The 230686-nt window shown below is 68.4% G+C and carries 205 protein-coding genes, 3 tRNA genes, 1 pseudogene and 1 riboswitch (2 of these 210 only partly in view); of the genes and pseudogenes, 108 read left to right on the top strand and 101 right to left on the bottom strand.

Annotation, left to right across the window (positions count from 1 at the left end; translation table 11 throughout):
* Nucleotides 1-246: the start of a Gmad2 immunoglobulin-like domain-containing protein gene (locus EV647_RS07010; protein WP_134000106.1), read on the bottom strand. It extends 882 nt beyond the left edge of the window; the window shows 246 of its 1128 coding nt (coding positions 1-246); its start codon is at nt 244-246; the stop codon falls past the left edge of the window.
* Nucleotides 247-322: 76 nt separating this feature from the next.
* A complete protein-coding gene (locus EV647_RS07005) occupies nt 323-832 on the bottom strand; it encodes a SigE family RNA polymerase sigma factor (RefSeq protein WP_238156589.1) in 510 nt (169 codons plus the stop codon).
* Between the two features lie 576 nt (nt 833-1408).
* On the opposite strand from EV647_RS07005, the gene EV647_RS07000 reads away from it, so the two are divergent.
* Genes EV647_RS07000 through EV647_RS06975 form a run of 6 tightly spaced genes read left to right on the top strand, consistent with a single transcriptional unit; the run spans nt 1409 to nt 6048 of the window.
* On the top strand, nt 1409-2335 hold the full coding sequence (locus EV647_RS07000) for a PhoH family protein (RefSeq protein WP_166679889.1): 927 nt from the start codon (nt 1409-1411) through the stop codon (nt 2333-2335).
* Nucleotides 2332-2808 carry an rRNA maturation RNase YbeY gene (gene ybeY, locus EV647_RS06995; RefSeq protein ID WP_130380847.1) on the top strand — a complete coding sequence of 159 codons (477 nt, stop codon included), beginning with the start codon at nt 2332-2334 and terminating at the stop codon, nt 2806-2808. The genes EV647_RS07000 and ybeY overlap by 4 nt, the downstream gene beginning before the upstream one ends.
* Before the next feature lie 7 nt (nt 2809-2815).
* Nucleotides 2816-4120, top strand: a complete 1305-nt coding sequence (locus EV647_RS06990) for a hemolysin family protein (protein ID WP_134000100.1) — start codon at nt 2816-2818, stop codon at nt 4118-4120.
* Between the two features lie 11 nt (nt 4121-4131).
* Entirely contained in the window at nt 4132-4467 is a 336-nt protein-coding gene (locus EV647_RS06985) for a cytidine deaminase (protein WP_134000097.1), read from the top strand.
* On the top strand, nt 4451-5380 hold the full coding sequence (gene era, locus EV647_RS06980) for a GTPase Era (protein WP_133781230.1): 930 nt from the start codon (nt 4451-4453) through the stop codon (nt 5378-5380). The genes EV647_RS06985 and era overlap by 17 nt, the downstream gene beginning before the upstream one ends.
* Nucleotides 5380-6048 (top strand): GNAT family N-acetyltransferase, encoded by a 669-nt coding sequence (locus EV647_RS06975; RefSeq protein ID WP_134000094.1) that lies wholly within the window; start codon nt 5380-5382, stop codon nt 6046-6048. Before era ends, EV647_RS06975 begins: the two co-directional genes overlap by 1 nt.
* 16 nt (nt 6049-6064) lie before the next feature.
* Here the strand turns inward: EV647_RS06975 and EV647_RS06970 are convergent, their stop codons facing one another.
* Nucleotides 6065-7051 (bottom strand): GNAT family N-acetyltransferase, encoded by a 987-nt coding sequence (locus EV647_RS06970; protein WP_238175192.1) that lies wholly within the window; start codon nt 7049-7051, stop codon nt 6065-6067.
* Nucleotides 7052-7167: 116 nt separating this feature from the next.
* On the opposite strand from EV647_RS06970, the gene EV647_RS06965 reads away from it, so the two are divergent.
* Nucleotides 7168-7596 carry a Fur family transcriptional regulator gene (locus EV647_RS06965; protein ID WP_134000091.1) on the top strand — a complete coding sequence of 143 codons (429 nt, stop codon included), beginning with the start codon at nt 7168-7170 and terminating at the stop codon, nt 7594-7596.
* A gap of 28 nt (nt 7597-7624) precedes the next feature.
* Nucleotides 7625-9832: a catalase/peroxidase HPI gene (katG, locus tag EV647_RS06960; RefSeq protein ID WP_134000088.1), complete on the top strand. Its 2208-nt coding sequence runs from the start codon at nt 7625-7627 to the stop codon at nt 9830-9832.
* A 51-nt stretch (nt 9833-9883) separates the two neighbouring features.
* Here katG and EV647_RS06955 read toward each other — a convergent pair whose 3' ends face one another.
* Genes EV647_RS06955 through EV647_RS06945 form a run of 3 tightly spaced genes read right to left on the bottom strand, consistent with a single transcriptional unit; the run spans nt 9884 to nt 11769 of the window.
* A complete protein-coding gene (locus EV647_RS06955) occupies nt 9884-10303 on the bottom strand; it encodes a PPOX class F420-dependent oxidoreductase (RefSeq protein ID WP_134000085.1) in 420 nt (139 codons plus the stop codon).
* Nucleotides 10304-10320: 17 nt separating this feature from the next.
* Entirely contained in the window at nt 10321-10980 is a 660-nt protein-coding gene (locus EV647_RS06950) for an alpha/beta fold hydrolase (protein ID WP_134000082.1), read from the bottom strand.
* 12 nt (nt 10981-10992) lie between these two features.
* Nucleotides 10993-11769, bottom strand: a complete 777-nt coding sequence (locus EV647_RS06945) for a hypothetical protein (RefSeq protein ID WP_134000079.1) — start codon at nt 11767-11769, stop codon at nt 10993-10995.
* Between the two features lie 47 nt (nt 11770-11816).
* Between EV647_RS06945 and EV647_RS06940 the strand changes: the two genes are divergently transcribed.
* Together EV647_RS06940 and EV647_RS06935 are read left to right on the top strand one after the other, a co-directional pair.
* Entirely contained in the window at nt 11817-13325 is a 1509-nt protein-coding gene (locus EV647_RS06940; protein WP_238177063.1) for a DUF1800 family protein, read from the top strand.
* A gap of 7 nt (nt 13326-13332) precedes the next feature.
* On the top strand, nt 13333-14583 hold the full coding sequence (locus EV647_RS06935; protein ID WP_134000076.1) for a DUF1501 domain-containing protein: 1251 nt from the start codon (nt 13333-13335) through the stop codon (nt 14581-14583).
* Nucleotides 14584-14656: 73 nt separating this feature from the next.
* Here EV647_RS06935 and EV647_RS06930 read toward each other — a convergent pair whose 3' ends face one another.
* Together EV647_RS06930 and EV647_RS06925 are read right to left on the bottom strand one after the other, a co-directional pair.
* Nucleotides 14657-15931, bottom strand: a complete 1275-nt coding sequence (locus EV647_RS06930; RefSeq protein WP_238177062.1) for a cell wall metabolism sensor histidine kinase WalK — start codon at nt 15929-15931, stop codon at nt 14657-14659.
* A 20-nt stretch (nt 15932-15951) separates the two neighbouring features.
* Nucleotides 15952-16614 (bottom strand): response regulator transcription factor, encoded by a 663-nt coding sequence (locus tag EV647_RS06925; protein ID WP_134000070.1) that lies wholly within the window; start codon nt 16612-16614, stop codon nt 15952-15954.
* 334 nt (nt 16615-16948) lie between these two features.
* On the opposite strand from EV647_RS06925, the gene leuA reads away from it, so the two are divergent.
* From leuA to recO, 11 genes are all read left to right on the top strand, one after another.
* Complete coding sequence (leuA, locus tag EV647_RS06920) at nt 16949-18622, top strand: 2-isopropylmalate synthase (protein ID WP_202876124.1); 1674 nt, start codon at nt 16949-16951, stop codon at nt 18620-18622.
* Nucleotides 18623-18869: 247 nt separating this feature from the next.
* A complete protein-coding gene (locus tag EV647_RS06915) occupies nt 18870-19970 on the top strand; it encodes an ABC transporter permease (RefSeq protein WP_238175190.1) in 1101 nt (366 codons plus the stop codon).
* A 6-nt stretch (nt 19971-19976) separates the two neighbouring features.
* The gene (locus tag EV647_RS06910; RefSeq protein ID WP_134000063.1) at nt 19977-20873 is read left to right on the top strand and encodes an ABC transporter permease; all 897 of its coding nucleotides are present in this window, start codon (nt 19977-19979) and stop codon (nt 20871-20873) included.
* 5 nt (nt 20874-20878) lie between these two features.
* A complete protein-coding gene (locus EV647_RS06905) occupies nt 20879-21958 on the top strand; it encodes an ABC transporter ATP-binding protein (RefSeq protein ID WP_238175189.1) in 1080 nt (359 codons plus the stop codon).
* On the top strand, nt 21955-23016 hold the full coding sequence (locus tag EV647_RS06900) for an ABC transporter ATP-binding protein (protein ID WP_134000060.1): 1062 nt from the start codon (nt 21955-21957) through the stop codon (nt 23014-23016). The genes EV647_RS06905 and EV647_RS06900 overlap by 4 nt, the downstream gene beginning before the upstream one ends.
* Nucleotides 23016-23222 (top strand): hypothetical protein, encoded by a 207-nt coding sequence (locus tag EV647_RS06895; protein ID WP_134000057.1) that lies wholly within the window; start codon nt 23016-23018, stop codon nt 23220-23222. Before EV647_RS06900 ends, EV647_RS06895 begins: the two co-directional genes overlap by 1 nt.
* A 61-nt stretch (nt 23223-23283) precedes the next feature.
* Nucleotides 23284-25149 carry an ABC transporter substrate-binding protein gene (locus tag EV647_RS06890; protein ID WP_134000054.1) on the top strand — a complete coding sequence of 622 codons (1866 nt, stop codon included), beginning with the start codon at nt 23284-23286 and terminating at the stop codon, nt 25147-25149.
* 42 nt (nt 25150-25191) lie between these two features.
* Nucleotides 25192-26649, top strand: coding sequence for a GNAT family N-acetyltransferase (locus tag EV647_RS06885; RefSeq protein WP_134000051.1), 1458 nt, complete (start codon nt 25192-25194; stop codon nt 26647-26649).
* Nucleotides 26650-26779: 130 nt separating this feature from the next.
* Nucleotides 26780-27769 (top strand): aldo/keto reductase, encoded by a 990-nt coding sequence (locus EV647_RS06880; RefSeq protein ID WP_134000048.1) that lies wholly within the window; start codon nt 26780-26782, stop codon nt 27767-27769.
* Nucleotides 27766-28587: an NAD(P)H-binding protein gene (locus EV647_RS06875; RefSeq protein WP_134000045.1), complete on the top strand. Its 822-nt coding sequence runs from the start codon at nt 27766-27768 to the stop codon at nt 28585-28587. Before EV647_RS06880 ends, EV647_RS06875 begins: the two co-directional genes overlap by 4 nt.
* 12 nt (nt 28588-28599) lie before the next feature.
* On the top strand, nt 28600-29352 hold the full coding sequence (gene recO / locus EV647_RS06870) for a DNA repair protein RecO (protein ID WP_134000042.1): 753 nt from the start codon (nt 28600-28602) through the stop codon (nt 29350-29352).
* A 4-nt stretch (nt 29353-29356) separates the two neighbouring features.
* Here recO and EV647_RS06865 read toward each other — a convergent pair whose 3' ends face one another.
* The 6 genes from EV647_RS06865 to EV647_RS06840 all read right to left on the bottom strand — a co-directional run bounded on the left by EV647_RS06865 (nt 29357) and on the right by EV647_RS06840 (nt 34996).
* Nucleotides 29357-30007, bottom strand: coding sequence for a hypothetical protein (locus EV647_RS06865; RefSeq protein ID WP_134000039.1), 651 nt, complete (start codon nt 30005-30007; stop codon nt 29357-29359).
* On the bottom strand, nt 30004-30384 hold the full coding sequence (locus EV647_RS06860; RefSeq protein WP_134000036.1) for a hypothetical protein: 381 nt from the start codon (nt 30382-30384) through the stop codon (nt 30004-30006). The genes EV647_RS06865 and EV647_RS06860 overlap by 4 nt, the downstream gene beginning before the upstream one ends.
* A gap of 896 nt (nt 30385-31280) precedes the next feature.
* Nucleotides 31281-31796: an ATP/GTP-binding protein gene (locus EV647_RS06855; RefSeq protein WP_134000033.1), complete on the bottom strand. Its 516-nt coding sequence runs from the start codon at nt 31794-31796 to the stop codon at nt 31281-31283.
* A 476-nt stretch (nt 31797-32272) separates the two neighbouring features.
* Nucleotides 32273-32665 (bottom strand): hypothetical protein, encoded by a 393-nt coding sequence (locus tag EV647_RS06850; RefSeq protein ID WP_134000030.1) that lies wholly within the window; start codon nt 32663-32665, stop codon nt 32273-32275.
* A 739-nt stretch (nt 32666-33404) separates the two neighbouring features.
* Nucleotides 33405-34226 carry an ATP/GTP-binding protein gene (locus tag EV647_RS06845; RefSeq protein ID WP_134000026.1) on the bottom strand — a complete coding sequence of 274 codons (822 nt, stop codon included), beginning with the start codon at nt 34224-34226 and terminating at the stop codon, nt 33405-33407.
* A gap of 158 nt (nt 34227-34384) precedes the next feature.
* Nucleotides 34385-34996, bottom strand: a complete 612-nt coding sequence (locus EV647_RS06840; protein WP_134000024.1) for a hypothetical protein — start codon at nt 34994-34996, stop codon at nt 34385-34387.
* A 166-nt stretch (nt 34997-35162) separates the two neighbouring features.
* Between EV647_RS06840 and EV647_RS06835 the strand changes: the two genes are divergently transcribed.
* The 3 genes from EV647_RS06835 to EV647_RS06825 all read left to right on the top strand — a co-directional run bounded on the left by EV647_RS06835 (nt 35163) and on the right by EV647_RS06825 (nt 37260).
* Nucleotides 35163-36002, top strand: coding sequence for an isoprenyl transferase (locus EV647_RS06835; RefSeq protein ID WP_238177061.1), 840 nt, complete (start codon nt 35163-35165; stop codon nt 36000-36002).
* A gap of 88 nt (nt 36003-36090) precedes the next feature.
* Nucleotides 36091-36336 carry a hypothetical protein gene (locus tag EV647_RS41905; RefSeq protein WP_166680234.1) on the top strand — a complete coding sequence of 82 codons (246 nt, stop codon included), beginning with the start codon at nt 36091-36093 and terminating at the stop codon, nt 36334-36336.
* 21 nt (nt 36337-36357) lie between these two features.
* Entirely contained in the window at nt 36358-37260 is a 903-nt protein-coding gene (locus EV647_RS06825) for a hypothetical protein (protein ID WP_134000018.1), read from the top strand.
* On the opposite strand, the gene EV647_RS06820 is transcribed toward EV647_RS06825, so the two are convergent.
* From EV647_RS06820 to EV647_RS06805, 4 genes are read right to left on the bottom strand one after another with little or no spacing between them, the layout of a single operon-like run.
* Nucleotides 37257-37898: a response regulator transcription factor gene (locus EV647_RS06820; protein ID WP_131342889.1), complete on the bottom strand. Its 642-nt coding sequence runs from the start codon at nt 37896-37898 to the stop codon at nt 37257-37259. The genes EV647_RS06825 and EV647_RS06820 overlap by 4 nt on opposite strands.
* The gene (locus tag EV647_RS06815) at nt 37895-39223 is read right to left on the bottom strand and encodes a sensor histidine kinase (protein ID WP_238177060.1); all 1329 of its coding nucleotides are present in this window, start codon (nt 39221-39223) and stop codon (nt 37895-37897) included. The genes EV647_RS06820 and EV647_RS06815 overlap by 4 nt, the downstream gene beginning before the upstream one ends.
* Nucleotides 39223-40035: an ABC transporter permease gene (locus EV647_RS06810; protein ID WP_134000015.1), complete on the bottom strand. Its 813-nt coding sequence runs from the start codon at nt 40033-40035 to the stop codon at nt 39223-39225. The genes EV647_RS06815 and EV647_RS06810 overlap by 1 nt, the downstream gene beginning before the upstream one ends.
* Nucleotides 40035-40922 (bottom strand): ABC transporter ATP-binding protein, encoded by an 888-nt coding sequence (locus EV647_RS06805; protein ID WP_134000012.1) that lies wholly within the window; start codon nt 40920-40922, stop codon nt 40035-40037. Before EV647_RS06805 ends, EV647_RS06810 begins: the two co-directional genes overlap by 1 nt.
* Nucleotides 40923-41159: 237 nt before the next feature.
* Between EV647_RS06805 and EV647_RS06800 the strand changes: the two genes are divergently transcribed.
* Nucleotides 41160-42254: an S-(hydroxymethyl)mycothiol dehydrogenase gene (locus tag EV647_RS06800; RefSeq protein WP_134000009.1), complete on the top strand. Its 1095-nt coding sequence runs from the start codon at nt 41160-41162 to the stop codon at nt 42252-42254.
* Here EV647_RS06800 and EV647_RS06795 read toward each other — a convergent pair.
* Nucleotides 42205-43584 carry an MFS transporter gene (locus EV647_RS06795; RefSeq protein WP_134000006.1) on the bottom strand — a complete coding sequence of 460 codons (1380 nt, stop codon included), beginning with the start codon at nt 43582-43584 and terminating at the stop codon, nt 42205-42207. The genes EV647_RS06800 and EV647_RS06795 overlap by 50 nt on opposite strands.
* 137 nt (nt 43585-43721) lie before the next feature.
* Here EV647_RS06795 and EV647_RS06790 point away from each other — a divergent pair, with 137 nt between their 5' ends.
* Complete coding sequence (locus tag EV647_RS06790) at nt 43722-44663, top strand: sigma-70 family RNA polymerase sigma factor (RefSeq protein WP_134000002.1); 942 nt, start codon at nt 43722-43724, stop codon at nt 44661-44663.
* Here the strand turns inward: EV647_RS06790 and EV647_RS06785 are convergent.
* From EV647_RS06785 to EV647_RS06755, 7 genes are all read right to left on the bottom strand, one after another.
* Nucleotides 44649-45143 carry a GNAT family N-acetyltransferase gene (locus tag EV647_RS06785; RefSeq protein ID WP_133999999.1) on the bottom strand — a complete coding sequence of 165 codons (495 nt, stop codon included), beginning with the start codon at nt 45141-45143 and terminating at the stop codon, nt 44649-44651. The two genes, EV647_RS06790 and EV647_RS06785, sit on opposite strands and share 15 nt — an antisense overlap.
* An 84-nt stretch (nt 45144-45227) precedes the next feature.
* A complete protein-coding gene (locus tag EV647_RS06780) occupies nt 45228-46202 on the bottom strand; it encodes an aldo/keto reductase (RefSeq protein WP_202876056.1) in 975 nt (324 codons plus the stop codon).
* Nucleotides 46203-46273: 71 nt separating this feature from the next.
* Nucleotides 46274-46753: a MerR family transcriptional regulator gene (locus EV647_RS06775; protein WP_133999993.1), complete on the bottom strand. Its 480-nt coding sequence runs from the start codon at nt 46751-46753 to the stop codon at nt 46274-46276.
* Nucleotides 46754-46803: 50 nt separating this feature from the next.
* The gene (locus EV647_RS06770) at nt 46804-47199 is read right to left on the bottom strand and encodes a Fur family transcriptional regulator (RefSeq protein WP_238156594.1); all 396 of its coding nucleotides are present in this window, start codon (nt 47197-47199) and stop codon (nt 46804-46806) included.
* 63 nt (nt 47200-47262) lie between these two features.
* Complete coding sequence (locus tag EV647_RS06765; protein WP_133999990.1) at nt 47263-48267, bottom strand: metal ABC transporter permease; 1005 nt, start codon at nt 48265-48267, stop codon at nt 47263-47265.
* A 115-nt stretch (nt 48268-48382) separates the two neighbouring features.
* The gene (locus EV647_RS06760; RefSeq protein WP_133999987.1) at nt 48383-49141 is read right to left on the bottom strand and encodes a metal ABC transporter ATP-binding protein; all 759 of its coding nucleotides are present in this window, start codon (nt 49139-49141) and stop codon (nt 48383-48385) included.
* Entirely contained in the window at nt 49138-50091 is a 954-nt protein-coding gene (locus EV647_RS06755) for a metal ABC transporter substrate-binding protein (protein ID WP_133999983.1), read from the bottom strand. Before EV647_RS06755 ends, EV647_RS06760 begins: the two co-directional genes overlap by 4 nt.
* 51 nt (nt 50092-50142) lie before the next feature.
* Here EV647_RS06755 and EV647_RS06750 point away from each other — a divergent pair, with 51 nt between their 5' ends.
* Together EV647_RS06750 and eboE are read left to right on the top strand one after the other, a co-directional pair.
* Nucleotides 50143-51438, top strand: a complete 1296-nt coding sequence (locus EV647_RS06750; protein ID WP_133999980.1) for a YibE/F family protein — start codon at nt 50143-50145, stop codon at nt 51436-51438.
* 108 nt (nt 51439-51546) lie between these two features.
* Entirely contained in the window at nt 51547-52695 is a 1149-nt protein-coding gene (gene eboE, locus EV647_RS06745; RefSeq protein WP_133999977.1) for a metabolite traffic protein EboE, read from the top strand.
* Here eboE and EV647_RS06740 read toward each other — a convergent pair.
* Nucleotides 52654-53892 (bottom strand): FAD-dependent monooxygenase, encoded by a 1239-nt coding sequence (locus EV647_RS06740; protein ID WP_133999974.1) that lies wholly within the window; start codon nt 53890-53892, stop codon nt 52654-52656. The two genes, eboE and EV647_RS06740, sit on opposite strands and share 42 nt — an antisense overlap.
* A 98-nt stretch (nt 53893-53990) precedes the next feature.
* On the opposite strand from EV647_RS06740, the gene EV647_RS06735 reads away from it, so the two are divergent.
* Nucleotides 53991-54536: a TetR/AcrR family transcriptional regulator gene (locus EV647_RS06735; protein ID WP_133999971.1), complete on the top strand. Its 546-nt coding sequence runs from the start codon at nt 53991-53993 to the stop codon at nt 54534-54536.
* On the opposite strand, the gene EV647_RS06730 is transcribed toward EV647_RS06735, so the two are convergent.
* The 3 genes from EV647_RS06730 to EV647_RS06720 are packed head-to-tail and all read right to left on the bottom strand — an operon-like array spanning nt 54533 to nt 59060.
* Entirely contained in the window at nt 54533-54823 is a 291-nt protein-coding gene (locus tag EV647_RS06730; protein ID WP_133999968.1) for a DUF6703 family protein, read from the bottom strand. The genes EV647_RS06735 and EV647_RS06730 overlap by 4 nt on opposite strands.
* Nucleotides 54824-54851: 28 nt before the next feature.
* Nucleotides 54852-55973 carry a bifunctional 2-polyprenyl-6-hydroxyphenol methylase/3-demethylubiquinol 3-O-methyltransferase UbiG gene (locus EV647_RS06725; RefSeq protein WP_166680233.1) on the bottom strand — a complete coding sequence of 374 codons (1122 nt, stop codon included), beginning with the start codon at nt 55971-55973 and terminating at the stop codon, nt 54852-54854.
* 36 nt (nt 55974-56009) lie between these two features.
* The gene (locus EV647_RS06720; RefSeq protein WP_133999962.1) at nt 56010-59060 is read right to left on the bottom strand and encodes an AAA family ATPase; all 3051 of its coding nucleotides are present in this window, start codon (nt 59058-59060) and stop codon (nt 56010-56012) included.
* A 66-nt stretch (nt 59061-59126) separates the two neighbouring features.
* Between EV647_RS06720 and EV647_RS06715 the strand changes: the two genes are divergently transcribed.
* From EV647_RS06715 to dusB, 4 genes are all read left to right on the top strand, one after another.
* Nucleotides 59127-59408: an antibiotic biosynthesis monooxygenase gene (locus EV647_RS06715; protein WP_166680232.1), complete on the top strand. Its 282-nt coding sequence runs from the start codon at nt 59127-59129 to the stop codon at nt 59406-59408.
* An 81-nt stretch (nt 59409-59489) separates the two neighbouring features.
* Nucleotides 59490-60875: a glycine--tRNA ligase gene (locus EV647_RS06710; protein WP_133999959.1), complete on the top strand. Its 1386-nt coding sequence runs from the start codon at nt 59490-59492 to the stop codon at nt 60873-60875.
* Nucleotides 60876-60877: 2 nt separating this feature from the next.
* Nucleotides 60878-61546: a hypothetical protein gene (locus tag EV647_RS41900; RefSeq protein ID WP_166680231.1), complete on the top strand. Its 669-nt coding sequence runs from the start codon at nt 60878-60880 to the stop codon at nt 61544-61546.
* Between the two features lie 2 nt (nt 61547-61548).
* Entirely contained in the window at nt 61549-62670 is a 1122-nt protein-coding gene (gene dusB / locus EV647_RS06700) for a tRNA dihydrouridine synthase DusB (RefSeq protein WP_133999956.1), read from the top strand.
* Between the two features lie 106 nt (nt 62671-62776).
* On the opposite strand, the gene EV647_RS06695 is transcribed toward dusB, so the two are convergent.
* The 3 genes from EV647_RS06695 to EV647_RS06685 are packed head-to-tail and all read right to left on the bottom strand — an operon-like array spanning nt 62777 to nt 64589.
* Entirely contained in the window at nt 62777-63283 is a 507-nt protein-coding gene (locus tag EV647_RS06695) for an ATP-binding protein (protein ID WP_255517896.1), read from the bottom strand.
* Nucleotides 63284-63307: 24 nt separating this feature from the next.
* On the bottom strand, nt 63308-63691 hold the full coding sequence (locus EV647_RS06690) for a PPOX class F420-dependent oxidoreductase (protein ID WP_133999953.1): 384 nt from the start codon (nt 63689-63691) through the stop codon (nt 63308-63310).
* A 10-nt stretch (nt 63692-63701) separates the two neighbouring features.
* Nucleotides 63702-64589 (bottom strand): NAD(P)-dependent oxidoreductase, encoded by an 888-nt coding sequence (locus tag EV647_RS06685; RefSeq protein ID WP_133999951.1) that lies wholly within the window; start codon nt 64587-64589, stop codon nt 63702-63704.
* A gap of 129 nt (nt 64590-64718) precedes the next feature.
* Between EV647_RS06685 and ligD the strand changes: the two genes are divergently transcribed.
* Entirely contained in the window at nt 64719-65696 is a 978-nt protein-coding gene (gene ligD, locus EV647_RS06680) for a non-homologous end-joining DNA ligase (RefSeq protein ID WP_133999948.1), read from the top strand.
* Nucleotides 65697-65699: 3 nt separating this feature from the next.
* Here the strand turns inward: ligD and EV647_RS06675 are convergent, their stop codons facing one another.
* Genes EV647_RS06675 through mug form a run of 3 tightly spaced genes read right to left on the bottom strand, consistent with a single transcriptional unit; the run spans nt 65700 to nt 70076 of the window.
* Nucleotides 65700-68987, bottom strand: a complete 3288-nt coding sequence (locus EV647_RS06675; RefSeq protein ID WP_133999945.1) for a hypothetical protein — start codon at nt 68985-68987, stop codon at nt 65700-65702.
* A 55-nt stretch (nt 68988-69042) separates the two neighbouring features.
* A complete protein-coding gene (locus EV647_RS06670) occupies nt 69043-69528 on the bottom strand; it encodes an AAA family ATPase (RefSeq protein ID WP_133999942.1) in 486 nt (161 codons plus the stop codon).
* A 41-nt stretch (nt 69529-69569) separates the two neighbouring features.
* Complete coding sequence (gene mug / locus EV647_RS06665; protein WP_238177058.1) at nt 69570-70076, bottom strand: G/U mismatch-specific DNA glycosylase; 507 nt, start codon at nt 70074-70076, stop codon at nt 69570-69572.
* Between the two features lie 159 nt (nt 70077-70235).
* Between mug and EV647_RS06660 the strand changes: the two genes are divergently transcribed.
* The 7 genes from EV647_RS06660 (at nt 70236) to EV647_RS06630 (ending at nt 80304) form a co-directional block, all read left to right on the top strand.
* Nucleotides 70236-70961, top strand: a complete 726-nt coding sequence (locus EV647_RS06660; protein WP_133999936.1) for a Clp protease N-terminal domain-containing protein — start codon at nt 70236-70238, stop codon at nt 70959-70961.
* Nucleotides 70962-70970: 9 nt separating this feature from the next.
* Nucleotides 70971-72248 carry a serine hydrolase gene (locus tag EV647_RS06655; protein ID WP_133999933.1) on the top strand — a complete coding sequence of 426 codons (1278 nt, stop codon included), beginning with the start codon at nt 70971-70973 and terminating at the stop codon, nt 72246-72248.
* A 45-nt stretch (nt 72249-72293) separates the two neighbouring features.
* Nucleotides 72294-73691 carry an ATP-binding protein gene (locus EV647_RS06650; RefSeq protein WP_133999930.1) on the top strand — a complete coding sequence of 466 codons (1398 nt, stop codon included), beginning with the start codon at nt 72294-72296 and terminating at the stop codon, nt 73689-73691.
* A gap of 1 nt (nt 73692) precedes the next feature.
* The gene (locus tag EV647_RS06645) at nt 73693-75651 is read left to right on the top strand and encodes a VWA domain-containing protein (protein ID WP_133999927.1); all 1959 of its coding nucleotides are present in this window, start codon (nt 73693-73695) and stop codon (nt 75649-75651) included.
* Between the two features lie 606 nt (nt 75652-76257).
* Nucleotides 76258-78972, top strand: coding sequence for a pyruvate, phosphate dikinase (ppdK, locus tag EV647_RS06640; RefSeq protein WP_133999924.1), 2715 nt, complete (start codon nt 76258-76260; stop codon nt 78970-78972).
* 124 nt (nt 78973-79096) lie between these two features.
* Entirely contained in the window at nt 79097-79876 is a 780-nt protein-coding gene (locus tag EV647_RS06635; protein ID WP_133999922.1) for a class I SAM-dependent methyltransferase, read from the top strand.
* A 149-nt stretch (nt 79877-80025) separates the two neighbouring features.
* Nucleotides 80026-80304, top strand: coding sequence for a YciI family protein (locus EV647_RS06630; RefSeq protein ID WP_133999918.1), 279 nt, complete (start codon nt 80026-80028; stop codon nt 80302-80304).
* Here EV647_RS06630 and EV647_RS06625 read toward each other — a convergent pair.
* Together EV647_RS06625 and EV647_RS06620 are read right to left on the bottom strand one after the other, a co-directional pair.
* Nucleotides 80301-81536 (bottom strand): acyl-CoA thioesterase/bile acid-CoA:amino acid N-acyltransferase family protein, encoded by a 1236-nt coding sequence (locus tag EV647_RS06625; RefSeq protein ID WP_133999914.1) that lies wholly within the window; start codon nt 81534-81536, stop codon nt 80301-80303. The two genes, EV647_RS06630 and EV647_RS06625, sit on opposite strands and share 4 nt — an antisense overlap.
* Before the next feature lie 39 nt (nt 81537-81575).
* Nucleotides 81576-82793 carry a hypothetical protein gene (locus EV647_RS06620; protein WP_133999911.1) on the bottom strand — a complete coding sequence of 406 codons (1218 nt, stop codon included), beginning with the start codon at nt 82791-82793 and terminating at the stop codon, nt 81576-81578.
* A 174-nt stretch (nt 82794-82967) separates the two neighbouring features.
* Here EV647_RS06620 and EV647_RS06615 point away from each other — a divergent pair, with 174 nt between their 5' ends.
* On the top strand, nt 82968-84494 hold the full coding sequence (locus EV647_RS06615; protein ID WP_133999907.1) for a UDP-N-acetylglucosamine 1-carboxyvinyltransferase: 1527 nt from the start codon (nt 82968-82970) through the stop codon (nt 84492-84494).
* Here the strand turns inward: EV647_RS06615 and EV647_RS06610 are convergent.
* Nucleotides 84459-85328, bottom strand: a complete 870-nt coding sequence (locus EV647_RS06610; RefSeq protein ID WP_133999904.1) for an alpha/beta hydrolase — start codon at nt 85326-85328, stop codon at nt 84459-84461. The two genes, EV647_RS06615 and EV647_RS06610, sit on opposite strands and share 36 nt — an antisense overlap.
* Before the next feature lie 85 nt (nt 85329-85413).
* Here EV647_RS06610 and EV647_RS06605 point away from each other — a divergent pair, with 85 nt between their 5' ends.
* Complete coding sequence (locus tag EV647_RS06605; RefSeq protein ID WP_238175183.1) at nt 85414-86040, top strand: TetR/AcrR family transcriptional regulator; 627 nt, start codon at nt 85414-85416, stop codon at nt 86038-86040.
* Here the strand turns inward: EV647_RS06605 and EV647_RS06600 are convergent.
* Both EV647_RS06600 and EV647_RS06595 read right to left on the bottom strand, forming a co-directional pair.
* Nucleotides 85980-87251: an MFS transporter gene (locus tag EV647_RS06600; RefSeq protein WP_133999898.1), complete on the bottom strand. Its 1272-nt coding sequence runs from the start codon at nt 87249-87251 to the stop codon at nt 85980-85982. The genes EV647_RS06605 and EV647_RS06600 overlap by 61 nt on opposite strands.
* Nucleotides 87248-87790 (bottom strand): winged helix-turn-helix domain-containing protein, encoded by a 543-nt coding sequence (locus EV647_RS06595; protein WP_133999895.1) that lies wholly within the window; start codon nt 87788-87790, stop codon nt 87248-87250. The genes EV647_RS06600 and EV647_RS06595 overlap by 4 nt, the downstream gene beginning before the upstream one ends.
* A gap of 72 nt (nt 87791-87862) precedes the next feature.
* On the opposite strand from EV647_RS06595, the gene EV647_RS06590 reads away from it, so the two are divergent.
* Complete coding sequence (locus tag EV647_RS06590; protein ID WP_133999892.1) at nt 87863-88462, top strand: dihydrofolate reductase family protein; 600 nt, start codon at nt 87863-87865, stop codon at nt 88460-88462.
* 14 nt (nt 88463-88476) lie between these two features.
* Here EV647_RS06590 and EV647_RS06585 read toward each other — a convergent pair whose 3' ends face one another.
* Genes EV647_RS06585 through EV647_RS06570 form a run of 4 tightly spaced genes read right to left on the bottom strand, consistent with a single transcriptional unit; the run spans nt 88477 to nt 90686 of the window.
* Nucleotides 88477-88953: a YihY/virulence factor BrkB family protein gene (locus EV647_RS06585; RefSeq protein WP_238177057.1), complete on the bottom strand. Its 477-nt coding sequence runs from the start codon at nt 88951-88953 to the stop codon at nt 88477-88479.
* Between the two features lie 32 nt (nt 88954-88985).
* Complete coding sequence (locus EV647_RS06580; RefSeq protein WP_133999885.1) at nt 88986-89618, bottom strand: DUF3618 domain-containing protein; 633 nt, start codon at nt 89616-89618, stop codon at nt 88986-88988.
* Nucleotides 89594-90019, bottom strand: a complete 426-nt coding sequence (locus EV647_RS06575; RefSeq protein ID WP_133999882.1) for a phage holin family protein — start codon at nt 90017-90019, stop codon at nt 89594-89596. Before EV647_RS06575 ends, EV647_RS06580 begins: the two co-directional genes overlap by 25 nt.
* Nucleotide 90020: 1 nt before the next feature.
* Nucleotides 90021-90686, bottom strand: a complete 666-nt coding sequence (locus EV647_RS06570) for a CsbD family protein (protein WP_133999879.1) — start codon at nt 90684-90686, stop codon at nt 90021-90023.
* 247 nt (nt 90687-90933) lie between these two features.
* On the opposite strand from EV647_RS06570, the gene EV647_RS06565 reads away from it, so the two are divergent.
* Nucleotides 90934-92169: a deoxyguanosinetriphosphate triphosphohydrolase gene (locus tag EV647_RS06565; RefSeq protein ID WP_133999876.1), complete on the top strand. Its 1236-nt coding sequence runs from the start codon at nt 90934-90936 to the stop codon at nt 92167-92169.
* Here the strand turns inward: EV647_RS06565 and EV647_RS06560 are convergent.
* Entirely contained in the window at nt 92125-94005 is a 1881-nt protein-coding gene (locus tag EV647_RS06560; protein ID WP_202876055.1) for a sialidase family protein, read from the bottom strand. The genes EV647_RS06565 and EV647_RS06560 overlap by 45 nt on opposite strands.
* Before the next feature lie 98 nt (nt 94006-94103).
* Here EV647_RS06560 and EV647_RS06555 point away from each other — a divergent pair, with 98 nt between their 5' ends.
* Entirely contained in the window at nt 94104-95342 is a 1239-nt protein-coding gene (locus EV647_RS06555; protein ID WP_133999873.1) for an NAD(P)/FAD-dependent oxidoreductase, read from the top strand.
* Here the strand turns inward: EV647_RS06555 and EV647_RS06550 are convergent.
* Nucleotides 95339-96187: a PD40 domain-containing protein gene (locus EV647_RS06550; RefSeq protein WP_133999870.1), complete on the bottom strand. Its 849-nt coding sequence runs from the start codon at nt 96185-96187 to the stop codon at nt 95339-95341. The genes EV647_RS06555 and EV647_RS06550 overlap by 4 nt on opposite strands.
* A 40-nt stretch (nt 96188-96227) precedes the next feature.
* Here EV647_RS06550 and dnaG point away from each other — a divergent pair, with 40 nt between their 5' ends.
* Nucleotides 96228-98135 (top strand): DNA primase, encoded by a 1908-nt coding sequence (gene dnaG, locus EV647_RS06545; RefSeq protein ID WP_133999867.1) that lies wholly within the window; start codon nt 96228-96230, stop codon nt 98133-98135.
* On the opposite strand, the gene EV647_RS06540 is transcribed toward dnaG, so the two are convergent.
* Complete coding sequence (locus EV647_RS06540; RefSeq protein WP_238177056.1) at nt 98132-98737, bottom strand: TetR/AcrR family transcriptional regulator; 606 nt, start codon at nt 98735-98737, stop codon at nt 98132-98134. The two genes, dnaG and EV647_RS06540, sit on opposite strands and share 4 nt — an antisense overlap.
* Before the next feature lie 91 nt (nt 98738-98828).
* Between EV647_RS06540 and EV647_RS06535 the strand changes: the two genes are divergently transcribed.
* Entirely contained in the window at nt 98829-99941 is a 1113-nt protein-coding gene (locus EV647_RS06535) for an NAD(P)/FAD-dependent oxidoreductase (RefSeq protein ID WP_133999861.1), read from the top strand.
* Here the strand turns inward: EV647_RS06535 and EV647_RS06530 are convergent.
* Both EV647_RS06530 and EV647_RS06525 read right to left on the bottom strand, forming a co-directional pair.
* On the bottom strand, nt 99925-100938 hold the full coding sequence (locus EV647_RS06530) for a phosphotransferase (protein ID WP_202876054.1): 1014 nt from the start codon (nt 100936-100938) through the stop codon (nt 99925-99927). The two genes, EV647_RS06535 and EV647_RS06530, sit on opposite strands and share 17 nt — an antisense overlap.
* A complete protein-coding gene (locus tag EV647_RS06525; RefSeq protein ID WP_133999858.1) occupies nt 100925-101461 on the bottom strand; it encodes a DUF664 domain-containing protein in 537 nt (178 codons plus the stop codon). The genes EV647_RS06530 and EV647_RS06525 overlap by 14 nt, the downstream gene beginning before the upstream one ends.
* An 82-nt stretch (nt 101462-101543) precedes the next feature.
* Between EV647_RS06525 and EV647_RS06520 the strand changes: the two genes are divergently transcribed.
* From EV647_RS06520 to EV647_RS06510, 3 genes are all read left to right on the top strand, one after another.
* Nucleotides 101544-102212: an RNA polymerase sigma factor gene (locus EV647_RS06520; protein WP_238177055.1), complete on the top strand. Its 669-nt coding sequence runs from the start codon at nt 101544-101546 to the stop codon at nt 102210-102212.
* Nucleotides 102209-103267: a CU044_5270 family protein gene (locus tag EV647_RS06515; protein WP_133999855.1), complete on the top strand. Its 1059-nt coding sequence runs from the start codon at nt 102209-102211 to the stop codon at nt 103265-103267. The genes EV647_RS06520 and EV647_RS06515 overlap by 4 nt, the downstream gene beginning before the upstream one ends.
* A 104-nt stretch (nt 103268-103371) precedes the next feature.
* On the top strand, nt 103372-103647 hold the full coding sequence (locus EV647_RS06510) for a YggT family protein (protein ID WP_133999852.1): 276 nt from the start codon (nt 103372-103374) through the stop codon (nt 103645-103647).
* A gap of 4 nt (nt 103648-103651) precedes the next feature.
* Here EV647_RS06510 and EV647_RS06505 read toward each other — a convergent pair whose 3' ends face one another.
* The 4 genes from EV647_RS06505 to EV647_RS06490 all read right to left on the bottom strand — a co-directional run bounded on the left by EV647_RS06505 (nt 103652) and on the right by EV647_RS06490 (nt 107037).
* Nucleotides 103652-104392 (bottom strand): hypothetical protein, encoded by a 741-nt coding sequence (locus EV647_RS06505; RefSeq protein ID WP_133999849.1) that lies wholly within the window; start codon nt 104390-104392, stop codon nt 103652-103654.
* A 77-nt stretch (nt 104393-104469) separates the two neighbouring features.
* A complete protein-coding gene (locus EV647_RS06500) occupies nt 104470-105330 on the bottom strand; it encodes a helix-turn-helix transcriptional regulator (RefSeq protein WP_133999847.1) in 861 nt (286 codons plus the stop codon).
* Nucleotides 105331-105643: 313 nt separating this feature from the next.
* On the bottom strand, nt 105644-105916 hold the full coding sequence (locus EV647_RS06495; protein WP_238177054.1) for a zinc-binding dehydrogenase: 273 nt from the start codon (nt 105914-105916) through the stop codon (nt 105644-105646).
* A gap of 206 nt (nt 105917-106122) precedes the next feature.
* Nucleotides 106123-107037 carry a hypothetical protein gene (locus EV647_RS06490; RefSeq protein WP_133999844.1) on the bottom strand — a complete coding sequence of 305 codons (915 nt, stop codon included), beginning with the start codon at nt 107035-107037 and terminating at the stop codon, nt 106123-106125.
* A 471-nt stretch (nt 107038-107508) separates the two neighbouring features.
* Here EV647_RS06490 and EV647_RS06485 point away from each other — a divergent pair, with 471 nt between their 5' ends.
* A complete protein-coding gene (locus EV647_RS06485; protein ID WP_133999841.1) occupies nt 107509-109233 on the top strand; it encodes a S8 family serine peptidase in 1725 nt (574 codons plus the stop codon).
* A 1024-nt stretch (nt 109234-110257) separates the two neighbouring features.
* On the opposite strand, the gene EV647_RS06480 is transcribed toward EV647_RS06485, so the two are convergent.
* Together EV647_RS06480 and EV647_RS06475 are read right to left on the bottom strand one after the other, a co-directional pair.
* Nucleotides 110258-111493 carry an IS110 family transposase gene (locus tag EV647_RS06480; RefSeq protein WP_133999838.1) on the bottom strand — a complete coding sequence of 412 codons (1236 nt, stop codon included), beginning with the start codon at nt 111491-111493 and terminating at the stop codon, nt 110258-110260.
* A 390-nt stretch (nt 111494-111883) separates the two neighbouring features.
* Nucleotides 111884-112564, bottom strand: coding sequence for a hypothetical protein (locus tag EV647_RS06475; RefSeq protein WP_133999834.1), 681 nt, complete (start codon nt 112562-112564; stop codon nt 111884-111886).
* Between the two features lie 691 nt (nt 112565-113255).
* Between EV647_RS06475 and EV647_RS42490 the strand changes: the two genes are divergently transcribed.
* Nucleotides 113256-113783, top strand: coding sequence for an MBL fold metallo-hydrolase (locus tag EV647_RS42490; RefSeq protein WP_202876053.1), 528 nt, complete (start codon nt 113256-113258; stop codon nt 113781-113783).
* 267 nt (nt 113784-114050) lie between these two features.
* On the opposite strand, the gene EV647_RS06465 is transcribed toward EV647_RS42490, so the two are convergent.
* Nucleotides 114051-114626: a hypothetical protein gene (locus EV647_RS06465; protein ID WP_133999831.1), complete on the bottom strand. Its 576-nt coding sequence runs from the start codon at nt 114624-114626 to the stop codon at nt 114051-114053.
* A gap of 19 nt (nt 114627-114645) precedes the next feature.
* Nucleotides 114646-115275 carry a hypothetical protein gene (locus tag EV647_RS06460; RefSeq protein ID WP_133999827.1) on the bottom strand — a complete coding sequence of 210 codons (630 nt, stop codon included), beginning with the start codon at nt 115273-115275 and terminating at the stop codon, nt 114646-114648.
* 410 nt (nt 115276-115685) lie between these two features.
* Here EV647_RS06460 and EV647_RS06450 point away from each other — a divergent pair, with 410 nt between their 5' ends.
* A complete protein-coding gene (locus EV647_RS06450) occupies nt 115686-116099 on the top strand; it encodes a nuclease-related domain-containing protein (RefSeq protein ID WP_166680230.1) in 414 nt (137 codons plus the stop codon).
* A 207-nt stretch (nt 116100-116306) separates the two neighbouring features.
* On the opposite strand, the gene EV647_RS06445 is transcribed toward EV647_RS06450, so the two are convergent.
* Together EV647_RS06445 and EV647_RS06440 are read right to left on the bottom strand one after the other, a co-directional pair.
* A complete protein-coding gene (locus tag EV647_RS06445) occupies nt 116307-117623 on the bottom strand; it encodes a tyrosine-type recombinase/integrase (RefSeq protein ID WP_133999821.1) in 1317 nt (438 codons plus the stop codon).
* Nucleotides 117624-117782: 159 nt separating this feature from the next.
* Nucleotides 117783-117856, bottom strand: a tRNA-Ile gene (locus EV647_RS06440).
* Between the two features lie 128 nt (nt 117857-117984).
* Here EV647_RS06440 and EV647_RS41895 point away from each other — a divergent pair.
* Nucleotides 117985-118122: a hypothetical protein gene (locus EV647_RS41895; protein WP_166679802.1), complete on the top strand. Its 138-nt coding sequence runs from the start codon at nt 117985-117987 to the stop codon at nt 118120-118122.
* A 109-nt stretch (nt 118123-118231) separates the two neighbouring features.
* Here the strand turns inward: EV647_RS41895 and EV647_RS06435 are convergent, their stop codons facing one another.
* From EV647_RS06435 to EV647_RS06400, 8 genes are all read right to left on the bottom strand, one after another.
* On the bottom strand, nt 118232-118894 hold the full coding sequence (locus tag EV647_RS06435) for a hypothetical protein (RefSeq protein WP_133999818.1): 663 nt from the start codon (nt 118892-118894) through the stop codon (nt 118232-118234).
* A gap of 106 nt (nt 118895-119000) precedes the next feature.
* The gene (locus tag EV647_RS06430) at nt 119001-119555 is read right to left on the bottom strand and encodes a DUF4232 domain-containing protein (protein WP_255517901.1); all 555 of its coding nucleotides are present in this window, start codon (nt 119553-119555) and stop codon (nt 119001-119003) included.
* A gap of 104 nt (nt 119556-119659) precedes the next feature.
* Nucleotides 119660-119732: transfer RNA gene (locus EV647_RS06425), tRNA-Asn, on the bottom strand.
* Nucleotides 119733-119826: 94 nt separating this feature from the next.
* Nucleotides 119827-120366, bottom strand: coding sequence for a hypothetical protein (locus tag EV647_RS06420; protein WP_238175177.1), 540 nt, complete (start codon nt 120364-120366; stop codon nt 119827-119829).
* 72 nt (nt 120367-120438) lie between these two features.
* Entirely contained in the window at nt 120439-121323 is an 885-nt protein-coding gene (locus EV647_RS06415) for an RNA polymerase sigma factor RpoD/SigA (RefSeq protein WP_133999810.1), read from the bottom strand.
* Nucleotides 121324-121420: 97 nt separating this feature from the next.
* Nucleotides 121421-121975, bottom strand: coding sequence for an SRPBCC family protein (locus EV647_RS06410; protein ID WP_133999807.1), 555 nt, complete (start codon nt 121973-121975; stop codon nt 121421-121423).
* Nucleotides 121968-122291, bottom strand: a complete 324-nt coding sequence (locus tag EV647_RS06405; RefSeq protein ID WP_133999804.1) for a helix-turn-helix transcriptional regulator — start codon at nt 122289-122291, stop codon at nt 121968-121970. Before EV647_RS06405 ends, EV647_RS06410 begins: the two co-directional genes overlap by 8 nt.
* A 47-nt stretch (nt 122292-122338) precedes the next feature.
* On the bottom strand, nt 122339-123832 hold the full coding sequence (locus EV647_RS06400) for an amidohydrolase family protein (RefSeq protein WP_166680229.1): 1494 nt from the start codon (nt 123830-123832) through the stop codon (nt 122339-122341).
* 95 nt (nt 123833-123927) lie between these two features.
* Here EV647_RS06400 and EV647_RS06395 point away from each other — a divergent pair, with 95 nt between their 5' ends.
* The 3 genes from EV647_RS06395 to EV647_RS06385 are packed head-to-tail and all read left to right on the top strand — an operon-like array spanning nt 123928 to nt 126731.
* On the top strand, nt 123928-124704 hold the full coding sequence (locus EV647_RS06395; RefSeq protein WP_133999799.1) for a uracil-DNA glycosylase family protein: 777 nt from the start codon (nt 123928-123930) through the stop codon (nt 124702-124704).
* Nucleotides 124705-124735: 31 nt separating this feature from the next.
* Nucleotides 124736-125605: an exodeoxyribonuclease III gene (locus EV647_RS06390; RefSeq protein ID WP_133999796.1), complete on the top strand. Its 870-nt coding sequence runs from the start codon at nt 124736-124738 to the stop codon at nt 125603-125605.
* Between the two features lies 1 nt (nt 125606).
* Complete coding sequence (locus tag EV647_RS06385) at nt 125607-126731, top strand: hypothetical protein (RefSeq protein ID WP_133999793.1); 1125 nt, start codon at nt 125607-125609, stop codon at nt 126729-126731.
* Here the strand turns inward: EV647_RS06385 and EV647_RS06380 are convergent.
* Nucleotides 126724-127224 carry a DUF664 domain-containing protein gene (locus EV647_RS06380; RefSeq protein WP_133999790.1) on the bottom strand — a complete coding sequence of 167 codons (501 nt, stop codon included), beginning with the start codon at nt 127222-127224 and terminating at the stop codon, nt 126724-126726. The two genes, EV647_RS06385 and EV647_RS06380, sit on opposite strands and share 8 nt — an antisense overlap.
* A 49-nt stretch (nt 127225-127273) precedes the next feature.
* Here EV647_RS06380 and EV647_RS06375 point away from each other — a divergent pair, with 49 nt between their 5' ends.
* From EV647_RS06375 to EV647_RS06365, 3 genes are all read left to right on the top strand, one after another.
* The gene (locus tag EV647_RS06375) at nt 127274-128299 is read left to right on the top strand and encodes an aldo/keto reductase (RefSeq protein WP_133999788.1); all 1026 of its coding nucleotides are present in this window, start codon (nt 127274-127276) and stop codon (nt 128297-128299) included.
* Nucleotides 128300-128466: 167 nt separating this feature from the next.
* Nucleotides 128467-129987, top strand: a complete 1521-nt coding sequence (locus EV647_RS06370) for a phospholipase C (RefSeq protein ID WP_133999785.1) — start codon at nt 128467-128469, stop codon at nt 129985-129987.
* Nucleotides 129988-130085: 98 nt separating this feature from the next.
* A complete protein-coding gene (locus tag EV647_RS06365; RefSeq protein ID WP_133999783.1) occupies nt 130086-130838 on the top strand; it encodes a DUF5995 family protein in 753 nt (250 codons plus the stop codon).
* Here EV647_RS06365 and EV647_RS06360 read toward each other — a convergent pair.
* Nucleotides 130835-131539 carry a M50 family metallopeptidase gene (locus EV647_RS06360; RefSeq protein ID WP_133781438.1) on the bottom strand — a complete coding sequence of 235 codons (705 nt, stop codon included), beginning with the start codon at nt 131537-131539 and terminating at the stop codon, nt 130835-130837. The two genes, EV647_RS06365 and EV647_RS06360, sit on opposite strands and share 4 nt — an antisense overlap.
* Nucleotides 131540-131753: 214 nt before the next feature.
* Here EV647_RS06360 and EV647_RS06355 point away from each other — a divergent pair, with 214 nt between their 5' ends.
* The 3 genes from EV647_RS06355 (at nt 131754) to EV647_RS06345 (ending at nt 135596) form a co-directional block, all read left to right on the top strand.
* Complete coding sequence (locus EV647_RS06355; RefSeq protein ID WP_133999780.1) at nt 131754-133883, top strand: S41 family peptidase; 2130 nt, start codon at nt 131754-131756, stop codon at nt 133881-133883.
* A 109-nt stretch (nt 133884-133992) separates the two neighbouring features.
* Complete coding sequence (locus EV647_RS06350; RefSeq protein ID WP_133999777.1) at nt 133993-135207, top strand: aconitase X catalytic domain-containing protein; 1215 nt, start codon at nt 133993-133995, stop codon at nt 135205-135207.
* Nucleotides 135204-135596: an aconitase X swivel domain-containing protein gene (locus EV647_RS06345; RefSeq protein WP_133999774.1), complete on the top strand. Its 393-nt coding sequence runs from the start codon at nt 135204-135206 to the stop codon at nt 135594-135596. The genes EV647_RS06350 and EV647_RS06345 overlap by 4 nt, the downstream gene beginning before the upstream one ends.
* Here the strand turns inward: EV647_RS06345 and EV647_RS06340 are convergent.
* Entirely contained in the window at nt 135561-136757 is a 1197-nt protein-coding gene (locus EV647_RS06340) for an MFS transporter (RefSeq protein WP_238177053.1), read from the bottom strand. The genes EV647_RS06345 and EV647_RS06340 overlap by 36 nt on opposite strands.
* A 229-nt stretch (nt 136758-136986) precedes the next feature.
* On the opposite strand from EV647_RS06340, the gene EV647_RS06335 reads away from it, so the two are divergent.
* Nucleotides 136987-137814: a phosphatase PAP2 family protein gene (locus EV647_RS06335; RefSeq protein WP_202876051.1), complete on the top strand. Its 828-nt coding sequence runs from the start codon at nt 136987-136989 to the stop codon at nt 137812-137814.
* 14 nt (nt 137815-137828) lie between these two features.
* Here EV647_RS06335 and EV647_RS06330 read toward each other — a convergent pair.
* Nucleotides 137829-139778, bottom strand: a pseudogene (locus EV647_RS06330) (bifunctional SulP family inorganic anion transporter/carbonic anhydrase); the annotation flags it as partial.
* Nucleotides 139779-140122: 344 nt separating this feature from the next.
* Complete coding sequence (locus EV647_RS06325; protein WP_133999765.1) at nt 140123-141457, bottom strand: nuclear transport factor 2 family protein; 1335 nt, start codon at nt 141455-141457, stop codon at nt 140123-140125.
* A gap of 103 nt (nt 141458-141560) precedes the next feature.
* Between EV647_RS06325 and EV647_RS06320 the strand changes: the two genes are divergently transcribed.
* Nucleotides 141561-141941 (top strand): helix-turn-helix domain-containing protein, encoded by a 381-nt coding sequence (locus tag EV647_RS06320; protein WP_133781452.1) that lies wholly within the window; start codon nt 141561-141563, stop codon nt 141939-141941.
* 8 nt (nt 141942-141949) lie between these two features.
* On the top strand, nt 141950-142723 hold the full coding sequence (locus EV647_RS06315; RefSeq protein WP_133999762.1) for an SDR family NAD(P)-dependent oxidoreductase: 774 nt from the start codon (nt 141950-141952) through the stop codon (nt 142721-142723).
* A 1-nt stretch (nt 142724) separates the two neighbouring features.
* On the opposite strand, the gene EV647_RS06310 is transcribed toward EV647_RS06315, so the two are convergent.
* A complete protein-coding gene (locus EV647_RS06310; RefSeq protein WP_133999759.1) occupies nt 142725-143492 on the bottom strand; it encodes a DUF427 domain-containing protein in 768 nt (255 codons plus the stop codon).
* A gap of 73 nt (nt 143493-143565) precedes the next feature.
* A complete protein-coding gene (locus EV647_RS06305) occupies nt 143566-145593 on the bottom strand; it encodes a CBM35 domain-containing protein (RefSeq protein ID WP_133999756.1) in 2028 nt (675 codons plus the stop codon).
* 206 nt (nt 145594-145799) lie between these two features.
* Here EV647_RS06305 and EV647_RS06300 point away from each other — a divergent pair, with 206 nt between their 5' ends.
* Nucleotides 145800-147251: a lysyl oxidase family protein gene (locus EV647_RS06300; RefSeq protein WP_238177052.1), complete on the top strand. Its 1452-nt coding sequence runs from the start codon at nt 145800-145802 to the stop codon at nt 147249-147251.
* Between the two features lie 184 nt (nt 147252-147435).
* Here EV647_RS06300 and EV647_RS06295 read toward each other — a convergent pair whose 3' ends face one another.
* Complete coding sequence (locus EV647_RS06295) at nt 147436-148965, bottom strand: MFS transporter (protein ID WP_133999750.1); 1530 nt, start codon at nt 148963-148965, stop codon at nt 147436-147438.
* A gap of 123 nt (nt 148966-149088) precedes the next feature.
* Between EV647_RS06295 and EV647_RS06290 the strand changes: the two genes are divergently transcribed.
* Entirely contained in the window at nt 149089-149961 is an 873-nt protein-coding gene (locus EV647_RS06290; RefSeq protein ID WP_130380615.1) for a LysR substrate-binding domain-containing protein, read from the top strand.
* A gap of 103 nt (nt 149962-150064) precedes the next feature.
* Here EV647_RS06290 and EV647_RS06285 read toward each other — a convergent pair whose 3' ends face one another.
* The gene (locus EV647_RS06285; protein ID WP_238177051.1) at nt 150065-150877 is read right to left on the bottom strand and encodes a UbiA family prenyltransferase; all 813 of its coding nucleotides are present in this window, start codon (nt 150875-150877) and stop codon (nt 150065-150067) included.
* Between the two features lie 18 nt (nt 150878-150895).
* Between EV647_RS06285 and EV647_RS06280 the strand changes: the two genes are divergently transcribed.
* Genes EV647_RS06280 through EV647_RS06270 form a run of 3 tightly spaced genes read left to right on the top strand, consistent with a single transcriptional unit; the run spans nt 150896 to nt 153536 of the window.
* Entirely contained in the window at nt 150896-151942 is a 1047-nt protein-coding gene (locus EV647_RS06280) for a type III polyketide synthase (RefSeq protein ID WP_133999744.1), read from the top strand.
* The gene (locus EV647_RS06275) at nt 151942-152454 is read left to right on the top strand and encodes an isoprenylcysteine carboxyl methyltransferase family protein (protein ID WP_133999741.1); all 513 of its coding nucleotides are present in this window, start codon (nt 151942-151944) and stop codon (nt 152452-152454) included. The genes EV647_RS06280 and EV647_RS06275 overlap by 1 nt, the downstream gene beginning before the upstream one ends.
* A complete protein-coding gene (locus tag EV647_RS06270) occupies nt 152451-153536 on the top strand; it encodes an NAD(P)/FAD-dependent oxidoreductase (protein ID WP_133999736.1) in 1086 nt (361 codons plus the stop codon). Before EV647_RS06275 ends, EV647_RS06270 begins: the two co-directional genes overlap by 4 nt.
* A gap of 259 nt (nt 153537-153795) precedes the next feature.
* On the opposite strand, the gene EV647_RS06265 is transcribed toward EV647_RS06270, so the two are convergent.
* The gene (locus tag EV647_RS06265; protein WP_133999732.1) at nt 153796-155334 is read right to left on the bottom strand and encodes a CdaR family transcriptional regulator; all 1539 of its coding nucleotides are present in this window, start codon (nt 155332-155334) and stop codon (nt 153796-153798) included.
* Nucleotides 155335-155436: 102 nt separating this feature from the next.
* Here EV647_RS06265 and EV647_RS06260 point away from each other — a divergent pair, with 102 nt between their 5' ends.
* The 3 genes from EV647_RS06260 (at nt 155437) to EV647_RS06250 (ending at nt 157783) form a co-directional block, all read left to right on the top strand.
* Nucleotides 155437-156702: an FAD-binding oxidoreductase gene (locus EV647_RS06260; RefSeq protein WP_133999729.1), complete on the top strand. Its 1266-nt coding sequence runs from the start codon at nt 155437-155439 to the stop codon at nt 156700-156702.
* A 243-nt stretch (nt 156703-156945) separates the two neighbouring features.
* Entirely contained in the window at nt 156946-157347 is a 402-nt protein-coding gene (locus EV647_RS06255; RefSeq protein ID WP_133999726.1) for a VOC family protein, read from the top strand.
* Nucleotides 157348-157354: 7 nt separating this feature from the next.
* Complete coding sequence (locus tag EV647_RS06250; RefSeq protein ID WP_133999723.1) at nt 157355-157783, top strand: GNAT family N-acetyltransferase; 429 nt, start codon at nt 157355-157357, stop codon at nt 157781-157783.
* A 68-nt stretch (nt 157784-157851) separates the two neighbouring features.
* On the opposite strand, the gene trxA is transcribed toward EV647_RS06250, so the two are convergent.
* Together trxA and EV647_RS06240 are read right to left on the bottom strand one after the other, a co-directional pair.
* A complete protein-coding gene (gene trxA / locus EV647_RS06245) occupies nt 157852-158241 on the bottom strand; it encodes a thioredoxin (protein ID WP_133999720.1) in 390 nt (129 codons plus the stop codon).
* Between the two features lie 150 nt (nt 158242-158391).
* Complete coding sequence (locus tag EV647_RS06240; RefSeq protein ID WP_133999717.1) at nt 158392-159267, bottom strand: aldo/keto reductase; 876 nt, start codon at nt 159265-159267, stop codon at nt 158392-158394.
* 778 nt (nt 159268-160045) lie between these two features.
* Here EV647_RS06240 and EV647_RS06235 point away from each other — a divergent pair.
* The 16 genes from EV647_RS06235 (at nt 160046) to EV647_RS06160 (ending at nt 180657) form a co-directional block, all read left to right on the top strand.
* Nucleotides 160046-160999: a conjugal transfer protein gene (locus tag EV647_RS06235; RefSeq protein WP_133999713.1), complete on the top strand. Its 954-nt coding sequence runs from the start codon at nt 160046-160048 to the stop codon at nt 160997-160999.
* Nucleotides 161000-161048: 49 nt separating this feature from the next.
* Nucleotides 161049-161336, top strand: coding sequence for a hypothetical protein (locus tag EV647_RS06230; protein ID WP_130380595.1), 288 nt, complete (start codon nt 161049-161051; stop codon nt 161334-161336).
* A complete protein-coding gene (locus EV647_RS06225) occupies nt 161336-161899 on the top strand; it encodes a hypothetical protein (protein WP_133999710.1) in 564 nt (187 codons plus the stop codon). The genes EV647_RS06230 and EV647_RS06225 overlap by 1 nt, the downstream gene beginning before the upstream one ends.
* Nucleotides 161896-164928, top strand: coding sequence for an ATP-binding protein (locus EV647_RS06220; RefSeq protein ID WP_133999708.1), 3033 nt, complete (start codon nt 161896-161898; stop codon nt 164926-164928). The genes EV647_RS06225 and EV647_RS06220 overlap by 4 nt, the downstream gene beginning before the upstream one ends.
* Complete coding sequence (locus EV647_RS06215; protein WP_133999705.1) at nt 164925-166919, top strand: hypothetical protein; 1995 nt, start codon at nt 164925-164927, stop codon at nt 166917-166919. The genes EV647_RS06220 and EV647_RS06215 overlap by 4 nt, the downstream gene beginning before the upstream one ends.
* A gap of 174 nt (nt 166920-167093) precedes the next feature.
* A complete protein-coding gene (locus EV647_RS06210; protein WP_133999701.1) occupies nt 167094-167717 on the top strand; it encodes a hypothetical protein in 624 nt (207 codons plus the stop codon).
* A 117-nt stretch (nt 167718-167834) separates the two neighbouring features.
* Nucleotides 167835-168887, top strand: a complete 1053-nt coding sequence (locus tag EV647_RS06205) for a hypothetical protein (protein ID WP_133999698.1) — start codon at nt 167835-167837, stop codon at nt 168885-168887.
* An 84-nt stretch (nt 168888-168971) separates the two neighbouring features.
* The gene (locus tag EV647_RS06200) at nt 168972-170036 is read left to right on the top strand and encodes a M48 family metalloprotease (protein WP_133999695.1); all 1065 of its coding nucleotides are present in this window, start codon (nt 168972-168974) and stop codon (nt 170034-170036) included.
* A complete protein-coding gene (locus EV647_RS06195) occupies nt 169949-171694 on the top strand; it encodes a type IV secretory system conjugative DNA transfer family protein (protein WP_133999692.1) in 1746 nt (581 codons plus the stop codon). The genes EV647_RS06200 and EV647_RS06195 overlap by 88 nt, the downstream gene beginning before the upstream one ends.
* Nucleotides 171695-171967: 273 nt before the next feature.
* Nucleotides 171968-172198 carry a hypothetical protein gene (locus tag EV647_RS06190; protein WP_133999689.1) on the top strand — a complete coding sequence of 77 codons (231 nt, stop codon included), beginning with the start codon at nt 171968-171970 and terminating at the stop codon, nt 172196-172198.
* Nucleotides 172199-172708: 510 nt separating this feature from the next.
* On the top strand, nt 172709-174178 hold the full coding sequence (locus EV647_RS06185; protein ID WP_133999685.1) for a M36 family metallopeptidase: 1470 nt from the start codon (nt 172709-172711) through the stop codon (nt 174176-174178).
* 38 nt (nt 174179-174216) lie between these two features.
* The gene (locus EV647_RS06180; protein ID WP_133999682.1) at nt 174217-175146 is read left to right on the top strand and encodes an oxidoreductase; all 930 of its coding nucleotides are present in this window, start codon (nt 174217-174219) and stop codon (nt 175144-175146) included.
* Between the two features lie 59 nt (nt 175147-175205).
* Nucleotides 175206-176780 (top strand): alpha/beta fold hydrolase, encoded by a 1575-nt coding sequence (locus tag EV647_RS06175; RefSeq protein ID WP_133999678.1) that lies wholly within the window; start codon nt 175206-175208, stop codon nt 176778-176780.
* A gap of 217 nt (nt 176781-176997) precedes the next feature.
* Nucleotides 176998-179454, top strand: a complete 2457-nt coding sequence (locus tag EV647_RS06170) for a LamG-like jellyroll fold domain-containing protein (RefSeq protein ID WP_133999675.1) — start codon at nt 176998-177000, stop codon at nt 179452-179454.
* A 66-nt stretch (nt 179455-179520) separates the two neighbouring features.
* Nucleotides 179521-180312: an aldo/keto reductase gene (locus EV647_RS06165; protein WP_166680228.1), complete on the top strand. Its 792-nt coding sequence runs from the start codon at nt 179521-179523 to the stop codon at nt 180310-180312.
* 3 nt (nt 180313-180315) lie between these two features.
* A riboswitch (guanidine-III (ykkC-III) riboswitch) is annotated at nt 180316-180384 on the top strand.
* A gap of 24 nt (nt 180385-180408) precedes the next feature.
* The gene (locus EV647_RS06160; protein ID WP_133999669.1) at nt 180409-180657 is read left to right on the top strand and encodes a hypothetical protein; all 249 of its coding nucleotides are present in this window, start codon (nt 180409-180411) and stop codon (nt 180655-180657) included.
* On the opposite strand, the gene EV647_RS06155 is transcribed toward EV647_RS06160, so the two are convergent.
* Nucleotides 180654-181502 carry a hypothetical protein gene (locus EV647_RS06155; protein ID WP_133999666.1) on the bottom strand — a complete coding sequence of 283 codons (849 nt, stop codon included), beginning with the start codon at nt 181500-181502 and terminating at the stop codon, nt 180654-180656. The genes EV647_RS06160 and EV647_RS06155 overlap by 4 nt on opposite strands.
* Before the next feature lie 227 nt (nt 181503-181729).
* Here EV647_RS06155 and EV647_RS06150 point away from each other — a divergent pair, with 227 nt between their 5' ends.
* From EV647_RS06150 to EV647_RS06135, 4 genes are all read left to right on the top strand, one after another.
* Nucleotides 181730-182764, top strand: a complete 1035-nt coding sequence (locus EV647_RS06150) for a MoxR family ATPase (protein WP_133781515.1) — start codon at nt 181730-181732, stop codon at nt 182762-182764.
* A gap of 29 nt (nt 182765-182793) precedes the next feature.
* Complete coding sequence (locus EV647_RS06145) at nt 182794-183756, top strand: DUF58 domain-containing protein (protein ID WP_133999663.1); 963 nt, start codon at nt 182794-182796, stop codon at nt 183754-183756.
* Nucleotides 183756-184709, top strand: coding sequence for a VWA domain-containing protein (locus EV647_RS06140; protein WP_133999660.1), 954 nt, complete (start codon nt 183756-183758; stop codon nt 184707-184709). The genes EV647_RS06145 and EV647_RS06140 overlap by 1 nt, the downstream gene beginning before the upstream one ends.
* 335 nt (nt 184710-185044) lie before the next feature.
* Nucleotides 185045-185542, top strand: a complete 498-nt coding sequence (locus EV647_RS06135) for a DUF3145 domain-containing protein (RefSeq protein ID WP_130380557.1) — start codon at nt 185045-185047, stop codon at nt 185540-185542.
* 219 nt (nt 185543-185761) lie between these two features.
* On the opposite strand, the gene EV647_RS06130 is transcribed toward EV647_RS06135, so the two are convergent.
* The 6 genes from EV647_RS06130 to EV647_RS06105 all read right to left on the bottom strand — a co-directional run bounded on the left by EV647_RS06130 (nt 185762) and on the right by EV647_RS06105 (nt 192376).
* Entirely contained in the window at nt 185762-187195 is a 1434-nt protein-coding gene (locus EV647_RS06130; RefSeq protein ID WP_133999657.1) for an acyl-CoA carboxylase subunit beta, read from the bottom strand.
* Between the two features lie 14 nt (nt 187196-187209).
* Complete coding sequence (fabF, locus tag EV647_RS06125; RefSeq protein WP_133999654.1) at nt 187210-188445, bottom strand: beta-ketoacyl-ACP synthase II; 1236 nt, start codon at nt 188443-188445, stop codon at nt 187210-187212.
* 128 nt (nt 188446-188573) lie between these two features.
* The gene (locus EV647_RS06120) at nt 188574-188822 is read right to left on the bottom strand and encodes an acyl carrier protein (RefSeq protein WP_130380551.1); all 249 of its coding nucleotides are present in this window, start codon (nt 188820-188822) and stop codon (nt 188574-188576) included.
* Between the two features lie 80 nt (nt 188823-188902).
* Nucleotides 188903-189892: a beta-ketoacyl-ACP synthase III gene (locus tag EV647_RS06115; protein WP_133999651.1), complete on the bottom strand. Its 990-nt coding sequence runs from the start codon at nt 189890-189892 to the stop codon at nt 188903-188905.
* The gene (locus EV647_RS06110) at nt 189889-191082 is read right to left on the bottom strand and encodes an acyltransferase domain-containing protein (protein ID WP_133999648.1); all 1194 of its coding nucleotides are present in this window, start codon (nt 191080-191082) and stop codon (nt 189889-189891) included. The genes EV647_RS06115 and EV647_RS06110 overlap by 4 nt, the downstream gene beginning before the upstream one ends.
* A gap of 79 nt (nt 191083-191161) precedes the next feature.
* The gene (locus EV647_RS06105) at nt 191162-192376 is read right to left on the bottom strand and encodes a CdaR family transcriptional regulator (RefSeq protein ID WP_238175173.1); all 1215 of its coding nucleotides are present in this window, start codon (nt 192374-192376) and stop codon (nt 191162-191164) included.
* A 34-nt stretch (nt 192377-192410) separates the two neighbouring features.
* On the opposite strand from EV647_RS06105, the gene EV647_RS06100 reads away from it, so the two are divergent.
* A complete protein-coding gene (locus tag EV647_RS06100) occupies nt 192411-193454 on the top strand; it encodes a PHP domain-containing protein (protein ID WP_202876050.1) in 1044 nt (347 codons plus the stop codon).
* Nucleotides 193451-194458, top strand: coding sequence for a pirin family protein (locus EV647_RS06095; RefSeq protein ID WP_133999640.1), 1008 nt, complete (start codon nt 193451-193453; stop codon nt 194456-194458). Before EV647_RS06100 ends, EV647_RS06095 begins: the two co-directional genes overlap by 4 nt.
* Here EV647_RS06095 and EV647_RS06090 read toward each other — a convergent pair.
* Together EV647_RS06090 and EV647_RS43350 are read right to left on the bottom strand one after the other, a co-directional pair.
* Nucleotides 194433-194957, bottom strand: a complete 525-nt coding sequence (locus EV647_RS06090; protein WP_133999637.1) for a hypothetical protein — start codon at nt 194955-194957, stop codon at nt 194433-194435. The two genes, EV647_RS06095 and EV647_RS06090, sit on opposite strands and share 26 nt — an antisense overlap.
* A 35-nt stretch (nt 194958-194992) precedes the next feature.
* Nucleotides 194993-195634 (bottom strand): TetR/AcrR family transcriptional regulator, encoded by a 642-nt coding sequence (locus EV647_RS43350; RefSeq protein WP_133999634.1) that lies wholly within the window; start codon nt 195632-195634, stop codon nt 194993-194995.
* Between the two features lie 49 nt (nt 195635-195683).
* On the opposite strand from EV647_RS43350, the gene EV647_RS06080 reads away from it, so the two are divergent.
* Nucleotides 195684-197180 carry an FAD-dependent monooxygenase gene (locus EV647_RS06080; protein WP_133999631.1) on the top strand — a complete coding sequence of 499 codons (1497 nt, stop codon included), beginning with the start codon at nt 195684-195686 and terminating at the stop codon, nt 197178-197180.
* Here EV647_RS06080 and EV647_RS06075 read toward each other — a convergent pair.
* From EV647_RS06075 to aceE, 6 genes are all read right to left on the bottom strand, one after another.
* Nucleotides 197165-198799 (bottom strand): LuxR family transcriptional regulator, encoded by a 1635-nt coding sequence (locus tag EV647_RS06075; RefSeq protein WP_133999628.1) that lies wholly within the window; start codon nt 198797-198799, stop codon nt 197165-197167. The two genes, EV647_RS06080 and EV647_RS06075, sit on opposite strands and share 16 nt — an antisense overlap.
* 34 nt (nt 198800-198833) lie before the next feature.
* Complete coding sequence (locus EV647_RS06070; RefSeq protein ID WP_133999625.1) at nt 198834-199919, bottom strand: NAD(P)/FAD-dependent oxidoreductase; 1086 nt, start codon at nt 199917-199919, stop codon at nt 198834-198836.
* Nucleotides 199916-200233, bottom strand: a complete 318-nt coding sequence (locus tag EV647_RS06065; RefSeq protein ID WP_133999622.1) for a hypothetical protein — start codon at nt 200231-200233, stop codon at nt 199916-199918. The genes EV647_RS06070 and EV647_RS06065 overlap by 4 nt, the downstream gene beginning before the upstream one ends.
* A 69-nt stretch (nt 200234-200302) precedes the next feature.
* Nucleotides 200303-201796, bottom strand: coding sequence for a peptide MFS transporter (locus tag EV647_RS06060; protein WP_133999620.1), 1494 nt, complete (start codon nt 201794-201796; stop codon nt 200303-200305).
* 56 nt (nt 201797-201852) lie between these two features.
* Nucleotides 201853-202374: a GNAT family N-acetyltransferase gene (locus EV647_RS06055; RefSeq protein WP_133999617.1), complete on the bottom strand. Its 522-nt coding sequence runs from the start codon at nt 202372-202374 to the stop codon at nt 201853-201855.
* A 99-nt stretch (nt 202375-202473) separates the two neighbouring features.
* Entirely contained in the window at nt 202474-205203 is a 2730-nt protein-coding gene (aceE, locus tag EV647_RS06050) for a pyruvate dehydrogenase (acetyl-transferring), homodimeric type (protein WP_305000155.1), read from the bottom strand.
* Nucleotides 205204-205511: 308 nt separating this feature from the next.
* On the opposite strand from aceE, the gene EV647_RS06045 reads away from it, so the two are divergent.
* Complete coding sequence (locus EV647_RS06045; RefSeq protein WP_130380525.1) at nt 205512-205955, top strand: DUF3052 domain-containing protein; 444 nt, start codon at nt 205512-205514, stop codon at nt 205953-205955.
* Entirely contained in the window at nt 205952-206422 is a 471-nt protein-coding gene (locus EV647_RS06040; RefSeq protein WP_133999611.1) for a peroxiredoxin, read from the top strand. Before EV647_RS06045 ends, EV647_RS06040 begins: the two co-directional genes overlap by 4 nt.
* 16 nt (nt 206423-206438) lie before the next feature.
* On the opposite strand, the gene EV647_RS06035 is transcribed toward EV647_RS06040, so the two are convergent.
* Together EV647_RS06035 and EV647_RS06030 are read right to left on the bottom strand one after the other, a co-directional pair.
* Nucleotides 206439-206515 (bottom strand) — tRNA-Val (locus tag EV647_RS06035).
* A 210-nt stretch (nt 206516-206725) separates the two neighbouring features.
* A complete protein-coding gene (locus EV647_RS06030; RefSeq protein WP_133999608.1) occupies nt 206726-207838 on the bottom strand; it encodes a serine hydrolase in 1113 nt (370 codons plus the stop codon).
* A gap of 476 nt (nt 207839-208314) precedes the next feature.
* Between EV647_RS06030 and EV647_RS06025 the strand changes: the two genes are divergently transcribed.
* The gene (locus EV647_RS06025) at nt 208315-217983 is read left to right on the top strand and encodes a non-ribosomal peptide synthetase/type I polyketide synthase (RefSeq protein WP_133999605.1); all 9669 of its coding nucleotides are present in this window, start codon (nt 208315-208317) and stop codon (nt 217981-217983) included.
* Between the two features lie 444 nt (nt 217984-218427).
* Here the strand turns inward: EV647_RS06025 and EV647_RS06020 are convergent, their stop codons facing one another.
* The gene (locus EV647_RS06020; RefSeq protein WP_133999602.1) at nt 218428-219357 is read right to left on the bottom strand and encodes an ROK family protein; all 930 of its coding nucleotides are present in this window, start codon (nt 219355-219357) and stop codon (nt 218428-218430) included.
* Nucleotides 219358-219580: 223 nt separating this feature from the next.
* On the opposite strand from EV647_RS06020, the gene nagZ reads away from it, so the two are divergent.
* Nucleotides 219581-221065, top strand: a complete 1485-nt coding sequence (gene nagZ, locus EV647_RS06015) for a beta-N-acetylhexosaminidase (RefSeq protein ID WP_133999599.1) — start codon at nt 219581-219583, stop codon at nt 221063-221065.
* A 12-nt stretch (nt 221066-221077) separates the two neighbouring features.
* Here the strand turns inward: nagZ and EV647_RS06010 are convergent, their stop codons facing one another.
* The gene (locus tag EV647_RS06010) at nt 221078-222286 is read right to left on the bottom strand and encodes an ROK family transcriptional regulator (RefSeq protein ID WP_133999596.1); all 1209 of its coding nucleotides are present in this window, start codon (nt 222284-222286) and stop codon (nt 221078-221080) included.
* 109 nt (nt 222287-222395) lie between these two features.
* On the opposite strand from EV647_RS06010, the gene EV647_RS06005 reads away from it, so the two are divergent.
* The 5 genes from EV647_RS06005 (at nt 222396) to EV647_RS05985 (ending at nt 228655) form a co-directional block, all read left to right on the top strand.
* Complete coding sequence (locus tag EV647_RS06005) at nt 222396-224051, top strand: glycoside hydrolase family 13 protein (RefSeq protein ID WP_238177050.1); 1656 nt, start codon at nt 222396-222398, stop codon at nt 224049-224051.
* Between the two features lie 138 nt (nt 224052-224189).
* Complete coding sequence (locus EV647_RS06000) at nt 224190-225317, top strand: Nif3-like dinuclear metal center hexameric protein (protein ID WP_238177049.1); 1128 nt, start codon at nt 224190-224192, stop codon at nt 225315-225317.
* 16 nt (nt 225318-225333) lie between these two features.
* Nucleotides 225334-226092 carry a zinc ribbon domain-containing protein gene (locus tag EV647_RS05995; RefSeq protein WP_133999587.1) on the top strand — a complete coding sequence of 253 codons (759 nt, stop codon included), beginning with the start codon at nt 225334-225336 and terminating at the stop codon, nt 226090-226092.
* Complete coding sequence (locus tag EV647_RS05990; protein WP_133999584.1) at nt 226089-227213, top strand: bifunctional RNase H/acid phosphatase; 1125 nt, start codon at nt 226089-226091, stop codon at nt 227211-227213. Before EV647_RS05995 ends, EV647_RS05990 begins: the two co-directional genes overlap by 4 nt.
* 5 nt (nt 227214-227218) lie before the next feature.
* On the top strand, nt 227219-228655 hold the full coding sequence (locus EV647_RS05985) for an RNB domain-containing ribonuclease (protein ID WP_133999581.1): 1437 nt from the start codon (nt 227219-227221) through the stop codon (nt 228653-228655).
* A gap of 42 nt (nt 228656-228697) precedes the next feature.
* Here EV647_RS05985 and EV647_RS05980 read toward each other — a convergent pair whose 3' ends face one another.
* On the bottom strand, nt 228698-229645 hold the full coding sequence (locus EV647_RS05980; RefSeq protein ID WP_133999576.1) for a hypothetical protein: 948 nt from the start codon (nt 229643-229645) through the stop codon (nt 228698-228700).
* Between the two features lie 189 nt (nt 229646-229834).
* The gene (locus EV647_RS05975; protein ID WP_133999573.1) at nt 229835-230392 is read right to left on the bottom strand and encodes a TetR/AcrR family transcriptional regulator; all 558 of its coding nucleotides are present in this window, start codon (nt 230390-230392) and stop codon (nt 229835-229837) included.
* A 51-nt stretch (nt 230393-230443) separates the two neighbouring features.
* On the opposite strand from EV647_RS05975, the gene EV647_RS05970 reads away from it, so the two are divergent.
* Nucleotides 230444-230686: the beginning of a GNAT family N-acetyltransferase gene (locus EV647_RS05970; RefSeq protein WP_133999570.1), read on the top strand. The gene runs 243 nt beyond the window's last position; 243 of the gene's 486 nt are visible here — the first part of the coding sequence; it begins with the start codon at nt 230444-230446; its stop codon lies beyond the right edge, outside the window.

Here is a 230686-nt window from a genome sequence, read left to right as displayed (position 1 = left end):
CACTGCGTCGCCGTCGTCGGCGGTGTTGTCGGGGCCGTTGAGCATGGTGAAGGCGCCGATCGCGGCGGCCGTGCCGGCTGCGGCGAGGCCGGCGGTCAGGAGCCAGGGGCGTCGCGCGGCGGGGCGCTGGGCGTGCGCGCGGGCGCGGATCTCCGGCAGCGCGTCGGACGGCTCGATCCGGTCCGCCTCCTCGTGGAGAGATCGCCGCATCAGCTCGTCGAACGGGTCGTTGGGGTCGTTACTCATCCACGTCCTCGCTTCGCTCCGGGCGCGGATGAGGCTCCGAGCGTGCTGTGTTGTTTGATGAACTCGCTTCGCTCGTTCATGCGTTCTGCTCCAGGAGCTGGCGCAGCGACTTGCTCGCGCGCGCGGCGTGGCTCTTCACGGATCCCCGGCTGATACCCATCGTGTCCGCGATCTCGGCCTCCGACAGGTCACCGTAGTAGCGCAGGACCATCACTGTGCGTTGCTTCTCCGGGAGGGTCCGCATCGCCTCGATCACCCGGTCGGTCTCCTCGGTCCGCAGTACTGCCTGCTCCGCGCTCGGCTCATCGGGAAGGGTCCGAGGGGTGTGCTTGTCCACCACCACCAGGTGGCGCTGGCGGGAGCGGCAGCGGTTCACCACCGCGGTCCGCAGGTACGCGAGCGCCTTGTGCGGGTCGCGCAGCCGGTTCCAGCGGGCGTGCATCGCGACGAAAGCGTCCTGCACGATCTCTTCCGCCGTACCGGTGTCACGCAGCAGCAGGGCGCCGAGGCGGACCAGCGAGGTGTAGTGCGCGGTGTAGACAGCCGTCAGCGCCTCGTCGGCATCCCACGAGGACTCATGTGTCACGCACTCTTCGTACACCACGGCCGGTTGTGCCACGACACGAAGACGCGAAGACCGCCTTCCAGGTTGACAACGGCATGCCCGAATGGCCGGCAGTCTGAAGAGATGAAGCAGCGCGGCGACGGTCAGTGGTCGGGCACCGTGACATCACGTACGCCGCCGCGCTGGACAAGGCCCAGCGCCTGTCGCCGTCCGATGTCACCGTGAACCTGCACCCCCGGCGGGGAGTGGACCTCGAGCGGAACCGCCGGCTCGCTCTCGAGCACGGGGTGCTCCAGGCCGGGTCCGGAGCCGGACGAGATTGCCCGCCTCGCCGGTGTCCTGAGCCCGAACGCCGCCGCCGGGGCGACGCCGGTGAAGCCACCCGAGCGGCGCCCGGGAAGCGTGTCCCGGCGAATTACGAGTGAGGGTGTCGGGCGGGACGGCTAGCATGGGTGGACCACTTCATCGGCATCAGGAGGGAACAGGCTGTCCAGGCCACGCAGTATCGAACCGGAGGCGCGCCCGAACGGCACAGTTCCAGGCGCAGCCGCCAGCACGCAGGCGTCGCACAAGATCGTCGTGCCGAACAGCATCGACATGGTGGCCCTGCTCGGAGCCCGGGACGAGTTCCTCCGCATCGTCGAGAAGGAGTTCGCCGCCGACATCATGGTCCGCGGCAACGAGATCACGCTGAACGGCGAGCCGGCCGAGCTGGCCCTGGCCGAGCGGCTGATCGACGAGCTGATCGCCGTGATCCGCACCGGGCACGGGCTGACCGCCGACTCGGTCGAGCGCAGTATCGCGATGATCAAGCAGGCCACGGCCGAGAGCCCGGCCGACGTGCTGACACAGAACATCCTGTCCAGCCGCGGCCGCACGATCCGCCCGAAGACGCTGAACCAGAAGCGGTACGTCGACGCCATCGACAAGAACACGATCGTGTTCGGGATCGGCCCGGCCGGTACCGGCAAGACCTACCTGGCGGTCGCCAAGGCGGTTCAGGCGCTGCAGGCCAAGGAGGTCAACCGGATCATCCTGACCCGGCCGGCCGTCGAGGCCGGTGAGCGGCTCGGGTTCCTGCCCGGCACCCTGTCGGAGAAGATCGACCCGTACCTGCGGCCGCTGTACGACGCCCTGCACGACATGCTCGACCCGGAGTCCATCCCGCGGCTGATGACCGCCGGCACGATCGAGATCGCGCCGCTGGCCTACATGCGCGGCCGGACGCTGAACGACGCCTACATCATCCTGGACGAGGCGCAGAACACCTCGCCGGAGCAGATGAAGATGTTCCTCACCCGGCTCGGGTTCGGCTCCAAGATGGTCGTCACCGGCGACGTCACCCAGGTCGACCTGCCGAACGGGACCCATTCCGGGCTGCGGGTCGTGCAGGACATCCTCGAAGGCGTCCAGGACCTGACGTTCTGCCGGCTCACCTCGCACGACGTGGTTCGGCACAAGCTGGTCGGCCGGATCGTCTCGGCGTACGAAAACTATGAAGGTAGTGCTGACAACCACCGATGAACGTCGAGGTCAACAACGAGTCCGGGGTCGAGATCGACGCACACGGACTGATGCGGCTCAGCCGGTTCGTGCTGTCGTCGCTGCGGCTGCACCCGGAGTGTGAACTGTCGATCAAGCTGGTCGACGAGGACACCATGGCGCGATATCACGTCGAGTTCCTGGACCTGCCGGGTCCGACCGACGTGATGTCGTGGCCGATGGACGAGCTGCGGCCGGGTTCCGACGGCGACGCCGACGAGGACCTGCCGCTCGGGCACCTCGGCGACATCGCGCTGTGCCCGACGGTCGCCGCCGCGCAGGGCGCGAAGGCCGGTCACGGCACCTGGGCGGAGCTGGAGCTGCTGACGGTGCACGGCATCCTGCACCTGCTCGGGTACGACCATGCCGAACCCGCCGAGAAAGCGGAGATGTGGGACGTCCAGGGCCGCCTGCTGGAAGCATGGCGCGCACCTGGAAACCGGCTAGAGGCGTGATACCGAGATGACTTCCCACGACCTTGTTCTTCTGGTTGTGGCTGTGGTGCTCGTTCTGCTGGCCGGGCTGCTCGCCGGGGCCGAGGCTGCGCTGTCGTCGTACTCGAAGGTGCGGGCGAACGAGCAGGTCGAGCTGGGCAACCTGCGGGCGGTCCGGCTGCGCGACCTGCTGTCCGACGCCCCGCGGTACCTGAACTCGCTGCTCCTGCTCCGGCTGATCTGCGAGATCACGGCGATCGTGCTGGTCACCCAGGCGCTGTCCGGCGTCCTCGAGGTGACCTGGCAGCACGTGCTGATCACGGCCGTGGTGATGGTGCTGATCTCGTACGTGATCATCGGGGTCGCGCCGCGGACGCTCGGCCGGCAGCACTCGGACCGGTTCGCGATCATGTCGGCCGGCCCGGTGATGGCGCTGACCCGGGTCCTCGGGCCGCTGCCGAAGTTCCTGATCCTGATCGGTAACGCGCTGACCCCTGGCAAGGGGTTCGCCGAGGGCCCGTTCGCGACCGAGGCCGAGCTGCGGGCGCTGGTCGACTACGCGGAGAAGTCCGCGGTGATCGAGTCCGGCGAGCGGCAGATGATCCACTCGGTGTTCGAGCTCGGCGACACCATCGTCCGCGAGGTGATGGTCCCGCGCACGGACATGGTCTACATCGAGCGGCACAAGAAGCTCCGCCAGCTCACGTCGCTGGCGCTGCGCTCCGGGTACTCGCGGATCCCGGTGATCGGCGAGTCGCTCGACGACATCGTCGGCGTCGTCTACCTCAAGGACGTGATGCGCCGGGTGTACGACAACGCCCAGGCCGAGTCGACCGAGCGGGTCGAGTCGGTGATGCGGCGGTGCATGTACATCCCGGACTCCAAGCCGGTCGACGAGCTGCTCCGGGAGATGCAGGCGGCCCGGATGCACGTCGCGATCGTCGTCGACGAGTACGGCGGAACGGCCGGCCTGGTCACCATCGAGGACATCCTGGAGGAGATCGTCGGCGAGATCACCGACGAGTACGACGAGGACCCGGACTCGGTGCAGCAACTGTCCGACGGCGCCTACCGGGTGTCGAGCCGGTTGCCGATCGACGAGCTGGGCGAGCTGTTCGGCGTACCGCTGGACGACGACGACGTCGACACCGTCGGCGGCCTGATGGCCAAGCTGCTCGGCAAGGTTCCGATCCCCGGGGCCGAGGTGGGGATCGAAGGTCTGTCGCTGACCGCGGAGCGGCCGTCCGGCCGCCGCAACCAGGTAGGTACGGTTCTCGTACGGCGCGAGGAGCCGACTCCCGCGCCGCAGGACCAGAACCACCAACACGCCTGACCTAGGAGCTCTTGTTGTCAGACCTTTCGGCGGAGGACGCCAAACTCGTCACGCTCGCCCGCGCTGCCCGTGCACGGACGCGGGCCGCTGAAGGAGCCGCCGTACGGGACTCCGACGGGCGGACGTACTCCGCCTGCACGGTCGCCCTCGACACGGTCGAGCTGACCGCGCTGCAGCTGGCGGTGGCGATGGCGCTCGCGTCCGGGGTGAAGGGTCTCGAGGCGGCCGCCGTGGTCACCGAGTCCGAATCCGCCGATGTGGGCGTCGTACGGCACTTCGCCGGCGCCAACATTCCCGTAGTACTTGCCCTTGGCACTGGAGAGGTCCGCGATGTCGTCCACACCTGAGAACTTCAAAGCGGGTTTCGCCTGCTTCGTCGGCCGGCCGAACGCGGGCAAGTCCACCCTCACCAACGCCCTGGTGGGCAAGAAAATCGTCATCACGTCGTCGAAGCCGCAGACCACGCGGCACGCGGTCCGCGGGATCGTGCACCGGCCCGATGCACAGCTGATCCTGGTGGACACACCCGGTCTGCACAAACCCCGCACCCTGCTCGGCGAGCGGCTGAACGACCTCGTGAAGACCACCTGGGCCGAGGTCGACGTGATCGCGGTCTGTCTGCCGGCCAGTGACAAGATCGGCCCGGGTGACCGCTTCCTGGCGGCCGAGGCGGCGAAGGTCGCGAAGACGCCGAAGGTCGCGCTCGCCACCAAGGCCGACCTCGTCGAACCCGAGCGGATGGTCGAGCACCTGGCCGACATCCAGGCGCTCGGCGAGTCGTCCGGCATCGAGTGGGCGTCGATCGTGCCGGTGTCCGCGACGTCCGGGTACCAGGTCGACCTGGTCGCCGACGAGCTCGTGAAGCTGCTGCCTTCCGGTTTTCCGCTGTACCCCGACGGTGACATCACGGACGAACCGGAGGAGACGCTGGTCGCGGAGCTGATCCGCGAGGCGGCGCTCGAGGGTGTCCGTGACGAGCTTCCGCACTCGATCGCGGTGACGATCGACGAGATGGGGCTGCGCGAGGACCGGCCGGAGGACAAGCCGCTGCTGGACGTGTACGCGAACATCTTCCTGGAGCGGGAGAGCCAGAAGGGCATTGTGATTGGCCACAAAGGCGCCCGGCTGCGCGAGGTCGGCGCGGCGGCCCGGCGGCAGATCGAGGCGCTGCTCGGTACGCCGGTGTACCTCGACCTGCACGTCAAGATCGCGAAAAACTGGCAGACAGACGCGAAGAACCTGCGCAAACTAGGGTTCTGATGAACCTGCGCAATCCCGTGTACGCCGCTCTGACCGGCGTGCACGCCCCGTTCGCCGAGAGCCGCGGCAACGTCCGGCGTTATCCGCCCGCGATGGCGCCGTTCCTCGCGCTGCCCGACGTACCGGCCGAGCAGGACTGGGCCGACGCGGCCGCCCTGCTCGGGTCCGGTACGACCGGTGCGCTGATGCGCCCGGCTCTCGCGGTGCCGGACAGCTTCAAGGTGGAGCTGGAGATCGATCTGGTCCAGTTCGTCGCGCCGGAGTCGCTGCCGGCCGCTGATCCGGAGGCGGTCGTCCTCGGCGTCGACGACGTACCCGAGATGCTCTCGCTCGTCGCGCTTACCGATCCCGGCCCGTTCCGGAGCCGCACGATCGAGCTCGGCACGTACGTCGGTGTACGCCGCGACGGCGAGCTGATCGCAATGGCCGGTACGCGGTTCGCGCTCCCCGGATACACCGAGATCAGCGCGGTCTGCACGCATCCGTCGTACCAGGGCCAAGGTCTCGCCAGCCGGCTGATCCGCGCGGTCGCCGCGCAGATCACCGCAGCCGGCCAGACTCCGTTCCTGCACACCGGCGGCGGCAACACCAACGCGATCCGCCTCTACAACTCCCTCGGCTTCACCCTCACCAACGAAATGAAGGTGACGGTCCTCGAGCCCGTCTAGCTCACCTCGGGGACGACTAGAGCGGCTTCTGGTAGATCAGGAAGCGGGAGACGATCTTGTAGTTGAGCTGCTCGTTGATGCCGATCATGTGGTTGTTGGACTCGGCGTTCCAGGTGTCGATCTGGGTCAGCGCCGGCTCTTCGTCGCGCAGCCAGAGCAGCATCGCGGACTTGAGCAGCGCTCCGAGGCGGTGACCGCGATGGTCGCGCGACACCGCGGTGTCATGCTGCTCGCCGATGTGCGGGCGCTCCTGCTCGACCGCGACGACCGTGTGGCCGGCCAGTTCGCCGGTGTCCTTCTTCCGGGCGACCACCCGGTAGAGGGTGTGGTCGCTCTTCGCCTGGGCCTCCTCGTACGCCCGGATCCGCTCCGGGCTGTACACGTCGTCGTCGACGTCGAGATCGTCCTTCGGCGCGTCGTTGATCGACTCGGTCACCGCGACCATGCCGTCCAGCATGTCCTCCGGCAGCGACCCCGTGAACTTCACCAGCTCGTACGCCGACGACGCCGCCACCGCCTCGTCGTACAGCCGCTGGACGATGCCCCAGTCCAGCCCGGCCAGCTCCTGGCGCCGGTTGACCTCGATCGCCTTCTGCTCGAACCCGTGCCGCTGGGCGAACGCCTCCGCCTTCGGCAGGTCGAGTCCGCCGAAGCCGACCACGTTCCGGCCGAGTTCGCGGGTCAGGTTCTCGCCGTACCCGACCAGCGCCGACCCGATGCCGCGGCCGCGGTGATCGGGATGGACCTTGACGTCGATCCAGGTCTGGTTGGTGTTCTCGTGCTTCGGCACGTTGACCGTGAGCAGGCCGACCGGCGTCCCGTCCTCGCGGGCCAGGTAGGCCTTGGGCGGGACCAGGTCCCAGCCGTAGCGCAGCATGTTCGCGAAACTCCGCGGCGTGTGCTGCAGCATCTCGGGGCGGTCCAGCTTCCAACCGGCCGAGTCCACGGCGACGGCTTCCGCGCATCCGACCTCGTCGTCGGCTGACAGTTCGGTGATCTCCACGCCCTCAGGGTCCACCGAGACGCCCGTTCTGGCGACTGGTTTATCGCCGGTAGACGCGACACACCGCAATCGCGGCACTCTTGACTGATTCCAGACTGCGGAGAAGACTCGCAAACGTGGCCATCGAGTCCGAACTCGAGCAGGTGCTACGGACGGCCGCGCTCCGGGTCACCCGTCCCCGGATGGCGGTACTGCGAGCCGTGCACCAGCATCCGCATGCCGACACCGACGGGATCATCCGGGCCACCCGCGACGAGTTGCCCGACGTGTCCCATCAAGCGGTGTACGACGTACTCCGCGCACTGGCCGACGCCGGGCTGGTCCGGCGGATCCAGCCGGCCGGGTCGGTGGCCCGTTACGAGGCGCGGGTGGGGGACAACCACCACCACCTGGTCTGCCGGTCCTGCGGCGCCATCGTCGACGTCGACTGCGCGGTCGGGCACGCACCCTGCCTCACCGCGTCCGACGACCAGGGTTTCGTCGTCGACGAGGCCGAGGTCGTGTACTGGGGTCTGTGCCCCACGTGCGCCGCCGGCACTTCCTGACATCAGCAATCGCATCGAGAGGTTGAGCATGTCCGACACACCCGGCGTTACCCAGCACGGCAGTGAGAGCGAGAACCCTGCCATCGACTCCCCGGAGCCGACGGTCAGCCGGCCGCGCACCAACCGGGACTGGTGGCCGAACCAGCTGGACCTGACGATCCTGCACCCGCACGCGGCGAAGTCGAATCCGATGGAGGAGGACTTCGACTACGCCGAGGAGTTCAGCAAGCTCGACGTCGACGAGCTCAAGCGCGATCTCGTCGAGGTGATGCGGACGTCGCAGGACTGGTGGCCCGCGGACTTCGGGCACTACGGACCGCTGTTCATCCGGATGAGCTGGCACGCGGCCGGCACGTACCGGATCGAGGACGGCCGCGGCGGCGCCGGCGACGGGGCGCAGCGGTTCGCGCCGCTGAACAGCTGGCCTGACAACGCGAACCTGGACAAGGCCCGACGGCTGCTCTGGCCGGTGAAGCAGAAGTACGGCCGGAAGATCTCGTGGGCCGACCTGCTCGTCCTGGCCGGCAACGTGGCCCTCGAGGACATGGGCTTCAAGACCTTCGGCTTCGGGTTCGGACGGGAGGACGTCTGGGAGCCGGAGGAGATCTACTGGGGTCCGGAAGACACCTGGCTCGGCGACGAGCGGTACAGCGGCGACCGCGAGCTGGGTGGGCCGCTCGGTGCGGTCCAGATGGGCCTCATCTACGTGAACCCGGAAGGCCCGAACGGCAACCCGGACCCGCTGGCCGCGGCCCGCGACATCCGCGAGACGTTCGGCCGGATGGCGATGAACGACGAGGAGACCGTCGCGCTGATCGCCGGCGGGCACACGTTCGGCAAGACCCACGGCGCCGGACCCGCGGAGAGCGTCGGTCCGGAGCCCGAGGCGGCGCCGCTCGAGGCCCAAGGGCTCGGCTGGGCGAGCAGCTACGGCACCGGCAAGGCCGGCGACGCGATCACCAGTGGACTCGAGGTGACCTGGACGAATACGCCGACCCGGTGGGGCAACGGCTTCTTCGAGAACCTGTTCGGCCACGAATGGGAGCTGACGGAGAGCCCGGCCGGCGCCAAGCAGTGGGTCGCGAAGGACGCCGGGGAGTCGGTGCCGGACGCGCACGACCCCTCGAAGAAGCACCGCCCGACGATGCTGACGACCGACCTCGCACTGCGGTTCGACCCGGTCTACGGCCCAATCTCGCGACGCTTCTTCGAGAACCCCGACGAATTCGCGCTCGCGTTCGCGAAGGCCTGGTACAAGTTGCTGCACCGCGACATGGGTCCGGTCTCGCGCTTCCTCGGTCCGTGGGTCCCGTCGGCGCAGCTGTGGCAGGACCCGGTGCCGGCGGTCGACCACGAGTTGATCGACGACGCCGACATCGCGGCGCTCAAGGAGAAGGTCCTCGGGTCCGGCTTGTCGGTGCGGCAGCTGGTGTCCACGGCGTGGGCGTCCGCGGCCAGCTTCCGCGGGACCGACAAACGCGGCGGCGCGAACGGCGCGCGGATCCGGCTCGAGCCGCAGCGCAGCTGGGAGTGCAACGAGCCGGCCGAGCTGGCGAAGGTGCTCGAGACCCTGGAGCGGATCCAGCACGACTTCAACGCGTCGCAGCCGGGTGGCAAGCGCGTGTCGCTCGCCGACCTGATCGTGCTCGGCGGCAACGCGGCGATCGAGCGGGCGGCCAAGAACGCCGGTCAGGACGTCACCGTTCCATTCCACCCGGGCCGGACCGACGCGACGCAGGAGCAGACCGACGTCGAGTCGTTCGGCGTCCTCGAGCCGCGGGCCGACGGGTTCCGGAACTACCTGCGGGCGGGGGAGAAGCTGTCGCCGGAGACCCTGCTGCTGGACCGCGCGTACCTGCTGACCCTCACGAGTCCGGAGATGACCGTTCTGGTCGGCGGACTCCGGGCGCTCGGTGCGAACGTCGGCAACGCGAAGCACGGCGTCTTCACCGACAGGACGGACACCCTGTCGACCGACTTCTTCGTCAATCTGCTGGCACCGGGATCCGAGTGGCGGGCGTCGGAGTCCGACGAGAACCTGTTCGAGATCCGCGATGTCGCGACCGGCGAGCTGAAGTGGACCGCGACGGCGGCCGACCTGATCTTCGGGTCGAACTCGCAGCTGCGCTCGCTGTCCGAGGTCTACGCGAGCGCCGATGCCCAGGAGAAGTTCGTCAAGGACTTCGTCGCGGCCTGGTCCAAGGTCATGGAGCTCGACCGCTTCGATCTGCGCTGAGGTGCCGCGTTCCGGGGCCCGCTCCTCAGGGGGCGGGCCCCGGAGCCTTGGTCAGGACGGTGCCGGCATGCCGTAGGCGTGGTCGACGGTCATCGACAACATCAACCGCTTGTCCTGCACCATCACCGCGCGGTACTCGTCCCAGTCGGGGTGTTCGCCGGACGCGGTCCGGTAGTAGTCGACGAGGTCCTCGACCACCGCGTCGTACGGCTCGGCGGCGATCGGGCTGAGCTCGGCCTTGCCCTCGAGTACGACGTACGAGCGGCCGTTCGGGCCGTTGACGTACAGGCTGGCGCGAGGGTCTCGGCGCAGGTTCTTGGTCTTGGCGCGGCCGTCGGTGAGCGAGATCCGGACGCGGTCGCCGTCGAACACATAGGTGATATTGGACAGCTGCGGCCGGCCGTCCCGCTTGATCGTGACCAGCACGCCGAGCCCGTGGGTCCCGATCCGCTCGAGGAGAGTTTGCGTCATGCCGCAAGCTTAGGAATTCAAGCGCTCTTGAAGGCAAGGAACGTCCGGACCGTGGCCAGCCAGCGTTCGGGTGCGTGGGTGTGGATGCGGTGACCGGCCTCGATCGTGGTGATGGTTGCCGATGGCATCAGATCGGCGACCAGCTCGAAGCGGGACTGGTCCAGGTGGCTCTTCGGGCCGCCCGCGAGGAGCATTGTGGGCGATCGGATCGTCGACAATCCGGCCCACCATCCTGGCTGCGGGCGGCGGAGGTCCGCGATGACGTCTCTTAGGAGGAGCGGGTCGCACTTGCGTCGGGTCATCCAGCCGGCCGCTAGCAGTGCTAGCCCCGGCGTCGCGCGCGTGGTTGGTGCGGTGTCCGCGGCGTCCCGTGGCGGTACCGGCAGTTCTTCCAGGACCAGGCGGTCGACGCGATCGGGGTCCGCCATCGCGACAGCGCTCGCCACGAACGCTCCGAGCGAATTGCCGACAATCGTCAGGTGGTCCAGGCCGTCGAGTTCACCCAGTACCTGCTTGCGGAAGTCGTCGAGCCGGTACGGGCGGCGCCGCGGAGCGTTCCCGTGGCCCAGCAACGTCGGACGATGTACCCGGTACCCCAACGCCTCGAACTCGGGCACGAAGCGGTCCCAGGTCGACGGTCCACTCGTACCTGCGTGCAAACACACCAGATCTCTCATTGAACGCTCCCCTCAAACACTCACCAGAAGTACGCCGGCCACCACGACGACCAGTCCCGCGACGCGCGGCCGCTCGCGGAGCACGACTGCGCCGAGCAGTGCGCCGAGGACGACGTTCAGCGTCCGGCCGACCGCCACCGTGCCGACCGACGCGAACGACAATGCCAGCAGCACCAGCCCGTAACTGGCCGGCATCAACACCGCGATCGGTACGGCGGCCCGCCAGTGCCGGACCGCACCGCGGACGTCGTGGACGATTGTCGACAACACGACGATCTGCGTCACGTTCGCAACGGCCAGGTACGAGAGCAGGTCGACCTGCAATGACTCGACCGCAAACGCGTCCCACAACGTGTACGCCGCCGTACATCCCGCCACCGCCAGCCCGAGCGCGACACTGCGCCGCTGTGAACGTGGCGGATCCAGGATGAGTACGCCGGTCAGCACCAAGGCTGCACCGACGTACACCTGCGGATGTGGCGGCATCGCGGCGATCGCGACCAGCGCCGGCGCCGTGCCCCGGCTGATCGGGTACACGGTCGAGAACTCGCCTAGCGCGTAGGCCTTCTGCAGCGTGACGGCGTACGTCGTGTGCAGGGCCATGCTCACCACGCCGGCCCACCAGGCCGGGGTGAGTGAGCCGCGAACGAGCAGGACGATCGAGACGGGCAGTGTGAACAGGCCGCACAGCCAGACGAACGCCGGACCGCCGAGGCCACTGCGTTTGAGTAGCAGGTTCCAGGCCGCGTGGCAGCAGGCGGAAGCCGTCAGCAGGCCTAGGGCAGTCACGTAGACAATGTCTACACGAGTTCGGTAGACGCTGTCTACTCGAACCTGTGGATCCGCTGAAGAAGGCCGCCGGATGCTGGCCCGGCGAGCGTGCGCTGGACACGATCGGGAGCATGACCGGGATCAGTGAGAGAGCCGTCGTGCGGCGGCTGAACGATCGGCTGGGCTTCGGCCCCGCGCCGGGCGACCTGGAGGCCGGAGTCGACGCGACGGTACGGCGCCTGCTCGGTCCGGGCGCGGATGCGGCCGCGGCGGCGATCGCCGTACCGACCGGCCTCGAACCGCCGGCGAAGCCGAAGAAGCCGGACAAGCAGGACAAGGACGGGAAGAAGCCGAGGCAGGATACGGCGAAGGGCCCAGGCGCTGAGACGACTCCAGGCGCGGAGAGGAGCCCAGGCGGGGAGAGGAGCCCAGACGGGGAGAGGAGCCCAGACGGGGAGAGGAGTTCAGGCGCGGAGCGGGATCCGGAGGCGAAGAAGGCTGCTAATCGGCAGCGGGCCGCGCAGGAACGGAAGTTGACGCTCTGGTGGCTCGACCGGATGGTCGTGAGCCGGACCGCGGGGGAGCGGCTGACCTGGTTCTGGCACGGGCACTTCGCGACCAGCAACCAGAAGGTCCGCAACGCCGCCTGGATGCTGGCGCAGAACCAGACCCAGCGCCGTCTTGCCCTCGGCCGGTTCGGCGACCTGGCGCAGGCGATGATTGTCGACAATGCCACGATCCGATGGCTGGATGGTCAACGAAATCGCAAGGGGTCGCCGAACGAGAACCTGGCCCGCGAGTTCCTGGAGCTGTTCACGCTGGGCATCGGCCACTACCAGGAAGCGGATGTGGCGCAGGGTGCGCGCTGCCTGACCGGGTGGGTGCTGCGGGAAGACGGCGCGACGTTCCAGCGCCGGCGGTTCGACTCCGGGACGAAGACGGTGCTCGGCAGGACCGGCGACTTCGACGCGAAGGATTTCGCGGCGCTCGCGTTGGCGCAGCCCGCGTCGGCCGCGTTCGTGATCGGGCGGTTGTGGTTCCGGTTGGTGTCGGCGACGCCGCCCGATGCGGCGACGGTCGCCCGGCTGAGTACGGCGTACGGCGGCAGCCGGGACGTGAGGTCGTTGCTGACGGCAATGGTTGGGGAGGCGGGATTCCGGGATCCGGCGGCGAGTCTGGTGAAACAGCCGGTCGAGTGGGCGGTCGGGTTGCTGCGTGCGCTGGGTGTCCGGCCGGGGAAGCTGGCCGAGAAGGAGCAGACCAAGTTGCTCGCCGGGCTGCGGGGGATGGGCCAGTTGCCGTACCGCCCGCCGAGTGTCGGTGGGTGGCCGGCCGGTGCGAGCTGGCTGACCACGTCGGCCGGTGTGACGCGGCTGCAGCTCGCGCAGCAGCTGGCGAAGAAAGCCGACCTGTCGATTGTCGACAACGCAACCGATCGAGTGAGCGCGGTCGGCGCGCTGCTGGGTGTCGACAGTTGGTCCCAGCGGACCCGGTCGGCGCTGGCCGGTGTGAAGGATCCAGTGCAGCTGACCGCGGTGGCGGCGTGCGCACCTGAGTACGTCGTGAACGGATAGGAGAATTGTGGACAATCTGACGAGACGACGGTTCCTGACGCTCAGCGGGGTGACCGCGGCAGGTGCACTGGCGGCCGGGGCGACTCAAGTGAACTGGTCCGACCTCATGGCCGCGGCCGTCGACGATCCGCTGCCGAGTGATCAGTCGGTGCTGGTCGTGATCACGTTGTACGGCGGGAACGACGGACTCAACACGGTCGTCCCCGCGGCGGACCCGGCGTACCAGAAGGCTCGGCCGGACCTGGCGTACGCGGGCAACGACGTGCTCGACCTCGGCGACGGACTCGGACTGAATCCGGGGATGAAGGGCTTGAAGGGGTTGTGGGACAGCAAGCGGCTCGCGATCGTGCGTGGCGTCGGTTATCCGGAGCCCGATCGCAGTCATTTCCGGTCGATGGCGATCTGGCAGACGGCGTCGCCGAAGTCACCGGTACCGACCGGGTGGCTCGGCCGCTGGCTGGACGCGACCGGAGCCGGCCCGCTGCGGGCAGTCTCTGTCGAGCCAACCCTGCCGCCTTTACTCGCCGGCGAGACCACGGCCGCGGCATCACTGCCCTTGCGCGGGTTGGCGTTGCCGGGCGGTGCGTTGGGTACGGCGTACGCGGCGCTGGGCAAACCGAGTCCGGGCGAGGGCCCCTGGCAGGCGCGAGCGGCCAAGTCGGTGCAGGATCTGCAGAACGCGGCGCAGGTGCTGGGGAAGGCCGTTCGGAGCGGTCATGAGCAGGAGGACGAGGACGACGAGGAGCGCACGAAGGGTGCGTCCGCGGGCGGTGCCTCGCAGCTTGGCGCGCAACTCGAACTGATCGCCGGGCTGATCGAGGCGGGAGTGCCGACGCGGGCGTACTCCGCGTCGCTCGGCGGCTTCGACACGCATGCGGACGAGCGCGGGACCCAGCAGCGGTTGCTGACCGAGCTCGACGGTGCGCTGACGCCGTTCGTGCAACGGCTACAGCGGAGCGACCGGGGGAAGAACGCGGTCGTCCTCGTGTACTCGGAGTTCGGGCGCCGGGTGCAGGCGAACGGCAGCGACGGCACCGACCACGGCACGGCCGGCCCGGTCCTCGTCCTCGGCGAGAAGGTGACCGGCGGCTTCTACGGCGAACAGCCCAGTCTGACCGACCTGTCGAACGGCGACCTGAAGTCCACCACGGACTTCCGTGACGTCTACGCCACAGTCCTCCAGCACGTCCTAGGCGCCGACCCCGCCCGAATCCTCGCCAACCACACCACCACCATCAACGGCCTCCTCCGAGCCTGACCCCCGCCCGACCGCGCTCCGCGCTACCGCAACTTGCTGGGTCAGCGAGGCAAATGGGGCCGCGGGATCAGGTTCAGCGTGGGGTAGGTGGCGGGGCGAGGGGTGGGAGGTGGAGGTGGAAGGCGGCGCCTTGGTGGCCGTCGGGGCGGTTGGTGACGGTCAGGTCGCCGCCGTGGGCTCGGGCTACGCCGCGGGCGATTGCGAGGCCCAGACCGGCGCCTTTGCTGTCGGGGCCGTGGACGAGGCGGGCGAAGATGCGGTCGCGGACGGGCGGCGGTACGCCGGGACCGTCGTCCTCGACGAGTACGCCGGTGGGTGCAACTGTGATGCGCAGCGCGTGGGCCCCGGCCTGGCGGGCGTTGTCGACGAGGTTGGTGAGGACCTGGGTGAGCCGGTCAGCGTCGGCGGTGACGGTCGCCGAGCCGACGATCTCGACGCGAACATCGGGTGCGACCAAGCGAAGGCGAGCCGCCTGAGCCTCGGCGAGGTCGCGGAGGTCCACAGGTGCCAGGTGTAGCTGGAGCCCGGCGTCGATGCGGCTGAGTTCGAGGAGGTCGGAGACCAGCGTGCCGGCGCGACGGGACTCGCGGACCAACAACAGCTCGAGTTCCTCACGTTGCGCGGGCGACGCCTCCGGACCTAGCTGGATCAGGGTTTCGGCAGCGGTTTGAAGACCTGCGACCGGAGTGCGCAGCTCGTGTGCGGCATCGGCGACGAACTCCCGCATCCGGTCTTCCGATCGCCGCGCCGCACCCTCAGCGCCTTCGAGAGCATCGAGCATCTCGTCGAAGGCGGTTGCGGTGCGGCCGAGTTCGGTGTCCGCGCGCGACGGTTGCAACCGTCCGCCCCGCCGTCCCGCCGCGATCGACCGCGCCAACCCCGTCATCGCGTCCAACGGTGCCAACGCGAACCGCATCCCGATCACCAATGCGAGCGCGGTGATCAGAATCGCCAGCCCGCCGGAGATCAGCAGAACGTTCCGCAATCGGGCACTCGCGTCGGCCAGCAACCCGGTGTCCGCGGACAACAGCAACGTCGCGCCCTTCGTCTGCTGGCCCGCCTGCAGCGTTGCCTTCACCTGCCGGACGGTCGCACCCGGACCGATCGGCGGGGCACCGAGCTGCCGCCCGTTGCGCAGGATCAGTGTCACCCGGACCCCGTCCGCGTCCACCCGCCGTACCAAGTTGCCTGGCGCAACGTTCTGCCGCGCGAGCTGCTGTGCCAGTTGCGCCCGCCCGGTGAGCAGCGAGTCGAGACTGCGCTCGGCTTGCGCGTCGAACACCGCCTTCACCGCCAGCCCGGTGATCGGCAGCACCACCAGCAGTACGGCGATAGCGGTCAACGTCACCCGCACACGCAGCGACAGGTTCATGCGCGCAACACGTACCCCGAGCCGCGGACCGTGTGCAGCAGGCGCGGGCCGTGCGCCTCCAGTTTGCGGCGCAGACCGCTGACGTAGACCTCGACCAGGTTGTCCGCATAGTCGTCGTACCCCCAGACCGCGGTCAGCAGTTGCGTCTTGCCGACCACCTTCCCGTCCCGTCCGGCCAGGAACGCGAGCAGCTTGAACTCGGTCGCCGTCAGCTCGATCGCCGTCCCGGCCCGGCGTACCGCTTGCGCCTCGACGTCCACCTCGAGATCGCCCACCGTCAGCACGGTCCGCAACCGTCCCATCCGGCGCAGCACCGCCTCCACGCGGGCGATCAGCTCGGCCAGGACGAACGGCTTCACCACGTAGTCGTCCGCGCCGGTCCGCAACCCGTGCAGACGGTCCCCAACAGCGTCGCGCGCGGTCAGCAGGATCACGCCGGCGTTCGACGTCTCGCGGGCGAGCGCCAGCAGTTCGAACCCGTCTCGCCCGGGCAGCATCACATCCAGCAGCACCAGATCCGGCCGGTACGTCGCCAGTTCCCGTTCGAACCCGTCACCGTCAGGCTGCGTCCGTACGTCGTACCCCGCCTCCGTCAGCGCGATCCCGACGGCGGTCCGGATCGGTTCCGCGTCCTCCACCACGAGTACTCGCGCCGTCATCCGCCCATCCTCGCACCGGCCGCGAACCATCCCGCGAGCCCGCGACGCGGATCCTCAGCACATCCTCAGCGAGCACCTCGTAACTCTCCGTGTCTCGCCGGTCGAGATCCCCGGTTCGACGGGCCGGGGGAGTTGTGCATAGACTCATCGGCATCATGCGGCACCAGTTTCTCCTCCTTCGCTGCCGCGGCGAGGCCTGTTAAGGCCGGTTCCCTCGCCGCGGAGTTTTGTCGTACGCCGGTCGTCCAAGCGACCCTGTGCAGTAGACAGCTTCTCGAGGAGAACCCCCGTGGCACCGAAGAACCAGCCCAAGCCTGTTCAGCAGCCGTCCGGTATGCCGACCCACCGCTACCGCGCGTTCCCGCCGATCGACCTGCCCGACCGCACCTGGCCGGCCAAGTCCGTCGACCGCACCCCGCGCTGGCTGTCCACCGACCTCCGCGACGGCAACCAGGCGCTCGTCGAGCCGATGTCCCCGGCCCGCAAGCGGCGGATGTTCGACCTGCTGGTGAAGATGGGCTACAAGGAGATCGAGGTCGGTTTCCCGAGCGCCAGCCAGTACGACTTCGACTTCGTCCGGAGCCTGATCGAGGACGACGTCATCCCGGACGACGTGACGATCTCGGTGCTGACCCAGGCGCGCGAGGAGCTGATCGAGCGCACCGTGCAGTCGCTGCAGGGCTCGCCGAAGGCCACCATCCACCTTTACAACGCGACCGCGCCGTTGTTCCGCCGGGTGGTGTTCAACGTCGACAAGGCCGAGTGCCGCACGATCGCGGTCCGCGGCACCGAGACCGTGATGAAGTACGCCGACGAGATCCTGGGCGACTGCGAGTTCGGGTACCAGTACAGCCCGGAGATCTTCACCGGCACCGAGCTGGAGTTCGCGCTCGAGGTGTGCGAGGCGGTCAGTGACGTCTGGCAGCCCGCCGAGGGCCGCGAGATCATCCTGAACCTGCCGGCCACCGTCGAGATGTGCACCCCGAACGTGTACGCCGACCAGATCGAGTGGTTCGGCCGCAACCTGACCCGGCGTGCGCACAGCACGATCAGCCTGCACCCGCACAACGACCGCGGTACGGCGGTGGCTGCCACCGAGCTGGCGCTGATGGCCGGCGCGGACCGCGTCGAGGGCTGCCTGTTCGGCCACGGTGAGCGGACCGGCAACGTCGACCTGGTCACGCTGGGAATGAACCTGTTCAGCCAGGGCATCGACCCGCAGATCGACTTCTCCGACATCGACGAGATCCGCCGCACGGTCGAGTACTGCACACAGATGCGCGTTCCCGAGCGTCAGCCGTACGCCGGTGACCTGGTCTACACCGCCTTCTCGGGCTCGCACCAGGACGCGATCAAGAAGGGCCTGGAGGCGCTGGACAAGCAGGCCGCGGCCGAGGGCAAGCCGGTCGGCGAGATCGCCTGGGAGGCGCCGTACCTGCCGATCGACCCGAAGGACGTCGGCCGCAGCTACGAGGCCGTGATCCGGGTCAACTCGCAGTCCGGCAAGGGCGGCGTCGCGTACATCATGAAGTCCGAGCACCGGCTCGACCTGCCGCGCCGGCTGCAGATCGAGTTCAGCCGGGTGATCCAGCAGCACACCGACAACGAGGGCGGCGAGGTCGGTCCGCAGCAGATGTGGGACATCTTCGCGGCCGAGTACCTGGCACCGGGCCCGCTGTCGCTGCTCAGCGTCAACTCGACGTCCGGTGAGGGGCAGGGCGACCAGCTCCGGGTTCAGGTCTATGCCAACGGTGTGCCGCACGAACTGGTTGGCGAGGGCAACGGTCCGGTGTCGGCCTTCGTGGACGCGATCAAGCCGCTGAAGTACGACGTACGGGTGCTGGACTACCACGAGCATGCGCTTTCCGCGGGCGGTGACGCGCTGGCCGCGGCGTACGTCGAATGCGAGGTCGGTGACGAGGTGTTCTGGGGTGTCGGCCGGGACGCCAACATTCTCACTGCTTCGTTGAAGGCGGTCGTCTCGGCTGTCAACCGCGCCACGCGCTGACAGTAGTCGAACCTTCACCCCGAATCGCCCGCTTCCGTGTCGGAGGCGGGCGATTCCTGCACGCCCCGGTACCGTTGCGTCACGGTCCGCGACGTTGTCTCAACGTTGCCTCAAGTCGTTGACTCGGTGACCGAGGTTGCGCAGACTGTCGTCACTATGCGCAGACTCTTGCAAGACAGCGTTACTAATTCGTGCTGTTGAGGGTCTGCGCCACCGGCTTTCCCTGGTAGTCGCGTGGAGGTGAGCAGTGAGTGGTGCGGTCGACACGTCCGCGGCGAAGCTGATCGAAGGACCGGTCGTCGAACCGAGACCCTCGGCTGCTCGGCGTTTTGTCAACGCCTGGCTGGTCCGAAGACTCTTCAAGGCGGTCCTGACGGTCTTCATCGTCACCACCGGCACGTTCTTCCTGGTCAGATTGTTGCCCGGTAACCCGGTCGACACCTATATCCAGACGCAGATCGCGCAGACCGGTATCTCGTACGAGGCGGCCGCCGCCCAGGCGCAGAACCTGTTCTCGCTCGACCCGGACGCCCCGGTGATCTCGCAGTACGCGACCTACATGGTCAACCTGCTGCACGGCGACTTCGGCAACTCGACGCTGTCGCCGGGTACCACAGTCGCGCAGGTGATCAAGACCTACTTGCCGTGGACGCTGTTCTCGGTCGGTGTCGCGACGGTTATCAGCTTCATCGTCGGCATCGTGGCCGGCATGATCATGGCCTACCGGCGGGAGAGCTGGATCGACCACCTGCTGACGTCGATCGGCTCGTTGCTGCACGCGATCCCGAACTACATCCTGGCGATCCTGATCGTGGTCTTCCTCGGCGTGAAGTTGCAGCTGTTCAACCTGACCGAGGCCCGCGGCTCGTACACGGCAGGAGTGGAGCCGTCGTTCAGCCTGAGCTTCCTGAACGACATCTTCTACCACGCGTTCCTGCCGATCCTCGCCTACGCGCTGACCACGGTCGGCTCCTGGGCGCTGGTGATGAAGTCGTCCACGGTGGAGACCCTCGGCGAGGACTACGTGACGGTCGCCCGGGCGCGCGGTCTGTCGGACAACCGGATCCGGTCCGGGTACGTCGGACGCAACGCCGTACTGCCCCTGTTCAGCCAGCTCGCGGTGTCGCTGGGATTCGTGGTCGGCGGCGCGATCTTCGTGGAGAAGATCTTCGGCTACCAGGGCATCGGCTTCAGCCTCTTCAACGCGGTCAACGGCCGCGACTATCCGGTGCTGCAGGGGATCTTCCTGGTCGTCACGATCTCGGTGGTCGCGGCCAACCTGCTCGCGGACGTCCTCTACAGCCGCCTGGATCCGCGGATCCGGGTCGGCGGCAAGGCCAAGGGGTGAGCTGAGATGACAGAAGCAACGATTCCGGTCACCTCGATCGGCACGACCGGCGTCTCACGGTTCGCCGGCATCCTCAGCTCACTGCGCCGCAGTCCAGCGGGTTTCATCGGCTTCGTGGTGGTGCTGCTGCTGGTACTGGTCTCCGCGATCGGGCCTTTCTTCGCGCCCGACATCGCGCCGAACGTCAAGGAGATCCTGCTCCCGGCCGGCTCTCCGGGCCACCTGCTCGGTACCGACAACGAGGGCAAGGACGTCCTGGCCCAGATGATCGGCGGCGGCCGCACCGTCATCTTCGTCGGCTTCTTCGCCGCGGCGATCTCGACGGCCATCGCGATCGTGCTCGGATCGCTGGCCGCCTACCTGGGCGGATGGGTCGACTCCGCGGTGGTCACCGTGGCCGACGTCTTCCTGACGGTCCCCCCGATCATCCTGCTCGCGGTACTCGGCGCGTTCTTCAAGCTCGATTCGCCGATCCTGCTCGCGTTGCTGGTCGGCGTCCTGTCCTGGCCGGTGCTGACCCGGGCGGTGCGGGCGCAGGTCCTCTCCCTCAAGGAGCGAGAGTTCGTCGAGGCGGCCCGGCTGCTCGACCTCGGGACAGTGCGGGTGGTGTTCGTCGAGATCCTGCCGAACATGGCCAGCTTCATCCTGATGAACTTCATGATCGGCGTGACGAACGCGATCTACCAGCTGGTCGGCTTCTACCTGCTCGGGCTGGCGCCGCTGAGTGGGGCGAACTGGGGCATCATGCTCAACCGTGCCTGGATCGCCGGCGCCATCTTCAACGACGCGAGCCTGGCCTGGATCCTCAGCCCGATCGTCGCGATCATCCTGCTGCAGCTCGGACTGGTGATGATGACGAGATCCCTCGAAGAGATCCTCAACCCGCGGCTCCGGGACCGGTGATCACTGTGACGACTACTTCTTCGAGTACCCGTGCGAAGCGCGGCGGCGAGGGCAAGCCGCTGCTGTCCATCCGCGACTTCAAGGTCGAGTACCGGACCGGTTCCGGTGCGACGGTGCAGGCGGTCCGCGGTGTCGACCTCGACCTGTTTCCGGGTGAGAGCGTCGCACTCGTCGGCGAGAGCGGCTGTGGCAAGACGACGCTCGGGCTCGGCCTGCTGCGGTTGCTGCCGCGGCTCGGACACGCCAGCGGCCAGGTGACCTTCAACCGCGGCGACGGCACCGAGATCGACATCCTCGGCCTGGACGGCCGGGACCTGCGGCAGTTCCGCTGGCGGGACGCGGCGATGGTGTTCCAGGGCGCGATGAACGCGTTCAACCCGGTGCTCAAGATCCGCGCGCACATGCACGACACGATGCGCGCGCACACCAAGTTCACCAAGCAGGAGATCGAGGACCGGGCCGGCGAGCTGCTCCGGCTGGTGCGGCTCGAGCCGTCCCGGGTGATGGACAGCTACCCGCACGAGCTGTCCGGCGGTATGCGGCAGCGCGTGCTGATCGCGATGAGCCTGCTGCTCGAACCCGAAGTACTGATCCTCGACGAGCCGACCACCGCGCTCGACATCCTCACCCAGCGGTCCGTCGTCGACGTCCTGCACGAGGTCCGCGAGCGGCTCGGGTTCTCGATGATCTTCATCTCCCACGACCTGTCGCTGGCCGCCGAGCTCGCGGACCGGGTCGCCACCATGTACGCCGGTCGCATCATCGAGACCGGCGGTGTCCGGGACATGTTCTACCGGCCGCGGCACCCGTACACGCTCGGGCTGATCAAGGCCGTGCCGCCGATCGTCGGCGACCTGCCGGACATGGAGTCGATCCCGGGCGGACCGCCGAGCCTCGCCGCGCTCCCGCCGGGTTGTACGTTCAATCCCCGGTGCAAGTACGCGACCGAGGAGTGCAAGGAAGAGGACCCGCCGTTGCTCCCGATCACCGACGAGCCGGGCGACGCGCACGAGGCGGCCTGCATCCATTGGAAGGACGTGCACCTCCAGCGAGAGGTGCCGAGCGACTTGGGGAACGCATCATGAGCGCGTTGGAGAAGTCCCCCGAGACCGCGGGCCGGGCGCCGTTGATGACGCTCGGCGGGGTCAGCCAGGTGTTCCACACCAAGGCCGGTCCGATCCGGGCGGTCGACAACATCAACCTGTCGGTCAACCCCGGCGAGGTTCTGTGCCTGGTCGGCGAGAGCGGTTCCGGGAAGACGACGGCGGCCCGGATGGCGGCCGGTCTCGCCAGGCCGAGCAGCGGTGAGGTCGCGTTCGAGGGCACCGACATCTGGGCGTTGAAGCGGGACGACTTCACGAATTTCCGGCGCAGCGTGCAGTACGTCCACCAGGACCCGTACGCCTCGCTCAACCCGACGCGGACGATCCAGCAGACGATCACCGCCCCGCTGCTCAAGCACGGAGTGGTGAAGAGCAAGAAGGCGGCCGCCGAGCGGGCCGTCGAGCTGCTCACCAAGGTGGACCTGACCCCGGCCGAGAACTACCTGTCGAAGTACCCGCACCAGCTGTCCGGCGGTCAGCGGCAGCGGGTCGCCGTCGCCCGGGCGCTGACGCTGGACCCGAAGCTGATCATCGCCGACGAGTCGACGTCGATGCTGGACGTGTCGATCCGGATCAGCGTGCTCGCGATGCTCGGCCGGCTGCGCGACGACCTCGGCGTCGGGTTCCTGTTCATCACCCACGACCTGGCGATCGCGAAGTACTTCGGCTGGCACGGCAAGACCGCGGTGATGTATCTCGGCCGGATCGTGGAGTTCGGGCCGACGCCGAAGATCATCAACGCGCCGACGCATCCGTACACCCGGGCGCTGATCGACGCGATCCCCGAGCCCGACCCGGACCTGACCAAGACCAAGGGCCGCGAGTCCCTGCGCAGCCTGGAGATTCCGAGCCTGGCGCACCTGCCGTCCGGATGCACGTTCCATCCGCGCTGCCCGCTGTTCGAGGACGGGCTCTGCGACGGGGCGGTCCCCGAGCTGGTCACGATCCGGTCCGGCCAGTCCGCCGCGTGCCACGTGGTCGCGCGGGACGGCGTGGCCGCTCTCGACGATGAGGCACGGTCGGATGAACCGAGGGCCTGATGTCGCCGCAGATCGGCCGGATGGCGCTCAGCTGGGCGGTGTTCCTGGTGCTGGCCAGCGGAGTCCTGTTGCTCACCCTGACGCCGGGCACCCCGGAGTTCGTCGTCACCTTGTTCACCTTGTGTTTGGGCCTGCTACTGGGCCTGGTGGTCGTCGTCGGGGTGGTCATCACCCGGCGTCGGGAAAAACGCGAGGGCGGTAGTTAGTCCCACCAGTAAGTAGTAACTGACCCACATAGGTGTGTGGTCAGTCCAGAAAGGACGAAGGATGAGTCCCACCGGCACCAACGATTCCGGCACCAACGGGAAGGGCGCGAGCGCTCTGACCAACGCGATTTCCCGCCGGCACGTGCTCCAGATCTTCGGTATCGCCGGTGTCGGCGCGGCCGGCATCGGGTCTGTGACGGCGTGTTCGCCGAGCAAGCCGAACGCGAGCGGCGGTGACAGCGGCAAGTCCGGCAACAAGGAGTTCCACGGGGCGTACCCGTACCAGTTGCCGCCCAAGGGCCACTTCAACCTGGCTGCCGGTGTCACCGACGGCATCCAGGCCAGTAACAGCCCGTACTTCGACCTCGTCTACCCGAGTGCCGGCATGTACTACTGGGCCGACAAGAAGTGGGAATGGATGATGGCCGAGTCCGGCACGCTGGACGAGGCGACCAAGACCTACACCCTGAAGCTGCGCTCCGGGCTGACCTGGAGCGACGGCAAGCCGGTGACCGCGAAGGACGTCGTGTCGACGTTCAACCTGCGCTGGCTGCTGCGCCAGCAGGACTGGACGTTCCTGTCCGACGTCAGCGCCAAGGACGACACCACGGTGCTGTTCACCATCGCGACGCCGTCGACCGTGCTGGAGCGCTACATCCTCCGCGCCGGGATCCTGCCGGACTCGGTCTACGGTGAGTGGGCGACCAAGGCCGAGGCCCTGCGGAAGGCCAAGACCAGCCTGGACAGCGCCGAGGGCAAGAAGCTGAACGGCGACTTCCAGAAGTTCCGTCCGGAGAACCCGGTCGTCTCGGGCCCCTTCAACTTCGATGTGAAGAGCATGACCAACGCGCAGATGTCGCTGGTCAAGAACGACAAGGGCCTGTTCGCCGACAAGATCGGCTTCACCAAGGTCGTCCTGTACAACGGTGAGACCTCGGACATCTCCCCGGTCGTGCTGAACAAGGATGTCGACTACGCCACCCACGGTTTCGCGGTGGCCACCGAGAAGACCCTGCAGTCCAGCGGTTTCCGGATCCTCCGGCCGCCGGTGTACTCGGGCCCGTCGCTGGTGTTCAACTACACCGCCCACCCGGAGCTGGCCGACGCCCGGGTACGGCAGGCGATCGCCTACGTCCTGGACCGCAACGAGAACGGAACCGTCGCGCTCGGCGACTCGGGCAAGCCCTGCAAGTTCATGGCAGGCTTCTCCGACATCCTCGTGCCCGACTGGATCTCGGACGCCGACCAGAAGAAGCTGCAGGCCTACGAGAAGGACGAGGCCAAGGCCACCTCGCTGCTGACCGAGGCCGGGTGGAAGAAGAACGGCGGCAAGTGGACGCTGCCGAACGGCAAGCCGGCCGCCTACGACATCAAGTTCCCGACCGAGTTCGCCGACTGGAACCCGGCCGCCACCAACGCGGCCGACCAGCTGAACAAGTTCGGCTTCAACATCACCAAGCGGGGTATCACCTTCACCCAGCTGAACCCGGACGTCCTGGCCGGCAAGTTCGACATCGCCATCCAGGGCTGGGGCGCGTCGAGCCACCCGCACCCGTACTTCGCGTTCGTCCAGGACCTGTACACGTTCAACTACGTGATCGCGGCGAACTCGGGCGGCAAGGGTATGAACTTCCCGCTGAAGCAGACCACCTCGGCCGGTCCGATCGACCTCCAGCAGGTCGTGGACAAGTCGGCGCAGGGCCTGAACGTGGACGAGCAGAAGAAGAACATCACCACCGCGGCGATGGCGTTCAACGAACTGCTGCCGATCATCCCGCTGTGGGAGCGCTACGGTAACAACCCCGCGCTCGAGGGCACCCGGGTGGCGAAGTTCCCGGCCGACGACGACCCGATCCTGAAGAACGCGCCGTACGCGGACAACTTCGTGATCATGGGCATGTACAAGGGCTCGGTCGCGCCGGTCTAGGCAATTGGCGTTCTGACCCGATTGTTTGGTTGGGTCGGCCGGGTGATCAGCATTCGCGAGATCGACCCGGCCGACCTGGCCCTGTTCGACGAGTGGTACGACGCCTTCCGGGCCGGTGCGATCGCCGGCCGGGAGGCGGCGCTGGTGACCGGGCGCGAGGCGCTCGGGTACTCGCTGCGCAACCCGGGTCCGCTCAAGCAGCGGATCGCGGTCGGCGCGTTCGAGGACGACCGGGTGGTCGGCGGGATGCTGTTCGAGTACCGGCTGACCGACAACCTCGACACGGTGGAGGTCGAGGTCGACGTACCGCCGGCGCATCGGCGGCGGGGGATCGGTACGGCGCTGTGGCAGTGGGCCGTGACCCGATCGGCGCAACTCGGGAGGACGATCGTCCAGGCCGAGCTCGGCGTACCGTCGAGTCCGTGGCCGGGTGCGGCGTTCGCGGAGCGGCTCGGGTTCCAGGTGGAACATGTCGAGGAGCATCTCGTCGTACCGCTGCCGTACGACGACCTGCGGCTGGAGGAGCTGCGCTCTTCTGCCGGCCGGCTCGACGGGTACCGGCTGACGTCGTGGGCGGGGCTGTGCCCGCCGGAACATCAGCAGGCGTACGCCGACCTGCACACAGCGATGGATCTCGACGTACCGACCGGTGGCATGACGCGCGAGGTCGTGCCGTGGACCGTCGAGAAGCTCGAGGCGAGCGAGGCGCGGATCGACCGGAACTATCTCGCCCTGGTGACGATGGCGCACACTCTCGCCGGTGAGCCGGCCGGCTACACACTGATCTATCTGCCGCGGGCCGACGCCGAGAACGCCCAGCAGGACGACACGCTGGTACTGCGGGAGCATCGCGGCCACAACCTCGGCACCCACCTGAAGCTGGCGAATCTCGACCAACTGGCCAAGCACCGTACGACACAACGTTTCCTGCACACGTGGACGGCGCTGACCAACGCCCCGATGCGCAAGGTCAACACCCGCTTCGGCTTCCGCGCGGCCGAGCAGCACCGCGAACTGGAGCTCCGCCTGCCCAGCCTCCGCCCAGCGGCGCGCGGCGTGATCCTCGACCCTGACGACCGGATCCTGCTGGTCCGCTTCGAGTTCGGCGACGGGCCGCTGTGGGCGACACCCGGCGGCGGTCTGGAGGCCGGCGAAACCGTGGTCGAGGGTCTGCGGCGCGAACTCGTCGAGGAGGTCGGCCTGCGGGACTTCGCCGACCCGCCGCACCTCTGGCACCAGGAAGTAGTTGCCGACGGCCACGCAACCGGGTACGACGGCGTCCTCAACGACTACTTCCTGATCCGCACGGACCACTTCACCCCGGCCGGCTCACTGACCGCCGAGGAGCTCCGCGCCGAGAACGTCCACGACATGCGGTGGTGGACGCTCGTCGAGCTGGAGACGCACCAAGGACGGTTCGCGCCGCGGGAGCTGCCCGTGCTGCTCCGCAGACTGCTGGAGTCGGGTGCGCCGAGCACCCCAGCACAACTGGACCTCTGACTCGACCGGCAGCTCGACAGGAGGTGTCCCCGAATTCATCCCCGCCGCCTGCCGCGCTGAGCGTGCGGACCGCTCGCCCGTGGTGACACCTCCTGTCGAGCTGCCGACGGTACGGCGGTAGGTTCGGGGTATGCGAGAATCCCAGCTCGGTGACCTGACCGTTTCCGCCCTCGGCCTCGGCTGCATGGGGATGTCCCAGTCGTACGGCGTACGGGCCGACGACTCCGAGTCCATCGCGACGCTGCACGCGGCGATCGACGCGGGCTGCACCTTCATCGACACCGCCGACGTGTACGGCGACGGCGAGAACGAGAAGCTTGTCGGCCGTGCGCTGGCCGGCCGCCGCGACCAGGTGGTGCTCGCGACGAAGTTCGGCTTCAAGCGTCCCGCGTCGGCCTCGGCGCTGCCGTCCGTCGTGGACGGTTCGCCCGCCTACGCGCGCGAGGCCCTCGACGCGTCGCTGCGCCGCCTCGGCGTGGACCACGTCGACCTCTGGTACCTGCACCGCCGCGACCCGCAGGTGCCCATCGAAGAGACGGTCGGCGCGATGGCCTCCATGGTGGAGGCCGGCAAGGTGCGGTACCTCGGGCTGTCCGAGGTGAACGGCGAGACGGTGCGCGCGGCCCACGCCGTACACCCGATCACCGCCGTCCAGAGCGAGTGGTCGCTGTGGACGCGCGACCCGGAGACCGTCGTACTGCCGACGTTGCGTGAGCTCGGGATCGGGTTCGTGCCGTTCAGCCCGCTCGGGCGCGGATTCCTCACCGGCCAGATCAAGTCGGAGGCTGACTTCCCCGAGGACGACATGCGGCGCGGGCTGCCGCGGTTCCAGGGCGAGAACTTCCAGCGGAACCTGGACCTGGTCGCGCAGGTGCAGTCGCTGGCTGCCTCGAAGGGCGTGACGCCGGGGCAGCTGGCGCTCGCCTGGTTGCTTGCGCAGGGCAATGACGTGGCGCCGATCCCGGGGACGAAGCGGCGGACCTATCTCGCGGAGAACCTCGGCGCTTTGGATGTGACGTTGTCGGCTTCTGAGTTGGCTGCGCTCGACGAGGCGTTTCCGCCCGACGCGGTGGCCGGGCAGCGGTACACCCAGGGCGGGATGGACCTGGTGGGCAAGTGATCGGCGTCACCGGCTCGACCGGACAGCTCGGGTCGCGGATCGTCGCACAGTTGACCGGCGTACCGCTGCGGTTGATCGTGCGGGATCCGGCGCGGGCTCCGTCGGTGCCGGGTGCCTCCGTCGCGCAGGCGGCGTACGGCGAACACGCGGCGTTGCTGTCCGCGCTCGACGGCGTCGACGTACTGATGTTGCTGAGTGCAACGGAGTCGGCGGACCGGGTGGCGTTGCACAAGGCAACGGTCGACGCGGCGGTGGCGGCGGGTGTGCAACGGATCGTGTACACGTCGTTCGTCGGGGCGGCGCCGGGGGCGACGTTCACGTTCGCGCGGGACCACTGGCACACCGAGGAGCACATCCGGTCGACCGGGGTCGACTTCACGTTCCTGCGGGACAACATGTACCTCGACTTCGTGCCCGGGTTCGTGGGTTCGGACGACGTGATCCGCGGGCCGGCGGGGGACGGGCGGGTCGCCGCGGTCGCTCGGGACGACGTGGCCGCGGTGGCGGCGCGGGTGCTCACGGGGTCCGGTCACAACGGCGCTACTTACGACCTGACCGGCCCGTCCGCGTTCACGCTGGCCGAGGCGGCGGCGGTGTTGACCGCGGCCTGGGGCCGCAAGGTGCGGTACGAGGCCGAGACGCTCGACGAGGCCTACCGGTCCCGCGAGTCGTACGGCGCCGCCCCGTGGGAGGTCGCCGGGTGGGTCACGTCGTACGCGGCCATCGCCAGCGGCGAGATGGGGAACGTCTCGACCGCTGTCGCCGACATCACCGGGCGTGAGCCGATCGGCCTCGAGGAGTATGTCGGTCGCGGGTGAGACACTGACGTCGTGCCGCTCTACCGGGATCAGGCGATCGTGCTGCGCACCCAGAAACTGGGTGAGGCGGACCGGATCGCCACGCTGCTGACCCGCGCCAACGGCAAGGTCCGCGCGGTCGCCAAGGGCGTCCGCCGTACGTCGTCACGCTTCGGTGCCCGGCTCGAGCCGTTCAGCCACGTCGACCTGCAGCTCGCCACCGGCCGCACCCTCGACGTCGTCACCCAGGCCGAGTCGATCTCGGCGTACGGCGAGGGCATCGTCAACGACTACGCCCGCTACACCGCCGGCACCGTCCTCCTGGAGACCGCCGACCGCCTCGTCGTCGAGGAGAAGGAACCCGCCACCCAGCAGCACCTGCTCCTGGCCGGCGCCCTGCGCGTCCTCTCCACCGGCGAACGGGAACCGGCCCTGGTCCTCGACTCGTTCCTGCTCCGCTCACTCGCGATCTCCGGCTACGCCCCGTCCTTCGACGACTGCGCCCGCTGCGGCGAACCCGGCCCCCACCGCGCCTTCAACCCCGCCGCCGGCGGCATGGTCTGCACCACCTGCCGCCCACCCGCCTCAGCCATGCCGTCCCTCGCCACCGTCACCCACCTGGCCGCCCTCCTCACCGGAGACTGGCCCACCGCCCTCCAAGCCGACCCCCGAACCCGCCGAGAATCCACCGGCCTGATAGCCGCCTTCTTCACCTACCACCAAGAAAACCAACTCCGCTCCCTACCCCACCTAGACCTAACCCCCAACCCCCACCTAACCGGCTGACCCATCACCAGTCACGCCCCGGCCAGCCGGTCGGTCCTGGCCGCGAGTTCCTCGGAGGCTGACGATCGCGGGCCAGACCTGCGGTTGAGCTCAGCGGCCTGGGCGGTGCTCCGACGAGAATGGGTCGCGAGGACCGCAGCGGCTGCTGCCCATCCCACGCGTGAGCGATTGCACGCTTGACATCCAGCTCGGCTTGCCGCGTCGCGAGGCCGCCGCTGAGCTCGTACCAGCTGTCGAACCGGTCAAGGCCGGGTTGGCGATCGTTCGGATGGCGGTTCAACCGGGCGCAGACATGCGCATAGATGTTGTTTCGTCCGCGGCGAGGTTTGATCGCCAGCAGCTCCCGCCGCGCCAACTCACCAGGTGCTGGTGGTCCGATTTCCCGGAACACCAGCCGATGGTCCGCCGGCCGTCCAGGATCCACCCGGAGGTACGCCGTCACGCAGTCGCGCAGATCGCCTTTCTCCGGTGCGTAGCTCAGGGCGTGATGCCCGTCGGACTTACCTGCGGCGAGGTCGAGCATCGCGCGAACCACCTGGCGTCGGAGCCCGGCCTCAGGTCCGGAAGGATCTCTGCTTGCTGCGACATCGATCCGGCGATAGTCGAGATCGAAATCGGGACCCGCGACCAAGCGGTACCCGACGCCGAGGTTCATGACTCCTCTCGGTCCTCACGCCGCAGTTCCTCCAGCAGTTCCTGTGTCTCGGACCCCATCCGAGCAGCCCACTCGTCCAAGTCCAGTGGTCGGCTGCCGGGGAGTGGCTCCGTCGCGTACTTCCGCACCGTGGGGTCGTCGACGACGCCAGCCGGTGGGTGATCGTCGCCGCGAAGATCCCGGTACTGCGCCGTCGACATCACCACGGCCTCCGGCTCCCCATCCACACCCCACACCACGGGAACACCGGCACCGGCCCGCGCGACCTCCACGAGCTGCGGCAGCCGTCGCGCAAGAACCGCCGGCTCGATCACCTCGTCAAGGACCGCGAACTTGCCTTCCCCACCGAGGTCCTCGAACTCGTCGTACGTGAGCATGACCGCCTCAGGAACCCCATCCCCAAAACTGAACGCCCAACCACCCGCCCGAAACCGCGCAAGCACCCCCACCAGGTCCGCCCGAACCTCATCAACCGAAGCCCAACTCGTCATACCCCGAATCTATTGCCTACCGCCCACCCCCCGCGGAACTTATCCACAACCCCACCCTCAAGCCGCGGCGTACGACGCAACACCCGACCTGGCACGGAGCCCGCAACACCTGCCCGCCCTCGCACGGAGCGCCTGCCAAGTCCACGGGCCCGCCACCTCCACGACCACCGCGCGGCGCCCCTCCCGCTGAGAACGGTCCGCCCGACGCACGCCAGCCGTCGTACCCTGCCGATCTCGCGCGGCGTACTGGTACTGGCGGCGAGTCCGCCGGACGTCGTCCCGCTGGCAGGCTGTTGTGCCGCTGCCGGGTTGTAGCCGCCAGCGCTGAAACAACCCGCCAGCCAACAACCTCTGGCGCCGCCGCGCCCGTCCGACGTAGCCTCGCGCGCGGGACAGGGAGCGCCGACCTACATCACGCCGACTCGTGCCGATTGGCTGCTCCTCAAAACCGCGAGTCGTGGATCCGGACCGCATTTCACCCGCCAAACCCCACGACTCGACGCCCAGACAGACCATGACAGCGCGGCCATGGTCCTCGGTCAACGCAGCCGCAGTACGTCGGATCTACGCACCCGGAGCAAGCTGATTACTTGCCCTGCTCGGCGGCCTTTTGCCCGCTCAGCCAACTTCGAGTCGCCGGCCCTGCGCGCCTCGGAAACCGCGGCCGTCGCCTGAGGCGCCCCAGGCCAGACCCAGACCCTGACCGCAGCCTTGGTCCCAGACCCGCACACTGCGTAAGCCCATGGACAACGGGAGCATCGCCGTACGGCGGTCCCGCGCCGTTAGCACCCTGAATCGGCAACCGTGGCCTGGCCACCACCTGGATCGACGAGAACAGGGACTGCTTCGCCAATACGCAGCTGAGTCGCGGCTTGCTGAGTCATCGAGATCTGCCCGCTGTCACCAAGGGTGCTCTGCCAAGTGATGTCCCACTGGGCGACGGCGGTGACTGGGTACTTGCAGTTCGGCAGCTTCCGCGAGGTCTTCACGTAGCGGTGCCCACAGGTCGGCGAGCCCTTCACACCCATCGACTTGTCGTACGGCGTCCCTGGCCCTTCACATCGAACCGTCTTACCGTCGCCCATTGACCAGTTGATCGCCTTGACCTGAGCGGTCACCGTCACAGCCAACCCCGGCACGTTCGCACTTCGCACGATCGGCCCCCAGGTGTTCTCCGTCTTAGTAACCCACAACCAGACCGGCATGTTCACCAACCCGATCTGGCCAGGTCCCGGTGCTGTCTTGACAAGAGGCGGCGCCAGGCGCATCTCCCCGATTGCCTGATAGACCAGGGTCACCGGGTCGACTACGACTGTGTCGGGCCGACCGGGCAGCCATATCCACCTGGTGACGAATCGCGTGCCCACCTCCTGGACACAAACCCAAACGGCCCCGTCGGTGTGCCCCTTCCATGAGGGGTCACTGTGCGGAGGCTGTGGGCTAAGGATCCGCAGGTAGCACTGATGGCTGTTCGACCAGTTGCCAAGGTGCGACGTACATGAGCGTGCCGCACCGCCATCCATGCAGACCGTTTCCGGCGTCCTCGTGGTCGATTTGGCCGGCTTCGTGCCCGGTTTCTTTGTCTCCCCTGGGATCTCTATCGCGACGCGTGGAATCCACCAGCAGGGCCCATGAGGCTCGCAATGTGGGACGTAGTCGCCATCAGGCTTGGGTGGCAGGACCTTACTTCCGGCCGAGGCGGTTGCTGCGACGACTGAACCTGTCAGCATCAGTGCGCTGACGAGAAGGCTGACAACCGGCCGCAGAACAAACTTCAGCATGTGCCGGTGTCCTGTTCGTCGACGAGGAACCACATCTTCTTGGACTGACCAACTGGAGGCGCGAAAACCAGTTTCGCGTCTACTTTGCTTCGCCCGTCTGTCCCGGGCCCGACCGGCACGGGCTTGCGTGTCGCGAGGTAGCGCAGTGAGATCTTGGATGCGTCCAGGCAGGCATTCAGGTGTACCTCGGGTTGCTCTCCTGTGACCTTGACAGAGACGACGGACATCGACTCAACCGTGGCCTTGCCGTCCTGGTACCAGCCGCGCTCTAGGTGGAACCCGACACTTCCCCACACCTGGACGAACCAGTTGCCGCCGACACCCGCCTGCCGCAGCTTGGCCTCGGTCGCCGCGGGAGGGTTGTTCAGCGCAGTGTCGACGGCCACAGATGCCGTCACAAAGCGCGCCTTGGCAGCCGCGATGGCTGCCTGCTCCGCCGTGGTCCGGGCTGGCGTGGATGGCGCTGCAGGTGTCGGGCTTGCGGTCGGAGAGGTCGTAGTGGGGACGGGATTGGGCTGGCCGGCCTCGGGGGAGCCGTTGCATGCGGTTAGCGCTACGAGGGCGCAGAGGGCTGCGGTGGCGGTGGTGAGGGCCGGTCGGCGGGGCATGTGGTGGGGCTCCGTTCTTGTGTGCTGTTGGTGTAAGGGTGGCATACGGAGGGTGTTCGGCGGGGTGGGTTGTCCACAGGTTGCAGGTTGCTGCAAGGCGTGGTGGTGGACGGTGGGCGAGCGCGCAACCTCGGTGGTTGCAGTGGACGGCTTGGTGCATTGCGACGGTCCGCGGCAAAGCGGCTGATGGCGCTGCTCCGGCGCACTTGGCCTTCTCGACGCCGTGTTGGCCACCGGCTTCCGTGCCTCCGGAGCCGCCGAAGGTGCCTCTTGTACACCAGGCTCAACGATGCCTCGGGGGGCAACGGCCCGGTTGATGGCGTCGGGCAACTGAGCCTGCCCGACGTACCCGATGGTCGGAACTGGACTTTCCCTGCGGGACCTGGTCCGCAGGAAATCGCGTCCAATACTGATCGCGCTCACTGCCTCGTCGATCGGCAGGTCCGGTGGGACCTCCTCTCGCACCTACTCGGCTACGCCGCCGCTGGCCCTTGGGCACACCTTGCGGCACTCGTCGTCAGCATCCGCTCGTCGCCGGGGCGACAGCATCGCCACCGTTTGGATCGACGAGTACTGGGACTGCTTCGCCGATGCGCAGTTGGGTCGCGGCTTGCTGTGTCATGGAGATCTGACCTGTGTCACCGAGCGTGCTCTGCCAGGTGACGTCCCATTGGGCGACGGCGGCGACTGGGTATTTGCAGTTCGGTAGCTTGCGGGAGGTCTTGATGTATCGGTGTCCGCAGGTCGGCGAGGCCTTCACGCCCATCGACTTGTTGTACGGCGTTCCCGGTCCTTCACATCGAACCGTCTTACCGTCCCCCATCGACCAGTTGATCGCCTTGACCTGAGCGGTCACCGTCACAGCCAACCCCGGCACACTGGCCGACCGGACGATCGGCCCCCAGGTGTTCTCCGTCTTCGTTACCCACATCCAGACCGGCAAGTTCACCAACCCGATCTGGCCAACGCCTGGAGCCGTCTTGATCAGCGGCGGCGCAAGACGCATTTCCCCGATTGCCTCGTAGACCAGCGTCACCGGGTCGACCACGACTGTGTCGGGCCTACCGGGCAGCCAGATCCACCGTGTCACGAACCGGATGCCCTGTTCGCGGACGCAGGTCCAGATAGCGCCGTCGGTGTGGCCTTGCCATGAGGGGTCGCTCTTCGGTGGCTGCGGGTCGAGCCTCCCCAGGTAGCACTGATGGCTGTTCGACCAGTTGCCAAGGTCCGACGTACATGCGCGCGCCGCACCGCCATCCATGCAGACCGTTTCCGGCGTCCTCGTGGTCGACTTGGCGGGCTTCTTGCCTGGCTTTCTCGTTGGCCGCAGATAGTCCACGACGGAGCGAAGCCTCCATACGCAGATGTGATAGCTGTTACAGACCAGGATGTACTGCCCTTCGGGCTTAGGCGAACGGGCGTTTCCTGCCCACGCGGGCGCCACAAGTTGCGCCGAGATCAGCGCGAGAGTCGTTACCGCGAGAGTGATGACGCGCCTCAGCACGACCCTAGGTCTTTCTCATCGATCAAGAACCACATCTTCTTGGACTGGCCGGTCAACGCGGTGTAGACCATCTGGGCTTGTACCTTGTGGCGATTTCCGTTTGCGGGGATACCAGGAACAGGCTTGTGAGTCGCCTCGTAGCGCAAGGAAATCTTCGAAGTGTCCAGGCATGCATTCAGACGCACCTCCGGCTGGTCGGCCTTGAGTTTGACCGATGCCACGGTGACTCCCTCCACGGTGACTCTTCCGTTCGAGTACCAGCCGCGTTCCAGATTGAACTGCACGTCTGTCAGCACCTGGACGAGCCACTTGCCTCCAGTGCCGGCCTCCAGCAGCTTTTCCTTGGACGCGGCAGGCGGATTGTTGAGCGCCGTGTCAATGGCAGCTCGTGCCGCGACGTAACGCGATTTGGCGGCGGTGATCGCTGCCTGTTCCTCCGTGGTCCACGCCGCGGTCGATGGTGCCGTTGGCGTCGCGGGCGCGGTGGGGGTCGTTGAGGTGGGGGTGGTGTTTGGCCGGCCGGCTTCGGGGGAGCCGTTGCAGGCGGTCAGCAGGGTGAGGGTGCTGAGCGTGGCGACGGCGGCGAGTAGCGGTCGGCGGGGCATGTGGTGGGGCTCCGTTCTTGTGTGCTGTTGGTGTAAGGGTGGCATACGGAGGGTGTTCGAAGTCGGGGGTTGTCCACAGGTTGCAGGTTGTTGCAGAGGGCGGTGCACGGGACCGGTGGAGGGTGTGGGCCCGGGGTCGGGAGGGGTGGGTGGGAGACTTTGGCGTATGTCGCCTATTGGTCGTCGTCGGGGTCGGGGGGATGTTGGGCGGGGGGAGCAGAAGGTGGTGGTGGCGCCTGAGCCGCATCCTTCGGGGGCTCGGGTGCCGGCGGTGCCGAAGGAGCTGGTGCCGCGGCATGTGGCGATCGTGATGGACGGGAACGGGCGGTGGGCCAAGCAACGGGGGCTGGCGCGGACCGAGGGGCACAAGGCCGGTGAGGCTTCGTTGCTGGACGTGATCAAGGGCGGCATCGAGATCGGGGTGAAGTACATCTCGGCGTACGCGTTCTCGACCGAGAACTGGGCCCGGTCGCCTGAAGAGGTGCGGTTCCTGATGGGGTTCAACCGTGAGGTGATCCATCGGCGGCGTGACGAGCTGGACGCGATGGGGGTCCGGGTGGTGTGGTCGGGGCGGCGGCCGCGGTTGTGGAAGAGCGTGATCGACGAACTGGAGTACGCGCAGGAGCGGACCAAGGACAACGACACCATCACCTTGCAGTTCTGCGTGAACTACGGCGGCCAGGCGGAGATCGCCGACGCGATGAAGTCGATCGCGCACGAGGTTGCCGCAGGCAAGCTCCGGCCGGACCGGATCACCGAGAAGACGATCGCCCGGCATCTCTACGCGCCCGACATCCCCGAGGTCGACCTGTTCGTGCGGTCGTCCGGGGAGCAGCGGACGAGCAACTTCATGGTCTGGCAGCTGGCGTACGCCGAGATGGTGTTCCTGGACACGCTCTGGCCGGACTTCGACCGTCGTGACCTGTGGCGGGCGATCGAGATCTACGCGCAGCGGGATCGTCGGTACGGCGGTGCCGTACCGAACGAGGTCGCCGCGGAAAACTAAGGGTACGGGGCAACTGATCCGGGAACCGCGTGCGGGTCCGGGCGCGTCAATGGTCGTTGAAGGATTCCTCGACGACAGGAGTTGGAGCGTGCCGGAGCGCGAGACACCGCGGCAGATCGCGGAGCGGGAACTACTCGCTGTGCGGGAGGACGTCCAGCAGATGGCCGAGAGCATGCGCGCCAGACTGCAGCAGGACGAGCAGGACGAGCAGGACGAGCAGGACGGGCAGGACGGGCAGCACGGGCAGCACGAGCAGCACGAGCAGCACGAGCAGCACGAGCAGCACGGGCAGCACGGGCAAGACGAGCAGGGCAAGCAGACAGCAGGCGGGTGAAGCGGGACGTTGGGAGAGCTGATGGTGGATCTGGCCGAGGTCAAAGCGCGGACGCATGAGGTCGCGTCGGCGCTGAACGGGGCGCGGGCGGTCCTCGGGCGCGTCGAGAACCTGCTGGCTGAGCAGGCTGTCGATGAGGAGTTGACCCGGCGGCTCAACGACGTGCAGTCCTTCGGCAGGTCGGCCGAGCGGGTCTCCCGGTTGGAGCAGGAGGCGGTTCCCAAGCGGCGGGTTGCGTGGGAAACCGAGCATCCTCGGGCTGTTGCGGAGTCGCAGGAGGCCGACGCAGCGTTGGGTTCTGCGTTCAGGGACTCACTGGGCGAGGCGGGACCGATCCGGCCGAAGCTCCAGCAACCGTGGCAGGACCTCGCCGGGCTGCGCGACGACCTGCGCGTCAGCAGCGAGCAGCTGAAGAAGGCCATGGAGCACGCCGACGCGCTCGACCGTATGCCGGAGTACGACGGACCGAAACACCAGCTGGCGAACGTTCGCGGCGTCAAGGAGATCGTCGACAAAGCCGAGGAGGGGGTCGCGGAGGCCGCGGCGCGGGTCGACGCGGCGCGGACGATCGTGTTCCGGTTCGAGCAGGATCCGCCCGTGATCAGGAGCGGACAGCTCGCGACGGAGATCACGTCGACGAGCGACAAGTTGTGGAACGAGCTCTCGGGCGCTCAGGACAAGGTGCGCGACGTACGCGGTCCAGTCGGATCCAAGAGAGCCGATGTCGCGAAGGCGACCGATCAGGCGATCGGCGCGTCTGACGCGGCCAAGGACGCGCACAAGGCGGCCGAGGATCTGGCGAAGAACATGCAGGCAGGTACGACGCCCAGGCCCCCGTCGGCCCAGCACGCGGAGAGCAGCTCCCAGCAGGACTTGCGCCGCCGGCTGGACGGGAAGGCCCAGAGCAGCAGCGTCGAGCGCTAGCGCCCGGGGGAGGGGAGTAGGCCGCGTTCGATCGCGACGGTGACGGCGCGGGTGCGGTCGTCGACGTCGAGTTTGGCGAACAGGCGCTGGAGATGGGTCTTGACCGTGGCCTCGCCGATGAACAGTTCGCGGCCGATCTCCGCGTTGCTGAGACCGCGGGCCACGGCGGCCAGCACCTCGAGCTCGCGCGGCGAGGGTTGCGCGGCGGCGGGTGCGGCCGGCGTACGAAGACGTGACATCAGCCGCGCCGCGACCGGCGGGGCGAGCACCGTCTCACCGCGAGCGGCGGCCCGGATCCCGTTCAGCAGGTCGGCATGCGGCGTGTCCTTCAGCAGGTATCCCGCGGCGCCGGCCTCGACAGCGTGCAGGATCTCCGTGTCGGTGTCGTACGTCGTCAGCACCAGTACCCGCGTCGACGCGTACCCGGACACGATCGCCCCGGTAGCAGCGACCCCGTCCATCCGCGGCATCCGCAGATCCATCAGTACGACGTCCGGCTTGGTCGACTCCACCAGCGCGAGCGCCTCGGCCCCGTCGCCGGCCTCGCCGACCACCTCGATGTCGTCGGTCACCGACAGCATCCCGCTCAGCCCTGAGCGCACCACCGGGTGATCGTCGACCACCAGAACCCGAATCACACATCCTCCTGTACGGCCGGAATCAGGACCTGGACCCGGGTACCTCGACCGGGCGTACTCTCCACCTCGACGGTGCCGCCGGACTCCTCGACCCGGCCGCGCATTGCGCTCAGCCCGAAGCCGCCCGACTCCGATCCCGGCGTGAATCCGGTCCCGTCGTCGCGGATCTCGATCCACACCCGGCCGTCCGACAACCCCAGCGTGATCAGCACCTGCGTGGCCGCCGCGTGCTTACGTACGTTGGCCAACGCCTCCTGAGCCGACCGGAGCAAAACCACCTGCTGCGCCTGCGGCAACGCCGCGACCTCGTCGTCCGGCAGGTCCAGCGAGACCTGTACGTCGACACCGGTCTCGGCCGCGAACCGCTCCGCCTGCCGACGCAGTACCTCGGTCAATGTTGCCTCCGACAACGCAACCGGGGTGAACGCTGCAACCAACGCACGCGCCTCGGCCAGATTCTCCCGCGCAGTGTCCTCGATCGCCGCGAGCCGGGCTGCTGCGCCGTCAGTCCCGCCCCGGGAAAGTTCGACGGCGGCGGCCTGCGCGAGCATCACGATCGAAGTCATCCCCTGCGCGAGCGTGTCGTGGATCTCCCGAGCCATCCGCTCCCGCTCGGCCATCACCCCGGCGCTGTGGTGCGCCTCGGCGAGCTCGTCCCGCGCCGACTCGAGCTGCTCGATCAGCTCGGCACGCTGCTGGCTCTGGGTGATCACCTTCTCGATCCAGATCCCGAACAGCAGACTGACCACGAGACTGACCAGCATCCACGGCAGGATCTGCCAGAACGCTTCCCAGCCCCACCCGGCGCTCCACAACTGCGCCGTACCGACGCCGAGCACCAGCACCAGACTCAGCCCGATCCCTTCGCGGATGTCCTCGCACAGCAGCCAGATCTGCGCCGACGCGATGAACATCAGGAACACCGATTGCGGATAGATCCCGATCAGCACCATCAGGCAGGCGATCAGCACCAGCCGATAGGCGTACGACGGGAGCGCCCGCCGGGATCGGATCGCGTGCAGCCCGATGAACTGGTACGCCGCCCCGAGAACAACCACCGTGCCGGCGAAGAGCGCCTGCCGTGCCGTCCCGAGGTCCCCCAGGAACGACAGCGCCAGCGTCATCCCGAGCAGCACCCAGAACACGACGTGCCAACCGATCAGCGTCCGTGTCCACACGGGCTGTCCGGCGCCACCGCGAGAGCTCTGCACGGACCCCATCTTCCTCCACACCAGGATCCACACACGCGGACCGGTCCACGCCGGTGACAGGTCGGTACGACGCCGCTCCGGGAAAGAGGACGTCGTACCGGTGAGCTGGTTCATCAGCCCGCGTCCCGGCGGGTCCAGCGGAACACCCGCTGGGCGAGGAACAGGCCGACGATCAGCCAGACGGTGAGCACGATCGCGCCGGTGCCGAGCTGCCAGGAACCGCCCGGCTCGTTCACCTGGAACCCGTCCGGCAGGAACACCGAGCGCATCCCCTGGGCGAGCCACTTGAGCGGGAAGACCGAGGCGACGTCACGCATCCAGGCGGGCAGGCTGCTGTAGACGAAGTACACACCGGACATGAACTGCAGCAGCAAGACGATCGGCGTGATCACCGCGGATGCGGCCTTGCCGGACTTCGGTACGACGCTGAATGCGATCCCCAGCACCGACCCGGACGCCGCGCCGAGGACGAAGATCCAGGCGAAGTCCAGCCACTTCGACGGCTCGCTCGGGATGTCCACCCCGAGCACCAGCCCGGCGATCACCAGCAGCAGCGCGAACTGGGCGACCGAGGTGACCAGGACCTGGCCGATCTTGCCGATGAAGTACGACTGCGGGGGCATCGGCGTACCGCGGAGCCGCTTGAGCAGACCCTCGTCGCGCTCGAGCGCGATGCTGATCGCGAGCGACTGGAAACTGCTCAGGAAGATGCCGGAGGCGATCATCCCGGGGGTGAAGTACGTCGCGGCGTTGACGCCGTTGAAGTCGGTGCTGCCGAAGACGGCGGAGAAGATGCCGAGGAAGATGATCGGGAAGAAGAAGGTGAAGATCAGCGCCTCCTTCTCGCGGAAGAACTCGCGGACCTCGAGCTTGGTCCGGGCCAGGCCCACCGAAAGGGTGGACGGCAGGGGCTTGGTGTCGGCCATCAGAGTGCTCCAGCTTCGATCGCGACAGCGGCGTCGGCGGCGTTGGCCTTGCCGATCAGGTCCAGGTAGATGTCTTCCAGGCTCGGGCGGCGGACCTCGAGCTCGGGTACTTCGCCGTCGAAGCGCTGCATCAGCGCCGCGACCTCGGCGGTCGGCCGGTCGGTGCGCAGCTCGTGCGGGCCGTCGGCGTCGCTCCAGGAGACCCGTGCCGTCCGGGCGCCACGCCCGCCGAGCGTCTCCGGCGTACCGATCTCGATCATCCGGCCGTCGGCGATCACCCCGACTCGGTCCGCGAGGTGCTCGGCCTCGTCGAGGTAGTGGGTGGTCAGCAGGATCGTCGTACCGCTGGTCCGCAGGTTCTCGATCAGGGTCCAGAACTGCCGGCGCGCCTCGGGGTCGAACCCGGTCGTGGGCTCGTCCAGGAACAGCAGCTCCGGGTTGCCGATCACGCCGAGCGCCACGTCGAGCCGACGGCGCTGACCGCCGGACAGCTTGCGCGGCCGGGTCTTGCGCTTCTCCTCGAGCCCGACGGCGGCGATTACCTCGTCCGGGTCGCGCGGGTTCGGGTAGTAGGCGGCGTAGTGGCTGACCAGTTCGAGGACGGTCGACTCGGCCTCGTCGCGCGAGGTCTGCAGCACGATCCCGAGCCGGCTGCGCCACCGGCGGTCGCCGTTCGCCGGGTCCGTGCCCAGCACGCTGACCTCTCCCTCGTCGGCCCGGCGATACCCCTCCAGGATCTCCGTGGTCGTCGTCTTACCGGCTCCGTTCGGGCCGAGCAGGGCGAACACCTCGCCCCGGTGGATGTCCAGATCGACACCGTCGACCGCGACCTTGTCCGGGTACCGCTTGACCAGGCCGCGCACCCTCACTGCGTTGTCGTTCTCCATGCCTCAACTCTCGCGGCCCACCACCGTCCCCCGGGAGCACCGCCCGACGGACTCCCTGTCCCCCGACCGGTGGACAGAGGTGTACGTAAGAACAGGAGGTGGTGGGGTCAACCGGGTCGCGGACGCCCGGGTTCAGGCGGGAGGAGTCGTGTACGTAGACGACTACGTCCTGTTCTTACGCACACCCACACGCCGGGGAGGCTGACGTGGACGGGCCATGGCGGTTAGGTTCGGGGAATGGCTCAGACGGTGCGTGGTGTGGTGGCGGCGGGCAAGGGTGCGCCGGTGTCGATCGAGGAGATCACGGTCCCGGATCCGGGTCCCGGGGAAGCGGTCGTGAAGGTGCAGGCGTGCGGGGTCTGCCACACGGATCTGCACTACCGCGAGGGCGGGATCAACGACGACTTTCCCTTTCTGCTAGGGCATGAGGCCGCGGGGATCGTGGAGTCGGTCGGCGACGGCGTGACCGACGTACAGCCGGGTGACTTCGTCGTACTGAATTGGCGGGCCGTCTGCGGCAACTGCCGCGCCTGCCTGCGCGGCCGGCCCTGGTACTGCTTCAACACGCACAACGCCAAGCAGAAGATGACGCTCGCGGACGGCACCGAGCTGAGCCCCGCACTCGGCATCGGAGCGTTCGCGGAGAAGACCCTGGTCGCGGCCGGGCAGTGCACGAAGGTCGACCCCGCCGCCAAGCCCGAGGTCGCGGGCCTGCTCGGCTGCGGCGTGATGGCCGGCCTCGGCGCCGCGCTCAACACAGGCAACGTCGGCCGCGGAGACACCGTCGCCGTGATCGGCTCGGGCGGCGTCGGTACGGCGGCTGTGGTCGGAGCACGCCTCGCCGGAGCCGCGAAGGTGATCGCGATCGACCTCGACGAGCGCAAGCTCACCACCGCGCAGGAGCTCGGCGCGACGCACACGATCACCTCGAAGGGGCTGGACCACGACGGGGTCGTCGCGGCGGTGCAGGAGCTGACCGGCGGGTTCGGCGCCGATGTGGTGATCGACGCAGTTGGTCGTCCGGAGACCTGGAAGCAGGCGTTCTACGCGCGCGACCTGGCCGGCACCGTGGTGCTGGTCGGCGTACCGACGCCGGACATGCGCCTCGACATGCCCCTCCTGGACTTCTTCGGCCGCGGCGGCTCCCTGAAGTCCAGCTGGTACGGCGACTGCCTCCCGTCTCGCGATTTCCCGATGCTGATCGACCTCCATCTCCAGGGCCGCCTGCCGCTGGATCGCTTCGTGTCCGAGACGATCGCGCTCGAGGACGTCGAGGACGCGTTCACGAAGATGCACCACGGCGACGTACTGCGGTCGGTCGTCCTGTTCTAGCGAGGAACCCGGCGGCGACGATGCCGATCGCCGCCGCCAGGGCGATCGCCCGGCTCGTGGCCGGGAACGAGTGCGTCGACAGGTACAACGTTCCGAAGATCGTGACGCCGCCGACCTGGCTCAGCTGCATGGCGGTCGTGAGGATGCCGCTCGCGTCGGCCGCGCGCGGCAGCGGGACGTGCGCCAGAGACTGGGTGACGAGCGGGCTCGCGGATAGACCCATCCCGGCTCCGGCCAGGAGCAGAGCCGGCCACTGGAACGGTCCGATGCCCGCGTAGCCGAGGGTGCAGAGCGCGAGGCCGACCGGGACGAGGAGGTGGTGCAGCCGGCTCGGGACCAGGCGCCAGAAGTAGCCGACCAGACCGAAGGTGACGGCGAACGGGAGCCAGGTCAGCCCGGCCCGCATGGCTGATTCACCGAGCTCGGTCTGCAGATGAAGGGTGAACGCAAACAGGAATCCACCCATCGCCAGCAGCATGCATACCATCGTCAGGAGACCGGTCGGCAACCCGCGGGCGCGCAGGACCTCGAGGTTGAGCAACGGGTCGGCCGTACGGCGCTCGAACCGGACGAACACCGCCGCGACAACCACACCGGCGGCGATGCAGCCGAAGGTCCACAGCGGCCACCCGAGCTCGTGCCCGACCACCGCCGGCAGCACCATCAGCAGTACGGCGCAGGTCGACAACGCCAGCCCGGTCACGTCGAGGCGACGGGTTGCGGCCGGCCGGTCCGCCGGGATCGACTGCGGCACCAGGATCGCCAGGCAGATGCCGACCGGGACGTTGACCAGGAACACCGACCGCCAGCCGGAGCCGAGAAGGTTCGCGCCGACCAGGAGGCCGCCTGCGATGAGCCCGGCGATCTGGCCGGCGGACAGCGTGACGCCGTACGCCGACAGCGCCTTGGCGCGGGCCGGTCCGGCGAAGTGGGCCTGGATGAGGCTCATGATCTGCGGCACCATGATCGCCGCGGCGACGCCCTGGACGAACCGGAACAGCACCAGCGGCAGGACCGCGGGCGCCAGCCCGCAGGCGAGGGACGCGAGCGTGAAGAGGATCGCTCCGGTCAGGTACATCCGGCGGCGGCCGAAGAGGTCGCCGAGCCGGGCGCCGGTGATCAGCGTCATCGCGTACGCCACCAGGTAGCCGCCGACCACCAGTTGCAGCCAGGCGCCGGAGGCGTGGAACCCGGAGCCGATGGCAGGCATCGCGACATTCACGATGGACGTGTCGAGCAGCGCCATGAACTGGCCGAGCAGCAGGACGGCGAGCATCAGCCCGCGCCGGGTGCCGGCATCGACAGCGCGATCGGTGGTTACAACGGTCATCAGGTTTTCTCCCTCGTCTGCACGGGACGTGGGTGTATACCTGGCGCGTCGGCCGGATTCATCGGCGGCGGACCGATGATTTTCCCGTGGTTGCGCAGTACGTACTCCCGCAACCGGACTGTGGGAGGCTGACCTCGATGGACCGTGACGACTTCGACCGGCGGGCCGAGCCGTACCGGCACGAGCTGCTGGTGCACTGCTATCGCATGCTCGGATCGATTCACGACGCGGAAGACCTGGTGCAGGAGACCCTGCTGCGGGCGTGGCGGGCCTACGGCACGTACGACGAGCAGCGGGCCTCGCTGCGGACGTGGCTGTACCGGATCGCCACGAACGCCTGCCTGACCGCGCTCAAAGGTAGAGGCCGTCGCGCACTGCCCTCGGGGCTGGTGAGTGCGACCGAGGACGCCCAGGCACCGATCGAGCTGTCGACGGACGTGTCATGGCTGCAGCCGTTCCCGACCGATCCCGCGGCGGCGATGGTCGCGCGGGGGAGCCTGCGGTTGGCCCTGATCGCGGCCATGCAGTACCTGCCGGCACGGCAGCGCGCGGTCCTGGTACTTCGGGACGTCCTCGACTGGCCGGTTGCGGACATCGCCGAGGCGCTGGAGACGACGTCCGCGAGCGTGAACAGCGCGCTGCAGCGGGCCCGCGCCAAGCTCGCCGAGATCGACATCACCGAGGACGACGTCGACGAGCCCGACGACCGAGAGGTCAAGTCCGTCATCGACGACTACGTCCGGGCGTTCGAGGCCGCCGACGTCGACGGCCTGACCCGGCTGCTCACCGACCAGGTCGTCCTCGAGATGCCGCCGGCTCCGCTCTGGTATGTCGGCCGCGGTGCGTACGGCGAGTTCATGGCCCGCGTGTACGCGATGCGTGGACCGGCCTGGCGAATGCTGCCCACGGTCGCCAACGACCAGCCGGCCGTCGGCGCCTACGTGCGCGGGGACGACGGTCGTTTCCACGCCCACAGCCTGCAGGTGTTCACGGTCGCCAAGGCCGGCATCACCCACAACGTGGTCTTCTTCGGCCAGGAGCTCTTCGCATACTTCGGCCTGCCGTCAGACCTTGAATGAGATCCACAGATCGGGGGTCGCGTCCGGCTTGCCGGCGATCGGGCGGGCCTCCTGGGTCCACACGTCGCCGGAGACCTCCATCGCGACCCGCTGCCAGAACCTGACCGCCTTCTCGTTGTTCGCCTGGAACGCGACGTCGCACGGACCGGGGTGATGCGACAGCACTTCCTGGACCGCGCGCAGCCCGAACCCACTGCGCCGTACCGCACGCACCATGAAGAACGCGTTCAGCACGTGCACCGGCTGCTGCAGCGCTCGCATGAAGCAGAAGCCGACCGGGTTCTCGCCCAGCGAGATCAGGTACCCCGCCCACTCCGGATCGCCGGTGAGGACCTTCTCCAGCCACTCGGTGCGGAAGCTGCCGTCGGGTCGCGGGAGCTGGCCCTGGAACTCGGACATGTCATGGCGGAACATCAGCCACAGCCGCTCCATCACCGGTCGGTCGGACGGCTGGACACGGCGCACCACGAGATCAGGCATGGGTCTCCTCAGAAACTTGTTTAGAACGCAGAAAAGCCTCCCGCCGGAAGAGTCCGGTACGGAAGGCTTACTGCGGTCAGTTTATCAGTCCCGTGGAGCGGTCTGCCCGGCGACCCAGCTCATGTCCGGGTAGCGGTTGCCGACCGGCGTGAGCTTCGACAGCGCCTCGACGTCAGCGGCGGACAGCGCGAGGTCGAGCGCCCCGAAGTTCTCCTCCAGGTACTTGCGCCGCTTCGTCCCCGGGATCGGCGCGACGTCGTTGCCCTGCGCAAGCACCCAGGCGAGTGCGACCTGTCCGGGGGTCGCGTCGTACCGTGCGGCCACCGCGCGGATCTCCTCGACCAGCGCGAGGTTCGCCTCCAGGTTGTCGCCGGTGAAGCGGGGGAGGGTACGGCGGAAGTCGTCGGCGGGGAGCTCCGTGGGCAGTGCGCCGGTGAGCATGCCGCGTCCGAGCGGCGAGTACGGCACGATCCCGATGCCGAGCTCGCGGCAGGCCGGCAGCACCGACTCCTCGATGTCCCGGCTGAACAGTGACCATTCGCTCTGCACGGCGGTGATCGGATGTACGGCGTGCGCCCGCCGGATCGTCTCCGCCGACGCCTCGGACAGCCCGAGGTACCGCACCTTCCCGGCTTCCACCAGCGACGCCATCGCGCCGACGGTCTCCTCGACGGGTACGTCGGGATCCATCCGGTGCTGGTAGTAGAGGTCGACGTGGTCGACGCCGAGCCGCTGGAGCGACGCGTCGATCGCGGACCGGACGTACTCCGGCGAACCGTGCACTCTGCGCACCGCCGGGTCCCGCGGGTCGCCGACGATGCCGAACTTCGTCGCGAGGAACACCTCGTCGCGGCGATCGGCGATGGTCCGGCCGACGAGCTCCTCGTTGGCGCCGAACCCGTACATGTCAGCGGTGTCGAGGAACGTGATGCCGAGGTCGAGCGCCCGGTGCAGCGTCGCGGCCGACTCGTTGTCGTCGGCCGCGCCGTACGCGAAGCTCATCCCCATACAGCCGAGTCCGAGCCGGCTGACCTCGGCGCCTTGGCTACCCAGTTTCATGATTTCTCCCATCAGAAGGCATGGCTCCGCCGGCCGAACGTGCGCAACGGTCGGCTGAGCTGAACGGTTGGTTACGGGGCGGCGGTGCCGCCGTACACGGTGATCTTGTAGTCGGTCACCGCGAGGGCGAGCTGCAGATCGCGCAGCTGCCGCTGGATCCGGTCACGGTGCTCCTGCATCAGGGCGAGCCGCTGGGGTGCGGTGTGGTCGCCCTCGAGCACCAGCTCCAGGTAGTGGCTGATCGTGCCGATCGGCATGCCGGAGGCACGCAGCCTGCTGATGAACACGATCCGCGCCATCGCCCGCCGGTCGTAGCTGCGGTACCCGGCGGTGTCCCGGCGTACGTCGACCAGGCCGATGCGCTCGTAGTACCGCAGGGTGTGCGCGGTCAGGCCGGTGAGCTCGGACGCCTCGGCGATCGACAGCTGTTCGGGCAGATCGTCCGGCAGCTCGAGCAGGCACAGCAGGTCCGGATCGATCGGCTCCAGCTCCGGGTGGTGTGCCGCGATGGCAGCCCGGCGGTCCGTGGCGAGCAGTTCGGTCGCGTTCATGTCTACGACCGTATGCCTTGGAGCGCGCTCAAAGGCAAAGGTGACCTACGTCACTCGACCTTCTGGCATTCGGCGCAGGTGCCGAAGATTTCCAGGGTGTGGCTGATGTCGGCGTAGCCGTGCTCGGCCGCGACCTTGTCGGCCCAGCGCTCGACGGCGGGGCCCTCGACCTCGACGGTCCGGCCGCAGCTGCGGCAGACCAGGTGGTGGTGGTGACCCTTCGAGCAGCGCCGGTACGCCGTTTCGCCGTCGGCGGTGCGCAGTACGTCGACCTCGCGGGAGTCCGCGAGCGCCTGCAGGGTGCGGTAGACAGTGGTCAGGCCGACGGCCTCACCGGCGGACCGGAGCTCCTGGTGGATCTCCTGGGCGGTCCGGAAGTCGTCGATCTTGTCGAGCGCGAGCGCGACCGCCGCGCGTTGACGGGTCGAGCGTGTTCCGATAGCCACCGTTCCTCCTGACATCTCTCTACCGCCCTCCAGTCTCTCAGAACCCAGCAACCCAATGCTGCATCAGTGCTCGTCCCAGTGATCCCCGTGCGCCGCGTGCAGGTGACCGTCGTGTACGTAGTCGACGTGGTCCCCGTGCTCGACCTTCTTGTGGCCACAGGCCGGGTTGTGCGCGTGCGGGTGCCCGGCACTCACCACATGTGGCTCCGGTGCCGGTACGCCGACCTCCGGCTCCTCATCCGCCAGCGGACGTGCCCGACCGGCCCGCCGACGCAACAGCGTCCCGACTGTCGCAGCCACCACGAACCCGGCGAGAGCCAGTACGACGATGGTCGCACCCGGTGCCACGTTCGCGTTGTACGACGTGACGATGCCGGCCAGACACGCCAGCACACCGATGACACACGCGGTGATGAACGTACTGCGGAACGACCGAGTCACCTGCTGCGCTGTCGCCACCGGGACGACCATGAGCGCACTGACCAGAAGCAGTCCCACCGTGCGCATCGCGACCGTCACAGTGACCGCAGCCATCACAGCGATCACCAGGTTGAGCAGCTGGACCCGGAGTCCCGTCGTACGGGCGAACTCCTCGTCCTGGCACACCGCGAACAGCTGCGGACCCAGGCCGATCGCTACGACCAGTACGGCGACTGCGAGGCCGACGACGACGTACAGGTCGCTCTGGGAGACCGTGGTGAGTGAACCGAACAGGTACGTGTTCAGCGTGGCTGCGCCCTGACCTGCGAGGCCGATGAGCAGCACGCCGCCCGCGATACCGCCGTAGAACAGGAGGGCGAGCGCTACGTCGCCAGTGGCCTTGCCGCGGGCGCGGACCAGCTCGATGGCGGTCGCGCCGGCGATCGAGACGATGATGGCGGTCAGCACAGGTGCGCTACCGGTGAGCAGACCGAGCGCCACACCGGTGATCGCGATGTGGCCGATGCCGTCACCCATCAGCGACAGCCTCCGCTGCACCAGGTACGTCCCGATAGCGGGCGCCGACAGCCCTGTGAGCAGCCCGGCGATCAGGGCCCGCTGCATGAACTCGAGCTGGAACATGGTCATGGGGCCTCCCGGCCTGGACTGAGGAGCGCAGGGAGCGAAGCGACCGAAGCGACGAGGGAAGGCCGGGAGTTACAGCCCCATGACCCGCCGCGCCGGAGGCGTGGCATCAGCAGAGTCATGAGGTCAGCCAACCGGGGTCGTCGTCGGTGTGGGAATGGTGGACGTGGGCGTGGGTCTGGGAGGCGTGCGGCGGGCCGTCGTACACGACGCGGCCGCGGCGCATCACGACCGAGCGGTCGATCAGGGCGTCCATCGGGCCGAGGTCGTGGCTCACCATCACCACGGTCGTGCCGCGGGCGACCCGCTCCCGGACCGCGTCGGCGAAGATCTGCTGGCTGGCCAGGTCCACGCCGGCCGTCGGCTCGTCGAGGATCAGCAGCTCCGGGTCGGACACCAGGGCCCGGGCGATCAGCACCCGCTGCTGCTGCCCGCCGGACAGCTCGGCGACCGCATCCTTCCGACGGTCGGCCATGTCGACGACCTCGAGCGCGTCCTCGATCGCCTGCTTGCCGGCGGCACCGAGCGGGGCGAACATCCGCCTCTTCGAGAGCAGACCGGACGACACCACCTCGTACACGGTCGCCGGTACGCCGCCGGCCGCGGTGATGCGCTGCGGCACGTACCCGACCCGCCGCCACTCGCGGAACCGCGGGACCGGCGTCCCGAACAACCGGACCTCGCCACGCGCCGCCGGGAGCAGCCCGACGACGGTCTTGATCAGCGTGGACTTACCGGAGCCGTTGGTGCCGAGCACGGCGACCACCTCGCCCTGGCGGATCCGCAGGTCGATACCCCGAAGCACCAGACGGCCGCCCAGATCGACGGACAGATCGTCGACCTGGACGGCCCTGGCGGAGTCGTTCTCGGATGTCACGAGCAGCCGTTCGCCTTCTGCAGTTCTTGCAGGTTCTCCTGCATCAAGGTCAGGTACGTTTCCTTGGAGTTCGCGTCCGACAGGCCCTCGATCGGGCTCAGTACGGCGGTCTTGACGCCGACGTCCTTCGCGATCGTCTCGGCCACCTTCGGACTGACCAGCTCCTCGTAGAAGATGGTCGTCACGTGCTGGGCCTTCACGATGTCCTGGACCTCCTTGATCCGGGCCGGTGCCGGCTCCGCGTCGGGCGTGAACCCGGCGATCCCGACCATCGTCAGACCGTACCGCTTCGCGAGGTACGCGAACGCCTCGTGGCTGGTCACGAACGTCTTCAGCTTGCACGTCGCCAGACCCGTCTTGTACGCCGTGTCGAGCTTGCCGATCTGCTCGAGCAGCGCCTTCGCCCGCTCGTGGTACCCGGCGGCGTTGGCGCCGTCGACGCTCACGAGCTTGTCCTCGACCGCCTTGACGACCGCGGCGTACCGCACCGGGTCGAGCCAGAAGTGCGGGTCGAGGGCACTGTCCTTGTGGGCGGCCTTCTCTGCACCTTCCTCGTGCTCCTCGAAGTCCGCGCCGGTCGCCTCCAGCTGGGCGGCCGGGGTGATGTCGAATCCGGCGTCCTTCGCGTTCTGCTCGACGGCCTCGTCGACGGCCGGCTGCAGCTCCTTCTCGAAGACGACCAGCTTCGCCTCCGCGATCTCGCCGACCTGCTTGGGGGTCAGCTCGAGGTCGTGAGGCTCGACACCGGGCGCTGTCAGCGTGGTCACGTTCACCGCATCGCCCCCCACTGTGCGGGCGATGAACTCGAGCGGGTAGAACGAAGCCACGACGTCGAGCTTGCCGCCACCGGTGCCGTTGCCAGTGTCGTCGGCGGAGTCGCCGCACCCGGCCAGGGTGAGGGCGGCCAGGGCGGTGGCGCCGGCGAGGACAGCTCGAAGACCAGATTTCATGACAATCATTTTCATTTAATTGGAACTGATTGTCAAAACAGGGAGTTCACGATGGCCAGCCGCAACGTCGGGCGACGACGTGCCGACCACAAGGGCAACCGCCGACGGACACTCGCTATTCCGCAAGGACACGGCCACGGACACGGACACGGTCACGGTCACGGTCACGGCGACCACGTGGTCGACACCTCGGTGGTGAACTCCGACGCGGTCGTCGCCCGCCGCGTCCGGATCGTCGTCGCCGCGGTCCTGATCCCGTTGATCACCGCGGCCGTGGTGCTGATGATCGCGCTCTGGCCGGGCGGGGGAGTGAAGGTCGACTCGTACCAGACCAGCACCGCCCGCGGCGAGGTGACCGCGATCAAGGCGTGCCCGGATCCGAAGGACAAGTGCGAGCTGGCCACGGTCAAGTTGAGCAACGGTCCGGACAAGGGGAAGGCGGTGCCGGTCGAGGTGCCGAGCGCCGGCCAGACCCCGTTCGCGATCAAGGCCGGTCAGTCGGTGATGCTCGGCATCCAGGAGGGCGCGCCGCTCGACCAGCGCTACCAGTACGTCGACCACGACCGGTCGAAACCGCTGCTGATCCTCGCGGTGATCTTCGCGATCGCCGTGGTCGCGCTGTCCCGGTGGCGGGGGTTCGCCGCCCTGATCGCGCTGGGGGTGACCGCCGTGATGCTCACCCAGTTCATCCTGCCGGCGATCCTGAAGGGCTCGAATCCGCTGGTGGTCGCCGTCGTCGGCGGGGCCGTGATCATGACGATCGCGGTGTTCCTCACGCACGGGGTCAATGCGGAGTCGTCGATCGCGCTGGCCGGGACGATCGCCGCGCTCGGGCTGACCGTGCTGCTCGGCTGGTTCTTCGCCAAGTTCTCGCAATTGAGCGGGCTGGCCGCCGAGGGTGCGTCCACGGCCAAGTCGTTCGCGCCCAACCTCGATCTGACCGGTCTGCTGGTGGCAGGGATGGTGATCGGAGCGTTGGGGGTCCTCGACGACGTCACGGTCACGCAGGCGGCCGCCGTGTGGGAGTTGTCCGCCGCCAACCCCGCGGCGAGCCGGCGTGAGCTGATGTCCGCGGGCCTGCGGATCGGCCGGACCCACGTCGCTTCCGTGGTCAACACGCTGGTTCTCGCGTACGCCGGTGCCGCGATGCCGGTGCTGATCGTGTTCGCGATCCAGGACCTGCCCACGCTGTCCGTGCTCTCGACCGAGTCGGTCGCGATGGAGGTGGTCCGCGGTCTCGTCGGCAGCCTCGGGATCATCGCGGCTGTCCCGCTCACCACCGCACTCGCCGCAATGGCAGTCGCGGACCGCTCCCGCGAACTGGTCGCCGACGCCGAACGGCTCTGACCGAAAATCAGCCCTTCCGCCCAGCCCGCAAGACTTCTACAGTGCAAATAGGTCACGGAGAGTCCGCCCGCACTCACCTTCCGCGACCTAACGGGGTGAGGAGCGCGGATGAGGTTCTGTCATCGGGACGGGTCTACCGTTCATCTGGGGTACTGCGCGACGGTGCATCCGGCCGCGGAGCTCGAGGAGCTGATCGCCGGTCTCGACAGCTGCGCGGGCGCGGTCCGCTCGGCACTCGGCGTACCTGTCCTCGGGGTCGGCCTGTGGTTTCCGCATCGGCTCGCCGATCGTCTCGCGAACTCGCCGGCCGCGCTCAGCAAGCTTCGCCGGGCGTTGCAGCGCAACCGGCTCGAGGTCGTGACGCTGAACGGCACACCGCACGCACAGTTCGCCGACAAGGTCGTCGGTACGAAGCTGTACTGCCCCGACTGGACCGACCCCGAGCGACTCCGCTACACCTTCGACCTGATCGACGTGCTCGCCGAACTGCTCCCCTCGGACGCCGCGTACGGATCGATCTCGACCGTGCCGCTCGGCTGGCGGGTGCCCTGGTCGAAGGAGCGGAACCGTGCCGCGCGCGAGGCGATCGATCGCGTCGAACAGCACCTGGCCCGGACCGAGTCCAGGACCGGCCGGAGGATCCGGATCGCCGTCGAGACCGAGCCGGGCTGCGTCCTCGAGATGATCGGCCAGGCCGCCGCGTGGCTCGACCGCTACTCCAGCCCGTACGGCGGTGCGTCGCGTATCGGACTGGGGCTCGACACCTGTCATCTCGCTGTGCAGTTCGAGGATCCGGCCGAGTCGTTCGAGCTGCTGTGGCGAGCGGGTGTGGATGTGGTCAAGGCGCAGCTGTCCCTCGCGCCGACGCTCGTGGACCCGGGGGACGCGTCCGGTCGGTACGTACTCGGTCAGCTCGGCACACCGAAGTACCTGCGCCAGGTACGTGAGTGGGGCGGACCTGGGGTGGACGACGTGGCACAGGCCTACGAACTGTCCGGTCACGCCGCCTGGCGGATGCACGCCCACCTGGCGGCCCACGCTGCGCCCCCAGATCCGTTGAGCGCGACAACCGGCGTACTGGACGACTGTCTGACCAGACTGGTGGGTGGTGGGCATCCACTCACGCACCACCTGGAGTCAGAGGTGTACGTGTGGCCGCGTGCGGCCAGAACCCAGCAGGCGTTGGCGAAACGGATCGCCAAGGAGCTGACCTGGCTACGCGACCGCCTGACCGCCCTTGGACTGAATGAGGTCTGAGTAGTCGGGGAGTGGTACGGCCGTCAGTGCCTTGCCGGCGGCGTTTCGTGACCAGATGAGCCGCTGCACCGGGACCGGCAGCTTCGATACGGCGGCAGCCGCGAACGGCATCAGTTCGAGAGCCGCACGTCCACCGGGAATGATCCCGCGCATCGTGGTCGGTCCGATCCCCCGGGTGAGCTCGACATGTCGCCGTACGGCCTTCTCGTAGTTCTTCAGGCCGGACGGCGGATCGCTGCGGGCCGCGGCCAGCTCACCGGCGAGGATGTACGCCGTCACCATCGCGAGACTGGTGCCGCCGCCCACGGCCGGGCCCGGGCAGAACCCTGCGTCACCGACAAGGGCGATGCGGCCCCGTTGCCAGCTGTCGAGCGTGATCTGCGTGATCGAGTCGAAGTAGAAGTCGTCGGCCGTGTCCAAGTGCTCCAAGAGCTGGGGCACCTTCCAGCCGTAGTCGCCGAACTCCTTCACCAGTAAGACCTTCTGTTGCTCCTTGTCCCGGTAGTCGTACCGCAGTTCCTCCCGCTTCCGGAACAGGAACGTCGCGCGCTCCTGACCGGTCTGGTAGACGCCGTACGCGCCGCACAGCTTGTCGACGCTGAGGTGGCCCAGCATCCGGTCGCCGAGACCGAGCACCGGCGGCATCGAGTACACGGCGAGGTAGCCGCCGAGTGGCCGGCGCATCGACTCCTCGGGGCCGAAGGCGAGTCGCCGGACGTTCGAGTGCAAGCCGTCCGCGCCGATCACCAGGTCGAAGCGGCGCTCCCGGCCGGAGTCGAAGGTGACGTCGACCCCGGCGCCGTCGTCGTGCAGGGTTGCGATCGAGTCGCCGAACAGGTACTCGGCGGTGTCGCGGGTCGCGTCGTACAGGATCTTGGTGAGCTCGCCGCGGAGGATCTCCACGTGATCGCTCGAGATGCCGGCGTACAGGCGGGTGAGGTCGATGTGCACCGGTCGCCGGCCGAACCGCTCGATCGTCATCGTGTCGAGCCGGGTGCGGGACGCCTCGATCGCGTCGAGCCGCCCCATCCGGCGGGCGACCTCGGCGGCCGGGCCGAACAGGTCGACCGCGTGGCCGCCGAGGCCGTGCCGTCCGGCCGGGGTGCGTTCGACGAGCGTCGGCTCGAAGCCGTAGCGGTGCAGCCAGTGGGCGAGGACCGGGCCGGCCACGCTCGCACCCGAGATCAGGACCTTCATGGCGCCTCCCTGACGTTTGTTTACTTATCGGAAGGTAAGTAAACGACAGCGGGGTTGTCAATGGCTTACTTACCGGAAGGTCAGCTAATCTTCCGGGTATGCCGAGACAACGGACCGGTGACACCCGGGCGCGGATCCAGCAGGCCGCGCTGGAGCTGTTCGCCGAGCGCGGGATGCAGCAGACCAGCCTGCGCGACATCGCCGATCGCCTCGGCGTCACCAAGCCTGCGCTGTACTACCACTTCGCGTCCCGCGAGGACCTGCTGAACAGCCTGGTCGAGCCGATGATCGCCGAGTTCGAGGCGTACGCCGCGGCGCAACAGGCGGCCGCCCCGATCCCGCCGCGGGAACTGCTCGGCTCGTACTTCGACCTCGCCTACCGGCACCGCGCGCTGATCCAGCTCGCGATCCGCGACCTCTCGGTGCTGCACGAACTGAAGCTCGCCGAGCGCTTCATCGAATGGCGCGGCACGCTCGCGGAACTGCTGATCGGCACCAGCCCGTCGCTGTCCGACGTGGTCCGCTGCATGGTCGCGCTCGGCGGACTGTCCGACTGCGCGGTGATGATCGACCACGAGCCCGTCGCCGAACTCCGTGAGGCTGCGGTCGAAGCGGCGTACGACAGTCTCGGTCGCCCTGACTAACCGGTGGCGATCCGCGAGACCGCGAACAGCAGGATGACGAGGATCGAGAAGATCCGCAGGAACCGCGGTCCGGCCGTCGTCACCGCCGGCCACGACAGGAACGCCAGCCAGCCGAGCAGCAGCGCCAGCAGCAGCACCCCCACGGGCACCGGCGCGAACACTCCGACCAACGCCAGCAGGAGCGTGATCCCCGGCAGGGTCAGCTTCGGTGCGGCATGCAGCTTCGCGACGTACGGGTAACTGACCTTCGTGATCCGCTGCCGCAACGGACTGCTCGGGGTGCTCATGCCGCCATTGTTCCAGGTGCGGGAACCGCTACGGGGTCAGCCGGTAGAACCGCCAGAACGGGTGGTCGATCGGCAGTACGTCGACCGTACCGAACCCGGCCCTTCCGGCGAGCTGACGCAACCGGTCCGGCCGCAGCATCGTGCCGACGACCTCCGAGTCCTCGTCGACCCGTCCCTGTGGCGTGCACCAGATGACGCTGGCAGCAGCCAGGAACCGCTGTACCTCGTCGCCCGGCGCCGCCAGTACCTCGTCCGCACGCTCGTCCATGACGATCACCGAACCGCCTGGTGCGAGGGCCTCGCGGGCGGCGGTCAGCGCCTCGACCGGGTGCGCGAAGTCGTGCAGGCACTCGAAGAACGTCACCACGTCGTACGGCGTCCCACCCGCGGCGATCGCGGTGATGTCGCGGACCTCGAAGTCGACGCGGTCGGCCACACCTTGCTCCGCGGCGTTCCGGCGAGCCCGGGTGATCGAGTCCTCGTCGTTGTCGTAACCGTCCACGCGGACCGCCGGGTACGCCTTCGCGAGCTCGATCGCCGACCAGCCCGCACCGGTCCCGAGGTCGGCGACCCGCGCGCCGCGGGACAGGACGTCGTGCAGGCCGGGAACAGCCGGGACCCACTCCGCGATGAGCGAGTTGGCGTACGCGGGCCGGTTCAGGGCCTCCTGCGCGATGACAGCCTCCTGGCCGTACGCCGCGTACGGCACGCCGGCGCCGGTCCGAAAAGCCTCCACCAGTTGCGGGAACGCGTGGCCGACGGCGGGCAGGATCGCGGCCAGACCGCCGGCGAAGAAGGGGTTCGCGGGGTCGAGAAGTGTCTCCCGGATTCCCGGCGCGAGCTCGTAGCGATCTGTCCAGACGTCGGTCCCGTCGATCGTGAGCAGGCCGCTGATCGCCTGTGACTGCAGCCATTCGACGAGATACCGGTGATCGAGACCGGTCCGGTCGGCGAGCTCGGTGGCGGTAGTCGGACCGGCGTCGCCGATTGCCCGGTAGAGACCGTGGACGTCGCCGAGGTAGATCGTGTACAGCTCGGCCGCGCCGAGCGCCGCACCGAACATCCGCCCGACCAGCGCCTCGGCGGAAGCGGAGTCGGTTGTGGCCGTGTCGGTGGTGGTCGTGTCAGTTGTCGTCATGTCGGTGGTCATGTCCATCCCCTCCTGAGTGGTTACTGCCTTCACCACTCAGGCGCCAGGTGCGGACTGGCAATGCCACGTGACGTCGTCCTCGGGTTCGTACACGCACTGCCGGCCGGTCCGGATCGAGGCCCGTAGATGCCGCCCGAGCGCCGGATGGACACGCTCGATCGCTTTGACGGCGGCCGCGATCCGCATCGAGACAGCCTTCCGGCTCCGCTCGACCGGGTCACCCGCGGACCGGGCCCGGCCGCCCAGCCCCAGCGCCCCGGCGAGTTCGCGCGCCAGGAAGTCCCGCTCCGCGCGGGCCTTCTCGGCCCGGGCCAGGTCGTTGCAGGCTTCCGCCTCGGCCAGATCCTCGTCCAGTTCGCGCAGCCGCTCGCGGTACGCCGTACGCGCTTGGTCGTCGAGCAATGGCCCGAGATCGCCGCCGGCGACTCGCCCCGGCCCCGACAGGTCGAGCACGCCGACCGGAGTACGCGGCCGTGCCAGCAGGACCGCGAGATCGCGAACTCCCTTGGAATCCGGCACATGCGCGGTCACGCCACGCCAGGTCGCCGCCCAGGTCGCGCCGAGCCGGCACAGCTCGCCGGTGTCGGTCGGCCGGGGGAGGCGGCCGACGCCCAGCTCGGCCAACGCCTTCTCGGTCTCGACGACCAGGGTCTCCGCATCCACTGCCCGGTGCGCCTCGAGCGCGGTTTCGAGCAGCCGGCGCGCCTCCGGGCGTCCCAAGTGCGCCGCGAGCCGGCCGAGGAACAGTGCGACGGTGCCCAAGCACGCGCCACCGATCCCGTCGACCACCCACAGTTCGGAGTACGGCGCCAACGCGTCGTACGCCAGCGCAACCGCCTCGTCGTCACCGGTCAGTCGCGCGGCCTCGCCGAAGAAGGCGATCGACTCCAGCCACTCGGCGTCCTTCACGATCGCGTCCAGACCGTTGCGGGCCCGGTGCCGGACGATGGCACGCGCCCGTTCGGCCGCGCCGGCATGCAGCGAGAAGTAGGCGTACGGGCCGTCGGCCATCGGGTTACCGGCGTACGGCGCCATCGCCTCGTCGAGGTACCCCCGGAGCTTCGGCATGGTCCCTGTCGCGCAGGCGTGGGCGGTCCGAAGCGCGAACACCATCAGGCGCGCGTTCGCGCTGTCCGCCTCCTCGGCGAGCTGGGCGGCCCGAGTGATGTGCGCCGCCGTCTCGTCCGGGTGACCGTTCATCAGCGCGCGCATGCCCTGCCAGATCGGTACCAGCCAGCTGTGCAGCGGAAGGCCGAGCGGCCGGACAGCGTGTGCGAACGCGGCGATCTGTACGTCGGCCTCCGCGAAGCGGCCCTGTTCGAGCAGGGCTACGACCAACTGCCGGCGGGCGAGCAGGACGAGTGCCACATCGCCGGTCTCGGACGCGGTGGCGAGCATGCGTTCTGCGGCTGCGATCCGCTCGGCCACGTGGTCGGGACCCGCATGGACGTCGCACCACGCCGCCAACGCGGCAACCTCCGCTCGCGGATCTCCTGTCTCACGAGCCAGCGTCACCGCCTGTCGCGCCAGTTCCCGCGGCTGGTCGCCATGGTCGGTGAGGGTCCGGCCGAGGGCGAGCCGAGCCATGGCCGCCGCCTTGAGCGCGGCGGCCGGAAGCATCGGCACCACCCGTTCGAGCAGTTGGGTCTGCTCGCGGTCGGTGAGGTCGACCTCGAACCCGCCGACACCGCCGCCCATCGCCAGGACTGCCCTGGCGGCCGTCTCGGCATCGCCGGTCGCGACAGCCTCGCGGGCGACGCCGTGCAAGGTGTCTCGTCCGCTCGTCAGTTCGCCGGCCAGCACCTGCGCCTCGCCGAACTCGAGCCGGACCACTGGACCGAGGTCTCCGGCCCAGCGGTAGAAGTGCACCGCTTGTTCGTATCCGGAACGGCGCATCGCGGCGCGGGCGGCGATGAGTGCGAACTCACGGGACAGCTTGTCGGCATCGGGCTGACCGATCGCGGCCCGATAGTGCGCAGCCACCCGGCCGGCGTTCGCCTCGATCAGGTCGGCGCTGCAGCACGCGTCCACCAGTGGCAGGCCGTGGGTCACGTTGTGCACTCCGGTCGGGCAGCAGCGTCCGGTGAGTGCCTGAGCGGCCCGCAGATGCAGGTCGGATTTCCGCACAGCTCCGAGACCGGAGTAGACGACCTCACGGACAAGCGAGTGGGCGAAACGGACCCGGTTCCCGTCGACCTCGGCCAACCGAGCGGCTTCGGCGTCACCGAGTACGCCGAGGACGTCCGACGCGGGCGTCTGCTCGACGGCCGCCAGCAGGTCGATGTCCACGTCCTCACCCAGAACGGAGGCCGCCGCGAGGACGTCGTACGCCGGCTGTCTGAGACGGGCGAGACGGCGCTCGAGCACCTGGCGGACGCCGGTCGGGGTTTCCGTGGACGTCGTACCGCGGGATGCGTGCAGGCGGGCCAGTTCCTGGACGAAGAACGGGTTGCCTCCCGTCCGCGCGTGTACGTCGCCGGCGTATCCGGCATCCGTGCCGGCGCCGAGCACCCGCTCGACCAGTTGAACGGTCTCCGCCAGGGCCAGCCCGGCGAGAGGCAGCCGGACGAACGAGGGTGGCAGCGCCCGCAAGGTCTCGGCCACCGTCTCGGGGACGTCCACGGCGTTGTCACGGCTGGTGATCAAGAGCAGACAGGGCAGTTCAGGGAGGAGTCCGACCACGAAGCGGAGCAAGGTCAGCGTCGTGCCGTCGGCCAGCTGGACGTCCTCCAGGATGATGACCGCCGGCCGCCTGGCGGTCGCCGCGGCGAGCTGGTCGGCGATCTCCGCGAAGAGAGTGGTTCGTCCCGGGCCGGGAGAGTCGGGCAAGGCCGTCGTGAGGCCGAGGGCGCGGAACGCCTGCCGCCACGGCCAGTAGGGCAGCGCCTCGGTCTCGGGGCAGCGCCCCCACGCGACGGCGTACCCGCGGTCGCGCACCGTATCCGCGAAGGCCGCCGCCGTGGTCGACTTCCCGATGCCGGCGTCGCCGATCAGGAGCGCGCCCTGGCCGCGGCCGCGCTCGACCTCGTCCAGCAGGCCGGCGAGAGTGCTGAGCTCCCGCTCCCGGCCCACCACAAGCTCGGGCATACCGCCACTGTGCGGCGGCGACAGCCACGGGGGGAAGTGCTGATCGCTTACCGTAAGGTGACTCGAGTGTTCGTGGTGATCAGGTTCCGGGTTGGGGAGTCCGAGCAGGCCGGGTTCGGAGAGCGGTTGCAGGCGGCCGTCGACGTACTTGCGCTGCAGAAGGGGTTCGTCGCGGCCCGGACCGGGCGGAACGTCGACGACCCGGAGCTGCTCGCGCTGACCCTCGAATTCGAGAACATCGGGAGCTACCGGCGCGCGCTCTCGCCGTACGACGTGAAGCTGACCGCGGTCCCGCTGCTGTCGCAGGCGATCGACGAGCCGACGGCGTACGAAGATTTGCCGATGTAGCACGGATTCGATAGCGGCGCTCGCGACCGATAGCCTGGTTCCTTCCGTAGATCTGTCTGTACCCCGTTCTGGAGTCGAAAAGTGCCCGTGGAAACCGTCGATGCCGTCGTCAGCCTCAGTAAGCGGAGGGGCTTCGTGTACCCGTGCGGCGAGATCTACGGCGGTACCAAGTCGGCCTGGGACTACGGACCGCTCGGCGTCGAGCTGAAGAACAACGTCCGCACCCAGTGGTGGCGGACGATGGTGACCGGCCGCGACGACATCGTCGGCCTGGACTCCTCGGTGATCCTGCCGACCAAGGTGTGGGAGGCCTCCGGCCACCTGTCCGAGTTCGTCGACCCGCTGACCGAGTGCCAGTCCTGCCACAAGCGGTTCCGCGACGACCACCTCCGCGAGGACTTCGCCCGCCGGAAGAACAAGGACGCCGACGACGTCAAGCTCGCCGAGATCGCTTGCCCGAACTGCGGTAACAAGGGCACCTTCACCGAGCCGCGGATGTTCAACGGCCTGCTGAAGACGTACCTCGGCCCGGTCGAGTCCGAGGAGGGCCTGCACTACCTCCGCCCGGAGACCGCGCAGGGCATCTTCATCAACTTCGCGAACGTGATGGGCACCGCCCGGAAGAAGCCGCCGTTCGGGATCGCCCAGGTCGGCAAGAGCTTCCGCAACGAGATCACGCCGGGCAACTTCATCTTCCGGACCCGCGAGTTCGAGCAGATGGAGATGGAGTTCTTCGTCGAGCCGGGCTCCGACGAGGACTGGCACGAGTACTGGCTGAAGGCGCGCTGGGAGTGGTACGTCGGCCTCGGTCTGAACCCGGACAACATGCGGTTCTACGAGCACCCGAAGGAGAAGCTGAGCCACTACTCGAAGCGCACCGTCGACATCGAGTACCGGTTCAACTTCGGCGGCAAGGAGTTCGACGAGCTTGAGGGCATCGCGAACCGCACCGACTTCGACCTGTCCACGCACTCCAAGCACTCCGGCGCCGACCTGTCGTACTTCGACCAGGAGAAGGGCGAGCGCTGGACGCCGTACGTCATCGAGCCCGCGGCCGGCCTGACCCGCAACGTGCTCGCGTTCCTGCTCGACGCGTACACCGAGGACGAGGCGCCGAACGCCAAGGGCGGTGTCGACAAGCGGACGGTACTGCGTTTCGACCCGCGGCTCGCCCCGGTCAAGGCGGCCGTCCTGCCACTGTCCCGCAACGCCGACCTGTCGCCGAAGGCCCGGGACCTGGCCGGCGAGCTGCGGAAGAACTGGAACGTCGACTTCGACGACGCCGGTGCGATCGGCCGCCGGTACCGCCGCCAGGACGAGATCGGTACGCCGTACTGCATCACCGTCGACTTCGACACCCTCGAGGACCACGCGGTGACGATTCGCGAGCGGGACTCGATGAAGCAGGAGCGCGTCGCCCTCACCGAGGTCACCGGCTACCTCGCCCAGCACCTGGTGGGTTGCTGACGATGAAGCTGTCACGGGTGTCGGCCGTCCTAGGGCTGTCCGCGCTGGCGGTGCTGGTGCTGTCGTCCTGCTCGGACAGCAAGCCGGAGGCCGGTACGTCGCCCTCGACGCCTGCCTCCAGTACGCCGCCGCCTTCGAGTGCGCCGATCCCGACCGCGTCGACGCCGACGCTGACCGCGCTGCCGACACCGTCGAAGCCGTGGCCGACGCCGAAGGTCACCGGCGAGCCGGAGAACGACGCGCCGCTCGCCGACCGGATCACGTTCGCGATCGCGAAGCAGGCGCAGATCGCGGCCGGCAAGGCGGCCACCACGACCGTGAAGTGCCCGGGCATCGACAAGGTCGAGACCGCCGGCAAGCACGAGCTGACCTGCACGGTGACGTACGCAGGGAAGCCGTACACCGGCACGCTGACGGTCGACGCGAAGCAGTACTCGGCGTCGTACAAGTTCACCTCGGAATCGGTCGCGATCGTCAAGCCGAAGGTGGTCGACGCCGTACTGCGGACCGTCGCCGACGCCGCGAAGGTGACCTGCACGATGGACGATGTTGCCGTGGTCAAGCATTCCGGCGCGCCGATCGCGTGCGACGTGACGACGACCGCGAACGCCGTACAGCCTTACAAGGCACAGGTTTCCGGTAACGGACAGGTGCTGGTGGCGAAGGCCTGATCATGCTTCAGCTGGGCAACCTCACGATCGAGACACCGGTGGTGCTGGCGCCGATGGCCGGTATCACCAACGCGGCGTACCGGCGACTGTGCGCCGAGCAGGGCGCCGGGCTGTACGTGTGCGAGATGATCACCTCGCGCGGCATCGTCGAGGGTGATCAGAAGTCGCTCGACATGCTCACATTCGACGCGCGTGAGACGGTTCGGTCGGTGCAGTTGTACGGGGTCGACCCGACGTACATCGGGCGCGCGGTGCAGATCCTCTGCGATCAGTACGGCGTTGCGCACATCGACCTGAACTTCGGGTGCCCGGTGCCGAAGGTGACGCGCAAGGGCGGTGGCGCCGCGCTGCCGTGGAAGCGCAATCTGCTCGGCGCGATCCTGCGGTCCGCAGTGCAGGCCGCTACGCCGTACGGCGTACCCGTGACGATGAAGACCCGGATCGGGATCGACGCCGGTCATCAGACGTACCTCGACGCCGGGCGGATCGCCGAAGAGTCCGGTGCGGCGGCGATCGGGTTGCACGGGCGTACGGCGTCGCAGGCGTACTCCGGTCAGGCGGACTGGTCCACGATCGCTGCCCTCGTGGAGCACGTGAACATCCCGGTGCTGGGCAACGGCGACATCTGGGAAGCCCGCGACGCCTTGCGGATGGTCGCCGAGACGGGATGCGACGGCGTGATCGTCGGGCGCGGGTGCCTCGGCCGGCCGTGGTTGTTCCGCGATCTCGCGGTCGCGTTCGCCGGGGGCGAGGCGTTGAACCTGCCGACGCTCGGTGAGGTCGCCGACGTGATGCGGCGGCACGGCGAGCTGCTCGCGGAGCTGATGGGGGAGCAGCGCGGCCTGCGCGACTTCCGCAAACACGTCCCGTGGTACCTGAAGGGCTTCCCGGCCGGCGGCGAACTCCGCGCCGCCCTCGGCATGGTCGACTCCCTGGCCCGCCTGGACGAACTCCTCGCCGAACTGGACCGCACCGTCCCGTTCCCGGTCGCCGAACTCGGCGCCCCCCGAGGCCGCCAAGGCAGCCCCCGAGACCACGTCGTCCTCCCCCAAGGCTGGCTCGACGATACAGACGGCCTGACCGCCGACCTCGCCGACGCCGAAATAGGAGTCTCCGGCGGCTGAACGACACCGCTTCGCGCCGGCTGTCCCGTTGCCGCCTCCGTGCCTCCAACCCCACCCACCTGGCCTAGCTGATGGTAGATACGCCCGGCCCGCCGCTACCAGGAACTCAGCTACCGCCCCAGCCTCCACTCCTGAAGAAGTCGTCGGCGGACCTGATGCGTACGGCGTCCTCGTCGTCCCCGGGCGGCTCGAACTCGGCGAGATGCTGCTCCAGCACCGCGTCCGTAACGTCCTGCCGCCGCGGATCGAGCCGGTTCTCGGCGCGTCGCGTACGAACGGTCGCGTGATCCACATCGACGTACACCAAGGTGAACCCCACGTCCTCCGCGGCCGCCAGTGCCCGCCACCCGTCGCGGAGGAACCGAGGTGAACTCGTGTCGTCGACGACGACCGACGTACCCGAGCCCAGCAGTTCGCGAACCTCGACGCGCGCCACCTCGTGAGTCCGCATCCACTCCTCGACCGGAATCCCGTCCCCGCCCCACAACCCACGCCGTTCGTTGATCTCGTCAAGGCTCACGACGCGCGCCGGCAACCGCTCCGCAAGGACGCGCGCCACCGTGCTCTTCCCCGAGAACGACGTCCCACACAACAAAACCAGCCTGTCCGCCACTCGCACATCCAAGCACGCGGCTGGTCAGCTCATCCCGACCTTCTGGTGCTCGGGTTCCACGACGAGCACGACGCGTTCCTGATCGCGGGGGTACTTGAGGTCGATGTACTTCGCCACCAGGCGGTCGATGATGGCCCACGCTTCGTCGCCTTCCAGCCAGTCGACAACGCGGCCTCGGACGACGACGGGTTCGAACGGGTTGTCGGCCGGCACGATCGACAACGCGAGGCGGGGGTCCCGGCGCAGGTTACGAGCCTTCCGCATCCCCGGGCCGGTGAAGAAGACGATCTGCTCACCGCGCGTCCCGGCGTATACCGGGGTGCTGTGCGGTGCGCCGTCGGGCAGGACAGTCGCGAGGTGAGCGTACGACGCGGCGTCGAGGACGCTGCGCACTCTCGGATCGAGCATGTGTACTCCTTCAGCGGGGGTTCTCGGAGCGCCAGGTGATGTAGTGGGCGACTGCTTCGGCGGCGTCGTACTGCGGCGTGAAGCCGGTGTCCGCGGTGAGTCGGCTGATGTCGAGATGCGGGGTCACTTGCCCACCGGGCACTGTCCCGACCCCCAAGGCGTCGGCGAATTCGCGCTGCATCGTGGGGCGTCCGCTGGAGACGTTGTAGATGGTGTGGTTCAGCGTCTCCGCTGTCGTCAGCAGGGCGATCGCACGTCCCGCGTCCGGCGCGTAGCACGAGTCGCCGCCCTCCTCGGCGCGCAACGGAGCCGGCTGTTCGCCTCGCTGGAGGGCGCTGACGTACGGCGGGATGAAGTTGAACACCGACTCCGGGTCCATCAGCGGTCCCCAGGTCGACCCGATCCGGAGGATGACCGGTTGTACGCCGGAATCCCGCAGGGCGTGGGTGGTGAGCGGTTCGACCGCCTTCTTGAACGCGATGATCAGGTGCGGCAGGTCCGCGTCCGGGAGCGCGAGCCCTTCGTGCCATGGGTTTTCGTCCTGCCCGATGTACACGCCGATGCTGCTCGCGACCGCGAACCGGCGTACGCCCCAGGCCCGGGCTGCGTCGAGCGCGTTCAGCAGCCCGGTGGTGTCGGTGCGGAAGTACGCGACCGGATCGTCGCCCGGGATGGTGCCGGCGAGGTGCACGATGTCGCTGACGTCGTACCGCTCCCCGAGCGCGAGGAACGCGTCCCGGTCGGTGACGTCGAGCTGTTCCACGGTGACCTTGCCGTCGAGGAACGACGGGAGATCGGTACGCCGGTACGACGTGACGACGACCTCCTGTCCGAGGTCGAGAAGAGCGCGGGCGGTGTGGGCGCCGATCATTCCGAGCCCGCCGGTGACGAGAATCATGCCCGCGAGGCTACGAGCCGCACGAGCCGGAGTCTTGAACAAATCCCGCACGGGTTATGTGACGGCTGGCGGGTTGCAACCCGCCAGCGGTGACACAACCCGCTACCGGTGCGGGTCTAAGCTCGGGGGATGGCGAGCAAGCCGGATGAGACGCGGGACGGCGTTGACCTGACCAACCTGGATCAGCCGTTGTTCGACGGGGCTGACGCGCGGAAGCGGGATCTCGTCGACTACCTGGACGCGGTGCACGAGCGGATCGTGCCGGAGCTGCGCGAGCGGCCGTTGTCGGTCGTGCGGATCCGGCCGGGCCAGCCGAAGTTCATGCAGAAGAACGTCCCGAAGTACACGCCGGACTGGGTGAAGACCGTGCAGGTCTGGGCGGAGGCGTCGAAACGCCAGGTGTCGTATGCGTTGTGCGACGACCGCAAAACGCTGCTGTGGTTCGCAAACCAGCGCGCGGTGGAGTACCACCCGACGTTGATGCGCGCCGACCGCTGGGACCGCGTCACACACCTCGTGCTCGACCTCGACCCGCCAGAGGGCGAGACGTTCTCGATGGCGGTGCAGGCGGCGCTGCTCGTGCGGCAGGCGCTCACCGACTGCGGGTTGTCCGGTGCGGTCAAGACGAGCGGCGCGAAGGGTGTGCACGTGATCGTTCCGATTGTCGACACGGTGTCGATCGAGGACGCCGCGGCCGCCACCCGGGCGATCGCTGCGCGGGCCGAGAGGATCGATCCGTCGGTCGCGACCACGGCGTACATCAAGGAGGACCGGCACGGGAAGGTCTTCGTCGACTCAACGCGTGCGGGCGGCGCGACGGTCGTTGCGGCGTACAGCCCACGCGTCAGGCCTGGTACGACGGTGTCGTTCCCGGTCGGTTGGGATGACCTGGAGAGCGTGACGCCGCGCGACTTCACCGTTCGCACCGCCCCGGCGCTCCTCGGCGATCGCGACCCGTGGGCCGAGCAATTGCCCGCACCGCAGGCGATCCCAGAGGACGTCCTCCTCGAAGGCCGGGCCATCCCGGTCGCCCGTGTCGCGGCCATGCACGAAGGCAAACGCCGCAAACGCGCCCGCGAAGCCGAAGAACAGAAGCCCGCCGACTAGCTCCTACTCCGTCGCGGTTGTCAGGTCAAGCCCTCGGCGCCGGACGCCCGGCGACGGGTGGTTGCGGAGGGCAACCAACAGCTCGCGCCACTCGGCGGGCCACCCTGCTTGCGGACCGCCGGCGCCCACGAGGACATGAGCCAGCAACCCGGATGCCAGGTCAGGGGAGTGGACAAGCGAATCGGCAACCGGCAGCAGTTCAGCAGGCGTCCAGGTCGACTCCGTCGCGGACAGCCGGGCGGAGACGAGGTCGGCGGCCCGCAACGCGGCCAACGGATCATCACCGACCAGATCGCGGAGCTCGTCGACCGACTGCGAATGCACCAGAAGCTGCAGCCGGAGCTCCAGAAAGTCGGAGCCAACCAGCTCGTCGGCAACCACGCGCAGGTGCTGGCGGTCCTCCGCCGACCGTCGGCTGAACTGCGCCGACAGCTGACTCACGAGATAGGTGAGCCGTTGCCGAGCCGGACGATCCCGATCCGGCAACGCGTTCGGCAGCGCAGGATTCGCCTCCGACCGCACCAGCAGCCGAGCGACGTCAACGACGTCATCCAGCCCGGCCGGCGCATCCGTCGCGACGAACGAGACAAGCGCAGTGATCGCGTCCCGCCACACCCGACTGCGCAGCGACAGCCGACTGATGAAGTCCGCGCAGACCCGAGTAGCAGCTGGGTTGTACCGCGCCCAGCCCCGCAAAGCGAGCAGCGCCGGCCCAACAACCTCCGGCTCGCTACGAGTCGTCACAGCGATCAGCAGGTCGGCGTACCGCGCCCGGTACCCCACGGGTACGTCGTACGCGCGCCGTACCGTCAACGCCGTCGCAGTAGCCGGAGAGTCGTGCACTGCCTGCTCCAGCACCGCCCATGCAGCAGGGTCGTACAGCAGGTACTGCGACACGGTCCGTGCAATGGCGGCCCGCACATCCCAATGCGCACCAGCCCACGCCTCCGTCAGTACGGCGCCGGCTCCCGGAGCCCGTAGCTCGCCAAGGAGCCGCACTGCCTCCTTCCGCGACGTGACCTTCACGCGGTCACCAGTCAGCACCGGCTGCAGCAGCCCCGGCAGCAGACTGGGCCGAACGAACCGCGCTGCCCGGCTAGCCGCGTATACAGCGACCCGCGCCCGATCGTCATCCGCATGCGCGAGCAGCAACGGCATGGCAAGGTCGGGTCGCTCTGTCCATGCCAAGGCAGCCAGAGCGGCCTCCTGCAGCAGTACGTCGGAACTCCCGAGGAACTCGTCCAACGCAGGTCTGCCAGCAAGCGGCACGCGTCCAAGCGTCCTGATCGCCAAGGCCCGGTACCAGGTGTGCATCCGGTCGTCACGGGCAGCTTGGACGAGCAGCTCGGCGTACCGAGCCTGCTGTCGCGGCAGCCAGCGGCGAAGGGCGTAGTCGGGCACCTGCCAGGACGTGCTGCTGCGATCGAAGCGGCGAATCCGATCCGCTGCGGCGAGCACCGGGTCGAGCAGGTCGGTGTAGTGCTCGGTGACGAGCCACCACACCGGGTGCCAGCGGGCCATGGTGACGTCTCGTTCGACGATCTGACGGAGGCGGTCGTACCGGCTCCGGCGCGGTTCCAGCCAGTACCTGCAGGCCTGGTCGGACGTGTACTCCTGGTCCGACCACACCGCCTGCTCGAGCACACTCTCGAGGTGATCCGACGACCAGTCGCGGCGACCAAGAGCCGCGGCCACCGTGAACGCCAGCGAGAATTCGTCGCGCTTGGCCGCGGCCTCGATGGCGGGCCGGAGCGCCTCGTACACCTCGGCTTCCCGCCCGTGCGGCAGCCTGTCGACCAGCGGATCCAAGTCGATCCGGCCACGGTTCTCCGACAGCCGCGCGTACGCCTGCAAACCCCAGTCCAGCAGGGCGGTCTGGTTGTCCAAGGCGCCTTGTACGACGGCATTCTCAGCCAGTTGCGTCAAGGCGTGCCGCGTTGCCCACGACGCGTCCCGTGCTGCCAATGCATCGGTGAGCAGCGTGTCCAGCGACACGGTCAGTGCATCGCTCAGCAGTGTGGGCGGCAAGTCCGCGACAGCCTGGACGGCGTTGAGCCGCACGGTGTCCTGGTCGTTGCGGATCCGCCCGGCCACCCACGTGACAGCCTGCACCACCTGCTCCGACCGCCTGTCGTACCCGGCCGACCGGGTGACGCCCTGGTAGACCGAGCTACGCACCGCGGCGTCTGGGTCACGCACATCCGGTTCGAGGAGTGCGAAGGCCTCGTCGAACGGTAGGTGAGCAGCGATGCTGCGCCTCCACCACCCGTCTTCAGTGATCGCAGGTAGCGTCAGCATCCGACGTGCCTGCTCCGCACGCACAGCATGCGGCAGCACTCGGAGAAGCTCCGTACTCAGCCGCGCTTGCCCGAGATCGACATACTGCGTTACCGCCGCGAAGATCACCGCACGTCGCGCCGGCGCCAATGCGTCGAGGAAGGTGGCCAACTGCGGCCACAGGACCCTCCCGAGGGTGACGAGCTCGTCGTCGGAGTACCTGTGCAGGCGACGCCGGAACGCCGGAGTAAGCGCCCGCGTCACCACACCGCGCCGGTCAGGTGCCAGGAGCAGCTGCAGCACACCTGCCGGGTCCCGGTCCATGAGCGGACCGATGATGTCGACCACTGCGTGGGGGAGGTCGTGCGCAGGCACCGCCTGCTTGATCAGCTCCAGTACCGCGTCCGGTGCGTGCTCTAGCGACGCGGTGACGCCGTGGCCGACGCTCTGCCACCACTCGTCATTGGCAGGCAGCGTCTGGCGAGCAAACGCTAGTACCTCGTCCGGATGATGCTTCGCGACCTGACGCCAGCCGCGAGGCGTCACGCAGTACGCCAGCTCGGGCAGGAGGCGCGCCACGGTCGCGTGATCCGTCGCGTCGAGCAGCCCGGTCGCCGCTACGTCACCCCAGCGAGCCCGGTGCTCGTCGATCAGCCGTACGGCGAGATGCTCGCGGCGCTGCCGACGTACCAGGGCCACCAGCTTCGAGCGCAGTGCCGCCGGCGCGTCGTCGTACACGATCCGAAGGTCGTCGTCCGCGACTGGAACCCCGCGACCGACCGCCGCGAGCGCCCGTGACTGCACGGCCGGATCCGGGTCCCGAAGCATCCGGCTGACGTACGGTGCCTCGCGGGTGACCTCGGCGATCTGGAGCCCGAGGACGCGCTCGAACGCGGTACCTCGACCCAACTCGTCGAGGAGGCTCACCAGCTGTGGCGCCTGGTCGGCGAGCAGGCGCACGCGCTGTCCGTACGAGAGTCCGTCGATCGATCGCAGCAGCTCGGGCAGACGCATGCGCCCATCCTGCCCAATAAGTGGTGTCAGCTCTCGAGAGAGGCGTGCGCCGCCGTCAGCGAATAGCGTCGAAGATCGCGTCGACGACTTCGTCGAGTGGGCGCGCGGTGTCGATGACCGTCCCCTCGGGCACGTATTCCTGGGCGGCGTGCAGGCGGAGGATGAATGCCCGCTGTTCGTCGTTCCCGCCCCAGTCGTCGGCCTCGCGATTGCGGAGCCTCCGCTGGAGGGTTTCGGTGTCCACGTCCAGCACGATGACCTTGTCGAACACGTCCAGGAACTTGCTGAAGTTCCTCGAACCGCCACAGAAGAAGGCGATCTCCTCGGTCGTGCTCGCGGCGATCTCCCGGACCTTGGCGACGTCCCAGATGTGGTTGTGGTAGCCGTGGACCTCGTCGCGTTCCCCGGTTTCCGGATCGCCCGGATAGGCGAGCTCGTTGTCGCCGTCAACGGCTGTGTAGCCGCGTCTCCGGAGCTCGCGGCACACCGAACTCTTACCGGTGCCGGAACCACCCTCGACCAGGTAGTTGCGTTTGGCCATGGGCTTCAGCGTAGCCAGAAGCGCCGTCGAAGGAACGCGAATTATGTGCCGGCAGCCAGCCGGAGCTCGGCGAATGCCACGGCCAGTTTCGGCAACGTGTAGTGGGCATTCAGGCCGCTCGGATTCGGCAGGATCCAGACCCGGGTGGCGCCGATCATCCGATCCTGCTTGCCCACTGCCGCCGTCCGTTCCCCGAAGGCGTCCCGGTACGCCGTGACGCCGAGCACCGCCAACCACTCGGGCTGGATGTCGAGCACCTTCTTCACCAGGTTCTCGCCACCCGCCACGAACTCCGCGCGCGTCAACTCCGCGGCCTTCGCCGACGGCCGGTCGACCACGTTGGTGATCCCGAGCCGGTAGGTCAGCAACTCCTGCTGCTCGACCGGCTGCAGCTGGCGAGGGGTGAAGCCGCTCAGGTGCAACGCCGGCCAGAACCGGTTCCCCGGCCGCGCGAAGTGATGCCCGGTCTCCGCCGACATCAGCCCCGGATTGATCCCACAGAACAACACCCGCAGTCCGCTGCCGGTCACATCCGGAATCCCGTCCACGCGGGACACCGTAGCCAACGACAGGAGGTAGTGGCTGCGAGCGCCCAAGTCCACGCCTGACATCCGCGCCCGCCATCCCGTCCGAGCTGACCACCTCCTGTGGTTAGCCTCGTCAACCCAGGGTTGACGGCCGGTGCGCGTCAACTTAGGGTTGACGGTATGACTCCTGGACCTGATCTGCAGCAACTGATCAACACGATCAAGGCCGACGCCGGTAGCGACGACGAGCTGGAGCAGCTCGGGACCGCGGCGGCGACGATCAGCGAACTGACCGCCACCAGCGACGCCGCCCTCGGCTTCTTCGTCGACCGGGCCCGCGGCGCGGGGAAGTCCTGGGTGGAGATCAGCACCGTGCTCGGCGTCAGCAAACAAGCCGCCCACAAACGCTTCGCCGACTCCTGGACCGCCAAGCCGGCCTTCGACCGTTACACCCCGCGAACGCAAGCCGTCGTGGAGGCCGCGAAGGAGGTCGCGCGCAGCAGGAACCACGCCTTCATCGGCACCGAACACCTGCTGCTCGCCTTCTTCGCCCAGCCCCAGGCGCTGGCGACGAAGGTGCTGCTGGCCCACGACATCACCGAAGAGTCGGTGCGGACAGCGGTAGACGCGAAGAGCCCGGCAGGGCCGCCGGCCGATGCGAAAACTGCCGAGAAGGCCCTCGACGGCGAGAACCCGCCGTACACCCGCCGGACAGCGCACGTGCTGCAGGGCGCTGTCGGCGAGGCGCTGACGCTCGGCCACAACTACGTCGGCACCGAGCACCTGCTGCTCGCGTTCTACCGGGACTCACTCGGGGTCGCGACGCAGATCCTGGTCGAGCAGGGCCTCGACGAGAAGGCCGCGTGGGCGGGGATCCGTGCGCTGCTCGAGGAGGCCACGAAGTAGGTTTGGCGCATGGCTGACTGGGCTGCGCGGTTGAACGAGTTGGCGGTGGCGGCAGACGTCACCGGTGCGGTGCTCGGGATCTGGCGCGACGGCGAGACGACGATCGCGCCGTACGGCGTCCTGAACGCCACGACCGGCGTCGAGACCACCGCCGACTCGCTTTTCCAGATCGGCTCGATCAGCAAGCCGTGGACCGCGTCGATGATCGTCCAGCTCGCCGCCGAGGACCGGTTCGGCCTGGACGACCCGATCGTGAAGTTGTTGCCCGAGGCACCTGTCGACCCGCGGATCACGGTCCGTCACCTGCTGACCCATACCAGTGGCATCGACGGCGACCTGTTCACCGACACCGGCCGCGGCGACGACTGCCTGCAGCGGTACGTCGCTCTGCTCGCGGACGTCGACCAGCTCTTCGAACCCGGTACGGCGTACTCGTACTGCAATGCCGGATTCGTGCTGCTCGGTCGGTTGATCGAGGTCCTCGACGGCCGGACCTGGGACGAATCGCTGAAGGCCCGCCTGGTCGAGCCGCTCGGCCTGACCCACACCGTCACCCTGCCGGAGGAGGCGATCCTGGAACGCGCCGCGGTCGGTCATCTGGCGACGGACGGTTCGCGAGTGAAGCCGTGGCAACTCCCGCGCAGCATCGGCCCCGCCGGGACGATCAGTGCGAGCGCCGGCGACCTGCTCGAGTTCGCTCGGATGCACCTGACCGACGAGCGGTACGCCGCCATGCAGGAGCCGCAGGTCCCGTTCGCGGCCGGCATCGGCGGCTTCGTCGACCTCGGCCTGACCTGGCGCATCTACAACTGGGGCGGCCGTCAGCTGTTCGGTCACGACGGGTCGACGATCTCCCAGCTCGCTTTCCTGCGGATCGATCCGGAGGCGCGGCTGGCGATGTGCCTGCTGACCAACTCCGGCAACGGCACCCGTCTCTTCGAACCGCTCGCCTCCGAGGTGTTCACGGAGTACGCCGGTGTCGCGCATCCGCCCGCGCCGCAGCCGATCGACGTACCGGTCGACGACCGTCACGCCGGAATCTACGAGCGCGCCAGCGTCCGGCTCGACGTCGCGAAGCGTGACGACGAGCTGATCATGGTCTATTCCGCGACGGGCGACCGGCTGCTGTTCTCGGAGGACCCGGTGCACGAGTACGAGTTGCGCCCGACGGAACCGGACGACGGCAACCATTTCGTCACCCGCGAGTCGCCGGCGCACCCGTGGGTGCCGGTCACGTTCACCCCGACGCATGTCTTCACCTCCGGGCGGGTCACGCCCAGGCGGTGAGATATTTGAGGTGCGCTTTGGGTGTGGCGAGCTAACGTCGTCAGGGTGACTAGTGCACCTGCTGAACTCCCTCGTAAAGCCGGTGACCTCCGGGCCGCCGGGTATCTTCCTCGGTCGATCAAGGCCGAGATCCGTGACAACCTGCTGAAACAGCTCCGGACCGGGCGTGATCCCTGGCCCGGCATCGTCGGCTTCGGCCGCACGGTGATTCCCCAACTCGAACGCGCCCTGATCGCCGGGCACGACGTCGTACTGCTCGGTGAGCGCGGTCAGGGCAAGACGCGCCTGCTGCGCACCCTGGTCGGTCTGCTCGACGAATGGACCCCTGTGATCGACGGCGCGGAGCTGCCCGAGCATCCGCTCGACCCGATCACGCCGGCCTCCCGCCGGCGTGCCGCCGAACTCGGCGACGACCTGCCCGTCGCCTGGCTGCACCGCGACCTCAGGTACGCCGAGAAGCTCGCGACCCCCGACACCTCGGTCGGTGACCTGATCGGTGACGTGGACCCGGTGAAGGTTGCCGAGGGCCGCAGTCTCGGCGACCCGGAGACCATCCATTTCGGACTGGTCCCGCGAGCGCACCGGGGCATCGTCGCGATCAACGAGCTGCCCGACCTCGCCGAACGCATCCAGGTCGCGCTACTGAACGTGATGGAGGAGCGCGACATCCAGGTCCGCGGGTACACGCTGCGGCTGCCGCTCGACGTGTTGCTGGTGGCAACGGCCAACCCCGAGGACTACACCAACCGCGGCCGGATCATCACGCCGCTGAAGGACCGCTTCGGCGCCGAGGTCCGGACCCACTACCCGCTCGACATCGACGCCGAGGTGGACGTGATCCGGCAGGAGGCCGAGTTCACCGCCGAGGTCGGCGAACCATTGCTGGAGGTGCTGGCCCGGTTCGTCCGGCACCTGCGCGAGTCGACGTCGATCGACCAGCGGTCCGGGGTGTCCGCCCGGTTCGCGGTCGCCGCGGCCGAGACGATCGCCGCCGCCGCGCTACGCCGTTCGGCGATCACGGGCGAGGAGCCCGCGGTGGCCCGCCCGGTGGACCTCGAGGCGGTTCCCGCCGTACTGCGGGGCAAGCTCGAGTTCGAGCCGGGTGAGGAGGGGCGCGAGATCGAACTGCTCGAGTACCTGTTGCGCCGGTCGGTGGCCGACACCGCACGCGAACGGTTCGCCGGTCTCGACCTCACCCCACTCGCACACGCTGTTGCCGACGGCAACCTTGTGACGACGGGTGAGCGGGTACCGGGCAAGGACGTGCTGGCCGCGCTGCCGGAGCTCCCTGTCCTGCACGACGTCGCCGCGCGCGCCGGCGTCGAGCCGGACGACTCGTCGGGACGCATTGCCGCCGCGATCGAACTCGCCCTGGAGATGCTCTACCTGTCCAAACGCGTCGCCAAGGACGCCGACAACGACACGACCATCTACGGGGCCTGACATGTCGGCGTCAATTCCGGAAGGGTGGTCCTACGGGCCGTGGCACGACGGGCCGGATCCTCTGAAGGCACCCGTGGATCTGCGGGACGCGCTGGACGAGATCGGCCGGGACGTGATGAACGGGTCGTCGCCGCGGTCCGCGCTGGAGGAGCTGCTCCGGCGCGGCACCCGGAACACCCAGGGCCTGGACGACCTGAGCCGCCGGTTGTGGGAGCGCCGCCGCGAGATCGAGCGGCGGCACAACCTCGACGGCACGCTGCGGGACGTCCAGCGGCTCCTGAACGAGGCCCTGGAAGCGGAGCGGCGCGAGCTGTTCCCGAATCCGTCCGACGACGCGCGGTTCAAGGAGGCCGAGCTCGACGCGCTTCCCTCCGGTACGGCGGCCGCCGTACGGGAGCTGGCGAACTACCAGTGGGAGTCGTCGGAGGCCCGGGAGAAGTACGAGCAGATCCGTGAGCTGCTCGGGCGGGAACTGCTCGGTTCGCGGTTCGAGGGCATGAAGGAGGCGCTGCAGCAGACCACGCCTGAGGACATCGAGGCGATCAACGAGATGCTGGCCGACCTCAACGCGTTGCTCGCGGCCCACGCGCAGGGCCGGCCCGAGGTGCCGGAACTCTTCGAGGAGTTCATGGCCAACCACGGCGAGTTCTTCCCGGAGAATCCGCGGAACGTCGACGAGCTGATCGACGTACTCGCGCAGCGGGCGGCCGCCGCGCAACGGATGCTGAACTCGATGACTCCCGAACAGCGTGCCGAGTTGGCGGAGCTTTCGCAGCAGGCGTTCGGCAGTCCGCAACTCGCGCAGCAGTTGGCGCAGCTGGACGCTCAGCTGCAGTCGCTGCGGCCGGGGGAGGACTGGTACGGGTCCGAGCAGATGCGTGGTGACGATCCGCTCGGGCTTGCCGAGGGCGCGCAGGCGATGTCCGACCTCGCGGAACTGGATGCGTTGGCGGAGCAGCTGGCGCAGTCGTACCCAGGGGCGCGGCTCGAGGACATCGACCTCGACGCGCTCACCCGTCAGCTGGGTGACGAGGCGACGGTCGACGCACGGCGGCTGAGTGAGCTGGAGCGGCAGTTGCGTGATCAGGGTCTGATCGAGCGGGCGCCGGACGGTTCGCTGCGGTTGTCGCCGAAGGCGTTGCGTCAGCTCGGTCAGACGGCGTTGGCCGACGTACTGCGGACCGCTCGGGGATCAGGTGAACGGGACGCGGCCAACGCGGGCGCGGCCGGTGAGCTGAGTGGATCGTCGCGTCCGTGGGAGTTCGGTGACACCCAGCCGTGGGACGTGCCGCGGACGGTGCGGAACGCCGTACTGCGGACCGCTTCGCGCTCTGGTTCCGTCAAGCTTGATGTGGCGGACGTGGAGATCGCGGAGACCGAGCATCGGGCCCGGGCCGCGGTGGCGTTGTTGGTCGACACGTCGTGGTCGATGGTGCAGGAGGGTCGCTGGCTGCCGATGAAGCGGACGGCGCTCGCACTGCACCAGCTCATCTCGACGCGGTACCGGAACGACGCGTTGCAGCTGATCACGTTCGGCCGGTACGCCGGGGTTGTCGAGCTGCCCCAGCTGATCGGGATGGAGGGCACGTGGGAGCAGGGCACGAACGCGCACCACGCGCTGCTCCTCGCCGGTCGTCATCTGCGGCGGCACCCGGATGCACAACCCGTCGTACTGATGGTGACGGACGGGGAACCGACCGCACACCTGGAGCCCGACGGCACGGCCGAGTTCTCGTACCCACCCGAGGCGGCCACCCTCCGCAAGACGATCTTCGAGGTCGACCGCCTGGCCAAGCTCGGCGCCTCGCTGACCGTCTTCCGCCTGGGCGACGACCCGCGCCTGAACGCCTTCGTCGACCTACTGGCCCGCCGCAGCGGCGGCCGCGTCCTCGCCCCCGACGCCGACGGACTGGGCGCGGCGGTCGTCGGCGACTACCTCCGCACCCGCCGCAAGCTGTAAAGCCGGGACTGGACACACCGTATGGGGACCTGGAACACGCAATGACCTGTCCCAGGTCCCCATCGCCTGTCCCCAGTCCACGCCTGAATCAACATCACTACCGCAGGCGTCGCGCGATCGCCGGGATCGCCGCCGACCGCTCCCCGGCAGCCCGCACACCGGCAGCGCCAGCGCGTGCGTCCGTAGCACTGCGGAGCCGGAGGCTGTCCAACAACTGCGTGCCGTCTCGGCCGATGGTCTAGACCGACTCCAGTACCTCGGTCAGGTTTTGTGGGTCGGTGCTCACAACGTCCGCTCGGCACCCCAGGTAGTCGAGGGCCGCGTCGACGTCTGTCACATCGATCGCGCACACCGCGCACAGCTCCTGGGCGATCACACCTCCGGGTCGAGCTCACACAGCGCGCCGGCTCACCACCGACGAAACCGTCTCAGCACCCGGCTCGGAGGTTTCATCGGTGAAGACACCGAATGTCTCGCGTTGTCAACGTGGGAAGGGTTTTCCGGCCTTCGACCTGTGGGAAGGGTCACGTCGGCATCGTGAGACCAGTGTTCAACTGGACTGGTTTTTGGGCTTACTCTGAAAGTACGCCCCCGCCGCCGGAGTCGATGGGCCAGCGGGTCATTTCCCGCGCCTGCAAACACCCGCCTGCAACCCAGGGAGTGACCGTGCCGAAACTCGTCTACGACTTTGCCGAAGGCAACAAATCCATGTTGGAGCTGCTCGGCGGCAAGGGAGCGAACCTGGCCGAGATGACCAATCTCGGCCTGCCGGTACCGCCCGGGTTCACCATCACCGCGGACGCCTGCCGCGTCTACCTCGAGACCGGCGCGGTACCGGCCGAGCTCGCCGACGAGATCGACCACCACGTCCACCTGCTCGAGCAGAAGATGGGCAAGAAGCTCGGCCAGGCGGACGACCCGCTGCTGGTCTCGGTCCGCTCCGGCGCCGCCGTCTCGATGCCCGGCATGATGGAAACGGTCCTGAACGTCGGTCTCAACGACGACTCGGTGAACGGGCTCGCGCACCAGTCCGGCAACCCCCGGTTCGCCTGGGACGCGTACCGCCGGCTGATCCAGATGTTCGGCAAGACCGTGCTCGGCATGGACGGCGACGTGTTCGAGGACGCGATCGAACACGCCAAGCAGGCGAAGGGCACCCGCAACGACCTGGATCTGGACGCGGCCGACCTGAAGGCTCTCGTCAAGACCTTCAAGCAGGCTGTCCACGACCACACCGGCCGCGAGTTCCCGCAGGACCCGCGGACCCAGATGGACCTCGCGACCGAGGCCGTCTTCCGCTCCTGGAACTCGGACCGCGCGATCCTCTACCGCCGCCAGGAGCGCATCCCCACCGACCTCGGCACGGCGGTGAACATCTGCTCGATGGTGTTCGGTAACCTCGGCATGGATTCCGGCACCGGCGTCGCGTTCACCCGCGATCCGTCGAGCGGCCAGCCCGGCGTGTACGGCGACTACCTGCAGAACGCCCAGGGCGAGGATGTCGTCGCGGGCATCCGCAACACCGTCCCGCTCGCGGACCTCGAGCAGATCGACAAGGCGTCGTACGACGACCTGATGGACATCATGGCCAAGCTCGAAGGTCACTACCGCGATCTGTGCGACATCGAGTTCACCGTCGAGCGCGGCAAGCTGTGGATGCTGCAGACCCGCGTCGGCAAGCGGACCGCGGCGGCGGCGTTCCGGATCGCGACCAGCCTGGTCGACGAGGGCGTGATCGACACCGACGAGGCGCTCCAGCGGGTGAAGGGTGCGCAGCTCGCGCAGCTGATGTTCCCGCGGTTCGACGCGGATGCCGCGACGGACCTGATCACGAAGGCGATCGGTGCGTCGCCGGGTGCGGCGTCGGGCAAGGTCGTGTTCACGTCGGCGGCCGCGGTCGAGGCGGCGGAGCGCGGCGAGAAGGTCATCCTGGTGCGGCGCGAGACCAACCCCGACGACCTGCACGGCATGATCGCGGCGCAGGGCATCCTGACCAGCCGCGGCGGCAAGACCTCGCACGCGGCGGTGGTCGCGCGCGGCATGGGCAAGACCTGTGTCTGCGGCGCCGAGGAGCTCGACGTGAACGTCGCCCAGGGCACCATCAAGGTGAACGGCACCGTACTCGAGGCCGGCGAGATGATCTCGATCGACGGCACCACGGGTGAGGTGTTCCGCGGCGAGGTCCCGGTCGTGCCGTCCCCGGTCGTGCAGTACTTCGAGGGCACGCTGGCCCCGGACGCGGGCGACGAGCTGGTCGCGTCGGTGCACCGGTTGATGACGCACGCGGACGACGTACGGCGGCTCGGCGTACGGACCAATGCGGACACCGCGGACGACGCTGCGCGGGCGCGACGGTTCGGGGCGTCCGGGATCGGGCTGTGCCGGACCGAGCACATGTTCCTGGGGGAGCGGCGCGAATCCGTCGAGCGGCTGATCCTCGCGGACAACGATGCGGAGCGGGAGACCGCGCTGGCCGAGCTGGAACCCTTGCAGCGCGCGGACTTCCTGGAGCTGCTGGCCGCGATGGACGGGCTGCCGGTGACGATCCGGTTGATCGACCCGCCGCTGCACGAGTTCCTGCCGTCGATGGAGGAGCTGGCGGTGAAGGTCGCGGTGGCGCGCGAACGCGGCGAGGAGTCGGAGCACGATGTGAAGCTGCTTGCGGCGGTCGAACGGCTGCACGAGGAGAACCCGATGCTCGGCCTGCGCGGGGTCAGGCTCGGGCTGGTGGTCCCCGGTTTGTTCGCGATGCAGGTCCGGGCGATCGCGGCGGCGACCGCAGAGTTGCGGGCCCAGGGCAAGGATCCGCGACCGGAGATCATGATCCCGCTGGTCGGCGCCGTACAGGAGCTGCACCTCGCGCGTGACGAGGTGGAACGCGTGCTCGCTGACTACGACGGCGGCACCGAGATCCCGATCGGCACGATGATCGAGCTGCCGCGGGCCGCGGTGATCGCGGACCAGATCGCGGAGGCGGCCGACTTCTTCTCGTTCGGCACCAACGACCTGACCCAGACCACGTGGGGCTTCAGCCGTGACGACGTCGAGGGCGCGTTCTTCTCGCGGTACCTGGAGAAGGGCATCTTCGCGGTGTCGCCGTTCGAGTCGATCGACCGGGAGGGCGTCGGCGCGCTGGTGCGGACCGGCGTGGACCGCGGGCGGGCGACCAAGCCGGACCTCAAGCTCGGCATCTGCGGCGAGCACGGCGGCGACCCCGACAGCATCCACTTCTTCCACGAGGTCGGCCTCGACTACGTCTCCTGCTCCCCGTTCCGCATCCCGGTCGCGCGGTTGGAGGCCGGCCGCGCTGCCTTGGACTGACACCAGGGGCGGACCCACGCCACTCACCAACCACCGACCGCCGCGGCTCGGCACGCTGACCCAGGTCGCCTGCGCGGCCGCAGCGGGCAGTTGATGAGTGGTACAGGTCCGCTAACCTGCGGCGATGAGCCGCGAGACGCTACGCACGACCTTCGGAGAGGACGCGGAGCTGTACGACCGCGTCCGGCCGGCTTATCCGCGCGAGCTCTTCGACGAGCTCGCGCGGATGGTCGGCGACCGCCCGAAGGTGCTGGAGATCGGCCCTGGGACCGGCCAGGCGACCGCGGCGATGGTCGCGCGCGGTTGGCCGGTCACCGCGGTCGAGCTGAGTCCCGAGCTCGGGGGCGTCCTGCAGCGGAACCTTCCCGAGGTCGACGTGATCGTCGCGGACTTCGACAGCTGGGACCTGCCGGCGGCGGACTTCGACCTGGTGATCGCGGCGACCGCGTTCCACTGGCTCGATCCGGCGACGCGCGTCCAGCGGTGTGTGGACATGCTGCGGCCGGGCGGCGCGCTGGCGATCGTGTCGACGCATCACGTCGCGGGCGGTTCCGAGCAGTTCTTCGTCGACGTGCAGTCCTGCTACGACCGGTTCACCGACGATCCGGTGAAGGACGGACTGCCCGCCGCGGACGACGTACCGGTGGATCCCGCGGGGCTCGGGGAGACGGAGCTTTTCGGGTCCGTGGAGTTCCGCAGCTATGCCTGGGACGCGGCGTATTCGACGGTCGAGTACCTCGAACTTCTGTCCTCGTATTCAGGTCATCGGGCCTTGACAACCGACCGGCGTGACGGACTGTACGAGTGCATCGGCGCGCTTATCGACGCAGCCGGGGGTTCGGTCACGAAGCGTTATCTCAATCAACTTTCTGTAGGAATTTCCCTTAACCAAACCCTTGCGTAGGGACCCCTCGGCTGGTGAGAATGTCCGGGCGGGAAGGGAGATCACTCGTCGACTTTCGGGTCTGACCTGAACCAGCCGCTGTGGCGGCTCGTGACTCCCTTTCCCGCACCAAATCCCCTTGTTTCCAAGGCCGTTGTAGAGTTTCGTGCATGGCCCAATATGTCGTGCAGTTGCGCTTCGACGTCGCTCAGACCGATCGCCGGATGGAGGTCCGCCCGGCGCACCGCGAGTACCTCGCCGCGCTGAAGGCCGACGGCAAGCTCGTCGCGGCCGGACCGTTCGCCGACCAGACCGGCGCGCTGCTCGTGTACGACGTCGCCGACGAGGCCGAGCTCCGCGACATCCTCGCCAAGGACCCCTACACCCCGGCCGACGTCTACGAGATCGCCACCTTGGCCGAATGGCAGCCGCTCTTCCCGTTCAGCTAACGCTGGAGCGAGGCGAGGAGAGCCAGGGTCTTCGCCCAGCCCTGGCGCATGGCCGACTCGTTGCTGGGGCGGGTCCCGCCGAACTTGTACGGGCCGACGATCGGATGGTTGATCGTCGTTCCGCGCGGCAGATACGGCGCTCCGCCGACGCCATGGCCGGCGCCGGTGACGATCACGGCCTCGTGCGGGAACTTGTCGTGCGCGTCGTCGAGCTCCAGCATGATCTGCTCGGCAGCCTGCCGCGAGTCCCATGACGCGTCGGCGGACCCCGCCACCGCGAGTACCGGTCCGTCCACGCCGTCGACCGGGATCAGTTCGGGTCCCACCGGCCGCCCTTGGTAGGTCCACGCCCTCGCGCCCGGATGCGGAAACGACGTCGTCCCCGCCGCTCCGGGCGCGAACAGCACGGCGCCATGGACGAGTGCCGGGAAGTGGTCAGCCACCAGCAGCGCGGCCTCGGTGCCGAACGACGCACTCATGACGACGACGCGCGCCGGATCGACTCCGGGTTGTTGGTCGAGCCAACGAGCCGCGGTCGCGAAGTACTCGATCGGGACGTTGCGCAGCTCCGCCGGCACGCCCGGCGCGTGGAAGTACGCCACCGCGAGCACCGGGTAGCCGTGCGAGGCCAGCAGATAGGGGATCGAGAGCGACGGCACGCCGCCTTCAGAGCCGCCGAAGAACAGTACGGCGGGATGCTTGGCGCCATCCGTCTTCGGCGTGACGTACACGCCGGTGACCTTGTCCTTGGCCCTCGTGAGCGCCCTGGTCGTCACCCCGGACGCCATCCACTGCCGAGTGAGCGTCGTACTCGCGAGCTGCTTGCCGTCGCGGCTGACCGAGACCTCGAGGTGCTCGACCGGGCGCCCGTCCTCGGACGGCGGAATGTACGACTGCTCCTCCGGGTCCCCGTCCGGTGGGTTCATCGACCAGAACAGGCCCATGCCGTCGACATCGTGATAGGTCCCGCTCGCGGGCCTGGCCGTATCGAGGTCCACCGTGCCGTGGTCGTCGGCGGTGACCGTCACCTGGCTGTGCCACTTCTTGCCATCCCGGTCGACGGCCTCCGCGGCGACGTCCACCGGCTTTCCCGCCGGTGCGCCGGTCACCTTCAGATGGACCTGCTGGTCGGCGAGCGTCACCGCCTGGTCGACGGTCAGCACCGCGTGTTCCGACGTACATCCCGCCGCAAGTAGGCAGATCGCCGCGGACATGACCAGAACTCGGTTCACAGTTCCAGAGTGGCACTCCTCGGAGTCACTGCGAGGGTGTCAGGCGTCGGCGCCTTCCAGGTTGAGGTGGTCGACGTACGCCCAGAGCCAGACCAGGGGAGCGAGGACCAGTTCGGGCTCGTTGTCCTCGTCGGCGATGAACAGCATCGACGCCTCGCCGTTGGTGAGGTCCTCGATGACCGCCTCGCACATCTCGAGCGCGACCTCGAACGGCAGTAGCCGCGGGCCGTTCTCCCAGCGCGGCTCTGGCAGCGGGAGGACCGGTGCCTCGTCCGTCCCGTCCAGCTCGACCGAGACCTTCTGCAGCTCCTCGTACAGGTCGAACGAGATCAGCCCCGCGAGCGGCCGTCCGTCCAGGCCGACCAGGTACGGGTCGTCGGCACCGTCGCGGAACGCGTCCCGGATGTCCGGCAGCGCGGCCTTGAGATCGGATGCTTCGAGGTACGGCGCCTCGTCCGCCTCCTCGGTCTCCGCTTCGACCAGCCCGCTGCGCATCTGGTCGAACTGGTGCAGCAGCCCGTTCAACTCGTCGTACGCCCCACCGCCCGGCGCCTTCTGCGCACGCGCCTCCAGGTCACGCAGGTGCTCGACCAGCTCGTCCTCGAAGTGCAGCTCGTAGCGCGGGAGGCCCGGCTCGCGGCCGGCGTTGATCTGCGCGACCAGCTGCGTTGACACCGGACCGATCCGCTCGGCGAGCACCTCCAGGGGCGTGGTCGGCTTCTCCTCGTCGTCGTGCGCGCAGGAGTCGTCATCGCCCTTGCCGTCGCCTTCCATCGCGAGCAGCACCTGGAACGCCTGGAAGGACAGCAGCGCGGCGGTCGCCATTGTGCCGTCGCCGATCAGCATCAGCGGGTTGCCGCCGGCCTCGGTACGGCGTACGTGGTCGGGCATCAGCGTCGCGGCCTGCTCGACGTTCACCTGACTGGCCAGCGAGGACAGCCCGTGGTCCGTGTCCACGCCGAGCAGCTCGACCAGCCGCTCGGAGCTCATGTCGAAGTTGGAGCGCAGGTAGTACCGCAGCCAGCCGGCGTCGACCGGGTTGCCGAGCAGGTCCGCAATCCGGGAGCGGAAGTCCGCCAGGTCGGCGATCGCCAGTACCACGAGCACCGGCTGGTCGCCGTCGCCTATCACCAGCGGCCGGGTGTCCCCGTTCTGGAAGCCGTCGATGACCTGGTGCAGGCTGTCGGCGGCTGCCTCGAGCGGCCACGACTCCGCCTCGAACTCGTTGACCACCGCGGCGGAGGTGTCCTCGGGCATCTGCTGGTTCCTCTCCGGGTGGCGGCGGGAGTTGGGGTAACTCTAGGCGGCGGTTGTATCAACAGACCGTGCGGGGGCCGTTGAGGGTGGGTACAGGAGTCGACGTGACGTTGGATACGGTGGCACCGGCGGGTCGGTGCAGCGGTATCTCACATGTGAGATAAGGTCCCGACCATGACCGATGACTACCTGAGCCGGATCGGAAACCTCATCCGGGACGCCCGTAAGCATCGCGGCTGGACGCAGACGCAGCTCGCGGAAGTACTGAACACCAGCCAGAGTGCGGTGAACAGGATCGAGAAGGGTCATCAGAACCTCACCCTCGAGATGCTCGCCCGGATCGGCGAGGCTCTCGACTCCGAAATTGTCTCTCTCGGAGGCGGCCCGGTCCACCTCCGCGTCGCCGGCGGCCGGCAGTTGTCCGGCGCCATCGACGTGAAGTCGAGCAAGAACGCCGGCGTCGCGCTGCTCTGCGCATCGCTGTTGAACAAGGGCCGGACGACGCTGCGCAAGGTCGCTCGCATCGAAGAGGTCAATCGTCTCCTCGAGGTGCTGAACTCGATCGGTGTCAGGACCACCTGGCTCAACGACGCCGGCGACCTGGAGATCATCCCGCCGACGCACCTCGACCTGAGCGCGATGGATGCCGAGGCGGCCCGTCGTACCCGCTCGATCATCATGTTCCTCGGCCCGCTGCTGCACCGCGAGGACGCGTTCGAGCTGCCGTACGCCGGCGGCTGCGACCTCGGCACCCGCACCGTCGAGCCGCACCTGACCGCGCTGCGCCCGTTCGGTCTCGAGGTGAAGGCGACCGGCGGGCAGTACCACGCGCTGGTGAACCGGGCGATCGCTCCGGGCAAGCCGATCGTGCTGACCGAGCGCGGCGACACCGTGACCGAGAACGCGATCATGGCCGCCGCCCGGTACGACGGTGTCACGGTGATCCGCAACGCCAGCCCGAACTACATGGTCCAGGACCTGTGCTTCTACCTGGACCTGCTCGGCGTGAAGATCGACGGCATCGGCACCACGACGCTGACCGTGCACGGCAAGGCCGACATCGACGTGGACGTCGACTACGCGCCGTCGGAGGACCCGATCGAGGCGATGAGCCTGCTCACCGCGGCGATCGTCACGAAGTCCGAGATCACCATCCGGCGCGCGCCGGTGGAGTTCCTGGAGATCGAGCTCGCGCTGCTGGAGGAGATGGGGCTCGACTACGACCGCAGTACGGAGTACCTCGCCGAGAACGGCCGTACCCGGCTCGTCGACCTCACCACCCGGCCGTCGAAACTGCACGCGCCGATCGACAAGATCCACCCGATGCCGTTCCCGGGCCTGAACATCGACAACCTGCCGTTCTTCGCGGTGATCGCGGCGACCGCCACCGGGCAGACCCTGATCCACGACTGGGTCTACGAGAACCGCGCGATCTACCTGACCGACCTGAACAAGCTCGGCGGCCGGGTCAAGCTGCTCGACCCGCACCGGGTGATGGTCGAGGGCCCGACGCACTTCTCCGGCGCCGAGATCATGTGCCCGCCGGCGCTCCGCCCGGCCGTCGTCACGCTGATCGCGATGATGGCCGCGAAGGGTACGTCGGTCCTGCGCAGCGTGTACGTGATCAACCGCGGCTACGAGGACCTGGCCACTCGGCTGAACTCGCTAGGCGCTCAGATCGAGACCTTCCGCGACATCTGAGTGGACGTCTGAGTGGACGTCTGAGTCCTGCAGAAAGGCGACCGCCTCGGCGATCACGGCGGGGTCCGAGAGGATCTTGCGGTGGCCGAGGCCGGTCGTCCGCAGGAAGTGCGCGCGGTCGCCGTAGTTGCGTAGCAGCACCTGGGCCTGCGCCGGGTCGACGATCTCGTCCTCGTCGTTGTGGATGACCAGCAGCTCGAGCTTTCCGGTCGTCACCGAGAAACGCTTCCAGATCTGGTCGTCTCCGTCGAAGTACCCCTGCTCGATCCGTCGCCGCAGCTGCTGGTTGATCTTCGGCCCCAGGCCGAGCTGGGCGCAGAACGTGTCGGCCAGGTACCCGAAGTCCGCGACGCCGCTGATCATCACCAGCCGCTTCGCCGCGACGCCTTCGCGGACGGCGTACAGCGCGAACGGTACGCCGAGGGAGTGCGCGATCACGCCCTCGAACGGGCCGTGGCGTTCCTCCAGCCCGCGGATGATGCGTTGGTGGCCGAGGATCGAGACGACGTCGCCGTCCGAGTCGCCGTGCGCGGGAGCGTCGTACGACACAGGGCTGTAGCCGAGCTCGAGCAGGCGCGTGATGAAGGCGGCGTACCGCGAGGCGCGTGAGCGCCAGCCGTGGACGAGGAGCACCGGGCGCTGCCCGTCGCCCCACGCGTAGGTCTTCACATTGTCGACAATCTCGACCCGCGCAGCGTTGTGGACCATCTGCTCATTCGGCCGGACCCGGCCGCGGGCGAGCGGACGCCGCCACAGGTTGAACGCGAGCCGCCCGCCGAGGCGCGGTGACAACACTCCGATTGTCTGCAATCCGACGCTAACCAGCTTCTGCATGACATCCCCTCCGGCAAACTATACGAACGGTCGTATTATTAGTTTTGCACAGCCTAGCAGTCAACGGGACTTAGGATCGGGAATCGTGGAGAAGGTCGACGGACGGTTGGCGCGGGGTGACCAGACCCGCCGCGCCGTACTGCGTCGCGCGGTCGACATCGCGTCGGTCGACGGGCTCGAAGGGCTGTCGATCGGGCGGCTCGCGACCGAGCTCGGGATCAGCAAGAGCGGACTGTTCGCACACTTCGGCTCCAAGGAGGAGCTGCAGTTGGCGACCGTCCGGGCAGCGCGCCGGATCTACGCCGACAACGTCGTGATTCCGGCCTACGAGGTGGAGCCCGGTCTCGGGCGGGTGTGGGCGCTGAGCCGGCACTGGCTGGACTACTCGCGCAGCCGGGTGTTCCCGGGCGGCTGCTTCTTCCAGAAGGTCTCGCACGAGTTCTCCGCGCGCGGCGGCGCTGTGCACGAGTACCTCGCCTCCGTCCATCACGAGTGGATGGACCTGATCGAGACCGCGGTCGCCGAGGCCGTCGAGCGCGGCGAGCTCGCGGCCGATCCGGCGCAGCTCGCGTTCGACCTGAACGCGTACTACGAGGCCGCGAACCTCGCCTCGATCCTGCACAACGACGAGACGGGATACGAGCGCGCCCGTCAGGCAGTGCGGATCCGGCTGGAGTCAGCAGTCGTTCCTGGTACGCCGGTGCCTTGGTGAGTCGGTAGGTCGCGGCGCCCGCGGATCGGTGACGCGAGGAGGACCAGACCGGCGAGCGGTGCGCCGGCTGTCGTGATCCAGAGGGCCGGGGTGAGGCCGAGGGTCTGGCCGAGTGTGCCGCCGAGAAGGGCGCCGAGCGGGATGGTGCCGTAGTTGACGAAGGCGTTGGTCGCGGTCAGCCGGCCGAACAGGTCAGGTGGGCAGTAGGACTGGAGGAACGTCGCCTTCACGACATTTCCACCGACCACGCCGAGGCTCACGCCGAACGCGCCGACCAGATAGAACCACGGACTCGCACCGCCCAGCGGGATCAACAACGCCAGCGTCGGCAGGCCGAGCTCGCATAGCAGCAGCGCACGCGCCGTACCGAACCGCATGGTCCTGCGGCCGACGAGCGCGCCGAGCACACCGCCGCTGGAGGCCGCCGCGATCAGCGTGCCGACCGTGCCGGCGGTCAGCCCGGCCTCGCGGACCAGGAAAACGACGACGATCGCCTGATAACCCATCAAGGCGAGATTCGAGACCGCGCCGAAGATCGTCAACGTACGCAGCCAGACATCGTGCGCGACCAGCCTGATGCCCTCCCGGATCGCACCGGCCTGCCGAGGCGCGTTCGTACGGCGTTCCCGGAAGCGGATCGCGGCCAGACAACCGAGCGCGACCAAGAAGCTGGCCGCGTCGACGAACAGTGCATTGGCCGCGCCGGCGAACTGCACCAGGAGCCCGCCGCACCCGAGCCCCGCGATCTGCGCGGCCGACGCGCTCCCGTGCAGTTTCGCATTGCCCTCCGCGTGATCGGACGGATCCAGAAGCGTCGGGAGATAAGCGGTGTACGCCGTCTGGAACACGACCGACGCGGCTCCGACGAGTCCTGCGATCACCAGGAGGAACTCGATCGTCAGCACGTCGCCGGCCAGCGGAACCAAGCCGGCCAGTGGAACCATGGCGAGCAGGAGGCCGGAGACGGCCGAGGAAACGAGCATCAGCGGACGTCGACGTACCCGATCGATCCAGGCGCCGGTGGGCAGGCCGATCAGGAGCCACGGCGCCCAGGCCGCCGCGGTCAGCAGGCCGACTTCGAAGGTTGTTGCGTCGAGCATCGAAATCGCGACCAGCGGCAGCGCCACCGACGAGATCGCGCTGCCGAAACGATTGATCGTCTCGCCGATCCAGAACAGGCGGAAGTCGCGGTGCGTTCGCAGCAGGCTCATGAGCGGCGCGGGAACGACTGCAGCTGGACGATGACGCGCTCCGACCCATCGGCCGGTTCAGCGCCGGTGTAGCGGTCGATGACGGCTCCGATCTCCTCGTTGAGCTTGTGCAGCTGCTCGGGAGTCAGGCGCAGGTTGCGCCAGTCCGAGAGGCCGGCTGCGTGCTGCCAGTCGGCCGGCCAGTCTTCGTCGACGTAGGCCCGGACGCGGTCGTAGTAGCGCTCCACGAGATCGCGCAGGTACACGTCGAGGGCGCGTCGCGTCTCCGGGTCGTCGAGGAACTCGGCCGGGTTGAGGACGGTCGGACCGTGGGGGAGCCGCCACCAGCGCTCGCGCTTCGTGCCGCGGTCGGGGTCCTCCTCGAGGTATCCGTGCTCGGCGAGCAGCCGCAGGTGCCAGCTGATCGTGCCGGTGTTCTCCCCGAGCCGCGTCGCCAACGTGCTCGACGTCGCCGGTCCGTCGAGCTCGATCGCCTCCAGGATGCGCATCCGGAGCGGGTGGGCGAGTCCGCGCAGACTTCGGGCATCGATCCGTCGCATGAATGCAGAGTACCCTCTGCAGAGGAGTCTCTGCAATCGGGATTTGTCGGTGGCCGTCCCTACGTTGGGGGCATGCGGCCTCATGTGGTGGCTCAGCTGGCGGTTTCGCTGGACGGGGTGACGTCGGGATTCGACGTCGACCTCGCACGGTTCTATGCGCTGGCGTCGCTGTGGCAGGAGGACGTGACGCTGATCGACGCCGGCACGATCCTCGCCCAGGAGAACGCCGTACTCGCGGCTCCTCGGCGCGGTCCGCGGGCCGAGGGTCCACTGCTTGCGGTGGTGGACGAGCGGGCACGGGTCCGGAGCTGGGACTCGTTGCGGGAGCTGGGCTACTGGTCCGGCGTCCTCGCGTTGTACGCCGATCAGACGCCGGAGCGCCCGCCGGACGCGACCACCCGTGAGCTGATCACCGGCTACGACCAGGTAGATCTCGTCGAAGTGTTCGATGTCCTGGGGCGCCGCGGCGTACAGACCGTCCGCGTCGACTCGCACGCAGTGCTCCGCACCTGTCTGGGCCTCGACCTGATTGATGAGCTGGCCCTCCTTGTCCACCCGGTACTGCTCGGAGGCGAGCCGTGGTACGACGTCCATCGCCTCAACCTGCGGCACGCCGGCACCGAGGTGTTCAAGGACGGCGTTGTCTGGATCCGCTATTGCGTCGCTACTTGACGGAGCCGGGTCAGCTACTGGGGGACGGAGTCGGCCTTGACCGCGTTTCGCCGTCCGATGGGCCGCGGCTCCCCTTTGGTGGTGTCGCGCGCCGCCTCCTCGTCGTACGCGAGGTTCACCGCGGTGAGCAGGTAGCCCACCCCGCCCGAGGCACTCCACAACGCGGCGATCACGGCGATCGCAACGCCGATGCCCAACCCTTGCCGCGGCGCCGACATCAGAGCGTCGAGCTGCTGGAGCAGCAGATCGCGCCCTGACGCCGGCATCGATGCGGCCAGATCCTTGACCTGATCGCGGATCTGAGCCGGATCGGCCACCAGCCCGTAGGCAAGCACCGCGGCGACGAGGGCCGGAAACAGCGAGAGGAACGAGAAGAACGCGACGCCGGCGGCGAGCAGTGGAACCTGGTCGGCCTTGGCCTCGGCCCAGGCTCGCCGGATCACCTGCCACCAGCCGGTCGCCGGGATCTCGGTCGGCTTGTCCGCATCCACTCCCGGAACCGCCGGTCGTCGTTCGTCCGTCATCAGCTCGAGGCACCTGCCTGCCGGACGGTGGCCGCCGAGTCCTTCGTCCCGTCGGCGACCTGCTGAGCCGCTGAACGGCCCTCGTCGGCCACCTCCGTTGCCGCCTCGGATGCGGACTGCTTGACGTTCTCCACGGCCTGCTGCGCCGGCTCCTGGAGATTCTCCTTCACCTCCTGGGCCATGTCCGCGGCATGTTCCTTCATCGGACCGGCGGCCTCCATCGCCTTGTCCTTGGTGGCCTGGGCCATCTCGCGTTCCCGCGTCGACACAGGCATCGCGGCGGCCGCGATCCACCCCGCCGCGAAGGCGACCATTCCGGCGGCCAGCGGCGTACCGCGGGTCCGCTCCCGGGCCATGTCCGGTGTCGAACTGACCGCGCTACCGACCTTGCTGCCGACGTCCTGCACTGTTGACACTGCCGAACCGGCGGTGTCGCTCACGGAACCGCCCACCGACTCCTCCGAGCCCATCACGCGTTCCTTCAGCCGGTGGACGCCGCCGCGCGCCCGCTCGACCCGCCGCCCGACGACGCGACCGGGGCTGACCTTCTCTGTCAGAGCGTCGACATCACGGCCCACGTTGCGCCGGGTCTGCTCGATGTTCCGCTTCAGCTCTTCCGGGTCTTCAGCCATTTCGCGTCCTCCTTGAGTGATTCGACCGTCTGGTCAGGTTTCGGGTTGACCTCCTGGAGCTCGTTGCGTCCCGTCATCGCCAGTACGGCGGCGACGATCGCCCAGATGGCGGCGACGATGAGTGCTGCCCAGATGAGATCCATTGCCTCGTCGAGAGCCCACATCACCGTCAAGGAGAGGAAGAGGGCCGCCAGCCAGCCGGCAACGGCCGCACCCCCGAGCATGCCCGCGCCCTTGCCTGCCTTCTTCGCCTCCGTCTGGAGTTCGGCCTTGGCGAGCGCCAGCTCCTGGCGTGTCAGTTGTCCCAGGTCGGTGGTGAGCTGGGAGACCAGCTCACCGACCGACTCGTCCATCGACAGCCGATGTGGACTGTTCCCCGCGGGGGGACCTTCGATGGTCATGTCACTGCTCCGATCCCGGCTCGAACCTGGGCGTCACCGGTGCACCCGGATCCGGGTCCGGCGCTACCGGCGTGGGAGGCGGCGCCGAAACCGGCGGAACCGGTGGCGCGGTCAGCGATCCGTTGCCGCTCGGCGTACTGCTGCCGTCCGATGTGCGGTCCGATGTGCCGTCCGATGCGAGGGCACGGGTGAGGCGGCCGGCGACGACGCCGGCGGCCGCGGCGACCAGCAGGAACGTGCCGGGCTTGCGCCGCGCGAATCCGCGAACCTCGTCCAGCAGGTCGCCGGGCTCGTGCTGCTCCAGGAAGTCCGCGGCCCGATCCGTGAAGCCGGCGCCGTGCCGTGCCAGCTGAGCCCCCGTGCTGGAACCGTGTTCCGCCATCCCGCGCAACTCTTCGCCCATCGAACGAAGCGCGTCGGCGGCCTTGTCCTTCTGCTGACTCGCCTGCCCCACCAGCTCTTGCCGCGTCTGACCGGCCAACCGTCGGGCCTCTTGACGAACGTCCGACGTCACGTCCGACGTTTTCTCCTTGACGGTCCCCGCAACGTCGCGAGCGGCCTCGGCCGAGGTCTCCGTCAGCTGCCCGGCTTCGTTCCGGGCTGTCTCGGTCACACCCTCTGCAGGCGGACTCTGTGCGTCCATCCGATGATTCGTCGTGTGCGTCATGCGACGGCTCCTTCCTGGAGCATTGATGACGTCGCGAGGCCCGCGTCAGATCCGCCGTACGAGAAGGACGGCAAGGGATCGAGAGGGTGGCCTGTCCAGGCGGAAGAGTGCAGCACCTCTGCCTCGCAACAAAAGGACTTGGCGAAATGGCACTCTTCCGTACCACCGCGAAACTGGTAGCCCGGTACCCGACGCCAAACGCATCGAAGCGCAGTTTTGTCGGTGGTCGCCGCTACTGTGAGCGGTGATGAGGAAGCAGCATGAGTGGTACGACGAGCACGACGCCGAGCGGTGGGTCGCCGAGCCGGTCAAGCGGCCGGGGCGGACCGCGTTCGCCCGTGATCGCGCGCGGGTGCTGCACAGTGCGGCGTTGCGGCGGCTGGCGGCCAAGACGCAGGTCGTGACGGCCGGCAGCGACGACTTCGTGCGGAACCGGTTGACGCACAGCCTCGAGGTCGCGCAGATCGGCCGCGAGTTGGCGGCGACGCTCGGCTGCGATCCGGACATCGTGGACGCAGCCTGCCTGGCGCACGACCTCGGGCATCCGCCGTTCGGGCACAACGGCGAGCGGGCGCTCGACCAGGTCGCCGCGGAGATCGGCGGCTTCGAGGGGAACGCGCAGACGCTACGGCTGCTGACCCGGCTGGAGTCGAAGACGTTCGACGCCGACGGACGCAGCGTCGGCCTCAACCTGAGCCGCGCGACCCTCGACGCCGCGACGAAGTACCCCTGGCCCCGCCGGCCGGACGAGCGCAAGTTCGGGGTGTACGACGACGACCTCGCGGTCTTCACCTGGTTGCGCCAGGGTGTGGGGGAGCGGCGCTGCCTGGAGGCGCAGGTGATGGACTTCGCCGACGACGTGGCGTACTCCGTGCACGACGTCGAGGACGGGATCGTCGCGCATCACATCGATCTCGCCGCGGTCGACGCCGAGCCGGCGCCGTACTGGGAGACGGTCCGGCAGATGTACTTGCCGGAGGCAACCGATGCCGAGCTGGACGAAGGCTGGGCGCGGCTGAAGGCGCTGAACTACTGGCCGCGCACCGCGTTCGACGACAGCAGGCAGGCGCTGGGCGCACTCAAGGACGTCACCAGCCAGCTCATCGGCCGGTTCGCGACCGCCGCCGAGCAGACCACGCACGCCGTGTTCGGCCGGTCCCGGCTCATCCGGTACGAGGCCGATCTGGTGGTACCGGACGGTATTCGCACCGAGATCGGGCTGTTGAAGGGCGTCGGCATGTTCCACGTCCTCAACTCGCCCGAACGCCAGGCCCGCCGGGCCACCCAGCGCGAGCTTCTCACCGAACTCGTCGAAGCCCTGTGGAAAACGGCCCCGCGGCACCTGGACGTCCCGTTCCGGTCCGACTTCGCGGAGGCGACCGACGACGCGGCCCGCCTCCGCGTCGTCGTCGACCAGGTCGCCTCCCTCACCGACCCCTCAGCCCTGGCTTGGCACGCTCACCTTGTCGAAGGGCAGGTCTAGGCCCAGCCTGTTGGTGATCGGCAGATTCTGCTCGCGGATCTGCTGGAGTTCATTGTCGGTGAGTGCCCGGCGGTAGACGCGGACCTCGTCGAGTGCGCCGTGGAAGCGGTTGACGCCGTCGACGCGCTGGCCGACATGGATGCCCTGCACCCCGAACTCCTTGCCCGCCGTCACCGATCCGGCCGGCGCCGCCACCGAGCCCACCTCGGCGCCGTCGACCAGCAGCCGCAGCTTCCCGCCGACCCGTTGCAGTACGACGTGATGCCACTGGTCGTCGTTGTACGCCGACGCCGACTGGACCGTCACGTTGAAACGGTCGACCGACAGCAACGCGCGGATCCGTTTGCTCTCCGGCTCCGCCCGCAACCACACCTGCGGCGTACTACCGGAGCCGGTCCGGTACGCCCACAGGATCGCGTGCGTCCCGGTCGTCGCGCCGTACCTGATCCACGCCATCATCGTGAAGTCGTCGGCGCCCAGATCGATCGACCGGTCGTACGGCACCTCGACGTAGTCGTCCACCCCGTCCAGCGCGAGTCCGTTCCCGAACTTGCCTGCGGCAACAGTCGCTCCACCGCGCACGTACGCCGGATTGCGCGCCGGGCCGACGTCAGGCGCCAGCGGCCCGGGCGCGGGCGGACCGGGGATTCCCGGCGGCGTCCCGTTCGGCGTCGAGAGAAACGCCTCGTTGAACCGCGCCCAGCGGATCGACTCGTACGGGTTCGCGACACCGGCCTCGTACAGCAACCCGGCCTCGTCACCATCCAGCCGGACCATGTCGGAGTACGCCGACGGACCCCAGTAGAAGACCTTCCCCTGCTGCCAGGTGCCGAACGAGCGCGCCTCGTCGTACGACGACCGCACGGTCATCACCTCGCGCGCGGCCGGGTGCGCCGGCGCCGAGAACAGGATCCGGTTCCGCCGATCGCCCTCGTTGTGCGCGCTGAACCGCAGTAGCGAACCCTGCACATCGGGCATCACCAACTTCGGGATCGTCCGGAACGGCGCGTCGAAGCTGTCCCCGCCGTCGCTGCTGACCGCGTACGCGCGGTTGCCCGGATCGGTACCGCGTTCACGGGCCAGCGCGTAGATCCTGCCGTCGGTCAGCTCGACCACAGTCACCTCCTGCGCGATCACCGAACCGTCGTCCCGCGAGGTCGTCGCGCCGATGTGCCAGGTCTCGCCCGCGTCGTCGGAGTACAGCAAATGGGTGCCGTACACGTGTGGCCCCACCCCGTCGTACGTCTCGAAGCTGGCGCCGACGATCAGCCGGCCGGCGTGCGGGCCGTGTTCGAGCTGGATGCCGTGCATCGGGCCGGTCGCGTACCAGAAGTTCCAGCTCGGCAGCTTCGCGTCGGTCAGCTCGCGCGGCGCGGTCCAGGTCGCCCCGGAGTCGTCGCTGGTCTGGACGTACGGGTCGCGGTCGCAGCCGTTCGTGCACGGCTGCGGGCCGTTGTGCGTTGTGACGAGGACGATCCGTCCGGTCTTCCGGTCCACGATCGGGACCGGGTTGCCGTGCGTACTGCCATTGCCGTCCGAGACCACCTGCAACGGGCCCCAGGTCTTGCCGCCGTCGGTCGAGCGGCGCAGCACGATGTCGATGTCGCCGTCGTCACCGCAGTCCGCGACCCGCCCCTCGGCGAACGCGAGTACGTCGCCGTTCGTCGCGTGCACGACGGCCGGGATCCGGAAGCACGAGTAGCCATCGGTCTTCTGCTGGAACAGCACACTGTCGTCCACGAAAGGCGATGTGCCGGCGCGGGCGGGCGGTGCGGTGAGGGTTGTGAACACCAACAAGGCGGCGGCCGCAAGACGGCCTGGTGCGAGAACGCGCATGGCTCTCCCAGGAGGGTCATAGGACGTATGATGTCCTGCGAAACCGTAGTCATCGACGCGGTCGGCGACAAGGGGTTGCGGAGGACTATCGTTCAGTCATGGCTGATGCAGAGCAGATCGTGATCGTCGGTGCGAGTCTCGCGGGAGCGACCGCGGCCGAGGCCCTTCGGAAGGACGGCTGGAGCGGTGGCATCGTCCTGATCGGCAGTGAGCAGTCACTGCCGTACGAGCGACCTCCGCTGTCGAAAGGTGTCCTGCTCGGCAAGGACGAGACCACGTCCGCACAGTTGCACGACCAGCAGTGGTACGACGACAACAACATCGACCTGCGCCTCGGAGCCACGGTCACCGCGCTCGATCCGGCCGCGCACACGGTCACGCTCGACGACGGCTCGCAGGTGTCCTACACGAAGCTCCTGATCGCGACGGGCAGCCGCGTCCGCAAGCTCGACGTACCGGGTGCGGATCTGCCGGGTGTGCACTACCTGCGGACGGCCGAGGAGGCGCAGGCGCTGACCGACGCGTACGCCGCGAAGCCGCGCGTCGTCGTGGTGGGCGCCGGGTGGATCGGGCTCGAGGCCGCGTCGGCTGCCCGCGAGCGTGGGTGCGAGGTGACGGTCGTCGAGCCGCAGTCCACCGCGCTGGCCGGCGTACTCGGTGAAGAGGTCGGTGAGTTGTTCGCGGAGTTCCATCGGCAGCACGGGGTGCAGTTCCGGTTCGGGGCCGGGGTGGAGTGGTTCGAGGGGACGGACAAGGTCACCGGAGTTCGCGTGGACGGCGAGGTGATTCCGGCGGACCTGGTGGTGATCGGGGTCGGCGTACAGCCGAACACCGAGCTGGCCGAGGCGGCCGGTATCGAGGTCGCGACACCGGAGAACGGTTCGGGCATCGTCGCGGGTGCGGACCTGCAGACTTCGGTCGCGGACGTGTACGCCGCCGGTGACGTGGTCCGCTGGGACCACCCGCTGTTCGGGCGGTTCGTCCGCGTCGAGCACTGGCAGAACGCGAAGGACACCGGCGCCTCGGCCGCGAAGGCGATGCTCGGGCAGGACGTGGCGCACGACGCGATCCCGTTCTTCTTCACCGACCAGTTCGACCTCGGGATGGAGTACGCCGGGGACGTCCCGCGCGGAACGTCGTACCAGGTCGTCCTCCGCGGCGACCCGAAGTCCGGCGCCTACCTGGCGTTCTGGCTCGACGACGACCACCACGTCCTGGCCGGCATGCACGTCAACACCTGGGGCGCGACCGACGGCATCCGCGACCTGATCCGCTCCGGCAAGCAGGTCGACCCTGCCCGCCTGGCCGATTCCTCGGTTGACCTCGCCGACGTCTAGAGCGGGTAGGTGACGTAGGCGAACGACGCGCTGTCCGGCGACCAGCTCGGGACGTTCATCGTGCCCTGGCCGCCGAACAGGCTCGTCAGTTCGCGGATCTCACCGTCGTTCGTCAGCAGGCGCAGGCGGACGTCGTCGATGTCGGCCGGGTGGCCCTCGGTGCCGGGCGGGAAGCTGACGTACGCGACGGCCGACCAGTCCGGTGCCGGGTGCGGGAACCAGTTGACCCGCTCGTCGAAGGTCAACTTCTCGATCGCACTGCCCTCGACCAGCACCCGGAACAGCTGGGCGTGCCCGTCCCGCTCGGAGTTGAAGTAGATCCACCGCCCGTCCGGGCTGAACTCCGACCCGTCGTCCGCGAACATGTCGTCGGTCACCGGTACGTCGGCGCCGCCCGCGGCCGGGATCGTCCACACGTTGGTGATCCGCCGGTCGCCGACCCACTCCAGCCCGATGTACGCGAGCGTCGTACCGTCCGGCGATACGCCGTGCAGGTAGTGGTGGAAGCCCGGGCCGCGATCGTTCGTCACCCGGCGGCCGGGTCCGCCGTCGATCGGTACGGCGTAGATGTGGCCGTCGTTCGCCGATACGTAGACGGTCCGCCCGTCCGGACTCACCACGTGATCGTTGTTGATCGCGGGTACGCCGCCGAGTTCGATCTCCTCGAGTGCGTCCGTCACCCGGAACAGCAGCCCGTTGCCGTTGACAACCAGAGTGCCGTCGGGGAGCCAGTTCGGCGCCTCGAACAGGACCTCGTCAGAGCTGAACACCAGCCGGTGGGTGTTGGTCGCGACGTCGACGACGTACAGCTCGGACCGCTGACCTGGGCGAAGGGTACGTGGCATACCCGCAAACCTACGTGATCCGCCCGGCTAGACTCGCGGGGTGGCAGGCCGGATCAAGGAAGAGGACATCGCGCTGGTGCGCGAGCGCGCCCGGATCGACGACATCGTCGGCTCGTACGTGACCTTGAAGAACGCCGGCGGGGGCAACCTGAAGGGCCTCTGCCCGTTCCACGACGAGAAGTCGCCGTCGTTCAACGTCACCCCGTCCCGCGGCTTCTTCTACTGCTTCGGCTGCCAAGAGGGCGGCGACGTCATCGACTTCATCCAGAAGGTCGACCAGATCACCTTCTCGGAGGCGGTCGAGACGCTGGCCTCGAAGGTCGGCATCCAGCTGCGGTACGAGGACTCCGGAGCGCCGGTGCAGCGCGGCCCGGGCAACCAGCGGCCGCGGCTCGTGGAGGCGCACAAGGTCGCGGCCGAGTTCTACGTCGACCAGCTGTTCGGCGCGGCCGAGGCGTCGATCGGGCGGCAGTTCCTGGACAAGCGCGGCTTCGACAAGGATGCCGCCGTGCACTTCGGGGTCGGGTTCTCGCCACGCGGCGGCGAGGCGCTGATCAGCCACCTCCGCGGTCGCGGTTTCACGAACGCCGAGCTGGTCGCGTCCGGCCTGGCCGCCGACGGGCAGCGCGGGCTGTACGACCGGTTCCGCGGCCGGCTGATGTGGCCGATCCGGGACGCCTCGTCCGACGTGATCGGGTTCGGCGCGCGCCGGCTGTTCGACGACGACCGGATCGAAGCGAAGTACCTGAACACCCCCGAGACGCCGATCTACAAGAAGTCCAAGGTCCTGTACGGCGTGGACCTCGCCCGCCGCGAGATCGCGAAGGGCCGGCAGGCCGTGGTCGTCGAGGGCTACACCGACGTGATGGCCTGTCATCTCGCGGGCGTGCAGACCGCGGTCGCCACCTGCGGTACGTCGTTCGGCGACGACCACGCGCGGGTGCTGCGGCAGCTGCTGCTCGACCACGACCAGTTCCGCGGCGAGGTGATCTTCACCTTCGACGGCGACGCGGCCGGTCAGCGCGCGGCGGTCAAGGCGTTCGAAGGCGACCAGGCATTCGCCGCGCAGACGTACGTCGCGGTCGAGCCGGACGGGCTGGACCCGTGCGACCTGCGGCTGCAGAAGGGCGACGCCGCGGTCCGGGAGCTGATCGGGCGGCGCGTCCCGCTGTACCGGTTCGTGCTGGGGAACGTGCTGTCGAAGTACGACCTGGACCGGGCCGACACCCGGATCGACGCGCTGCGGGACGCGGCGCGGCTGGTGATCAGCATCCGCGACCGGTCGAAGGTGGACGCCTTCACCCGCGAGCTCGCCGGGCATCTGGGGATGGACGAGGACCAGGTCCGGTCGGAGGTCTACAAGGCCGCGTCCAGGCAGCCTTCGACTTCGGGGCAGGTGCGCATACAAGCGTCTCCGCAGGCGGCTGGGGCGGCGGAGCCCGCCCGGCCGCGGGTGGACATCCCGTCGCCGCGGGACCAGCGGTTCGTGATCGAGTGGGACGTGCTGAAGGTCGCGATGCAGCATCCGGCGCTGGTCGGGGGCGCGTTCGACGAGCTCGACGACCACGACTTCACGCATCCGTGGCTCGGCGCGATCCGGGCCGCGATGGCGAAGATCGGTGGGCCGGCCGCCGCGCCACCTGGTGAGGCCTGGGTGGTCGCCGTACGCGATGCCATCGGGAACGATCCGGCGGCCGCGGTGGTCGGTGCGCTGGCCGTGGATCCGCTGCGGCTGGGGCGGGAGCCCGACGAGCCGTATGCGCTCGCGTTGCTGGCGCGGCTGCAGGAGCTCACGTGCGCGCGCCGCATCCAGGACCTGAAGTCGAAGCTGCAGCGGACGAACCCGATCGAGCGCGCGGACGAGTACAACCGGAGGTTCGGCGAACTCATCGCGCTCGAGGCCTACAAGTCCGAGCTCCGCAACCGCGCAATCTCCGGGGCGATCTAGCTCTTCTTCTTCAGGTGTGAGACCAGCTTCGCCGTCTGGTCGGCGTACTCGGCGGCGAACTCCTCGCCGTCGACGTCCAGGCCGAGCGCCATGGCGATCTGTGGGAACACCACCGGCGCGGCCGCGAGGCCGAACAGCGCGAGTGCGGTGTGCCGCGGATCCAGATCGGGCGCGAGCTCACCGTCGTCCTGCCGGCGCTTGAAGTCCTCGACCATCGCCCGGAAGCGGGCGCGCTGCCCCTCCCGATCCAGGTTGCTGGTGTCCCGCTCAACGGCCTCGCGGACGAGCAGGCGGAGCAGGTCCGGCTGCGCGATCGCGGCGCCCGCATACGCCCCGACGACTTCGCCGAGGGACTCCGCGTCCGCTGCGAGCTCCGGCTCGCCGGCCCGCCAGCGGTCGGCGACCGCACGGTACAGACCCTCCTTGCCGCCGAAGTAGTACGAGATCAGTTGCTTGTTGACGCCTGCTCGGGCGGCGATCTCGCTCACCCGCGCCCCGCTGAACCCGTGCGCGCCGAACTCGACCACCGCCGCGTCCAGCAACTGCTGCTTGCTGCGCTCGGGGTCGCGTTGCCGCTGCTCGGGCTCCGGTGATCTCCGCACGAAAATCATCCTAGCGGACTTCCATCCGGCGTGCTAACTTAATCAACCAGACGGATGACAAAGTTTGCCATACGGGTGATTGGAGTCGGAGATGAAGGTCGCGATCATGGGTGCCGGGATCGGTGGGCTGGCGCTGGCGCAGGGGTTGCTCGAGGCGGGCGTGGACGTCACCGTGTTCGAGCGCGATCCCTCCGCGCAGTACCGCAAGCAGGGCTACCGGATCCACATCAGCCCAGTCGGCGAGCAGGCGCTGGCCGCGATGCTGCCGGACGCGGTGCGGCGTCGGGTGATCGCCACGGCGACGCAGCCCGGTGATCTGGTGGCGGGCTTCGACGCCCAGCTGAACCAGCAGTTCGAGCAGGTGTATCCGGTGGCCGGTCCGGATGCGGTGACCTCGGTGGATCGGTATGCGTTCCGCCGCGCGTTGATGACCGGGCTCGATGATGTGCTGCAGTTCGGCAAGCAGTTCGCGTCGTACGTCGAGACGCCCGACGGGGTCGAGATCGCCTTCGCGGACGGGACTTCCGCGGTCGCGGACGTGCTGGTCGGCGCGGACGGTGTCGGTTCGCGGGTGCGTGGTCAGCTGGTCCCGGAGCTCGACGTGCTGGACATCGGGGTGCGCTGCATCTACGGGAAGGTGCCGTTGACTCCGGCCGTTCGGGACGTGGCGCCGGAAGCCTTCCTTCGCGGGTTCTGCTTCGTGAGCGACGGATCCGGTCTCGGCGCGGCGTTCGCGCCGGTGGTGTTCCGCGAGCCGCCGGCGGAGTACGGCGACTATCTGATGGCGGTGCTGACCGGGACGAACGCGGTGCTCGGTGCGTCGGACGAGGAGCTCTTCGCGATGAGCCCGGCCGACCTGTGGGCGATCGTGGAGCGGTCCGTGGCCGATTGGCATCCGACGGTTCGCGAGCTGGTCGACGCGGGGGAGCCCGGCGCGGCCTTCCCGATCACGCTGCGGACCTGCATCACCGTCCCGTCGTGGTCCTCGTTGCGCGTGACCCTGTTGGGCGACGCCGTACACCCGATGACCCCAGCCGCGGGCGCCGGAGCCAACACGGCGCTCTGGGACGCCGCGCGACTGACCCGCGCACTGACCTCGGACCAGGACCTCGTGACGTACCAGCAGGAGGTGATCGCCAACTCGCAGCCCATCGTGACCGAGTCCCTGCACAACGCCGAGCGCATGTTCAAGGTCTCGGTCTGAGCCGATCCCGCAACCCTTCCTGTACGTCGGGCAGCCGCTCGAGCATCACGAGCGCGCTCTCGTGACGCGCCCGGGCGTAGAGCTCGAGTGCCGGATTGACGGCAGCGGGAGCGTCGAGCGGTTCAGCGAGTGGGTACGTCGACGCGAGGGTGTAGGCGCACCCCGCAGCGACCGAGGACACGAGGTCGTCGACGTGCGCCGCGGGCTGTTTGTCGCGGTATGCGAGCAGCAGCTCGGCGAGCCCGTCGATCCAGTCGTCGCCGAGCGTCACGGTCCGCGGGTCGCAGCCGATCCGGGCGATCTCCCACGCGGTGAAGCGCGGGCTCGGCGGCTGGAAGTCGATCACGGCGGCGACCTCGTCGCCGCACAGCATCAGATTCGGAGAGGCGAGATCACCATGAACGATCTGCACCGTCAGGTCCGGCAGTTCCGCGAGGATCGTGCCGGCCCGGTCGAGCAGGCCCCGGCGCTCCTTGGCGGCCTCCCAGGCCCACTGCTCGAACGGGCTGAGGCGCGTGCGGCTCGCATATCCGTCGATCAGCCGGTCGAAGGATCCCGCCGCCTTGCCAACATCCCGCACGCCGGCAGCCGGTTGCTTCGTCGGCGTCGCCGCCGGATGCTCGGCCAATCGTCGATGCAGTCGGCCAAGCACGGTGCCGATCGACTGCCAGCGAGCACCGGTGATCCCGCCCTCGGCCGTCTCGCCCTCGACGAACTCCCACAACGACATCGGCCCCCGAGCGCAGATCAGGTCGCCGTCGAGAGTCCGCCGTACTGCCGGCACCGGGACTTCACCTTGACGGGCGAACTCGGCCAGTTCGATCGCGGCGCGTTCACGCTCGAGGTCGCCGCGGTAGACCTTGGCGAACCACCGCCGGCCGTTCTCGTCGACCACGCGATAGTTGATCGTGTTGGTGCCAGCTGGGATCCGGTGCAGTTCGGCCGCGTGGACGCCGTACGAATCTTGCAGGACCTCCGCGAGGTCAGTCAGGATCATTTCCCCTCACGCCGTCGACGGCCTCGCGCAGGACATCGGCATGACCGGTGTGTTTGAGGTACTCCTCGAGCAGGTCGATCGCGATGCGCCGGCGGTTCGAGGTCCAGGCCGGGTCCGGGTCCTCGACCAAGGTGTCCAGGCCGCCGTCCGCACTCAGTTGTTGCCAGGCGGCGCGGGAGCGCGCGGCAGCGGCGTACCAGAGCGCGTAAAGCTCGTCAGGGTCGTCGGTGACCGCGGATTCCCAACCCCAGCGGTCGTTCTCGACCCAAGTGCGGGTGTCCCACGGCGGGGCGAGAGGCTGTCCGGCTGCCCGCGCGGTGAAGCCGTCCTCCACGAACGCCAGGTGCTTGATCAGCCCCGCCAGCGTCATCGTCGACGGTGGATGCGTCTGCCGAAGTTGCTCGGCGGTGAGTCCGCCGGTCTTCCACGCGAACTGCTGCCGAACCCGGTCCAAGGCGAACTGCAGCGTCTCCACCTCGTTGCCCCGCGGGCAATGATCGAGCGGCAGATCCTTCCAGTCCATGACCACCCCTTCGTCGACGCTCGTCGTGAGGCAGCCCAGCATGCCGCACCCGACGGACCAAGGCGCGTGCCAGACTCCTGCGATGGGGCGGGAACCGAAGGGGGCCGTGCGGGCAGTAGCAGGTATGCAAACAGGTACGCAGCCTGCCGCCTCCGTGGATCCACCCGGTGGTCCGGAGCCGCCGACCGACGCCGAGCTGATCAGCGGCGCGACCCGGGAGGAGTTCGCCCTGCTGTTCGACCGGCACGCGGTGAAGATCCACCGGTACGCCGCCCGCCGACTCGGCACCGCCGAGGCCGACGACCTCCTCAGCCAAACCTTCCTGATCGCCTACGAACGGCGCCACCACTACATCCCCGATCCTGGCACTGGAGGGCTCGATGGGGCGTTGCCTTGGCTGTACGGCATCGCGACCAACCTGATCCACCGACGACGCCGATCCGAAGTACGCCAGTACCGCGCGTACGCACGCTCCGAACCCGCCGGACGTCACACCCACGAAGATCCACTGGCGGGCGAGGTCGCGTCCCGCGTGGACGCCGAGGCCGCCCAGCAGACCCTCGCTCGCGCCCTGGCCGGGCTCCGCCAAGCGGAACGCGACGTCCTGCTCCTGTACGCCTGGGAAGACCTCGGGTACGCCGAGATCGCCGCCGCCCTGAGCATCCCGATCGGCACCGTCCGCTCCCGCCTCCACCGGGCTCGCAAATCCGTCCGCGCCACCCTCGGCCCAGCCTTCGAGGAGCAACCATGACCGACCTCGACCTGCTCAAACGCTTCCGCGAAGACACCCCCGCCCCCACCCCCGAAGCCCTCACCGCCGCCCGTCGGCAACTCCTCACCCCACCGCCCCGCGCCGCACGCGCCTTCGTAGGGCGTCCGCGGGTGCTTCTGGCCGGAGCAATGGCACTCGCTCTAGCAGGTGGCTTCCTCGTCGCGGACGTGGTGACACGGGATGGCGCAACACCGGCAGGCACCGTCGCCAACGCCAGCACGTTCCTCGCGGATGCCGCGACCGCGAGCAATGCCGATCCGGATGACCTGATCCCACCGGGGCAGTTCCTGGAGATCAGCTACCGCACGGCCAGGTTGACGCCACTCGGAGACAACCCGAGCCTGCGCGCCACGCAGTACGGCGAAAAGACGACCTGGATCGCGTCCGACCACAAACCGCCGTACGTGAGCACGATGAGCTTCATGACCCGCGCCGAGTTCGCGAGCCCCGAAGCACGCGAACTCGCTCGGACCAAGGCGCCGTACCTCTTTCACCCGATGGAGCCCAGCGTCTCGCTCAACTCCTGCCCGACGGTCGGAACCGGGTCCACCGTGCGCGGTTCCAAGCCGTGCGAGCCCAGTTGGGACAACCCGACGTACGAGTTCCTCGCCGCCCAGCCGCGTGACCCGGACCTACTGCTTGCTGCGCTCCGCAAGAACCCTCCGGTGCCGGCGCCCGACGTGGTGGCCTGGCGGCGCATCGGATCCGTGCTGAGCACCGGTCTCGTGCCGGCCGATCTGCGGGCCGCCCTGTATGAGGCCGCCCGCAAGATCCCCGGGATCAAGCTCCTCGACGAGGTCGTTACCGTCGACGGACGCCGGGCCCGGGTGATCGGCCGCGACGGCGACGGGTACCGCGACGACCTGCTGATCGCCGAGACCGGTGGTCAGTTCCTCGGACGCCGGACCGTCGTGACGAAGGACGGCCCACCCGACATCAACGGCGACCCCGAACCCTCGCTGCAACGCGGCGACATCCTGTACTCCGCGATCGCCACGACCCGCATCACGTCGACTCCGCCGCCCAGCAAGTAGGCCGGCGTCTGATAGTCCGCTAAGAAGATGGCCAGGGGGACATTCCTCCGTGGTCTGCACCGTTGATACTGACAAGACGGTCAGCGATCACGGAGGAATTGCCCATGAGTCTCATCGGAGCCCTGGTCGGGTACGTCCTGACCGCATTCATCCTGGTGCTGCTCGCCCGGATGGTCCTGGACTGGACAGGCGTCCTCGCGAACGGCCCCCAATGGGCAACCCGAGCCCGCGCCCTGACTCACGCCTGGACGGAACCGGTAATCGCCCGAGTACGACGTTTCCTGCCCCCGGTCCGCGCAGGCGGCCTGTCACTGGACCTGGCCTTCACCGCAGTCTTCATCGCCGCACTGATCCTGCGCTCGATCGCCTTCAGCCTGTAGAGGTTTACTGGCCCGGCGGCAGTTCTTTAATGAGGTCTTGCCAGCCATCGAGTGCAGCGTGGACCTGCGGACCTGCCTTGTAAGCGATCCAGACGCACGAGATTGTCTTCATCACCTTCTTCAGAAGCCCGGAGCTGCGCGCCTCAGGAGCGTCGTAAAGCGAGATGTTGATCTGACCGAGCAGCCGTTCCGTGGCTTGCTTGACAGCCCCGGGTCCGCCGATGCGGACGTGGTCCATAGCCCAGATGATGTCGTGCAGCCGCGCGTTGATCACCGACCGCAGATCGCGGGGCAGCGAGTCCTCGCGCGCAAGGGCATCGAGAAGATCACGCACTGCCGCTCTGAGTTCAGCTACGACTTCAGCGTCCGGGAGAGCGCCCTCGGGAGCACAGGTGGACAGGTACGCCGACAGCCCGCCGAGGACCGCGAGTGCGTTCGGGTCCACGGCACCCGGGCCGGGACTGGGAGTCTGCCGCGGATGGTGCTCACTCATGATCGGCACCGCCCACTGCCGTCCGAAGGCCTCGAAGAGCGCGAGCTGTTCGGCCGCTCCGCACTGGACGACGAGGCGATGAATCTCGGGGATCAGTGCGGCGACCTCGGCAAGGGCTACCGGCACCTGCCCTTCGGACACACCGAGGACCGTCGCCCAGGTCGCGTGCATCGTCGAGTCGATGTGCGCGGCGGCGCGGTAGTCGGTCAGGAGAGTGTGCAACCGGCCTGCGGGGTTGTTCGCGTCGCCCATGGCGTTCTTGGTTCCTCTGCGGGTGTTCGTGTTGCTGGTTCCGTCGTGGATGGCTCGCCACCGACTGCGAGGTGGTGTTACCAACCTGGGCCGAAGTGCACCCGCCCTGTGGGCACAGCCTCCACGTGCGAGTTCGGCGCTGTGCCGCTGCGGCCGTCGAGCACGCCGTCGTCGAGCCACGGCTCGCCGACGGTGGCCTGATGCGGTCCCTGATGGAATCTGGGCAGCGTGCAGTGTTGTCCGAGCGAAGGGTTGTTGGCTGCGCACGCCGCGGGTCGGTCGGGCTTGGGCGGTCGTCGCAGTGGCGAGATCCGGGAAAGGCATTGGGTCAGTGCCAGTTGCTCCGCCTGCGTTGCGCCGAGCGCGACCGCGAGTTGGTGCAGCCGCGCGGCGGTCGGCTTTCGTTGGCCGGCGTACCAGCCGTGCAAGGTCGATCTCGAGATGCCGCTGAGTTCTTCCAGTCGTCGAAGAGATCGGTGACCCTGCCGCGTGCTGAGTGCGGTGAGCACTCGTCCTAGCTGCTCGAGCGTGACCACTTGCTGGATCTGCAGCAGCGTCGCATCGGGCTGCCGGATTGCTGTCGTCCGGACTTCCCACTCTTGCTGGATCTCTGCCCACGTGCGCCGGCCGGGCTCGTGCGCGCTGCTGGGTGGCGGCCAGGATTGGGTCGCGCTGGCGGTCTTCCACAGTCTCAGCCAGCAGTTGAGCTGATCACCGCCGACGCCGCAGGCGTTGAGGATCGCTCGCACCAGCTTCCAGTTCGGGAACCGGGTGCCTTTGAGGGATCGCGCGATGTGCGGATGCGTGTAGTTGCTGGACCGGGCGATCTCGCGAACTGTCTTCCCGGCCCGTTTGCGCACGGATCTCAGCAGGTACGCGAACTCATGCCGGTAGTACTCGACCTGCCACTCGTCCGAACCGAACTCGGGGTCTGCCACGGGTCATCCTCCGGCGCATCTGCAAATGCACGTGCATATGCACGACGTTGGCCTAGACCATACTCGCTCGGCCCGCGCGAAATCCAGGCCATGCCCCAGCTGGCACCAGCTGGTGCATCCAGCCCGACAAAAGCCCTCTGACCTGCGAAAACGCATAACAAATCGTCCCGCAGACGTCCGATTCACCATCGGTCACGCCGACGCCTACCGCACCGCGATCAACGGGCGAGACGTCCGTCCTGCACGCCCAACTCCCACGACATTCCTCGACCGCCAAGGACAACGCCCGACCGACGTTCTGTTCCCGACCTCTCTAGAGGTCGATGACGACCTTCCCCTGTACGTGCCGCCCCGCTTGAAGTTCGACCGCGGTGCGAATCTGTTCGACCGGAAAGCTGGCCGCGATCGGCACCCGCAGGCGGCCCGCTGCAACCAGGCCGGCGATCTCCGCGAGGGCGCCCGGGGCTGCGTTGGCGCCGTTCGCCGGTGTGATGCCGTCGATCTGGGCGGCGATGGTCGTGATGCGCTCGTCGGGAACGCCGATTTCGCGTGCCGCGAGCGCCGTGTCCGTCCCGTGCAGATCCATCGCCGCGGTGACGCCGGCGGGAGCCAGCGCACGGACCCGATCGACCAGACCATCGCCATAGGCGACCGGCTCGACCCCGAGCGCGCGCAGCGCGGTGCTGGCCGCTGACGCCGGAGATTCGGTGGCCGAAGATCACCTGGAGCGGCAGTTCCAGACTGACCCGACGCTCCGACCGGGCCTCACGCAACGGCAACCTCGAGCAACCGCTACTCGCCCAGGAGGATGAACTGGAATCCGATCTGGGACGTGTGGTTGAGGCCGTTGAAGACGACCGGCACCTTGCCGTACGACGTCATCGCGGTGGCTGTGCCGTTGAACTTGCTGAAGCCGTACTGATAGCCGGATTGGGTGTCGTGGTCGACGGCGATGATGATCGTAGCCCCGTTGACCCCGCACTTGTTGACGACCAGCGATTCGTACGCCGCCCAACCGGACTTCCGGATCAGCTTCACGACCGGCTTCGCACTGGCGGTGGTGGGGATGTGGATGGTGTAGAGCGCACCTGCGGTCGTGGTCATCAGCAGGGTGTCGTACGTCCTCTCCTCGCTGATCATGGTCATCGTCTTGAAACCCCGGAAGCCGGCGAACGAGCCGGCCGACCGGTATCCAGCGCCGTTCGGGGCGTAGCGGTACAGGTTGCCGTTGCTGTTCAGGCCGTACAGGTACGCGGGCCGGGATCCCTTGAGGGGATAGTTCGAGGTGGCGATCGACTTGAAGCTCGCCCAGCCGGTGCCGACCCTGACCGCCTTCGACTGCGCCGGGCTTCCGCCTGAGAGGACGGTCGTCTGCCGGTACAGGTTCGACCCCAGCAGGAACAGGCCGAAGGCGTAGTACTGGGTGCCCGCGGCGTTCCACGCCAGGTACCACCTGTCCATGAAGCGGCTGGCGAAGAACTTCGAGTACACGTACGGCGGTGACACCGGAGCCGGCGGCTTGCGCGCGGTGACGTCGACGGTGTCCACGACGTTCGCCTTGGTCGGCCAGACGACCGAGTTCCAGCAGGTAGTGGCGGCTGCAGCGACGGCAGATCCGGGCGCGGCGGCGGCAGTAGCAGCAGTGGTAGAACTGGCGGCCAGCAGGCCGAAACCAGTCAGAACGAGCGCAAAGCGCCGCAGCTTCATCGAGTAGTCCCCTCCAGAGAACCCCAGGCCCACCCCGGTCCCCCCGAGGTGCACTCATTCAGGTTGTTGCGAGCCCACCAAGACATCAGCCCAATGGCCGCGTCAGCGTACTCGCCGTCACGGAGCATGACACAAACGCCAGGCCGTCAACAGGAGTTCAGGTCACGGGCGGGCTTGGATCGCTCGCAGCTCACGCCTCGATGCGGCCACGATCTGCGGCTGCAGGGCAGCGTGTGCGGGCGGTTTGAGGCTGTCTGTTGGGTGGTATGAGGGCAGGTGGGGGTGTGGGGCGCTGTGATGGCGCCGGGGTGCTCCGGCTGTTGGCCGGGACAAGGGGGAATCGTGAGCAGGTTTTCGATGGTCCAGTTCAACTGGCCTTGCCCCGGCTCCGGGTATGTCGCGCTCGCGCAGTTCCGACGATCAGTCAGCAAGGTTCGCTCGCTGTAGTTGGATATCCGAGGGAGGGGTCCAATGTTCAAGTACGTCACGCGCGCAGCCGTCGTGGCAGGGAGCGTCGCCGGGCTGCTGTGGGTCGCAGCCAGTCCCGGCACGGCCACCAGCGGCCAAGAGCGGCAGTTTGTCGTCCTCTACGCCCAGGGCGGCTCCACTGAAGCCGCGCATGCCGCGATCGCCGCCGCCGGCGGCACGGTGCTCAGTGAGAACGCGGCGATCGGAGTCGCCACCGTCACCACCAAGAGCGGGGGTTTCCAGGCTGCCGCCGGCGCCTCGTCGGCGATCGCGGGGGTCGCGCGAAGCACGGTCATCGGCCGGGCGCCTGACGACGGCTCAGCCGTCGGGAAGGCGAGGCTGAAGCTCGACGCCGCACAGACCGACCTTCAGGGGGCAAGTGCAGGCAGTGCGAACGCGACGGAGGCGAAGAAGCAAGAGCCGCTGGCCGGACTGCAGTGGGACATGCAGCAAATCGGCGCCACCGCCGATGGCTCCCAGCGCTACGAGCAGGGCACTGGCGTACGGGTCGGCATCATCGACACCGGCGTCGACGGCACCCATCCCGACATCGCCCACAACTTCGACAAGGCGCTGAGCCGCAACTTCACGACAGACATCCCGGTCGACGCGAACGGCGCGACGGTCGACGGACCGTGCGAGCACCCGAGCTGCGTCGACCCTGCCGACGAGGACGACAACGGTCACGGTACGCACGTCGCGTCCGAGATCGCGTCGCCGGTCAACAAGCTCGGGATCGCGGGCGTCGCGCCGAAGGCGACGATCGTCAACCTGCGCGCCGGACAGGACTCGGGCTTCTTCTTCCTGCAGCCCACGGTCGATGCCCTGACCTACGCGGGCGATCACGGCATCGACGTCGTGAACATGAGCTTCTACGTCGATCCGTGGCTGTTCAACTGCCCCGACAACCCGGCCGATTCGCCCGAGGCCCAGGCCGAGCAGCGAACTGTCGTGACGGCGATGCAGCGGGCACTCGACTACGCCTATGACCACGGCGTCACGCTGGTCGCGGCGGCGGGCAACGGCGCGAGTGACTACAGCAAGACGCTCGTCGACACCTCGAGCCCGGACTTCGCCGACGAGCCCGGTGAAGCGCCGTACGAGCGGACAATCCCGGCCTCGTGTACCTCGATGCCGTCAGAGGGCAACCACGTACTCGCGGTGACCAGCACCGGCATCTCCAAGCGCAAGGCCTACTACTCGGACTTCGGCAACGGCTACGCCGACTTGTCCGCACCTGGCGGGGACGTGTACGACACCGCCGACAACAAGCGCGACATCACGAAGGCCGTGCTCGCCGCGTACCCGAAGCACCTCGCCGAGGAACGCGGTCAACTCAATCCCGACGGGACGCCGAACACGCCCAACGTCGTCGAGAGTTGCGACAAGCAAATCTGCGGCTACTACCAGTACCTGCAGGGCACGTCGATGGCGTCACCGCACGCGGCCGGCGTCGCTGTGCTGGCGGTCAGTCGACTGGGCGTTCCGGACAGCGTCAACGGTGGCAAGAAGGCTTCGCCGGCCGCTGTAGAGCAGGCACTGCGCGGTACGGCGACCGACACGCCGTGCCCGACGCCCGCGATGTTCACCTACACCCGCCAGGTCCGGCAACCCGACGGGTCCTTCGTGACCGTGACCTCCACCCAGACCTGCGAAGGTTCGCCGACGAACAACGGGTTCTTCGGCGACGGCATCATCGACGCAACGAAGGTCGCACGAGGGCACTAACTCACCCGGCCGGCGCCGGAACCAAGCCCCCGGCGCCGGCCCCTGGAGCAAGTTGCTCCCGCAGGCGGCCAGCCACGCGAAAGCACTGCGATAGTCCAGGTCACGACGGACATGACCGTGACCTGCGGTGACGCGCTGTAGGGCGGGCGGGACTCGAACCCGCGGCCCAGGCATCATGAGAGCCACGCCACTTGCCACACTGCCCAACTTTGAGGCTGCGGGACTTCGGACTCCGACCCCTCTAGCTGACTCAACCCACTCTGCGAGACGCGAGTTCATGGCAGGAACCATGGCACGGCCGAGCGGTTCGAGCCGCTCCCGCAGACCGAGCTGGCCACCGTACCGACTGGACTGGAGGCGTCTGACCGTGGGTTGCCCCGTCCTCTGGCCGCTCGGCCACCACGACACGCATCAAGAGCGCCTACGGCGTCCCTCCGGGATCGGCAAGCCGACTCGTGACCCACCCCCGCGCTGACCTTGGTTGGCAGCTATCAGACCTCCGATGTGGTTAAGCGGCATGTCGCGAGTGTTTGGTTTCTGTGTTCGTCGCGGGTTGGCGTGAGAGGCTTCCCGCTATGGACGCAGGCGCCTGGCGACAAACACTGCAGGCTGCTGACGACGGCCTGGAGCTGCAGCCTCCCGTCGATCCTGGCGAGATCGCGGCCGTCGAGCTTCGGCTCGGCATCACGTTCCCAGCCGAGCTCCGCGGACTGTATGAGGCGACGGCATCTTGGACAAGCCGGGCGAGTGGTTCGTGATGTGGCGGCTTGGAGACGTTGCGCGCTGGAATCTTGAAGCCTGGAACGGGTGGGAGTCCGAGGCTCGGCGGAGGCTGCTTGGCTTCGGCGACGGCGGCACCGGAGATCCCTTCTGTGTCGCACTAGACGGGGAAACCACCGTCTGCGCTTGGTCGCCTATCGAGCAGGAAGCGCGACCACTCGCACCGAACCTTCGTGAGTTCTGGTTGGGATGGTTATCCGGGCAGATCAAGACCTGACGTGCCTGGCTGTCTCGGTCCGCGTGATCAGACTCCGAGATCGGGCTGTGGCGCGGCGAAGGCTTTGTGGGGTTGGTAGTGCTGGCCGGTTTGGAGGCAGTAGTAGAGCTGGCCGAGCATCCGGTTGAACAGGTGGCGTAGTGCGGCTGGGTGTCGGTCGCCGTGGTCTCGGCGCTGTCGGTAGTGGCTGTTGGCGTGGTCGTCGTGGGCTAGGGCGGCGAAGGCCCAGGCCCAGCCGGCCGCGGCGAGGCGGTCGTTCTTGACGCGGCGGTGGGTGATGCAGATGGAGCGGCCGGAGGCGCGGGTGATGGGCGCGGATCCGGCGTAGGCCTTGACCGCTCGGGCGTCGGTGAAGCGGGTCCGGTCGTCGCCAAGTTCGGCCAGGATCCGGGCGCCGGTGTTGTCGGCCAGCCCGGGGAAGCTGGTGATGATCGCGTGGTCGGGGTGCTGCTGGAACGCCTCGTCGACGGCCTCGCCGAGTTCGTCGACGTTGCGGCATTCGGTGTCGAGGACCGCGAGCAGGGCGAGTGCCTGGCGCCCCATGGCTTGCTCGACCAGTTTAGCCTGACGCAGCTGTGGCTCGCGGAGCGCGGCGTGTAGCCGTGCCGCAGTCGTGTCGATGCGGCGTTGGCGCCCGGCGCGGCGCAGCGCGGCGGCGATCCGCGCCTTCGACAGTTTGGTTGCCGCGGCCGCTGTTGGTGCGATTGCCAGTGTCGCGCGAGCGTCGGCCGTGGCCAGGTTGCTGGCGGTCTTGTCGGCGAAGGTCTCGAGGAATGCTGGGTAGTACTCGCGCAGCAGCGAGCGCAGTTCGTTCGAGGCCTTGGTGCGGTGCCGGGTGGCGTCTTGGTGCGCGCGGGCCAATAATGCGATGGCCTGGGCCAGGTGGGTGTCGGCCGGCAGTCGACGGTGAGCATGCAGGTCGGTGCGCAGGATGTTGGCCAGCGTCATCGCGTCGGCGTGATCGGACTTGCCCCGGCTGACCGTGTGTCGCTCGCGGTAGCGCGCGACGGCCATTGGGTTGATCGCGTAGACCGGACGCCCGGTGGCCCGCAGGGCTGCGACTAGCAGGCCGCGTGGGGTCTCGATCGCCACCGGGATCGGGTCCTCGGCCGTGTCGCCGGCCGCGGCCAGCATCGCGGTGAGTTCGGCGAACCCGGCCACTGTCTCGCTGATGCGCTTCTTCGCGATCAGCCGACCGGACTCGTCGACCAGCGCGATGTCGTGGTGGCCTTCGGCCCAGTCGATCCCGCAGAACACCTTCATTTGTCTGCACCTCCTCCTAGCCGGTTTGGGTCCGGTTCGGGACCCTGGCGAGAACGCGCGGCGCCCTAATGACGAGACTCTGGGGTCTTCCCTCCGATGAGCCGTTCGCGATCCCAGCAACCCTCACGGCCCCGGTCTATGAGTCAGAGTTCGAGGGCTCCGGGTGAACGAGGTATCGACCGTGAGGGCGGGCTCGAACCACGACCTACACTCCCGGCCCAAACACAGAAGACATCACCGACGCGCCGAGCCGAGGCAGCGCAGCGAACAGGCCCCGAACGTTAGTCGCGTCGGCCTGATAGGAGGCCTAACCGGGCCGAGGGACGGGAAGACGTCAACAGCCGCCCGGGACCTGTTACCCACTCATTAGGGGGACAGGGCATGTGGCGACTAGCCCCGCAGGAACTCGATGAACCTTCGAACCGCCATCACGGTGACCTTGGGCAGGCCCGCCACGCCCACAACCTCGCCGAACGCGATTGCTCGATCAGCAAGGCCTGTGCCAGCGCCGAAGATCTGGTCCCACTGCACCGACAGCATCCAGATAAAGATCATCAGAAAGACGATCACCTCAATCTGATAGGCACCAAGGCCGATCGGTTGGACCGCATGAGGTGCGGACGCCACATCGAGCGAGGCCGAAGCGTCGCGCATGAGCTCATCGAGCAGGCCGCTCACCTCAGGCATTTCACGCACAAGCGCAGCGAAGCTCGGTGCGAGCGACGATCTCGACAGCTCCAGCAAGCTGGCGGACATCATGGCCAACGACGGCGTGACGGCCTTGGCCAGCCCACCAGCCAGAGCAACCGTCAACCGCTTCGCGAATTCTTCGGACAACACGGCCATCGCCATCAGCTGTTGCCCCGCGAACATCTCGGACACCCTGGCCTTCGCCGTCAGCTGTTGCCCCAATAACGCCTCGGACACCCTGGCCTTCGCCGTCAGCTGTTGCCCCAATAACGCCTCGGACACCCTGGCCTTCGCCGTCAGCTGTTGCCCCAACAACGCGTTCGCCAAGTTGGTCTGGCCGATGCGGCTCGCCAGCTTCATCGGCACGGTGATCTCACTCATCTGCGTTCCTTCAGCACGTTGCCGCCCGTGATGACCGTTACCTAACTGTGACACGGCGTTCAGACGTTCTCCAACGGACACGCCGTCACCGATCTGTGCCCTCTACGTGCCCTAGGCGGTGGTCCGTGACGGTCATGCGCGGGGTGCTGCGGGCGTGTGTCCCAGGCGTGGCGATGGGCTCCAGGTGGACGATCGGCCACGCTTCCAAACTGGCTACCGGTCGGGCGACGTGCGCGGCCCGGCCAGAAAGTGGAAGTCAGGCAGTGAGCACGGCGGCCCAGGGGATGGGTCCGACGGCTGTTGGCAAGGGGGCCGACTTCGGTCTCCGACAGTTCATATCCGACCCGATCTGACGGCTCTGTCAACGCTCTTTGACTCGTGTCGCCCCCACAACTGGCCCCACACCATCCCTGCGAGGCGACGAAGGCGACAGCGATGCACCACTCCCAGAGAGACCGGTGTCGGCCGAACGGATGACATTTCGTCGGCCGATCGCCCGCTGTCGAGACTGGCCGGCTCGAAGCACACTGCCTCTGCGATATTGATGGCGCCATCGATGGCGAGCCTGAGCCCGTCGATAAAGGGGCGCTGAGGCGAGAGGAACCTTCCACATGTGCGCCACCGGGAAGCAGGCGACAGTTGGTGGGGCGCGAGCGCCCCGGCGGACGATGCCCGTGATGGAGCCTCACAGGTGCCGCTCAGGCTTCGGCCGCGGCGTCCGCGTCGGCGCCGGTCCTACGCGCGCCTCAGACTCCGCCCGCAGCTCACCCGGTTCCTACGAACCAACTGGGGGCCAATCCTGGCCCCGCACTTCCACCCCGAGCACGCGTTCGGAGCGCAGGTCTTCGCCGACGAGGCGACGTACCTGCTGAACACCGCCCAGGCCGACGACCTGACGACCAAGGGCGAGGGCTACCTGGGCATGTTCCGCCAGCTCGGCGAGCCGGTCGCGCGTGAACTGGAAGGCGTCCGGATTCCCGTCCAGGATCAGACGTATGACGGTACGTACGAGCTCGACCTCGGCGGCCGCTCCGTGCAGCTGCGCCCGACCGGACGTGCGCACAGCAAGGGCGATCAGGTCATCACGGTCCCCGACGCCGGCGTCCTGTTCACGGGCGATCTGGCCGAGGCGGACCAGTTTGCGATCTTCCGTGGTTCCCGCCGTACGACGTCGACGTGTCCGGGGTGCGCTGGATGTTATGGACCGCCTCGCCGCTGAGCGACCTCGGATCGTTGTCCCGGGCCACGGCGAGGTCGGCGACGAGCAGCTCCTGGCCCAGGTGCGCGACTACCTCACCGAACTCCGCGACGAGACCTGGCACCGGCGGGACTCGGGCCTGTCGGTGGAGACAACCGCCGCCGAGATCCGCGCCCTCATGATCGAGCACCACCCCGACTGGCGACTACCGGAATGGATCGACCGCGGAGTCAGCTGCCTCTGCGCAGAACACGCCCAGCTGGGAGGCCGGATGTGGATGGCACGATCTCACGTCGAGAACCTCGCGATCAGCAGAATCTTCTCCTTCGCCAACCAGGTACCGACGCGGACGATTGCGGCCCCAGGAGCACCCCACGCAAGGAACGTGATCAGGGCTTGATCACCAGGATCTGCCGCATCAGGGTCTGTTGACGGGGTCAGTATTCCGGTGCCGACGTCGATCGCTTCGCTCAGAGCGACACCCACCAGCAAGTAGCCGGCGATGATGGCCAGTCGGCCACCACGGTCCAGCACACCTCGCCGCTTCGCGCCGCGCCAGATGTACGCGCCGATTGTGAGGATCACGAAGCCCCAGACAACGGTGCCGTCCGCATCGGCGAAGGCTTGGGAATCAGGCTCGTTGTAGGGATCGGGCAGGTTCATGGTCTCCAGCACCGAGCGAGCACCTCCGAATCCCTTGACGACTCCGAACACCATGACCAGCAGCCCCATGACCCGGAAGATCGGGTTCGCGGGCTCGCTGTGAGCTGCGTCGTCTGCGGCTGGAGGCAGGAGCATGTGTACGGCGATGGCCAGGAGAACCGACCCGAAGATGATCAGCGCGAGCGGAATTACGAGTCCCATGTCAAACCTCCGACCTGGACTACTTCACCTGGCAGCCGTTGAGCGAGAGCTCAACGGCCACGCGATTGAAGTCGGCCCGGTACTGGTCGGCGTTATTCCACCCTTGGTTGTAGCCGTCTCGATCACCAGTGCGGAGCGCCGTGGCCGCGCCGTTCAGGCTGTCCGCGGTATTGCTGATCCGGAATACAAGTTGATGATGCTTGCCGGGATCGTGGGAACTTTGAGTCAAGGTGCCGAGGTTGGTTGCCAACTGCTCGAGAACTGCGGCGAGGTCAAACGTATAATTGATGCGTTCGTCATCAGTCGTCGGTTGCGTAAGCGCATTGATGCGACTTGCCGACGCTGCGCAGTACGACGCGGCCTGCTGTGAGTAAGCACGATCAGAAGCCGATGAATCTGGCGGCGGATTCGGTGTGGCCGGTCGGCTCGTGGTGGGTGCTGGTGGCGGCCCATTGGTACCGTCAGCAGGCCGCCCGAAGAGTACAAAGCCCGCGATGAGGAGAGCCAGACCGACGATCGCCAAAGCCCACCGCAAGGCGGGCGACGCGAGAGCTGGAACCTCAATGTTGATGAATCGAAGGCCGTTCGTGATGGCGGCGACGAGGCTCACCGCGCCAAGCAATGCAATTGTGATCCCTGCGGTATCCACTGGTCGCCCCCGGCTCCCCAGGTCACTGTCTACGGTGCACCTGTTTCGCTCGGGGAACAACCGAATTCGTCGCTGCTGGGATCATGCGGAGAATGGGCCCTTGGACTCGAAAGTTTGGTGCACGAATCGCGTCGCGATCAGTTCGTGAGTTGCGGCGTCGGGGTGGAGGTCGTCGGGGAGGGGATGAGCGACGTTGTCTGCCTCGCCGTAAAGCTCGCGGCCGGCCAGATGGTGGAGGTTGGGGTCGGTCATGGCGCGTTGAGTGAGGATGCGGGCGAGCTCGGCGCGGATGACCGACAGGGTGAGTTTGCCGGCGGGGATCTCGTCGGGGTTGCCTGTGCGCGATCGCGACGATCGCGGTCACGTTGGTCCTGCACGGCTACCTGCTTGGCGCTGCGCACGGCGCCACTGTGACCTTCTTCGTCGCCGCCGTGCGACACCTCTTCCTCGTCTGTACCGGCACGACCCGAGAGCTGTCCGGCGCATATGGGGAGGACAACACCCGCGACGTCCTACGGCGAGCCAGACGAAAGCGGCACATCTGGAACTCGATCGACAACCTCGAGATTCAGAGCGGCGACTTCGACCACCTCGTCATTGCACCAGCCGGCATCTACGCTATCGACAGCAAGTGGCACGCCACGGATCTGACCGATGCCGTCCTCGACCGCGACGTTGCAACCGCCCGCGCCGCAGCACGCCGCGCGAATCTGATCCTGCGCTCCGTTCATCTGCAAGCTCTCGAAGCCCAGCCGCTCGTCGTGGTCTGGGGCCGCGGGCAACGCGACTACCCGAGGCAGGATGTGTCGTCGACGGAGTACTGATCCTCAGAGGATCAGGCCTGCGCAGCTGGCTGGCGCAGCGTCCCGCCGCCATCATCAGCCAGGAACACGCCACCGAAGTAGTCGCCAAGCTCCGACTGTTCATGGCCCGTGTAGATCCCACTCGACCACCACGAGCCAAGTAGACAGAGCCGATCAGGGATGAACGCGACAGCGAGCTGGCTACGGACTCCGGGCTGCAAAAGATCCTCACAGGAAGGAGAACTGCAATGACGAATCCAACCCGTCCGAGCTTCCTAGACGCCTATCTGGTCGCAGAGAATTCAATGGGAACACCCATGATTGGCGTGGTCCGCAAGGATCGGAACGTCTGGAAGGTCCTGCGATTCGGTGTCGGTGCTGATCAACAGCCCCGGGGGTCGTGGTGCCGCCGCCCGAGTGACCCAAGCGGCCGGCGGCGGAGCGTACGTTGTAGCCCGCCATGATCAGCTCGGTTGCGTTGTAGTGGCGGTGGTTCTTGAGCTCGGTATCGATTCCGAGTCGCTTCGCGAGCCTCGCATAGCGTTTGCTGGCGGAGTCCGGATGTAGCGGTCGAGTTCCGTCCGGCGTTGAAGAGAAGATGTACCCGTTCGGGTCGAATGGGATGCCGAGCTCGTCGGCGCGCTGACGGCAGCGTGCTTCGTGTTCGTCGAGAACTGCGTCGGGCTCTGAGTCCATGACGATCCGCCGGTGCTGATGCGTCTTGGTGTCCTCCTCGAGTTGGTCGGCATCGTTCACGAAGATCGATCGCCGGACGTTGAGGACCGACGTGGCGCCTTCTTCGCGCCGAGTGCGATCGCTCCAACGCAGAGCGCACATCTCCCCGCGGCGATTGCCGGTCGTTGTTTTCGTGGATAGGAAGGCGCCCCAGTCCTCGTCCTCTTCCCAGGCTTCTGTGAGCAGGCGATCGACCTCGTCAACAGTCGGCGGGTGTGGATCTGGCGTGGGCAATCCGGGCTTGCTCGCATGCTCGGCGGGGTTCACCGCGATCCATCCCCACACCACTGCCCGATCGAGCGCGTCGCTGAGGATCCAGTGGATCTGGTGAATGGCCGAGGCGCCGAGGCCCTTGCACACATGCGGTTTGCACATTCGGCGGCACCGCCGGCCTTCCTGAGGGTCGTTGCGGGGGGAGCGGTTGCCCTCGTGCTCGTCGCATTGATGAGGCACCGCCGTACGGTGCTCGATGAACGCCTTGCCATCGCAGTGAAGGCGGCGGAGTTCGGCGTAGAACGAGTCGAGGATCTCGGCGGCGGCGCCGATCTCGCCGAGTTTCGACGGCGGCGTTGTATCGAGAAGTGGCTTGATGTGGTCCTGTACTTCGAGCGGTTCCTCCGCAAAGTCGACGTCGACGTCGACAACCTCGAGGTACTTGACGATGAGTTGGCCGACATTGGCTCGGGTTGTTGGGTTCCGGCCTTCGTCGACCTGGTTGCGGAACGGGTCTTCAGCTTCCCCGGACCCTGGGCGTGCCGCGGGCCGCGTGCCACGCGGTCCTGGCGGCGTACGCCCGCACTCGCAGCGCATCGGACTGGTTCGCGTTAAGTTGGCTCGCTTGCGCTCCTGCGGCGTCCGCGATGCAGCCGTGCGGCGACCTCGACATTCATGTCATGGGACATGTCACGAGCGGTGATGCATCAGCCGCAGGTCACGACGGATGTGGCCGTGACCTGCGGTTTCGCGGAGTAGGGCGGGCGGGACTCGAACCCGCGGCCCAGGGATTATGAGTCCCCTGCTCTAACCAGCTGAGCTACCGCCCCGTGTGCGGGAGATCGTATCTGGTGGGTGGGGGTGGGGTGCGAAACCAGGGGTGGGTCAGGGGTTTGACTGAGGGGTGGTTACCGCGGACCGGGCATGATGGAGGCAGGTCCGGACGAAGGGAACCCCGATGGGCTGGTTCATATTCCTGGTGCTCGTGGTGGGCGCGATCGCGGCGTACAAGTACCGCGTGCCGCTGCTCGCGAAGATCCTCGGTCAGCCTCCGCAACGTATCCAGCGAGCGATCGACCGGAAGAAGGGGAAGTAGACACTTCCTCCTGAAGCACGAAGAGACCCTGACCGCGCGATGCGGTCAGGGTCTCCTTGACGAGCCGATGGCTAGTCGTTGACCAGCTAGTGGCCGGGCTAGTGGCCGGTCAGCCGACCAGGACCGCTACGACGGACGCGGAGGCTGCGATCTCGCCGCTTCCGGCCGAGCTGGCGTCGTCGTTGTAGCCGAAGGCGAAGACCTCGACGGTGGTCGCCTTGTCGACGGTCACGACCTTGACTGTGGAGCCGGTCAGTTCGCGGTCCTTCGCGGGGGAGATCTCGGCGCCGAGGATGGTGCCGTAGTCGGTGCCGAACGCCGTGTCGGAGGCACCGACGCGGAGGGCGAGCTGCGGCCGGGTGCCTGCGGCGCCTGCGGTGGTGCGGGCGAAGAACGCGGTCGAGTTCAGCAGCCAAGTGCCGGGCTCGAGCTTGAACTCGCCCACCTTGGTCTTGTTGGTCTTGAACGACCCGCCGATCTTGTCGATCGTCACGGCCTTGAAGTCGGCTGAGACACCGGCCTTGCCGTACATGTCCGTGTTCTTGAGGAATGCTGCGCGATCGCCCGGCACGAGCTTGCTGGCCGGGATGCTGTTGTCGACGACCTGCGACGCCGCGACCGAGCGCGGGCAGAGCGGGTACGACAGGGTTTTGCAGTCCGGCCGTACGGCGCCGTTCGCCGCGACCGTGACACCGACCAGCACGCCGGCCCCCAGTACGGCGGCCACCAGCAGTCGGCCACCTTTGGTGTTGAAAACCTTCTTGATGTTCACAGGGTTCCTTCCCCTCCATCCCCGAGGCCCCCTCGGGATACTGGAAGGAAGCTAGCCCAGTTCCCGGTCTAGGCCAATAGGTACGCCGAAATATATTCGTGGCGAATCAATTCGGGAACTTCAGGCACCAGGCGGTGAGCGTGACCTTGGCCGTCGTGCCGAGGTCGGTGTCGACCGGCCAGGTCACCGGTCGCTCGTCGCGGTGGCGCGCGACGGCGAGATAGGTGCCGGAGGCCTTGTCCTCGGCAACTTCCACGGTGCTGGACCAGGAGACTGCGGCGAGCGCCGATTCCCCTTTACGCAGGCGGATCCGGGTTGGGCCTGGGTCCCTTGCCATGTACGACGTACCGTGCTCGATCGTCACGTTCATCGTTCGTCGGCGAGCGTTGAGTACGGCAACGTCCGGGTAGCCGTTGACGGTGATCGGGGCGGTCCGGCAGTTCGTCAGCTTGAGTACGACGGCTCGATGTCCGAGGGCCGGCTCAACAGGCCCGACGGTGATCATCGCGCCCGATGCGGGACAGGTTGGCGGGGGAGGGGTCGGCGTGCGCCGCCCCACTGTCGGAGTCGGCGTACTCACGCTCGCCGACGTCGGCCCTCCACCTGGCCCGCCCGCTGCCTCAGTTCCGCAGCTCGTCAGCAGGACGAGCCCACCGACCATCCCCACCCACCCCCAGCGATGCATTCCCCGAACTTACCTGCCCCGTGGTTGAGGTCCGGAAAATGCAGAAGCCGGGCTCCTGTGGAGGCCCGGCTGGTGTGTTGCTCCCGCGACTGGACTCGAACCAGTAACCTGCCGGTTAACAGCCGGCTGCTCTGCCAATTGAGCTACGCGGGATCGTGGTGGTGCTCGAGCCCTCGATCCCCGAGGACCTGAGTAGGTTAGCAGGCGGGCGGCGAACTACAAAAACGGGATTCGGGCCGCTGCCGGGTCAGATTCCGAACTCGTCGCGAACCTGCCGGAGGGCAGCCTCGGCCGCGTCCACGACGCCGGGCTGGGTGGGCTCCAATCCCTTGTCCAGAACGAAGTTCCAGGTGACGGGCGCGTCGGTGGCGGCCGGGTTGCGGCGGCCGACGATGCGTACGCCGCGCTTGCCGGACAGCGGGACATGACGCTGTACGACGATGCTCGCGTCGACGCGCTCGCGGAGGAGCTGGCCGAAGCGGCCCGGGTCCTCGACCTTGAGCTCCGTGGCGCGCAGCGGGGTGCCGAAATCGGTGGTCTCGTAGACGTGCAGGACCGATGCCTCGGAGTCCCAGTTGGCGCGCTCGATCTTCTCCCAGCCGACCCGGCGGTCGGCGTCGGCGGCGTCCGACGGGAGGTAGACGGCGGCGCGAGTGCCGGCGACCCAGCGGCCGTTCGTCAGCTCGACGGCGGCCAGGACATCTTCCTTGCTCCCCGTCGACTCACGGGCGGCGGCCGACACGGCCGCGCCCAGCTCGCGCGGCCAGGGACTACGCAGAAGTCTCACACCTACATCATCCCAGCCACCCCAAGAAGCCGATCAGCGCACTCGATCGGCGCGGTTGAGTGCGGTTGTTGGTTAGGCGACGTAGTCGCGGAGTTGGGGGAGGGCTCGGCGGCGGAGCTGGCGCAGGGCTTCTCGCTCCAGGGCGCGGACCTTCGCTGTGTTCAGTCCCAGTTGCGTGGCGATCTCCTCAGCGGTGGACGGGATATGGCCGTGCAGCCCGTACCGGCGGTGGAGCACGGACTGGTGCAGGTCGTCGAGAAACTGGAGGTGATGGGCAAGGTCCCGGCGCAGGGCGGCTCGCAGGACGATCGGGTCGTCGTCGATGACCGGGTCGGTGTCGTCGAGATCGAGCGTCTCGGGTTGCATCCGCCACGCCTGCGCCCGCTCGATCCGCGCGATGCTCAGCCCGGTCGCCCGCGCGAGTTCCGGCGTACCGGGTTCACGTCCCAGCTCCTGGGTCAGGTCGTGGCGCGCCGACGCCACCCGGGACGCGTCGGCGTACGCCTGGGCCGGCATCCGGACCAGGCGCGACCGGTCCGAGATCGCCCTCCCGATCGACTGGCGGATCCACCAGATCGCGTACGTCGAGAACCGGTGCCCGAGTCGGTGGTCGAACCGCTCGACCGCCCGCATCAGCCCGATGTTCCCCTCCTGGATCAAGTCGAGCAATGAGATGCCCTTCCCGCCGTACCGCCGGGCGAGGGACACGACCAGGCGCAGGTTGCCCTCGATCATCCGCTGCCAGGAGTGCCGCCCGAGCGCGACCACCTTCTGCAGGTCGCGCGGATCGTGCCGCCCCGGATCGCCGGCCAGGCGCTCCGCCGCCAGCAGGCCGGCCTCGATCCAGTACGAGTGCTCGTTCACCTCCTCCAAGGTCAGTAGTTCGTGCTGTCCGATGTCACGCAGGTACGCCACCAGCGCGGTGATGTCCGCCGGTTCACAGTCGAGATCTCCCATTCCGGACCCTTCGCCGCCAATCTCCTTGCCAAAGAGAGTGCCGCGATTCGACCCACCCAGGACCGGTGACTTCGAGTATGTGGATAACTACATCGAGTCAGATCCAGGCGGGGTACGACGGCGCGAGCGCGGCGTATCGGTCGGACCAGTCGGGGATCTCGGCGTCGTCGAGCCAGGCCTCGAGCCGGTCGAAGAAGGCGTGCGTGCCGGGAATGAAGCCGCGGGCGTGCTGCTCGGACAGGCCGGTGTGGGTGAAGGTGAGCAACGTCCCGTCGCCGTCCGGGCGGAGCTCGTACCGCACGACACCGTCTTCGACGATGCGCTGGCGCCACTCGTGCTCGAGGACGTGCGGCGGGTCCCAGACGAGGATCCGGCCGGTCAGCCGCTTGGCGTCCGGCGCCGCCGGGGGATCGGTCGGGATCATCTCGATGCTGCCGCCGGCGCGTCCGTCGATCTCGGTCTCGCCGAACCAGGCCTTGCGTTCGAGGGGATCGGTGAGCGCGGCCCACACCCGCTCGATCGGGTGCGGAAGGTGGCGCCGGAAAGTCATGGTGGCGCGGTCGCCGTCGATGGCGAGCTCGCCCAAGCGGTCAGAGCCGGTCAAGCGGTCAGAGCCGGTCAAGCGGTCAGAGCCGGTCAAGGGGTCAGTCATGCGGGTGCTCCTCGGGGTTGTCGGCCAGATGCTGCTCGAGGGCGTCGAGGTGCCGCGGCCAGTACTTGCGGTACCGGCTGATCCAGTTCTCGATCTCGATCAGCCGGTCGGCGCGCAGCACATAGATCCGCTTCTGGCCCTCCGGCCGTACGTCGACCAGCCCGACCTCACGCAGGATCCGCAGGTGCCGCGACACCGCCGGCTGCGTCAGCCGGTGCAGATGCTCCACCAGTTCACCGGCCGGTCGCTCCCGCTCCGCGAGCAGATCGAGTACTTCCCGCCGGCTCGGCTCCGCGATCGCCTCGAACACGTCCATGCCGAGAAGTATTACAGCAAGCGTATATAGAGTTCAAGTGATATATCTCAGGCGTACGCCCGGAGGCCGCTGAGGAGGCCGTTGTGGAACGGGTTCGCGTCGACCGCGTCGAACCAGGCCGTGCCGGTGGTCAAGGGCTCCAACGGCGGGATGGTGACCGGGTCGGGGGAGGGGGTGGGAGGACCGCCGCGGAGGATCTCGTCCTCGACCTCGGGCGCGGGCATGTCCGGCAACAACACGAACGAGTCGGCGAAACCGTTCCCGGCAAAACCATCCCCAGCAAAACCCGCGAAGGTGGCAGCTGCGCGAGCCGAGGCCGCGGCCGGATCGCTGCGGATCTTCTCCAGGTCCGCAACCACGGTCTTCCAGGTGATAGCCGGGTCGCCGTAGTCGATTGCGCGCGACAGCCGGCCGACCTTGATCGGCGTCGCCTCCGGCGCGAGCGGGGTCATCAGCGACCGGAGGCCATAACGGGCCCGACCACCGACAACCACCAGCCGGATGTCGGCCTCGGTTGCCTCGATCACACTGCGGTACGTGCCTGCTGCAGAACGCCGTACGACGACCAGGTCCGCGAGTGCGCCGGGCTCGAGCCGGCCGATCGGACGCGGCCAGACGCCGGACAACGCCTCACCGGGATTCGACGTCACCATCCGGACCAGTTCTTCGTCGGTGAAGACCGAATGCGTCTTGTTCCACAGATCGGCAACCTTCAACTCCCACAGGACATTTCGCGTCCCCGACGGCGCCCAGTCGGACCCGAGGCACAACCGCACCCCGGCCGCGTGCGCGGCTTTCACATCGGCCGTTGCCCCGTACAACCAAAAGTTCGAGAACGGTGACCAGACCAGACTCGAATTCCCCGCCTTCAGCGCCGCGAAATCATCGGCATTCAAGGCTCCGCCGTGAATCGCGACCAACTGCGGTTTCACCACGCCGACGTCGGCCAGCAGCCGGAACTCGGAGCGCAGTTTCGGATCCGACCCCTCCGCCGAATGCGCGATGAATCCACGCCCGGCCTGCACGGCGGCGGCGTACGGCGCGAGCGCTGCCGCACTGTCGGCAACGAGCGTGCTGACCCGGATGAAATCGTCGTGCGTCCCGAGTTTCTCCGAGTCGATGTTGCGGATCAGGTCGTTGTCCGGCGGTACGGCGCCGCGCGGGTTCCCCTGGATCGACGTCGTACCGCCGACGATCGCCCGCGTCTCGACGTACCGCAGCAGCGCCCGCCCCGCGGTGGCGCCGAGCAGGCGGGCCGGCTGGCTGATCTGTTTGCTGTACGTCGGCGCGCGGCCCCACTGGTTGTGCGAGGTCCACGGAACCGTGCGTGAAGGCTCCGTCCACAAGGGCAGGCTGTTGTACATCAAATGGTTGTGCAAATCGATCAGTCCCGGGCAGATCAACCCGCCCGCGGCGATTCGCGGCGCGTTGCTGAATCCCGCCGGGACGGGATCCAACGGCGTGACCGCCGCAATCAGCCCGTCGTCACCGACGTACACCGCGCCGCCGGGCAGAACTTCCCCGCCCGATCGCATCGTCATCACGGTTCCACGCAGTACAAACATGGCCCACCCTCCCGTAGAATCCCCGTTGCCGCCCCTGGTCATGAGCGTATCGCCGAGGGGGAGGTAGTTCGATGGGTGATTTCGATCCGGGCCCGCCGGTCATGGTGGCGCGGCACTTCGCGAAAGTTCCCAGTTACGCGGATTTCCGGGAATTGTTCTGGTACGACTGGGGCCCGGTCTTCTACCGGGGACGGCTCAATCGCAAGGCGCGGCTGCTCGCGATCGCGTCCGACCCGGGCCCGACCGAACGCATCGCGGGCCGCACGCTGGTCGGCGACGCCGGTCAGCGCGTGCAGGGCTTCCTGGGCAAGCTCGGCCTGACTCGCAGCTACGCACTGGTCAACGCATACGCCTACGCGCTCAGACCGTCTCGCGCACAGCAAGCGGCCCCATTGCTCTCCAGGCCTGACCAGCTCGCCTGGCGCAACACCTTGCTCGACCTCATCACGGGTCCCGAGTTGCAGGCGATCGTCGCGTTCGGCGCCCAGGCGCGCTCAGCCGTTCAGCTGTGGACCGACAGGCCCGACGTACCGCTGTTCGAGGTGCCGCACCCGTCGAGCCGCAGCCCGAAGGTGCTGGTCGACAGCTGGCGGAACGCGATCACCGAGCTGCGGGCGATCGTGACGCCGGATCCGGACGGCGACAACACGGTCCCCAACTACGGCGTGAAGTTCGCCGAGTCCGACTATGCGCCGATCCCGGCGCGGGACCTGCCGTTCGGCGTACCGTCGTGGCTGGGAAACGACGCCTGGGGACGCAAGGACAAACCGCGGCACAACAACAGTGTCGAACGTCCCGGCACCGACCTGTTGAACACTCTCGTCTGGCGGGCGCCGAAGCTCGGCTGAAATGGTCCGTGGCTGGCGCTACCTTGGTCGGATGCGAGTCGCCACGTGGAATGTGAACTCGGTCAAGCAGCGGATGCCGCGGCTGCTCGACTGGCTCGACGAGCGGCAGCCGGATGTGGTGTGCCTGCAGGAGACGAAGCTGGCGGACGACGCGTTCACCGCACTCCTGGGTGAAGAGCTGACCGCCCGCGGCTACGAGACCGGCCTGTACGGCGCCCCGCAGTGGAACGGTGTCGCCCTGCTGTCGAAGGTCGGACTCGAGGACGTGGTGATCGGCGTGGAGGGCGCGCCGGGCTTCCCGGACCCGGAGCCGCGCGCGATCGCGGCGACTTGCGGCGGCATCCGTGTCCACTCGCTCTACGTGCCGAACGGCCGCGTCCCGGACTCCGATCACTACCACTACAAACTCGCCTGGCTGGCGGCGCTGACCGAAGTCGTGGCGAGCGGACCGGCCGATCAGATCGTCTGCGGTGACATGAACATCGCCCCGACCGACGCCGACGTCTTCGATCCCGCGGCGTACGTCGGTCAGACGCATGTGACCCCGCCCGAGCGGCAGGCGCTCGCGGAACTGATGGCCGCGAAGGACCTGCACGACGTCGTCCGCGACCGCTGGCCGGATCACCGCATCTTCAGCTACTGGGACTACCGCGCGGGCATGTTCCACCAGGACCTCGGCATGCGGATCGACCTGATGCTGGCCACCGAACCGGTCGCCGAGCGGGTCAAGGCCGCGTGGATCGACCGTAAGGCACGTAAGGGCACCGGCCCGAGCGACCATGCCCCGGTGATCATCGATCTCGACACCGCACCGGATGGCGACATCGGTCCGGTCGTGCCACCGCCGTCCGCGCCGCGGACCGGCCGGAAGAAGACCACCAAGCTTCCGCAGAGCCGCTGACATGCGGCGCCTTGCTGCGGTCGCGATCCTGGTGCTCGCGACCCTCACCGCCTGCAGTGACGACAAGGCTGACGACAACCCGCAGCCGATCGCCTGGACCACGGTCGATGTAGGCCCGGCGGAGCCTGTCACGCTGACCGCCAACGACAAGCAGCTGCTGATCGGTCTGCGGCACCGCGGCGCCAAAGTCGTCCCGGAACTCCAACTCCTCGACAGCACGGGTAAGCGCACTCCGATCACGGTGAAGCCCAACCCGGCCAGCCCGTACGCCTTCGAGGCGATCTGGTACTCGATCGCGTACGACGGCAAGCAGCTCCTCGCGCTCGGTGGAGCCTCCGGCGGCGCGCACTCCAACACCCGTTGGACGGTCTGGACCGGCACTCCGCAAACCGGACTCGTCGAGAAGCCCCAGAACTTCTTCACCTTCGGCGGCCAGGACGCCGGCGACCTGTACAGCGCCGTCATCACCCCGAGCGGCGGCGCGCTGCTCGGCTCCTGGGGCGGCGTGCAGACGGGCAACGACGCGATGGTCTGGCTGCCGCAGAGCGACGGCAAATGGGTCAGACAGGACCCGTCGAAGACCGCGTTGCAAAGTACGCCGTCCCTCCTGGTCGGGCCGGGCTTCGGTACGACGCTCGGCGACGGCATCGTCCTCGTCGGGTCGCAGGTCCGGCTCGAGCCCGGCACCGTCGCTCAGGAGGCGGCGGTCTGGCGATCCACCAAGCTCAACCAGGGCTGGACCCGGATCGTGCTGCCCGATCCCGGCGGCCGTAGTCAGGCCAAGACCGCGACCTGCGCGAAGGACTGCGTGATCTCCGGGTACGTCGACGGTCAGCTCGCGATCTGGCAGCTCGATGCCTCCGGGACGGCGAAGCGGCTCCAAGGCGTGCCGTCGATCCCGGTGGGGGACAAGGACAAGCTGCCGCCGCCGATCGTCGACGGCGACAAGGTCGTCCAGGTCGTTGCTCAGGACAACAAGGTGAAGGTGCTCACCGGCCGGGGCGGCCAGTGGACCGTCCAGGACGCGGTAGGGCCGGAGGGCAAGGTGACCGACGCCGTACTGATGCCGGATCGCAAGCTCTACCTGATCGCCGGCACCTCGCTCTGGCAAACCACGCTCAGCTGATCAGACCCTTCACGTACGCCGCCTGGCCCGAGTGCTGCGCGCAGTCGTCGATCACGCTCACCAGCCGCACTCCGAGCGTGACCGGCGGGTTCCATCGACGGTCGACGATCCGGTCGAGGTCGTCGTCGGTCAGCGTCCGCAGGAACTCCGCGGTCCGGGCGTGGACGGCGTCGTAGTACCCGAGCAGCTGATCCGCCGAGAGCTTCACGAGCCCGACCTGGTCGGACGTGTGCGCATACCCGGTGTCGGCCTCGTCGAGCGGCAGTCCGAGCCGCTCGAACCATCCGTCGGCGGTGTAGACCTGCTCGTACCCGCCGGCGTCCGCCAGGTGGTCGTCCTGAACCCGGGTCAGGTGCCAGACCAGCCAGGCGATCGAGTTCGCCGTGTCACTCGGCCGCGTCGCGAGCGTCTTGTCGTCGAGCCCGGTCACGACGTCGTGCAGGACCTCCTGGACCCTGCTGTGTGCGTCGAGGAGCAGTTCACTTGTCTTCATACCTGCCACCGTAGTCTTCGCTACAGACAGTTCAACGAGAGGGAGAACCGTGGAATATCGCACTCTCGGCGCGAGTGGCGCCGTTGTCTCGACGTACGCGCTCGGCACCATGACGTTCGGCAACGAGACCGACGAGGCCGGGGCGCACGAGCAGCTCGACCGGTACGTCGAGGCGGGCGGCAACTTTGTCGACACCGCGGACGTGTACACGGCCGGGGTATCCGAGGAGATCGTCGGCCGCTGGCTGGCGAAGAAGAGCGCCGACGTCGTCCTCGCGACGAAGGGCCGGTTCCCGACCGGTGACGGGCCGAACGACGTCGGTACGTCGCGTCGGCACCTCCGCAAGGCGTTGGAGGCGTCGCTGGAACGACTCGGGGTGGACCACATCGACCTGTACCAACTGCACGCCTGGGACCCGGTCACGCCGCTCGAGGAGACGCTCAGCTTCCTCGAGGACGCCGTACGCGCCGGCAAGATCTCGTACGGCGGCCTGTCGAACTTCACCGGATGGCAGTTGCAGAAGGCCTGCGACCTGATCGCGCACCGCGGATGGTCGCCGCTCGTCACGCTCCAGCCGCAGTACAACCTGCTCGTCCGGGAGATCGAGTGGGAGATCGTCCCGGCCGCGCAGGAGAACGGGCTGGGTCTGCTGCCTTGGTCGCCGCTCGGTGGCGGATGGCTGACCGGCAAGTACTCGTTCGAGGAGGAGCCGGCAGGTGCGACGCGGCTCGGTGAGAACCCGGACCGCGGTGTCGAGTCCTGGTACCGCCGCAGCCGAAACCAACGCGTCCGCGACGTGGTCGACGCGGTCCGCGAGATCGCCGAGGCCCGCGGGATCTCGATGGCACAGGTCGCGCTCGCGTGGCTGGTCGACCGGCCCGCGATCACGTCGGTGATCCTCGGCGCGCGCACGCTCGAACAGCTCGACGACAACCTGGCCGCGGCGGACCTGCACCTCACCCCGGAGGAGACCGCGAAACTCGACGAGGCCAGCGATCCGGGCGCGGCCGACTACCCGTACGGCGGACCAGGCATGGCCCAACGCGGGCGACCGATCGCCGGTGGGCGCTCCTGAGAGAATCCTCAGCTAGCTGAGGGATTCTGAGAGGAAAACACCCCGGCGTTCAGCACGAGTTCGTCTTTCGGGGTTTCGTCGGGCCGGGGCGCTGGCGGAGGCTTGGGGAGCCGACGAGCCACCATCGGGGTGGCTCCCGGCTCGCACAGCCTGAAGGAGAGTCAGCAGTGTTCGTTCGCAGCAGGCGCAGGCTTGTCCTGGCCGCCGGACTCGGCGCGACGCTGGTCGCCGCAGCCACCGTCCCGGCCGTTGCCCTGGGCCACAATCAAGGCGCACCCACGACCACTCCGATCGAGCACCTGGTGGTGATCTTCCAGGAGAACGTGTCGTTCGACCACTACTTCGCGACGTACCCGAACGCTGCGAACCCGGCCGGCGAGCCGGCGTTCACGGCCGCCGCCGGCACGCCGGGAGTCAACGGCCTGAACACCCCGCTCGCGGCGCCGAACAATCCCAACTCGACCCAGCCCTTCCGGCTCGGCCGGGACCAGGCGCAGACCTGCGACCAGGACCACAACTACGCCGACGAGCAGAAGGCGGTCGACGGCGGACTGATGGACAAGGTCGTCGAGACGGTCGGGCGCGGTGACGGCACCTGCGCCGACTACGGCCACGGCAAAGGCCTGGTGATGGGGTATTACGACGGGAACACCGTCACCGGTCTGTGGAACTACGCCCAGCATTTCGCGATGAGCGACAACTCCTACGGCACGACGTACGGTCCGTCGTCTCCCGGCGCGGTCAACCTGGTGTCGGGTCAGACGCACGGCTTCAGCGCGGACGGCGACGCCGTACCGGCCGCCACCGGGACGATGATCGGGGATCCGCAGCCGGCCGGCGACAAGTGCAACACGCGCGACAGCTCTACCGTGACCGACCCGAAGAACAAGAACGTCGGCGACCTGCTGAACGCGAAGGGCGTCAGCTGGGGCTGGTTCCAGGGTGGATTCGCTGACTGTACGGCGAAGCACACGGACGTCGGCGGGGTCAGCAGCGTCGACTACATCCCGCATCACCAGCCGTTCCAGTACTACAAGAGCACGCAGAACCTGCAGCACACGCCGCCGGCATCGGTCGAGGAGATCGGTCACAACGGTCCGGCGAACCACCAGTACGACTTGAAGGACTTCTGGGCCGCCGTCGACAACGGCAGCATGCCGGCGGTGAGCTACCTGAAGGCAGCCGCGTACCAGGACGGTCACGCCGGCTACTCGACCCCGCTGGACGAGCAGCACTTCGTGGTCGACGCGATCAACCGGCTGCAGAAGACGAAGGACTGGAAGAACACCGCCGTCGTGATCGCGTACGACGACAGTGACGGCTGGTACGACCACCAGGTCGGCCCGGTGGTGAACCAGTCCAACGACCCCGCGCACGACGCACTGACCGGAACGAACTGCGGGACGAACCCGGCCCGGATCGCCGGCGGCTATCTCGACCGCTGCGGGTACGGCCCGCGGCTCCCGCTGCTCGTCGTCTCGCCGTATGCGAAGCGGAACTTCGTCGACCACACCACGACCGATCAGACCTCGATCCTCAAGTTCGTCGAGGACAACTGGAAGACCGGCCCGATCGGCAACTACTCCTTCGACGAGAAGGCCGGTTCGCTGAACACCTTGTTCGACTTCGACCACAAGAACAAGGCGCTGTACCTTGACCCGGTCTCCGGTCAGCCGGTGGAGCACTAACATTCAACAGCGACGCGGAGAGCGGCGTACGACGCACCAAGCGCACGCCGCTCCTCCGCGAGCATTGTGGGCATGATCCCTCCCCCTGAGGAGAGCCGATGACCGATGGCAGTCCGATCGGGGACGTGGTGGCGCGGATGCGGCAGCGGGCCGATGAGCTGCCGCCGGAGCTTGCGCGGCGGCGGTTCTTCCTGGAGACGTATCTGCGCACCACGCAGGCCGTGGGACGGGCGATCGACCAGGGCTCGTTCGAGGATCCGGAATGGGTCGAGGTCTGGGACGTGAAGTTCGCCGAGCTGTATCTGCGCGCCCACGACGCGGATCTCGTGACACGGGCGGCGGAGGGCAGCGACGTGCCTCGCCCGTGGCGCCTGGCGTTCGATGCTTCGCCGGAACTGCCTGCGTTGGCGCACGTGCTGCTCGGCATCAACGCGCACGTCAACTACGACCTGCCGCAGGCGCTGCTCGCGGTCATCGGCGACGACGACTTCCTGGATCCGCAGCTGATGGACAAACGCCGGCGCGATCACGAACGAATCGACACTGTGCTCGCGGAACGTGTCGCGGCGGAGGACGGTGAACTCGCTGCGACCGGCCCGCGCAGCCTGATCGATCGCGTCCTCACGCCACTCAACCGGCTGGCGTCACGACGCTTCCTGCGCGAGTCCCGGCAGAAGGTCTGGCACAACACAGTCGAGCTGCAGCAGGCGCGCGTACAAGGCAGCTATGAGAAGCGGCTAGGCGAGCTAGAGGTGCTGAGCGCGGCGAAGGTCGCGGATCTGCTCAGACCAGGACAGGTACTGTTGCGGCTCGCAGTGACCGGCTTCGGCGTCACCCTGCCACCTCCCTAGCTCGGGAGCACGCCAGACCAGAGCACGCCCAACGCAAGGCAAGCAAGCGTGACCAGACCGAAGACACCGACCCACATCAATGCCGGTACGCCGGTGAGGCGCCGGAGCTGATCCGCGTCGGAGCTACGTCCCTGACCGTGCCGCCGCGAGCGCTGCAACTCCAGCACCGCACGTGGCGCGGCCAGGAGCAGGAACCACGTGAGCAGGTGCGCGAAGGTGGACTGCACCGAGGGAGAGCCCCACCACGTCACGCTGAACACCACGGCGCCGAACACCAGCACCGACCACAGCCCGAACAGGTTGCGGATCTGGAGCAGCAAAATCACCAGCGCCGCGAGCAGTCCCCACAGCAGCGCAACGGCGTACCCGCGGCTGAGGACGAACGCGGCAGCCAGGCCGAACAGAGCGGGACCGGGGTAGCCGGCCAGCAGTACGGCGATCATCCCACCGCCGGTCGGCTTGCCACGGGACACCGTGACGCCGGAGGTGTCCGAGTGCAGCCGGATCCCGGACAGCTTGCGGCCGACCAGCGCGGCGATCAGCCCGTGCGCGCCCTCGTGCGCGATCGTCACGACCTGCCGCGTGTGCTTCCAGATCGGGCGCCAGGCGATCAGCAGTAGCGCGGCCACTCCCGTACCGATGACCAATTGGAGCGACGGCTCCGGCTGAACCGACGTGATGTTGTCCCAGAACTCCTTCACCCGCCCATCCTTGCAGCCCGGTGGTCAACTACTGGGGAAGGGGATGTGGACGGTGACTCGTTCGCGGAGTTGTTCGCTGATCAGCCACAGTTCGCCGCCGGTGATCACGAGATGTCCTGGTGGAACGGCGTGGCGGGCCGTTGACATCGCCTGGTGCGCGGATCACGGTGGAGGGATCGCGGCCCGGGGAGGGGCCCGCCGTATTGGGGGGACAATGTCTCAACCACGCACGACCAAACGCCAAGCCAGCAAGACCGCAGCCAGCAAGACCGCAGCCAAGAAGACCGCAGCCAAGAAGACCGCAGCCAAGAAGTCGGCACCGAACAAGACCGCAGCAAGAAAGACAGCAACGAAGAAGACCGCGGCGAAGAAGACCGCGGCGAAGAGGACGACGGCCGGCAAGACGGCCGCGCGCCGGCCCGCGGTGCGGGAAACAGTGACGGACGCAGCGGCCGCTGTCCCGTTGGCGGACTTCCTCGACGCGGCCGGCACGCTGACGCTCGACCAGCGGAAACTGCTGGTGGATCAGGCGCTTCTGCTGCTGAGTGAGAACTACGTGCACCTGCCGTTGAAGGTCGCGATGCACGCCGTCAACCCGTTGCAGCGGCTGCGCGTGATGCGCGCGCGGATGGAGCGTCAGACGGCGGAGACGATGCAGGCCGAGTGGCTGTTCCATCGTGAGATGTCGAGCATCTTCCACTCGGTCCGCGATCTGCACACCAACTACCTGCTGCCGGCGCCGTTCGCCGGGAAGATCGCGTTCCTGCCGTTCATGATCGAGAAGTGCCACGACGCGGACGGCCCCGACAGCTCCGAGCACTACCTGATCACCCGCACCATCACGGGCTACCAGGCCCCGCAGTTCGGCCCGGGCGCCGAGGTGACGCACTGGAACGGTACGCCGATTGCTCGCGCCGTCGCGCTCAACGGCGCCGTCTTCGCCGGGAGCAATGAAGCTGCCAACCTGGCCCGCGGCCTGGAGTCGCTGACCCTGCGCCCGCTGGTCATCCAGGCCCCGCCGGACGAGGACTGGGTGACCCTGACCTACGTCGGCCTCGACGGCTCGGAGCAGGAACTGCGCGAGCAGTGGAAGGTCACCACGAACCTCCCGCCGATGACGGACCTCGACGCGATCAGCGAGGCCTCTGCGTTGATGGGTCTCGACCTCGACTCCGACGAGAAGTCGCGCGCGAAGAAGGCTCTGTACGTCCGTGACGTCGTCGAACTGGAACGCGGGCAGAGCTCGGCCGAGCTGGCCGCCCCGGCCGCGGTCACCGGCGCGGATCTGCCGACCACGATGCCTGGTGTCTTCCGGGCCCGTGAGGTCGTGACGACGTCCGGGACATTCGGGCACCTGCGGATCTTCACGTTCAGCGTGCAGGATCCGGTCGCGTTCCGGGACGAGTTCGTCCGGCTGGCCGCGGCGCTGCCGCAGAACGGCCTGATCGTGGACGTCCGGGACAACGGCGGCGGGCACATCTACGCCAGCGAGTTCACGCTGCAGACGATGACCCCGCGGCGGGTCGCGCCGGAGCCGGTGCAGTTCATCAGTTCACCGCTCAATCTGCGGATCTGCCGCCGGCACCAGGACAACCCGGCCGGGATCGATCTCGGTCCGTGGTTCGACTCGCTGGACCTGGCGATCGAGACCGGGGCACAGTACTCGGCGGCGAAACCGATCACGCCCGAGGACGGCGCGAACGACATCGGCCAGACGTACCACGGACCGGTCGTCCTGATCACCGACGCGCGGGTCTACTCGGCGACCGACATCTTCGCGGCCGGGTTCGCTGACCACGAGATCGGCACGATTCTCGGCGTCGACGACAACACCGGCGCGGGCGGCGCGAACGTCTGGACACACGGTCTGCTCGCGGCCCTGCTGAACGAGCCGCCGCCACCCGACGAGACCTCGCCGTACGTCGCGTTGCCGAACGGCGCGAACCTGCGGGTCGCCATCCGGCGCACCCTGCGGGTCGGGAAGCTCGCCGGTACGCCGGTCGAGGACCTCGGCGTCAAGCCGCAGGAGACCCACCGGATGACGAGGGCCGACCTGCTCGAGGGCAACGTCGACCTGCTGAACAAGGCCGGCGAGCTGCTCGCCGCGCTCCCGGTCCGCCGACTCGACCTGAAGACCTCCTTCAGCGGTACGACGCTCACCGTCGCGATAGATGCCCTGGGCATCGACCGCGTCGACCTCTACGTCGAAGGCCGCCCGATCAGCTCCGAGGACTACACCGCCCCGGTGAGCATCGACATCTTGGACGTGACTCCCGGCCAGCTCCTCCGCGCGGACGGGTACGACGCGGGCGATCTCGTCGCATCCCGGCGGCAGGTCGTCTAGAAGGGCGGACCGCCACCACTCACCAACCGCGCCCCGGCCGCTTGTTCGAGCGTGACGCGCGCTGCGCCGGGCGGGTTGGTGAGTGGTGCAGGTCCGCTAGGTTCAACTCATGCCGACTCTGCACCTGACCGCCGACGAAGAGGCGATGCTCGGCGGCCGGGACGGGGACGGCGTGGCGCTCGCGATGCGGGTGATCGTTGGGCAGGCGCGGATCTCGGACGCGCCGCGGCTGGTCGAGATCACGTCGTCGCACGTCGACTCGTGCCTGTACCACGGTCAGGTCAGCCTGGACTTCGCGCACCGCCTCGTCGACCTGGGCGCCCGGGTACGCGTTCCGACCACGCTCAACGTGGGCTCGACGGACCTCATCCATCCAGACCTCGTCCGGGATCACGAGCTCGCGGCGGCGGGCCGGGAGCTGATGGCGGCGTACGTCGAGCTCGGTTGTACGCCGACGTTCACGTGCGCGCCGTACCAGCTCCCGCATCGCCCCGCGCTCGGTGAGCACATCGCGTGGGCGGAGTCGAACGCGATCGTGTTCGCGAACTCGGTGCTCGGTGCGCGCACGGATCGGTACGGCGACTTCCTCGACGTCTGCGCGGCGATCACCGGACGAGCGCCGTACGCCGGACTGCAGACTCCCGAGGCGAGGCGCGGAACTATGGTGTTCGACTGCCGCCCATTGGGCGAGTTCACCGACCTGACATATCCGTTGCTCGGTCATCACATCGGATCGGTGGTCGGCGCCGAAATCCCTGTACTGCTGGGGATTCCGTCCGACGTGGGAGAGGACGACCTGAAGGCACTCGGGGCGGCCGCCGCATCGGCCGGCGGTGTCGCGTTGTTCCACGCGATCGGTGTCACGCCGGAGGCGCCGACATCGATCGACGGTCTGCCTGTGCGAGTGGTTGACCTCGAGACACTGCAGCGCGTCCGGCGCGAGTTGTCGACGGTCGCGTCAGAGCTGGATGCAGTGAGCATCGGTACGCCGCACGCGTCGTACGCCGAGTGCGTCCAGCTGTCCGAGCTGGTCGTGGGACCGCCCTTGAAGTTGCCGTTCTACCTGTCGACCGCTCGTGCCACCCGCGAGCGCCTGGCCGAGAACGGCGTACTGCAGGTGTTGGAGGCCGCCGGGGTAACGGTCGTCGTGGACACCTGCACCTACATCACGGCAATCCTGTCGCCCACCTGGAAGTACGTGATGACGAACTCGGGCAAGTGGGCGCACTACGCACCCGGCAACATCAACGTCTCCGCCATCCTCGGCTCGCTCTCGGAATGCGTCGCCTCGGCCCGCGCCGGCCACGTGGTGCTCGACTCATGATCATCCACGGCCGAAGCCTGCACCCCGGCACCGCGACAGGTACGCCGATCCGCCTCACCGCGCCGCTGTCCTTCTGGGGCGGCACCGACGCCGAGGGCCGCATCGTCGACGCGCATCACCCGCAGTGCGGCGCCGTCCTCACCGGCCGGATCCTCCTGATGGAATCCGGCCGCGGCTCCAGCTCCGCCTCCAGCGTCCTGGCCGAACAGATCCGCGCCCGCACCGCGCCCGCCGCGATCATCCTGTCCCGCCCCGACCCGATCATCCCGCTCGGCGCCCTCATCGCCGCCGAGTTGTACGACATCAACCTTCCGGTCGTCGTCGCGTCGTACGACGCCATCCCCGCCGGCGCCCTAGTGCAGGTCACCGACGGCACGATCACCTGGTGACCGACGCATCAGTACGGCGGTTGCCGCGAACAGGACCGCGCACGCGGTGAGTGCGAGCGGGAGCGTGGTGAGCCGGGCGATCGCGGAGATGGTGACACCGCAGACGATCTCGCCCAGGTACTCCAGTTGCGCGAGGAACGAGTGCGTGGTCGCGCGGATGTCGGCAGTCGTACGGGCGTTGACCCAGATCGTGCTGATCACGCGAGTGAGCGGCGTGACGATCCCGTTCAGCAGTACGACGGCGATCGCGCCGAGGACCGGATCACGCGCGAACGCGAGTAGCAGCATCGCGAGCACTCCGACGAGGGCGGCCAGTGCGTAGTCGGTCGCGGCGTGCGCGCCGTTGATCCGTTGCGTGACGAGTCTGAGTACGACGGCGCCGACAACCAGAGCGGTGACGCCGAGGGCGGTGAACCAGACGATCGGGTCCGGCGTGCTCGGCAGGCCCAGGTCGAGAAGCTGCTTCTGGGTAAGGCGTCCCGCGGCATCCGAGGCGCCGTTGACGAGGAAGGTCGCGGCGAAGATCAGCAGGATCGCACGGCTCCGTCGTACCAGCGTGACGCCGCGGCGGAAGGTGTTCCAGGACGCCGACCAGCGGGCGGTCCGAGTGGGAACGAAGTTGTGTTCCGTGAAGCGGAACGCGACGTACAGCCCGAGGGCCGCCATCGTGGCGCCGGCGAGCACGATGGTGAGGTCCCGCCGGGTCGCCCAGGCGAGGAGCCCGAGGAGAACGAGACCGGTCGCCGCGCCGGCCAGCTGTGCGCGGGCGGCCCGCGCGAGGACCACATTGATCTCCGACGGCCGATCCAGTTCGTCGGTGATCAGCGCGACGTCGGATCCGCTCGCGAAGGTCCACGAGATACCCCATAGGACCTGCGTGGCGAGCAACGCGGGGAACGACTCGAACAGTCCGGTCGCGAGCATCGCCGTACCCATCAGCACCTGGGAGATCACCAGGGACCACTTGCGGCTGATCGTGTCGGCGATGACGCCGGCAGGTACTTCGAAGACCAGCGCGAACGCACTCTGCACCGACCCGATGAGCACGAGCTCGGCGGGGGAGAGTCCGGCGTCGACCACCAGATAGACGCTGGTGACCAGCCACCACCCGTTGTGCAGGACCGCTCGCAGCCACGTCCACCGGATGAAGACCGTCACCATGCGAGCACTCTCCCGAGGACGGCACCTCGCGTCGACCGATTTAGCCGGGGCCTTCACCATGCCGGTGTGAGTTGGTTCATATTGTTCGCAACTATCAGCATGTTGCGATAATTTGAAAGAGTGCCAGGGATCACACAAGAAAACGAATGACCGTTCTTGATCTGAGGGCGGCCGGCGGCGCAGGGTGGAATTTCAGAGAACGAGCGTTCGGTTTGATGTGGGGGTCGGCATGGCGCAGGTGACTCTGGAGCGGGTAGGGCAGCCGAGTGTGCCGGAGCTGGGGCGGCATCGCGGTGGGATCTGGCGGATCGTCAAGGAGATCGCACTGCTCGCCGCCCTGTTCGGGGTCTACAACCTCGGCCGCTTCCTGTCCGCGGAGCATGCGGGGTCGGCGTTCAAGCACGCGGACGAGCTGATCCGCTGGGAGGCCTGGCTCGGGCTGCCGAGCGAGGCGACGATCCAGCATCACGCGCTGAAGATCGACGGCCTCGCCCAGCTCGCCAACGTGTTCTACGCGAGCGTGCACTTCCCGCTGACCGCGGTGGTGCTGCTCTGGTTGCTGATCCGCCGCCAGGCCGAGTACGGGAAGGCCCGCTGGGCGCTCGCGTCACTGACCGGGCTGGCGTTGATCGGGCACATGTTCTTCCCGCTCGCCCCGCCCCGGATGATGCCGGGTTGGGTGGACACCGGGGTGTTGCTCGGTCAGTCGGTCTACGGACCGAGCGCGCACTCCGGGGTCGCGAACCAGTTCGCCGCGATGCCCAGCCTGCATGTCGGCTGGGCGTTCATGGTCGCGGCCTTCCTGATCCGGACGACCCGGTCACGGTGGCGCTGGCTGTGGATCGCACATCCGTTGCTCACCTTCACGGTTGTCGTGGTCACCGCGAACCACTACTGGCTGGACGGGTTGGTGGCGATCGCACTCGCCGTACCGCTGCTCCTGATCTTCAACAGCTCCTCGTCGCCGCGGACCAGGAACGGCGCGCGGTCCACGACCGAGCGTGCCGTCGCCGCGCCGATGTCGAACCAGAGCCCGATCAGCTCGAGCCGGCCTTGATCCTCGGCCGCGCGGACGCACGGGAAACTCCGCAGATTCTCCAGCTGTACGGCGACGTTGGCGACGGACAGCTTGTCGGCCGGCGACAACTGCACGCCGGTCGCCGGGTCCACGATGTCCGGGAGCGCGACCGCTCGCCGTACCGACGGCTCCAGGTGCCGTAGCCAGTTCTCCAGTCCCGATCCTTCGGGTACGTCGGCCGCGAGCGCGGCGGCCGCGGCGCCACAGGAGGAATGGCCGCAGACCACGATCGACTTCACCCCGAGGACGTCGACCGCGTACTCGATCGCGGCGTCGACGGAGTTGCTGTTCGATCCCTTGGGCGGCACGAGGTTCCCGATGTTGCGCACGCAGAACTGGTCGCCCGGTCCGCTGGTGGTGATCATCGTCGGCACGATCCGCGAGTCCGCACACGTGATGAACAGGTGTGCCGGTTGTTGTCCTTCCGCCGCGAGTTTCGCCAGCAACGCCCGGATCGGTACGTCGTCCAGCTGCTCACCCACCCGCTCGCTGCCGCCGCGGTACACCTCGACCGAGCCGCCGCGCGCGACGTGCCCGCGCCGCCAGTCCTCGATCGCCTCGGATGCCGCGTGGTCCAGATGATTCACCGTCAGATCGATCCGAACCGTCGCGCCTTGCGGAATCGATCGCAGCGTTCGCACCAGCGACGCAACTCCGAGGAACACCAGCGAACCACGGATCCGTACCATCCACACGCCGTTGACCTCGGTCGCTGTCACGGTTGCCCGCGCGAGCCGGTACAGCACGCGTGCGAGCGCAAGCACGAGACCGAGCAGCACGCCTTCGGCCAGTCCCAGTACGCCGACGCCGACCGCGGTCACGACGTACACGAGCAATTCGTCGTGCCGGCGCAGTGTGCGGATGTGGGCGAGCTGCACCAGGCGTAATCCGGTGACGAGCAGTACGCCGGCGAGCGCGGCCATCGGGATCAATTCGAGCATCGACCCCGCCGCGAGCACGAACGCTGCGATCCACACGCCGTGCAGGATCGCCGACGCGCGGGTGCGGGCGCCGGCCGCGACGTTCGTCGACGAGCGCACGATCACGCCGGTGACGGGCATCCCGCCGAGCGCACCGGACACCGCGTTCGCGGCGCCCTGGCCGATCAGTTCTCGATCGAGATTGCTCCGCCGACCGCGATGAAGCTTGTCGACGGCAACGGCCGACAGCAACGACTCGACGCTGGCGACGAGGGCAACCGTCAGTACGGCGGTGGCGATCTCGAGTGGTGTGCCCTCGGGCATCACCGGGAGGATCAGACTCTGCAGCGGGTTGTCCGGCAGATCGACCCGGGTCACGTCGGGCATGGTGACCGCTGCCAATGCGGTGACCGCCACGACGGCGACGAGTGGTGCCGGAATCCCCTTGACTTTAGGGATTCGCGGCCAGGCGAGAACGATCGCAACGGTGAGTACGCCGGCCACCACCGAGTGACCGTGGTGCGCGATCAGCTGCGCGGGGAGCGCGGTGACATTGGAGATCAACGAGCTCTGGGCTTTGCCGCCGAGCACCACGTGCAGCTGCTGGACGGCGATCGTGATGCCGATCCCAGCGAGCATGCCGTGGACGACGGCGGGGGAAAGAGACAGTGCCAGTCGACCGATTCGGGTGACGCCTAGCAGGATCTGTAGCAGGCCGGCCGCGCAGGTGATTGCGGCGGTCGCGGCCCAGCCGAACTGCATGACGAGTCCGGCGACGACAACGGTCAGGCCGGCGGCCGGGCCGCTGACCTGGAGCGGGGAGCCGCCGAGCGCGCCGGCGACGACACCGCCGACCACGGCGGCCACCAGGCCGGCGATCAGCGGCGCCCCGGACGCGGCGGCGATTCCTAGGGAAAGCGGTATTGCGATCAGGAAGACCACCAGCGAGGCCGGTAGGTCATGATGCAGAACGGTCTTCCAGGACAGACGGTCGCTGGGGGGAGAGTGGGAAGTGGTCGGCACGGGTCCTCCGGCGTCGGTGCTCAGGATTGCTCGGGCATCAGGCGTCGAAACAAAGAGTGTCGATCTGGTTACCCATCGTACTGACCCGATCAAGCCCAGAACAGCGACAATTCAAATTCGTTGCCTTCGGCCCGCGGCGCCGGAAACTGACGATTGCTCAGGGCATCGACCCGCCCGGATCCCGCTGGCTGTCGCTCGCACCTCGCACCTCGCGCAACAGCAACGGATAACCCCCCGCGTTCAGGGTTCTCCCCTCGTGCATCAGTAGAGAACCCCACACTCGAGGGGTGATCCGCTCGTCTGCTGGTCGACGTACGGCTCCCGAAGAGCTGCTCTCGCTGTGCTTAGTGTTCGCCCGCGAACAGGACGCGGCGGGCATGGTCGGTGTCGAGGTATTCGCGGACGGCGACGATCACGCCGTCCCGAACGATGAAGACCCCTCCACACCGGTTGTCATAGGCCTCGCCGTTCCGGGCCGTCGCCTGCGCCGTCCACTCGGCGAAAACCTGTTCACCGTCGACGATGACGTTGACCAGCGTGATCGTCACTGGTGCACCCGGCGCGAACAGGTTGCCCGCCGCCGCGCCGAGGAACTCGTCGACGACCATGTCCCGGCCCTTCCAGTCACCGGACAGCGGCAGGTCACCCGGATAGGTCCACACCACGTCCGGCGCGAAGCTCGCCCGGATCGTCGGCAGGTCACCCGCCGCCACTGCCTCGACGTACCGGGTCACGACTGTACTGGGATCCATCGGCGTTGCCTCCTCGTGCGACGTGGGTGCCAAGGTCAGTACGGCGTTGCCGCGGATGCGACGGTGCCGCAGGTCGTCGAGGACGGCATCGGTCCGGGACCAGTCCTCGACGCGACCGAGCTCGGGGTGGAGCCGCCCGGACCCGACCAGCCGAACCAGCGTTGCCAGGTCTTCGTCGTCGCGGCCGTGCACGTAGTGGAAGTGCCGGATGCGCGCGGCCTCCGGAGCGGTGAAGAAGTCGAAGAAGTCGAGCGTCACCGGTTGCCGGCTGGCCTCGCCGAACCAGATGAGATCACCGCCCGGCACCAGCTTCGACAACGCGACCGGCAGACTCTCACCACCGACGGACTCGAGCACCAGATCGAACGGTCCGCGTGCGTCCGGGACGTCGTACACCAGGGTCTCGGCGCCGAGCTCCAGCAGCCGCTCGCCGCGGGCAGGGGTTGAGACGACGGCTGTGACCGATGCACCGGCGCCGGCCGCGAGTTCGGTGAAGTAGTGCCCGACACCGCCGGCGGCGCCGGTCAGCAGGATCCGCCGGCCGATCACGCTGCCCGCCGTACGCAACAGGCGCAGCGCTGTCAGCCCGGCGAGCGGAAGCGCGGCGGCCTGCTCGAACGAGATGCTGTCCGGCAGTCCGGCGACCTGCGTGGCCGGTGCGATCACGTGCTCCGCCCAGCCCGAGTGTGGCAGATGCGCGACCACGCGGGTGCCGACCGGTGGACCGGTGGGGCCGGCCTCGATCACTCGGCCGGCGATGTCCTTACCCGGTCGCCAGCCGGCCCGCGGCGCCTCCAGTTGGAAGGTCTCACCGCGGTTGATCGAGAAGGCGGCCACCTCGATCACCATCTCGCCCGGGCCCGGCCGGACCTCGTCGACCTCGGCGAACCCGACTTTGCCGGTGTCCACCGGAACCACTGCTCTCATTGCTGTTTCACTCCTTCACCTAAACTCGACCCCGGACGACATGGACGCTACGAACCGGTCGCGGCGGGCGGAAGACAGCACTAATTACTGCTATGGGCACCTAATGGATACCGACCAGGTCAGAAGCAGGTGGGACGCCACGAAAGGCGCCTGCCCGACGCGTCAGGTGCTCGGCCGGATCGGCGACACCTGGACGATGCTGGTGATCAGCACGCTCGAGAAGGGCGGCACGCTGCGGTCCGGCCAGCTCAAGTCGATCATCGAGGGCATCACCCAGAAGATGCTCACCCAGACCCTGCGCAATCTCGAGCGGGACGGTGTCGTACGGCGTGATGTTCTTCCTACTGTGCCGGTGACGGTCAGCTATACGCTGACCCCGCTCGGCCTGAGCCTGGCCGCTGCCGTCGCGACGATGCGGACCTGGGCGTACGACCACATGGACGAGATCGCCGCTGCCCGCGACGAGTACGACGCGAATCGCTGAGGAGTCACGTGGAGCTGGAACTGTCCGGGAAGACCGCGGTGGTCACCGGTGCGAGCAAAGGGATCGGGCTGGCGTGTGTCGAGGCGCTCGCACGTGAGGGTGCGGTGGTCGTCGGCATTTCGCGGGACGCCGGGAACCTGGCGAAGGCACAGGAGGAGCTCGCCGCCAAAGGCTTGAGCTTCCAGGCCGAAGCGGTCGATCTGACCGACGCCGACGCGACGCGAGCCGCTTTCGAGCGGATCGGCGTACCGGACATCCTGATCAACTGCGCCGGCGCGGCCCGCCGGACACCGGTCGACGATTTGGACAGTACGGCGTTGCACGCCGCGATGGACGCGAAGTACTTCACGTACATGCACGCGACCGAGGCCGTCATCCGCGGGATGGCGGACCGCGGCAGCGGCGCGGTCGTGAACGTCGTCGGCCAGGGCGGCCGGGCCGCGAACCCGTTGCACATCGGGGGCGGTGCGGCCAACGCCGCGCTGATGCTGGCGTCGGCCGGCTACGCGAAGGCGTACGCGGGCCAGGGCGTCCGGGTGAACGTGATCAACCCCGGCATGACACGCACCTCCCGCGTCGACGAGGGGCTGGAAGCCGCAGTACGGGCGACCGGCAAGCCGAAGGACGAGCTGCTCCAGGAGATGGTCCGCGAGATCCCGATGGGCCGCGCCGGCGAGCCGGAGGAGGTCGCCGACGTCGCGATCTTCCTCGCCTCGCCCCGCGCCAGCTACGTCACCGCCTCGATCATCACCATGGACGGCGCGACCACCGCGGTCATCTGATTCACGGCTTGTTCACGTTGCCGTCGGTTGGTCGCTGTGTTGGGTTCGAGAACGGGGTGATCGGGCGCTCCTGCGGTACGTCGTCAATGGTGATGTCGACGTTCTCGTTGAAGAACGCGATGTGGCCGGCGACCGGGAGGAGAGGCGCGGTCGGGAAGTCGTAGGACCAGGCGACGTCCGGGACTGAGGGGACCGACCAGTACGCCGACGTACGGCCTTTGTACGGGCATGCGGTGACGGTGTCGGACGGGGTGAGGTGCTCCAGCTGGACGGAGGTTTTCGGGAAGTAGTAGCGCGGTGGCAGTCCGGTCTCGAAGACGATGACAGTCGCGGTGGAGTCGGCGAGAAGCTGGCCGGCGGCGCTGACCGTGATGTGGCGGGTGGACTTGATCGCGTCGACGCGGGAGTACGGGTTGCGTGGGTGGACGAAGACCTCCTCGTCCTCTTCGAACCAGCTGTCCAGCGCGTCCCACTGGAACCGCACCCGGCCCTTGGCGACGCCGTCGTCGTACACCCACGCCTTGCCGCTGCCGACGGTGTGCACTCGCGCGACGCCATGCTCGAACGTCTTGGTCTCGCCGGTGTCGGCCAGCACGCCGTCGGCGACGTCCGCGAGCGGGACGTAGTACTGCGGGTACGGCGGGAACTCCCAGAGGTAGATCGCGTCCGTCGTGTCGAGGACGACGCGGTCGTCGAGCATCGCGCGGATCCGCCGGGGGACCGGCGCGGTGCCGCCGGGCGGGATCAGGGGTTCGGGGTAGGCGCTCATTCGTCAAGTAAAGCGCGGGGCCGGCCCTGGTGGTGCCGGCCCCGCAGTCTTTTCGACCGGATCATTGGCCGGATCAGACGGTGATCCAGTCGATGTCGGCGATGTAGCCTCCTGCGTTGCTGACCTTGATCGAGTTCGATCCGGCGGTCAGCTTCATCGGGAGGTAGGTGACCTGTGGCGTACCCCAGTCGTTGTCGCCGAGGCCGTGGTAGTTCACCCAGTAACTGTCGGTGCCGTTGACCGTCAGCATGCTCTGCCGGCTGGTGTCCCCGTCGGTGTAGGCGATCTTCACCAGATACGTGCCCGTGGCCGGCACGGTGATGTCGTTGAGCGTCACCGTCGACGAGTAACCGATGTTGCCGATCTTCGAGCCGCCCGAGCAGAGCGTGCATCCGGACACACTCGCGTCGCCGGTCAGTGTGCTCGTCGGCGACTCGGCCTCGTAGCGCACCGGCCCGCCGGACTTCGAGGTGTACATGGTGATCCCGGCACTCGCATCCGACGTACGGCCGTACTTCACGCCCTTCACCGTGAAGGTGTACTGCGTCTGCGGCTGCAGCCCGCCCACCACGGTGCCCGGCGTCGTGCTCGTCGCCACCTGCTTGCCGTTGGCAAACACCTGGTACGACGTCGCGCCCGCACTCGGCCGCCAGTTCAGGGAAACCGACGTACGGCTGACGTCCGTCGCGGTCAGGTCGGCCGGGATGCTCACCGGCACGTACTGGTCAGGCGTGATCTTGTACAGCTTCGACCCGTGCGCGGGCAGCTGAACGCTGACCGAGCCGGAGACGTTGCGGGTGTTCTGGTTCGCCCAGATGTCGCGGACCGTGGCCTTCCCGCCGATGCCGAGCTGGTCGAAGTTGCCGGTCACCGTGGCAGGGGAGTCGGCCAGGTTGAACAGCGCGACCGTCGTACTGCCGTCCGCGTTCTGTGCGTACCAGACCTGCTGCAGCTGGTCCTGGTTCAGCGGACGCGCCGGGTTGCCGGACTGGTTGATCGCGATGACCTCGCGGTTCGTCAGCAGCTTCAAGCCGTACGCGTCCAGCTTGGTGAGGTCGTCGCCCGCGAACAGCGGCGCGGAGTTGATGGCCCAGAACGTCATGTAGGACTGGCGTTCCGCGTCCGTCAGGCCGTCCATCGCGCCGACGCCGACGTTGATCGCGTCCAGGTTGTTCCAGTGCCCGGGGCCGGCGTCGTCGATCCACTGCGGCAGATCCCACCAGCGGGCCTTCACCGAGCTGTCCCACTTGACGATCGTGTCGCAGTAGCACTCGACGTCGGTGTCGATCCGCCAGCCGTTCGAGTTCTGCTTCCACACGTCGGCGTACCGGTGGCTGAGCGACCAGGACAGCGTGTACATCATCGGCCGGCCGGCGTTCTGCACCGCGCGCCACCAGGCCTCGACGTCCTCGGTGTTGTTGTGGTTCGGGTCGTCCGGCGCACCCTTCCAGGAGCCGGGGCCGACGCCGTCCATCTTGATGAAGTCGACGCCCCAGCTGGCGAAGAGCCGGGCTATCGAATCGGCGTACTTCTGCGCGCACGGGCTCTCGTAGTTGATCTTGTACGCCGCGTCCCAGCCGTTGGTCTTGCGCAGGTCCGGGTACACGATGTCGCGCGTGAAGCACCCGGGCGCGTCGTAGATCGGGGTGTTGCCGTCGCGGTAGACGTCCGTGCCGAGCCCGACGACGGTGTAGATGCCGAACTTCAGGCCGAGCTTGTGGATGTCGTCACCGACCGCCTTCATGCCACGCGGGAACCGCTTCAGGTTGGCGACCGGGCGGCCGTACTCGTCACCGCCGTCCTGCCAGCCGGCGTCGACGTTGATGTACTCGTAGCCGTACGGCTTGAGCTTCGTGGCCAGGGCGTTCGCCTGGGTGAGGATGTTCTTCTCGCTGATGAAGCTGCCGGGGCCGTCGGGATTGACGCCCGGGTAGTTCGTCGACTGCAGACTCCAGCTGCTCCAGCCCATGTACGGCTTGGCAGCGATCTGCGGGTAGGCGGGTTTCTGGTCTTGGACTGCATCGGCTGGGGCGGTCACGGCTGCTGTAGACACCAGGGCGAGGGCAGCCAGGACGAGCGTCGTACGGCGTCTCAAGGACATGAAAACGTCCTCCGGGGGAGGAGTGAGCGGACGTCGTCGAGCCTAGGTCGGCTTAATTTACACAGTCAAGTATTGAGGTCCTGTTACTTCGTGTGACAGGACCGCCATGGAACCTTGATCAACTTCGCTCCGCGGCCGGGTCGTCGTACCAGCAACAGGCCGGCTCGTGAGGATGCCGGCTGGAGGCAGGAGGGGGTTCCGTCATCGTGAACACAAGGAAACTCGGCCGGACGGTGGTCGCCGCGGCCGGGGCGGCCGGTCTGGTCGCACTCGCGGCCGCCGGGGCGTCGGCGGCGTCATCGCCGGCACCTTTGAAGTTGGTTGCTGGAGGCACCGATGTCACTCTGGCCAGTGTCGAGGACTACGGCGTCGACCTGGATCTCGGTACGCATCTGGTGGCCGGCAACGCGCCGATCGACATCCGCGCCACACGAGCGTCGTACAGCTCGCCGGTGGTGGCGACGCAGTACGTCCACGGCAAGCCGGTCCGCAAGTTGCCGAACGGGCTTGTCACGGACTTCTCCGGACTGGGGAAGTTCCTGCACATCACGCTGACCGACGCCGCGGGCAAGAAGGTGCTCGAGAAGGACCAGGCGGTCTGCCTGAACGGCGACGGGTCGCGGACCCGTCCGGATGCCCCGGCAACCTCGCCGTACCCGGACGGCTGTACCGCGAATCCGTTCACCCAGGGTGCGGTCTGGGGACTGCAGACCGGGTGGTCGGCGCGGACGTACGGCGACGGGCAGCCGGTGCGGCTTGCCGTCGGCAAGTACAAGGCGACGGTGACCGTGAACAAGGCGTACCGGGACTTCTTCAAGATCCCCGCGAAGGACTCGTCGGTGAAGTTGAACGTCACGGTGCAGAAGTCCGACGCCTCGGGGGCTGCGAAGGTGAGCTCGCGTTCGGCGCCGCCGAAGCCGAACGCGGCGCGTCCGGTCAGTAAGGCGAGCGTCCCGAAGGGCCCGAAGCCGGACCTGCGGCCAGTGCCGGCGTGGGGGATCGTGGCCGCGCCGGGCGACGAAGGTACGCCGGACGCGAACAAGGACTTCCTGCAGTTCTCGGCGACCGTGTGGAACGCTGGCCCGTCGCCGCTGGTGCTCGACGGGTTCCGGCGACAGGGCAAGGACCTGATGGACGCGTACCAGTACTTCTACAACGCGCAGGGCAAGCAGGTCGGGTACCAGACCACCGGGACGCTGGAGTGGGACGGCCGGAACGGCCACAACCACTGGCACTTCACCGACTTCGCCCGCTACAGCCTGCTGAACGCCAAGCAGACCGAGGTGGTGCGCAGCCAGAAGGAGGCGTTCTGCCTGGCCGCGACGGACTCCATCGACTACACGGTGAAGAACGCGAACTGGCACCCGGGCAACACCGACCTGCACACCGCGTGCGGCGACCACGGCTCGCTGTCGGTTCGTGAGGTCCTCGACGTCGGCTCCGGCGACACCTACGAGCAGACATTGCCGGGTCAGTCCTTCGACATCACGAACCTGGCGAACGGCACGTACTACGTCCAGGTCACCGCCAACCCGGAGAACCGCCTGTTCGAGGCCAGCACGAAGAACAACGTCGCGCTCCGCAAGGTGGTCCTCGGCGGCACCAAGCACCACCGCACCGTGCAGGTGCCCCCAGTCGGCGTCATCAAAGCTCCCTGATGCCGCCCAGCCGGCCCGCCCGCCGGCACTCGCGCCCTCGGCCCTGATCCAGCCGGGGGCGCGAGCCTGTTCAAGGCCGACTTTGAGCACCCACCGACCAAATTTCCTGCTCGGAAATGGTTGGTGGGTGCTCAAGGTGGCCTGGGGCGGGACTGGGAAGGCAGCGCGGTCCCGCCCCAGGAGTTCAGTGGTGCTGGGGGCGGCGGCGGGCGTGGACCGGGCGGGCGTGGGAGTCCATGCGCGCGTGCTGCCGCCGACCGAGGACGAACGGGCGAGACGTGCGGCTGCGGATCGGGGCGCTCTCCGGGGCCGACAGTTGGATGTCGGCCGGCTGCAGGTTCACGCGGATCGGGACCTGGTGCCACGGGGAGCGGGTCCGGACCAGTACCAGCCGGAGTTGGCCGTCGCGCCGCAGCCGCAGGCCGATCGCGACCGTCGCCACCGCGGGGACCAGACCTGCGAGCATCAGCGCCGACCGGGCGCCGAAGTGCTGGGCCAGGAACCCGACGAGCGGCCCGCCGATCGCGCCGCCCCCGATGAAGACCAGGTTGTAGATCCCGGACACCCGGCCGCGCAGGCCGTCCGGCGTGGTCAGCTGGACCATCGACTGGGCCGCGGTCAGGAACATCAGCGTCGCCATTCCCATCGACGCCAGCACCGGGATGAACGTCCACAGCGAGGGCTGGATCGCGGCCAGTACCTCGGTGATCGTGAGCAGGCACGCGATACCGATCAGGTTCCGCAGGCGGGTCGGCCGGACGCGGCGGGCCGAGAGCAGGGCGCCTGCCAGGGCTCCGAACGCGACGACCGAGTTCAGTACGCCGTACCCCGAAGCGCCGGTGTGGAAGACGCGGTCGGCGAACGCGGTCAGCGTCACCGGCAGGCTGATGCAGAACATCCCGTAGATGCCGACCAGCGCGATCGCCCAGCGGACGGCCGGCTCGTGGAACGCGTACCGGACGCCGTCGCGCAGCCCGTCGCGGATCCGCATCCCGGCGCTCGCCTTGCGGGCCGCGTGGAACCCGGGCATCTCGCTCTCGCGCATCCGCAGCAGCGCGCTGATCGACGCGAAGAACGTCAGCCCGTTGAGCGCGAACGCCCAGCCCGCGCCGATCGTGCCGAGCAGCACACCGCCGAGCGCGGGGCCGATCAGGCTGCCGAGCTGGAACGTCGACGACACCATGCTGATCGCGTTCCGGACCGTGTCGCGCGGGACGAGTTCGGTGACGAACGACTGCCGGGTCGGGTTGTCGACCGCGGTCGCGAGACCGAGGACGAAGGCCATCGTGTAGACGTGCCAGACCTGGACGTGACCGGTGAAGGCGGTCAGGGCGAGGACGCCGGCACAGGTGCCCATCGTGATCTGCGTGACCAGCAGGATCTTCCGCTTCGGGAACCGGTCCGCGATCACGCCGCCGAACAGACCGAGCACGAGGGTGGGGAGGAACTGCAGCGCGGTCGTGATGCCGACCGCGGTGGCGCTGCCGGTGAGCGTGAGCACCAGCCAGTCCTGGGCGATGCGCTGGATCCAGCCGCCGGTCGAGCTGACCAGCAGTCCGCTGACCAGGAGGCGGAAGTTGCGGACCCGCAGTGCGCTGAAGGTGTCCTTGAAGCCGGGCCGGCGCGCTTGCGTCTCCCGGAGCTTGGTGGAGTCGGTGGTGCGGTGGAGATGGAAGTCGGTGGACGGGACAGTACCGGTGGCCCGGGAGGTCAAGAGCAATCCCTACACGAGTGGCTGGTCAGGGGAGGACATGTCCATCCTCAGGGTTGGGTGCTGAATTCCCCCAGCGAATTACTCCTATTAGTCTTATTGCGCCACGTTATGGGAAGGATATCGATGTACGACCCGGACCAGCTGCGGACGTTCCTCGCCGTCGCTCAGTCGCTCAGCTTCACCCAGGCGGCCGAGCGGCTGGGCATCCGGCAGCCGACGGTGAGTCAACATGTCCGCAAACTCGAGACGGCGGTCGGGCGGCCGCTGTTCGTCCGTGACACCCGCACTGTCACGCTGACCGCGGACGGCGAGGCGATGGCCGGGTTCGCCCGGACCATCCTCGCCGCGCACGAGGAGGCCGCCGGGTACTTCACCGGCTCGGAGTTGCGCGGCCGGCTGCGGTTCGGCGTGACCGACGACCTGGCGCTCACGCCGCTGCCGAAGATCCTCCGCGACTTCCGCCAACTGTATCCGCGGATCGACCTGGAACTGACCGTTGCCCAGAGCCCGAATCTGCTCCGCCGGGTCGAGTCCGGCCACCTGGACCTGGCCTACGTGAAGCACGGCGCCGGTGGCGGCTACGAGCCGAACGGCCGGCTGGTACGACGGGACCCGATGGTCTGGGCCGGGATCGCCGGGACCCGGATCGCGCCCGACGTCCCGGTCCCGCTGGTCGCGTACCAGGCGCCGTCGTTGAGCCGGTCGCTCGGCGTGCAGTCCCTCGAGCAGGCCGGCCGCACCTGCCGGATCACGTGCATCGTCCGCGGCGTCAACGGCGTACTCGCCGCTGTCCGCGCCGGCCTCGGGATCGCGATCTTCGCCCGCTCCCTGATGCCCGCCGACCTGGTCGAGCCGCCCCCGAGCGCCGGCCTGCCCGAGCTCCCCTCCATCGACCTGGTCCTCATCACCAACCCCCGCGCCGCGAAAGAACCCGCCGAGGCGTTGACGGCCGCCATCCTCGGCAGCAACGCCCCACTCAAGCCCGACGCCGGATGAGATCGGCAGCTCGACAGGAGGTATCCCGTCGGCGTGGCCGCGCTCACGCTCAGCAGGACAGCCGATCCGGCGTAGTGGGCGTATACGTACTGTCGAGCTGCAGCTAGACGAGTGCGTCTCCGCGCAGTACGAGCGAGATGATGCTGACGGCGGCGATGGCGATCGTGATGAGGAAGGGGGCGTTGCGCCACAGGAGGATCGTGGTCAGGAGGGCGGCGACGACTGCGAGGGCGATCCAGCCGATGACGCCGATCGCTCCGGACGGCGCGATGACCAGGAGACCGGTTGCTGTCGCCAACGGCAGCGGTGCGACGAGGCGGGCGTAGCGGCCGAGGCGTTGCGGCCAGCCGCGGACACCGGTGGCCAGGTCGTCGGCGAGATCGGGTACGACGTTTGCCAGATGGGCACCGATCCCCAGGAGGGCCCCCGCCGCAGTCGCCCACCACGGAGCCCAGACGTGCGCGGTGCCGAGCGTCACGAACGAGGGCAGTCCGCCGAACGCGACGGCGTACGGGAGCCAGGAGATCACGGTCGACTTGAGGCCCAGGTTGTACGCCCAGGCGCAGGCGACGAACAGCAGGTGCATCAATCCGGACGCGAAACCGTTGGCGAGGGAGACGGGAACGGTGACGACCAGCATCACGCCCGCGCCGACCGCGAGCGTCCGGCGACTCACCAGTCCACGCACCACTGGCTTGTCCCGGCGGTTCACAATGGTGTCGCGGGCGGCATCTATCGCGTCATTGCTCCAGCCGATCGAGAGGTGGCCGGTGAGGATCGTTGCTGCGACGAGGAGACACCCGGCCGGACTTCGCCCGGCCGACCACGCGACGGCGGTGACCAGCGCGGTGACCGCGACGGTCGGGCCCGGGTGGCACGCGAGAGCCAGACCCTTGACGGTCCGCAGCGCTCTCACCGACACAACGATGCCACGATGACGCGGATCGCAGCGGTCCGGCCCGCGCTTCCGCCGTACCGGTATCCGCAGTCGGAGCTCACGGCCGCGTTCGAGTCGATCTGTCTCCCGGACGGCCGCGGTACGGCGTTGCTCCGCCGGCTGCACGCGAACGCGGGAGTCTCGTATCGGCATCTCGCGCTGCCGCTCGAGCGGTACGCCGTACTCAAGGACTTCGGCGAGGCGAACGACGCGTGGATCGCGGCGGCCGTCGACCTCGGGGCCGAGGCGGTCGCGGGCGCGGTGAAGGACGCGGGGCTGACGCTCGACGATGTCGACGTACTGATGTTCACGACGGTGACCGGGGTCGCGGCGCCGTCGATCGATGCGCGGGTGGCGATGCGGCTGGGGATGCGGGAGGACGTGAAGCGGCTGCCGCTGTTCGGGCTGGGGTGTGTCGGGGGAGCGGCGGGGATCGCGCGGCTGCATGACTACTTGAAGGCGTGGCCGAAGCATGTCGCCGTACTGCTGTCGGTGGAGTTGTGTTCGTTGACGTTGCAGCGGGACGACTCGTCGTTGCCGAACCTGGTGGGCGGCGCGTTGTTCGGGGACGGCGCGGCGGCTGTGGTGCTGACGGGGTCGGAACATCCGGCGGCGTCGGGACCGTCCGTGGTGGCGACACGTTCGCGGCTCTACCCGGACTCGGAGCGGGTGATGGGGTGGGACGTCGGGTCGGGCGGGTTCCGGATCGTGCTCGGAGCCGACGTACCCGAGGTGGTGCGCCAGTACCTGGGTGATGACGTGCGCGGGTTCCTCGGGGATCACGGGCTGACCGTTCCGGACATCGGGACGTGGGTGAGTCATCCGGGCGGGCCGAAGGTGCTGGAGGCGGTGGCGGAGACGTTGTCGTTGCGGCCGGGCGCGCTCGAACTGACGTGGAAGTCGCTCGACGCGGTCGGCAACCTGTCGTCGTCCTCGGTGCTGCACGTCCTCGGTGACACCATGAGGCTGGATCCTGCAGGTCCTGGGGTGTTGCTGGCGATGGGTCCTGGTTTCTGTTCCGAGCTCGTGCTGATGGAGTGGTGATGTACGGCTGGTATCTGGGGTTGGTGCTGCTCGTCGCTGCTGAGCGGGTGGCCGAGCTGGTCGTGTCGCTGCGCAACGCGAAGTGGAGCTTCGCGCAGGGCGGCGTCGAGTCGGGGCGTCGGCACTATCCGTTCATGGTCGCGCTGCACACGTTGTTGCTGGCGGCGTGCATGGTGGAGGCGCTGCACCGGCCGTTCGTTCCGTGGCTCGGTTGGACGATGTTCGTGGTCGTGCTGCTGGCGCAGGGACTGCGCTGGTGGTGCATCACGGTGCTGGGTCATCAGTGGAACACGCGGGTGATCGTCGTACCGGGTCTCCGGCTGGTTGCACGTGGCCCCTACCGGTGGATCCGGCACCCGAACTACGTGGCGGTCGTGGCGGAGGGAATCGCCTTGCCGCTGGTGCACACGGCGTGGGTGACTGCGGTGGTGTTCACCTTGCTGAACATCCCGCTGCTGGCCGTCCGCATCCGCGCCGAGGAGGCCGCGTTGAAGTCCGCGCTGGTGACGTGATCGATCTTCTGGTAGCTGGTAGCGGTCCAGCAGGCGCAGCCACCGCGATCCGCGCTGCGCTCGCGGGATTGTCGGTTGTCGTGGTCGAGCCGCGCTCGGCGCCGATCGACAAGGCGTGCGGTGAGGGCATTGCCCACAGTGCCGTGTCCTACCTCGAGCGGTTGGGCGTGGAACTTTCCGGCCGTCCGTTCCACGGCATTCGCTATCTCGACGGACGACACAGCGTCGACGCCCGTTTCGCTGCTGGTCCGGGCCTCGGAGTGCGCCGTACGACGCTGCACGCCGCGCTGATGTCCCGGCTAGCAGCGCTAGATGTTCGGGTCCTTCGCGCCCGAGTCGGTCCCATCACGCAGAACACCACCTCCGTCACCGCCGCCGGCGTGACCGCCCGCTACCTGGCCGCCGCCGACGGCCTCCACTCACCCATCCGCCGCCAACTCGGTCTCCACTCACCGATCCGCCAACTCGGTCGCTGGCAACCGTCCCAACCGCTCTCCCGCTCTTCTTCTCCCGCGCCGCACGGCGCCGCAGGCGGCGTGCGGCGCGGACTCCGCCAGCACTTCGCTGTCTCGCCCTGGACCGACCTGGTCGAGGTCTACTGGTCAAAGCTCGGCGAGGCCTACGTGACCCCGGTCGCCGACGATCTCGTCGGCGTCGCCGTCCTCACCTCCGCGCGCGGCACCTTCGACTCACACCTCGACGCTTTCCCCCTGCTGAAGCGCCGGTTACGTGGTGCGGTTGCGGCGAGTGCCGTGATGGGCGCGGGTCCGCTCCGTCAACGCGTCAGCGCCCGCACCGCCGGCCGGGTCCTGCTCGTAGGCGACGCCGCCGGGTACGTCGACGCGCTCACCGGCGAAGGCATCGCGGTCGCCTTGCGTACCTCCGCCGAGCTGGTCGACTGCGTCCGCGCCGACCGCCCACAGGACTACGAGGCAGCTTGGCGCCGCGTCTCCTGGGAATGCCGCCTGCTCACCGCATCGTTGCTGTGGGCCCGCAACCGCCCGGTCCTCGCGCCGCGGATCGTCCCCGCCGCGGCCGCGCTCCCGAGCGTCTACCGCACCATCGTGAACCGGTTGTCCTAGGCAAGGTTTTTGGCGACGTCGTACGGCAACGTCGTAGGGCCCGGCAATCGCTCAGACAATCGCCGGGCCCCACGGGCGGCCCGAGCTTCCTGGTGAAAAGCTCGGACCCGCAGCCTTTCCGGCCCCCTGGTGAAGGGTCGGACCTGCTGACAAGGAAGACTCTGTCAGGCGGATGTTGCCCAGCAGTTGCCGGAATATGAAGCCTTGTTACAGAGGGCTGTGGCGTAGATCTCAGTGCCAGATATTCAGTGCCCGATGTTCAGTGCTCCGTACGGACCGCAGCGATCTGCAATTGCAACGCCAGCCGTTCGCGCGGATCCGACAGATCGAGCTCGGAGAGCTCCCCGATCCGTTTCATCCGGTGCCGCAACGTATTGGTGTGCAGGTGCAGTTCCCTCGCCGCCCGCTGCGGCTGCCCCGGAAAGTTCAGCCAGGCCTGCAACGTTTCCACGTACCCCGTGTCGTGCTCGATGTCGTGGCGGAGCAACGTCGCGAGCGGACCATCCATCTTGGTGGTATCAAGCGACGTGACTGCCCGGTGCACCGTCAGCACGTGCCACGCCTCTTCGACCCGCAACGCCGGCCCTGGCGCGACACCTCGCCGTACCAGACCCAACAGCTCGACCGCCTCGGCGCGTGAGCTCGGCAGATCCGCCGGACCGCGCGCGGGACCACCAGCAGCGGCGTACGTACCAGCCGACTGTTCGAGAACGAGTTTCTGCAACCAGGTCCATGACCCGGGTCCGTCAGTGTCTGTAACAACAGCCAGGACGGTCCCGTCGAGGTCAGCCAGCTGGGGCTCGCTCCAGCCGTGCCGGCGACCGGTCGACTCCCACAGGTCGAGTTGCTGCGGTACGTCGTACCCGTCGGGCGACCCGAGAGCCACAACCCGCCACGGCTGCCGCGGGAGCCGTACGTCGACCGGATTGTCCGGGGAGAACTGCCGCAGGAGCGTCCGCAGCCGGTCGATCGCACTCCGCCGCGCCACGTCGGCCTGAGCCCGCAGCCGCAACAGGTGCAAGGCGAGTACGGAGGCGGCGTTGCTGAGCTCCGCTGTGACCGCGTCACTCACCGGACCGTCGACAACGGCCCAGATGGACCCCAGCCACTCGCCACCAGCGCGGACCGGTACGACGAGACGCGGGCGGATGCCGTTCGGTCCGTCTGGGACCAGGAACGGCTCGCTGGATCGCGCTAGCCGTCGGAAGATGCCCCGGGCCCGGAAGTGTGCGATCACCTCGGGTGGTACTCGGCGTCCGACGATGGTCGACACACGAGTGGGGTCGGTGAAGTCCTGGCCGGAGGAGTACGCCAGGACCCTGGACTGGTTGTCCTCGATCGTCACAGGGGCGTCGACGATCGCAGCGGCGGCGTCTGCCAGTGCGAACAGCTCCTGGTGCACACCGGCGTCGCCAGCGGCGGGGGAGTCCGGTGCGGCCGCTCGGTCGAGTACACCGCGGAGTAGCCAGACCACGTGTGCCCACGTCACGCTCGGCTGCAATGCAACGAGGGTCATGGCTTCCCGCTCAGCTGCAGCCACCACGGTCGGCTGGTGCGCTAGCGCCGTACGGAGAACCACCCCTGAGGCGTTGCCGGCCGCGCAGCGCTCCACGAGCTCTACGGCGTCCTCTGCGTCGCGTAGACCGAGTCCGAGCACCAGGTCGCCCGGCTGGCCCGTCGCAGGTTCCTGCGGGTCGGCCAGGAAGACGTCCCGGACCTCACGGTCACCCTTGCCGGGCACTACGACCTCGAACAGGGCGGGACCGACGGCGACGATCAGGTCGGACGAGGAGATCATGCGCCCATTGTGCGGGTTATTGTGCGATGAGCACAGTCATTCGTCCCGGCAATGGTGTGATCGCACCATGACAGCCGCTGGTCGCGGCCCCACCATCGATACATGACCACAGCTGGTTCCACGTATCTGGTTCCCGATCGCGTCGCCGTCGTTGGCGCCGGGATGGTCGGCCTCGCCACCGCCTGGTTCCTCCAGGAGGCCGGCGTCGAGGTGACCGTGCTCGACCGTGAGGGCGTCGCCGCCGGCGCGTCCTGGGGCAACGCCGGCTGGCTGACGCCCGGCCTGGCCACGCCGCTCCCGGAACCAGCGGTCCTCAAGTACGGCGTCCGTGCGGTGCTGAGCCCTGCCTCACCGGTGTACGTGCCACCGACCGCGAGCCCGCGGCTCCTCAAGTTCCTCACCCGCTTCGCTCGCAACAGCACCGCCGGACGCTGGAAGACCGCCATGGACGCGCTGGTCCCGATCAACCGGCAGGCCCTGCCCGCGTTCGACTTCCTGGCGAAGGCCGGGGTCGAGGCGCAGACCTACGAGGCCAAGTCGTTCCTGGCCGCCTACCGGACCGTCGAGGAGCGCAAGGTGCTGCTCGAGGAGATCGAGCAGATCCACGCCGCCGGCCAGGGCATCGAGTTCGAGGCGATCAGCGGCGACGACGCCCGCGAGATCGAGCCGTCGCTGTCCGACCAGATCGGTGCGGCGATCCGGCTGCACGGCCAGCGGTTCATCAACCCGGGCGAGTACGTCCAGCTGCTCGCCGACTCGGTGATCGCGCGCGGCGGACAGATCATCAGCGGCGTGGTCGTGAAGGACATCGTCGACGAGATCCGCGGTGTCCGGCTCGTCACCGGTGACGGCGAGACCGATCCGTTCGACGCGGTCGTGATGGCGACCGGTGCGTGGCTGGGGGACCTGGCGCGGCAGTTCGGCGTCAAGACCGTCGTACAGGCCGGTCGCGGGTACAGCTTCAGCGTGCCGATGGCGCACGTACCGGCCGGTCCGGTGTACTTCCCGGCGCAGCGGATCGCCTGCACGCCGCTGGGCGACCGACTGCGGGTCGCCGGGATGATGGAGTTCCGCAAGCCCGAGGCGAAGCTCGACCCGCGCCGGATCGACGCGATCGTCGAGGCCGCCCGGCCGCTGCTGCGGGACGCAGACCTGGACGCCAGGACCTTCGAGTGGGTCGGGCCGCGGCCCTGCACCCCGGACGGCCTGCCGATCATCGGCGCGACCGCGTCACCGCGGGTGTTCGCCGCCGGCGGGCACGGGATGTGGGGCATCACGCTCGGCCCGATCACCGGCCAGTTGCTGGCCGAGACCATCACCACCGGCCGCGCGCCGGCGGAACTGCGTCCCTTCAACCCGCTCCGCTGACCTTCGGCAGGAGGGACCCCAACGACGTGGTCCCTCCATCTCGCTGACCGTCTCTTCGAGCAGCCCCTTCGGTGACCCTCCTCGGGCAGTACCTCACCTGCCCGCACCTCCTCAGGCCACCACGTTGCCGCTCCGGTCAGCCCTGAGAGCGGGCCCTGGCGTCTTTCTCCTGCCCAGGGCCCGCTCTTTTCTGTCGGTGGGCTGTGCGATTGTGCTTCCTCAGACTTCTGGGAGGGGTATGCCATGGTGCTGCGCTGGTACACCGTTGTGATCGACTGCCACGACGTACGCAAGCAAGCGGCCTGGTGGGCCGAGGCGTTCGGCTGGAAGACGATCATCGAGACCGACGAGGAATGCGTGAACGTGCCCGGCTGGGTCGAGCCGGACAGCATCAAGGACCTCCCGTGGGAGCGGATCGGCCCCGGGATGGTGTTCGTCCCCGTGCCCGAGAGCAAGACGCTGAAGAACCGCCTGCACCTCGACTTCGCGCCGCACACGAGCCAGGACCGCGACGCCGAAATCGCCCGCCTGGAAGCCCTCGGCGCCCAACGCGTGAACGTCGGCCAACCCGAGGGGCCCAGCTGGACAGTCCTGGCCGACCCAGAAGGCAACGAGTTCTGCGTCCTCAGCTCCCGCGACTTCTGAGCCGCGCATGCTCACCACGGATTCCACAGTGCCCGCGCACCGCGTCCCGGAGCTGACCGACCTCATGCGTACGGCGTGGTGGATGACCGACCGTACGCCGGTGGACGTCCGCCACCTGCTCGACCACTCGGACCTGGTCATCGCCATCACCAACCACCCAACGGACCAACTGGTCGGTTTCGCCCGAGTCCTCACCGACTACGCGTACGTCGCCCTCGTCCTCGACGTGATCGTCGCCGAAACCCACCGCGGTTCCGGCGTAGGCGCTGCCCTACTGGACGCCGTTGTCACGCACCCCGCACTGGCCGACGTCCGCAGCCTGGAACTCGTCTGCCAGCCCGACCTGATCCCCTTCTACCGCCGGTGGGGCTTCACCGAACAAGTCGGCACTTCCCGGCTCATGCGCCGTACCGCCGATCGCCGACTGACCGACTGAACGGCTGGCGTCGGACAAAGCGGATCCGGGGACTCGATGGAGTCCCCGGATCCGGTGAGCTGTTTGGATCAGTGGGTGTGCGGCTCGGTGCCGTGCTCGGCTTCGTGGGCGGCGATCTGGGCCTTGACCTCTTCCATGTCGACCGCGCGCAGCTGGCCGATCAGGTCCTCCAGGCTCGCGGCCGGAAGCGCACCCGCCTGGGAGTACAGGACGACGCCGTCGCGGACCGCCATCAGGGTCGGGATGGACCGGATCTGGAAGGCCTGGGCGAGCTCGCCCTGCGCCTCGGTGTCGACCTTGCCGAAGGTGATGTCACCGTGCTGCTCGGACGACTTCTCGAACACCGGCCCGAACATCTTGCACGGGCCACACCACTCGGCCCAGAAATCCACCAGGACGAGACCGTCGCTACCGACCACGTCGTTGAAGTTCTCCTGGGTCAGCTCGACCGTTGCCACTACGACCTCCGAAAGTAGATGAGTACGTGTGTCAACACGGACCGGCGGCCGAATTGTTCCCGCATCCCGGCCAGGTACGCCGGCCGTTCTCGTACGCCGTACGACCTGACCGGAATGCGGAGTCTCGTATGTGACCTGGGCCACGTTGTGTCAGATGGGCATGTCCACGAAGGGTGACGCGTAGTCCCTGACCTCGTCGAGGATCGAGGCGGCGGCCTCCGGGGTGAGGTCGGCGCGCTCGCGCTCCGCGACGATCATCTGCCGCAGCAGCCGGGTCTCACCCGCGGTAGCGAGACCGGTGATCTCGGGATGCCCGTTCAGCAGCCACGCGGTCGCGGCGGTGATGTAGCGCTGCTCGTCGAACGGCCGGTACCAGGTGTCGTACGACTTCTCCTCGCCCTCCTGCCAGTTCCGCCGGGCAATCATCTTGATCGTCATCAGCGCCGCGTCCGACGCCTTGACGGCCTCCACGAGCGCCGCGTAGTCATCGGCGTACTGCGGATCCGTGGACAGCTTGTAGTTCAGCGGCGTCAGCACGCTGTCGAAGTCGAACCGGCGCAGCCCCTCGGTGTGCACCGACGGCGCCTGCGCGGTGTGGCCGGTGATGCCGATCGCGCGGACCATGCCCTCGTCCTTGGCCCGGATCGCCGCTTCCAGCGATCCGCCCTTGCCGGTCACGAGATCGAGGTTCTCCAGGTCGCACACGGCGTGCATCTGGATCAGGTCGACGTGGTCGGTCTGCAACCGCTCCAGGGACCGGTTGATCTCGCTCCAGGCCTCCTCGAACGTCCGGCGCCCGGTCTTGGTGGCGAGGAAGATCCGGTCCCGGATCTCCGGCATCCGCGGTCCGAGGCGGAGCTCGGCGTCGCCGTAGTCGGCGGCCACGTCGAAGTGGTTGAGGCCGGCGTCGAGCGCTTCCTGGATCGACGCGTCGGCGCGGTCCTGGTCGACGCCGCCGAGCGATGCGGCGCCGTAGATCAGCACCGAGCTCTGGTGGCCGAGTCTGCCCAGTCGGCGAGTTTCCATCCTGGTCCTCCGGGGGTAGCAGGGATCACTCCGACCTTATGCCCGGAAGCGCTCGCGGCAAGCGGTTGTCCACAGCCGATTTTGACCCCTTCGCCACGGGAGAGTTTTCCACAGGCGGACCGCCGCATCGGTTACTATGAGTGATCACTTGATGCGTTCCTTACCATGTTGTTCGCACGGATTTTCGAACCTGTCCGCGGCGTGTGGCATGGTGTGCGCTGCCCGCCCGACCCGAGCGGGCATGAGAGAGGAGCTATGACGACGGTACCGAAGGTGTCACGCTTGGCCGGTAAAAGTGACGGCGAGGGTGACACTGCCCGCGAGTGGGGTAACAGTATGGCAGCGGGGAGCGATGAACCATCCGGATCCTGGCCTCAGGTCTCCCGGAGTGCGGTCGCTTGCCGTATTCTCCCGGCTACTGTCCGCGTAACTGCTGTCTGAGGGGCGGGTAGGGATGAGTTGGTGGCGAACGTTGCTGAATCTGCCGCCAAAAGGTGAGCACTGGTCGGACCAGCGCAGGACAGATCAGCGCCGGAAGAAGGCGGGCAAAGGACGCCCGCAAAGCACCGCGCCGGAGTGGTGGGCCCACCCCGGCGGGCCGGTGTCACCTACCCCTCGCCAGGCGCAGGGTGTAGCCGCGCAGTACGCCGCTCCCCAGGGCCAGCCTCCGCAGAACCCGGCGCCGCCGCCCGGTGGCGTGATGGCTCCGCCGCGTCGTCCTGGTGCGCGCCCTCCGGAGACACCGCCGCAGGGCCCGGCGCCTCGCACCCCCGAACGCTTGAAACAGCGTTCGCCCCACGGCGCGCACGCGGCGCCGGGACCGGTCCGCGAGGTGCTGGAGCCCGGACAGACACCGTGGTCGACCGAACCGGAGTCCTCTTTCTCCACATGGGCCCGGCGGTTCTTCCGCGGCCTCGTGGTCGTCGTACTGCTGCTGGCTGCGATCAGTGGCATCCGCTCCTGGATCGCACCCAACAAGACGCCGGAGACGGTGGTCAGCGGGCAGAGCAGCTTCCCCTCCGCAGAGGCGAGTGCGGTCGCGACGCGGTACGCCATGTCGTACCTGACCTGGGACGAGAGCAACCCCAACGCCCGTCCGGCGCAGATCGGCCTCGACCTGGCCGCCGGCCTGGACAGCGCCGCCGGCTGGAACGGCCGCGGCAAGCAGACCGCCGACGTCGCGTATCCGGGGGAGGTCACGGCCGACTCCAACGGCATCACGGCCGTCGTGGACGTCCGGGTCCGCGTGTACACGTTCACCAAGCGGGGCAGCAGTTGGGCCGCCGGCCCGATCGCCTGGCAGCGCATCTCGGTCCCGGTCGCGCGGACCGCGTCGCGGGTCGTGGTCAGCGGACCGCCGACGTTCGTACCGGACGAGCGGGCGCCGCTGCCGAGCAACATGCCGGAGGCCGGCAAGCCGGACGACGACCTGACCGCCGCGACCGAGACGGATGCGGAAGCGTTCTTCGCGGCGTATGCCGAGTCCGACAAGAAGGTGTCCGCGGTGACCGCACCCGGTTCGACCATCCGCAGCCTGAACGGTGCGGTGAAGTTCAGTGAACTCAAGGACTGGCAGGTGTACGCCGGCAACGACGACGAGCGGCGGGCGACCGCGGCCGTCACCTGGGACGGGGTGGGTGACACCACTCTGAGCCAGACCTACACGCTCACGCTGAGGCGTACTGTCGCCACGGACGGAGCACAGCGATGGCAAGTGGCTGCCGTCGGATGAATCCAGCTACTGGCCATCGGATGACCGAGGCAACAAGGGAGACACCGCAATGACGACTCACGAACTGGCTGCGAGCGTGCTTCAGCTTGCCGTGCCCATGGCCGACCCCAATGTGCCGACGGGCGCGGACTTCAAGGACTGGGTCCTGGTCATCGCGGGGAACATCTTCATCGCGATCCTCGTGTTGCGGGCCATCGGCCACTACTTCAAGCGCGAGTGGGGCGAGCTGTTCGGCCACATCGCGGCCGGGGTCCTGGTCGGCGGGCTGATCTACGCCAACAACCAGACCATCAACGTGCTCAAGGGCTTCTGGGGATTGCTGTCCGGAGGTAATTGATGCGAGTCGGCCGTACCCTGACCCACCACTTCGAGATCGAGACCCGGCAGTACGACCTGCTCGGGATCGACCTCGGAGAAGGCGCCCGGCGCCGAATGATCATCTTCGGAGCGGTGATCATCCTGCTCTGGATCGCGTTGCTGTTCCCGTTCATCGGCGTACCGAAGAAACCCACGGTCAGCCTGTACGTCGTGCCGCCGTTCGTGATCACCGCGTTCGGCTGGCGGCCCGGCAAGTTCCACGAGCGTCGCCGGCGGGTGACCGAGTGGGCGCTCGCCGTCCGGTACGCGTTGCGGGCGCACCGACCGATCATCGGCCTGGGTGCGCGCGCCGCCGACAAAACGGAGTACCTGCCCTGGCGGGAGCGTGTCTCGACCCGGAAGGTGGCCGATCTGGCCAAGGCCCGGGTCACGCCGGAGTGGGAACGTGAGGTCGTGGTGGAGGTCGACCCGAGGGTCCGCGCCGGCGCGGACATCACCGTCAGCCAGCGGGCCCGCCTGCTGGGTTCGGATTACGTACAACGGGTGAGTCGCAGGACGTCGTCAGGGAAGGGCCGCGGATGAAGATCGCTGACAAGCTCCTGAACCTGGTGGGGGTCGGCCGCGAGCGCGGCTTGCCGCCACCTCGTCTTGTGGCCATCGCCGACGGCCTGCTGGTGACCGAGCGCAGCGCCGAGGCGTGGTTCCTGATCTCGGTGGCGAACACCGACCTGGCCACCGAGGCCGAGCAGGACGCGGCCCTCGACGCGGCGGTCAGCGCGGCGGCGACGATCCTCGGTGACCGGCTCAGCCATCTGAAGGTGGTCTGGGGCCGTTCGACCGGTCAGGACTACATCGACTCGGTGGCCGGCCACTACCGGCTCGGCGACCACGAGGCGTGGGCGCAGACCCGGGCCGACCGGATCGACGAGATGCGGATGCCGGAGCGGTACGTCGCGCTCGGCGTACACCTGTCCGACCGCGACCCGCGGGCGACCGCGCAGGTCCGCGGCTCGATCAGCGATGCCCTCGGTACGACGTCGTGGCGGGTGAGCGCGCGCGAGCTCGCGCACCTGGACGAGCGCGTGCGCAAGCTCGCCCGTCAGCTCGGCTCGACCGTGTGGCGGGCCCACACCGCGCCGGCTGAGGTGATCTCCTGGCTGATCAGCCGCGAGATGCACCGCGGTGCGGTCGCGGCGCCGCGACGCGGTCTGATCACCGGTGCCTCGCTGGCCCGGCTGACGTCCGGGCGCGTGGTGCCGTACACCGACCATCTGCGGATCTACGACACGCGTGGCCAGATCGCGGCGTACACGACTGTCCTCGCGATGACGGACTTCCCCGAGGAGCTCGAGACCCCGGGTGCGGGGGAGTGGCTGCGGACGCTGTCGGAGATCAAGGCGATCGACGACGACGGCGACGAGATCGACGTCACCGTCGAGGCCTCGGTCCGGTTTCGCGTACTGACGAAGAAGACCGCGCGCCACCTGGTCGACGAGACCCGGAAGAGCGCGAAGGAGCAGCGCCGCTCGGCCGCGAAGGGTACTGCGGAGGAGACCGCCGACGAGATCGTCGAGACCGAGCGCGTCATGCGTGAGGTCAAGCGCGACATCAACCGGAGTGGTCTGACGCTGGTCGAGGACCACCCTCGGTTGCTGGTCAGCGCGGACACGCGTGAAGACCTCGAGGCGTACGTCGACGCGGTCATCGCGCACTACGCGGACCGGGGCATCACCGTCGCCGCCGGGGCGGACGAGCAGCGCGACCTGTGGCTGGAGTCCTTGCCGGGCGACCAGCTGCGCGTGCCCGACCTCGGGCACGTGCGTGAGTCGACCGCGTTCTTCGGGTCCTGGTTTTGGGGCGGCGCGTCGATCGGTGACGCCACTGGGCCGGCCATCGGGTACCTGACCGGCTCTACACCCGGTCTGGTGCGTTTCGACGCCGCAGCTGGTTCTGCACTGGGTGACGCGACCACGACGCTGTTCCTCGGCCGGTCTGGTCGAGGAAAGACGACTGCCGCGATGCTGGGCGGTCTGGACTCCGCGTTCGCCGGTGCGTGGGTGCCGCTGCTGGACCTGAAGGGCGACGCTGCCGGCGTGTCCGCGGTCGCGGCGGAATACGGCGTACCCACTGCTGTCATTGAGATCACGGCGCAGTTCTCCGGTGCTGCAGACCTGCTGCGGGTGCTGCCCGTTGACGACGCACTGCTGCAAGCCCCTTCGCAGCTGATGCTGTTGCTGCCACCCCACCTGCGCGGTGCGGCTGAGGCGCCAGTCATGGCTGCCACCCGCGCCGAGATTCAGTCACCCGATCCGTCGTCGTGGGGTGTCATCCAGCGGCTCTGCGCATCCGAATCGGAGACAGTGCGGACTGTCGGCTTCGCGCTGCGCGACCTGGTCGAGACAGGTCTCGGCTCCGTCGTCGCCGGCCCGCCGTCCGGCCTCTCGTCGCTGACCACGAACCCAGGCCTCTGGGTCGTCCAGATGCCCGGCCTGACGCTGCCGTCCCCCGAGTCGGCCCCCGAGTCCTGGTCCCCGATCGAACGCGTCGGCATGGCCTGCCTGCGCGGCTGCCTGGCCTGGATGGTCCGTACGACGGGACGCCGCGAGTTCCGCGGCCGCTCCAAGGTCGTCATCGTCCCTGAGGTCCACCTGCTGACGAAGACCCCCGACGGCGCTTCGTTCCTGGACTACATCGCCCGTGTCGGCCGCGCCCTGGGCGCCTCCCTGGTCCTCGACACCCAGGACCCGGCGTCGATCCTGAAGCTCCCCGGCCTCGTCGAGCAGATCACCACCCTGTTCGCCTTCAGCCTCCGCTCCCGCGAACAGGTCGACTCGTTGCTGGAGCTCCTGGGCCGCCCGCAAACCGCGCCGTACCAAACCCTGGTCCGCGGCATCAACACCGCCGCCAACGGCAAATCCATCCGCCACGGCCACTGCATCATGCGAGACCGCTGGGACGAAGTAGCCACAGTCCAAATCGACATCCCCAGCCAGCAGGTAGCAGCCCTACTCCGCACCACCCCCGAATCCGAACACACGACCGCCACGGCTCCTGCGATTCCGGCGTACGAACCCGAAGACCCCTTCGCGGACGACGAAGAGTTCCTCGAGCCGGCACCTGCTGCCCAACTCCAGGACCACGTGACCTCGCCTGCCCGGCCGTCAGCTCCGACTGGTCCCGCCGCTGCAGCGCCCGTCCAGGTCAACCAGCCGCTCCCCACACCACCTGCCGCGGCCGCGAACTACCCAACGAACGGCACGGCCCCTCATCCCGCGGGGCCCGACTCCACTGAACCACCGCGCCAGCCCGCGCCTACTCCCTCAGCCACACCAGAGCCCGCGGTAGAGGAGACCCCGCAACAAGCGTCCTCTCAGCCGTCCCAACCTGTCCCCCCAGCGGTCGCCCAACAAAACGGCCACCCGCCAATCCCCAACGGCCAAGACGCCCCCGAAGACCACCGTCACGCCCTCCGCCACGACTCACCGATCGGCCCCGACGAGGTCTACGACCAAGAAGCAGACGAGGCCGCCTACAACGAGGCGATGTACCCCGCCTACGACACCACCGAAGAACCCACCAAGCCCTCCAGCGGCAAGGAGCACGTCGCATGAGATGGCAGCGCCGAACCCGAACGGCGCTAACCGTCCTCGCCATCTCCCTGATCCTCACCTCTCAACTAGCCCTAGCCGCCGACCCAAAGCAGCCCACGACCCCGACCGGATTCGCGGACCTCCTGCCGACACCCGACTTAACGCACGGCGACACCAAAACACTCTTCGAGCAATACAGCCCGCTGGTCTACAGCTTGGATTTCCAGGGAAGCCTGCGAGATCCGCTCCGACCGATCTTCAACTCGTTCGCCTCATTGCTGATGATGTTCGTAATCGCTGCGACCCGAGCAGCGATTTCGATCGGATGGTGGCTGTTCTCGTTCACAGACATCAAGTCCCTGACGAATGCAACCGCGGGTGCGATCGGCGGAATCAGCGGCCAGCTCACCGGATGGCTGCTGCCGTCTGCACTGGCGTTCGGTGCAATCGCTGCGTATGTCCACCGCAGATCGACTGGGACTGCTTTCGGGCAACTCGTCTGGGTGTTCGCTGCCGGTCTGCTTGCCATCAGTCTGGCCTTCGGAGCCACGACCTGGCTCAAGGGCGTCGACGGCGCACGGCAGGTCGGCGCCCAAAGCGTCATGGGAGCGTCGGATCAAGTCTTGGGCAAGCCGATGAAGTCGCCCATTGAACTACCTGAACCGGCATTCCCGGGGTCGAGCCGGGACAACTTGTTGCGTAAATCGGGCGATGCTGCTTGGCGTGGCTTTGCCGCAACGCCTTGGTGCGTTGCCGAATTCGGGTCGATCGAGGCCTGCAAGCGTTATGGCAAGGGCATGCTCGACATCGGCGCCGACCCCGACAAGCGCCTCGATTACATCAACGACCAAGTTGCCAAGGCCGAAGGAAGTGGCGACGCGCCGACCGTGAAGTGGGCGAAGGGTGAGAACGCGTTCGGCCGTGTCGGAGTCCTCGCAGTCGCGGCTGTTGCGGCTGGAATGTTCGCCTTCCTGACAATCGGTCTGGCGACGACAGCGCTGTTGGCCTTCGTCGGATGTTTGCTCTTGCTCGTTGTCGGCGTGATCTTCGCCTGTCTCTTCATCGTCCCTGGTCGATCGCGACAGTGGGGGATGAACTGGCTTGAGTCCTTGCTCGGTCTGGTGCTGCAATCGATCGCTGCGATGCTCGTCTTCGGCATCGCTTTGTCGCTGCTGACAGCTGTGTTCACCTTGAGCGAGACCCTGGGCTGGTTACCGGTCACGTGCCTCGCGCTGGTGGTCCTGGTCGCGGCCTTCCGCTTGCGAAAGTTGCTCGAAAGCTTGGGCGCCATGAGGCCTGGAATCGGCAGCATGATGATGGGCTCGTATGCGCGGCGTGGGGCAGTTCAAGCCGTACGGCGTGTGGTCACGGCGCTTCGTAGCCGGGGATCCGCGCCGACGCCCACAGAACGTCCGAAAGACGGGCGGCGACAACCAGCGGACACGAGTCCGGGGGAGCGTGTCGAGACCAACCGAAACTACCGGACCATGCCGCCGCTGGGTCGACGCAGCCCTCACGGCGGTGACGAAGACCAGGGCGCTACTTCCAGTGGCCGTCGCGCGCCGATCGGTCACGCGTCCGGCGGGACAGGCGGTCAGGGACCCGCTGGTAGTGGCGTGCCTGTGTCGGGGCGGCCGGGCTCAGTGTCGGTTCCCGCGCCGCACGGACGGTCGGGGCCGACTCGTCAGGACGACGTACCGCGCCGCCGGACGAAGGGGACGATATATCAAGGTGGCTCAGTCGAGCCCAGCAAGGTCAGCAAGAAGACTGGCTCAAGCTCGGTGTCGGTTACCGGCAGCTCGGGACGCCATGCGAAACCATCGGCGACTGCGGCCCAGTTGCGTAATGGAGGTTACGAACCACGCCGCACACATGTTTACTCGGCAAGCCTGCGCGAGGGTCCGCCAAAGCGCTCGCGGGTGGCGCGTAGACAGCCTGCTCTTAATTCGAGGGCCTTCCGGGAGTACTCCGTGGTCCGTAGTGCTCCAAAACGTCCATCCGGAGGACGGTGAGGGGTCGTGCCGGCAGCTCGAGATCACGGACAGGAATCAACTGACAGCAACAGCACACACCCGACGGAGGCATCCAAGCGGAGGTCTCGCCGCCAGCGCCGTACGGAGGATGCCGCCCGCCAGCGCGCGGAGCTGCGTGACCGCAGGCGCAGTGAGCCGGCGAGTCCGCTTGGAGTGATCGCTGTCGTGGTACTGCTGGCCGTGATCGTCTTGGGCGTTGGCGGCGGGCTCCCGCGGCTCTTCGGTCAGAAGTCGGAGGATCAGGATCCGGTCGGTCTGCTCACACCGGGCGCCAGCTCGGTGAGCGAGTCGGGTGCGTCGCAACCGTCGGTGTCCGAGGTCACGGGCTCGACGGCTGAACCATTGACGACCCCTCCGCCACAGACAGAACGACCGGGCGCAGCCGCGACCACAGCGGCTGACACCACGGCGCGCAGCTGGGCGAATTTGTTTTACAAGCGGACGCCAGCCACCGAGACCTATGAACAACTCGTCGACCGGGCCAGCCAGTTCACGACGCCCGAACTTGCCACGAGTTTCGCTAGTGCAGGTGACGCGACGTACGACGCTCTGCGGAGTTCTGGAGGTACATCCAAGGTCCTGTCGGTTACGGTGACCGCGCCGAGGCCAGATACAGCACCGACAGATACTCCAACCAGGATCACCCGGCTCGTCACAGTCAAGGTACAGACGACTGGCAAGGATGCCGCAACCTTCGATGTGCCATTGCTTGTGACCTTGTTTCGCGAAGATGATCGTTGGTTGGTCGGGTCGATCGATGGGGGGACGGGGCCATGACTGCACCCCTGGACGGCTTAAGTGTTTAGCGGCCGTGATCTCGCTCAGGCTGCCGGCCTTGCTGGCGCCAAGAGCATCGCCCCGAAGATCGCAGGCGTGGGTGCGATCTTGACCCTTATGGCTGTCGTCGTGCTTGCACCCTTCGGCGCGACCGGTGACCAGGTCAATGCAGCTTGTCCGCCGAATGTCCCGGGGGCGGGCCAAGATCCTGAGGCGAAAGGGCCACTGCGGGCCAGTCAGGTCGCCTACGCCAGAATCATCGACCGGGTTGCTGTACAACGTGGCTTGCCGGGGCAGGCGACACTGATCGCACTGATGACAGCCCTGGTCGAATCGGATCTGCAGAATCTGAGTTATGGCGATGCGGATTCGGTTGGTCTGTTCCAGCAACGGCCAGGTGCCGGATGGGGGACGCCCGCGCAAATCATGGACCCAAGTTATGCAGCGGGTGCCTTCTTCGGCGGTTCAGCGCCGCCGAGCCCACCGGGCCTCGTCGACATCAATGGATGGCCGTCGATGAACCTTGGTGATGCGGCTCAAGCCGTGCAGGTGTCGGCGTTTCCGGATCGCTACGCGCTCCGTGAGCAGCAGGCGAGGCAGATCGCCGGCCTCGCCGGTATCGACCTCAATCGCTCAGGTGATCCGTACGCCGGTCGCAATGGCGGCGCCCCAGGCGGGGGAGGAAGCACCCAGACTCCGGCCCAACCGGGCGATGTGTGTGATGGCGGTCTGGTTGACGGGAAGCCCATTGCTGGCCACTGGCAGCCGGAGGAACAGACTGTTCCAGATCCGACGGGTACGGGGGGCATGGTGACTCCGCGGACCGCATCTTGGGTCGCGGCCGCGCGAGGTGCTCTACAGAACCCGAGCATGTCTTGCTGGGATGCGCATGCGTGGAACCCGACGAGTGACCACCCCAAGGGCAAGGCCTGCGACGTCTTTGTCGGCGGCGACGCCCGCAAATCACCTGCCCAGCGAGCCAAAGGCGATGGGTACGCGAACTGGGCGATTAGTACGGCAGGGACGACCGGCGTGCGGTATTTGATCTGGTACGGAAAGATCTGGAGTGCCCGAACCGGCCAGTGGCGGGCGTACAACGGAGGTGGTGTCTACAATCCGACGGACGCGACCGGCGGTCACTATGACCACGTTCATGTGTCGATGTACTGAGGCGACCAGCAAGCGTGGTGACTTTGGGGAGAATGCGACAAGTGATGCTGAACTGGGAGTCGTCGAACTGGCCGGAGGTATCAGATGAACGGCCCTGACGATCGCGACCGACCGGGGTCGTTCTCACCTGACGACTGGGAGTCGGCAGCACAATCCGGGCAGGCAGGTCCTGCACCGAACGCACCGGATGGCGTTCCAGGCTCCTTCGGGTCCGGTGATCCTGCTCCTGCCGGCGGACAACTGCCGCGGGCCTTCGCGTTCTCCACGCACTCCGCTGCTGAACTGCTACTGGGCATCCCGTGGGCTATTTGGAGCTTCGCTGTCGTTTCGACCGTTTCGTCGTGGATCTTCGACGGGTTTGCTGTCGTGCTCATCGTTACGCTGTGGGTTCTGTCCGGCCTGCTCATAGTGGTGCCCGCCACTGAGAAGTACGTCGCCAGGTACTTGTGTCGACTGCGGTGGCCGACGATGCTCGAACAAAAGAAGCTCGACGTCGCGTGGCGGGCAGTGTGCGCACGTGCCGGTGTCGATCCCGACTATCACAAGCTATGGGTCGAGGAGTCTGACAGTGTCAACGGAATCTCTGTCGCGGGCCGATCCGTCGCCGTGACCAGGTGGGCACTGAACAATCTTCCCCCGCGCCAACTGCAAGCTGTGCTGGCGCACGAGCTGGGGCATCACAGAGGCGGCCATCCGTGGGCAACGCTGGTGGTGTTCTGGTACGCGCAACCTGCGCGGTTGATGGTAACGGCGTTCCAAACTCTTGTGCGGCTCAGTGCTCAGATTCCCGCAGTGGGGTGTCTCGTCGTCGCCTTCTTTCTCTTCTTCATCATCGGCCTCGCTTTTCAGTCGATGATTTGGGGCTCGAGTGGAGGTGGATGGGGTTGGACGCTCTACGCAATCGTGCCGTTCGTCGTTCCGATCCCTCTGGCTTGGATCAGTAGGCGTTCAGAACTGATCGCTGATCGAGTTGCGGCAGACCTCGGTTACGCGCGGGAGACCATCGCCTTCTTCTACGACCTGCAGTCGCAGGGCGAGGACGTCGCGAGGCGCGCCGCCGGATGGCGCGGCGCAGTCTATGCGACGCATCCGCCGATCGCCGATCGCATTCGGGCGCTCGAGGTCTATGTGCAGGGCACGGGATCATGAACAAGAGACGCGACCAATTCAAGTCGCTGAAGGACCGGCTGGCAGCAATCGCGGCCGCAGTCGGCGGACAGACACCGCCACCGCCAACGCCTTCGACAGGAACCAGGCGCAGCCTGCAGCCGTGGGAAAAGATCCGTGGATCGCATGCTGACCTGGCCAGGCAACTCGACGAGTTGGCGCGCTCCGCTGATTTCGGCGACGTTGATCGTGCCCGCATTGCGCACGTCATCGATCGATCGATGACGAACCAGGAGGAACTCGAACGGCTGACGCGTGCCATCGAGCGCGACAACAGCGCAGCGCTTGTGCATCCTTCACAACAACGGAATCTGCCGGGACGGAGGTTCGCCCGGCATAACCTCCTCGCAGGCCAGGTTCGACTCGGAGAGGTCGTTGCCGACCATCGCAGCGACTTCGAGATCACCGGCGACTTCGGCATCGATCTGGATGTGCTGCGAACGTCCCTTCTGGTCATCGGCCCACCTGGGTCGGGGAAGACCCGTGGCATGGCGACGCCAATCGTCGAACACCTCTCACTTGCGGCCTTGACCGGCAAGGCGAGCATGGTCGTTATCGATCCGAAGTCGACGGATTTCGCCTACGACGGTTGGTTCGATGTCACGATCGATCCGCTGAACCCGAGTTGCGGGTTCAGCCTGTTTGGTGGGTCGCGGACAGCGGACGTCGCTGCCGACAGGTTGGCCAGCGCGCTCTTGCCGCCACGGGTGAGTGACGACAAGGCGTACTTCATCGACGCGTCGAAAAATGCCTTGTACGCGTGTCTCGCCCCTTTCGAGGCGGCGTATCAACGGTGGCCCACCGTACCGGAACTGCTCGGACTTCTCCGCGCCGATCAAGCCTCGATGGACCGAGTGAAGGAACGGCTGAAGGGTCCGGGCGCCAAGGAGTTGAAGGCTCTGCTGGACACCCGGAAGGCACAGACTCAACGCTCCGCGGACCCGGCGGCCAGCTTGGTCGAGCGGTTTGCGCTACTTGATCGTCCGTCGCTGCGGAATCTCTTCGATCATCCAGGCCCGATGTTCCAGATGCGCGACCTGAACCGTCCGGTGCGCGTGCGGGTCGCGTTGCCGGAGGCCGAGTACCCCGACGCGTCGCGGATCCTCGCCCGGCTGGTGGTTTCGCAGTTCGTTCAGATCACCTCGTCCAGCGAAACCGACAGATCGATCTTCAAGGGGCTGGTCATCGACGAGGCGGGCCGGTTCGTCGATGACTACGTCGCCAGAGGCGTGCAGAAGCTGCGCTCGAACAACGCGGGCCTGGTGCTGCTGTCGCAAACGATGTCGGACTTCCCGCCGGAGGTTCGTGCGACAGTGTTCGGGTCGACGGGATGCAAAGCGGTGTTCGGCGGCATCGATCCCGCGGACGCGGACGTGTTCTCCCGCTGGTTCGGGGATCAGTACGTCACCGAGACGACCATCAGTCGAAGTGCGACCACCGGAGTTCAGTACAACGAGTTCGGATCGATGGGCGGGCGGTCGGAGAGTCGTACCTCCGGCTACAGCGCTCGGCGGGTTGAGCGTGCTAGGTGGACAGTGTCGGACATCATCACCGGCGTGCCTGCCGGGCATGCGTTGGTCTCGCTTGCTCGGTCGAACGGCGTTCGCGTCGGCCCTGTCCTGGTCAATCTGCGAGCGTAGAGCAGACCGCGGCGCACGGAGTCGAGTCCAAAGATGCGCCGCGGTCTCATCAGCATCAACGGTGTTAGCGCACCTCCGCCGACGCTTCACCATATCGGATGTCGCGACAGGCGGCTATCGGCACAAGGGTGGCAGCCCAGGATGCAGGCTTGCTAGCCTGTATGGAAAGACAGAGGTACCACACGGTGCTTTCGTTCACTTGTGATCGATTCGCCGGGTGGTTGTTAGCGCAACTCTGGGCGAATTCGTCACCTGAAACCAGGAGTCGAGTCCATGGTTGCTACTAACACCCGTCGTGCGCGCACTTCTTTCGAGAAGAGAGTTGAGCGCTGGAATGCCAACTTGGTTGCGTTGACCTTGTTGATGGGGAGTCTGATTGGTCTGCTTCGGCGGGTCGCTCAGGTTGTCCTGATCGTGGTTGCCGTGGTTGCGGTGTTCTCTCCGGGGCTTTTGCCGCTCGTGGCTGCGATGTCTGCTCTGCTGTTGCAGGTTCGGCGTTCGTAAGTGCGGGGCATAACAGCTCGACCCTTGTGGTCGGGCTGTTGTGCTTTAGGGGTCCAGGCGTTTGCTCTAGGGAGTTGCTGATGGGTTGGTGAAGGCGAGCAGGGGTTGGGAGCGCGGGGGAGTTGGGCGGCTGTGGTGGGGGAGGGGGATGCGGGTGATGCCGTCGGCTGGGAGCAGGTGGGTGATTGCTCGCGTCATCGATCTGTGGGGGGCCGGTGGGGCTAGCAGGAGGGTGGGGAGGTCGGGGGGCGGCTGAGGTATGGCGGTTGCGGGGCTTGGGATGTGTGCCGACGACGGATCGGGCGGGGGTAGCGGCGTTCGGGGTTGGTGGTGCGGGGCTGGGCGGGGGGATCTGGGTTGTGGGCGGTGGGTGAGGTCTCGGTGGTAGCAGGGTTTCCCTTGCGGGGTGGGGGGTGGTGACTTTCTGCTTTCCAGGGGGTGCGGTGCGGAACTAGGGTTTGACGGATCGTAGTGGTTGCGTTACGCAACATGGATGTGGGAGGGAAACGGATGAGGAAACGCCGTCAGGCGCTTGTGGCTGTTACCGCGGGGTTGGCCACTGTGTCGCTCGGGTTGTCGTTTACCAGTGCTGCGGGGGCCGCGCCGGAAGGGGCGGCGGCCAATCCGAATGGGCTGAAGCTGATCAAGACCAAGACGTCGCTGCTCGGCAAGCACTATTGGTACCAGCAGACCTTCAAGGGGCTGCCGGTGATCAGTGGGTACTACGCCACGCACGTGGCCAAGGACGGCGCGGTGCAGATCGCGGACGGGCGGGACGCCGTACCGGCGAACCTGGATGTCAGTGCGGCGGTCGCGCCGGCGTCCGCTACGCAGACCGCCAACGCAGCGGTCACCGCGCGGGCGAACCGTGCCCGGATCGCCGGGCCGAACAAGAACGTCGTACCGCAGCCGGGGGCGACCAGTGGAGCCGCGCAGCTCGCGGTGATCGGCGGCCCGAACGCGCGCCTGGTCTGGAACGTCACCAGTCGCTCGGCCGAGGGCGTCACCCGCTCGCTCGTCGACGCGGACAGCGGCGCCGTCGTCGAGTCGAAGGTGATCAGCGACAACGTCGACGGCCGCGGCTCGGTGTTCGACCCGAACCCGGTGGTCAGTGAGCAGAACGAGAAGCTGACCGACCAGAACGACAAGAACCAGGACGCATTGTTCCTGGCGCAGAAGAACGTGATCCTGCGCAACCTGGACGGCTCCGGCAAGCTCAACGGAACGTACGTCAACATCGCCGAGGCCAAGGGCGGCCTGGCCCAGAGCAAGACGAACACGTTCGTCTACCAGCGCGCGAACGACAAGTTCGAGCAGGTGATGGTGTATTACCACATCAACCAGACGCAGGAGTACATCCACCAGCTCGGGTTCACCGAGGTCAACAACGAGTCGCAGGACTTCTCGGTCGACACGTACGCCGGGGACAACTCGTTCTACGACCCGTCGACGGACATGATCACGGTCGGCGAGGGTGGTGTCGACGACGCCGAGGACGCCGAGGTGATCTGGCACGAGTACGGGCACGCGATCCAGGACGACGTCGTACCGGGCTTCGGCGAGTCGGAGGAGGCCGGCGCGATCGGCGAGGGCTTCGGCGACTACTGGGCCGTGACGATGTCTGCCCCGGTGAGCAAGGGCTTCGAGCTGCCGTGCGTGATGGACTGGGACGCGACGTCGTACACGACCGACGAGCCGCACTGCCTGCGTCGGACGGACACCGGTAAGACCATCGACGACAAGACCGGTGAGGTTCACGACGACGGCGAGATCTGGTCGAACGCGCTTTGGGACATTCACCAGGCGCTCGGCCGGACGAAGGCGAACAAGCTGATCCTCGAGTCGACGTTCTTCTACGACCCCGACACGTCGTTCGCCGCCGCGGCCCAGGACACCGTCCAGGCTGCCCGGCTGCTCTACGGAAAGCCAGCGGCCGCCCAGGTCACTAAGGCCTTCCAGGACCGCAAGATCCTCCCGTAGCAAACAGCAGGTCGTGCGCCCACGACTACTGTGGGCGCATGACCTGGTCTACGGCGGACATTCCTGATCTGACTGGACGGCTGGCGCTCGTGACGGGTGCCACGAGTGGACTCGGGTACGAGACCGCGCTTGAACTGCTTCGGCACGGCGCCGACGTGCTGGTCGCTGCGCGGAATCCGGAGAAGGCCGCGCAGGCGGCGGAAACCCTGACACAGAAGGCCGGACGAGCCCCGACGGTCCTCGAGTTGGACCTGGCTGATCTGGCGAGTGTCCAGCGGGCGGCAGAGGAGGTCGTCAAGTCGTACGACAGGCTGGATCTGCTGATCAACAACGCCGGCGTGATGGCGCCGCCGTACCGGCAGACGCTCGACGGGTTCGAATTGCAGCTCGGCACCAATCATCTGGGTCACTTCGCGCTGACCGGTCGGCTGCTTCCGTTGCTGGTCAAGGGCAGTCGGGTGGTCACGGTCAGCTCGTTCATGCACAAGACCGTGCGCGGCATCAGCGAGGACGACCTGCGGCGACCGGCGGGCAGCTACCGGAAGTGGGAGTCGTACGGGAAGTCGAAGCTCGCCAACCTGCTGTTCATGCTGGAGCTCGACCGTCGCGCCCGCGCCGCCGGGGTCGAGCTGCTGAGCGTTGGGGCCCACCCCGGGTACGCGGCGACGCACTTGCAGGCAGCCGGTCCCGAGCTCGCCGGGCGCGCCCGGCAGGCGCGATTGTGGGGCGCCGCGACGCGCTTGGTCGCGCAGTCCGCGGCGGCCGGCGCCTGGCCGAGTCTGTACGCCGCGACGTACCCGGATTTGCGTCCTGGATCGTTCGTCGGCCCGAGCTTCTTCGAGTACCGCGGTACGCCGAAGGTCGTCCTGCCGACCCGCACCGCACAGGACCCCGATCTGGCGGCGCGCCTCTGGGCGTGGTCGGTGGAGGCGACCGGGGTCGATCCGGCACTCACCGTGCCGAAGTAGTGACATAGCGGCAACTTTCTGGTTACCCTCCGGTAATTCCAGTTGCCGGAGGTCCTCCAGTGCGCAAGTTCGCTGCCGCCCTTGCTGTAGCCCTGACCCTGATCGCGATCGGTCCGCGTGCGGACGCGAGTCAGGCCGCGGCAGGTTTCAGTACGTCGTACCAGCGCATCCCCGGCGCCGGCGGGATCGACATCGGCGCCGTCGTACTGACGCCGACCGGGCAGGGCGACGGACCGTTCCCGCTCGTGGTGATGCCGTCGAGTTGGGGTGTGCCGAACGTCGAGTACGTCGGTCAGGGCGCGAAGCTGGCCACCGCCGGGTTCCAGGTGATCTCGTACTCGAGCCGCGGCTTCTGGGACACCGGCGGCGGCATCGACATCGCCGGCCCGCCGACGGTCGCCGATGTCAGCAAGGTGATCGACTGGGCAGCCGAGCACACCTCGGCGGATACGAGCCGGGTCGCCGCGGTCGGGATCTCGTACGGCGCCGGTACGTCGCTGCTCGCCGCGGCGAAGGACCCGCGGATCAAGGCGGTCGGTGCGCTGAGCGGCTGGGCGGATCTGATCCGGTCGCTGGATCCGAACGACACGGTCGCGCTGCAGGCCGTCGCCGGTCTGCTTGCCCTGGGCAACGTCACCGGCCGGCCCGGGCCAGAGATGGCGTCCCTGCAGACGAAGTTCGTCACCGGTGACTTCGACGGTGCGATCGCGGAGGCGAAGCAACTGTCGCCCGTTCGGTCGGCGGCGACGATGGTAGACCAAATCAACGCACGGAAACCGGCGGTCTTCCTCGCGAACGCGTTCGAGGACTCCATCTTCCCGCCGGCGCAGTACACGGACTTCTTCACCGCGCTGACCGGTCCGAAGCGGCTCCTGCTGGCGCACGGTGATCACGCCACGCCGGAGACGAGCGGGGCGATTGGTCTACCAAATGAGACGTGGGACGAACTGGCTGGGTGGTTGCGGCATTACCTCACGGGCGTGGATAACGGCGCCGACACGGAGGAGCCGGTGCAGCTGAAGTCGCAGCGCGGCGTGTGGCGTGGGTATGCGAACTGGGCAGCGGTCGGCCAGGAGCGTACGTCGTACTTGACGAAGGCCGGTGCGCTGCAGGGGCACGAGTCGACCGGGTGGAGCCGGGCGATCGGGGCCGGTATACCAACTGTTGCCGACAGTGGCGTCGCGCTCGTATCGGGCGCCCTGCAAGGGCTGCTGTCGATCCCGACCGGGGTGGCGACGCCGCTCGTGGACAGAACGTTCGCGGGTGTTTGGTCCGGCCCGGCGTTCGATCGTGCGGCCGTGGTCAACGGGTCGCCGAAGGTACATCTCACTGTGAAACCGTCGGCGGCGAGTACGTCGCTGTTCGCCTACCTGTACGACGTCGACGCGCTCGGCGTCGGCTCATTGATCTCGCACACGCCGTACACGCTGCGCGGGGCGACGCAGGGCAAGGCGATCCCGCTCGATGTCCGGCTCGAGGCGACGAGCTGGGAGGTGCCTGCCGGGCATCATCTCGTGCTCGTGGTCGACACGGTCGATCCGCGGTACCTCGGGCGCAGCGTGGTCGGGTCGACGGTGACGTTCAGTTCGCCGGCGGGCGATCCGTCATGGGTCAGCGTTCCGGTTGCGGCGTGAACCTCAGCCGTCGGGGATTCCTCGGCTTCACCGCCGCCCTCGTCCCGATCCACCAGGCCGCAACCCGCGAGGCCGGCGGCGCGTGGTACCTCGGGCCGGCGACTTCAGCATGCCGACTCCTGTCTGCGTCGATGTTTGATCGTGCGCGAGCTCTTGCGTTTTTGTAGTGAGAGCGTTGTCATGGGATCGCCTTTCTCCGCCCCGAAAGGACGCGCTCATGTTCAAAGTCCTCACCGCAGCAGTCCTCGTGGCTTCGGCCGTCCTGGTCCCGACAGGTCAGGCAACACCCGACTGGCGGGTTGGTATACCACCCCTCACCACCCCGTGGACGGACGACGTCTCGCCCACGAACGCCCTCCCGGAGTACCCACGCCCGCAGCTGACCCGCCCGGAATGGCGCAACCTCAACGGCCTCTGGGAGTGGGCGCCCGCCGCGATGGACGAGCAGCCCCCGTTCGGACGCACGCTCACTGAGAAGGTGCTCGTCCCGTACCCGATCGAGTCCGCCCTGTCCGGTCTGCAGAAGCACGAGGACCGCATGTGGTACCGCCGTACCTTCCAGGTCCCGGACACCTGGAAGGGCCGGCGGCTCGTGCTGCACTTCGGCGCGGTCGATTACGACGCGAAGGTATGGGTGAACGGACGGCAGGTCGCCACGCACCGCGGCGGGTACGACGGCTTCGACGTCGACGTCACCAACGCCCTGCACGCGAAGGGCGCGCAGGAGCTGATCGTCTGGGCGGAGGACCTCACCGACGAGACGTACCAGCCGATCGGCAAGCAGCGCGAGGTCAGCGACCACGGCATCTTCTACCAGGGCAGCTCCGGCATCTGGCGCACCGTCTGGATGGAGCCGGTGAACGTCGCCTCGATCAGCCGCCTCCGACTCACGCCGAACCTGCCGAACCAGACCCTCAAGGTGACCGCGGAGACCTCCGGCCCGACCAACCTCGACGTCGAGGTGACGGCGTACGACGGACGCCGGCAGGTCGGCCAGGTGAGAGGTAAGGCGGACACCGAACTCCGGCTGAAGATCCCGAACCCGAAGACCTGGTCGCCCGCCAACCCGTTCCTGTACGACCTCAAGGTCAAGCTGCTCGACCGCGGCAAAACGGTAGACCAAATCGGTTCGTACGCCGGGATGCGCTCGGTCGGCCTGCAGAAAGGGGCCGATGGCAAGCTTCGGATGGCGCTGAACGGGAAGATCCTGTTCAACCTGTCCACCCTCGACCAGGGCTTCTGGCCGGACGGACTGAACACGGCGCCGACCGACGCGGCGCTCCGCTTCGACCTCGAGCAGCACAAGCGACTCGGCTTCAACACCGTCCGCAAACACATCAAGGTCGAGCCGGACCGCTGGTACTACTGGGCCGACAAGCTCGGCCTGATGGTGTGGCAGGACATGCCGGCGTCGAAGACCGACGCGATGCCCGAGCCGTGGCGGACCCAGTTCAAGTCCGAGCTGCACGAGATGGTCGAGGAACACAAGAGCTTCACGTCGATCGCCGTATGGGTGCCGTTCAACGAGGGCTGGGGCGAGTGGGACCGGACCGAGACCGGCGCGATCGCCGCCTCGGTGAAGGCGCAGGACCCGTCCCGCCTGGTCAATGCCCACAGCGGCGTGAACTGCTGCAACTCCCACGGCGACTCCGGCCGCGGTGATCTCCTCGACTATCACGCGTACCTCGGCCCGGCGACCACGGCGCCGACGAGCGACCGTGCGGCGGTCGACGGTGAGCACGGCGGGTTCGGCCTGAAGGTGCCCGACCACATGTGGTTCGGCGACGGGTCGGCGTACGAGATGGAGCCGGACTCGGCGACGCTCACCCGCAGGTACGTCGAGAACCAGACCGATGTGCTGAGATCCGCCGAGCAGTGTGGGATCAGCGGCTCGGTCTACACCCAGATCACCGACGTCGAGGGGGAGCTGAACGGCTTCTTCACGTACGACCGCCGGGTGCCGAAGATGGACTTTGTCCAAGTTCGGACGATCAACAAACAGATTGTCGACAATGCGGACGGAACCGGCACCGGAACCCCGGACCCCGGCTCGGGCACGCCCGGCGCCGACGGGATCCACTTCTACCCGCTGGACGGATCCGGAGAAGATGCCGTAGGCAACAACGACGCGACCCTGCAAGGCGGCGCGGTCTACGGACCGGGCAAGAACGGCCAAGGCCTCGCGCTGAACGGATCCGGCCAGTACGCCGACGCCGGCGCGGCGCTGCTCGACACCAGCAAGAACTACACCGCCAGCGCCTGGGTGAAGCTGAACAAGGCCGACGGCTCGTTCCAGACGTTCGTCAGCCAGGACGGCGATCGCGACAGCGCTTTCTTCCTGCAGTACTCCGGCCAGGACCAGCGGTTCGCGATGAGCTTCCCGGGGATCCGCGCGCTGTCGCCGACGAAGCCGAACCCAGGGCAGTGGTACCACGTCACCGGCGTACGCGACGTGGTGAAGGGTGAGCTGCGGCTGTACGTCGACGGTCAGCTCGTCGCCGCCAAGTCCGCCTGCACGCTGGATTCGAGCTCGCCCGGCAACACGGTGATCGGCCGGGCGAAGTTCGGCGGCAACCAGGTCGACTTCCTGGACGGGACGATCGACCAGGTGCACCTGTTCGACCGGGCCCTGACCGACGCGGAGGTGCAAGCCCTGTACGCATCAGGGCGCTAGTTCGAGATGCGCGGAAGCCGCCGAGCCCTGATCCTGGTAGGTAACCGACCAGCGGAGGTGAGTGCGATGGCCGCACCGAGCCAGGTGCTCGCATCCCACTCCACCAGCCGGTTCCGCCCGCCACGTTTCGGGCTCGGCGGCTCACATCTCGGTGAATCAGAAGACGAGACCGCAGTCGCGACGATCGACGCGGCGTACCAGGCCGGCATCAGGTTCTTCGACACGTCCCCGGCGTACGGCGATTCCGAGCGACGACTCGGTACGGCGTTGCAGCGGCGGCCGCGTGGTGAGTTCCTGGTGTCGACGAAGGTGGTCGGCGCCGACCCGGAGGAGTCGGTCCGGACGAGCAGCGAGCGACTCGGTCTGGCCGTCGATCTGGTGTTCGCGCAGCACGACGACGCGGCGTACCCGGTGCTCGATCGGTTGCGGCGCGACGGCGTGATCAAGGCGTTCGGAGCGGTGTCGGACGATTGGCGCGAGCTCGATCGGCTGGTGCGGGACGTCGAGCTGGACTGTGTGCTGCTCACCGGGCAGTACGAGCTGCTCGATCAGTCGGCGCGGCCGCTGCTGGATCGTTGCGTCGCGCGCGGCGTCTCCGCGGTCGTGTCCGGCGTTCTGACGCCACAAGTGCTGCACATGGAGACCGTCCAAGCACGCCGGCTCTCGGCGGTCTGCGAGCGGTACGGCGTCTCACTGCCGCAGGCCGCACTCTCCTTTCCCAGCAGGCATTCCGCGGTCACCTCGGTACTGATCGCGGCGTCGTCACCCGCGGAGATCCGGGCCGACGCGGCGCTCGTCCGGCGGCCGGTGCCGGAGCGGCTCTGGAAGGATCCGGAGTTGCTGCGCTTGCTATCCTGACACCAGGAGTTCGTGTTCCAGCGGGCTCCCCGGACGAGCGGCGCCGTACCCGGTCGGAGAAGACGACGCCTTGCCCCTCAGGGAGGGGGTCGTCCCATGCATGCGATCGACGTCGTCGAAATCGTTGGCGCGGTCACCATTCTGGTGGCGTTCGCGGCCGCCCAGGCCGGCAAGCTGCAGCAGCGCACGATCACGTACCAGCTCCTGAACCTGCTCGGATCGGGGGCGCTGGCAACGATCGCGGCCATGCAGCTGTCGTGGGGCTTCCTGCTGCTGGAGGGCAGCTGGGCGGTGATCAGCCTGCTCGGTCTACGGAGCCTGCTGAGGCGCAAGCAACCGAACTAGAACTTGTCGCCCGGGTTCGTCGCCGTACCGGGTGAACCCGTCGGCGCCACCGTCGGGATACCGGTGCTCGGTGTGCCCGTTGTCGGGCTGGCCGTCGGCGGCGTGGCGGACCCCGTCCCGGTCCCGGGCGGCGGTGTGGTGGGCGTGACGGTGACCGTCGTGGTCCCGGTCGGGGTCGGGATGACGGGCTCCGGCTCCAGCGGCGCGGCGTGCCGGAACAGCAGCCACGCCAGGAACACCGCGAGCGCCATGATCACGGCCATCGTCAGCAGTGCGAACGCCAAGGCCCATCGCGACGCCGGGCGCAGCGCGTTCGGCCACGGCAGCGGCCAGATCCGGAACAGGCCGGGGCGCCGCCGGTTCTCCCAGTAGTGCCGGAAGTCCGGTCCGCGGAGCTTCCCGGGCTGCGGGATCCGGTCCATCAACACCGCGGACAGGACCTCTTCGCCGCGGCGTTCCGCGATCAGCCGCTCGTCGGACGCCGCACTGGACCCGTCGTCGGTCCGGATCGGCCCGATCGCGACCCAGAGCGCGAGATCGTCGTCGTCGGAGTCGTTGTGCGCGAGTACGGCGTCCTCGGGGAGCTCGTCGACGGCGTTCACGAACCGCTCCCGGGCGGCGGCGTCGTCGGCCGAACCTTCGGTCATCATCGCGACGATCGCGTCCCGCCCGTCCTCGGAGCTGGCGGTGTACAGATAACCGGCCGCGTTGGCGCCGAGGCGGCCGCGGAGCCAGAACTCGCCGACCCGCGGCGGGTCCTCCGGCTGCAGCGGGAGGGCGTCCGGAATCTCCAGCGCAGGCCGGTCCTCCGGCTGCACCTTCGGCTGGGATTCGGTCGCAGTCATCACCCCAATCCCACCACATCCCCGGTAGCACGCGCACCGAACCCACCTCGAGCACCCGTCACCCATTTCCGGACCGGGGTGCTCCAGGTACGGCGGGAGCTGGATTTGGGGTGGCGGGGGAGGATGGGACGGGGCTCCGGGAGCGCTGGCCCCGGTGATCTGATGGAATGGCTGGTGTTGCCAGTGGGGAATGACAAGGCTCGCGTGCGGGCCCCGGAAGGACAGGCATGACCGAAACCACGGTGCCGGCAGGAACGGTGGCCCAGCAGTCCCGGCTGATCGGCGAGGCCCTTGGCGAGGTCAAGCGGGTGATCGTCGGCCAGGAGCACATGGTCGAGACCTTGATGGTGTCGCTGCTGGCCAAGGGTCACTGCCTGCTCGAGGGTGTTCCGGGTGTTGCCAAGACGCTTGCCGTCCGGACCTTCGCCAGCGTGGTCGGCGGCACGTTCGCCCGGATCCAGTTCACCCCGGACCTGGTCCCGTCCGACATCGTCGGCACCCGGATCTACCGGCAGACCCGGGAGACCTTCGACATCGAGCTCGGCCCGACGTTCGTGAACTTCGTGCTGGCCGACGAGGTCAACCGCGCGCCGGCCAAGGTGCAGTCCGCGATGCTGGAGCTGATGGCCGAGCGGCAGGTGTCGATCGGCGGCCAGACGTTCCCGATGCCGAAGCCGTTCATCGTGATCGCGACCCAGAACCCGATCGAGTCCGAGGGCGTGTACCCGCTGCCCGAGGCGCAGCGCGACCGGTTCCTGGTGAAGATCGACGTACCGCATCCGCGCGGGCACGAGGAGTTCGAGATCCTCCGCCGGATGAGCGTCGATCCGCCGGAGCCGCGGCAGGTGCTCAAGCCGGAGACGATCCTCGAGCTGCAGCGGACCGCGGAGCAGGTCTTCGTGCACAACCTCGTCGCGGAGTACGCCGTGCGCCTGGTGATGGCGACCCGGACGCCGACCGACTTCCACCTGCCCGACCTGGAGCCGATCATCGAGCTCGGCGTCAGCCCGCGCGCGACCCTCGGCCTGATCGCGGCCGGCCGGGCGCTGGCGCTGATCCACGGCCGGGACTACCTGCTGCCGAGCGACGTCCAGACCGTCGCGCTCGACGTGATGGGGCACCGGCTCGGGCTGACCTTCGACGCGGTCGCGGACAACATCGACCCGCGCGCGGTGATCGAGCGGATCCTGGCCACCGTCCCGCCGCCGCAGCCGGTCTGGCGTGACGGCACCGACGGCTCCGGCCGCCCGGAGTTCGTGTAGTGCCCAACCGTCCAGATCCGCGGGTTGCGATGACGATCTCGCAGCTCGCCCCCGAGCGTGCCTTGCGGCGGCTGGAGCTGACCGTCGTACGGCGGCTCGAGGGCTACCTGCACGGGGAACACCTCGGCCTGCTCCCGGGGCCCGGCACCGAGCTCGCCGAGGCGCGGGAGTACCAGGTCGGCGACGACGTACGGCGGATGGACTGGGCGGTCACCGCGCGCACCACGGTTCCGCACGTCCGTGACCTGATCGCGGACCGGGAGCTGGAGACCTGGGCGCTGGTGGACCTGTCCGGCTCGATGGACTTCGGTACGTCGACACTCGAGAAGCGGGAGCTCGCGGTCGCGGCCGTCGCCACGGTCGGGTTCCTGACCCACCGGCTGGGCGACCGCTTCGGTGGGCTGATGCTGCGCGACTCGGCGCTGCGCCGCTGGCCGGCGCGGTCCGGGCGGCTCGCGCTCTACGGCCTGCTGCGCGCGCTGCTGGCCGAGCAGTTCAACAGCGACGAGGAGGCACACCGCAGCGACCTGGCCGCGGCGCTCGAGTCGATGGCGCGGACGCAGCGCAAGCGCGGGCTGCGTGTGATCGTCTCCGACTTCCTCACGCCGCACGACGGCGAGGTGGCCAGCCAGATCGAGCCGTCCTGGGAGCGCGCGATGCGCAAGCTGACCGCGCAGCACCAGGTGCTGGCGGTCGAGATCGTCGACCCGCGCGAGCTGGAGCTGCCGAACATCGGCGTCGTCACGATCGGTGACCCGGAGACCGGTGAGGTGCGCGAGATCGACACCCGGCGGCGCAAGGTCCGGGAGGCTTTCGGGACGGCCGCGCTCGCGCAGCGGGAACGAACGCGTGCCGCCCTGCGTAGGGTAGGTGCCGGGCATCTGGTGCTGCGGACCGACCGCGACTGGGTCGCCGACACCGTGCGGTTCGTGCTCGCCTACCGGCATGTCGCAGCCCGTCTGCACCAACCGCCGAAGGGAGTGGCTCGCTGATGGAGTTCCTGTCTCCGGCCAGATTGTGGTTCCTGCTGCTCATCCCGCTGATCCTGGCGGGTTACATCTTTCTCCAGCACCGTCGCTCGCAGTACGCGCTGCGCTTCACCAACATCGCGCTGCTGGACCGGGTCGCGCCGCGGCGGCCGCAGTGGCGGCGGCACCTTGCCGTCGGGCTGGCGTTGCTGGCCGCGCTGACCTGCGTCGTGGCGTTCGCGCAGCCGAAGGCCAAGGTGAAGGTGCCGCGCGAGCGGGCGACGATCGTGGTGGCGATCGACGTCTCGCTGTCGATGATGGCCACCGACATCGACCCGAACCGGCTCGAGGCCGCGAAGAAGTCGGCCAAGAACTTCGTCAACCAGCTGCCGGGCAAGTTCAACGTGGCGCTGGTGAACTTCGCCGGTACGGCGTCGATCATCGTGCCGCCGACCACCGATAGGGCGACCGTGCTGCGCTCGATCGACGGGCTCGAGCTGGCCGAGTCGACCGCGACCGGTGAGGGCATCTACACCTCGCTGCAGGCGCTCACCCAGGTCCCGCCGGACCCCGAGCACCCCACCGAGCCGGCTCCGGCGCGGATCGTGCTGCTGTCCGACGGGAAGCGGACCGTCGGCCGGACCGCCCAGGAGGGCGCGCAGGCCGCGAAGGCGAAGAGCACCCCGGTGTACACGATCTGCTTCGGCACCGACTCGGGCTTCATCGAGATGGACGGCATCCGGCAGCGGGTCCCACCGGACCGGGCCGAGCTGCGCTCGGTCGCCGAGATCAGCGGCGGCAAGGCCTACACCGCGGAGTCGGCCGGTGAGCTCGAGGACGTCTACAAGGACATCGGCTCCTCGGTCGGGTACGACGAGGTCGACAAGGAGATCACCGCCCGGTACGCCGGGATCGCGATGCTCTTCACCCTCGCCGCCGCCGGCGCGTGCATCGCCCTCGCCACCCGCTTCCCCTAGCAATCGGCTCGCCCCCACGCCAGATCGTGACGGCGCGGGCGCTCGCGACACAGCAGGCCGGCGCGGTGGTTCTCGCGATCTCCAGCGACAGCCCACAGGTGTTCGCGGACCGTTCTTCGCCGAGCTGGATCCGCGGCGGGTCCAGCTGAGATCGCGACACGACGGTGATGTAGTTGACACGGCGAGGCTGCTGGTGTTGGAGGGGGCTGTGGTGCAAGATGTATCAGAGTTCCGCGGGGCATCTTGTGATGCCTTGAGGGATCAGTACCGCCAGGACCGACAGGCAAGTGATCGAGAACGCTGGGGAAGGCGCCCCTCGAGCACAGGAGGTCCCGGTGGCGACAACTCGTGGCGTTCTGTACGTCCACACGGTGCCGTCAGCGTTGTGTCCGCATGTCGAGTGGGCAGCGGGCGGCATCCTTGGCGTGCCCGTGAAACTGGATTGGACACCGCAGCCGGCGGCCCAGGGCCAGTACCGGGCCGAACTGTCGTGGCAGGCTGAGGCCGGGACCGCGGCGAAGCTGGCGTCCGCCCTGCGCGGATGGCAGAAGCTCCGGTTCGAGGTGACCGAGGAGCCGAGCAACGGCGTCGAGGGCGAGCGGTACTCCTTCACCCCGGCGCTCGGGGTCTTCCACGCGACGACCGGCGTCCACGGCGACATCATGGTGCCCGAGGAGCGGTTGAAGGCGGCCATGCTGAAGGCGGCGAGCGGTGAGGCCGACCTGACCGAGGAGGTCGAGCGGCTGCTCGGTCGCCCGTGGGACGACGAACTCGAGCCCTTCCGGTACGCCGGCGACGGCGCCCCGGTGCGCTGGCTCCACCAGGTCGTCTGAGGACTTGCTGAGAACTTCAGAAGAAACCTGTGAACCAGGGGACTTCGCCGAACTTTTCGGTGAGACTGGGCATCAGACGTTCTACAAAGGGTGGGAGGGGCCGTGGCCGCTGGGCCACCGGGTGTCGGGACACCCCCGGTGGTTGTGAACAACAGCGGCCGCACCACGTGAAGGGCACGGATCTCCGGATCCGTGCCCTTCAAGCCGTTTCAGGGGTGTCTACAGCGGGATGTTGCCGTGGTTGCCGCGGATCGGGCCGTCGGCCTCGGCCTTGGCCAGGGCGGTCGCGAGGGCCGTGCGGGTGCGGGTCGGTTCGACGACCTCGTCGACGACGCCGATCTCGATGGCCCGATCGATGCCGCCGGCAATCTTCTCGTGCTCCACGGCCAGCTCGGCCTCGACCTGGGGCCGGAGCTCCGGGTCCACCTCGGCGAGCTTGCGGCGGTGCAGGACCCGGATGGCCGCCACCGCGCCCATCACGGCGACCTCGGCGCGCGGCCACGCGAAGACCCGGGTGGCGCCCAGCGAGCGCGCGTTCATCGCGATGTACGCCCCGCCGTACGTCTTTCGCGTCACCAGCGTCACCCGCGGTACGACGGCCTCCGCGAACGCGTGCAGCAGCTTCGCGCCCCGTCGTACGACGCCGTCCCACTCCTGACCGACACCCGGCAGATACCCCGGTACGTCGACCAGCACGACGAGCGGTACGCCGAACGCGTCGCACATCCGGACGAACCGGGACGCCTTCTCCGCGGACAGCGCGTCCAGGCAGCCACCGAGCCGGAGCGGGTTGTTCGCGATCACGCCGATCGTGCGGCCGCCGAGGCGACCGAGCGTGGTGACGATGTTCGGCGCCCACCGCTGGTGCAGTTCGACCTGTGAAGACTCAGCGTCCTCGTCGAGCACACCTCCGACCAGCGGGTGGACGTCGTACGCGCGCTTCGCCGACTCGGGCAGGAACCCGGACAGATCGGTGTCCGGGATCGCGGTCGACATCGTGCCCTGGTTGGCGAGCAGGTCGGCCAACCGGCGGGCCTGCTCCAGCGCTGTCGCCTCGCTGTCGGTGGTGATGTGGACGACGCCGGATCGCCGCCCGTGCGGCTCGGGGCCGCCGAGGCGGAGCATGTCGACGTCCTCACCGGTGACCGAGCGGACCACGTCCGGGCCGGTCACGAAGATCCGGCCCTCCGGACCGAGGATGACGACATCGGTGAGCGCCGGACCGTACGCCGCTCCGCCGGCCGCCGGGCCGAGGACGACGGAGATCTGCGGGATCTTCCCGGAGGCCTGCGTCATCGCGTAGAAGATCTTGCCGACGGCGTGCAGGCTGAGCACGCCCTCGGCCAGCCGCGCGCCGCCGGAGTGCCACAGGCCGATGATCGGCACCTGCTCCGCGCGGGCGACCTCGTAGGCCTTGACCACCACGTCGCAGCCGATGTCGCCCATCGCGCCGCCCATCACGGTGGCGTCGGAACAGAACGCCACGACCTTCGCCCCGGCAATCCGCCCGCGGGCCGCGATCATCCCCGACAGATCATCGGGGGTGATCAGCTCCAGACTGCCCGGATCGAGCAGGTTCGTGAGCCGGGTGACGGGGTTCCGCGGATCCAGCTCACGGGGCAGCTTGGCGGGTTTCGCCGGAGCGACGGTCATCGGGCCTCCAGGGACTACAGGGTTTTGAAGGCGATGGCGGCGTTGTGGCCGCCGAAGCCGAAGGAGTTGTTCAGGGCCGCGATGTCCCCGTCGGGCAGCTTGCGCTGCTCGGTCGCGACGTCCAGGTCGATCTCGTCGTCGAGCTTGTCCACGTTGATGGTCGGCGGCGAGACCCTGTTCTTCAGGGCGAGCACGGTGGCGACCGACTCGACCGCACCGGCACCGCCGAGCAGGTGACCGATCATCGACTTCGGCGCGGTGGCGACCGCGTGGTCGGCCTCCTTGCCGAGCGCCTGCCGGATCGCGATCGACTCGGCGATGTCGCCCTGCGGCGTCGAGGTGGCGTGCGCGTTGATGTGGAAGATGTCGGCCGGGCTCAGGTCGCCCTCGGACAGCGCCCGCAGCATCGCTCGCCGCGCACCGGAACCGGTGGGGTCGGGCTGCGCGATGTCGTGGCCGTCGGCGGAGATCCCCGCACCGGCGAGCTCGGCGTAGATCTTCGCGCCGCGCGCCTTCGCGTGCTCGTACGACTCCAGGATCAGGATCCCGGCGCCCTCTCCGAGCAGGAACCCGTCGCGGTCCACGTCCCACGGACGCGACGCCTTCTCCGGGTCGTCGTTGCGCTTGCTGAGCGCCTGCATCATCCCGAACGCGGCCAGCGGCAGCGCCATGATCGCGCCCTCGGCGCCACCGGCGACCACCACGTCCGCGCGGCCGAGCCGGATCTGGTCGAGCCCCAGCCAGATCGCCTCGTTGCCGGACGCACAGGCCGACACCGGGGTGTGGACGCCGGCCTTCGCGCCGAGCTCGAGGCTGACGTACGCCGCCGACGAGTTCGGCATCAGCATCGGGATCGCCAAGGGCGACACCCGGCGCGGGTTCTGCTGCAAGGCGTCGTAGTTCGACAGGGTGGTGTGCAGGCCGCCGATCCCGGAGGCGACCGCGACGCCGAGGCGCTCCTTGTCGAGCCCGGAGTCCTCCAGGCCGGAGTCGGCCCAGGCCTCACGGGCGGCGACGAGGGCGAGTTGCGCCGTACGGTCGAGACGGCGGGCCTTGACGCGCTCGATGACCTCGGTCGGCTCGACCGCGACCGGTGCGGCGATCTGCACCGCCAGGTTCTGCACCCACTCGTCGGTCAGCCGCCGTGCGCCGGAGCGACCGGCCAGCAACCCTTCCCAGGTGCTGGCCACATCGCCGCCGAGCGGAGTCGTGGCTCCGAGTCCGGTGATGACGACTCGGGTCTTCGACATGGTTACCTCATCCTTCACATGAGCGTTCTGCGGTTGGGAGCGAGGGGTGGTACTGCGTGGTGCTCATCAGACTGCCTTGCGAAGAAGGGGCCCGATGAGCACCCAGGCCAGCGCGGATGACGGTGACGTCAGCCGTTCTGGGCGCGCTCGATGAACGCGACCGCGTCGCCCACGGTCTTCAGGTTCTTGACCTCGTCGTCGGGGATCTTCACGTCGAACTTCTCCTCGGCGGCCACCACGACCTCCACCATGGAGAGCGAGTCGACGTCGAGGTCGTCGGTGAAGGACTTGTCCAGCTGGACGTCCTCGACCGGGATGCCGGCGATCTCGTTCACGATCTCGGCGAGGCTGGAACGGATCTCTTCGGTGCTGGCCATGTTCTCTGGTTCCCTTTCGGATTTCTTCTGGCTTGTACAGCCGGATGCAGCCACCTGAGCTGCTCCCGGACAACTATGGACTACGGAAGACGGATGACCTGGGCGGCGTACACCAGCCCGGCTCCGAAGCCGATGATCAGGGCGAGGTCGCCGCTCTTGGCCTCGCCGGCCTCGCGCATCGCGGTGATCGCGAGCGGGATCGACGCGGCCGAGGTGTTGCCCTGGCGCTCGATGTCGCGGGCGATCTTCACGTGCTCGGGCAGCTTCAGCGTGCGGCGCATCGCGTCGGTGATCCGCATGTTCGCCTGGTGCGGGACGAACAGGTCGAGCTGCTCCGCCTTCACACCGGCCACGTCCAGCGCCTGCTGCGCGGCCTTGGCCATCTCGAACGACGCCCAGCGGAACACCGGGTTGCCGTCCATCGTCAGATGCGGCCAGTTGTGGTTGCCGTGCACCTCCTGCCAGGACTCCTTCTGGCTGATCACCTGGTGCTGCGTGCCGTCCGAGCCCCACACGACCGGGCCGATCCCCGGTTCGTCGGTCGGTCCCACGATCGCGGCGCCGGCGCCGTCGGCGAAGATGAACGCCGTACCGCGGTCGGTCCGGTCGGTGATGTCGCTGAGTCGCTCGACCCCGATCGCCAGTACGTACTTCGCGCTGCCGCCGCGGACCAGGTCGTTGCCCATCGCGACGCCGTAGCAGAAGCCCGCACAGGCCGCGGAGATGTCGAACGCCGCCGCTGTCGGGGCGCCGACCTCGACCGCGATCCGGGTGGCGATGGCGGGCGTCTGGTACAGGTGCGTGACGGTCGCGACGATGACGCAACCGATCTCGGCCGGGTCGATACCGGAGTCGGCGATCGCTTCCTTGGCCGCGTTCACCGACATCATCAGGACGGTCTCGTCCTCGCTCGCCCAGCGCCGCTCCTTGATCCCGGAGCGGGTCTGGATCCACTCGTCGCTGGAGTCGATCTGCTCGAGGATCTCGGAGTTCGGCACCGCCCGCCGCGGCCGGTACGACCCGATGCCGAGAATTCCGGCGTACTGCGCGCCTGTCGATGCGGTGATCATGCGGGGCTCCCGGCGGGGTGCAGGCGGACCAGGGGCTGGCCGGGGGCGACCGGGTCGCCTTCCTCGACGAGCCACTCGACGACGATGCCGCCGTGCGGTGCGGTCACGTCGACCTCGTCCCGCAGGCTCGCCACCTTCGCGACGACCTCACCGGCCTCGACGGTCGCACCGGTCTCCCGGAGTACGTCGACCTTGCGGGTGAAGGTGCCCTTGATCGGGGCGACCAGCAGGCGCCAGGTGGGGGAGGCGTCGATCTCGGACGGGCTGCCGTGCTTCTCGACGAACGCGCGGGCGTCGTCGAGCTGGTCCGGGGTCTTCAGCGCGAACGTCTCGACACCCTTCAGAGCGCGCCGAGCGATCCCGGTCAGGGTGCCCGCCGGCGGCAGTTCCAGGATGCCGGTCACCTCGAGGTCGGACATGGTCTGCATGCACAGGTCCCAGCGGACCGGCGCGTTCACCTGGTTGACGAGGCGCCGCAGGACGTCGCGGCCGTCGTGGACGACGTGGCCGTCGCGGTTCGAGATCAGGCGGGTCCGCGGGTCGTGGGTGCTGATCGCGGTCGCGTACTTCGCCAGCGTCTGGACGGCCGGCTCCATGTGCCGGGTGTGGAACGCACCGGCGACGGACAGCGGGATCAGCCGCGCCTTCGCGGGCGGATCGGCAGCCAGCGCAGCCAGCTCCTCGACGGTGCCTGCGGCAACGATCTGGCCGGGGCCGTTGTCGTTGGCCGGCGTCAGGCCGTGCTCGGCGAGCTTGGCGAGGATCTCCTCGCGGTCGCCGCCCAGCACCGCGGTCATCGAGGTCGGCGTCAGCGCGGCCGCGGCGGCCATCGCCTTGCCGCGCTCGCGGACCAGGACCATCGCCTGCTCGGCGGTCAGCACACCGGTGCCGGCCGCGGCGGCGAGCTCACCGACGCTGTGACCGGCGACCGCGCCGACCTTCGCGAAGGCGTCGGCCGGGTGCGGGAAGACCGCCAGCGCGGCCAGCATGCTGGAGGCGACCAGCAGCGGCTGCGCGATCGCGGTGTCCCGGATCGTGTCCGCGTCGGCTTCGGTGCCGTAGTGGGCGAGGTCGAGGCCGGCGACCGCGGAGAGCCAGTTCAGCCGGCTCTCGAACACGGGATCCGTCAGCCACGGCTCGAGGAATCCTGGGGTCTGGGCACCCTGACCGGGTGCGACGATGACGAGCACGTGCCCCACTCTCCCTTACACCTGCCGGTCGTGAGCGCAAAGGCGAGCACGAATTCTCCCGGGCGGGTTTGTGGAGATCCTACAAAACCGTGCCTCCGGGCTCGGGATTGAGCAGGCGACCCAAGGTCAGTGCGACACGCAACGTGAAACTGTCGCGGGGATTCAGCGGGTTGTACCCCGTGATGTCCGCCACACGCTTCAGCCGGTACCGGACGGTATTGGCGTGGATGAACATCGCCCGGGCCGTCGCCTCGATCGATCCGCCCGAGTCCAGGTACGCCGAGACCGTGTCGAGGAGCACGCCGTCGCCCACGGTGAGCGGGGCATAGACCTCGTTCGCGAGCTGCCGGCGGGCGTGGCCGTCTCCGGAGAGTGACCGTTCCGGGAGCAGTTCGTCGGCCGGCACCGGCCGCGGGGCGCCCGGCCAGGCCGCGGCGGCGCGCAGCCCGGCAACGGCGGCTCGTGCCGAGGTCACGGCCGACATCAGGTCCTTCACGACCGGTCCCACCACGATCGGACCGGGTCCAAACCAGGGCGCGAGTTTTTGTACGATCTCGACAGGTTTGCTTGTACCGCCGAGTACCACCACCAGGCGGTCGCCCTGGATGGCGCACAGAGCGTCAGCACCCGCCTCGCGGGCCGCGTGCCGGACCAGGTCCGCGACGTTCGAGCCGGCGTTGCGGGTTTCGGCCGGTTCGGCGGCGGGAGCCCGGCCGACCACCACGGCCACCTCCGCGGCTCCCGTCGTACCGGCGGCTCCGGTCCAGCCCAGAGCGGAGGCGCGAGAGCGGACCGACTCGTCGGCCTCACCGCGGATGACGGAGTCGACGAGGAGGGCTTCCAGACGGGCGTCCCAGGCGCCGCGCATCTCGGCCGCCTGCGCGTAGACGGTGGCGGCGGCGAACGCGACCTCGCGGGCGTACCGCTGGATGGCCTCGTGGACGATCGGGACGTCCGAGGGCGGGAGCAGGGTGCCGATGGTGTTCTCGATGGTCTCGATCGTCGTCCGCACCAGGTCGACGGTCTGGTGCAGCGAGATCACCCGGGTGAACTCGCGCGGCGCGGAGCCGAAGATCCGGGTCGGCATCGAGGAGTGTGCCTCGGGGTCGCGGAACCACTCGACGAACGCCGAGATCCCGGACTGCGCGACCAGCCCGATCCACGACCGGTCCTGCGCGGACAGCTTCCCGAACCACGGAAGCTTCTCTTCCATCGCCGCCATCGCGGCGGTGGCGAGCGCGCCGGTCGCTCCCTGCAACCGCTCCGCCCGCGCCAGATGCGCACCCTTCGCCACGAACCGACCATAGACCGCTGCCATGATGGGAGGCATGACGGACAACGCGGGCGTGGCGGACGCCGTAGCGGCCCTGCGGGCGATCGGGTACTACCTCGAGCGTGACCGGCAGCCGACGCACCGGGTGAAGGCGTACCGGCGGGCGGCCGACACGATCGCCGCGTTGCCGGCCGCCGAGGTACGGGCGCGCCGCCGCGCCGGGACCCTGACCGAGCTGCCGGGGATCGGGCCGAAGACCGAGGCCGTGATCATCGAGGCGATGGACGGCAAGACCCCGGCGTACCTGGTCAAGCTGGAGGGTGACGCGGAAGAGCTGACCGGCGCGGGCAAGGACCTCCGCGCCGAGCTGAAGGCCGACCTGCATCTGCACTCCGAGTGGTCCGACGGCGGCAGCCCGATCGAGGAGATGGCGCGTACGGCGCATCGCCTGGGCCACTCGTACATCGCGCTCACCGACCACTCGCCGCGGCTGACCGTCGCCAACGGGCTGTCCCGGGAACGGCGGCTGCAGCAGCTCGAGGTCGTTGCCGAGCTCAACAAGAAGCTCCAGGACGAGCTGGACGGCTTCACGATCCTGAACGGTATCGAGGTCGACATCCTCGACGACGGCTCGCTGGACTGCGACTCCGAGATCCTCGCCCGGCTGGACGTGGTGGTGGCCAGCGTCCACTCGAAGCTGCGGATGGCCTCCGAGCCGATGACCGAGCGGATGGTCCGCGCGATCGCCAACCCGCACGTGGACGTCCTCGGTCACTGCACCGGCCGGCTGATCACGGGCGGCCGCGGGACGCGCCCCGAGTCCGAGTTCGACGCCGAGGTGGTGTTCGAGGCGTGCCGCCAGTTCGGTACGGCGGTCGAGATCAACTCCCGTCCCGAACGGCTCGACCCGCCGAAGCGGCTGCTCTCGATGGCGGTCGAGATGGACTGCGTGTTCTCGATCGACACCGACGCGCACGCGCCCGGCCAGCTCGACTGGCAGGTCTACGGCTGCGAACGCGCCGAGGACTGCGGTGTGTCGCCCGACCGCGTCATCAACACCTGGGACCAGCAGAAACTCCTGGAATGGACGGCGTCATGAGTGATCTGGAGCAAGATCCGGTTGAGGTTGTCGGGACTGGCGACTGTGAGGGGCCCGCGCTGGAGATGCTCGAGGCGCGCGACGTCGTGCTGGGGCGGACCACGAAGGTACGTCGGCTGCTGCCGAACAAGAACCGCCGGATGGTCGGCGCCTGGTGCTTCGTGGACCACTACGGGCCGGAGGACCTGGCGCAGCGCGTCGACTCGTACGACGTACCGGGGGAGCGTGGCATGCAGGTCCCGCCGCACCCTCACACGAGCCTGCAGACGGTGAGCTGGCTGTTCGAGGGCGAGATCGAGCACCGTGACAGCGTCGGATCGCACGCGCTCGTCCGCCCGGGTGAGTTGAACATCATGACCGCCGGCAACGGCATCGCCCACTCCGAGGTCTCGACCCCGGACGCCCCGCCGAGGCTGCACGGCGCCCAACTGTGGGTCGCCCTGCCGGACGACGTCCGTACGACGACCCCACCCGCCTTCAACGCGTACGCCGATCTGCCGCGGCTCGGCCTCGACGGCGCGCAGGTGACCGTGATGATCGGGACCGTCGCCGGTGTCACGTCACCCGCCCCGGCGTACACCCCGCTCGTCGGCGCCGATGTCACGATCGAGCCGGGCCGCACTATCTCGCTCCCGCTGACACCGTCCAACGAGTACGCCGTCCTCGTGGTCGACGGATTGCTGACGGTCGGGGAATTGACGCCGGGCTTCGGCGAGATGACCTACCTCGGCGCCGATCGCGACGCGATCGAGCTCGTCGCCTCGAGCAATGGTGTGCGGTTCCTCCTGCTCGGCGGTGAACCGTTCGAGGAGGAGCTGGTGATGTGGTGGAACTTCATCGGCCGCTCGCACGAGGACATCGTCGCCGCGCGGGACGCCTGGCAGGCCGCCATCGATGCTGGGGGCAACGACAGGTTCAGCATGGTCCCCGGGTACGACGGCGATCCGCTGCCTGCTCCGCCGCTGCCCGGGACGACGCTCAAACCGCGACCGCGGTCGCGCTGACCCGGCGCCGGTAGTACGCCCAGGTGACGACCAGCAGTGCGGGTCCCCAGAGGTTGAGCGGCAGGTAGCAGGCCATCATCAGTACCTTCCAGCCCGTGCCCGAGAACGGGATGAAGTGGTCGGTGAACGCGTCGCGGAACCCGAAGGTCCAGATCGCGATCAGGGACAGCGATCCCAGGACGGCGGGCACGATCGCGGCGTACGGATGGACGCGCCGGCCGCCGATGAACGGGATCCAGCGCGGCGCGACCTCGCCCCAGCGGCTGACCAGGCCCAGCGCGGTCAGCGCGACCAGCTCGGACACGATCGACAGCGAGACGACGTACACCTTTTCGCCGATACCTCCGAGCAGGGCGGGGTTGCCGTTGTCGTCCAGCATGCCCATCGACGAACCGAAGACGAGACCCAGCCGCCAGAGTCCGGACGGCAGGGTCAGGAACGGGATCGCGTGGGCGAGGACGTAGGCCCAGCGGGGGACGGGACGCTCAGTTGTGCTCACGTTCCGAGCATCCGGCCTACCGCCCCGGCGCCGCCTCACCCGTCGGAGTGAACCTGCTCCCTCCGAGGACCGATCCCTTGCTCCAGTACGTCGAACGCCCGGTCGATGACCGCCACCTGGTCGCGGCGGACCTGCTCGACGTCGTCGCCGGCCACGATCCGGCCGACCGGGGTCCGGAAGATCGTGGTGATGGTGGCGGTCAGCAGGTTCGCGACCAGGCGTGCGGAGAACTCGTCGCCGGTCTCTTCGGCCAGTACGCCGGCCAGCATGTCGCTGATCTCGTGTTCCTGCTCGACCATGCGGGCCATCAGAGCGGGGCTGGACTGCAGCACGCTCCAGAACCCGTGCACGCCCGCGATCGCACCCGACAGCGGGTGCCCCGCAGCAAGCAACTCGTGGTGATAGCGGCGCATCGCGGTCGTCACCGGTTCGCCGGCAGGCCGGTCGCGGACGACGGTCTCGAGTTCACGGAGCCGGTCGAGGTGCCGGTCCAGGTACAGGTCCTCTTTGCGCGGGAAGTAGTTGAAGACCGTCATCTTGGACACACCGGCCGCCTCGGCGATCTCGGCGACCGTCACGGCGTCGAACCCGCGGGTCACGAACAGGCCGGTGGCCACGTCCGCGATCATCCGCCGGGTTGCCTGCTTCTTGCGTTCCCGCAGTCCTTGCTCCGCCATGGTCAGAATTGTACTGGACCAAATTTTATACTCGGTCTAAGATTTCGCCATGGACAACAAGGACGTGGTGATCGCCGGCGGCGGGCCGGCCGGACTGATGCTGGCCTGCGAGCTCGCGCTGGCCGGAGTCGGCGTACTGGTCGTCGAGCGGCTGCTCGAGATCGACCCGACGATCAAGGCCGGCTCGATCAACGTGCCGACCGCCGAGGCGTTGTACCGGCGCGGGATGCTACCGGCGCTGCAGGAGCACCAGCGGCTCGCATACGAGCAGATGAAGGCGTTCCGCAGCGGGAAGGCGCCGAGCGGTCCGCCGCCGGCCGGGCACTTCGCCGGGATCATGGTCAGCTCCGCCGGGGTGGACTTCGCGGATCCGGACTTCCGCGATGCCGGTCCCGCGGTGTCGGTGGTCGCGGTCGGGCAGCAGGCGATCGAGTCCGTACTGGGCGCGCGGGCCGCCGAGCTCGGCGTCGAGATCCGGCGTGGGGTGGAGGTCACCGGCTTCGACGCCGACGACGAGGGCGTAACGGTCCAGTTGAGCGCCGGCTCGGTGCGGGCGGGCTGGTTGGTCGGCGCCGATGGCGGCCGCAGTCTGGTACGCAAGCTGGCTGGGTTCGACTTCCCCGGTACCGAGCCGGCGATCACTGGCCGGCAGGCGATCGTGGAACTCGAAGGCGCCGAGGGCCTGCGCCGCAGCTGGAACTACACCGAGACCGGGCTCTACGCGCACGGACCGGTTCCCGGCAGGGTGCTGACCGTCGAGTTCGACGGCCCGCCGGAGGACCGCGACGCACCGATCACCGCCGACGAGATCCAGGGCAGCCTGCGGCGGGTCACCGGCGTCGACGTCACGGTCACCCGCCTGCTGTCGGCGACGAGGTTCACCGACAACGCACGGCAGGCCACGACGTACCGCATCGGACGCGTGCTGCTCGCCGGGGACGCGGCACACGTGCACTCACCCTTCGGCGGTCAGGGCCTGAACCTGGGAATCGGTGACGCGGTCAACCTCGGCTGGAAACTGGCCGCGACGATCCAGGGCACCGCGCCCGCGGGTCTCCTCGACACCTACACGACCGAGCGGCACCCGATCGGCGAGTGGGTCCTGGACTGGACACGCGCCCAGGTCGCCTTGATGCGCACGGATTTCCGGACCTCGGCGTTGCGCAGCGTGGTCAAGGACTTGCTCGAGACGGCGGGCGGTACGACGTACCTCGCGAAGAAGTTGTCCGGTGTTCTGCATCGCTACCCGATCGAGGGCACGCACGAGCTGGTCGGCTCGGGTGCGCCGGACTTCAAGTTCGCGGACGGTACGCGGCTGGGGGAGCACCTGTTCGACGGCAAGGCGCTGCTGCTGGACCTGTCCGATTCGGCGCAACTGCGCGACCTCGCATCCGGGCGGGTCCGCGTGCTCACGACGAAGTACGACGGCGACCTCACCGGCGTGCTGATCCGGCCGGACGGGTACGTCGCCTGGGCCGCCGCGGACGGCACCGCGACGGGACTGGATGAAGCGTTGTCGACCTGGGTGGCTCAGAGCAGGTCGTGATCGCGGGCGTACGCCGCGGCCGCGGTCCGGGACGGTACGTCGAGCTTCGCGAAGATGTTGGTGAGGTGCCGGGCGACGGTCTTGTCGCTCAGCACCAGCCGCTCCGCGATCTCGGCGTTGCTGTTGCCCACCGCAACCAGTCGCAGGACCTCGAGCTCGCGAGCGGTGAGACCGCCGGTGCTCTCGGTGTGCAGCAGCCGCTCGACTTCCTGCCGCGCAGGCACGACGCCGAGTTCGGTGAAACTGTGGCAGGCGGCCTTCAGTTCGGTGGTCGCAGAGTCCTCGTCCCCGAGCAACCGGAACGACCGTCCGACCAGTACCTTCGCCCGCGCCACCTCGTACGGGGCCTGCAACTCGTTCCACAACTGACCGGCAACCCTTGCCTGACGCAACGAGCGGTCCGGGTCGCGGTCCTGCAGCGCGACCAGCGCCAGACAGTACGCCGCCGACGCCCGTAGCCCCGCGCAGCCGAAGCTGTCGGCGATTGCCGACAACTCCTCAGCCGCCGACGAGGCCTCGTCCACGGCCTCGCCGGCGAGCAGGACCTCGACCGCGCCCGCGAGCAGCCGCGAACGATGCACCGGATCGCCGGTCTCCGCGAGCAGACGCCGTACGGCGGCAACCGCGGCCGCGGTCCGGCCACGGGCCAGCAGGAGCAGCGCCCGGCCCGGCTGCGGTTCGTGCCCGTACCCGGCCGCTTCGTCGTACGCCGCCTGCGCCGCCGAAAACTCGCCGCAGATCCGCAGTACGTCGCCCTGCTCGGTCAACGCGAGGCCGGCCGCGACCTGGGATCCCGCGGCCGCATACCGGCGGCAGGCGGCGTCGAACTCCGCCAGCGCCTCCGGGTACGCCGCGTGCAGGCGCAGGATCTGACCGCGATGGACCGCGCACTGCCCGGTGAACGGCACCAGGTCCGGCTGACTGTCGCACCAGCGCGTCAGCGCCGTCGTCCAGGCGGACGCACGAGCGAAGTCCAGTACCTCCTGGCAGGCCTCGATCATCGCGCAGTACACGTTGCCCGCGAAGATCGGCGAGAGCTCACCGGCCGCGACGGCGACCATCGCCTCGTCCAGCAGGGCCAGGCCCTCCGGCACCCGGCCGGAGTACATCAGCAGCCGGCCTTTGCAGACCAGGCTCTGGGCGAGCAGGTCGGGATCGGAGTGCCGGCGGGCGATGCCGATCATGTCCTCACTCACCGCCAGAGCGCCCGGGAAGTCACCGCTGTCCAGGCACCGGAAGAAGTCGTGGACGCGGAGGTAGCCGCGTTCCAGTACGTCCTCCGGCTGGTCCACCAGCAGGCGGTGGGCGCGGGCGGCCCAGCCACTGCCGACCGCCACCTCGCCGCGGACGTTGAGGACGAGCGCCAGCCAGAAGGCGAACCGCACCGCGCCCAGCACGTCGCCGGCGTCGATGCGCAGCCGGTAGCCGCGCTGCAGGGCGCGGATGCAGCCGTCCGTGTCACCGAGCAGGAACGCCGCCGTGGCCAGCGTCATCAGGTCTTCCGGGCCGAGGGCGGTCCCCGGCTCACCGTCCGCCATGGTGAGCCGGTCGTACGCGGCCGCCCAGTCGCGGCGCTCGAACGCCGTCCGGGCCCGCTGTAGATCGTCGACAATCCCCATCACATGCCCCCACTCGCGAGCATGCGCCTGTCGGTCACGCGGCGGCAAGACTCCGGTCCGTCCGGGACCGGGCCGCGATGTGTTTGGCGACGTACCCGGCGTCCCGCCCGACACCGGGCAGCACCATCGAGCTGAAGGAGTACTGGAAGGACAGACCGCAGAAGAACAGGCCTGGCGCGTCCGCGACCACGCCGCGGAACTCGCGTGGCCAGCCGTCGGGCCCGATCACCGGCGCCTTGATCCAGTCGAAGACCTGCTGGAAGCCGGTCGCCCAGACGACGTTGGCCACTTCGAGTACGCGGCCGTCCGCGAGCACGGGCTGCCCGTTCCGGGCGCCGGTCACCCGGTCGTGCACGCGCTCGACGCCACGCTCGAGCAGGTCCGCCCGCTTCACCCGGATCATCGGGCCGCCGTGGAACCGGATCTCCTCCATCGCCGACTTGCCGATCGGCGACCGGCGCGTGACCAGATGCCGTCCGACGAACAGGAACACCGGCCAGAAGATCGCCTGACCGCGTGCGCCGGGACGGAACGGCATCTGCCCGGGATCGCGACCGCACAGGATGGTGTCGTGGGTCTGCGCGACCTCGTACGCGACATCGGTGCCGGAGTGTGACGCGCCGACCACGAGCACCGGGCCGTCCTTGAGCTGCGCCGGCCGCCGGTACTCCGACGAGTGCAGTTGCCGGATCGCGGGATCCAGGTCGACGGCGAAGTCCGGGAGGTACGGCGTACGCCCGAAGGTGCCCGTGGCGACGACGACGTTGTCGGTCGCGATCCGCTCCGTGCCGGTGACCACGATCCAGCGGCCGTCGAGGCGCTCGATCCTTTCGACCCGGGTGTTGTGCCGGATCGGCAGGTCGAAACGGGTCGAATACGCGGCGAGGTAGTCGGCGACCTCGTCCTTGGTGGGGTAGTTCCACGGATCGCCCGGAAACGGCAGCCCGGGCAGGCCGTCGTACTTGGCGGGGGAGTAGAGCCGCAGGCTGTCCCACTGCGCCCGCCACTGGTCGCCGACCCGGGCGTTGCCGTCCAGGATCGTGAACGGCTCCCCGAGCCGTTGCAGGTGGTAGCCGGTGGCGAGTCCGGCCTGTCCGGCGCCGATGATGATGGTGTTCATGTCAGAACCTCCCTGACCTCCCTGACCTCGCGCCGGTGCCTGTGGAACTGATTGTGGAAGCGCAGCCACCACAGCAACATCAGCGCGGACGTCACGACGTAGAAGCCGTGCAGGAACCAGATCGGTCCTGGCGGCAGGTGCACCACGTAGATGCAGTGGACGGCGTTGCCGACGTTGGCCAGCACCAGGTTGGCCGGGCTGTACGACGCGAGGTCGCGGGTCCGGATCGCCCGGACCACCATCGGCAGGGCGCTCGACGCGAAGAGGATGGTGGACATCGTCCCCGCGAGAAGAGCAACGCTTGCGCCAGTCATGTCACTGACGCTAGGTCTCCCGGGCCGCCGTCCGCGTCGGACGGAATGCGCAACTCGCGAACGGTGCGACTACGACGTTTCTCGTACGTCGGCACTGTCCCGGACGTCGGTGTGCCGCCGGATCCACGGTGCCAGCGCGAAGACGACGACCGCGACCACGATCGTCACGACCGCGAGGCCACCGAAGTACGCCGTGTCCGACGCATCCTCGGTCGCCTGCACGAGCTGGGCGGTGATCGCCTGACCCGCTGCCGGGGCGAGGAACCACAGCGCCATCATCTGGCTGAGGAACGCACGCGGCGCGAGGACGGTCGTCGCGGCCAGGCCGACGGGGGAGAGGAACAGTTCGCCGAGAGTCTGGATCACGTACACGGCCACCAGCCACAGCGGCGACGCGAGGTTGTCCCCGGCAACCGACGAGGCGAGCGCCGTCACCGCGAACGAGATGCCGGCCAGCAGCAGCCCGGTCGCGAACTTCTGCCCGATCGACGGCCCGCGGTCGCCGAGCCGGATCCAGATCACCGCGAACACCGGCGCCAGCACAACGATCGAGAACGGGTTGACGGACTGGAAGAACTCCGGCGAGATCTCGATCCCGAACAGGTCCAGTTGCGTCCGGCTCGCCGCGAACGTCGTCAGCGTGGTCGCGGCCTGCTCGAACAGCATGAAGAACAGCATCGCCGCGACGAACAACGGGATGTACGCGCGGACCCGCTGCCGTTCGACCGGCGTGACCAGCGGGCTCCGCAGCAGCATCACGAAGTACGCGATCGGCGCCAGGAAGCACACGTACGAGATGGCGTCCACGACCGGCCGCGGGCCGACGCCTCCGGATCGCCAGGCCGACCAGGCGAACACCACACCGAGCAACGCGACGACCGCGGCCGAGACCTTGATCATCGTCGGCCGGTCGGCTGCGGTCAGTGGATTCGGCGGGGTGTCGCCGCGGCCGTGCAGGGTGCGCCGACCGAGCAGGTAGGCGACCAGCGCCAGCGTCATACCGACCGCGGCCGCCGCGAACGCGACGTGGAACCCGAACTCGCGGCGCAGGAACCCGACCACGAACGGCGCCGAGAACGACCCGATGTTGATCCCCATGTAGAAGATCGAGAACGCCGAGTCCCGTCGCGTATCGCCTTGCTCGTAGAGCGCGCCGACCATCGTGGACACGTTCGGCTTCAGCAGTCCGGTGCCGAGGGCAACCAACGCGATCCCGGCGTACGCCGGGCCGGTCGACGGCAGGGCGAGACACAGGTGGCCGGAGACGATCACGGTACCGCCGTACAGGACGGTGCGACGGGCACCGAACACGCGGTCCGCGAACCAGCCGCCGAGGACCGACAGCAGGTAGACCGAGGCGCCGTAGATCGACACCACTGCCTGCCCGAGTGACTCACCGAGGCCGAGCCCGTGCGCCTGGTCGGTCAGGTACAGCAGCAGGATCGCGCGCATTCCGTAGTAGCTGAACCGCTCCCACAGCTCCGTGGTGAACAGCGTCATCAACCCGCGAGGATGACCGAAGAAAGTCTTCTCCTCCGCGATGTCCTGTTGCGTTCCGGACACGCTCAACTACTCCCCGTCGTCGACAAACGGTCAGCGCCGACGGTAGCAAACCCGGCTCAGAGCTCGATCCAGTAGCGGCGGGTGCGGCCCAGCCAGGTGTCGCGGACGTCCTCGAGTACGCCGCCGTTGCGCTCGATCGTCCGTGCGGACGCGACGTTGCCGTCGTCGCAGGTGATCAGCACGCGGTCCATTCCGCGCTCACGGGCGCTGTCGAGTACGGCGCCGAGCGCCCAGGTCGCCAGCCCGCGACCTCGTGCCGACGGGCGTACGCCGTACCCGATGTGCCCACCGCCCTCGAACAGCTTCTCGTTGAGCGCGTGCCGGAGCGTGATCGCGCCGAGGTAGGTGCCGCCGTCAACGATCCACCAGTACGTCGCAGGCACCCGCTCCGGCGTGACCGGGATGCTGTCGTCGCTCTGCTCGCGCAACCGCTGCGTCCACGCGGCGAACCCGTCGACTGTGCTCAGGTCGTCGGCCTCCCACAACCCGGCCCCGTCCTGATGGGTGTCGCCCCACTCGCTCGCAGACTCCATCCAGGAGTCGCGCAGTTGGACGGTCGGCTCGATCAACTCAGGCATGTGCCGAGGGTAGGGCCGACTCGCCGTGCGGCCCCAGCGAATACGCGGCGGGCCGCCCACCCCGGATGGGGTGAGCGGCCCGTTGGCGGGTGGTCGGCGTCAGGCGCCGGCGCCCTCCTGCTTGACGCCGGCGACCGCGGTGGGGTCGTCGATGCGGTACTTGCGGGCCGCCTCGGCGGCGACCTCAGGCTTCACGTCACCGCGCTTGGCGAGGATCTCCAGTGCGGCGACCACGATCGACTCGGCGTCCACCTGGAAGTGGCGCCGGGCCGCGGCCCGGGTGTCGGCCAGACCCCAGCCGTCGGTCCCGAGCGACGTGTAGTCGTTCGGCACCCAGCGGGAGATCTGGTCCTGCACCGCGCGCATGAAGTCGCTGACGGCAACGACCGGACCCTTGGTGTCCTTCAGTTGCTCGGTCACGAACGGCACCTGCTCCGGCTCGTCCGGGTGCAGCAGGTTGTGCTGCTCGGCGGCGACGGCGTCCCGGCGCAGTTCGTTCCACGAGGTCACGGACCAGATGTCCGCGGCCACCGAGTACTCCTCGGCGAGGATCTGCTGGGCCTTCCGCACCCACGGCAGCGCGACACCGGACCCGAGCAGCTGCACCCGCGGTACGTCGTCACCCTCGGCGGTCTGGTACTCGTCGAAGCGGTACATGCCCTTGAGCAGCCCCGCGACGTCGAGGTTCTCCGGCTCGGCGGGCTGGGGGACGGGCTCGTTGTACACGGTGAGGTAGTAGAAGACGTCCTCGCCGAACGGTTTGTCCTTGTCCAGGCCGTAGCCGTACATGCGGCGCAGACCGTCCTTGACGATGTACGCGACCTCGTAGGCGAAGCCCGGGTCGTAGTGCACCGCTGCCGGGTTGGTGGAGGCGAGCAGCGGCGAGTGACCGTCCGCGTGCTGCAGTCCCTCGCCGGTCAGCGTCGTACGGCCGGCCGTCGCACCGACCAGGAAACCCCGGCCGAGCTGGTCGCCCAGCGCCCAGAGCGAGTCACCGGTTCGCTGGAACCCGAACATCGAGTAGAAGATGTAGAACGGGATCATCGGCTCGCCGTGCGTCGCGTACGCCGTACCCGCCGCGATCATCGAGCCCATCGCGCCGGCCTCGCTGATGCCCTCGTGCAGCAGCTGGCCCTGCTCGGACTCCTTGTAGGACAGCAGCAGGTTGCGGTCGACGGCCTCGTACTGCTGCCCGTGCGGCGAGTAGATCTTGGCCGTCGGGAACATCGAGTCCATGCCGAACGTGCGGTACTCGTCCGGGGCGATCGGGACGATCCGGTCGCCGATCTCCGGGTCCTTCATCAGGTCGCGGAACAGCCGGACCAGCGCCATCGTGGTCGCGACCGGCGAGTTGCTGCCCTTGGCGAGCGGCTTGTAGACGTCGTCACCAGGCAGCTTGAGCGAGGTCTTCGGGGCCACCCGCCGCTGCGGCAGCGATCCGCCGAGCTGCTTGCGCCGCTCCATCATGTACTGGAACTCCGGCGAGTCGGTGCCGGGGTGGAAGTACGGCGGGTTGTAGGCGTCCTCGAGCGCGGAGTCGTCGATCGGCAGGTACAGCCGGTCCCGGAACGCTTTGAGGTCGTCCGAGGTCAGCTTCTTCATCTGGTGGGTCGCGTTGCGGCCCTCCAGCGCCTCGATCGTCCAGCCCTTGATGGTCTGGGCCAGGATCACGGTCGGCTGCCCGACGTGCTCGGTCGCGCTCTTGAACGCGGCGTACACCTTGCGGTAGTCGTGACCGCCGCGGGGAAGCTTGCGCAGATCCTCGTCGGACAGGTTGCTGACCATCTGCTGGAGCCGCTGGTCGCCGCCGAAGAAGTTGTTGCGGATGTACTCGCCGGACTCGACGGAGTAGGTCTGGAACTGGCCGTCCGGCGTGGTGTTCATCTTGTTCACCAGCGCGCCGTCGTGGTCCTGGGCGAGCAGGTTGTCCCACTCGCGGCCCCAGATCACCTTGATCACGTTCCAGCCGGCGCCGCGGAAGAACGCCTCCAGCTCCTGGATGACCTTGCCGTTGCCGCGGACCGGGCCGTCCAGCTGCTGCAGGTTGCAGTTGATCACGAAGGTGAGGTTGTCGAGCTCCTCGCGCGCGGCCAGGCCGATCGCGCCGAGCGACTCCGGCTCACCCATCTCGCCGTCGCCGAGGAACGCCCAGACGTGCTGCTGGCTGGTGTCCTTGATGCCGCGGTGGTGCAGGTACCGGTTGAAGCGCGCCTGGTAGATCGAGTTCAGCGCGGCCAGACCCATCGAGACGGTCGGGAACTCCCAGAAGTCCGGCATCAGCCGCGGGTGCGGGTACGACGACAGCCCGTTGTGCGGGCCGCGGGAGACCTCCTGGCGGAACCCGTCCAGCTGGTCGGTGGACAGCCGGCCCTCCAGGAACGCCCGCGCGTACATACCGGGCGAGGCGTGTCCCTGGATGAAGATCTGGTCGCCGCCGCCGGGGTGGTCCTTGCCGCGGAAGAAGTGGTTGAAACCGACCTCGTACAGGCTGGCGGCCGACTGGTAGGTGGCGATGTGGCCGCCGACCTCCAGGCCCTTGCGGTTGGCCTTGCTCACCATCACTGCGGCGTTCCACCGGATGAAGGCCCGGATCCGCCGCTCGATGTGCTCGTCGCCGGGGAACCAGGGCTCACGCTCGGGCGGGATCGAGTTGATGTAGTCGGTGCTCCGCAGTGCGGGCACGCCGACCTGTCGCTCCCGGGCGCGCTCGATCAGCTTGAGCATCAGGTAGCGCGCTCGCGCCTTGCCCCGTTCGTCCAGGACCGCGTCGAGCGATTCGACCCACTCCCGTGTCTCGTCGGGGTCGATGTCGGGGAGCTGGGTGGGCATCCCCTCGGTGATGATGGCTGGTGGTTCGTGTCCGGAAGCCACGTTGTCCTGCCGTTCTCTCTGGTTGTCTTCACTGCAATCCTGTCACCTGTTCGGTATGCGTTCTACTTCGCCTTCCCTTCCGGCCCGATTCCGGGCGGCCGCGCCGGATCTCAGCGGACACGCCTCGCACCCGCCACGCGCATACCGGACACGTCACGGAACCCTGGTGCATACTTGCGCGACGCGGTACGTCACGATGGACTATCGCTGAGCAGCAGGCTACTGACACCTACCCCCGGGTAAGCGGGGACCACGGAGGAGGACACGTGAGCGCGACCGCGGACCACGCGGACGGCAAGAGCGGAGTGCCGAACATGGCCTCCCGGCTCGGCCTGGAGGCCGGCTGGGTCGTCCAGGAGATCGGGTACGACGATGACTGCGACGACGAGTTCCGCGACGCGATCCGGGAGATCACCGGCGAGGCCTTCGTCGACGAGGACACCGACGAAGTCGTCGACGTCGTCCTGCTCTGGTTCCGTGAGGACGACGGCGACCTGGTCGACGCGTTCTTCGACATCCTGACCGACCTCAAGGCCGGTGGAGTGGTCTGGCTGCTGACCCCGAAGGTCGGCCGCGACGGCTACGTCGAGACCAGCGACATCACCGAGGCCGCGCCGGTCGCGGGCCTGGCGACGACCAGCACCCTGAGCGTGACCGACGACTGGTCGGCCACCAAGCTGGTGGTCCCGAAGTCCGGCCGCCGGGGGTGAGCCTCCCGGCTGTCGGCAGCCGGGCACCCGACTTCGAGACCCAGAACCAGTACGGCGAACCGGTCCGGCTGAGCGACTACGCCGGCCGGCGGGACGTCGTACTGGTCTTCTATCCGTATGCCTTCAGTCAGGTCTGCACCAGTGAACTGGCCGCACTACGGGATCGCCCGTCGTTGCTGGCCGCCGCCGAGTTCCTGGCGATCTCCTGCGACCCGATGTTCACCCTCCGGGCCTACGCCGACGCCCAGAACCTCAACTTCGGCCTGCTGACCGACTTCTGGCCCCACGGCGCGATCGCCACCGCGTACGGCGCTTTCGCCCCCGACCGCGGCTGCGCCCTGCGCGCCACCTTCGTCATAGACCGCGCCGGGTTGATTCGCTGGTCGGTCCTCAACCCGATCCCAGAGGCTCGCAACCCGGACGACTACGCCGAGGCCCTGGCAAGCCTCACGTCGTACCCGGGGTAGGCGCCGAAGCGCGGTGTGGTGGGCTGTGAGGGACTCGAACCCCCGACCCCCTCGGTGTAAACGAGGTGCTCTAACCAACTGAGCTAACAGCCCATGTCCACGGCAAACGAAGCCCGGCCAACGACGGGCCGGGGCAGTTGCGCTCCTGTGGAGCAAGCGGACCGACCTTATCATCTCACCCGGGGGTGCCGCCGCGCTGTGCGCAGCACCCCGACGCCCCCGCTCAGCCACCCCGCGACGGATCGGGTTGGGGAGGGTTTCTTACCCGGATCGGGCAGAAACCCTCCCCAAACCCCGAAGCGTCTACAGGGGAGAGCTTGTGTTGCCGAATGCTGCCTGCACCAGGCGCTCGAGGGCGGGCGGGAAGATCTGCAGCAGGTCTACGTCGGCGTCTCCCATGGTGATGGCGGCGGTGAGGGTCCTGGTGCCGTCGGCCGAGCTGTACATGAGGGCGCCGTAGCCGCCGGGGGCGCTGCCGTTGTGGTGATAGATGGTCTCGGTGCCGGTGTCCTGGGCGAACAGGCCCAGCCCGTAGTTGAGCGGTCCGCTCTTCGGTTGCGGCGTACGCATCTGCGTCAGCAGCTCGGCGGGCAGCAGTTCGCCGCTCTGCAGCGCGGACATGAACTTGTGCAGGTCCTGCGTGGTCGAGAGCATGCTGCCGGCGGCGAAGAGCAGCGACGGGTTCTGCTCGGTGACGTCGACGACCTTCCACTCGTCGCCGTCCTGGTAGCGGAGGTATCCGTGCGAGTGCGGCCCGGGGATGTCCGTCCGGGCGCCCGGCTCCACGGTGCCGGTCAGCCCGAGCGGCTCGACGATCCGGGTCTGCAGCTCCTCGACGAACGTACGGCCGGTGACCGCTTCGATCAGCAGCGCAGCGACCGTGTAGTTGGTGTTCGAGTAGCTCCACTCGGCACCCGGCTCGAACCGCGCCGGCTTGGCCAGTGCGAACTCGACCAGCTCGTCCGGGGTGTAGCCCTGCAGCCGGTTGTCGGCCCATTCCTTGCCGGTCGCCGGGAGCCCTGCGACGACGGTGCCGTCGGGGTAGTACTCGCCGGTGTAGTTGAACAGGCCGCTGGTGTGGTCGAGCAGCATCCGCACCGTGATCCGCGGGTCCAGCTCGAACCGCGGCAGGTGCCCGGCAACTGCACCGTCCAGCTCGAGCTTGCCCTCGGCCACCAGTTGCAGCACCACGGTCGAGACGAACGTCTTGGTGACGCTGCCGACCCGGAACCGGCCGTCCACCGGCGGTTCCTCGGTGCTGCCGAGTTCGCGGATCCCGGCGGTGCCGACCCACTCGCCGTGCTCGTCGTGCACCCGCAGTTCGAGACCGCCGAACCCGGCGTCGACGAACTCCTGCGCGGCCTTCTGCAGCTCCGGGCGGTCGGTGCTCGCCACGGAAGGCGACTGGATCGACATGGTGGTGCTCCTCGTTCGAGTGATGTTTTGTACGACGTCACTCACGATCACCGGGCGTCCTGACACGAGACCGCCACGACGCTGACGCGGTGCGGGTGACCGGCTTTCGTACGGGCCGTATCGGAAGCCGCGGTCACTCGTTGGAACCATGTCGGTGGTCAGTGGCTCTCAGTGGTTCTCAGTGGTTCTCAGCGGGAATTCTTAACCATCGGCTGGTGAGAACGGACTCCTCCAGGGCGGGTCGCGGCTGGTAGGGTTCACGGCTGTCGGTCGGCGCGATGACGCACCGGGTGTGCCCGGTCACGACATCGTTCTGGCAGGCTGAGAACGGGGCTGCTGTCGGTGTGAAGTGAGGCGGGTCTGCCCAGAACCCGCCCCGTCCAGTTGGGGAGGCACGTGTCCGTGGGTCGCCAACCGGCCGAGCACCCCGTCGTACCCGAGTCGTCCTCTGGGTCTCAGCTGGTGGTGGCATCGGCGTGAGAAGTGGTGCGGACCGGCCGGCGATCTCCACCGGGCCGGCATTGATGATTCCCGCCGGGTATCCCCGCGATCTGCCCAGCGCACTGCTCCGCGCGGCCCGCGACTTCGGCGGCGCGGGGGTCGTCGAGATCGGGCCCGACGGCCGCGAGACCAAGCTCGACTTCCCGACGCTGCTCGAGCTGGCCGCCCGGATCCTGGCCGGCCTGCGTGCGAACGGCGTACGGGCCGGAGACCCCGCGGTCGTGCACTGCACCGAGCCGGTCGGCTTCTTCGCCGCGTTCTGGGCCTGCACCCTCGGCGGCATCCGCCCGCTGCTGGTCGCGCCGAACCCGGGCGGCGACCGCACCGAGGAGGGCCGCGAACGGCTCCGCCGGATCACCGACCTGCTCGGCTGGACCGTCCTGATCGGCCGCCCGTCCGACCTGCCGAACGACCTCGGCCTCCCGGTCCTCGACCCGGACGCGATGGCCGGTCACGAGCCGACCTCCGACTTCCACCGCCCGGCCGCGGACGACGTCGCCGTACTGATGCTGTCGTCGGGCTCCACCGGTACGCCGAAGATCGTGCAGCTCACGCACCGCGGGCTGGTCGAGTTCGCCGCGGGTACGCCGGCGATGCTGCCGGTGCGGCCGGGGCAGACCACGCTGAACTGGCTGCCGCTGGACCGCAGCGGCGCGTTCCTGCTCTATCACCTGCTGCCTGTGTTCACCGGCTGCACGAACGTCCACGTGAACACGGACTGGGTGCTGGCCAACCCGCTGCGCTGGCTCGACCTGATGGAGCAGCACCGGGTCAACCACTCCTGGTCGCCGAACTTCGGGTACCGGCTCGCGACCGCCGCGGTGGCCGGCGAACCGGACCGGCACTGGGATCTGTCCGCGCTGCGCAGCCTGGTCAGCGGCGGTGAGCAGATCACCGTGCCGGTGATGTCGGAGTTCCTGCGGGTGACGAACCGGTTCGGGGTGGTGCCGGAGACGTTCGTGGCGGCGTGGGGGATGACCGAGACGGTCACCGGCATCACGTTCGCGCGGCCCGGTCTGACGCCGAACGTGCACCGCGTCCGGATCCCACCGACCGGCGTCGTCGAGTGGGTCGACCAGCGGCCGTCGTCCGGGAAGGTCGCGGTCGCGCGCCCGGGCAAGCCGCGGACCGAGGTGCCGGGTGTGCTGTCGCTGGTCTCGGTGGGAGCGCCTGCGCCCGGTACGACGGTGCGCATCGTGGCCCCGAACGGCGCCGTACTGCCGGAAGGCCGGATCGGTCAGCTGCAGGTCGCGTCGGCCCGGGTGACGCCCGGGTACCTCGGGAACCTCGAGGCGGACCGCATCGCGTTCCCGGTCGGGAACTGGCCGGCCCGCAAGTGGCTCGCGACCGGCGACCAGGGCTTCATCACCGGCGGCCAGGTCGTCATCACCGGCCGGGACAGCGAACGCATCATCATGGCCGGCAAGCTCTACTACGCGCACGACATCGAGTCCGTCGCGGCGACCGTCGTCGGGGCCGAGCAGGGCTTGGTGGCCGCCTGCGGCATCGCCGACGAGGAAACCGGCACCGACCGACTGGTCGTCTTCTACGCGCTCACTGCCGACTCCGTACCTGGCATGGACCAGGCGATCCGCAGCCTGATCCAGGCCCGCCTCGGCCTGTCGGCGCAGGTCGTCGGCGTCCCGCGCCGCGACTTCCCGACCACCCCCGGCGGCAAGATCCTCCGACCGCTGCTCAAGCAACGGTGGATCGACGGCACGCTCCTCGAACCGCCCACCACCCACGTAGAACCAGCCGGCGCCACCCCCGCGTCCGGCCCCACCGGCCAGGGCCCCTCGAGCACCCCCGAGTCCACCCCGTTCGCCGACGAAGACGCCGCAGAACGCACCACCGAACTCCCGGTTGTCCGCCTGGCCTGGAAACGCGAACTCCAGCAATCCATCCCCACCCCGCCCCAACGCCCCACCCTAGGCACCCCACCCCCTCCGGCACCCCCATCTCCCAACCCCACCCCCACCGCACCGACAGCCGACCCCGCCCGTACGCCGTCGGCGGCCGAGCCCACCCGCACCGCGTCGGAAGCCGAGCCCACGCCCACCGCGTCGGAAGCCGAGAGCACCCCCACCGCGTCGGTGGAGCCCACCAGTACCGCGCCGGATCGTGAGCCCATCCGCACCGCGTCGGATGCTGAGCCCACCCGTACGCCGTCGGAAGCCGAGACCACCCCCACCGCGTCGGTGGAGCCCACCAGTACCGCGTCTGATCCTGAGCCCGTTCGCACGGCGCCGGCGGACGAGGTGCGCACGGCACCGGCATCCGCGGAAGGGACTGCCACGTCGGCAGCCACGTCGAGCGCCTCCGCCACGGGACCTGTGCTGGGCCCCACGGCCCCGCCTCCGCCCGCCCCCGACTCGCCGCCTGCGACCGCCCCGGCACCGCACGTCGAGCAAGAGCCCGCCGACGAGCAGTCCGACACCGCCGAGCAGCAGCACGATGCTGCGACCGCGAGCGTGGACGTGCCGGATGAAGAACACACACCGTCTGCGGACGAGGGCTCCGCCGAGCTGGAGGACCCCGCCGGGCGGTCTGAGGCTGAGGAGTCGTACGACGCCGCGGTCGCCGGCGCCGACGTACTGGACGAAGATCAGACTCCTTCCGGGGATGAGGACTCCACCGAGCAGGAGCAGACGACTGGGCGGTCTGAGGCCGAGCCGTCGTACGACGATGCGGCCGTCGGCACCTACGTACCGGACGAAGACCAGACCCCGTCCGACGACGAGCAGTCCGCCGACCGTGAGCCGCACGACACCGCGAACGAGCTGGACCCGGCGGACCCCACGGACGGGACAGATGCCGTCGACACGACGGAGGCGGCGGAGCCGGTAGAGGCGACGAGTGCGGACGCGACCGACGCAGTGGACGCGACGGACGCGATGGAGGCGGCGGAGGTCGTGGACGCGGCCGACGCGACGGATGCCTCGGACGCGGCCGACGCGGCGGATGCCTCGGACGCGGCCGAGGATGTAGATGCGGCGGGTGCTGCTGATGGGGCGGATGCGCTTGAGTCGGTGGGGGAGTCCGCTCACTCGGGTTCTGGGGATGTGGTTGCTGAAGGCACCGACAGTGGTGAGGATGCGGGGTTCGAGGGTGGGGTAGTTGCGAGTACGTCGGATGATGGGTCCGACGAGTTCGCGACTGATGAGGTTGCGGCGTCCTCGGATGACGTGCCGCAGGAGGCTCAGGCGGGATCAGACGCCGAGACGAGCGACGAGAAGGCCGACCTCGAACAGGACGAGACGGATGCCGACGGCGCATCCGATGAAGATGCCGACGAGGCCGAGGCTGATGCTTCGGCGTCGTCCGAGCCGGCGCTCACCTCCGAGGCTGCGGACACTCACGAGGAGACGACCGACTCCGAGGCAGACACAGCAGAGTCCGCCGACTCAACCTCCACAGACATCGAGGAGGCCGACGAACCCGCAGTTACGGACACGAACGGCGCCGCCACGATTGCTGCGGCCGAAGCCGACGTGGACACGGACGATGTGGACACGGACGACGTGGACACGGACGACGTGGACGCGAAGGACGCGGCCGAAGTCGACGCGGATGTCGAGGACGCGGACGGTGAGGACGCGGATGTCGAGGATGCGGTAGGTGCGGGTGACGCGCGTGGCGACGACTCGGATGACGAGATCGGTGCCGACGAAGGGCTTGCGGACGAGGCAAGTGCAGACGAGGCACGTGCGGGCGAATCGCGTGTCTATGAGGTCTTTGCGGATGGAGTCGTCAGCGAGGTTGGTGCTGGCGATGTGGTGGGCGATGCGTCTGCCGTGGCTGCGCCCGAAGGTGCGTTGGATGCCGAGCCGGGTGAGGAGCAGTCGGCTGCGGGGCTTGTTGTGGTGGATGTGGACGGGGTTGAGTCCGCGGGGGATGTGGCGGCTGACGTCGTACCTGAGGAAGCGCAGGACAGTGCTGCGGCCGGGAGCACTGCTGTTGGTGCGCGGGTTGGGGTTGTTGAGCCGGTTGCCGTTGTCGGGGTGGCTGGGCGGTTCCCGGGGGCTGAGGGGGTAGAGCAGTTCTGGGAGAACCTCGTCGGGGGTGTGGAGAGTCTCCGGCGGGAGTCGGGGGACGGGGTTGTCGCGGTCAGTGGCGTGCTGGAGCACGTCGAGTCGTTCGATGCGAAGTTCTTCGGGTTGAGCGATCGTGAAGCCGAGTTGATGGATCCGGCGCAGCGGTTGTTCCTCGAGGTGTGTCATCAGGCGCTGGAGCACGGCGGGTACGCCGGTACGACGAACCGCGTCGGCGTGTTCGCGGGCTCGGGCATGAACTTGTACAACCGCCAGCACCAGTCCCGCGACTCGATCGCCACCCGCGTCGCGTACCGTCTCGGCCTGACCGGCCCCGCGATCGGAGTGCAGTCGGCCTCCTCGTCATCGCTCGTCGCAGTGCATCTCGCCTGCCAGGCGCTCAGATCCGGCGACGCAGACCTCGCCTTGGCCGGCGCCGCCGCCGTACAGGTGCCGCAGGCAACGACCTACCACCCGACGCCGGACTCGATTCTCTCGCCGAGCGGTCAGATCCGCGCGTTCGCCGCCGACGCCGACGGCATAGTCGGCGGGAACGGTGTCGCCGCCGTACTCCTGAAGCGTCTCGACCAGGCCCTGACCGACGGTGACACGGTGTACGCCGTGATTCGCGGTACGGCGGTCAGCAACGAGGATGCGCCCGCCGGGAACCAGACCGAGCTGATCGAGCGCGCTCTCGACCGCGCCGGGTTCGACGCCGACTCGCTCAGCTACATCGAGGCGCACGGGATCGGCAGCCCGGCGGCGGACGCCGCCGAGGTGAAGGCGTTGACGACCGCGCTCCGCCGGCACACCGACAAGGTCGGGTTCTGCACGCTCGGATCGGTGAAGCCGAACATCGGCCACCTGGACAGCGCCGCGGGCATGGCCGGCCTGATCAAGACCATCCTGATGCTGCAGCACCGGATGCTGGTCCCGACCATCAACGTGACCGAGCCGAGCCCGGAGCTCGACCTCGACGGCAGCCCGTTCGTGATCGGCACCGAGGTGCGCGAGTGGACGGTGCCGCTGCTGTCCGGCGGTACGACGCTCCGCGCGGGCGTCAGCGCCCTCGACGCGGGCGGCACGAACGCGCACGTGATCCTCGAAGAGGCCCCGCGCCAGATCCGCCGCGGCGACGACGGTCCCGTCGTACTGCCGCTGTCCGCGCCCGACCCGGACGCTCTCGCCGACCTCGTCGAGCTGTACCGCACCGACCTGGGCCACGGCACCGGGCACCGCCTCATCGACCTCGCCGGTACGGCGGCGCTCGGCCGCCCGGCGCACCGGCACCGGATCGCGGTCGCCGGCGGTACGGAGGCCGAACTGGTCACCGCACTCGGCTCCGCCCAGCCGACCGAGGTGCCGCGCGGCGGACCCGGCCCGCTCGGCTACGCGTTCACCGGACAAGGCGCCGCCCGTCGCGGCATGGCTGCCGGCCTGGCCGCCCGCTTCCCCGTGTTCCGCTCGGTCCTCGACGAATGCGACCGCGTCTACCACGAGGAGACCGGCGGCAGCCTGCTCGAACTGCTCCTCACCCCGGCCGGTACGGCGGAAGGCGTCTGGCCGACCGAGACCGCACAGCCCGCACTGTTCGCATTCGAGCTCGCACTGGCCCGCCTCTGGCAGTCGTTCGGCGTCCAGCCCGCGCTGGTCGTCGGACACAGCGTCGGCGAGTACGCCGCTCTGTGCGTCGCGGGCGCCCTCTCGTTGGCGGACGGCGTACGCCTCACCGCGAAGCGTGGCGAGCTCATGCAGCGCGGCACGGTCCCTGGCGCGATGGTCGCTGTCCGCGCCGACGCCGACCGGGTCCGCGAGATCGCCCGGACCGCCGGCGTCGAGGTTGCCGCAGGCAACGGCCCGCAGTCGTTCGTGCTGACCGGATCCGAGGTGATCGTCGGTCAGCTCGCCGCGCAACTCGATCAGCTGCAGGTCGCCTGGCAACGGCTGGATGTCGACCGCGCGTTCCACAGCTCGTTGGTGGACCCAATACTGGCCGACTTCGCGGAGATCGTCCGCGAGATCACGCTGAAGCCGCTGCGGACGCCGATGGTGTCGAGCTGGTCGGGCGATCTGCTCGAGTCCGGGACCGTGCTCGACAGCGACTACCTGGTCGGCCAGTTGCGGCAGCCCGTGCTGTTCGGTGACGCGGTCGAGGCCGTGACGGCGGCCGGCTGCCGCCGGTTCCTGGAGCTCGGGCCGGACGCCGTCCTGAGTCCCGCGGGTCGCCGGATCGCGCCGAACAGCACGTGGATCCCCGCGCAGCGCCTCGGCCAGGACCCGGTGCTCGCGACGATGAACGGCCTGGCCGAGTTGTACGAGCAGGGCACCGAGATCGCGTGGGCGAAGGTCTACGCGGACAGCGGTCGCGTCCCGTTGCCGACGTACCCGTTCCGCCGGGTGCACCACCCGGTCGACCCGTCGGTGACGGTGCTGGCCGGCCCCGGTACGGCGGTTGCCGGGGACAACAATGCGCCGCGGCTGAACGCGTTCGAACGGGCCGCGCGGGCCCAGGCCGTGGTGTTCGAGCCGCCGTCGAGCGCCGCGGTGAAGCGAATCCCGCTGGACCCACCGGAGCCCGTGGCAGCCGAGCCGGTCGAACAAGCTGAGGAGTCCTCCCCGTTCGCACTTCCGGCTGAGACCCATGAGATCGACGCGGACTACCTGGCGCGGGCCGGATCGTTGTCGGGCGACGAGATGTCAGCGGAACGGTACCGCGAGTCGCTGAACGTCGTCCTCGACCTGACCTGCGAGGTGCACAACCTCGACCCGTACGACCTCACCGTGGACCACACGTTCGCCGAGCTCGGGGCGACGCCGGCGTCGATGGCGCCGGTGATCGACGAGCTGAAGAGCCGGTTCGAGGCCGAGTTGGCCCCGGACGACCTGTTCCTGACGTACACCACGCCGCACAAGCTCGCGACGGCGGTCGCGGTGCAGACAGCTGAGCCGGTCGAGGCCGTCGAGCCTGTCGCGTCGCAGAACGAGGCATCACTCGAGCAGGTTGCGGAGAAGGAACAGCCGGTCCGGGATGCGCGGGAGGCGTTGGCGGTTCTCGGGTCGGGACTCGCCGAGCTGGCGGCGAAGGTCGACGAGGCTGCGGCCGCTACCAGCGAGGCAGATCTGCCCGGGAGCGGTATGGCGGCCTTGATGTCGCAGCAGCTCCGGGTCGCCGGGCAGTTGGTCGACGGCGTCACCAAGCTCATGCGCGAACAGCTCGCCCTCCTCGGTGAGCCGGCCGCGCAAACGACTGAGCAGACAGCAGAAGTCGAGCAGGTAACCGAAGAAGAGCAGACCGTCCCAATCAACGAGCTGCGCTCCGCCGACGAGCCGGCCGTTGAGTTCCGCCGTACGACGATGTCGCCGGCCGACGTGCAACGCCGCGACTTCATCTACTGGACGCAGGTCCTGGCCGGCGCCGAACCGTTGGTTCTCCCCGCAGATCGCGCCCGTGCAGCCGGTGACGACGCCGTCGCGTCGGTGCAGCACGAGCTGGACAAGGAACTCGGCGATGCCGTGCTCGCCTACAGCCGCGAACGCAAGCTCAGCCCCGTCATGACGATGCTCGCCGCCGTCGCAACGGTGCTCGGCCGGTTCGCCGCGCAGGACGATGTGACCATCGGCTCGGCACTGCTCGGCCCGAAGGAGATCCGCCCGCTCCCGCTGCGGATCGACCTGTCCGGCGAGCCTGATCTCGGTGAGCTGACGGAGCGGATCCGCGATATCACCGCGGGCGCCTTCGACCACGCCGGGACCGACCTCGCGATCCTCGAACGCGACCCGCTGTTCCAGATCCTGGTCGAGTTCGAGGACGAATTGGCAGACCGGGACGGCGACGACCTGCCGCCGAGCGTCGACCTGCGGTTCCGGCTGACGCAGCACGACGCCGGCATCACCTGTACGGCGGACTACCGCTCCGGCCTGTTCGAACGGCCGACGATCGCGCGCTTGCTCGACTACCTGGCCGAAGTGTTGCGCAGGGCAACGACCAGTCCGGATCTCCGCCTGCCCGAGCTGGTGCTGCCGATCGAGTCCGACCTCGAGGCGCTGCGTGAGCTCGAGTCCGACGCCGACACCAGCGGGCCGATCGGCCGGCTACGCCGGGACGCGGTGGTCGCCGGCGAACTCAGCGGACTGCATACCCTGTTCGAGCAGCAGGTGGCGCGGACACCGGACGCGATCGCGTTGATCCAGGACAGCCGCGAGCTGACGTACGCCGAACTCGACCGCCGCTCGAACGCGGTCGCCTGGCAGCTCGTCGACCTCGGCGTGAAGCCGGGCCAACTGGTCGCCGTCCGAGTCGCCCGCGGTACCGAGATGGTCGTCGCCGTGCTCGCGGTCCTCAAGGCCGGTGCGGCCTACCTGCCGCTGGATCCCGGCGTACCGGAGTCCCGCTGGGCCTTCATGGTCCAGGACGCGGCGGCGGTCGCGCTGGTCGGCGACGACGCGGCGCTGGCCGATCGCCTCGGTCTGCGGCTCGTTCCGGTCGGGGGCGGCGACGGCGACACCCGGGCGCGGCAGGCGCCGCCGGTGCGCACCGCAGCCGATGACGTGGCGTACTGCATCTACACGTCCGGCTCGAGCGGCAACCCGAAGGGCGTCGTGGTCCCGCACCGCGGCCCGGTGAATCTGGTCCGGCACTACCTGCGGACGCGGCGGTCGCTGCGGACGCTGCAGTGGACGTCGTTCGGCTTCGACGTCCATGTACAGGAGATGTTCACGACGCTGGCGTCGGGTGCGGCGCTGGTGCTGATCGGTGAGGACGACCGGTACGACCCGGACGCGGTGGTGGCGGCGCTGCGTGACCACGGCGTGCAGCGGCTGTTCATGGCGTTCAGCCCGCTGACCGCGTTGCTGGCGACGATGCGTCGGCTGCCCGAGCTGCCCGAGTTGCGGGAGATCGTCGCGGGCGGTGAGGCGATGGTGCTGACCCACAAGGTGCGGGACTTCCTCGACGCGCACCCGGAGTGCCGGCTCTTCAACGAGTACGGTCCGGCCGAGGCGTCGATCGTGACCACGATCCACGAGGTCGACCCGGCCGAGGACCGGCCCTCGATCGGGCGCCCGATCGACGGTGTCGTCGTACGCCTGCTGGATGCCGCGCTGCGGCCCGTGCCGGTCGGTGCGGTCGGGGAGATCCACCTCGGCGGCGCCGCCGTTGCCCAGGGCTACCTCGGGCGGCCGGAGGAGACCGAGCACGCGTTCGTCGCGGACCCGGGACACCCGGGCGCGCGGCTGTACCGCAGCCGCGACCTCGGCCGCTGGCGCGCCGACGGCACCCTGGAGTACCTCGGCCGCGCGGACGACCAGGTCAAGATCCGCGGCCACCGGGTCGAGCCCGGTGAGACGGAGCATGTGCTGGCGGACCAGCCCGGCGTCGTCGACGCGGTCGTGGTGGCCTGCTCGGACCCGGGCGGTGACACCTGCCTGATCGGGTACGTCGTGCTGGAGGACAGCGATCCCGCCGTACTGGCCCGGCTGATGCTCGACCTGGGGAAGGAACTGCCGATCTATCTGGTGCCGGCAGACCTGATCCCGATCGAAGAGCTGCCGCTGGACGACAACGGCCGGCTGGACCGCTCCCGGCTCCCTGAGCCGGAGTGGCTGAAACCCTAGCGAGGTCTGGGCCAGGGCATCCGCTCTGCAACGAGAACGGTGGGCCAGTCGGTGGCAGCCCTCCCGAACAGCCACCGTCCGCCGTACACGCTGCAGAACCCGCGTTCGATCTCATCCCTCCACGAGATCGATCGCGTTCGAGTCGGACGCTGCCGGTGGCAGACTGGTTCCCGACCCTGCAGTCCACACGGTGGCGGCGGGAGAGTGCCCTCACCCGCCGCTCACGTGCTCCGGTCGACCAACCCCCCGATCTCCCGGTTGACGCCCGGCCTGAGCCCCCCTCGACCGGTCGTGGATGACGGTGCCCCCACCCCATCCATCCGTTGCATCGCGTGACGTAGGTCAGTCGTTACACGGATCGCGAAGATTCGTAAAAATTGCGCAAAGGTGCGCGGGAGAAGCCTTACCCAACGCGCAAAAGTGTGCACATGAGGTCACTGTGGGTCAGGCCAGTGCAGCCCAGGCCTGGTGGGCGGCGCCGAGCAGGCCCGCGTTGTCCAGTTGAGCTGGCACCACGGTGAGGTCTGTGACGAACGGCAGTTGCGCCAGCCGTTTCACCCACGCCTGCACCGGATCGAACAGCACCGGTCCGGCCTTCGCGACCCCGCCGCCGATCACGACCGCGGTCAGGTCGACGGTCACGGCCGTCGCGACGATCCCCGCGGCCAGCGCCTGTGCGCCATCGTCGAACGCGGCCAGCGCGAGCTCGTCCCCGGCCGCGGCGTCGGCGGCCAGTACCTCGGCATCCACGTCCTCGCCTGTCCGCCAACCGCTCCGCTGCGCGCGGGCGACCATCCTGGGACCGCTCGCGTACGCCTCGACACAGCCGAACGACCCGCACACGCACGCCTCGCCGTCCTGGTCGATCACCACGTGGCCGATGTGGGCCGCGTTGCCGGACTGGCCGATCAGCGGTCTGCCGTCGACGACGAGGCCGCCCCCGACGCCGGTCGAGACGACGATCCCGAGCAGGGTGTGCGCGTCGCGACCCGCGCCGCTCCAGAACTCACCGAGCGCGAAGCAGTGCCCGTCCAGCCCGAGTGCCACCGGAATGTCGCCCGTCAGCGCCCGGACCCGGTCGACGATCGGGAAGTTGCGCCAGCCGGCGATGTTCACCGGGGAGACCAGGCCGTGCTGCTGGTCGACCGGGCCGGCAGAGCCGATGCCCACGGCCAGCGGGGTGGCGTCGCCGCGAACGCGCTCGATCAGCTCTCCGAGTGCGGCGAACACCTGGTCGGCGTCGCCGGACGGGGTGCGGATCCGGTCGCCGGTGAGAATCGTGCCGTCCGCAGACACCAGAGCGGCGGCCATCTTCGTGCCGCCGATGTCGATTCCCAGCACGGTCTCCCGCGCCTTCGCTGTGTCGTCGCTCATCGTCCCCCCGGTCAGGGCGGTCAGGTCGAGAGACAACGTTATCTGTAGTCGGCCCGAACAGACAGAGGTGATTCGCGGTAATCACGGAAAACCCGCAGGAAGGAGGCAGGTTATTGCCATGTCCGCTCCTGACAACGATGCCCCTCCGAGCGTTCGGGGCGGCTAATTATCAGCTGTCGGTGATAGCTGGCGCGCAGCGGTGGGGCTGCGAGAGGGTTAGGGGATGAGTGATCAACTGGATCGTGACGCGGCCGGCTCGCTGGTCGTCGGTTTCACCGGGACCACGGCTCCCGACGACCTCCGGCGGGCGGTGGCGGGCGGGCTCGGGGCCGTCATCCTGTTCACCCGCAACGTGGCGGACGCCGAACAAGTAGCGGCGCTGACGGCCGCTTTGCGGGCCGAGCGGCCCGACCTGATCGTGGCGATCGACCACGAGGGCGGCGAGTTCAGCCACCTCGCGCCGGCCAACCCGTGGCCGCTCGCGTCGCCGCGCCTGCTGGGCGACCTGGACGATGTCGACCTGACCCGCGCCGCGGCCCGGGACGCGGCCGCGACCCTGGCGTCGATCGGTATCGACCTGATGCTGGCCCCGTCGGTCGACGTGAACAGCAACCCCGCGAACCCGATCATCTCCACCCGCTCGTTCGGCCGGACCGCGGACGTCGTCGCGCGGCACGGCGTCGCGTTCGTCGAGGGCGTCCACGACGCCGGGATCGCCGCCTGCCCGAAGCACTTCCCGGGCCACGGCGACGTCTCGGTCGACTCACACACCGATCTGCCGCGCGTCGACCGTTCGATCGAGGAGGTCGCGGACGTCGAGCTCGCGCCGTTCCGCGCGACCATCGCGGCCGGCGCCGACGTCGTGATGAGCGCGCACATCATCTTCTCGGCGTACGACGACCAGCCGGCCACGCTCTCGCACCGGGTGCTGACCGGGTTGTTGCGCGAGGAGCTCGGCTTCACCGGCGTCATCACCACCGACGCGCTCGAGATGCAGGCGATCACCAAGAACCGCTCGATCGAGGACGCCGCGGTCGCCTCGATCGGCGCCGGCGCGGACCTCGCGATGATCGCGGTCGGTACGGCGGACCCGCAGGCCCTGACCGCACGCGTGATCGACGCCGTCCGCGCCGGGACGCTTCCCGCCGAGCGGGTCGCCGACGCAGCCGCCCGGGTCCGGGCTCTCGCCGGCTCACTCGGGCAGCGCAGCCGGCAGCCGGGCCTCGACGGCGCTCCGATCCGCGAGGTCGCCGCGCGCGTGGTCGCCGGGCAGACGTTCCCGGCGCTCGGGGCAACGCCGTACGTCATCGATCTGACGCAGGGTCTCCACCCGGCCTGGAATCCCTACTTCTCCGGGCTACCTGAGGTCTTCACCCGGGTCGCTCCCGGCGCCGAGGGCGTCGTACTCCGCGGCGAGCACCACCTCACCGACACCGGGGAGCCGCAGGACGACGCGATCGCCAAGGCGGCGAAGGCCGCGCAGGATCGTCCGCTGGTGATCGCCGTCCAGGACGCCGGCCGTACGCCGTGGATGCGCGAAGCCCTGAACCACCTCGTCCAGGGCCACCCGGACAACGTCTTCGTGCTCTGCACCGGCATCCCCGAGGACCAGGCGCTCGTCCCACAGGGCGTGCCGTCCGCCACCACCTCCGGCCGCAACGTCATCGTCCTGGAGGCCATCGCCCGCCAACTGACCCGCGAGCGGTAATCGATCGGTGCCTCACACCGGGCGGCAGCTGAGTTCCAGGTCGAGGGCGTGCTGTTCTACGTAGTTGAGGGCGTGGCGGACCGCGCCGACCGAGACGATCGCGTCGCCGAGGGAGGAGACCGCGACGCGCGGGGGAGTGCTGGTGTAGCGGGCCAGGTGGGCCTCGAGGTCGGGGAGCAGAGCGGCCGCCGCCTCGGCGACGGCGCCACCCAGGACCACCAGCTCGGGGTTGAACAGGGTGCCGAGCGTCGCGACCACCCGCGCGGTGCGTGCGGCGATGTCCTGAAGGATGCCCTGGGCAACCTTGTCGCCGTCGGCGGCCGCGCGGAACACCTGCTCGGCGGTCACCTCGCCGTCGGTCGCGAGGTCCCGCAACGACGTGTGCACGGCCTCGTCCGCGACTGCCGCCGTACCGTTCTCGCGGGCGATGCGGGCGATCCCGTGGGTGTCGCCGACCCCTTCGATCAGCTTGAGGAACACCATCTCGCCGGCGCCGCCGCGACTGCCGTGCAGCAACCGGCCGGAGTCCATCAGACCCGACCCGAACCGTTCACCGGCGAGCAGTACGACGAGGTCGTCGACGTTGCGCGCCTCGCCTCGCCAGTGCTCCCCGAGGGTCGCGAGGTTGGCGTCGTTCTCCAGCAGGACCGGCCACCCGTGCAGCTCGGTCAGCCGCTGCGCGAGCCCGGCGTCGAAGCGGCGCCAGAACTCGTCGTCGACCAGGATGTTCCCGTCCCGGTCGACGGGAGCCGCGACCCCGGCGCCCGCAGCGAGGACCTGTGCGTCTGACACCTCCGCGGACGCGAGCGCCTCGACGACGGTCTCGTGCACGATCTCGGTCCGCTCGCTCGGCGTCTTCACGCCGGCGGCCGACCGCCCGGCCTTGGCCACCGTCTCGCCCCGCAGGTCGGAGACCAGCACCGTCGTCTTGGCCGCGCCGATGTCGATGCCGAGCACGTACCCCGCGTGGCTGTTGAACTCGAACCGCCGCGACGGCCGCCCGACCGACGTCCGGCCGGGGTCGAGCTCGACCACCCAGCCCATCGAGATCAGGTCGTTGCAGACCGCGTGCACGGTCGCGCGGGTGAGACCGGTGGCCTCGATCAGGCCGGTTCCTGTCATCACCCGGGCGCGGGTGAGCACGCCTAGTACCTTGCCCGCGTTCACCCGGCGCAACATCGTCGGCGTGGCCGTGGGCGGCGTTGTCGGTGGTTTCGCCATGAAAGCCCCTTGACCTCGTCGTCGTACCGACCGCAGAATACATGCAGATTCTAAATTTAGAGCCTATATATAAACGCTGGGTTACCAGCAGATTCCGAGTGAGGCGATCGTGACGCGTCCGCAGACGACCCCGACGACCCGAACGACTCAGGCCGACTGGTGGCGGCAGGCTGTCGTCTACCAGATCTACCCGCGCAGCTTTGCTGACGCGAACGGCGACGGTGTCGGTGACCTGCCCGGCATCATCAGTCGAGTCCCGTACCTGGTGGCGCTGGGCATCGACGCGGTCTGGCTGAGCCCCTTCTACCCGTCCGCGCTGGCCGACGGCGGGTACGACGTCGACGACTACCGCAACGTCGACCCGCGGCTCGGGACTCTGGAGGACTTCGACGAGCTGGTCGCCGCGCTGCACGCGGAGAACATCAAACTGATCGTCGACATCGTCCCGAACCACACGTCCAACCAGCACGAGTGGTTCGTCGAGGCCCTCGAGGCCGCGAAGGGTCACCCGGCCCGCGACCGGTACATCTTCCGCGACGGCCCGGACGGCGCCCCCGACCAGCCGCCGTCGGACTGGGACTCGGTGTTCGGCGGCTCCGCCTGGGCGCAGACCGACGACGGCCAGTGGTACCTGCACATGTTCGCGGCCGAGCAGCCGGACCTGAACTGGCAGCACCCCGAGGTACGGGCGGACTTCCTGGACACCCTGAAGTTCTGGTCGGATCGTGGCGTCGACGGTTTCCGCGTCGATGTCGCGCACGCGCTCGTGAAGGACCTGTCCGAGCCGTTCCCGTCGAAGACCACACTGCCGCGGCAGTCCGAGTCGAACGGTCAGCACCCGCTCTGGGACCAGGACGGCGTCCACGAGATCTACAAGGACTGGCGCAAGCTGCTGAACACCTACGACCCGCCGCGATCGGCGGTCGCCGAGGCATTCGTGCCGGCCGCCCGCCGGGCGCGGTACGCAAGTGCCGACGGGCTCGGGCAGGCGTTCAACTTCGACCTGCTGCAGGCCGACTTCGAGTACGAGAAGTTCCGCAAGGTGATCGAGGAGAATCTCGCGCTCGCCGAGGAGAACGGCTCGTCGTCGACGTGGGTGTTCTCGAACCACGACGTCGTCCGGCACGCCACCCGGTACGGCCTGCCGAAGAACCCTAAGGGCGGCTGGCAGGACGGCAAGGACTGGCTGCTGAGCAACGGCACCGAGCCGACGGTCGACGTCGAGCTGGGTCTGCGCCGCGCTCGAGCCGCGACCCTGCTGATGCTGGCGTTGCCGGGTTCGGCGTACCTGTACCAGGGTGAGGAGCTCGGTCTGCAGGAGGTCGGCGAGCTGCCGGCGGCGAACCTGCAGGACCCGGCGTACTTCCGCTCGAAGGGTGCCGAGAAGGGCCGTGACGGCTGCCGCGTGCCGCTGCCGTGGACCGTCGGCGGCCTGTCGTTCGGCTTCGGCACGGGCGGTTCCCACCTGCTGCAGCCGAAGTGGTTCGGCGCGTACTCCGTCGAGGCGCAGGAGAACGACGCGGAGTCGACATTGAGCCTGTACCGCAAGGCTCTCGCCGTACGGCGTGGGCTGCGCACCGGCAGCTCGCTCACCTGGATCGACGGCTCCGACGACGTTCTGCACTTCGTCCGCTCGGGCGGCTGGCAGAGCGTCACGAACTTCGGCGCGGCCCCGGTCGAGCTGCCCGACGCGGCGGTCGTGCTGTCCAGCGGACCGCTCGAGGGCGAGAAGCTGCCCAGCGCCACGACCGCCTGGCTGATCTAGCACCCCAGACCCGCTCCGGTCGAGCCGTCCCGTATGAGGCACTCCCCCTTGGCCGGAGTGTTGATGGACGTGGCGGGGGCAGCGGGCGGTTGCCCCCGTCACGATCCGTCCCAACTCCGGGAATGTCAGGATAAGCGCGTGACGACGCTTGCGGACGTGATCGCGGTTCTCGATCGGCTCTACAACCCGGCCTGGGCGGAGTCCTGGGACGCGGTCGGTCTCGTGACCGGCGACCCGGAGCAGGAGGTACGGCGGATCCTGTTCGCCGTCGACCCGATGCGGGGCGTGATCGACGAGGCGATCGACGGCGGGTTCGACCTGCTCGTCACGCATCACCCGTTGCTGCTGCGCGGAGTGAACAGTGTGGCCGCGACGACGCCGAAGGGCCGCGTGATCCACGACCTGATCCGCGCGGGGGTCGCGCTGCACGTCTGCCACACCAACGCCGACAACGCGAACCCCGGCGTCAGCGACGCGCTCGCCGCCGCGATCGGGCTGCGCGACACCCGGCCGCTGAAGGCGATGCCGGCCGAGCCGATGGACAAGGTCGTCGTGTTCGTCCCGGTCGCGGAGACGCAGGCGATGCTCGACGCGCTGGCGAAGGCCGGCGCCGGACAGATCGGCGACTACGAGCGAGCCGCCTGGAGCGGCACCGGCGAGGGGACCTTCCGGCCGCTCGCCGGTGCGAACCCGACGATCGGGAGCGTCGGGGACATCGAGGTCGTTGCGGAGAACCGGATCGAGATGCTGCTGCCGCGCCGCAAGCGCCGCGCGGTCGTCGAGGCGCTCGTCGCGGCGCATTCGTACGAGGAACCGGCGTACGACATCTATGAGGTGGCCGCGTTGCCGAGTGAGCGTGGCGGCGGGCGGGTCGGCGTACTCGCGGAGCCGCTGCCGCTGGCCGATTTCGCGCGGCTCGTCGCGGAGAGCCTGCCGCAGACCGAGCACGGCGTGCGCGTGTCCGGGGACCTTGACCGGACGATCGAGAGCGTCGCGGTGGTCGGGGGAGCGGGGGACTCGGAGTTCGACCGGGTGCGCGCGGCCGGCGTGGACGCCTATCTGACCGCCGACCTGCGGCACCATCCCGCCACCGAGGCCCGTGCGTACGGCGACCCCGCGCTGGTCGACGTCGCGCACTGGGCCAGCGAGTGGCCGTGGCTGGTCGACGCCGACCGCCTCCTGCGCGAAGGACTGGCGGCCCAAGGCAGTACCGTGGACACTCACATCTCGACGCTCTGCACGGACACATGGACCCTGCGAATCTGAGCACGCCGCCACTTATTTGAAGGAGCCGACTCTGAACGCCGAGCCCGCCGTCCAACGCCGGTTGCTGGACCTGCAGGATCTCGACCTGCAGCTGGATCAGGTCGCGCACAAGCGCGCGTCGTTGCCCGAGCACCAGGCGCTCAAGGAGCTGATCGCGGAGAAGTCCGTGGTCGACCGCGAACTGGTCACCGCCGACACCGAGGTCAGCGACCTGCAGCGTGAGCAGAAGAAGGCCGACAGCGACGTCGAGCAGGTCCGGCAGCGCAAGGCCCGCAACCAGCAGCGGATCGACTCCGGTCAGGTCACCTCGCCGCGCGACCTGGAGAACCTGCAGCACGAGATCGGTTCGCTCGACCGCCGGATCTCCGATCTGGAGGACGCCGAGCTCGAGGTGATGGAGAAGCTCGAGGCCGCGGAGGCGGTGCAGACCGATCTGCGCACCCGGGCAGAGGCGTTCGCCGGTCGGCAGGCCGAGCTGGAGACCACCCGCGACGCCGCGCTCAAGGAGCTCGACGAGCAGCGCGCCGAGCTCGGTGACAAGCGCTCCACGGTCGCGGCCGAGCTGCCGGAGCAACTGCTCGCGCAGTACCAGCGGCTGCGGGAGCGCAACGGCGGGATCGGCGCCGCGCCGCTCGTCGGCAAGCGCTGCATGGGTTGCCGGATGGAGCTCGCACCCTCCGACCTGAACGCGATCAAGGCCGCCGCGCCGGACGCCGTACTGCGCTGTGAAGAGTGCGGACGGATCCTCGTGCGGACGTCGGAGAGCGCGGTATGACCTACGACCATGTGATCGTCGAGGCTGACGGTGGATCGCGGGGGAACCCTGGGCCGGCGGCGTACGGCGCTCTGGTGCGCGACCCGGTGACGCGGAAGGTGATCGCGCAGCAGGGAGGGACGCTCGGGATCACGACGAACAACGTCGCGGAGTACTCCGGTCTGATCGCGGGGCTCGAGCTCGCCGCGGAGTACGCGCCGGGCGCCTCGATCGAGGTGCGGATGGACTCCAAGCTGGTCATCGAGCAGATGGCCGGCCGCTGGAAGATCAAGCACCCGGACCTGCAGCCACTTGCGATCAAGGCGCAGGGGCTGGCGCCGTTCGGGACCGAGTGGACCTGGGTGCCGCGGGCGCAGAACTCGGCCGCCGACGCGCTCGCGAACAACGCGCTCGACGGCGTCGACATCCCCTTGACGCCGGCCCTCGCCGGATCAGCGCCGGTGGTGGCGAAGGACCCGTCGGACCTCGCGAAGGCGTTGCAGGGCTGGGGTCCGCAGACCGAGCCGCCGACACAGCTGATCTTCCTGCGGCACGGCGAGACGCCGCACACCGTGGAGAAGCGGTTCTCCGGATCCGGTGGCGACAATCCCGGGCTGAGCGACACCGGCCGCGTGCAGGCGCTGGCGGCCGCCGACTACCTGTCGCGGATCGGTGGGGTCGACGCGCTGGTCGTGTCGCCGATGCGCCGTACCCAGGAGACCGCAGCGGCGGTCGCGGCGAAGCTCGGGCTCGACCCGGTCGTGGACGAGAACTGGCGGGAGGTCGCGTTCGGCGACTGGGACGGGCACACGTTCGCGGAGATCCAGCAGAAGTGGCCGGACGCGATGAACGCCTGGCTGGAGTCGACCGCGGTCGCCCCGCCCGGTGGCGAATCGTTCGACATGTGCGCCCGGCGGGCCCGGTTGGCACGTGACGGTCTGCTCGCGCGGTACCCGGGCAAGACGGTCGTCGTGGTCACCCACGTGACGCCGATCAAGCTGATGGTCCGGTCGGTGCTCCAGGCCCCGATGTCGGCGCTGTTCCGGATGGAGCTGCGGCCGGCCACGCTGACCGAGATCCACTGGTACGCCGACGGCCTCGCGTCCTTGCGCTCCTTCAATGTGCAGCCCTCGCTAGTCTGACCCCTATGCCGCTGCAGAGGGTTCGATTCGCCGAGGCCGTTCCGGAGGTCTTCCGGGCGTCGTTGCAGGAGATCCGCCGGGAGCAGGAGGTGCCCGCGGAGTTCCCGCCCGAGGTGACCGCCGCGGCTCTCGAGGCGGCCCGGAGGGCTCGGCTTCCGGAGCTCGATCGGACCGACCTCGAGTTCGTGACGATCGATCCGCCGGACTCGATGGACCTCGACCAGGCGCTGCACATCGAGCGGACCGGTGACGGGTTCACCGTGTACTACGCGATCGCCGACGTGGCCGCGTTCGTGGAGGCCGGCGACCCGATCGACGCCGAGGCGCGGCGCCGCGGCGAGACGCTGTACGCCCCGGACAAGCGGACCCCGCTGCACCCGCCGGAGCTGTCCGAGGATGCGGCCTCGTTGCTGCCCGACCAGGTGCGTCCCGCGCTGCTGTGGACGATCACGGTGGACGCGACCGGCGAGGGTACGGGCGTCACCTGCGAGCGGGCCCTGGTGAAGTCGCGCGCGAAGCTCAACTACGCCGGCGTACAGAAGGATCTGGACGCCGGTACGGCGTCTGAGTCGTTGCAGCTGTTGCGTGAGGTCGGGAAGCTCCGCGAGCAGCGCGAACTGGAACGCGGCGGCGTCAACCTTCCGATCCCGGACCAGGAGGTCGTCACCTCCAACCACGGCTGGGGCCTGGAGTTCCGCGCGCCGCTGCCGGTCGAGGGCTGGAACGCGCAGATCTCGCTGCTCACCGGCATGGCGGCCGCGCAGCTGATGACGAAGGGCAGGATCGGCATCCTGCGCACGCTGCCCGAGTCGCACGACGACCTGCGGCGCAAGCTCGGCAACACCGCCAAGGCGCTCGGGATCGTCTGGTCCGACGAGGCGACGTACGCCGAGTTCATCCACGGGCTCGACCCGAAGGTGCCGGCGCACGCGGCGATGCTCGCGGCGTGCACGGTGCTGTTCCGCGGCGCCGGGTACACGGCGTTCGACGGCCAGGTGCCGGAGCAGTCGCAGCATGCCGCGATGAAGGCGGCGTACGCACATGTCACCGCGCCGCTGCGGCGGCTGGTGGACCGCTGGGCCGGGGAGATCTGCGTCGCGCTGTCGGCCGGCGTCGAGGTGCCGGCCTGGGTGCGCGAGTCGATGGACGAGATCCCGAAGATCATGGACGACGCGGACCGGCGGGCGCACGCGTACGAGCGGTCGATCGTCGGCATGGTCGAGGCGGGTCTGGTCGCGGATCAGGTCGGCTCCGAGTTCGACGGCGTGATCACCGACGTGGACGACAAGGAGAACACCCGCGGCATCGTCACGCTGACCAAGTTCGCGATCGAGGGCCGCGTCACCGGCACGGCGCTCCCGCTCGGTCAGAAGGTCCGCGTGAAGCTCGTCGAAGCGGACATCGCCAAACGCACAGTCGCCTTCGAACTGCTTCAGGGCTGACGACAGCAGGTTCGTGGGCGCTGGCGTTTGGCGAACCGACGGCTAGCTGACGGAGACTCCGGCGGCTTCGAAGTCGTAGGTCTTGCCACCGAACTTCAGTGCGTCGACCGCGCCGGAGAACGCGTAGTCCCGGCCCTTGCTGAGCGTCACCGTGAGGAGCTCGGCCTCATCGCCGCCGTCGCCCAGGTAGGCGAGCATCTCGGTCCAGGTGCACCGGGCGCCGTTGATCGAGCACGCCGTCCCGTTGAAGGCGGTACCGGTCAGGCCCCAGTGCTTGTCCGCGTCAGTGCCGGCGTTGAAGGCCGTCCACTGGTTGGCGGTGCCGTTGGCCGGTGCGTACACCAGCGACGAGTAGTTCGACGCCACCGCGGCCACATTCGGGTCGATCTCGAAGCTGATGCTCGGCATGTTGTTGCCCAGGGCATTGTTCTCGCCGGTCGTGTAGACCGAGAAGCCGACCGTGCCGAGGTCCTTCACGTTCTGGCCGGCGAAGTCCACCTCGTTGCCGAAAGCCACCTTGTCGGTCGCGGACGCGGTGTGCAGGCTGAGGGCGCCGTCACCGAGCGGCGACTGGGTGGAGGTTGTGGCGAGTTCGGCATCGGCCGCGCCGATCACGTTGCGGTGCACCGTGCCCCAGTGCTTCAGGTACGTCGGGCCGGTCTTGTTCAGCTTGGTCTGGACGGCCGGGGCGAGGTCGACCTCTGCCACCACGCCGTCCTTCAGCTTGGCCGACGTGTCGACCCCGTTCGCCGGGACCGCGAACAACTGGGCGACGAACGCCTTCTGCAGGTCGCTCTGGCCGAGGCTGTAGTTGACAACCTGGCTCTCGGCCACCGAGTTGCGGACCAGCGGATATGTGATGGCCGTCGCGGTCTGGCCGGTGACGCCGGCGTCGGCCGCGCCACCACCGAGCACCGAGATGCCGACAGCTGTGACAGCCAGCGTGAATGCGGATCCTGCCGCCGCGAGGCGGTTCTTCGTGTTGGACATGATTCCCCTTGCTTCCACCCCGAACGGGCGGAATTGCGGTGCCGCCAGGAGTCGAACCCGGCCCATCCCCGCACACCGAGACGGTCTAGACCGTCTACTGTGCGTCACCGTATAGGGCTTCGTGCGTAATGGGAACAGCCGAGCCACCGCCAGGTCGCTACTTCGCCCACCGACAGGTTGGAACCTGCTTCACCGCCTCGTCAGGTAGTCCTCGACTGCGGCAGTGGTGCGCTGCAGGTCGCCTGTCGCGAGCAGGTCGAGCAGGGCGCCGCGGAGCATCGCCAGTACGGCGGTACGTCGTGCCTCCGACTGCTCGGGCGCGCTCGTCTTGAGCAGCTCGAGCCAGTCGTCGACGGTTGAGCGGGCGAAGTCCGACCACGGGCCGTCCGGCGCGACGAGCGAGCGCCCGTACGCCTCGACCCAGAACGTCATCAGCGGCCGGCGTTCGGGTGCCGCGAGCCAGGTCCACAGTTCGCGTGCGATCACGGTCAGGCCGGGCGGCTCGTCGTACTGCTGCTCGATCCGGCGGAGGAGTTCGAGCTGGTCGGCGCGACCGCGGGCGAGCAGGGCGCGGATCAGGCCGTCCTTGCTGCCGAACAGGAACAGCAGCACCCGCGGGCTCGAGCCGATCGCGGTCGCCAGCGGTCGCAGCGACAGGTCGGCGAGCCCGTGGGTGAGCGAGTAGGCGTACGCACGCTCCAGGAGTTCCTGTTCGCGCGCGGACGGGGCTTCCTTCGTGGTTGGCACGGGGCTAGTATTGCTTACTGAAACAGTCGTGTCAGTAGATCGGGTGGGTAGATGACGAAACTGATCAGGAAGCTGGGGCAGCCTGGAGACCTCGGCTGGGTCGTGCAGTCGCATGCGGAGATTTATGCGGCTGAGTACGGCTGGGGCCCGGCGTACGAGACGCTGATCGCGCAGATCGTGTCGGCGTACGCGTCCGACCACGACGACGAGCGCGAGGCCGCGTGGATCGCCGAGGTGGCTGGCGAGCGGGCCGGCAGCATCTTCTGCGTGCGGGGGCCGGACGAGACGACCGCT

Source organism: Kribbella sp. VKM Ac-2566 (genome assembly GCF_004366005.1).
Classification (GTDB): domain Bacteria; phylum Actinomycetota; class Actinomycetes; order Propionibacteriales; family Kribbellaceae; genus Kribbella; species Kribbella pratensis.
Note: the sequence above shows the minus strand (reverse complement) of the source record. Positions and strands in the feature narration are given on the sequence as shown.

What these genes read in the sequence shown, in the direction of transcription:
- EV647_RS07000 (WP_166679889.1), top strand. Translation starts at nt 1,409, where the DNA reads ATGGTGGCCCTGCTCGGAGCCCGGGACGAGTTCCTCCGCATCGTCGAG.
- ybeY (WP_130380847.1), top strand. Translation starts at nt 2,332, where the DNA reads ATGAACGTCGAGGTCAACAACGAGTCCGGGGTCGAGATCGACGCACAC.
- EV647_RS06990 (WP_134000100.1), top strand. Translation starts at nt 2,816, where the DNA reads ATGACTTCCCACGACCTTGTTCTTCTGGTTGTGGCTGTGGTGCTCGTT.
- era (WP_133781230.1), top strand. Translation starts at nt 4,451, where the DNA reads ATGTCGTCCACACCTGAGAACTTCAAAGCGGGTTTCGCCTGCTTCGTC.
- EV647_RS06975 (WP_134000094.1), top strand. Translation starts at nt 5,380, where the DNA reads ATGAACCTGCGCAATCCCGTGTACGCCGCTCTGACCGGCGTGCACGCC.
- katG (WP_134000088.1), top strand. Translation starts at nt 7,625, where the DNA reads ATGTCCGACACACCCGGCGTTACCCAGCACGGCAGTGAGAGCGAGAAC.
- EV647_RS06955 (WP_134000085.1), bottom strand. Translation starts at nt 10,303, where the DNA reads ATGACGCAAACTCTCCTCGAGCGGATCGGGACCCACGGGCTCGGCGTG.
- EV647_RS06950 (WP_134000082.1), bottom strand. Translation starts at nt 10,980, where the DNA reads ATGAGAGATCTGGTGTGTTTGCACGCAGGTACGAGTGGACCGTCGACC.
- EV647_RS06925 (WP_134000070.1), bottom strand. Translation starts at nt 16,614, where the DNA reads ATGACGGCGCGAGTACTCGTGGTGGAGGACGCGGAACCGATCCGGACC.
- leuA (WP_202876124.1), top strand. Translation starts at nt 16,949, where the DNA reads ATGCCGACCCACCGCTACCGCGCGTTCCCGCCGATCGACCTGCCCGAC.
- EV647_RS06910 (WP_134000063.1), top strand. Translation starts at nt 19,977, where the DNA reads ATGACAGAAGCAACGATTCCGGTCACCTCGATCGGCACGACCGGCGTC.
- EV647_RS06900 (WP_134000060.1), top strand. Translation starts at nt 21,955, where the DNA reads ATGAGCGCGTTGGAGAAGTCCCCCGAGACCGCGGGCCGGGCGCCGTTG.
- EV647_RS06895 (WP_134000057.1), top strand. Translation starts at nt 23,016, where the DNA reads ATGTCGCCGCAGATCGGCCGGATGGCGCTCAGCTGGGCGGTGTTCCTG.
- EV647_RS06890 (WP_134000054.1), top strand. Translation starts at nt 23,284, where the DNA reads ATGAGTCCCACCGGCACCAACGATTCCGGCACCAACGGGAAGGGCGCG.
- EV647_RS06880 (WP_134000048.1), top strand. Translation starts at nt 26,780, where the DNA reads ATGCGAGAATCCCAGCTCGGTGACCTGACCGTTTCCGCCCTCGGCCTC.
- EV647_RS06865 (WP_134000039.1), bottom strand. Translation starts at nt 30,007, where the DNA reads ATGAACCTCGGCGTCGGGTACCGCTTGGTCGCGGGTCCCGATTTCGAT.
- EV647_RS06860 (WP_134000036.1), bottom strand. Translation starts at nt 30,384, where the DNA reads ATGCTCACGTACGACGAGTTCGAGGACCTCGGTGGGGAAGGCAAGTTC.
- EV647_RS06840 (WP_134000024.1), bottom strand. Translation starts at nt 34,996, where the DNA reads ATGCCCCGCCGACCGCTACTCGCCGCCGTCGCCACGCTCAGCACCCTC.
- EV647_RS06835 (WP_238177061.1), top strand. Translation starts at nt 35,163, where the DNA reads ATGTCGCCTATTGGTCGTCGTCGGGGTCGGGGGGATGTTGGGCGGGGG.
- EV647_RS06825 (WP_134000018.1), top strand. Translation starts at nt 36,358, where the DNA reads ATGGTGGATCTGGCCGAGGTCAAAGCGCGGACGCATGAGGTCGCGTCG.
- EV647_RS06815 (WP_238177060.1), bottom strand. Translation starts at nt 39,223, where the DNA reads ATGAACCAGCTCACCGGTACGACGTCCTCTTTCCCGGAGCGGCGTCGT.
- EV647_RS06810 (WP_134000015.1), bottom strand. Translation starts at nt 40,035, where the DNA reads ATGGCCGACACCAAGCCCCTGCCGTCCACCCTTTCGGTGGGCCTGGCC.
- EV647_RS06805 (WP_134000012.1), bottom strand. Translation starts at nt 40,922, where the DNA reads ATGGAGAACGACAACGCAGTGAGGGTGCGCGGCCTGGTCAAGCGGTAC.
- EV647_RS06800 (WP_134000009.1), top strand. Translation starts at nt 41,160, where the DNA reads ATGGCTCAGACGGTGCGTGGTGTGGTGGCGGCGGGCAAGGGTGCGCCG.
- EV647_RS06795 (WP_134000006.1), bottom strand. Translation starts at nt 43,584, where the DNA reads ATGACCGTTGTAACCACCGATCGCGCTGTCGATGCCGGCACCCGGCGC.
- EV647_RS06790 (WP_134000002.1), top strand. Translation starts at nt 43,722, where the DNA reads ATGGACCGTGACGACTTCGACCGGCGGGCCGAGCCGTACCGGCACGAG.
- EV647_RS06785 (WP_133999999.1), bottom strand. Translation starts at nt 45,143, where the DNA reads ATGCCTGATCTCGTGGTGCGCCGTGTCCAGCCGTCCGACCGACCGGTG.
- EV647_RS06780 (WP_202876056.1), bottom strand. Translation starts at nt 46,202, where the DNA reads ATGAAACTGGGTAGCCAAGGCGCCGAGGTCAGCCGGCTCGGACTCGGC.
- EV647_RS06775 (WP_133999993.1), bottom strand. Translation starts at nt 46,753, where the DNA reads ATGAACGCGACCGAACTGCTCGCCACGGACCGCCGGGCTGCCATCGCG.
- EV647_RS06765 (WP_133999990.1), bottom strand. Translation starts at nt 48,267, where the DNA reads ATGACCATGTTCCAGCTCGAGTTCATGCAGCGGGCCCTGATCGCCGGG.
- EV647_RS06755 (WP_133999983.1), bottom strand. Translation starts at nt 50,091, where the DNA reads ATGAAATCTGGTCTTCGAGCTGTCCTCGCCGGCGCCACCGCCCTGGCC.
- EV647_RS06750 (WP_133999980.1), top strand. Translation starts at nt 50,143, where the DNA reads ATGGCCAGCCGCAACGTCGGGCGACGACGTGCCGACCACAAGGGCAAC.
- eboE (WP_133999977.1), top strand. Translation starts at nt 51,547, where the DNA reads ATGAGGTTCTGTCATCGGGACGGGTCTACCGTTCATCTGGGGTACTGC.
- EV647_RS06740 (WP_133999974.1), bottom strand. Translation starts at nt 53,892, where the DNA reads ATGAAGGTCCTGATCTCGGGTGCGAGCGTGGCCGGCCCGGTCCTCGCC.
- EV647_RS06735 (WP_133999971.1), top strand. Translation starts at nt 53,991, where the DNA reads ATGCCGAGACAACGGACCGGTGACACCCGGGCGCGGATCCAGCAGGCC.
- EV647_RS06730 (WP_133999968.1), bottom strand. Translation starts at nt 54,823, where the DNA reads ATGAGCACCCCGAGCAGTCCGTTGCGGCAGCGGATCACGAAGGTCAGT.
- EV647_RS06725 (WP_166680233.1), bottom strand. Translation starts at nt 55,973, where the DNA reads ATGACCACCGACATGACGACAACTGACACGACCACCACCGACACGGCC.
- EV647_RS06720 (WP_133999962.1), bottom strand. Translation starts at nt 59,060, where the DNA reads ATGCCCGAGCTTGTGGTGGGCCGGGAGCGGGAGCTCAGCACTCTCGCC.
- EV647_RS41900 (WP_166680231.1), top strand. Translation starts at nt 60,878, where the DNA reads ATGAAGCTGTCACGGGTGTCGGCCGTCCTAGGGCTGTCCGCGCTGGCG.
- dusB (WP_133999956.1), top strand. Translation starts at nt 61,549, where the DNA reads ATGCTTCAGCTGGGCAACCTCACGATCGAGACACCGGTGGTGCTGGCG.
- EV647_RS06690 (WP_133999953.1), bottom strand. Translation starts at nt 63,691, where the DNA reads ATGCTCGATCCGAGAGTGCGCAGCGTCCTCGACGCCGCGTCGTACGCT.
- EV647_RS06685 (WP_133999951.1), bottom strand. Translation starts at nt 64,589, where the DNA reads ATGATTCTCGTCACCGGCGGGCTCGGAATGATCGGCGCCCACACCGCC.
- ligD (WP_133999948.1), top strand. Translation starts at nt 64,719, where the DNA reads ATGGCGAGCAAGCCGGATGAGACGCGGGACGGCGTTGACCTGACCAAC.
- EV647_RS06675 (WP_133999945.1), bottom strand. Translation starts at nt 68,987, where the DNA reads ATGCGTCTGCCCGAGCTGCTGCGATCGATCGACGGACTCTCGTACGGA.
- EV647_RS06670 (WP_133999942.1), bottom strand. Translation starts at nt 69,528, where the DNA reads ATGGCCAAACGCAACTACCTGGTCGAGGGTGGTTCCGGCACCGGTAAG.
- EV647_RS06660 (WP_133999936.1), top strand. Translation starts at nt 70,236, where the DNA reads ATGACTCCTGGACCTGATCTGCAGCAACTGATCAACACGATCAAGGCC.
- EV647_RS06655 (WP_133999933.1), top strand. Translation starts at nt 70,971, where the DNA reads ATGGCTGACTGGGCTGCGCGGTTGAACGAGTTGGCGGTGGCGGCAGAC.
- EV647_RS06645 (WP_133999927.1), top strand. Translation starts at nt 73,693, where the DNA reads ATGTCGGCGTCAATTCCGGAAGGGTGGTCCTACGGGCCGTGGCACGAC.
- ppdK (WP_133999924.1), top strand. Translation starts at nt 76,258, where the DNA reads ATGGGCCAGCGGGTCATTTCCCGCGCCTGCAAACACCCGCCTGCAACC.
- EV647_RS06635 (WP_133999922.1), top strand. Translation starts at nt 79,097, where the DNA reads ATGAGCCGCGAGACGCTACGCACGACCTTCGGAGAGGACGCGGAGCTG.
- EV647_RS06630 (WP_133999918.1), top strand. Translation starts at nt 80,026, where the DNA reads ATGGCCCAATATGTCGTGCAGTTGCGCTTCGACGTCGCTCAGACCGAT.
- EV647_RS06620 (WP_133999911.1), bottom strand. Translation starts at nt 82,793, where the DNA reads ATGCCCGAGGACACCTCCGCCGCGGTGGTCAACGAGTTCGAGGCGGAG.
- EV647_RS06615 (WP_133999907.1), top strand. Translation starts at nt 82,968, where the DNA reads ATGACCGATGACTACCTGAGCCGGATCGGAAACCTCATCCGGGACGCC.
- EV647_RS06610 (WP_133999904.1), bottom strand. Translation starts at nt 85,328, where the DNA reads ATGCAGAAGCTGGTTAGCGTCGGATTGCAGACAATCGGAGTGTTGTCA.
- EV647_RS06600 (WP_133999898.1), bottom strand. Translation starts at nt 87,251, where the DNA reads ATGAGCCTGCTGCGAACGCACCGCGACTTCCGCCTGTTCTGGATCGGC.
- EV647_RS06595 (WP_133999895.1), bottom strand. Translation starts at nt 87,790, where the DNA reads ATGCGACGGATCGATGCCCGAAGTCTGCGCGGACTCGCCCACCCGCTC.
- EV647_RS06590 (WP_133999892.1), top strand. Translation starts at nt 87,863, where the DNA reads ATGCGGCCTCATGTGGTGGCTCAGCTGGCGGTTTCGCTGGACGGGGTG.
- EV647_RS06580 (WP_133999885.1), bottom strand. Translation starts at nt 89,618, where the DNA reads ATGGCTGAAGACCCGGAAGAGCTGAAGCGGAACATCGAGCAGACCCGG.
- EV647_RS06575 (WP_133999882.1), bottom strand. Translation starts at nt 90,019, where the DNA reads ATGACCATCGAAGGTCCCCCCGCGGGGAACAGTCCACATCGGCTGTCG.
- EV647_RS06570 (WP_133999879.1), bottom strand. Translation starts at nt 90,686, where the DNA reads ATGACGCACACGACGAATCATCGGATGGACGCACAGAGTCCGCCTGCA.
- EV647_RS06565 (WP_133999876.1), top strand. Translation starts at nt 90,934, where the DNA reads ATGAGGAAGCAGCATGAGTGGTACGACGAGCACGACGCCGAGCGGTGG.
- EV647_RS06560 (WP_202876055.1), bottom strand. Translation starts at nt 94,005, where the DNA reads ATGCGCGTTCTCGCACCAGGCCGTCTTGCGGCCGCCGCCTTGTTGGTG.
- EV647_RS06555 (WP_133999873.1), top strand. Translation starts at nt 94,104, where the DNA reads ATGGCTGATGCAGAGCAGATCGTGATCGTCGGTGCGAGTCTCGCGGGA.
- EV647_RS06550 (WP_133999870.1), bottom strand. Translation starts at nt 96,187, where the DNA reads ATGCCACGTACCCTTCGCCCAGGTCAGCGGTCCGAGCTGTACGTCGTC.
- EV647_RS06535 (WP_133999861.1), top strand. Translation starts at nt 98,829, where the DNA reads ATGAAGGTCGCGATCATGGGTGCCGGGATCGGTGGGCTGGCGCTGGCG.
- EV647_RS06530 (WP_202876054.1), bottom strand. Translation starts at nt 100,938, where the DNA reads ATGATCCTGACTGACCTCGCGGAGGTCCTGCAAGATTCGTACGGCGTC.
- EV647_RS06525 (WP_133999858.1), bottom strand. Translation starts at nt 101,461, where the DNA reads ATGGACTGGAAGGATCTGCCGCTCGATCATTGCCCGCGGGGCAACGAG.
- EV647_RS06520 (WP_238177055.1), top strand. Translation starts at nt 101,544, where the DNA reads ATGGGGCGGGAACCGAAGGGGGCCGTGCGGGCAGTAGCAGGTATGCAA.
- EV647_RS06515 (WP_133999855.1), top strand. Translation starts at nt 102,209, where the DNA reads ATGACCGACCTCGACCTGCTCAAACGCTTCCGCGAAGACACCCCCGCC.
- EV647_RS06510 (WP_133999852.1), top strand. Translation starts at nt 103,372, where the DNA reads ATGAGTCTCATCGGAGCCCTGGTCGGGTACGTCCTGACCGCATTCATC.
- EV647_RS06505 (WP_133999849.1), bottom strand. Translation starts at nt 104,392, where the DNA reads ATGGGCGACGCGAACAACCCCGCAGGCCGGTTGCACACTCTCCTGACC.
- EV647_RS06495 (WP_238177054.1), bottom strand. Translation starts at nt 105,916, where the DNA reads ATGGATCTGCACGGGACGGACACGGCGCTCGCGGCACGCGAAATCGGC.
- EV647_RS06490 (WP_133999844.1), bottom strand. Translation starts at nt 107,037, where the DNA reads ATGAAGCTGCGGCGCTTTGCGCTCGTTCTGACTGGTTTCGGCCTGCTG.
- EV647_RS06485 (WP_133999841.1), top strand. Translation starts at nt 107,509, where the DNA reads ATGTTCAAGTACGTCACGCGCGCAGCCGTCGTGGCAGGGAGCGTCGCC.
- EV647_RS06480 (WP_133999838.1), bottom strand. Translation starts at nt 111,493, where the DNA reads ATGAAGGTGTTCTGCGGGATCGACTGGGCCGAAGGCCACCACGACATC.
- EV647_RS06475 (WP_133999834.1), bottom strand. Translation starts at nt 112,564, where the DNA reads ATGAGTGAGATCACCGTGCCGATGAAGCTGGCGAGCCGCATCGGCCAG.
- EV647_RS06465 (WP_133999831.1), bottom strand. Translation starts at nt 114,626, where the DNA reads ATGGGACTCGTAATTCCGCTCGCGCTGATCATCTTCGGGTCGGTTCTC.
- EV647_RS06445 (WP_133999821.1), bottom strand. Translation starts at nt 117,623, where the DNA reads ATGCGCTGCGAGTGCGGGCGTACGCCGCCAGGACCGCGTGGCACGCGG.
- EV647_RS41895 (WP_166679802.1), top strand. Translation starts at nt 117,985, where the DNA reads ATGGGCTGGTTCATATTCCTGGTGCTCGTGGTGGGCGCGATCGCGGCG.
- EV647_RS06430 (WP_255517901.1), bottom strand. Translation starts at nt 119,555, where the DNA reads ATGGTCGGTGGGCTCGTCCTGCTGACGAGCTGCGGAACTGAGGCAGCG.
- EV647_RS06415 (WP_133999810.1), bottom strand. Translation starts at nt 121,323, where the DNA reads ATGGGAGATCTCGACTGTGAACCGGCGGACATCACCGCGCTGGTGGCG.
- EV647_RS06410 (WP_133999807.1), bottom strand. Translation starts at nt 121,975, where the DNA reads ATGACTGACCCCTTGACCGGCTCTGACCGCTTGACCGGCTCTGACCGC.
- EV647_RS06405 (WP_133999804.1), bottom strand. Translation starts at nt 122,291, where the DNA reads ATGGACGTGTTCGAGGCGATCGCGGAGCCGAGCCGGCGGGAAGTACTC.
- EV647_RS06400 (WP_166680229.1), bottom strand. Translation starts at nt 123,832, where the DNA reads ATGACGATGCGATCGGGCGGGGAAGTTCTGCCCGGCGGCGCGGTGTAC.
- EV647_RS06395 (WP_133999799.1), top strand. Translation starts at nt 123,928, where the DNA reads ATGGGTGATTTCGATCCGGGCCCGCCGGTCATGGTGGCGCGGCACTTC.
- EV647_RS06390 (WP_133999796.1), top strand. Translation starts at nt 124,736, where the DNA reads ATGCGAGTCGCCACGTGGAATGTGAACTCGGTCAAGCAGCGGATGCCG.
- EV647_RS06385 (WP_133999793.1), top strand. Translation starts at nt 125,607, where the DNA reads ATGCGGCGCCTTGCTGCGGTCGCGATCCTGGTGCTCGCGACCCTCACC.
- EV647_RS06380 (WP_133999790.1), bottom strand. Translation starts at nt 127,224, where the DNA reads ATGAAGACAAGTGAACTGCTCCTCGACGCACACAGCAGGGTCCAGGAG.
- EV647_RS06365 (WP_133999783.1), top strand. Translation starts at nt 130,086, where the DNA reads ATGACCGATGGCAGTCCGATCGGGGACGTGGTGGCGCGGATGCGGCAG.
- EV647_RS06355 (WP_133999780.1), top strand. Translation starts at nt 131,754, where the DNA reads ATGTCTCAACCACGCACGACCAAACGCCAAGCCAGCAAGACCGCAGCC.
- EV647_RS06350 (WP_133999777.1), top strand. Translation starts at nt 133,993, where the DNA reads ATGCCGACTCTGCACCTGACCGCCGACGAAGAGGCGATGCTCGGCGGC.
- EV647_RS06345 (WP_133999774.1), top strand. Translation starts at nt 135,204, where the DNA reads ATGATCATCCACGGCCGAAGCCTGCACCCCGGCACCGCGACAGGTACG.
- EV647_RS06340 (WP_238177053.1), bottom strand. Translation starts at nt 136,757, where the DNA reads ATGGTGACGGTCTTCATCCGGTGGACGTGGCTGCGAGCGGTCCTGCAC.
- EV647_RS06335 (WP_202876051.1), top strand. Translation starts at nt 136,987, where the DNA reads ATGGCGCAGGTGACTCTGGAGCGGGTAGGGCAGCCGAGTGTGCCGGAG.
- EV647_RS06325 (WP_133999765.1), bottom strand. Translation starts at nt 141,457, where the DNA reads ATGAGAGCAGTGGTTCCGGTGGACACCGGCAAAGTCGGGTTCGCCGAG.
- EV647_RS06320 (WP_133781452.1), top strand. Translation starts at nt 141,561, where the DNA reads ATGGATACCGACCAGGTCAGAAGCAGGTGGGACGCCACGAAAGGCGCC.
- EV647_RS06310 (WP_133999759.1), bottom strand. Translation starts at nt 143,492, where the DNA reads ATGAGCGCCTACCCCGAACCCCTGATCCCGCCCGGCGGCACCGCGCCG.
- EV647_RS06305 (WP_133999756.1), bottom strand. Translation starts at nt 145,593, where the DNA reads ATGTCCTTGAGACGCCGTACGACGCTCGTCCTGGCTGCCCTCGCCCTG.
- EV647_RS06290 (WP_130380615.1), top strand. Translation starts at nt 149,089, where the DNA reads ATGTACGACCCGGACCAGCTGCGGACGTTCCTCGCCGTCGCTCAGTCG.
- EV647_RS06280 (WP_133999744.1), top strand. Translation starts at nt 150,896, where the DNA reads ATGACGCGGATCGCAGCGGTCCGGCCCGCGCTTCCGCCGTACCGGTAT.
- EV647_RS06275 (WP_133999741.1), top strand. Translation starts at nt 151,942, where the DNA reads ATGTACGGCTGGTATCTGGGGTTGGTGCTGCTCGTCGCTGCTGAGCGG.
- EV647_RS06265 (WP_133999732.1), bottom strand. Translation starts at nt 155,334, where the DNA reads ATGATCTCCTCGTCCGACCTGATCGTCGCCGTCGGTCCCGCCCTGTTC.
- EV647_RS06260 (WP_133999729.1), top strand. Translation starts at nt 155,437, where the DNA reads ATGACCACAGCTGGTTCCACGTATCTGGTTCCCGATCGCGTCGCCGTC.
- EV647_RS06255 (WP_133999726.1), top strand. Translation starts at nt 156,946, where the DNA reads ATGGTGCTGCGCTGGTACACCGTTGTGATCGACTGCCACGACGTACGC.
- EV647_RS06250 (WP_133999723.1), top strand. Translation starts at nt 157,355, where the DNA reads ATGCTCACCACGGATTCCACAGTGCCCGCGCACCGCGTCCCGGAGCTG.
- EV647_RS06240 (WP_133999717.1), bottom strand. Translation starts at nt 159,267, where the DNA reads ATGGAAACTCGCCGACTGGGCAGACTCGGCCACCAGAGCTCGGTGCTG.
- EV647_RS06230 (WP_130380595.1), top strand. Translation starts at nt 161,049, where the DNA reads ATGACGACTCACGAACTGGCTGCGAGCGTGCTTCAGCTTGCCGTGCCC.
- EV647_RS06225 (WP_133999710.1), top strand. Translation starts at nt 161,336, where the DNA reads ATGCGAGTCGGCCGTACCCTGACCCACCACTTCGAGATCGAGACCCGG.
- EV647_RS06220 (WP_133999708.1), top strand. Translation starts at nt 161,896, where the DNA reads ATGAAGATCGCTGACAAGCTCCTGAACCTGGTGGGGGTCGGCCGCGAG.
- EV647_RS06215 (WP_133999705.1), top strand. Translation starts at nt 164,925, where the DNA reads ATGAGATGGCAGCGCCGAACCCGAACGGCGCTAACCGTCCTCGCCATC.
- EV647_RS06205 (WP_133999698.1), top strand. Translation starts at nt 167,835, where the DNA reads ATGGCTGTCGTCGTGCTTGCACCCTTCGGCGCGACCGGTGACCAGGTC.
- EV647_RS06200 (WP_133999695.1), top strand. Translation starts at nt 168,972, where the DNA reads ATGAACGGCCCTGACGATCGCGACCGACCGGGGTCGTTCTCACCTGAC.
- EV647_RS06195 (WP_133999692.1), top strand. Translation starts at nt 169,949, where the DNA reads ATGGCGCGGCGCAGTCTATGCGACGCATCCGCCGATCGCCGATCGCAT.
- EV647_RS06190 (WP_133999689.1), top strand. Translation starts at nt 171,968, where the DNA reads ATGGTTGCTACTAACACCCGTCGTGCGCGCACTTCTTTCGAGAAGAGA.
- EV647_RS06185 (WP_133999685.1), top strand. Translation starts at nt 172,709, where the DNA reads ATGAGGAAACGCCGTCAGGCGCTTGTGGCTGTTACCGCGGGGTTGGCC.
- EV647_RS06180 (WP_133999682.1), top strand. Translation starts at nt 174,217, where the DNA reads ATGACCTGGTCTACGGCGGACATTCCTGATCTGACTGGACGGCTGGCG.
- EV647_RS06170 (WP_133999675.1), top strand. Translation starts at nt 176,998, where the DNA reads ATGTTCAAAGTCCTCACCGCAGCAGTCCTCGTGGCTTCGGCCGTCCTG.
- EV647_RS06165 (WP_166680228.1), top strand. Translation starts at nt 179,521, where the DNA reads ATGGCCGCACCGAGCCAGGTGCTCGCATCCCACTCCACCAGCCGGTTC.
- EV647_RS06160 (WP_133999669.1), top strand. Translation starts at nt 180,409, where the DNA reads ATGCATGCGATCGACGTCGTCGAAATCGTTGGCGCGGTCACCATTCTG.
- EV647_RS06155 (WP_133999666.1), bottom strand. Translation starts at nt 181,502, where the DNA reads ATGACTGCGACCGAATCCCAGCCGAAGGTGCAGCCGGAGGACCGGCCT.
- EV647_RS06150 (WP_133781515.1), top strand. Translation starts at nt 181,730, where the DNA reads ATGACCGAAACCACGGTGCCGGCAGGAACGGTGGCCCAGCAGTCCCGG.
- EV647_RS06145 (WP_133999663.1), top strand. Translation starts at nt 182,794, where the DNA reads ATGACGATCTCGCAGCTCGCCCCCGAGCGTGCCTTGCGGCGGCTGGAG.
- EV647_RS06140 (WP_133999660.1), top strand. Translation starts at nt 183,756, where the DNA reads ATGGAGTTCCTGTCTCCGGCCAGATTGTGGTTCCTGCTGCTCATCCCG.
- EV647_RS06130 (WP_133999657.1), bottom strand. Translation starts at nt 187,195, where the DNA reads ATGACCGTCGCTCCGGCGAAACCCGCCAAGCTGCCCCGTGAGCTGGAT.
- fabF (WP_133999654.1), bottom strand. Translation starts at nt 188,445, where the DNA reads ATGTCGAAGACCCGAGTCGTCATCACCGGACTCGGAGCCACGACTCCG.
- EV647_RS06120 (WP_130380551.1), bottom strand. Translation starts at nt 188,822, where the DNA reads ATGGCCAGCACCGAAGAGATCCGTTCCAGCCTCGCCGAGATCGTGAAC.
- EV647_RS06115 (WP_133999651.1), bottom strand. Translation starts at nt 189,892, where the DNA reads ATGATCACCGCATCGACAGGCGCGCAGTACGCCGGAATTCTCGGCATC.
- EV647_RS06100 (WP_202876050.1), top strand. Translation starts at nt 192,411, where the DNA reads ATGACGGACAACGCGGGCGTGGCGGACGCCGTAGCGGCCCTGCGGGCG.
- EV647_RS06095 (WP_133999640.1), top strand. Translation starts at nt 193,451, where the DNA reads ATGAGTGATCTGGAGCAAGATCCGGTTGAGGTTGTCGGGACTGGCGAC.
- EV647_RS43350 (WP_133999634.1), bottom strand. Translation starts at nt 195,634, where the DNA reads ATGGCGGAGCAAGGACTGCGGGAACGCAAGAAGCAGGCAACCCGGCGG.
- EV647_RS06080 (WP_133999631.1), top strand. Translation starts at nt 195,684, where the DNA reads ATGGACAACAAGGACGTGGTGATCGCCGGCGGCGGGCCGGCCGGACTG.
- EV647_RS06075 (WP_133999628.1), bottom strand. Translation starts at nt 198,799, where the DNA reads ATGGGGATTGTCGACGATCTACAGCGGGCCCGGACGGCGTTCGAGCGC.
- EV647_RS06070 (WP_133999625.1), bottom strand. Translation starts at nt 199,919, where the DNA reads ATGAACACCATCATCATCGGCGCCGGACAGGCCGGACTCGCCACCGGC.
- EV647_RS06065 (WP_133999622.1), bottom strand. Translation starts at nt 200,233, where the DNA reads ATGACTGGCGCAAGCGTTGCTCTTCTCGCGGGGACGATGTCCACCATC.
- EV647_RS06055 (WP_133999617.1), bottom strand. Translation starts at nt 202,374, where the DNA reads ATGCCTGAGTTGATCGAGCCGACCGTCCAACTGCGCGACTCCTGGATG.
- aceE (WP_305000155.1), bottom strand. Translation starts at nt 205,203, where the DNA reads ATGCCCACCCAGCTCCCCGACATCGACCCCGACGAGACACGGGAGTGG.
- EV647_RS06030 (WP_133999608.1), bottom strand. Translation starts at nt 207,838, where the DNA reads ATGTCGATCCAGTCGCCTTCCGTGGCGAGCACCGACCGCCCGGAGCTG.
- EV647_RS06020 (WP_133999602.1), bottom strand. Translation starts at nt 219,357, where the DNA reads ATGAGCGACGACACAGCGAAGGCGCGGGAGACCGTGCTGGGAATCGAC.
- nagZ (WP_133999599.1), top strand. Translation starts at nt 219,581, where the DNA reads ATGAGTGATCAACTGGATCGTGACGCGGCCGGCTCGCTGGTCGTCGGT.
- EV647_RS06010 (WP_133999596.1), bottom strand. Translation starts at nt 222,286, where the DNA reads ATGGCGAAACCACCGACAACGCCGCCCACGGCCACGCCGACGATGTTG.
- EV647_RS05990 (WP_133999584.1), top strand. Translation starts at nt 226,089, where the DNA reads ATGACCTACGACCATGTGATCGTCGAGGCTGACGGTGGATCGCGGGGG.
- EV647_RS05985 (WP_133999581.1), top strand. Translation starts at nt 227,219, where the DNA reads ATGCCGCTGCAGAGGGTTCGATTCGCCGAGGCCGTTCCGGAGGTCTTC.
- EV647_RS05980 (WP_133999576.1), bottom strand. Translation starts at nt 229,645, where the DNA reads ATGTCCAACACGAAGAACCGCCTCGCGGCGGCAGGATCCGCATTCACG.